The following is a 167815-nucleotide window of genomic DNA, read 5'->3' on the forward strand; positions in this document are numbered from 1 at the left end:
GGAGCGCCGGACCCGGCACCGCCTGGAGAAGCGCCGTGCGCGGCTCCACCTGGTGGAGGGGCTGCTGCTCGCCATCGCGGACATCGACGAGGTCATCGCGGTCATCCGGTCGAGCGACGACGCCGCGACGGCCCGCGAGCGGCTGATGTCGGTGTTCGACCTCACGCAGCTGCAGTCCGACTACATCCTCGAGCTGCAGCTGCGGCGCCTGACGAAGTTCTCCACGCTCGAGCTGAACGGCGAGCGCGCCGCGCTGCTGGAGCAGATCGCCGAGCTGGAGCGGATCCTGCCCGTCGACGGCGACAACGCGGTGCTGCGCGGCGTGGTCTCGGACGAGCTCGCGGAGGTGGCGGCCAAGCACGGCACGCCGCGGCGCACCGTGCTCCTCGCCTCCGGCGGCGGCGCCGTCTCGGCGCAGCCCGCCGCGCGGCGGGCTGCCTCCGCCATCCCCCTCGAGATCGCGGACACGCCCTGCCACGCCATGCTCTCCGTGACCGGGCTGCTCGCGCGCACCACGGGCGAGGCGGTCCTGGTGCGCTCGGGGTCGCGCGCGGCGCACGACGCGCTGCGGTCCGCCGTCGCGACGTCGGCCCGCGCCACGATCGGTGCCGTCACCTCACGCGGGCGGATCGTGGAGCTGTCGGTGCTCGACGTGCCCACGCTGCCGGCGACCGACTCCGCGCCGAGCCTCGCGGGCGGGGTGCCCGTGACCGAGCTGCTCGTGCTCGAGGCGGGTGAGCGCGTGGTCGCGCTGACCGCGCTCGAGGAGACCTCCCCCGTGCTGGCGGTCGCGACCGCGAGCGGCACGGTCAAGCGCGTCGCGCCCGGCGACCGGCCCGTGCGGGGCGAGGCGTGGGAGTGCATCGCGCTGCGCCCGGGCGACGAGGTCGTCGGGGCGGCGCCCGCGGCCGACGACGACGAGCTCGTCCTCGTCACCTCCGCCGCCCAGCTGCTGCGCTTCCCGGCTGCCACGGTCCGGCCGCAGGGCCGCTCGGCCGGCGGCATGGCGGGCATCAAGGTCGACGGCGGCGACGTCGTGATCCACCTCGCGGTGATCGCGCCCGGCCGGGTCGAGGACGCCGTGGTCGTGACGATCGCCGGATCGCGCGACGCGCTGCCGGGGACCGAGACCGGCAGCGCCAAGGTGACGCCGTTCGCGGTCTACCCCCCGAAGGGCCGCGCGACCGCCGGCGTGCGGGCGCAGCGGTTCGTCCGCGGCGAGGACGCGCTCACGCTCGCCTGGGTCGGGTCGCACGCGCCGCGCGCGGTGGCCTCCTCCGGCGCGCCGGTGGACCTGCCGGACCTCGACGACCGTCGCGACGGCTCGGGCCGCGCCCTGGCGATGCCGGTGGCCGGCATCGGCTGACGCGTCGCCGGGCGGCGGTGCGCCGCGGCGCGCTCAGAGCTCGATCGTGTACAGGGCCGATCCGCGCGTCGCGCGGTAGCCGAGGCGCTCGTAGAGGCCGAACGCGGCGGTCGGGTTGTCGGTGTCGACGCCGAGTCCGGCGTACTGCATGCCCGACGCGGCGTAGGCGCGCATGGCGGCGCCGAGCAGCGCCGTCGCGACCCGCCGTCCGCGCCAGTCGCGGCGCACCCCGAGCAGGTCGGTGTACCCCACGGTGTAGCCCAGCGCGTCCCAGTCCTGCTCGTAGCGGCCGGAGATGAGGTAGCCGGCGATCCGGACGCGGTCGGTGGACCGGTCCATCACGATGAAGCTCCACTCCGGGGCGAAGTGCGCGTCCCCCTCGCGCCACGTCTCCGTCGTCTGCGGCTCCGAGCCCCAGTGGTCGGCGAACGCCTCGTTGTGCGCGAGCCGGATCTGCTCGTCGAGCTCCGGCGTCCACGGTTCGACCACGAGCGACCCGTCCAGCGACGTGGGCGCCGGCACGGGCTCGGCCAGGTCGCGCCGCATGTCCGTGTAGTACCGCAGCGGCGAGAACCCGGCACGCGAGAGCAGGTGGGCGTGGTCGGTCATGCCGTCGTCGACGTACGTGGCGATCCGGACCGGCACCTCCTTGCCCGTCTCGGCGAGCATCTGACGGGCGCGGTCGGTCTGCCACTGCAGGATCTGGGTGCCGAGGTGGTCGCGGCGGTGCTCGGGGTGCACTCCCCCGCCCAGGAACGCGCGCACGACGCGTTCGTCACCGGGGAGCACCCGGACGCGGCCGTACGCGACGAGCGAGCCGTCGTCGGCGACGGCGGCGAGCGTGTTGGAGCCGGGGTCGCGGTCCTCGCCGTCGAACAGCGCCTCGTCCAGCTCCGCGGGGGTCGTGCGGTAGGGCGGGTCGTCGACGGACTCGCACGCCGCGACCAGCGCACCGAGCGCGGGGACGTCCTCGCGCTGCAGCGGGCGCCACACGAGTCCGGGGCGGTCCGGCGGCGGCGCGGCGACGATCGGCGGGGACACCCGGTCCAGCAGCGTCCGCGCAGCGGGGTCGGGCGTCGTCATGGTCGCGAGCCTACGCGAGGCTGCCTGACGGGTCTCGGCGCACCCCACCGGGAGAGGCGAACATCACGTCACGCTCAGGCGTCGATCCGGTCGCGGTCGAGCCCCGCTGCGCCGGCGACGATGAAGTCCTTCCGGGGGGCGACCTCGTTGCCCATGAGCAGGTCGAAGACCTCCTCGGCCCGGGCGGCGTCGCGCATCGTGACGCGTCGCAGCGTCCGGTGCCGCGGGTCCATGGTCGTCTCGGCCAGCTGGTCGGCGTCCATCTCCCCCAGGCCCTTGTAGCGCTGGATCGGCTCCTTGTACCGCTTGCCGGCGCGGTTGAGCCGCGTGAGGTGCTTGTGCAGCTCGGCCTCGGTGTAGGTGTAGATCAGGTCGCCGGGCTTGCCGCCCGATCCGTACGTCTCGATGCGGTGCAGCGGCGGAACGGCCGCGTACACGCGGCCCGCGTCGACCAGCGGCCGCATGTACCGGAAGAACAGCGTGAGCAGCAGCGTGCGGATGTGCGCGCCGTCGACGTCGGCGTCGGTCATCAGGACGATGCGGCCGTAGCGGGCGGCCTCGAGGTCGAACGAGCGGCCGGATCCGGCACCGATCACCTGGATGATGGCGGCGCACTCGGCATTGGCCAGCATGTCCGAGAGCGAGGCCTTCTGGACGTTCAGGATCTTGCCCCGGATCGGCAGCAGCGCCTGGAAGTTGGAGTCGCGCGCCGCCTTGGCGGTGCCGAGCGCGCTGTCCCCCTCGACGATGAACAGCTCGGAGCGCTCGACGTCGTCCGACCGGCAGTCCGCGAGCTTCTCCGGCAGCGAGGACGTCTCCAGCGCGTTCTTGCGACGCGAGATCTCCTTCTGCGTGCGGGCCGAGACCCGCGCCCGCATCTCGCCGACCACCTTCTCCAGCAGCAGACCGGCCTGCGCCTTCTCGTTCCGGGCGCTGCTCGTGAGCACCCTTCCGAGCTCGGTCTCCACGACCTTGGCGACGACGGCGCGCACCGGTGCGGTGCCGAGCACCTCCTTGGTCTGGCCCTCGAACTGCGGTTCGGGCAGGCGCACCGTCACGACGGCGGTCAGTCCCGCGACGACGTCGTCCTTCTCGATCCGCTCCTTGCTGCCCTTGCCGGTCAGCTTGAGCCGACGCGCGTTCAGCTCGATCTGCTTGCGCACGACCTTGAGCAGCGACTGCTCGAAACCGGTCAGGTGTGTGCCGCCCTTCGGGGTGGCGATGATGTTGACGAACGAGCGCAGCTCGGTCTCGTAGCCGATCCCCCAGCGCAGGGCGATGTCGACCTCGCACGTGCGCGTGACCTCGACCGGCGACAGGTGCCCCTGGTCGTCGAGCTGCTGGACGGTCTCGAGGAAGTCGCCGGACCCGCGCAGGAGCCAGGTGTCGGTGACCGCGGTGTCCTGCCCGAGGAACTCCACGAAGTCGGCCGTGCCGCCGTCGTGGCGGAACGTCTCCTCCACCGGGCCGTCGGCGCCGGGGGTGCCCGGCAGTCCCCGCTCGTCGCGGATGACCAGGGTGAGTCCGGGCACCAGGAAGGACGTCTGGCGCGCGCGGGTGACGAGCTCGTCGTAGGAGAACGCCGCCGACGTCGGGAAGATCTGGCGGTCGGCCCAGTACCGGATGCGGGTGCCCGTGCGACCGCGCGGCACCTTGCCGACGACGGTCAGCTCGGAGGTCTCGACGAACGGGGTGAACGCGGAGTCGGGGCTCGGGCCGCCCGCGCCGTCGGCGAAGGTGCCGGGTTCGCCCCGGCGGAAGGTCATGCGGTGCGTCTTCCCGCCGCGGTCGACCTCGACGTCGAGCCGGGAGGACAGCGCGTTCACGACGGAGGCGCCGACGCCGTGCAGACCGCCCGAGGAGCCGTAGGACGACCCACCGAACTTGCCACCCGCGTGGAGCTTGGTGAAGACGACCTCGACGCCGGACAGCCCGAGCCTCTCCACGGTGTCCACCGGGATGCCGCGTGCGGTGTCCCTGACCTCGACCGAGGAGTCGGGGTGGAGGACGACGTCGATGCGGTCGCCGTGGCCGCCCAGGGCCTCGTCGACCGCGTTGTCGATGATCTCCCAGACGCAGTGCATGAGGCCGCGCGAGTCGGTCGAGCCGATGTACATGCCGGGTCGCTTGCGGACCGCCTCGAGCCCCTCGAGCACGGAGAGGTGGCGCGCGGTGTAGGAGGACTCGGCGGTCGTGGTCACCCCGTCATCGTAGGTCGGGGCTCCGACACGCGCCGTGAGGCGGGGCCGGGCGTGAGCCACGTCGCACCGCGGCCGACACGGCTACGCGGTGAGCGAACCGTGGGCCGCGGAACGGCCCGGCGGTGGTTGTATGGATGCGTGACTACCACGACAGCCGACCAGCTGACCGCCTCCGACCGGTGCGACCGGTGCGGCGCGCAGGCCTACGTCCGCGTGACGCTCGAGTCCGGCCAGCTCTACTTCTGCGCCCACCACGGCCGGGCGCTCACCCCCGCGATGACCGAGATCGCACTCGAGATCCTCGACGAGTCCGACCGCCTCCACGCGACCAGCTCGCCGGACGCGCGCTGATCGCGGGACAGCCCGAGACGCACTGACGCCGAGAGCCCGGCCGCGCACCGCGCGGCCGGGCTCTCGCACGTCCGGGTCGGGGTGGACCGGATCCGATCGGTCCCGCCCGACCGGTCCCGCCCGATCGGTCCCGCCCGATCAGTCCTGCTGGCCGGCCTCGTGGCCGGCCTCGGCCGCGGCCTGCTCCGCCTTCGCCTGGGCGAGACGGGCCTCCTCGCGCTTGACCTCGGCGAACCCGGCGCGCTCCTCGCGGAGCCACTGCGGGGCGTCCTCCTGCAGCTCGGCGATCTCCGCCGTCGTCAGCGCCTCGGTGATGCCACCTCGCGCGAGACCGGAGATCGACACGCGCAGCCGGGCGGCGACCACGGGGCGGGGGTGCGGACCGTTGGCCCGCAGCTCCTGCAGCCACGCGGGCGGGTCCGCCTGCAGCGCGGCCAGCTCGTCGCGCGTGACGACACCCTCCCGGAAGGACTCCGGCGTCGCCGGGAGGTACACCTCCAGCTTGCGGGCGGCGGTGGTGGGCTTCATGGTCTGCACCTGACGAGTCACCCCGCCACGATAGGCGACGGACCGGGTCCGCGAGCACGCCCCGACTAGGCTGGGCCGGTGAACAGCCCCGACTCCCTGCGGCTCCTCATCGTGCCGGGCGTCAGCCCGGGGCGATGGGTCAGCACGTGGAAGGACCGTTACGCCCAGCCGATCGAGGTCGAGGTGGTCGCGGCGGCGGAGATCGAGGCGCGGTTGGTCGCGGGCGACGGAGACGCCGCATTCGTGCGGCTCCCGCTCGGCGGGCCGGTCGACGGCGGGGGGTCGGGCGCGCTCGCGGTCATCCCGCTGTGGATCGAGCAGTCGGTCGTCGTCGTCGCCCGGGAGAACGAGCTGAGCCTGCTGGCGGAGGTGTCGCCCGCGGACCTCGCGGAGGAGACCATCATCACGGCCGGCGACGACGTCCTGGGATGGGCGGAGTCCCCCGGCGCACCGTTCACGGGACCACGCCCGGCGACCTCGGGTGACGCCGTCGAGCTCGTCGCCGCCGAGGCGGGGGTGCTCGTGCTCCCGGCATCGATCGCCCGGGCCCACACGCGCAAGGACGTCGCGGTGGTCCCGCTGCTCGACGGTCCGACGTCGCAGGTCGGCCTCGCGTGGCGACCGGTCGACGGCGCGCCGACCCCCGCCGTCGACGACCTCATCGGCGTCGTGCGGGGCCGCACAGCCAACTCCTCCCGCGGCCGCACCGACGAGGAGCCCGCAGTCCCGCTGCGACCGACGGAGAAGGCCAAGGCGGCCGCCCGCGCCGCCCGAGCAGCAGCGGCGCGCGGCGCCGGTGCCAAGGGCGCGGCGCGCGGACGCGCCAGCGGCAGGGCAGCGGGGGGCAAGGGCTCCGGGGGCGGCCGGAGCGGCGGCGCCCGACGTCGCGGTGGCCGCTGACCCGCTCCTCCCCCGCTCCCTGCGCACGACGAGACCAGGCACGACGAGACCCCGGCACCGAATCGTCGGTGCCGGGGTCTCTCGTCCGTGCTCGACCCGCTGCGCGGGACGGTCCGACCTCAGTCGAGGTAGTCGCGCAGGACCTGCGAGCGCGAGGGGTGACGCAGCTTCGACATCGTCTTGGACTCGATCTGACGGATCCGCTCGCGCGTCACGCCGTAGACCTTGCCGATCTCGTCCAGGGTCTTCGGCTGGCCGTCGGTGAGGCCGAAACGCATCGAGACGACGCCGGACTCGCGCTCCGACAGCGTGTCCAGGACCGCGTGCAGCTGCTCCTGCAGGAGCGTGAAGCTGACGGCGTCCGCCGGGACGACGGCCTCGGAGTCCTCGATGAGGTCGCCGAACTCGCTGTCGCCGTCCTCGCCGAGCGGAGTGTGCAGCGAGATGGGTTCGCGACCGTACTTCTGGACCTCGACGACCTTCTCGGGCGTCATGTCGAGCTCCTTGGCGAGCTCCTCGGGCGTGGGCTCACGGCCCAGGTCCTGCAGCATCTGGCGCTGGACGCGGGCGAGCTTGTTGATGACCTCGACCATGTGCACCGGGATGCGGATGGTGCGGGCCTGGTCGGCCATCGCGCGCGTGATCGCCTGGCGGATCCACCACGTGGCGTACGTCGAGAACTTGTAGCCCTTGGTGTAGTCGAACTTCTCCACCGCGCGGATCAGACCGAGGTTGCCCTCCTGGATCAGGTCCAGGAACAGCATCCCGCGGCCGGTGTAGCGCTTGGCGAGCGAGACGACGAGACGCAGGTTGGCCTCGAGCAGGTGGTTCTTGGCGCGACGGCCGTCGGCGGCGATCCACTCGAGCTCGCGGCGCGCGCTGAACTCCATCTGGCCACCCTCGCCGAGCTTCTCGTCGGCGAACAGACCGGCCTCGATGCGCTTGGCGAGGTCGACCTCCTGCTCGGCGTTCAGCAGCGCGACCTTGCCGATCTGCTTGAGGTAGTCCTTGACGGGGTCGGCGGTGGCGCCGGCCGTCACGACCTGCTGGGCGGGCGCGTCGTCGTCGTCGGCGTCGGAGTAGACGAAGCCGCGCGTGGACTCCTCGTCCTTCTCTTCGGACTCCTTGGCCTTCTCCGTCTTCTCGCCGTCCGCACCGTCGGCGGTGTCGGTCTCGACGTCCTCGACCTCCACCTCCTCGGACTCGTCCTCGGCGGAGGCAGCCTTGGCGGCCGCGGCCTTGGTGGTCCGGGCGGGCGCGCGCTTCGCCGGGGCGGCCGCCTTCGCGGGCGCCTTGCGCACCGGCGCCTTCCGCGCAGGCTTCGCGGGAGCGGCCGTCTCGTCCGCGCCGTCGACGGGGGCGTCGGCCGCCGGCTTCGCCTTGGCGCGCGAGGTGGCCGAGGTGCGACGGGCGGGCTTCGCCTCGGTGGACTCGTCCTGCTTCGTCGTCGCTGTGGGGGTGCTGACCGACACGTAGAACCTTTCGGCAGAGGGCAGCGCGGGGACGAGGAAGTCCGTCCAGCGCTGGTACATGGTACTCGGCCGAGGAGAGCAGGCAGCGCGCTCAGGGCACGCCGTCGGCAGGCTCTCGTCAACCACTAGTCACAACGCAGCGACCCGGGGAGTTGTTCCCCACCCGGAGGACTTTCTTCGAACGTGCGCCGACCGGCCCACGACACCCACCCGCGACACACCTTCGGGTGCGCGTCGTGCGGCTCGACCCCGGTCGGAACGGCTCAGCTCAGCGCGTCGACCTGCGCCTGGTAGTCCTCGGCGCTGAGCAGGTGGCCGAGGTCGGGCTCATGGACCTGGACCCGGAAGAGCCAGCCGGATCCGAACGGGTCGCTCCCCGCGAGCTCGGGCTCGCCCTCGAGCGACGCGTTGACCTCCGACACGACGCCGCCGAGCGGGGCGAACAGCTCCGAGACCGACTTGTGCGACTCGACCTCGCCGCACACGGCACCGGCGGTCAGCTCGTCCCCGACGGCGGGCAGCGCCACGTAGACGACCTCGCCGAGCTGGTCGGCGGCGTACGTCGTGATGCCGACGGTCGCGAGGTCTCCCTCGATCTGCACCCACTCGTGCTCGCTGGTGTAGGACAGGTCGGCGGGAAGGGTGCTCACGGGGCGAGATCTCCTGGTTCGGGTGGTTCGGGTCGACCTGGGGGACGTGACGCCCGGGACGGATCCGTCCCGGCGCGGTGGTCAGGACTTGACGGCCAGCACGGGGGTGGGGGCGTCGAGCAGGATGCGCTGCGCGTTGGAGCCGAGGATGAGCTTCCCGACCGGGGACCGGCGGCGCAGACCGATGACGATCAGCTCGGCATCGCTGGCCTCGGCGGCGTCGATCAGGTCGTCCGCGACGTCGCGGCCCCGCTCGACCTGCCGGACCTCGTACCCGAGACCCGCGTCGTCGAGGCGGGTGCGCACGCTGTCGAGGTTCGCCTCCAGCACCGCGGTGTCCTCGCCCCGGCGCTGGGACACCAGCACCAGGAGCCGGGAGGAGCGGCGGGTGGCCTCGGTCATCGCCGCGGTCAGGGCGGCCTCGCCCTCCGCGGTCGCCAGGTACCCCACGACGATCGTCACGCGCTGCCTCCTCGGCTGATGTCCGACCCGCTCAGGACCGGTTCCTCTTGGAGGTTAGTGCATCGGTCGTCGCGGGGCAGCGATCTCGTCGCTCAGGCTCCGCCCGAGCGCGCGGCCGCGACCCACGACGGTGCCAACCCCGCGTCCAGCGCCTGCTCCACGAGCAGGGCGAGGCGGTCCTGGTCGTGCAGGTCGAGCGCTTCCTGCGCCATCACCTGGGCCGTGGCCCCGTCGCCGCACCACCAGCTCACCCACGCGAGCACACCCAGCAGGCGGGACCGGGTCCGCCCGCGCGCCAGCCGGACCGCGTCCACCAGCACGGCACGTGCGGATCCGACCCGGTCCCGGTCGGGCGCCGGCGCCCCCGACAGGAACATCGCGTCGAGCGCACCGGCGAGCCCGACCTCGTCGTGCACGGTGCGCGAGGTGAGGACGCCTGCGATCGCGGCATCCCGCACCAGGACGTCACGCAGGCCCTCGGCGAGCCGGCCGAGCGCCGCCGGGTCCGCGACGCCCGCCCCACCCGAGGAGAAGGCCCCCGCTGCCCGCCGCTGCGTGTCGCACAGGATCCCGACGGCGTCGTCCGCCGCGGCCCGCCGCCACCGCTCCTCGCGACCCTCCCGCCGGGCACGAGCCCGCCGGGCACGTTCCGCGCGCGCCCCGGCCTCGAAGGCGGCCAACGGGGCCGGATCGGCCTCCGCACCGGCACGCAGGTCGCGGCGTCGCGCGACGGGCGCCGACCCCGCCACGATCATCGCGGCGTTGATCTGGGTGGTCTCGAGCTCGGACAGGGGGTGGCCGGCCTCGGGGCAGCACCGCGCGTCGTCGCACCGCAGCGCGGCGAACCCGTCGTCGGCCACCACCCAGGCGTCCCGCACGGGCACCGTCGCCGCCCGCTCGACGGCGGCGACCGCCGCCCGCACGACCGTCGACCGCCTCGCCAGCGCGAGCGGACCGCCGACGTAGGCGACGAGGAAGACACCGGACGCGCCGTCAGCCAGGAGGTGGCGCACCAGGCCGTGTGCGACGGCGTCGCCCGCGACGCCCGTGACGTCACCCAGGTCCACCCTGGCGACCAGGCCGATGCGCCCGCGCGGCGGCCGCAGCGAGATCGCGACCAGCGACGACTCCGGTCGGAAGCCCATCGCGTGCGGGACGTAGGAGAGCACCTCGCGCGCCTCGGACACGCGGATCAGGGGCGGCTGCTGCGGAACGGGCTGGGCTGACATCGGTCCTCCTGGGTCGTGCCGGCGGGCCCGGCGCACCCCCATCGCACCGCCGCAGGGCACCCACCGGGCGGGCATCCACGGCCGAACGGGAAACCACGTCGCTCCAGGGCACTGGGGACAGCCCTCACCTAGGCTCGGACCATGACGACCGCACAGTCCCCCGGCACGACCGAGCACCTCACGACCTGGCGGCGGCTCGTGGACGACGCGGTGGTCGCGACGTTCGGACCGACGCGGCACGAGGTGGCCGCCAGCGGGGTCGAGGGCCGAACGGTCGTGGACACCGCCGAGCGGGCCGCCACCGGGGGCAAGCGGCTGCGTGCGTTGCTGTGCCTCGCGGCGGCCGAGGTCTGCGGCTCCGACCGCATCGTCCGTGGCTCCGCCGAGGTGGGCGCCGCCGCGGCGCTGGAGCTCTTCCAGGCCGCGGCGCTGGTGCACGACGACCTCATGGACGCCTCGGACACGCGGCGCGGTGTGCCGTCGACCCACCGCCACCTCGAGGCCACCGCCTATCCCGGCGCGGGCGACCGCACCGCGAGGGAGCGGTTCGGTTCGTCGGGTGCGCTCCTGGTGGGCGACCTCCTGCTCACGATGAGTGCCACGACGCTGCACGCCGCCGTGCTGCCCCTGGACCGCGACGTCGCGGTCCCGGCGCTGCGCACCTACTCGGCGATGGCGAGCGAGGTCGCCGTCGGGCAGTACCTCGACCTGCTCGCCTCGCACGCCCCGTGGACCGACGACGGCACGGACCTCGAGCGGGCGGAACGAGTCATCCACGCGAAGTCGGCGCGCTACTCCGTCGAGCTGCCGCTCCACCTCGGCGGCGTGCTCGGTGGCGCGAGCGAGGAGCAGCTGGCGTGGTTGGGCAGGATAGGTCGCGACGTCGGCACGGCGTTCCAGCTGCGCGACGACCTGCTCGGCGTGTTCGGCGACCCCGCGGTCACGGGCAAGCCGGCGGGCGACGACCTGCGCGAGGGCAAGCGCACGATCCTCGTCGCGCTCGCCTACCGCGCCGCCGACGAGTCCGAGCGCGCGCGGCTGCGCGACGGGCTGGGGCGCCCCGACCTGTCGCCGGAGGAGATCGACGGCATCCGGGCCGTCCTGGAGTCCACCGGGGCGCTGGCGGAGGTCGAGTCGCGGATCGACACCCTCGTCACGGCGACCGACGCGGTCCTCGCATCCCCGCCGCTGGGCACCGGGGACACCACCGTGCTGCGGGCGCTGCTGGAGTCGGCGGTGCGCCGCACCGCCTGAGGCGGTCCCGGCGCATCGGCGAGTGCCGAGGTCGGGCCGGAGTCCCCGAGGCTAGAAGGCGAGCCCCTGCGCCGCGCGACGCACGGTGGCGACGCGCCCGCCACGAAGCGCCTCGATCGGGGTCGACCCGAGGGACTCCTCGTGGGTGTACAGCCACCGGAGGGTCTCCACGTCGTCGTAGCCCGAGTCCGCGAGCTGCGTCAGGCTGCCGCGCAGTGCCGGGAGCACGTGCTCCTGCCCCGGGTGGTCGGGGTCGGCGACGATGAAGTCCTCCGGCACCGCGAGGGCCTTGTTGGCGCCGACGCGGAAGGCGAGCAGCCTGCCGTCACGCACCAGCGACCGCACCTGGCGGTCGGCGATGCCGAGCCTGCTGGCGACGTCCGGCAGAAACACCCATGCGGGGACGAGCCCCTCCCACTCCTGATCCACCCCGCGAGCCTAACGGTCCCGGCGCGCGGATCCGACGCCGATCCGCGCCCCCCACGCGCGCGCCGCTCCCCTGCGACGAGCCACCACCCCGGTAACCTTCGGGAGATGAGCGCCGTGACCTCCGACCCGCTCGTCGGCCGCACGGTCGACGGGCGCTACGACGTCCTCCGGCGCATCGCGCGCGGCGGGATGGCGACCGTGTACCTCGCCAGCGACCGACGCCTCGACCGGCACGTCGCCCTCAAGGTGATGCACCCGCACCTGGCCGACGGCGCCGACGTCGTGGCCCGGTTCCGGCGCGAGGCGCGCGCCGCGGCGAGGCTCGCCCATCCCGGGATCGTGGCCGTCCTGGACCAGGGCGTCGACGGCGAGACCAACTACCTGACGATGGAGTTCGTCGCGGGTCACACGCTGCGCACCGAGATCGCCGGGCACGGCTCGCTGCGGCTCGGCCGCGCGCTGGAGATCACCTCGTCCGTGCTCGATGCGCTCGCCGCGGCGCACCGCGCCGGGCTCGTCCACCGCGACGTCAAGCCCGAGAACGTCCTGCTGGCCGTCGACGGGCGCATCAAGGTGGCCGACTTCGGCCTCGCCCGCGCGGTCAGCGAAGCCACGGTCGCGAGCACCGGGACGCTCCTGGGCACCGTCGCCTACCTCTCCCCCGAGATCGTCAGCTCGGGCGAGGCGAACGCGTCGGCCGACGTCTACGCGGTCGGCGTGGTGCTCTACGAGATGCTCACCGGACGTCCGCCCTTCACGGGCACGACGCCGATCCAGGTCGCCTACCGGCACGTGCACGAGGACGTGCCCGCGCCGTCGGACGCCGTCGCGTGGCTGCCCATGGAGGTCGACGACCTGGTCGCGGCGCTGACGGCGCGCGACACGGCCGACCGCCCGAAGGACGCCGCGGCGGCCCTCGTCCTGGTCCGCCGCACGCTGGCGGGCCTCGACTCGCGGGCGCAGGCGCTGCGCGCCAACGTCCCCGGTCGACCCGAGCTGCTCGTCCCGGTCGAGGCTCTCGAGCACGAGCTGGCCGACCTCGACGCCGGCGATCGCGACGAGGACGGACGCCGCGTCTCCGGCGCGGGCGACCACGACGCCACCACCGCGCTCGATCGCGGACCCGGCACGGGGACGATCGCGCTCCCGATCGGCGCCGTCGGCCGGCCGGGGGCAGCCACGGGACGCATCGACGACGCCGAGCCGTCCGCGGGCGCCAAGCCCACCACGCCCCCACGGCGGCGGCGCGGCCTGGCCTGGTTCCTCGGCATCCTGCTCGTGCTCCTCGCGATCGGAGCCGCCGGAGCCTGGTACCTCCTGCTCGGTCCCGGCAGCCCCGTGACGGTCCCCGCGCTGACCGGCGAGCGGTCTGCCGTCGCCGAGACGGCGCTGACCGACCTCGACCTCGAGGTCACGTCGACCGAGCGGTTCGACGACGTCGCCCCAGCCGGGACCGTCCTCGAGGTCGACCCGCGCGAGGGCACCGTGCTGGACCGCGGCGAGAGCGTCGCGCTCGTGATCTCGCAGGGCATCGAGACCCACGCGGTACCGACTCTCGTCGGGCTCTCGCAGGAGGAGGCGGAGGCAGCGCTGGCCAGGGCTGGTCTGTCGCCGGCCGAGGAGGTCACCACGCAGGAGGACCGCGACGCGCCCGAGGGCCAGGTGCTCGCGAGCGTCCCCGAGGTCGGTGCGGTCGTCCCGCACAACGAGCCGGTGGCCCTGACGGTCTCATCGGGGCCGAGCGTCGTGCGGATCCCCGACAACTACGTCGGCAAGGAGTTCGAGATCGTGCAGGCCGACCTCGCCCGCACCCTCGACATCGATCCGAACGCGATCACCCTGTCCGAGGCGTACTCCGACGACGTCGCGGAGGGGCTCGTGCTGTCCGTGACACCGGCGCCGGGCAGCGACGCGCGCCAGGGGGCGCCGGCCGCGATCGAGGTCTCGCTCGGACCCGAGCTGTTCGAGGTGCCGAACGTCCAGGGCACGCAGATCGGCGAGGCGACCGAGATCCTCGAGGCCCAGGGCTTCGTGGTGGAGGAGAACAACTTCCTCGGCGGCCTCTTCGGGACCGTGCGTCAGCAGGACGTCGCCGCGGGCGAGATGCGCCCCCGCGGAACGGTGATCACGCTCACGATCGTCTGACGACGACCGCCCCTCAGGGGAGCGTCAGGCGTTCGCGCGCTCCCGCAGCATCTCGGCCACGAGGAACGCCATCTCGAGCGACTGCGCGTGGTTGAGCCGCGGGTCGACGAGCGTCTCGTAGCGGGCCTCGAGACCGATGTCGTCGATGTCCTCCGACCCGCCGAGGACCTCGGTGACGTCGTCGCCCGTGAGCTCGACGTGCACACCGCCGGGAATCGTGCCGAGCGCGGCGTGGACCTCGAAGAATCCGCGGACCTCGTCGATCACGTCGGAGAACCGGCGCGTCTTGTAGCCGTTGGACGCCGTGATCGTGTTGCCGTGCATGGGGTCGCAGACCCACAGCACGGGACGGCCGTCGGCGGTGACCTTCTCGACGATCGAGGGCAGCGCGTCGCGGATCTTCCCCGCGCCCATCCGCGTGATGAACGTCAGGCGCCCGGGGACACCCTCGGGGTTGAGCTTGTCCATCAGCGCGATGGCGTCCTCACCGGTCGTCGTCGGACCGAGCTTGACCCCGATCGGGTTCTGCACGCGCGAGAAGAACTCCACGTGCGCGCCGTCGATCTTGCGGGTGCGCTCGCCGATCCACAGGAAGTGCGCCGAGCAGTCGTACGGCAGTCCGGTGCGCGAGTCGATGCGCGTCAGGGGTCGCTCGTAGTCCAGCAGCAGACCCTCGTGACCGGAGTAGAACTCCACGGTCTTCAGCGCGTCGAAGTCGGCGCCCGCGGCCGCCATGAACTTGATCGCACGGTCGATCTCGGCGGCGAGACCCTCGTAGGTGCGGTAGGCGGGCGTGACCGTGAAGCCGCGGTTCCACTCGTGCACGCGCCGCAGGTCCGCGAAGCCACCCATCGTGAAGGCGCGCGTCAGGTTCAGCGTGGACGCCGACGTCGTGTACGCCTTCATGAGGCGCTGCGGATCGGGGATGCGGGACTCCGGCGTGAACGCGTGACCGTTGACGATGTCACCGCGGTAGGCGGGCAGCGTCACCCCCTCGCGCGTCTCGGAGTCGCTGCTGCGCGGCTTGGCGTACTGCCCCGCGATGCGGCCCATCTTCACGATCGGCATGCTCGCGCCGTAGGTCAGCACGATCGACATCTGCAGGATCGTCTTGATCTTGTTGCGGATGCGGTCGGCGTCCGCCTCGGCGAACGACTCGGCGCAGTCACCACCCTGCAGCAAGAAGGCCTCGCCACGCTGCGCGCGCGCGAGCTTCTCGCGCATGTTGTCCGCCTCGCCGGCGAAGACCAGGGGCGGGCTGACGGCGAGCTGGGACTTCACGGCCTCGAGCGCGTCGCGGTCCGGCCAGGTCGGCTGCTGCTCGGCGGCCAGGGCCCGCCACGAATCGAGATCCGTGTCGAGCTCGGGAGGAACGGCGGATTCTGCACTCACACTCACGACGGTCGAGTCTAGGCGTCCGACCGGGGTGCGGTGTCCGGGCACCAGCGGCTGAGACGCGGGAGGCGAGACGCCGACGGCGGGGGTCACGCGGTGCGTGGCCCCCGCCGTCGGCGGGCTGCTCGTGCTGCGGCCGCCGCGGGGCGGTCGGTGGGGTCAGTGACCGGCGCCGGCGGGCGCGGGCACGACGTCCTGGCCGATCTCGGCCATGAGGTCGGTGAACCACGGCAGCGTGACGTCGAACGCCTTGCCGCCCGCGATGCGCGGGAACTCGACGGCGCGCAGCTCGTCGCCCCGCTCCTCGTCGTGCCCGATGACGCCGGAGACGCCCGCGAGCGCGGAGTCCACGGCGAGCTCGACCATCGAGGCGATGAGGGCGAGGTCCTCGTCGCTCGCGGCGGCCGAGCGGGAGAAGTAGCCGCTCTTCTGGACCATGGTCTTCTCGGCGCCGACGAGCCCGGCGAACTGCTTGGCGAACCAGGCGCCCGGGTTGATCGTGTCGAGCTGGACGTGGCCGAACGGGTCGCGCTTGACCTCCTCGCCCTTGGCCTCGAGCTCGGCGATGATCTCGGGCACGCCCGCCCCCTCGCTGAGGAAGATGTTCACGTTGCCCTGCTCGTCCATGATCGCCTTGAGACGCTCGGCCTCGGCCGCCAGGTCGATCGCGAGCTCGGGCAGGAAGACGGCGTGGACGTCCCAGCGCTCCTTGCTCAGCCCGATGCTCGGGTTCCACGACGGCTGACCCTCGACCCAGCCGTGGTAGCGGCGCGCGGCCTCGGCCGTCAGCCAGCCGCAGTGCCGACCCATGACCTCGTGCACGATCAGCATGCGCGGGTTGGAGCGGTGCTCGCCGATGATGTTCTGCGCGAACCGGCTCGCCTCCTCGGCCGCCGTGTTGGCGCCCAGGCTCTGACGGATCGGCACGATGTCGTTGTCGATCGTCTTCGGCAGACCGACGACGGTCAGGCCGTAGTCGTGCTCGAGCAGGTACGCCGCGAGGTCGGCGGCCGTGGTGTTGGTGTCGTCGCCGCCGATGGTGTGGAGCACGTCGACGCCGTCGGCCTGGAGCTGCTCCGCGGCCTTCTGCAGCGGGTTCTCACCCTCGGCGACGAGACCGCGCTGGACCAGGTTCTTGGCGTTGGTGAGCTTGACTCGGCTGTTGCCGATCGGGCTGCCGCCGAAGGAGTGCAGCAGGCCGGCGTTGGCGCGCGCCTCGTCGTCGACGACGACCTTCGTGCCGGTCAGCAGCCCGTGGTAGCCGTAGGAGTAGGCGATGATCTCGATCTCGGGGGCGAGCTCGGTGTAGCGCTGGATCAGTCCGCCGACGGCGGAGGAGAGGCAGGGGGCGAAACCGCCCGCGGTGAGCAGGGCGACGCGCTTCACGGTCATGCTGGACCTTCCTGGGGTGTGCTGTCATCGGAACCGGCCTGGCCGGTGGTCGTGGGGCCGTCCGTCTCGGACGGTGCTGAGTCGGACGGCGCGGGCTCGGGGGCCTGCGGGACGTCGGTGTCCGGGGCGGTCCGCCCGCCGGGGGCGTCGGAGGCGGTGTCCGTCGTCTTGCCCGCGGCGATGCGGGCCTTCGCCGTCGCGGCGTACATGTCGACGTACTCCTGGCCGGACAGCCGCATGATCTCGTACATGATCTCGTCGGTGATCGAGCGCAGGACGAACCTGTCGTTCTCCATGCCGCGGTAGCGCGAGAAGTCCATGGGCTCACCCATGACGACCCCGATGCGCTTGAGCTTGGGGATCCGCTTGCCGATCGGCTGAGCGATGTTCGTCCCGATCATCGCGACGGGGACGACGGGGGCTCCGGACTCGAGCGCCAGGCGAGCGACGCCGGTCTTCCCGCGGTACAGGCGGCCGTCCGGGCTGCGCGTGCCCTCGGGGTAGATGCCGAAGAGCCCGCCCTCGGACAACCGGGACAGCCCGGCGTCGAGCGCCGCCTCGCTCGCCCTGCCGCCGGAGCGGTCCACCGGGATCAGCCCGACGCCGCGCATGAACCACGCGATGAAGCGACCCCGCAGGCCCCGACCCTCGACGTAGTCCGACTTGCCGAGGAACACGATCTCCCGCGGCATCATGAGCGGAAGGAAGAACGAGTCGATGACGGCGAGGTGGTTGCTGGCCAGGATCGCCCCGCCCTGGGCGGGGAGGTTCTCCGAGCCCCGGATCCAGGGCTGGTAGGCCACCCGGAGAAGGGTTCCGAGCGTGGCCTTCATGAACCGGTAGAACACACCTGGGACCCTTCGTCGCGACTGGGGTGGGCGGGGGCGGGGCGTGCCGGACGCCCCTGCCGGGGTCGCTCGTGGTGCCCGCCGTCGTCGACCCACCGGACATCACTCTAGAGGGCGGGAGTGCCTAGAGTCGTCGCATGAGCAACCGCGAGGGGCCCGAGGTCGGCCCCGACCCCGACTCCTCGGACGCCTCCGAGCCCGAGAGCACCGGGGGCACCGAGGGCGTGGTGGGGGGTGGCGACGGCGGGGGCGACGACCGGGGCGACGCCGACGACCGGAGCCGCGCGGAGCGCGACTGGGACGCGGAGTGGCGGTCGATCACGTCCGACCTCACCCCGCCGCGCCGGAGCTACCTGGTCTCCGACACCCCGGTGGTCGGCGCGGCCCAGGGACCGCGCGACTACACGCCGACGGAGGATCCGGACGAGGACGCGTTCGTCCCCGTGCCGGTCGAGCACGCGCCGATGGACCGCCTCACCCGGCTGGCCTGGACGGCGATCGTCGCCGGTCCGGTGCTGATGCTGCTCGCCGTCGTCGCGTTCGATCGCGCCCCCACCTGGTACGTCGCCACGTGCCTCGGGATCTTCCTGACCGGGTGCGTCATCGGCTTCACCCGGCTCCCGGCACGCCGCGACGACGACCGGGGCGACGGCGCGGCCCTCTGACCGCCGCCGCGCCCGGCCGCCGCGGGACGCGCCGGCTCAGTCCAGCAGGACCCGGCTCAGGTCGGCCGCGCCGACGACACCGGCGTCGTTCCCGAGGGTCGCCAGGACGACCTCGGGGAGCGGTCGCTGGGCACGGGCGAACAGCTCGTCCTCGAGCACCTGGCGCGCGGGGGCGAGCAGCATGTCACCCGCCTCGCCCACTCCCCCGCCGACGACGTACATGCGCGGGTCGAGCAGCGCCGAGAGCGCGGCCATGCCGGAGCCGAGCCACCGGCCGAGGTCGGCGAGCATCTCGATGGACAGCGGGTCGCCCGCCTTGGCGGCCTGCGTGACGTGCGGTCCCGTGACCCGCTTGGCCTTGCCGCCCGCGAGCTCGAGCAGGGTCCGGGCGCGCTCCGGGTCGGTGGCCAGCGCGGCGCGGGTCTCGCGCACGAGCGCCGAGCCCGAGGAGTACATCTCCCAGCACCCGTCGTGGCCGCAGCCGCACGCGCGGCCGTTCGGGACCATCCGCATGTGGCCGACCTCGCCGCCCGCGCCCGCCGCGCCGCGGACGAGACGCCCGCCCACGACGACGGCGCCCCCGAGACCGGTCCCGACGGTCAGCATCACCATGTCGTTGACGTCGCGCCCCGCACCGAAGCGGAACTCGGCCCAGCCGGCGGCGTTGGCGTCGTTCTCGACGACGACGTCGAGACCCAGCCGCTCCTGCAGCACGTCCTTGAGCGGGTAGTCCCGCCAGGCGAGGTTCGCGGCGAACAGGACCTTGGAGCGCGTGGGGTCGACGAAGCCCGCGGCGGCGACACCGACGCCCGAGACCTCGAAGGACCCGCGCAGCTCCGCGACGGCGTCGACGACCGCGTCCTCGATCTCGCGCGGCTCCTCGGGGTTGGTGTCGCGGCGGGTCGACGCGAGCAGCGTGCCGTCGTCGTCCACCACCCCTGCCGCGATCTTCGTCCCACCGATGTCGATCCCGACGGCGTGCATGGCCAGCTCCTTCGTTGGTGTGCGTGCTGAGGGTGCTCCCGGTTCGCGACGCCCTGGGGGCGCTCACGCCGGGTCCTGCGCGACCCATCCTGGCCCACGACCGGCCCCGGCACGTGCCGGGGACGCCCCTCGGACGGGGCCGCCTCCCGCCGACCCGTCACCGCGACCCGTAGGCTGAGGCACCGGATCGACGCCGCACCGCGGTCCCGCACGCCGCACATCGGACAAAGGAGCCACGATGGACACGACGCGACTCTCGGCCGCACCGGAGGTGCCGGCGACCTTCAGCATCACCGACCTGCTCGAGGACCACCTCGAACGCACCCCCGACGCCGAGCTGTACCGCGTCCCCGAGAACGGTGGCTGGCGCAGCGTCAGCGTCGCGGAGTTCCGGTCGCAGGCGATCGCCCTCGCGCAAGGGCTGATCGCGCAGGGCGTCGCGCCGGGCGAGCGCGTCGGCATCATGTCCCGCACCCGGTACGAGTGGACGCTCGCGGACATCGCGATCTGGTACGCCGGTGCGGTTCCCGTGCCGATCTACGAGACCTCGTCCGTGTCGCAGGCCGCGTGGATCCTGGGCGACTCGGGTGCCGTCGCGGTCATCGTGGAGACCGAGGCGCACGCCCGCGTCGTCGAGCAGGCGCGAAAGGAGGCCACGGACCTCCGGCTCGTCTGGGGCATCGACGCCGGCGACCTCGACGAGGTCGTCGCCTCCGGCGCCGACGTCGACCCCGAGCGCGTGCGCGCCGCCTCCGCCGCGGTCGGCCTCGCCGACCTCGCCACGATCATCTACACCTCGGGCACGACGGGTCGCCCCAAGGGCGCCGAGCTCACCCACGCCAACTTCGTCCTGCTGACCAGGAGCGCCGTGGAGGACCTGACCGAGATCGTGCACCAGGAGGGCGCCTCGACCCTGCTGTTCATGCCGCTCGCGCACGTGTTCGCGCGCTTCGTGGAGATCCTCGCCCTGGCGGGACGCATCCCGCTCGGCCACACGCCGGACCCGTCGGGCATCGTCGCCGACCTCGGGACGTACCAGCCGACGCTGATCCTGGCCGTTCCCCGCGTGTTCGAGAAGGTCTACAACTCGGCGGAGCAGAAGGCCGTCGCTGGCGGCAAGGAGAAGATCTTCGCCTGGGCCTCCCGCACCGCCATCGCCTGGTCGAGGGCGCACGACGACGGCGCCCGACCCGGCGTCGCGCTGCAGCTGCGCTACAAGCTCGCGCACAAGCTGGTGCTGCACAAGATCGAGAACGCGATGGGAGGTCGCCTGACCTACGCCGTCTCGGGCGGCGGACCGCTCGGCGAGCGGCTCGGCCACTTCTTCCGCGGGGTCGGCCTGACCGTCCTGGAGGGTTACGGCCTGACGGAGACGACGGCACCGCTCACGGTCAACGTGCCCGCGAAGGTCAAGATCGGCTCGGTCGGGACGCCGCTGCGCGGCAACCAGCTGCGGATAGCGCCGGACGGCGAGATCCTCGCGCGCGGTGTGGCCGTCTTCCGCGGTTACCACAACAACCCCGACGCCACGGCCGAGTCCGTCGTCGACGGCTGGTTCCACACCGGTGACCTGGGCGAGATCGACGACGAGGGCTACACGCGCATCACGGGACGCAAGAAGGAGATCATCGTGACGGCCGGCGGCAAGAACGTCGCCCCCGCGCAGCTCGAGGACGCGGTGCGGTCCCACCCCCTCGTGAGCCAGTGCCTCGTGGTCGGCGAGGGGCGCCCGTTCATCGCCGCGCTCGTCACCCTCGACGTCGAGATGCTGCCCGGGTGGCTCTCCTCGCACGGCAAGGACTCCCTGACGCCGTCGCAGGCCGTCGACGACCCCGACGTGATCGCCGCGGTGCAGGGCGCGATCGACCGGGCCAACGAGCACGTCTCGCGGGCCGAGTCGGTGCGGACGTTCAAGCTGCTGGACACCGACTTCACGATCGCGAACGACTACCTCACGCCCTCGATGAAGGTGAAGCGCTCCGCCGTGCTGCGCGACCTCGAGGGCACGGTGGACGCGCTGTACGACGGCGCCGCCGCCGCCCGGGGCTGACCGCTGCGGCGGCGGTGCCGCCCGTCCCGGCCGGGCCGGCTGGCGCGCCTGACGGCGATGTCGGAGGCGGCACGTAGGTTCGGCGCGTGACCACGACCCTCGCGCTCCAGCCCTCCCTGCTGGAGGACGGGCTGCCGCTGCACGAGGTCGAGTTCGTCGTCGTCGACCTGGAGACCACGGGTGGTTCGCCGAACGCCGACCGGATCACCGAGATCGGAGCCGTCCGCGTGCGCGGCGGCCAGGTCCTCGGCGAGCTCGGCACCCTGGTCAACCCCGATCGCGCCATCCCGCCCCAGATCACCGTGCTGACCGGCATCACCGACGCGATGGTGGTCGACGCCCCGCGCGTGGAGGACGTCCTGGCGACGTTCATGGAGTTCGCCCGCGGCGCCGTCCTCGTGGCCCACAACGCACGGTTCGACATGGGCTTCCTGCGCGCCGGGTGCGAGCGGATGGGGCTGCCGTGGCCCTCCCCCGTCGTCGTGGACACCGTGGCGCTCGCGCGCCGCGTGGTCACGCGGGACGAGGCGCCCAACCACAAGCTCGGGAGCCTCGCGCGGCTCTTCCACGCGGCCGTCGTGCCGGACCACCGCGCCCTCACCGACGCCCGCGCCACGGTCGACGTGCTGCACGGTCTGCTGGCCAGGCTCGCCCCGCTCGGCGTGACCCACCTCGAGGACCTGGTCACGGCCGCCGACCCCGTCCCCGAGGCCCGGCGACGCAAGGCGACCCTCGCCGACGGACTGCCGAGCGCCCCCGGCGTCTACCAGTTCCTCGACCACACGGGTCGCATCCTGTACGTCGGCACCGCCACCAACCTGCGCACCCGCGTCCGCAGCTACTTCACCGCCGCCGAGAAGCGCAAGCGGATGGCCGAGATGGTCACGATCGCGGCGCGCGTGCACCCGATCGTCTGCGCCACCCCGCTCGAGGCGTCGATCAGGGAGATCCGGCTGATCGCCGAGCACCGGCCCCCGTACAACCGTCGGTCGCGCTCCCCCGGCTCCGAGCCGTGGATCCGGCTGACGGACGAGGCGTTCCCGCGCGCCTCGATCGTGCGCTCCGTCCCGCTCACGCAGACGACCGGCGTCCTCGGACCGTTCCGCACGCGGTCGCAGGCGACGCTGGCGCTCGAGTCGATCCAGTCGGTGTTCGCGCTGCGCGGGTGCACGGACCGGCTTCCCGCACGTCCCGCCGCCGGCGCGACCGCGTGCTCCCTGGCCGAGCTCGGTCGGTGCGCCGCGCCGTGCACGGGCGGGATCGACAGGGCGGGCTACGGGGCGATGGTGGCAGCGTTCGCGGCCTTCTGCGACGGCGAGACGGCGCCGCTCCTGCTGCACGCCGCGCAGCGCATCGGACTGCTCTCGGCCCAGCACCGCTACGAGGAGGCCGCACGGGAGCGGGACCGCTGCCAGGCGCTGCTCCGGGGAGCCCAGCGCGTCCAGCGGCTGCGGGCGCTGCGCACGGAGCAGCTCGTGGCCGCGCGGCCGGGTTCGGGCGGGTGGGAGGTCGTCGTCGTGCGTCACGGGCGGCTCGCGGCCACCGCCGTCGCACCGCGCGCCGCCGACGTGCTGGGGCTCGTCGACGCGATGGTCGCCACGGCCGAGGACGTCCCGGCCCCCACGACGTGGTCGGGTGCGGCCCTCGTGGAGGAGACCGAGATCCTGTCCCACTGGCTCGAGCAGCCGGGGGTGCGCCTCATCGCGCTCAGCGAGGGGCTCGCCCCGTCGCGGCCCGTGCGCGGCGCCGACCACGCCCTCAGCGACCTCGCGTCCCACCTCGGGCTGCCGGCGGTCGAGGTCACGGAGGGCGACGGCGGGACGGCGGAGGTCGGCGCTGCGTAGGCTGCTCGCATGATCACCGCCATCGCCCTCATCGACGCCGACGTCGCCCGCATCCCCGAGGTCTGCGAGGAGGTGGCGGCCATCGAGGGCGTCACCGAGGTCTACTCGGTGACGGGTGACACCGACCTGATCGCGATGGTCAGGGTGCGCCGACACGAGGACTTCGCCGACGTGATCGCGAACCGGATCGGCAAGGTGGCCGGCGTCGTCGCCACGCGCACCTACATCGCCTTCCAGGCCTACTCCCAGCACGACCTCGACCAGGCCTTCGCCATCGGGGCGGACGAGTAGGGGCGAGTCAGTCGGGCCGGCCGCCGCTCGCCAGGACCCAGCGCTCGAGCGAGCTCGCGGCGGCACCGGAGTCGATCGCCTCGCCCGCCACGGCGATGCCCTCGCGCATCCGCGCGACGAGGTCACCCGTGCCCACGAGCGAACCCTCGGCGACCACGGCCGAGGCCGCGCCCAGCACGACGGCGTCGCGCACGGGGCCGACCTCCCCCGCCAGCACGCGCCGCACGACGGCGGCGTTGAACGCGGCGTCGGCGCCCCGGAGGTCCTCGAGCGTCGCCCGGGGCATCCCGAACGCCTCGACCGCGTCGATCTCGTGCTCCCGCACCGTGCCGCCGGCGACCTCCCAGACGTGGGCGGGCGCCGTCGTCGCCCACTCGTCCAGGCCGTCGCCGGAGCGGTAGAGCAGCACGCTGGAGCCGCGCTCGGCGAACACGCCCGCCATCAGGGGCGCCATCCGGGCGTTCGCGACGCCGATCGCGCCCGCGACCGGCCGCGCGGGATTGGTCAGGGGGCCGAGCACGTTGAACACGGTGGGCACCCCGAGGTCGCGGCGCGTGGTGCCCGCGTGGCGCATGGACGGGTGGAACACCTGGGCGAAGGCGAAGGTGATGCCGACCTCGCGGGCGAGCTCGGCCACCCTGCCCGGCGAGACGTCGAGCCGCACGCCGAGCGCCTCGAGCACGTCGGCGGCCCCTGACGCGGACGACGCCGCGCGGTTGCCGTGCTTGACCACGCGCAGCCCCGTGCCGGCGACCACCAGCGCGGCCATGGTGGAGATGTTGACCGAGCGGTGACGGTCCCCACCTGTGCCGACGATGTCGACCGTCCGGCCCTCGACGGGGAGCGGGACCGCCGCGGCGACCATCGCCTCCGACAGCCCGGCGAGCTCCTCGACGGTCTCGCCCTTCGCGGCCAGGGCGATGAGGAGACCGGCGAGCGCGACAGGGGTGACGTCGCCCGCCATCACCTGCTCCATCGCCTCGCGGGCGTCGGAGGCGGAGAGGTCGACGCCGTCGACCAGGTCGCGGATGAGGTCGGGCCAGGCCCTCATGCGGACGTGCGGGCGCGCAGCAGCCCGGCGACCGTGTCGGCCACCTCCATGGGCTTGAGGGGGTAGGGCACCGTGGCGTCCGCCTGGGACCAGGCGGCGATCCAGGCGTCCTGCGCGCGCGCGACCAGGAGCAGCACCGGCGGGGCGTCGAAGTAGCTGTCCTTGATCTCGCGCGCCAGACCGAAGCCGCCCACCTTGGCGGTCTCGCCGTCGAGCACGAGCAGGTCGACGCCGCCCGCGGCGACCGCCGCGAGCATCGCGTCGGGTGTCGCCACCTCGAGCCAGTCGACCATCGGGGTGTCCTTGGAGGCCCGGCGCCCGACGGCGCGGCGCACGGCCTCGCGGGTGCTCGAGTCGTCGCTGTAGAGCACGACGCGCGCGGTCGGCGCGGCTGCGGCGGCGGCGTCGTCACCGGCCCTCGCGACCCCCCGGGCGACGGACGTGGCGGGCGGCGCGACACGGGGCTCGGTGCTCATCACCCGACTGTAGTGCGCACCGCTCGTGGCGCGCTGGCCGACGGCCCGCAGCACGGGCCGGACGGCTTTTCTTACACGCGACGCGGACGCGTCAGATCGCCCCGCGGCCGCCAGGACGACGGCGGTCGCCGGAGGGCCGATTCCTGCGGGAACACGCCGCTCGCGGCAACCGTTCGCGGGCCCGGACGCGACCGTTCGCCATACTGGTGAGGTGTCAACCCATGCCGCCACCGCACCCAGCGCCCACGTGAGTGTCGACCGACCGAACATGACCCAGGTCGGCACCATCGTGTGGCTGTCGAGCGAGCTCATGTTCTTCGCCGGCATGTTCGCGATCTACTTCACGCACCGCAGCGTGTCCGACCCCGCCGAGTGGGCGGCCGCGACGGACCTGCTGAACATGCCGCTCGTCGTCATCAACACCACGATCCTGATCCTGAGCTCGTTCACGTGCCAGTTCGGCGTGATCGCGGCCCAGCGCCACCAGGCCCGCCGGACCGGCAGCCTGCTGAACGTGCGCGGCTGGGGCCTGCAGGAGTGGTTCACCCTCACGTTCATCATGGGCGCGGTGTTCATCGGCGGGCAGATCACGGAGTACGCCGAGCTCGTCGAGCACGGCCTGATGATCTCGAACTCCTCGTTCGGCACCGTCTTCTACCTGACCACCGGCTTCCACGGCATCCACGTGGTCGGTGGGCTCATCGCCTTCCTGTTCGTCCTCGGGTCCTCCTTCGTCGCCGGCCGGTTCGGCCACCGCGAGGAGGTCCGCGCCCACGTGGTCTCGTACTACTGGCACTTCGTCGACGTCATCTGGGTCGCGCTGTTCTTCGTCATCTACTTCCTGAAGTAGTCCGGCCATGACCGCACCCACCTGCTCAGCACCGCCCATCCACGACAGAAACGAGGACACACCGTGGTGAAGGCCCTCGCCTCCGCGCGACGCCACCGGTTCGCACCCGTCGTCCTGATGCTCTTCGCGCTCCTCGCGGTCGGCGGCATCTACGCCGTCGCCGCCCCCCAGGCCGCGGTCGCCGACTCGGCGAGCCAGGACGACGTCACGGAGGGCGAGAAGCTCTTCCAGGCGAACTGCGCCAGCTGCCACGGCCCCTCGGCCGAGGGCCGCACCGACGTCGCCCCCTCGCTGATCGGCGTCGGCGCCGCCTCGGTCCACTTCCAGGTGAGCACCGGCCGCATGCCGATGGCCGCCAACGCCCCGCAGGCCCCCGAGAAGGGCGTCCAGTTCAGCACCGAGCAGACCGCTCAGCTCGCCGCCTACGTCGCCTCCCTGGCTCCCGGACCGGCCATCCCCGACGGTGAGCAGGTCGACCCCGCGCTCGGTGACGCCGCCAACGGCATGCTCGTGTTCCGCACGAACTGCGCCATGTGCCACAACGCCGTCGGTGCCGGTGGCGCCCTGAGCGAGGGCAAGTACGCGCCGTCGCTCTTCAACTCCACACCGACCGAGATCTACGAGGCCATGCTCACCGGCCCGCAGTCGATGCCGGTGTTCAACGACGAGAACATCACGCCCGAGGCCAAGCGCGACGTCATCGCCTACCTCATGGAGCAGCGCGCCGACGACTCCTCCCCCGGCGGCGCCAACCTCGGCGCCATCGGCCCGGTGTCCGAGGGCATGTGGGTGTGGATCATCGGCATGGGGGCGCTCATCGGCGCCTCGGTCTGGATCGGAGCCAAGTCCTCATGAGCGACCTGACGAAGTCGGAGCACGTCACGCCCCCGGGCGCGTCCGACCCGTTGTCCGTGGGTGAGAGGGAGCTCGACCGCTTCCCCAACCCCGGCCTGCCGGAGCACAAGCACCGGCTCTCCGACGAGTCCGAGGCCGGCTCCAAGCGCGTCGAGCGTCAGATCGTCATCCTGTTCGTCCTGTCCCTGCTCGCCTCGATCGGCGGTGTCGTCGGGTACTTCGCGTTCCCGGTCGGCGTCACGCTCGGCAGCGTGCAGGCCTCCACGCTGAGCATCGGTCTCGGTCTCGGCGTGGGCATGCTCGGCATCGGCATCGCGGCGGTCCACTGGGCCAAGGCGCTCATGTCCGACGTCGAGCAGGTCGACGAGCGGCACGCCCAGCGCAGCGACGACGCCACGCGCGCCGCCGCCGTCCAGGCTCTCAAGGACGGTGCCGACGACTCGCGCATCGCCCGCCGCCCGGTGCTGAAGGGTGCCCTCGTCTCGGCCGTCGCCGTCGCCCCGCTCGCCTTCGTGGTGCCGCTGGTGGGCAACCTCGGCGGCGACTGGAACGTCAGCAAGTTCCGCTACACCATGTGGGGTCCGGGCGTCCGTCTGGCGCGCGACCCCGACGGCGGACTGATCCGCCCCGAGCAGGTCACCATCGGTTCCGTCTGGCACGTCATCCCCGACGGCCTCCTCGGCTCCGAGCACATGCTGGAGGAGAAGGCCAAGGCCGTCGTCCTGATGGTCCGGATGAACCCCACCGAGCTCACGGAGGCGCCCGAGCGCGCCGACTGGTCGTGGGACGGGATCGTCGCCTACTCCAAGGTCTGCACGCACGTCGGTTGCCCCGTGGCGCTGTACGAGCAGCAGACCCACCACCTGCTGTGCCCGTGCCACCAGTCCACGTTCGACGTGTCCGACGGCGCCAAGGTCGTCTTCGGTCCCGCGAAGCGTGCACTTCCTCAGCTGCCCATCACGGTCGACGACGAGGGTTACCTCGTCGCTCGGAGCGACTTCACCGAGATGGTCGGCCCCTCCACCTGGGAGCGCGAGCGCTACACCGATCTCCCGGTCTCCGACGAGGAGAAGGCCCATTGAGCACCACCACCCCGCTCGCCAAGGCTGCCGGCGGAACCGCCGACTTCTTCGACACCCGCGTGGGTGCCGGAAAGATGGTCAAGGAGTTCGCCAGGAAGGTCTTCCCCGACCACTGGTCGTTCCTCCTCGGTGAGATCGCGCTGTACAGCTTCGTCGTCCTGCTCCTGACCGGCACGTTCCTGACGATGTTCTTCGTCCCGAGCATGACCGAGGTGCACTACCCCGAGGACGCCCTCCCCGTCGCGATGCGCGGCGTGGAGATGTCCGAGGCGTTCGCCTCCACCCTGAACATGTCCTTCCACGTCCGTGGCGGCCTGCTCATGCGCCAGATCCACCACTGGGCGGCCCTGCTGTTCATGGCGTCGATCGTCACGCACATGATGCGCGTGTTCTTCACGGGCGCGTTCCGCAAGCCGCGCGAGCTGAACTGGGTCGTGGGCTTCACGATCCTGATCCTCGGCCTCGCCGCCGGCTTCACCGGCTACTCCCTCCCGGACGACGTCCTGTCGGGCAACGGTCTGCGGATCACCGACGGCGTCGTGAAGTCGATCCCCGTGATCGGTTCCTACATGTCCTTCATGATCTTCGGCGGCGAGTTCCCCGGCACCGAGATCATCCCGCGCCTGTTCACGGCGCACATCCTGCTCGTGCCCGCGCTGATCCTGGCGCTGATCGCGGTGCACCTCGTGCTCATCGTGGTCCACAAGCACACGCAGTACCCCGGCCCGGGCCGGTCGAACCGCAACGTCGTCGGGTACCCCCTGTTCCCGGTGTACGTGGCCAAGGCCGGCGGCTTCTTCTTCGTCGTCTTCGGCGTCCTGGCGATCATGGGCGCAACGCTCGCGATCAACAGCGTGTGGGCCTACGGGCCCTACGACCCCTCCCCCGTCGGGGCGGGCGCTCAGCCCGACTGGTACATGCTCTTCCTCGAGGGTTCGCTGCGACTCATGCCGGGCCAGCCGGAGTTCGTGATCGCGGGTTACACCATCTCGCTGAACGTGCTGATCCCGGCCGTCGTCATCCCGGGCCTGCTGTTCACGGCCCTGGCGGCCTACCCGTTCCTCGAGGCCTGGGTCACGGGCGACAAGCGCGAGCACCACGTGCTCGACCGTCCGCGCAACGTCCCGACCCGCACCGGTGTCGGCGTCGCGATCCTGACGGCGTTCATCATCCTGGTGCTCGCCGGCTCGAACGACATCCTGGCCACGCACTTCAACCTGTCGATCAACTCGATCACCTGGGTCTTCCGCTTCCTGTTCTTCGCGGGTCCGGTCATCGCGTTCATCGTCACGAAGCGCCTGTGCCTCGCCCTTCAGCGCCGTGACCGCGAACTCGTGCTCCACGGTCACGAGACGGGCCGCGTCGTGCGGTTCGCCTCGGGCGAGTACATCGAGGTCCACCAGCCGCTCACCGACCACGAGCGCTGGCTGCTCGTGGGTCACGAGCCGGTTCGCCCGCTCGAGATCGGCCCGGGCGAGAACGAGCGCGGGGTCGCCCGTCCCGCGTACAAGAAGGCCGTCCGACGCTCCAAGCTGTCGAACTTCTTCTTCGCCGACCGCGTCGAGCCGGTCACGCCGTCGGAGCTCGCTGCGTCCCACGGCCACGGCGAGCACGAGGAGATCGAGTCCGCCGAGAGCAACGAGGGTCTGCTGACCAACGCGAGCACGCGCGGCTGATCGTCTCACTGCACGAAATTCACCACGAACGGCCCCTCTCGCGGAACGCGAGGGGGGCCGTCGGTGTTGCAATAGAGGTACGAGCGGGCGCGTCAGGTGGATGCGCCCGCCAACGATGGAGAGGAATGTCGATGTCCGGCTACACACTTCCCGAGCTTCCGTACGACTATGCAGCTCTCGAGCCCCACATCTCGGGCAAGATCATGCAGCTGCACCACGACAAGCACCACCAGGCCTACGTGACGGGCGCCAACACCGCCCTGGACAAGCTGGCCGAGGCCCGCGACTCCGGCGACCTCGCCGCCGTCAACCTGCACTCCAAGAACCTGGCGTTCAATCTCGGTGGTCACGTCAACCACTCGGTCTTCTGGACCAACCTGTCCCCCGAGGGCGGCGAGCCCGCCGGTGAGCTCCTGGCCGCGCTCGAGGACTTCTTCGGTGGCGTCGAGGCGTTCAAGAAGCACTTCACGGCTGTCGCGGCCGGCGTCCAGGGTTCCGGCTGGGCCGCGCTCGCGTGGGACACCATCGGTGCTCGTCCCGTGATCGTCCAGCTGTACGACCAGCAGGGCAACCTCGCCCTCGGCCTCGTTCCGCTGCTCATGCTGGACGTCTGGGAGCACGCCTACTACCTGGACTACCTGAACGTGCGTGCCGACTACATCGCCGCGTTCTGGAACATCGTCAACTGGAACGACGTTGCCGCACGCCTCACGCGCGCCACGACCGCTGGCGCCGGAGGCCTGATCGTCCCCGCCTGACCCTCCGCGGGCCGGTGCCTCGCCACCGTGCCGTGATTGCACCACAGGGGCGCCTCCCGGACGGGAGGCGCCCCTGTGGTGCCTCACCCGGTCTTCCACCCTGCGAGGCCCCTGGAGGACGACGAACGGCGGGCGCCTCGGGGCACCCGCCGTTCGTCGTTCCCGGCTCGACCGGGGTGGAGCTGCTCGCCTAGTGGGCGTGCTGGCCCCGGGAGAACTCGAAGATCAGGCCGACGAGGCCGATGGCCCCGATCACGGCGCCGACGCCGCTGATCCACCAGCCGACCGCCACGCCGAAGAACACGACGGCGGCACCCAGGCCGAGGACGAACGGCCACCAGGAGTGGGGCGAGAACTCGCCGTACTCCCCCGCCGCCGACTCGATCGTGCCGAGCGGGTCGTCCTCGGGACGAGCGTCGATCGTGCGCCCCGTGATGAACAGGAAGAACCCGACCAGGCCGGCGAGCCCGGCGAGCAGCAGCAGGCCGATGAAGCCGACCGGCTCGGTGAAGTTCGTCAGGAGGCCGTAGACGATCGCGAGGGCCGCGAACACCGGGACCCCCGCCCCGAACACGACGGTCTCGAGGAACATCGGCGGACGGGTCTTGGAGGAGGCCTTCACCTTGCGGTCCGGCCCTGCGGTCTGCTGGCTCATGACTGGTCCTTCCGCGAGGTGCTCTCCTGGATCGAGCCCTGCATGTCCGCGTTGCCGTAGATCTGGTCGAGGAAGCCCTTGTCGGTCTCGACGTGGTCCATCGCGGCGACCTCCGGGTGGTGGAGGTCGAACGCGGGAGACTCCGAGCGGATGCGCGGGATCGACGTGAAGTTGTGGCGCGGCGGCGGGCACGACGTCGCCCACTCGAGCGAGCGGCCGTAGCCCCACGGGTCGTCGACGTTGACCTGCGGCGCCGAGCGCCACGTCTTGATGACGTTCCAGATGAACGGCAGCGTGGCCGCCGCGAGGATGAAGGCGCCGACGGTGGAGATCTGGTTCCAGAGCGTGACACCGTCCTCGGGCAGGTAGTCCACGTAGCGACGCGGCATGACCTTGGCACCGATCCAGTGCTGGATCAGGAACGTGGTGTGGAAGCCGACGAAGGTCATCCAGAAGTGGACCTTGCCGAGACGCTCGTTGAGCATCTTGCCGGTGAACTTGGGCCACCAGAAGTAGAAGCCGGCGAACATCGCGAACACGACCGTGCCGAAGACGACGTAGTGGAAGTGCGCGACCACGAAGTAGGTGTCGTGCAGCTGGAAGTCCAGCGTCGGCACGCTCAGGATCACGCCCGTGAGGCCGCCGAACAGGAACGTCGCGAGGAATCCGATCGACCACAGCATCGGCGTCTCGAACGTGATCTTGCCCCGCCACATGGTGCCGATCCAGTTGAAGAACTTCACCCCGGTCGGCACGGCGATCAACATCGTCATGAGCGCGAAGAACGACAGCATGACGGCGCCCGTCGTGTACATGTGGTGCGCCCACACCGTGACCGACAGCGCGGCGATCGACAGCGTCGCGAGCACCAGCGTCTTGTAGCCGAAGATCGGCTTGCGGCTGAAGACCGGGAAGATCTCCGAGACGATGCCGAAGAACGGCAGGGCGATGATGTAGACCTCGGGGTGACCGAAGAACCAGAACAGGTGCTGCCACAGGATCGGGCCGCCCAGCGCCGGGTCGAACACCATCGCGTCGAGCCGTCGGTCCGCGAGCAGACCGAAGTAGGCCGCCGTGAGGATCGGGAACGCCATCAGCGCCAGGACCGCGGTGATGAGGATGTTCCAGGTGAAGATCGGCATCCGGAACATCGTCATGCCGGGGGCGCGCATGCAGATGATCGTGGTGATGAAGTTGACCGCACCGAAGATGGTCGAGAAGCCGGTCAGACCGAAGCCGACGAGCCAGAGGTCGGCGCCGAGACCCGGCGAGAACGTCTCCGAGGCGAGCGGCACGTACGAGGTCCAGCCGAACCCGGCCGGGCCCTCGGGCGTGAGGAACCCGCCGAGGACCATCAGGCCGCCGAAGATGTACAGGTAGTACGCGAACATGTTCATCCGCGGGAACGCGACGTCCGGCGCACCGATCTGCAGCGGGACCATCACGTTGGCGAAGCCCGCGAACAGCGGGGTCGCGAACAGCAGCAGCATGATGCCGCCGTGCATCGTGAAGAACTGGTTGTACTGCTCGGCGCTCGTGAACAGCTGCGTTCCCGGCGAGAACAGCTCGGCGCGGATCGCGAGCGCGAGGAGTCCGCCGATGCAGAAGAACAGGAACGACGTGGTCAGGTACATGTACCCGATCGTCTTGTGGTCCGTGGACGTCATCCACTTCACGATCGCGTTGCCGCGACGCTGCCGGCGGGCGGAGAGACCGGGAACGCGGTCCTCCGGCTGGCGGGGGGCTGAGTCGATGTGGACGACCTCGTCGATGGCCATCAGTTGCCGCTGCCTTCCTGGTGCTGCTCACCGTCGTTGTTGCCGGTGAAGTACTGCGGGTCGTACTCGGGTCCGCGAAGGCCCGTGTTGCCCTGGTCGGCGAGCGCGGCCATCTGCTGGTCGTACTCCTCCGGTGTCACGACCTCCACGTTGAAGAGCATCGAGGCGTGGTACTCACCGCAGAGCTCGGCGCACTTGCCCTCGTAGACGCCGGTCTTCTCCGGGACGATCTGGAACGTGTTGGTGCGGCCGCTGATCATGTCGAGCTTCATCAGGAAGCCCGGGACCCAGAACGCGTGGTTGACGTCGCGGGTGCGCAGCGAGATCTCGACGAGCTCGCCCTGCGGCAGGTAGAGGGTCGGGAGCGTCTCCGGAACACCCTCCACGCCCGTCAGCTGGGCCTGGACACCCGAGAAGTGGACGTCGTCGGAGGTGTAGTTGAAGTCCCAGCTCCACCGCTTGCCGACGACCTCGATCTCGACGTCGGGCGTGGCCGAGGTGTCGAGGATCTCGCCCATGGAGCGAGAGGTGTAGGCGAACAGCACGCCGACCATGACGATCGGCACGAAGGTGTACATGAGCTCGAGGGGCACGTGGTAGCGCAGCTGCACGGGGAGCTCGTTGTCACCCTTGCGACGGCGGTAGGCCACGACGCACCACAGCAGCAGACCCCACACGAGGACGCCGACCGCGAGGGCGGCGATCCAGGAGTTGTTCCACAGCGACATGATCGTGTCGGTGTGGTTCGTGGCGCCGGGCGCCGATTCGGGGAGGAAGCCGCGCTGCGCTTCCTCGGAGCAGCCCGCCAGAGCGGTCGCCGCGACGAGGGCCGCCGCCGTGACGGCGAGCTTCCTGGAGCGTGGAGAAGGCGATGTCGACACCCCGTCACCATAGCGTCGAGAGGGGCTGGACGCCGCCTTCGCCCGCCGTGATGCGGCGCGTCCCCCGGCATCGCCTCGGTGAGGCGACGCCGGGGGACGCGGGCGTCAGATCGTGACCGATCTCGACTCGGCCAGGGGCCGCGTCGAGCCGTCCTCACTCGACGACGATGTCCACCACGACGGCGAGCGCGGGGTTCCCGCTGGCGGGGTCGCCTGGCACCTGGAACAGCACGCGGGAACCGCCGGGAACGTCGACGAGCTGGTCGAAGATCGAGCCCTGACCGAGCGTGGCGCTGCTGATCCCGATGCCGTCCGGCGGCCAGGTCGTCTCGGTGTTCGCGTTGTCCCACGTCGAGAGCGTGTACTGCAGGTTGATGGTGTCGCCCGCGGCCAGCGGCGCGCCGGTTCCGGTGGCGATCACGGTCGCGGTGGGCTCGGTCGGCTCGACGGCGCCCTCGGTGACGGTGACCGCGGTGATCGGCGCACCCAGGTCGCCCTCGATGGTGACGGGCACCTCGGCGTTCGTCGGGACGGCGTCGGCCTGGCCCACGCCGTCGGCGGGCACGACGCTCACCAGGTCGACGACGAACACGATCGTGTCGCCCGGCTTGATGTCGTCACGGCCCTCGGGGTAGCCCAGGAAGCTCGGCACGCTGAGCAGCACGCGCGATCCGACCTTCTGACCGGTCAGACCGGTGGTCCAGCCGGGGATGACCTGGTTCAGCGAGAAGCTCGAAGGCTCGCCGCGGTCGTAGGAGTTGTCGAAGACCGTCTCGGTGTCCCAGATCTGGCCGAGGTAGTTCGCCACCACGGTGTCGCCCGCGGCGACCTCGGGTCCGTCACCCTCGGAGACGACCTCGGCCTGCAGGCCCTCGGGGGCCGTATCGGCCGTGAACTCGAGGGTCGGCTTCTCGCCGAACGCCCCGGAGGCCGTGAACCCCGCCTCGTTCCCGGCGACGACGTTCTCGACGCTGGGCACCTCGGACGGCTCGCTCGCGCTCTCGGAACCCGTGGCGGAGCTGGTCTCACCGCCGTCGTCGGGGTCGGAGCTGCACGCACCGAGCACGAGGGCTGCGGCGATGACGGCGGCGGGCAGGGCGATCAGACGACGGCGCAACGAGTTCTCCTAGGGTTCCCGGCCAGGTGGCCGTGGACACGTGTGTACCGGGCGAGCCTGGACGCCACCTGGGTGCGCGCCGGTCGTCGCCGGGTGGGTGGTGCTGGGTCGGGCTCGGAGGCGAGGCTCAGTGGAACGAGTCGCCGCAGGCGCAGGACCCGCCCGCGTTGGGGTTGTCGATCGTGAAGCCCTGCTTCGCGATGGTGTCGGCGAAGTCGATGGTCGCGCCGGCGAGGTAGGGCACGCTCATCCGGTCCACGACGACCTCGACACCGTCGAAGTCGCGGGTGGCGTCGCCGTCGAGCAGGCGCTCGTCGAAGTAGAGCTGGTAGATCAGGCCGGAGCAGCCGCCGGGCTGGACGGCCACGCGCAGGCGCAGGTCGTCGCGACCCTCCTGGTCCAGCAGCGAACGGACCTTCGACGCCGCGACGTCGGTGAGGCCGACCTCGTGCGTGGGGTCCTCGATGGCGGTGGGCGCGCTCGCCGGGGCGGTCTGAGCGGCGACGGTCTCGGTCATCGTGTCTCCTCGGGTGGCAGGGCACGGAACGGACCCGTGCGTCACGATTCGATCGTACGCCTGCCCCGCCGCGCGACGGCCTCGCCGCCGGTGGTCCTCACCACCCGGTCACGAGGCGCTCACCAGCGCCACGCGCGCGCGTGCCGGTGCGCCAGGGCGGCGACGTCGTCGAGCTCGAGATCTGCCGTCTCGCCCGTCGCCCCACCGGGCTCCCCCGCGACCGACGGCGCGAGCGTCGCCGTCGCGCTGATGCCCGCCGCTGCAGCGGTGCGGCGCTCGAGCCGGACGCGCCGGGCCAGGGCCAGGACGGCGACGCCGTGCGTCGCGGCCGCCGCGGCGACGGCGGCCACCACTCCCCGGTCGGCCTCGACCGGGTCGAGCTCGTCGGTGCACACGACGACGAGGTCGACGCCCTCGGCGCGACCCGCCAGCCCGCACTCGACCGCGAGGAACGCCGGCCCGGTCTCGACGCGTCCACCCAGGGCGATCACCGCGAGCCCGAGGCCCCCGCCGCTGCCGGATCCGGCGGGACCGGACGGCGAGGCGGCCGCGGCGGGCGCGGTCGCAGCCTCCGATGAACCGAGGAGGTCGCGACGGCGGGGCGTCAGCTCGGCGTACAGCCGCACCAGCGACGTCAGTCGCGCGTCCAGCGCCTGGCTCTCCCCGGGGCCGAGCGCGGCGGTGAGCCGCGAGGCCGCACCGCGCAGTCCGCGCACCGGCACGGGTTCGGGGGCGAGGAGCACGACCTCGACGCCGGCGCAGCGCGAGCGCGCGGCCGCGAGCACGTCGGCGAGATCCGCCTCGGCGCCGTCGGGGTCGAAGGGGGCGGGGTCGCGCCCGGCCAGCGCCAGCAGCATCCCGGTCCCCGCGTCGAGCGTGGCGGGCGTCCCCGATCCGAGGACGACGCGTCGCGCGCCCCGGTCGATCGCCGCGGTCACCAGCTGCCCGACGCCGAAGGAGGAGCCGGCGCGCGCCGTCGCACGCCCCGTCTCCCCCGGGGCGGATCCCGCCACGCCGAGCACGTCGCGCGTCTCGAGGTAGGCGGTCCCCTCCGCGAGGAGCACCACGACGGGCAGCTGCTCCGGTGTCATGGGATCGGACGCGTCACCCCGCAGGACCGCCACGACCTCCCGCACCCCGCCCCGCGCGGCCTCGACGGCGTCGAGCAGCCCGCGGTCGCCGTCGGAGGCTCCGCAAGCGTCGATCTCCGCCTCGGCGTTGCTCTCGCGCCAGCCCCGTGCCAGCGCCTGCGCGACGGCGCGGCCGGGCACGACCCCGAGCGCGGAGGCGGTCAGCAGGATGCGCACGTCGACCCTTCCCGGCCGGCGCGCGTCAGTGACGCAGCGAGGCGAGCAGCAGCACCTCGGCCAGCACCGCGCGCTCGAGCTCGCCCAGGTGCACCGACTCGTCGGTGCTGTGCGCCCGGGAGTCGGGGTCCTCGACCCCGGTGATGAGGATTTCGGCGTCGGGCGCCAGCGTCAGGAGGTCCGCGATGAACGGGATCGAGCCGCCCATGCCGACGTCGACCGGATCGGTGCCCCACGCCGTCGCGAACGCGCTGCGCGCGAGCGTCATCGCCGGGCTGTCCGACGGCGCGAGGAACGCGCTGCCGCGCTCCCCCGGCGTGATCGTCAGTCGCGCGCCGAACGGCGCGTGCGCCTCGAGATGGGCGATCAGCGCCTCCTGGGCCGCCATCGGGTCCTGCCCGGGCGCCAGACGCATGCTGATCTTCGCGTTCGCGGTGTGGGCGATCGTGTTCGACGCGCGCTCGACGCTCGGGGCGTCGAGACCGATGAGCGAGATGGCGGGCTGGGCCCAGAGCCGGTCCTGCACGCTCCCGCGCCCGGCCAGGCGCACACCGTCGAGCACCCCCGCCTCCTCGCGGTACATCTCCTCGGGGTAGTCCAGGTCGGCCGCGGTGCCGTGCACCAGGCCGGCGACGGCGACCGCTCCGTCGTCGTCGTGCAGCGTCGTCACGAGGCGGGCCATCAGCGTCAGGGCGTCCAGCACGGCGCCGCCGAACATGCCGGAGTGGACGGCGTGGTCGAGCACGTCCAGGCGCACCGTGAGGTCGACCAGACCGCGCAGCGACGTCGTGAGCGCGGGGGTCCCGACCTTCCAGTTGGCGGAGTCCGCGACCACGATGACGTCGCCCGCGACGCGGTGACCGTGCGTCCGGAGGAAGTCGCCGAAGGTCGGCGAGCCGATCTCCTCCTCGCCCTCGACGAAGACCGTCACGCTGACGGGCAGGTCGTCGCCGAACCGCTCGCGCAGCACCCGGAGCGCGCCGACGTGAGCCATCACACCCGCCTTGTCGTCCGCCGCGCCGCGACCCACGAGCCGCTCGCCCACCCGGGTGGGCTCGAACGCCGGCGACGTCCAGCCCTCCCCCGGCGGCTGCACGTCGTGGTGCGCGTACAGCACGACGTGCGGGGCGCCGTCGCCCGCGTCGTGGTGGGCCACGACCGCCGGCGCGCCGCCCGGCACCGAGAGGATCTCGACGTCGAGGCCGACGTCGCGCAGCAGCACCGCCACGGCCTCGGCGCTGGCGACGACGTGGGCCTGGTCGAACGCGGGGGCCGAGACGGACGGGATCCGCACGAGGTCGACGAGGTCGTCCACCACGGCGGGGAACGCCGCCGCGGTGCGCGCGGTCAAGTCCTCGACCAGCTCGGCGGACAGGGGCAGGGGGCGGGGGCTCGTCGTCGTGGGCACGGGAGAGAACCTACCGGCCGCTCGTCTATTCTTCAGGGGTGTTCGGACGCAAGAAGGACTCGACCCTGACCCCCGGCTCCACCATCAAGGCGGAGGACGTCGGCTCGCTCGACGCCGCCATGGACGCCGCGACGGGCAAGGGCCGCGCCACCCCCAAGCGCCGCGAGGCCGAGGCGAAGAACCGCCGCCCGCTCGTGCACAACGACCCCAAGCTGGCACGCTCGGAGCAGCGCAAGAAGAACGCCGAGGCCCGCGCGCAGATGAACGCGGCGATGGTCTCGGGCGACGACCGCTACCTGCCCGCGCAGCACAAGGGCGCACAGCGCCGCTACATCCGCGACTTCGTGGACGCCCGCTGGTCGCTCGGCGAGTTCTTCCTCCCGGTCGCGTTCGTGTTCGTCATCGGCACGTTCGTGGTGGGCAACCGCCCGGAGTTCGCGCTGCCGCTGATCCTGGCGCTCTACGGCCTTGTGGCGATCGCCGTCACGGACTCCGTGCTCATGGCGCGGCGTGTGCGCAAGCGGCTGCGCGAGTCCTTCGGCGAGGACAAGGTCCAGCGCGGCAGCATCATGTACGCCGTCCTGCGCTCGTTCCAGATGCGTCCCACGCGCATGCCGAAGCCGCAGGTCAAGCGCGGCCAGTACCCCGGCTGATCCGGCGGGTCACGCGGCCCGGCCACGCCGGACCGTTGAACACGAAGGCGCTGTAGGCCTGCACCAGGTCGGCGCCGGCCTCCAGCATCGCCCGGGCCTGGCGCTCGTCGCCGATCCCGCCGACGCCGATGACGACGCGGTCGGGACCCAGCTCGGCGCGCACCAGCGCGACGACGGCGCGGGCGCGGTCGTGCAGCGGCGCCCCGGACAGGCCGCCCGCCCCGTGGTCGTGGGCGATGGTCGTGTTCGTCGCGACGACGCCGGCGAGGTCGAGCTCGCGCACGAGGGCGACGACGTCGCGCACGTCCTCGTCGGACAGGTCCGGCGCGATCTTGACCAGGACGGGCAGACGTCGGCGAGCCGCGCCGTCCGCCGCGCTCTGCACCTCGGCCAGGATCGGACGCAGCGACGCGACGGCCTGAAGGTCGCGCAGGCCGGGGGTGTTGGGGCTGGAGACGTTGACGACCAGGTAGTCCGCATACGGCGCGAGGGCACGGGCGCTGAGCGCGTAGTCCTGGGCGGCGTGCTCGGCCGGCGTCACCTTGGTCTTGCCGATGTTGACACCGATGACGGCGGCCGCCCCGGCCCGCGTGCGCCGCAGCCGCGCGAGCCGCGCGGCGACGGCGGCGCTGCCCACGTTGTTGAACCCCATGCGGTTGACGAGCGCCCGCTCGGGCAGGTGCCGGAACAGGCGGGGTCGCTCGTTGCCCGGCTGCGGGTGCGCCGTCACGGTGCCGATCTCGACGTGGCTGAAGCCGAGCGCGACCAGGCCCAGGACCATCCGCGCGTCCTTGTCGAAACCCGCCGCGGCGCCGAGCGGCCCGCTGAGGTGGCGCCCGAACAGCGTCACCTCCTGGCGGCCCCCGCGGGGCGGGCGGCCGAGCGTGGCGGCGAGGAGGTGGCGGGCGGGCGCGATCCGGCCGGCGAGCTCGATCGCGGACGCGGCGCGGTGGTGGGCGTCCTCGGGGTCCAGCCGCACGAGCACGGTGCGCAGCAGCAGGTCGTAGAGCGGGTGGGCGGTGCGCACGGGTGTCCTTCGTTCGGATGGGATCGCGGTCGGGGCGGCGATCAGCGGGTGCGGGGCGACGTCTCGGCCCGCACGAGACGCGCGGGGTCGGAGCGCCACAGCCACAGGATGCCGAGCACCGGCAGGATCGCCGGGACGTAGCCGTAGCCCTGACCGAGGTGCGACCAGACCGTCGCCTCGGGGAACTCCTGCGGTGCGATGAACGACCACGTCCCCACGGCGAGCACGCCCACGAGCTCGACGGTCACGGCGGTCCAGGCCACGCGTCGCATGCGCGTGCCGTTGTGGGCGAGCGCCACGGTCGCGACCACGTAGACGAGGGCCGCCAGCGCCGACAGCGCGTAGGGCAGGGGCGCCTCGGCGGCCTTCGTGGTCAGCTGGTAGAGCGAACGCGCCGTCGCGGCGAGCGCGAGGACGCCGTAGACGGCCACGAGCGCCCGACCGGCGCCGTACGCGCGCGGTCGCGGGTCGGCGCCGTCCTGCGACGCCTCCGGAGTGCTGGACATCTCTCTCCTGGTTGCTCTCGCGTGCTCGGGACTCACTGCCACAGCTGCCAGATCCTCACCTGGAGCACCACCACGACGGCGGCGGCGATCGCCAGCACCACCGAGCTCCAGCGCGTGCGCTCCACGAACGCCCACGCGAACGCGGCGGGCAGCAGGCACAGCGACGTGATGACGTAGCCCCACAGCAGGATCCCGTCGGGCACCGGGTGACCGCCCGCCTGCAGGACCCCGACCACGACGGCCTGGACCACGAGCGCGGCCTCCACCGCGATCATCCCCGGGAGCTGGCCGCCCTGCACGGGCTGGTCGCGCGCGGCGCGGACGACCGCCCAGACCGTCAGCGCCGTCGCGAGGACCCCCACGGAGACGAGGACGGCGAGCACGTGCCCAGAATATCCCCGCCCATCCCCGCGCACGTCCGCCGCCCACGCCGGCCACGCCGCCCGACCCTCGGGGAGCGGGCCGTCCCCGGCTACCATCGAAAGCATGCCCAGCTCACCTGTTCTCGCCGCCCGCTCCCTCGAGACCGTCGAGGCCGCCGCGCTCGTCGTCTTCCTCGGTGGGGGTGATGGTGAACCCGGGACCGCCCGCGTGCTGGCCGACGCCTCCGAGGCCCTGGCGGACGAGCTGCTCGACGCCGTCGCCGCCCTGCGCCTGACCGGCCGCGCCGACGAGGTGACGGTCATCCCGGCCTCCCCGCTGCTGCGCGCCTCCGTCGTCGTGCTCACCGGGGTCGGTGGCGACGACGCCCACGAGCCCACCGCCGAGGCCGTCCGACGCGCCGCGGGCGCCGCCGCGCGCGCCGCCGCGGGGCACCCGACGATCGCCGTCGTCCCGCCGTCGGACGCCGCCGCGCTCGTCGGTGCCGCGTACGAGGGCGCCGTGCTCGGGTCCTACTCCTTCACGCGCTACCGCCCGGCGAAGGCCGAGGCGGCCGCGGTCGACGTGAAGGTCGTCACGGGCAAGGGCCGCAGCAAGGACGTGCGCGCCGCCGTCGAGCGCGCCCAGGTCCTCACGCAGGCCGTCGCCGGGGTCCGCGACCTCGTCAACACCTCCCCCGCCGACCTCACCCCGGCCGTCTTCGCCGACACGGCTCGCACGGCCGCCACCGGCACCAAGGTCAAGGTGGCGGTCGCCGACCTCAAGGCGCTGCGCGCCGGCGGCTACGGCGGCATCGTCGGCGTCGGTCAGGGTTCGGTCAACGAGCCCCGTCTCGTCACGCTCAGCTACACCCCCGCCCGCGCCAAGGCGCACGTGGCGATCGTCGGCAAGGGCATCACGTTCGACTCGGGCGGCCTCTCGCTCAAGCCGCCGGCCGGCATGGCCGCGATGAAGAGCGACATGGCCGGTGCCGCCGCCGTGCTGCACACCGTGCTGGCCGCCGCCGAGCTCGGCCTCCCGGTCCGGGTCACGGGCTACCTCGCCCTCGCCGAGAACATGCCCTCCGGCGCGGCGCAGCGCCCCAGCGACGTCATCACGATGCGCGGCGGCACGACCGTCGAGGTGCTGAACACCGACGCCGAGGGCCGCCTGGTGATGGCCGACGCGCTGGTCGACGCCGTCGCGCTCGCCCCCGACGCCGTGCTCGACATCGCCACGCTCACGGGTGCGCAGCTGGTCGCGCTCGGCACGAGGGTCGCGGGCGTCATGGGCACCGACGGCGTGCGCGACGCCGTCGTGGCCGCGGCCGGCGAGGCGGGCGAGGGCGCGTGGCCGATGCCGCTGCCCGAGGAGCTGCGCGCCGGCCTGGACTCCCCCGTCGCCGACATCGCCAACATCGGGGACAAGTTCGGCGGCATGCTGTCGGCGGGCGTCTTCCTGCGGGAGTTCGTCGGCGAGACGCCGTGGGCGCACCTCGACATCGCCGGCCCGTCCTTCAACGAGGGCAAGCCGTGGGGCTACACCCCCAAGGGCGGCACGGGCGCCGGGCTGCGCACCCTGCTCGCCTACCTGGAGAACGTCTCGGCGACGGGTGTGGCGCAGTAGACACCCCCGCAGACCCCGGACACGCGCCGGGGGCGGCGACCGGTGGACCCCGCCGACCCCGGTCGATGCCAAGATAGAACCCGACCGGTGCTCGCACACGAGCCTCGGACCTCAGACCCAGGGAGCGACGTGCCCGAAGTGGACCTCGTCCGCGACGTCGTCGTGCTCGGTGGCGGGAGCGGCGGGTACGCGACCGCGCTGCGAGCGACGCAGCTCGGGCTGAGCGTCGCCCTGGTCGAGGCCGACAAGGTCGGCGGCACGTGCCTGCACCGCGGCTGCATCCCCACCAAGGCGATGCTCCACTCGGGCGAGGTGGCCGACGCCGTGCGCGCCGCCGCCGGGGTCGGCGTGCTCGCCCGGCTCGACGGCGTCGACCTCACCGGGGTCCGTGCCTACCGCGACGGTGTCGTGAACCGGCTGCACCGCGGTCTCGCGGGCCTGCTGCGGGGCCGCAACGTCGACGTCGTGACGGGACGGGGCCGTGTCGCCGAGGTGACCGCGTCGACCGTCGTGGTCGAGGTCGACGGGCGTCGCGTGATCGGGCGGCACCTCGTGCTCGCCACGGGGTCCCGGCCTCGCTGGCCCTCCTGGGCCGCGCCCGGCCCCCGCGTGCTGGACAGCGACGGCGCGCTCGCCCTCGAGGCGATCCCCGCCCGCCTGGCGGTGCTGGGCGGAGGCGTGATCGGCGTGGAGATGGCGAGCCTGTGGCGCTCGCTCGGCGCGGAGGTCGTGCTCGTCGAGGCGGCCGACCGCCTCGTGGCCGCCGAGGAGCCGGCCGTCTCGGCCGCCCTCGCCAAGGCCCTGCGGGCCCGCGGCATCACGGTCGTGACCGGTGCGCCGGTCGCCGCGGTGACCGAGAGCGAGGACGCCGTCGAGATCGAGGTCGACGGCGAGCGGCACACCGTCGACGTCGCGATCGTCGCCGTCGGCCGCGAACCCGTCACCGCCGATCTCGGCCTCGAGGCGGCGGGGGTGCGCACCGAGGGCGGGTTCATCGCGGTCGACGAGCGCCTGCACACGAACGTCCCGCGCGTGTGGGCGGTGGGCGACCTGGTCACCGGGTACGCGCTGGCCCACCGCGCGTTCGGCCACGGCATCGCCGTCGCCGAGCGCATCTCCGGCGCCGACCCCGTCCCCGTGCCGGAGCACCACATCCCCCGGGTGACCTACAGCGACCCCGAGATCGCCTCCGTCGGCCTCACGACGGCGGCCGCGCAGGCCCTGCACGGCGCGGAGAACGTCACCGCCACCACGTACCCGCTCGGCGGCAACGGCCGCAGCCAGATCCTGGGCACGACCGGGTTCGTGCACATGGTGCGGTTGAACGACGGTCCCGTGATCGGCGTCCACGCCATCGGGGCCCGCATGGGCGAGCAGATCGGCCAGGCGCAGCTCCTCGTGGGCTGGGAGGCCCACCCCGAGGACGCCGCGCCGCACCTGGCCGCGCACCCCACCCAGAACGAGGCACTCGGAGAGGCCGCCCTGGCCCTCGCCGGGAAGCCGTTGCACGCACACAGCTGAGAACCGAACGAAGGAGACACCATGTCCGAGTCAGTGAAGATGCCCGCCCTCGGCGAGAGCGTCACCGAGGGCACCGTCACCCGGTGGCTCAAGGCTGTCGGTGAGAGCGTCGAGGTCGACGAGCCGCTGCTCGAGGTCTCCACCGACAAGGTGGACACCGAGGTGCCCTCGCCGGTCGCCGGCGTCGTGGAGAAGATCCTGGTCGAGGAGGACGAGACCGTCGAGGTCGGCACCGAGCTCGCCGTCATCGGCGACGGCAGCTCCTCCGGCTCCGAGGACTCGGGCTCCGGCTCGAGCGACTCCGCCGCGGCCTCCGAGTCGTCCGACGGCCCCGCGTTCACTGACGCGGCGCAGGAGAAGTCGATCCAGGCCGATGAGACGCAGCCCGCCACGTCCGGCGCCGACTCCGACCCGGAGCAGGCCGAGCCCGAGACCTCCGAGGACACCGAGCCCGCGCTGGCCGAGAAGCCGGCCGCCGGGACCGCGTCCTCCGGCGAGGCGAGCGGCACCGAGATCACCCTCCCCGCGCTGGGTGAGAGCGTGACCGAGGGCACCGTGACCCGCTGGCTCAAGGAGGTCGGCGACGCCGTCGAGGTCGACGAGCCGCTGCTCGAGGTCTCCACGGACAAGGTCGACACCGAGGTCCCCTCCCCCGTCGCCGGCACGCTGCTGGCGATCAAGGTCGCCGAGGACGAGACGGTCGACGTCGGCACGGTCGTCGCTGTCGTGGGCGATGCGTCCGCGCAGTCCGCCTCCGAGCCCGAGAAGGCTCCGGAGCCCGAGAAGGCCGAGGAGCCCGAGGCCGAGGAGCCGAAGCAGGAGGCCCCGAAGCAGGAGTCGGCGCCCCAGCAGGAGGTCGCCCCGCAGAAGGAGCCCGTCAAGCAGGAGGATCCGAAGCAGGAGGCTCCCCAGCAGGACGAGCAGAAGCAGGAGGCCGCCCCGGCCCCGCTGCCCGACACCGCGGGCATCTACGTCACGCCGCTCGTGCGCAAGCTCGCCTCGCAGCACGGCGTGGACCTGTCCTCCGTGACGGGCACCGGCGTCGGCGGCCGCATCCGCAAGCAGGACGTGCTCGACGCCGCCGCTCCGAAGGCGGCCCCCGCCGCCGAGCAGAGCGCCCCGGCGGCGCCGAAGGCCGCTCCGGCCCTCGAGGTCTCCGAGCTCCGCGGGACCACCGAGAAGATGTCGCGCCTGCGCAAGGTCATCTCGGTCCGGATGGTCGAGGCCCTGCAGACGATGGCCCAGCTGACCACGGTCATCGAGGTCGACGTCACGAAGGTCGCCAAGCTCCGTGCGGCCAAGAAGGACGCGTTCCAGGAGGCGACGGGTCAGAAGCTGACCTACCTGCCGTTCTTCGCGAAGGCTGCCGTCGAGGCTCTCCAGGTCTACCCGAAGCTCAACGCGCGCATCGACGGCGACCAGATCGTCTACCCGGCCGGCGAGAACCTCGCCATCGCCGTCGACACCCCGCGCGGGCTGCTGACCCCGGTCATCAAGGACGCGGGCGACCTCGACATCGCGGGCTTCGCCGGTGGCATCAACGACCTCGCGGCGCGCACGCGCGACAACAAGGTCGGCCCGGACGAGCTCAGCGGCGGCACGTTCACGCTGACGAACACCGGCAGCGCCGGCGCGCTGTTCGACACCCCGATCGTCCCGGTGCCGAACGTGGCCATCCTGGGCGTCGGCTCGATCGTCAAGCGCCCCGTCGTGATCTCGGGCCCCGACGGCGACGTCATCGCCATCCGCTCGATGGTCTACCTCGCCATCTCCTACGACCACCGCCTGGTGGACGGGGCCGACGCCGGTCGCTACCTCAGCGCCGTCAAGCGTCGTCTCGAGGAGGGCGCGTTCGAGGCCGACCTCGGCCTCTGAGCACGACGGCACCACCAGCACCACCCGCACCACCGCACGCACCGACCGCACGCGCGAGACCGAGGCAGGCACCCTGTGAGCACCGATCAGCCCGGAACCACCGTCCTTCTGGCCGGGGGTTCCGGGCTGATCGGATCGGCCCTCGTGCACGACCTCGAGTCCCGGGGAACGCGCGTGCGCCGGCTGGTGCGGCGCGAGGCGAGCGGCGAGAACGAGGTCTCGTGGTCGCCGCAGGACGGCGTGCTCCCGGACTCGGCCTTCGACGGCGTGGGCAGCGTCGTCGTGCTCTCGGGCGCGGGCGTGGGCGACAAGCGGTGGAACACGGCGCGCAAGCGCGAGCTGCTCAGGTCCCGCACGTCCACGACGTCGCTCATCGCCCGCCGGATGGCGGAGCTGGGCGGCCCGCAGCGGCTCCTCACCGCCTCCGCGGTCGGGTACTACGGCAGCCGGGGTGACGCCGAGCTCGTCGAGACCGACGCCCCCGGCGAGGGCTTCCTCGCCGACCTGTGCCAGGCGTGGGAGGCCGCCGCGCAGCCCGCGCGCGACGCCGGCATCGCCGTCGCCACCGCTCGGACGGGCCTGGTCCTGACGCCCGAGGGCGGTGCCCTCGGCAAGCTCCTCCCGCTCCTCAAGCTCGGCCTCGCCGGCCCCATGGGTGGCGGGAAGCAGTGGTGGCCCTGGATCTCGCTCACCGACGAGATCCGCGCCCTCGTGCACCTGATCGGCTCCGACGTCACGGGCCCGGTCAACCTCACGGCCCCCGAACCGCTGCGCAACGCCGAGCTCACGCGCGTGCTGGCCAAGGCGCTCAACCGCCCCGCGACGGTGCCGGTCCCCGCGTTCGCGCTGCGCATCGTCCTCGGGGAGTTCTCCTCCGACCTGCTCGCCTCGCAGCGCGTGCTCCCGGCGGCGCTCCTGGCCGACGGCTTCGAGTTCCGCCACCCGCGCCTGGCGCCCGTGGCGGAGGAGATCATCGCCGGCTGACGCCTTCGGCGGCGGCCGTCCGGTCACGCGCACGGGGCCCAGTCCACCAACCGCGTTCCCGAGGGGGTCGGGATCGCGGCCACCACGAGGCACGACGGCGGCTGTGGTCCCGACACCGACGTGACTCCCCCCGCATGGCGCCGGTGGGCGGCCTGGGCCACGAGCACCGCCCCCGGGCCCGCGGACGCCTCGGCGGGGAGCACGACCGTGCGGACGCCGTCGAGCACGACGCCGCCGCGGCGCAGGGCGTCGATCGTCGTCAGGTCGCGCCGCCAGGCGGGGCCGCCCGGCTGCACCGCCCGGGCGAGCATCGCCGCATCGCCCGTCTCCAGAGCTCGGTCCCGCAGCGCGAACGCCGCCGCCGGACCGAGCGGCGCACCTGCCGCGAGGTCGGCCGACCCGGGCGGGATCGACGACCCGTGAGGCAGCACCAGGGTCCAGGCACCCAGGGCGAGGGCCACGGCGGCACCCGCCGCGCCGGCCCACCGACGAGCACGGCCGGCGCCTCGTCGTCGTCCGACGAGCGTCGGTGCCAGGAGCACCACCTCCCGCTCCGCCTCCGCGACGGCGTCCCCGATCTCCCAGGTGTCCGGCGCCACGCGGCCCCAGGCCCGCCCCGGCTCCCGCGCGCCCCGCGCACCGGCCACCGCGGCGATGCGGGCGGCGCTCGGGCGCGCTGCGGGATCGTCGGCGGAGGCGGCCTCCAGCAGCTCACCGACGTCGGGGTCCAGGTCGTGCACCCCGGTCCGCGTGCCGCTCGCCAGGACCTGCGCGACGACGGCGGCCAGCTCCCAGACGTCGCTCGCCCGCGTCGCGGCGACGGCGTGGCCACCACGACGCTCGGGGGCGAGCTGGCGGACCGCGCGCTCCGCCGTCGCCCCACGACCTCGCCCGTGAAGCGCCTCCGCGAGAAGGTCGGTCAGCACGGCACCCTCGGGCCGCAGGACGACAGCCTCGGCGGTAATGGCACCGTGCCCGAGCCCGTGCGCGTGCAGCGCGGCCAGGGCCGCCGCGAGGTCCAGCAGCAGGCGCTGCACGCCGTCGGCCGACAGCCCGCCGTCCGCCGTGGCGACGTCGGACAGCCGGGGTCCGGCGACGAGGTCGGTCACCACCACGAGCGCGCCGTCGACCCCGTCGTGCAGCGAGCGGACGGCGGCGAGACCGTCGGCCTCGAGTTCCACGAGCCGCTGGGCGCGACGGCGGACCAGACTCCGGTCGCTCGGCGTCAGGTCCAGGCGCTGGACCCGGACGAGCTCGCCCGACCGGCTGCGCGCCGTCGCCGTCCCACGCCAGGGCAGCCCGAGCTCGAGGCCGGCACAGCCGGGGATCGAGGGAGCGGAGGTCATCCGAGCATTACACCGCTCCGGACCCGCGGCCCGCTCGTCGTCCACAGGCACCCGGCCACCGGTAGGCTGGGGACATCATGGCCCGTTCATCATCTGGCTCCACTGAGCCCACGAAGAAGCCCAAGGTCAAGAAGCGTCGCTGGTACCACCAGGTGTGGGACGTCTTCCAGATGACCCGGAAGGCCGACCCGACCGTCCCGTGGATCATGCTCGCCATCCTCGTGGTGGCCGCAGGAGCCGGGTTCGCCATCGGTGCGATCTTCAACCAGGGGCCCTACGGCCTGTTCATCGGCATCCCGCTGGGGATCCTGCTCGCGACGATCTTCCTGTCGCGCCGCGCCGAGCGAGCCGCGTACTCCAGCCTCGAGGGTCAGCCGGGTGCCGTCTCGGCCGCCCTCGGCACGATCCGCCGCGGTTGGAACATCGAGGAGCAGCCGGTCGCGATCGACGCCCGCTCGCAGACGATGGTCTTCCGCGCGATCGGACGCCCCGGCGTCGTCTTCATCGGCGACGGTGGCACGCGCGGCATCCAGCAGCGCCTCCTCGAGGGTGAGCGCAAGCGCGCCTCGCGCCTGGTGCCCGACGTCCCCGTGCACCTGATCCAGACGGGTCGCGAGGAGGGTCAGGTCCCGCTGCCCAAGGTCGCGACCGCCGTCAAGAAGCAGAAGGGCAAGCTGACGCCCGCCGAGGTCGCCGAGATCACCAAGCGCCTCAAGGCGCTCGGCGCCGCGCGGATCCCCGTGCCGAAGGGCGTCGACCCGACGCGCATGCGGCCCGACCGCAAGGGCATGCGCGGGCGCTGATCGCGCCGTCGCGATCGCCCGCCCGACGACGACGCACCCGGTGGCAGCTGCCACCGGGTGCGTCGTCGTTCCGGGGTCTGCTGCCCGCAGGATCAGGCGCGTCGCACGCGGTCGATCCGGGTGCCGGCGGCGATGTCGTGCAGGCCGCGACCGTCGGGGCCGGAGACGACGGCCGGGATCACGAGCAGCATGAGGACGGTCCGCACCAGCGTCTGGACCGGACGGGGCGGACTGCCGCCGTCGACGATCCGGTAGACGCGCAGCCCGAGGACGCGGTGTCCGATGGAGAAGCCGACCGTGCCGACCAGGAGCAGCGTCATCGCGGCGAAGACGCCGAGGGTGGCGGCCGAGGAGTACTCGAAGAATCCCGCGCTGATCGCCAGCGCGATGCCCCAGTCGATCAGGAGGGCGAGCAGGCGCCTGCCCCAGTGCGAGTCGGCTCCCTGCGCTGCGGCGCCGGCGGTGTCACGTGCGGAGGTCACCCACCGATCGTAGGTGCACCACCCCCGGGAGCTTCTCGCCCTCCGAGAAGGCCCACCCGGCCGACGCCCGTCCTGCGTAACCTGAACGACACGTGCGGGTCACGGCTGCGACATCGCCACGCCCTAGCGTTCACACGACCCCGGGAACTACCCACGAAGGAGCCCCATGTTCAGCACTGCCGAGGAGGCCATCGCCTTCACGCGGGAGCAGGACGTCAAGTTCATCGACGTCCGCTTCATCGACCTGCCTGGTGTGCAGCAGCACTTCAACATCCCGGCAGACGCCTTCAACGACGACGCCTTCTCCGAGGGCCTGATGTTCGACGGGTCCTCGATCCGCGGTTTCCAGGCCATCCACGAGTCGGACATGAAGCTCATCCCCGACGTGACGAGCGCCTTCATCGACCCGTTCCGCAAGCAGAAGACGCTGGTCGTCTACTTCTCGGTGGTCAACCCCTTCACGGACGAGCCCTACTCCCGTGACCCCCGCCAGATCGCCTCGAAGGCGGAGGCGTACCTGAAGTCGACCGGCATCGCCGACACCGTCTTCTTCGGTGCCGAGGCCGAGTTCTACCTCTTCGACAGCATCCGCTACGAGTCCTCCCCGCAGGCGAGCTACTACCACCTCGACTCCGTCGAGGCGGCGTGGAACACGGGCCGCGAGGAGGAGGGTGGCAACCTCGGGTACAAGACCCGTTTCAAGGGCGGCTACTTCCCCCTCTCCCCGAGCGACAAGTTCGCCGACCTCCGTGACGACATGGTCACCGTGCTCGGTGAGGTCGGCCTCGAGGTCGAGCGCGCGCACCACGAGGTCGGCACCGCCGGCCAGCAGGAGATCAACTACCGGTTCGCGTCGCTGCGCACCGCGGCCGACGACCTGATGAAGTTCAAGTACGTCATCAAGAACGTCGCCTACGAGGCCGGCAAGACGGCCACGTTCATGCCGAAGCCCCTGTTCCAGGACAACGGCTCGGGCATGCACTCCCACCAGAGCCTCTGGAAGGACGGCAAGCCGCTGTTCTTCGACGAGGCCGGCTACGGCGGCCTGTCCGACCTGGCCCGGTGGTACATCGGTGGCCTCCTGCACCACGCGCCGTCGCTGCTGGCGTTCACCAACCCGTCGGTGAACTCCTTCCGCCGCCTGGTCCCGGGCTACGAGGCGCCGGTCAACCTGGTCTACTCGGCCCGCAACCGCTCGGCCTGCATCCGCATCCCGATCACGGGCAACTCCCCCAAGGCGAAGCGCGTGGAGTTCCGCGTGCCCGACCCGTCGGCCAACCCGTACCTCGCGTTCTCCGCGATGCTGATGGCCGGCATCGACGGCATCAAGAACCGCATCGAGCCGCCGGACCCGGTCGACAAGGACCTGTACGAGCTGCCCCCCGAGGAGCACGCCGCGATCCAGCAGGTTCCGGGCTCCCTGCCCGCCGTCCTCGACGCGCTCGAGGCCGACCACGACTACCTCACCGAGGGCGACGTGTTCACGCCGGACCTCATCGAGACGTGGATCGACTACAAGCGCACCCGCGAGGTCGACCCGGTGCAGCTGCGCCCGACGCCGCACGAGTTCGAGCTCTACTACGACGTCTGATCGTCCGACGTCGGTCAGTGGCGCAGCACCGCCTGCGACCTGACCTGCAGTGATGGCAACCCCGTCGCCCTCCGGGCGGCGGGGTTGTCGCTGTTCACGCCCGTGGTTCCGGGTGGTGATCGCGCCATCGGCGCTTCGTCGTGCAGTCCCAGTCGTGAATCCACGGAGCACCCCGCGTCCCCCGGTCGACCTGACCGACTGGATCTAGACCCTCAAGCACCTGGCCCAGGCACCGCGCCTGGGAGCGCGAGCCACCCGCAGCCTGGTGGCCGGCGCCAGCTTCCCCTCCCCGTTCCGCCTCACCTCCTCACGCACCGCCCGGCTGTATTGGCTGAGGCAGGACCTGCTGGACCACGTCGCCTCACGGCGGGGACGGATGCCGGTCCCCGAGGTGCCGCTGGAGCAGCGAGCTCCGGGCTTGCCGACCAGCCAGTTCGGCCCGTCGGATGAGACGGCCGCCCTGGCCGAGCTCGCCACCCTGCCCGTGACCGGATGGGGCGGGCGATGAGCTCACCATCAGCGCGATCCTTCGGATGCGACCGTGGGCCGTGATCAACCTGGGCTACCTCGGCGCCGCCGACCAGGAGAGGCTGGAGGCAGACGGGATCGCTGTCGTTCCGCAGCGCACCGTCCCTTCCCCCCGCGCCAGGCACGACCCGATCGCCGAGCTTGAGATCGAGATCGACGCTCTCACCGCTCGCGGGCCACGATCGATCATCTTCGCGGGCATCGCCGATCAACGCCCCAGCCCTTGGGAGCCGCAGCGATACGAAGCCATCCGAGCGGTCTGCGCCGACCGGGATCTGCCCGAACCCCGACGCGTGAGCCTTCCACTCGAGCTGGCCGGCGCCACATCGGTGCTCGAGGGGTTGCTGGGCCCTTCTGCGCTCGGCCTCGCCTGCTACAACGACCACGTCGCTCTTGCCGCGCTCGCAGCTGCCCGTGACCTCGGAGTCCACGTACCAGACCGGCTCGCCGTCGTCGGACTGGACGCGACGGCACTAGGCAGCTGTGGAGCCCACGGCTCACCACCATCGCGTTCGACATCCGCGGCCTCATGAGTGCCGCAGTGAGCACGCTTGTCGAGATGCAGGACGTGGGAGCCCCTTCGCGCCCCACAAGAAGCGCCTCTCCCCCACCCTCCGACACGTCCCAGCTGCTCACGCTGGTGCCCGGCCACACGACCTGAGCCGGTACGCGCGCCGACACGTCCGTGTGATCTCGCTAGTGAAGCGGCTCGCCCGGTGGACACGATCGACGACTTTCTGGAGCGAGCGCGTGACGGTCGGCGGTGTCGTGGCGTCCTTACCTGTGACCAAGCCTGACAGGAACAGCACGAAGGAGAGCCCGTGACCAACGAGCAGCTGTCCACCCGCACCGATGGTCCGAACGACCCCCCGACGGACATCACCAGCATCCCGTTCAACTACCGGGGTGTGGCGTACACCGTCGACCTCGACCCGGCGAGGGCCGCCGAGTTCGACAGGTCCCTGGCACCGTTCATCGCAGCCGCTCGACGCGTGGGCGGGAGCACCCGGCCCACGCCCACTCCGAGCCCCTGAGAATCCGAGGCCCTCGACATCCCGGTAGGTACAGCCGCGCGGGTCACGCCTACTGTGGAGAGATGGTCAACTATCGATACCTCGGCAACTCCGGTCTGAAGATCTCGGAGATCACCTACGGCAACTGGCTCACCCACGGCTCGCAGGTCGAGAACGACGCCGCGACCGCGTGCGTGCGTGCCGCCCTCGACGCGGGGATCTCCACCTTCGACACCGCGGACGTCTACGCGAACACGAAGGCCGAGCAGGTGCTCGGCGACGCGCTGAAGGGTGAGCGTCGCGAGTCCCTCGAGATCTTCACGAAGGTCTACTGGCCGACCGGCCCCGGCGGGCCCAACGACACGGGCCTGTCTCGCAAGCACATCATGGAGTCGATCGACGGGTCGCTCACCCGCCTCGGTACCGACTACGTCGACCTGTACCAGGCGCACCGCTTCGACACCGAGACGCCGCTCGAGGAGACGATGCAGGCGTTCGCCGACATCGTCCGCCAGGGCAAGGCCCTCTACATCGGCGTGAGCGAGTGGACGGCCGACCAGATCCGCGCCGGCCACGCCCTGTCGAAGGAGCTGGGCTTCCAGCTCATCTCCTCGCAGCCGCAGTACTCGATGCTGTGGCGCGTCATCGAGGACGAGGTCGTCCCCACGTCGGCCGAGCTCGGCATCTCGCAGATCGTCTGGTCCCCGGTCGCCCAGGGTGTGCTCACCGGGAAGTACGTGCCCGGCGCCGAGCTGCCGGCCGGGTCGCGCGCCACGGACGAGAAGGGCGGCGCGAACATGATCAAGCGCTTCATGAACGACGACGTCCTGCAGCGAGTGCAGGACCTCAAGCCCGTCGCCGAGCAGCTTGACCTGTCCCTCGCCCAGCTCGCCGTCGCGTGGGTGCTCCAGAACGACAACGTCGCCGCCGCGCTCATCGGCGCCTCCCGCCCCGAGCAGGTCGCGGAGAACGTCAAGGCGTCCGGCGTCGTCATCCCGCAGGAGCTCCTGGAGAAGATCGACACGATCCTCGGCGGCGTCGTCGAGCGCGACCCCGCCAAGACGGCCGAGACCGCGCCGCAGACCCGCGTGGCCTGACCGGTCGCAGCACCGCCCGGAGCCCGACGAACAGGCCGAGGACAGCGCGATCCCCCAGGACGGCTCAGAGCCGACCTGGGGGATCGTGCTGTCCCCGGTGCCCTCGACGTCCATCGGGTTCGAACCCCGCCGTCGAGGCCGAGACGGACGACGAGCTCGGGGGCCGGCGACGCCGACGCGACCACCGGCCCACGGGGCTCAGCCCTCGGCGCTGCCGATGGTCCACCCTGCGACGTCCGCGATCGCGTACCGCCACACGGCGTTGCCGCCGACGGAGCGAGCACCGGAGAGGTTGACGACGTCCTCGAGGTGGATGAAGTTCGGGAGCAGCGCGCCGGGGCCCGTCACCTGGCCCGTCCCGAGGGCGGCGCGGTGCGCGTCGATCTCGGCCTCGCGCGCGTCCGCCATCGCGTCGTAGATGCCGAAGCGCCGCATCCAGACCGTCGACGGCGTGACCTTGCCCGTGACGATCGAGCCGGCGATGTTCAGGGCGACGTTCACGCTGAAGTCGTCCTGGCTGGTCTCGACGAGGTAGGCCAGCACGCGCAGCGCGGAGTCGGACTCGGGAACGGGGTTCTCTTCTGAGGTCATCCCCGCAGACTGCCACAACCGGTGCCCGCCGCAGCGACGTGAGGTCCTGCGGCGATGTCGTCGTCCACGGCGGGCGCACCGCCGCCCCGCCGGGTCGAGGACCTGGCGGGGCGGCGGACGATCCGGTGGCGCTTCGGCCGCCGAGCGACTACCGGCGAGCGCGGCGTCGGGCGATCACCGCGTCGACCGAGTACGCCCCGGGGCCGGTCAGCACGAGGGCGATCGAGACGGCCGCGAGGACGAGCACGAGCTCGTACCCGCCGTCGGAGGCGAAGAAGCCCGCGGCGAGGTGGACGATCACGAGCGCACCGATCATCGCCGCGGCGTTCAGCGCCGCTACGATCCGGGTGCCCACCCCCACGAGGAGCAGCACTCCCCCGACGAGCTCGAAGATGGCCAGGGCAGGCCCGGCGACATCCGCGGCGGGGACGCCCATCTCGCCGAACGACGCGGCGGTGCCCGTCAGGGTGAACGTGAAGACCTTCTGGGCGCCGTGCACGATCATCACGACGGCGATCGCCACGCGGGCGACGAGCAGTCCGAGCGACGTCGTCGACGGCGTGGCGGTCCTCCGGCCTGAGGAGCCGGCGGCGGCGCTGGTGGTGGCGGTCGGCTGGGACGTGGAGAGGGAAGTCATGTCGGACCTTCGTCGGGGAGTGTCGGCAGAAGTTGTCGCGGCAACTACTCGACCCTAGGGAGCGTTCCTGGGAACACCCTGGAAGGCCCGTCCGCGCGACCCCCGTGGCAGGATCGGGGCATGCCGACGCCCACCCGGCCGTGACCTACATCCTCGGTCGACACGACCCCGTCTTCCGCCTGCGCCCGACCCTGGCGAGCGGGATCGTCACCGTCCTCGCGACGGGCGCCCTCGTCGTCGGGCTGCAGTTCGCGAGCGGCACCCCCTACCGGGCGTGGGCCTCCTCCGACCGGATCCTCGTGCTGACGGAGGTCGTCCCGGTCGCCGTCGCCACCGTCTTCCTCGTCACGTTCCTGCGCTGGTCGCAGTGGGACGCGATCTGGCGCGACACCTACCGTCTCCCGACGTCGATCCTCACGCGCGCGATCGTCCTGCTGGCCGTGGCTGGCGTGCTCGCCCGCACCGCCGGCGCCACCTGGGGCGCCGTCCCCGCCCGCACCCTGGTCATCCTGGTGCTGAGCGCCGTGCTCACCGGACTGGTCGAGGAGCTCGCGCTGCGCGGTGTCCTGCTCCGCGCGCTGCGCGTCGGTCGGCGCCCCGAGGTGGCGTGCGCGCTGTGGGTCGTGCTGGCGTCCGCGCTCGTCCAGCTCCCGATCCTCTGGCTCGGTTCGCGCGCCGTGTCGGGGGCCGACGTCGTCGTCGCCCTCGTCCTGGGCGCGCTGCTCTACCTGGTCCGCCGCACGACCCGCACCCTGGTGGTCGCGATCGGCGTGCACGTCGCGTGGGACCTGGGGTCGCTGCTCGAGCGGGCCGACGGCGTGGCCTGGCTGACGGGAGGCACCGCCCTGATCGCCGTGGTCGCATCGGCCGCCGTCGCCCTGGCCCTGCTCGCGACCGTCCGACGCGACCGGCTGCGCCGGGCGCTGATCGACCCCGCGCTCTCCTGACGCGCGCCCGGCAGATACGACAGCGCCGCCCCCGGAAGGCCCGAGGGCCCACCGGGGGCGGCGCTGTGGTGCGGTGCTGCGGTACTGCGTCGTGCCGACTGCTCAGGACTGCTGGCCCACGTTGGAGAAGCCGGCGGTGTCGTAGCGGTGCAGGAACGCGGCCATCGCGTCGCGGTTGATCGGCGTCGTCGGGCGGTAGATCGCCGTTCCGTCGTTGCCGAGCCAGCCGATGGAGATGCCCTCGGAGACCAGCCAGGTGATCTCCGTGTAGAACTGCGTGGCCGGGGTGGTGTCCGTGAACGGCGAGATCGCGGGAGCGGTGTAGCTCGGGCTCTTCGCCATCCGGTACAGGAACGCGGCCATCGCGTCACGGTTGATCGGCTCGAGCGGGCGGAAGGAGAAGGTCCCGTCGCCGTTGGCCCACCCGGTGGAGATGTCCTGGTCGGCCAGCCAGGCGATCTCCTTGTAGAACTGGTTGCTCGTGCTCACGTCGCTGAACGGGGAGACTGTCGGCGCGGTGAACGCGGGCGAATTCGCCTGGCGGTAGAGGAACGCCGCCATGGCGTCACGGGCGATCGGCGTCAGCGGGCGGTACTCGCGGCCCTGCTCGGTCTCCCAGCCGGTGGAGATGCCGTTGTTGAACAGCCAGGACATGTCCTTGAAGAACAGCGTGCCCAGCGGGACGTCGGAGAACGGCACGGTCTGGAGACCGGTGATGTACTCGAAACCCTTCTGCGTCGGGGTGAAGGGGTCGAAGGTCGGGTCGGTGAAGGGCGGGTCGCGCTCGATCACGTAGTACTGGATGTCCTCGCCGGCGGCTACGAAGATCGGCGCGAAGTCGATGGTGCCCTCGCCGACGGTGGTGATGGATCCGTCCGCGGCGAGGTCCTTGACGTGCAGCAGCTCGATGCGGTCGCCGTAGCTCTCGATCACCTCGAGGGGGTCGGCACCCGCCTTGGTGGCCCAGTACAGGTCGAGCTCGAAGACCACGTTCTCGGGGCTGGTGTTGGCCTGGAGGATGTCGTAGCCGGTCTCGCCGTCGAAGACCTGGGTGAACTCCCAGTCGTGGGAGTGGACCATGTACTGCACACCCTGGGCCCGGGAGAGCTCGCCGAGGTGGTCGATCTTCTCGGCGTAGGCGACCCACTGCTCCTTCGTGGTGAAGTCGTTGGGAGTGGATCCGGCGCCGATGAACGGCGCACCGATGGTGAGGGCCGTCTGGACCGACGTCGCCCACTGCTCGTCGGTCGTCGCCATCGAGACCGAGGTGTGCAGGCCGCTCGCCTCGAGACCGTACAGGTCCAGCAGGGCGCGGTACTGCGTGGCACCGATGCCCTGGAAGGCGGTGTAGTCCACCGCCTCGACGTTGAGGTAGCCCATGTCGGAGACGGTGGAGAGCACCGCCACCTGACGCGCCTGCGCCTCCGGCGACTGGTCGAAGCCGATGTAGGCGAAGAAGTTGAACAGCTGGACGCTGACCTCCTCCACCGCCACCGGCGGCTCCAGAGAATCCGCGAGAGCCACGGCACCGGGGGCCGGATCCGCCACCGCCGTGCCTGCGGCGCCGAGGACGACGGCCACCGCCGTGACTCCTGTGACCAGTGCTCGTCTCGCTGTTGTCATCGTCAATGCTCGCAACGCAACCACCCTTTCATCGGACCGTCGTTGGCCTCGGAAGTGAGCTCCGACGTGATCATGGCGTCCGCCTCTGACGGAAGTCAAGAAGGTTCTGACGGTGGTTACGTTCGCTTTCGTCGAAAGGGCGGGGAATCGTTTCAGCAGCAGCGGCGACGACGGCGCTTCCACCAGGACGACCGTGCCGAACCGGGAGAGGATGGGGCCGTGTCCCGCCCACCCAGCGACCGCCCGGTCCGCATCGCCGACGCCGCGCTCGAGATCATCGCGGAGTCCGGCCTCCACGCCCTCACGCACCGCACCATCGACGCGCGCCTCGGATTTCCCGCCGGGACCACGTCCTACTACGCCCGCACGCGCGCGGAGCTGATCTCCCGGGCGCTGACGCTGCTGATCGAGCGCTTCACCGAGGCGATGGCCGACTTCCCGACGGACGGCATCGACACCGACGAGGCGGCGATCGATGTCGTGACGGCGTCGACGCTGCTCATGGACTCCTACGAGACCGACCAGATCGCGCACGTCGTGCTGCTCATCGATCTCCGGCACGACCCCGAGCTGCACCCGCTCCTCAACGACACCTCGCCCGGCCGGCGCGCCGTCCTCGGCATGGCCACGAGCCTCATCGAGCGGTGCGGGATCCCCGACGCCGAGCGGCACGCCCACGGCCTCGTCGCGCTCCTGCAGGGGATGACGCTCGCGCGGCTCGCCGGTGGCAGCGACGTCTCGGTGCGCCACGCCGTCGAGACCTACTGGGCGGGGATGCGCCGGTCCTGACCGTCCCACGAGCCGTGCTCCGACAGGGGTCGGAATCGCAGGGTCGTGAACTCGTGGTGGAAGTCGCGCCGCTCGCGCTCGGCCATCGCCGCCACGTGCCGGTGCGGCTGCGCGACGGCGCTGCGCCCGTGCACCATGTCGGTCATCTCGCGCGCCGTGCGCCACACCGAGAACGTCGAGACCGTGCGCGGGGGGCGGATCGCCGCGAGCGCCAGCGTCGTGGCGGGGTGGTCGCGCACCAGGCGCTCCACCGGACGTCCCCAGTGGATGAAGCGGAGCAGCTCGGGCAGCCGCATCCGGGCGATCGTGACGGCGACCACCGGCTCGTCCGGGTGCGAGCGTCCGGGCTCCTGGGGCAGGTCCGCGAGCGCCGCCAGGCTCCCCCAGCGTCGAAGAAAGGCGAGGCGGACGTGCCAGCCCTGGGCCAGGCGGCGGCCGAGGGGGTCGCCGTCGAGGAACGCCTCGAGCGCGGCCTCGTCCTCCCAGCGCGCGAACACCGCGACCCGGCGCAGCTGCAGCCGCCGCGGTGAGACCACGGGAGCTCCGAGCTCCATCCCCGCCATCACCTCCACGTGCCGCAGCCCGGGCACCCGCGCCGTCGTCGGCGGCCGGACGAGGGCGCGGACCGCCGTCGTCACGGGGAGGTGCGCGAGGTGGAAGGAGAACACCGGCCCACCCTAGGGCGCGCGCCGCCGTCGCTACCCTCGGGACGTGGCCACTCCCCGCTCCCCCTACGCCCATGCGCTCGGCGCGACGATCGACGAGCTGCACCCGAGCCTGCAGCGCTACTTCGCCACCATCCCGGCGGGCCGCCGTGGTGTCGGCGAGGGCGTGTTCACCCGCGCGGGCACACCGCGCCGGTGGCTGTGGCCACTGATCTGGCTCGTCCAGGATCGCGGCGTGGTGTTCGCGGGCGACGGGTGCGACGTGCCGTTCCGGATCGTCAACCGCACCGTCGGCGGCACCGCCGTCGCGACGCGCACGTTCCACCTGCCGGGTGGTCGCTGGACGATGACCGACGCCGTCGTGACCCATCCCGCGGGCGGTGTCGCCGATCGGCTCGGATCACCCGCCACGGTGGCGGCCGCGTTCGACGTCGCGGTCGACGGCGAAGCCCTCACCCTCACCAGTCGCAGCCTGGGCGTCGCGCTCGGGCGGTGGCGGGTGCGGGTGCCGCGCCCCCTCTCCCCGGTGGTGCGGCTCCGCGAGAGCCACGACGCCGCGAGCGGCCGGCAGCGCGTGGAGCTGACGGTCGACGCGCCGCTGCTCGGTCGCGTGTACGGCTACGACGGCACGTTCGACTACCGCCTCGAGGACGACCCCGACGCCCCCGGGCGCGTAGCCGCCGTCGCGGACGTCCGCGGGTAGAGTTCCCCGCGCTCGCCACGACGAGCCCGCACCATCCCGGCGCCAGCGCGCACCTCCCCCAGAACGGTCGGCACGTCCATGTCTGCTCGCCCCCGCACCGCCCCGACCGACGACCGTCACACGGTCCGTGCGGCGCTGCGCTCCCCCCGCCTGCTGCGCGCCGAGGTGCTGGGTGGGCTCGTGGTCGCGCTCGCCCTCATCCCCGAGGCGATCGCGTTCTCGATCATCGCCGGCGTGGACCCGCGCGTCGGCCTGTTCGCCTCGTTCACGATGGCCGTCTCGATCGCGTTCCTCGGCGGGCGCCCCGCGATGATCTCGGCGGCCACGGGCGCCGTCGCCCTCGTGGTCGCCCCCGTCGTGCGCGAGCACGGCCTGGACCACCTCATCGCCACGGTGATCCTCGCCGGCGCGCTCCAGGTGGTCCTCGGCGTGCTCGGTGTGGCGCGCCTGATGCGGTTCATCCCGCGCTCGGTGATGATCGGCTTCGTCAACGCGCTCGCCATCCTCATCTTCACCGCTCAGCTCGTCCACCTGCGCGACGTCCCCTGGATCGTGTACCCGCTCGTCGCCGTCGGGATCGCGATCATGGTGGCGCTGCCGCGCGTGACGACGCTCGTGCCCGCGCCGCTGGTCGCGATCGTGCTGCTGACGGGGGCCGTCGTCGTCGCCGGCATCACCGTCCCCACGGTCGGCGACCAGGGCGAGCTCCCCAGCACGCTGCCGCACCTGCTGCTGCCCGACGTCCCCCTCACGCTCGAGACCCTGCAGATCATCGCGCCGTACGCGCTCGCGATGGCCGTGGTCGGGATCCTCGAGTCGCTGCTGACGGCGAAGCTGGTCGACGACGTCACGGACACCGGCTCGAACAAGACGCGCGAGACCTGGGGGCAGGGCGCCGCGAACGTCATCACAGGACTGTTCGGCGGCATGGGCGGCTGCGCCATGATCGGTCAGACGATGATCAACGTGAAGGCCTCGGGGGCGCGCACCCGCCTCTCGACCTTCCTCGCCGGCGTGTTCCTGCTGATCCTCGTCGTCGGTCTGGGGGACGTCGTCGCGATCATCCCGATGGCCGCGCTCGTGGCCGTGATGATCATCGTGTCGATCGGCACGTTCGACTGGCACTCGGTCCGCCCCTCGACGCTGCGGCGGATGCCGCTCTCGGAGACCGCCGTCATGCTGGTGACGGTCGCCGTGACGGTGCTGACGCACAATCTCGCCTACGGCGTCCTGGCGGGCGTGCTGGCGGCCGCGGTGCTGTTCGCTCGCCGCGTCGCGCACGTGACGACCGTGACCCCGGTCGACGGCGGACCCGAGGGTGAGCGCACCTACCTGGTGCAGGGCGAGCTGTTCTTCGCCACGTCCGACGAGCTGGTCCACTCCTTCGACTACGCGGGCGACCCGGATCGCGTGGTGCTCGACCTCTCGGGCGCGCACGTCTGGGACGCCTCCACGGTCGCGGCGCTCGACGACGTCCGCGCCCGGTACGCCCGCCGCGGCAAGGGCGTGCGGATCGTCGGCATGAACGCCGGCTCGACGGACCGCCACGACCGGCTCACCGGTCGGCTCGGCGCCTAGCCCCACCCGCCGAGGTAGGCGGCGAGCTCCGGCTCGTCGGGGAGGGACACGATCCCGTCCGGGGGGCGCGCGACGTCGCGCCATCCCGCGGCCTCGCCCCAGCGACCACGGCGCAGCGTGCCTCGCCCCGACCGCACCGTGACGTGCTCCCCCAGGGCGACCGTGGCGACGTCGTCGCGCAGCTCCGCGATCGCTCGCCCCAGGACCTCGGGGTCGGTGAACCGGACGGGCTCACCCAGGTGGACCGTGACGAGCGGGGGCGACGGCGTCGCGCCCGCCGGCGCGTCGATCGCCGCAGCCGGGGACACGCGCGGATCCGCCGCGAACACCCCGGCGACCTCGGGCGGCACGACGACGCGGGCGTGCGGCAGCGCCGCCAGGACCGAGTCGACGCACACCAGCGCCTGGGCCGCGCCGTGCGCCCGCTCGAGCACGACCCGGGTGTCCGTCCCGCCCGTGAGCACCGCGAAGGGACGCGAGCCGGCGACCGGGATCGCCGTCGTCAGCCGCAGGGTCTCGGCGTTCTTGGCCGCGCGAGCCGCCCGGGCGCCGGCCTCGTCGCGCTCGGCCCACTCCGGCCCGTCGTGCCACGCGACGGCGTCGGGCACGTGCGCGAGCACCGCGCCGCCCGCCCACGCGCGATGGGCCCACTCCCAGTCCTCGCCGCCGTAGGCCAGGAACGTCTCGTCGAATCCGCCGATCTGCTCCAGGAACCAGCGCGAGCAGCCGATCACCGCGCCGATGACGTGGCGGTAGGAGCGGTCGTCGGCGTCGAGCAGATCGCGTGAGCCCCGGTACGCCTGCGCGAGCCACGACGGTTCCGGGAGCGGGTGGCGCGCGACGGCGTCGGCGAGCGCCTCCTGGGGCGCGGCCTCGCGCAGGTCGGCGTGCCGCCGTCGTCCCACCGTGACCGCCTCGGGCAGCGCGGACGGGAGCCGGAGCAGCCGGGCGAGGTAGTCGGGTTCGGGCGCCGTGTCGGCGTCCAGGAAGCACAGCAGCTCCCCCGTGCTGTGGCGCACGCCCAGGTTGCGCGCGGCGGCGAGCCGGAAGCCGGCGTCCTCCTGCCGGACCAGGCGGACGCCGTCGGGCACGCGGGGCGGGACGGGCGAACCATCGTCCGCGACGACGATCTCCACCAGGTGCGCGGGGTAGGTCTGGCGGGCCAGCGCCGTCAGCGTGCGGTCGAGCTGCCGCTGCTGGTCGTAGTGCGCGACGACGACGGACACGGTGCGCGTGGGGGTCGGGGCGGGATCCGCCGTCACGAGGTCCCAGCGGTTGCCGGGGACCGTGCGGCCGAACGGGGGCGGGAGGGTCACGCCTCCGGCCCCGCGGCTCGATCGGTGGCCGCCCACAGTGCGAGGTGGGCGCGGGCCGTGTCGGACAGGTCGGGCCGGGTCACGGCGTCGGCGTCCTGCCACGTCGAGTCCGGGTGCGCGAGCGCGTGCGCGATCGCCGCGGGCAGGTCACGGGCCGCGACCGGTGTCGTCGTCCCCGGCCGCAGGCGCGCCATCTCGAGGAAGTAGGCGGAGTCCAGCACGATCGGGCGGCGGCCCGCCGCGATCCAGTCCGTGAGCGATCCCGACGCCGAGACGTGCTGGTGGGCGATCACCGGGACGGCCGCCGACCGGCTGCGGGCGAGCAGATCGGCGTCGCTGAGGAAACCCGTGCTGCGCAGCGTCACCCCGCGCTCGTGCGCCAGGGCCACGAGCTCGGCCAGCTCGCCCTCGTGACCGGCGGAGGCGCGGCCCAGGGCGACGACCGGCGGCACCGTGGCGACCAGGTTCTCCTGCGCGAGGTGCGCGACGGCGTCGACCACCTCGCGGTGCCCCTTGCCCGGGTAGAAGAAACCCAGGACCGCGACGCAGCCGTCCGAGCGCCACGAGCCGGGCTCGGGTGCGTTCCCCGCGGTCGGCACCGGGAGCGGAATGACGACGACCGTCGTCGCGGGCCGCACCCCCGGCTCCGGCCCCGCGTTCGTCAGCGCCGCCAGCAGCGTCCGCTCGTGCTCGCTGTTGCAGACGACCGCGGACGCGGCGGCCACGACCCGTCGGTAGCACGCGAGACGCCGCGGGAGCCGCGTGGGCCCGTCGGAGGTCTGCGGCAGGTCGTGCAGCGTGACCGACACCCGGGTGCGCCGCGCGAGGGCCTCGAGCCGGGCGGCGGCGCGCTCGGCGTCGTCGCCCCAGAGACGGTCGGTGAAGTGGACGTGGACGCGCGGGGGCAGCGGATCCGGCGGAGCCGCGCCGTCCCCGTCCAGGGTCGCGGGGTCGAACAGTCGCAGCTCCACCGCGGGATCGATGGCCGCCACGGCCCGCGCGACGGTCCGCGCGTACCGGTCGACGCCGTGGGCCTCGTCGCCCAGGTGCAGCAGCACGGGCAGCGGCGCGGCGGTCGCCCCGGTCATCGCACGCCGAGCGCGGCCAGCGCGGCCGCGTGCCGCTCGAGCCCGGCGGTCACGGCGTCGGGATGGCGGGCGTACCAGGCCAGGTGCTCCTGCCGCACGTGGGCGGCCGGGACGGCGTCGCCCTCCACGATCCAGTCCGTGGTGGGTGCGTCCTCCAGGCCCCAGGTCTCCACCACGACGGCCTCGCGCGGCGCGTGCACCGAGGTGAGGAGCTCGCGCGTCAGGGGCGGCACGGGGTCAGACAGTGCGAGGGCGTCGCCCACCCGCTCCGCGAGCGCGGACCAGATCGCGTTGCCGGGATGGTTGAGGGTCCGCATCTGGTCGAACCGGGGCCGCGCGAAGAGGTCGGAGACCACGACCGTCGCGTGCGCCTGCTCCCGCCGCCGCAGCTGGTCGATCGACTCGTTCGCGATCGCGCGGACGGCGTCGGGCGTCACCGCGGCGGGGGCCGCGAGGCCGGCCGCCTCGGCCAGGACCCGCAGGTCGTGATAGGCCACCAGCGGCGGCGTGAGAGAGGGGTCCGACGGCGGCCGCACGATCGCGTGCACCGGATACAGCCCCGCGAACCGGATCACCGGGATGCGGACCACCCGCGCGCCCGCCGGCAGCGCGGCGGCGAGCTGCCGCGACCCGATCGGTAGGCCGTGATAGTCGTCACGCACCGGCTGCGTGATCAGGACGTGCGAGCGCTCGAGCCAGCGCTGCAGGTGCGGGAGGTCGGACGCCACGATCTCGTGCACCGGGGGCATCCGGACGAGGTCGAGCTCGTCGCCGAGCGCCAGCCGCAGCGACTCCGCCTGGCAGTTGCCCACCACCAGCCCCGTGCGGCGGCCCGTCGCACGGGTCTCGTCGTCGAGCCCGTAGAACTGCCCGTAGTGTCGGCGGCGACCCTCGTCATCGTCCACGGTGTGCTCCGTTCCTGCCGTCACCGGCACCGACGGCGAAACGCGAACCTGGAGGTTGGGGGCCGTACGACCTACCGTAAACGCAGACCCGCCGGAACGATCACCCGGCTTCCGTGTCCCGGCGCACGCCCACCGGTGGTGCGCCCCGCGCGCATCGACGACCGAGGAGGCACGTGACCGAGCAGCTCCTTCCCGAGAACGTCCAGACCTGGGCGCAGGCACCGCTGCCGACCGCGCCGCCCGAGCCGACTCCCGCGGGACGGCTCACGATCGCCTCGGTCCCGGCCGGGCACCCGTACGTGCGAGGCATCTCCGGGGCCGACGACGGCGTCGTGCGGCTGCGCGATCCGCTGCCGGATCCGGCCGATCCCGACCGCTGGTGGCCACCGGTCGTGCTGGACGCCGCGTGGATCACGCAGAACGCGGACGTCGTCGACGTGGTGCACGTGCACTTCGGTGCCGAGTCGCTGCCCCCCGGCCGCCTGGCGGGGGCGCTCGACGCGCTCGACGCGGCCGGGCTCCCGCTCGTCTACACCGCGCACGACCTGACCAACCCGCAGCTGGCCGACCAGGCGCCCCACGAGGCCGATCTCGACCTGCTGATCAGCCGGGCGAGCGCGGTCATCACGCTGACCGACGGCGCGGCCGACGAGATCGCCCGCCGCTGGGACCGCACCGCCGTCGTGATCCCGCACCCCGCGATCGTCGCGGAGGGTGCCACGCCTCCGCCGGGACGTGCCACAGGCGCCTTCACCGTCGGGGTGCACCTGCGCGACATCCGTCCGGGCATCGACGCCGTCGGCTCGGTCAGGACGCTCCTCGCGGGGCTGACGGACCTGCGCGCCGCGGGCGTCGCGGCCGCGGGTCGCGTCGTCGTCAACGACCGGGTGCGGGACTCCGATGCGCTCGACGCCGTCGCCGCGCTCCTGACCGATCGTCCGGACTGCGTCCTGGTGCGCCGCCCGCGCGTCGCCGACCCCGAGCTGGAGCAGGAGGTGGCCGACCTCGACGTCGCGCTGCTCCCCTACCGGCACGGCACGCACTCCGGGTGGGTCGAGCTGTGCCACGACCTCGGTGTCCCGGTCGTCGGACCCCGCGTCGGCTACGCGCACGAGCAGCATCCCGACGAGTTCACCGCGTTCGAGCCGGACGACGGCGTCTCGCTCGCCCGGGCGGTCCTCGCGGCGCTCGCGCGCGGCACGCGCCCCGGCAGCGGCGAGCGCGCAGCCCTGGTGCAGCGCCGAGCGCTAGCCCGCGTGGTGCAGCACCGCGCGATCGTGCGCGCCCACACCGACGTCTACCGCACCGTCGTGCGCCGGACGGGAGCATCCGCGTGAGGCGGCTCGGGTCCCGCCCCCTGCGCATCGCCGTCATCGCGCCGTCGCGCCACCCGCTGCGCCAGCCGCACGCCGGCGGTCTCGAGGCGGCGGTGTGGGACCGCGTCGACAGCCTGCGCCGGCGCGGGCACCGCGTCCGCCTGGTGGCGTCCTCCGGATCGGACTTCCTCGCGGAGTCCCCCGCGCAGCTGCACCTGCCGCCCGCGCTCTGGGCCGGCACGTCCTCCTCGGACACCGACTACCCCGACGGCTACCTGGACGAGGCCCTGACGTCGCTGGACCGGGCCCTGCGTCACCTCAGCGACCACCGTGACGACTTCGACGTCGTGGAGAACCACAGCCTGCACGCTCTCCCCCTGGCGTGGGCGCCACGCCTGGGCATCCCCGTCGTCACCACGCTGCACACGCCGCCGCTCGAGGTCATGGTCGAAGCGATCCACCGTGCGGGTGACGCACTGGGACCGATCCTGGCGGTCAGCACGCACACCGCGCGGGCCTGGCGCGAGCACGGCGTGCACGCCCGGGTGATGCCGAACGCCGTCGACACCGACCGCTGGCGCCTCGGGCCCGGCGGACCGGACCTCGTGTGGTTCGGCCGACTCGTCCCCGAGAAGGGCGCGCACGTCGCCGTCGCGGCCGCGCGCCTGCTGGGGCGTCGGCTCGTCCTGGCGGGCAGGATCGGCGACGCCGACTACGTGCGCTCCGAGATCGACCCCCACCTGGGCGACGACGTCGTCCACGTCGGCCCGCTGCGTCACCACGACCTGGCGCGCCTGGTCGGCTCGAGCGCGTGCGCCCTGGTGACCCCGATGTGGGAGGAGCCCTTCGGGCTGGTGCTCGCCGAGGCTCTCAGCACCGGGACCCCGGTCGCGGCGTTCGACCGCGGCGGCGTGCCGGAGGTGGTCGCCGGCTCCCCCGGCGCTCGCCTCGTTCCTCCGGGTGACGTCGCCGCCCTCGCGCGCGCGGTCGCGGCGATCGCCGACCCCGGGGCGGGGGCGCGACGCCGCATCCGCGCCCACGCGCTGCGCCGGTTCTCGCTGGAGCGCCAGCTCGACGACATCGAGGCGATCCACCGCTCCGCCCGCCGGCTCGCCGCCGGGGCCGCATCCGCCCCCCTCACCCCGATCGCGGAGACGGCCGTGCCCGCGTGAGCACGATCGGCTGGTACGTGCACCACCACGGGTCGGGCCACCTCGTGCGGTTCCTGGCGATCCGGCCGCACCTGGACGCCGACGTCGTCGTGTTCAGCTCGCGGCCAGCGCCGCCGGAGCTGCCCGCCCGGACCCGCTGGGTCGCTCTCGATCGCGACGACGACGTCCGCACCGATCGCGACGGCGTCGCGCTCGACCCGCACGACCTGCGTCGGTCGCGGCCGACCGCCGGCGGCGCGCTGCACTGGGCCCCGCTGCACCACGCCGGTCACGCGGCGCGGCTCGCCACGATCGCGGCCGTGCTCGCGGAGGAGACGCCGTCCGCCTTCGTGGTCGACGTCTCGGTGGAGGTCGCGGTGCTCGTGCGCCTGCTCGGCGTCCCGCTCGTGCTGATGACGCAGCCCGGCGTGCGCGACGACGCCCCGCACGCGCTCGCCCACCGCCTCGCCGACGCCGTCGTCGCGACCTGGCCGAGCGGCCGGTCCGACCCGAGCGGTCTCGATCCGATCGAGGTCGGCGGGATCTCCCGGTTCGACGGTCGACCCCGGGCGGGTGACCCCGTCCCGGGCCGCGTGCTGCTGCTGGGTGGGGGCTCCGTCGGCGAGCGCGCGGGTGTCGCCGGCGTCGCGTCGCGCGACTGGCACCGCCTCGGGGGCGACGGACCCTGGGTCGAGGACCCGTGGCCGGAGATCTGCGCGGCCGAGGTCGTGGTTTCGGCGGCCGGTCAGAACGCCGTCGCCGACCTCGCCGCGGCGGGGGCGCGCGCCGTCGTCGTGCCCGAGGACCGACCGTTCGACGAGCAGCGCGCGACCGCGCACGAGCTGCGGGCGGCGGGGCTCGCCGTCGTCGTGGACGCCTGGCCCGACGACGACGCCTGGCCCGCGCTGCTGGAGCGCGCGCGGCAGCTGCGACCCGACTGGTCGGCGTGGCAGGTGGCCGGGGCGGCGGCGCGGGCGGCGGCGGTCGTCTCGGCCGTGGCCGACGGCAGGTCTCCCACCGGTGAGCGCGCGGGTGTCTCGGCGTGACCGCCGTCATCACGCTCGCGTCCGCCGCGCGTCTGGACCACGTCGAGCGCCAGCAGGCCCGGCTGCAGGCGCTGCCCGAGCCGCCGGAGGCGATCGTCGTCTGGCTCGACGACGCCGCGCCGCCCGCCTCGCTCGCGCGCCACGCGCGCATCGTGCACGTCCCCCCGGGACCGCACGGCCTGCGCCTGGCGGCGGGCCGCAACCTCGGGGTGGGGGCGGCGCTGGCGGCCGGGCACGAGCTGCTGGTGCTGCTCGACGCCGACTGCGTGCCCGCGCCCGACCTGCTCGACCGGTACGCCGCCGCGGCGCACGAGCACCCGGGCGCGCTGCTGTGCGGTCCGGTGACCTACCTGCCCGAGGGCGTGACGGTCGAGGTCGACACTGACCTGGGCCCGCTGACGGCGCCGCACGCCGCCCGGCCCGATCCCCCGGACGGCCGCTGCGTCGTCGCCGGTCCCGAGCAGTACCCGCTCTTCTGGTCGCTGTCGTTCGCGACGACGCCGGCGGGCTGGGCCGCGTTCGGCGGCTTCGACGAGAGCTACGAGGGCTACGGGGGCGAGGACACCGACGTCGCGTTCCGGGCACGGGAGGCCGGCGTCCCGCTGGTGTGGGTGGGAGGCGCGCACGCCTACCACCAGCACCACCCGACGTCGTCACCGCCGTGGCAGCACCTCGACGACATCCTGCGCAACGGCGCGATCTTCGCCCGCCGCTGGGGACGGTGGCCGATGGAGGGCTGGCTGGAGAGCTTTGCCGGGGCGGGTGCGGTCGAGCGGACCGCCGACGGGTGGCGCCGGACCGACGGGTCGGCGGCCGGGGGGTCGTAGGCCCCCGGCCGGCTCAGCCCAGGATGCCCGCGAGGTAGGCGATGAAGTAGGCGGCCGCGAGGACGCCGACGCCGATGACGATCCCCGCCGCGATCTTGTTGAACGCCGCGCCGCGGGCCTCGGGCTCCTTCTGCGGGGACGCGGCCGTGCTCGCCTCGCCGGGGGGCGTCTCGCCGGGAGGGACGCCGCCGCCGGGCTCGAGGCCGGTCGTGCTCTCGGGATCGGGATCGGGACTGGTCATGGCGGTGATCTCCCACGTGTTGCCGGAGATTCCACCGTACCTGCGCACCCCGCCACCTCCCCCAACGGGCTTGGCTCACCCCGCCAGCAGCAGCGCCCCGACCGAGGCCAGCAGCGCCAGGGGCGCCAGCACCAGCCCCTGGCGCACGATGGTCCACACCGGCACGTCGAGCAGCGCCTGTCGGCACCGCTGCCACCACAGCACCGTGGCGAGCGAGCCCCACGGCGTCAGCAGCGGCGCGACGCCGGACCCGATCAGCAGCGCGGCGATCCGGAGCGGGTCCCCCGTCGTCGCCGGGTCCAGCGCGAGGAAGGCCGGCAGGTTGTTGACCGCGTTGGAGGCGAGGGCGGCGACCGCGGCGAGCCGCAGCAGGTCGAGCGGACCGTGGCCGGTCCCGGCCGCCACCTGCAGCGCGTCGCCGATCTGGTGCGCCGCCGCGATGACGACGAACAGGGCGGCGACCACCACGAGCGTGCGCCACGGCACGAGGTCGCCGACGGGTACGGGCAGCGGTCGCCGTCGGGCCAGCGTCGCGACCAGGAGGACGACGGCGGCCGCGAGCGCCGCGAGCGCGGGCTCCACCCCGACCACGAACGCCACCGCCATCACCGCGACGACGGCGGCCGTGATCCGCAGCAGGGTCTCGTCGGGCGCGCCCGGCGCGGGTGCGGTGACGTACCGGCCGCCGATGGCGCGGCGGTCGCGGAGGCCCAGGACCACGACGGTCACGAGGATGGCGGCGAGCGCCGGCGCCCACATCAGGGCGAGGTAGCTCGCCCCCGCGACCATGAGCGCGTGATCGGCGAGGAGGTTGGTGAGGTTGGAGACGGGCAGCACGAGCGAGGCGGTGTTGGCCAGGGCGACGACGGCGAGCGCGAACGGCAGCGGCGACGTCCCGGTGCGACGCGCGAGGGCGATGACGACGGGCGTGAGGAGCACCGCCGTCGTGTCGAGCGACAGGACCGCGGTGCTGACGGTCGCCAGGACGATCACCAGCGCCCACAGCGCCCACCGTCGGCCGCGCGCGAGCCGGGCCGCGAGGGCGGCGGCCGCGGCGAACAGACCCGCGCCGGCGCACAGCTCGGCGACCACCGTGAGGGCGGCGACGAACAGCAGGATCGGCCCGGTGCGCTCGGCGAGCGCGACGGTGTCCGCGCGCGGGAGCCACCCCGTGGCGATCGTGACGACGGCGGCGACGAGGGCCAGCGCCCACCACGGGCGGGCCCGCCGTGGGGGGCTCGACGCGACGTCGACCTCGCCACCCGGTCCTGCGCCAGGTCCGGCACCCGGTTCGGCACCCCTTGAGGGCTCGCTCTGCGGCACCGGAACACCGTAGTGCTCCCGCCCGGCACCCGCTCCTCCTGGTCCGCCCGGCGGCGACGTAGCGTGGTCGCATGACCCACGAGCCCGCGGCCGCATCCGAGTCCGCACCCACGTCCGCCCGCACGATCGTCCTCACCGGGGCCTCCGACGGGATCGGTGCGGCCGCGGCGCGCACCCTGACGGCAGCCGGTCACCGCGTACTGCTGGTCGGCCGCTCTCCCGAGAAGACGGCGGCGGTCGCGAAGGAGACCGGCGCCGAGTCGTTCGTGGCGGACTTCGCGCGCTTCGCGGACGTGCGGCGGCTGGCCGGGGAGATCCGCGAGCGCGTCGATCGGATCGACGTGCTGGCCAACAACGCCGGTGGCGTGTTCGGCGAGCGCCGCCCGACCGCGGACGGCCACGAGCGGACGTTCCAGGTCAACCACCTCTCGCCGTTCCTGCTGACGGAGCTGCTGCACGAGCCGCTCGCGGCCGGCCGCGCGAGCATCGTGAACACCTCGAGCGTGGCGGCGGCGCGGTTCGGGGTCATCGACATCGACGACCTGGACAACCGCCAGCGGTTCAACGCCAACCGCGCGTACGGCAGCGCGAAGCTCGCGAACATCCTGCACGTGCGCGGCCTGCACGAGCGCTACGCGGCGGAGGGGATCTCCGCCGTCGCCTTCCACCCCGGGATGGTGGGGACCAACTTCGCCGCCGACACGACGAGCTGGTTCCGCTTCATCTACCGCACACCGCTGCGGCACCTCATCCTCATCAGCGCCGCGAAGGGCGGCAGCACGCTGGAGCACTTCGTCGACGGCACGCCCGGCCGCGACTGGGAGCCGGGCCAGTACTACGACGAGCGCTCGCTCGTGCGCGAACCCCACCCGCAGGCGCAGGAGGCCGATCTCGTCGACGAGCTGTGGCGGCGCAGCGCCGCGATGGTGGGGCTCGCCGACTAGCGGCTCGCCGCGCCTAGCTCGTCAGCCGGCGCAGCGCCGAACCCTGGTGGGCCGCCGTCGCACCGCTCTTCTCGGACCTCACGACGTAGGCCGGCTCGTCGGTCGAGGCGGTGAAGTGCTGGCCGTCGTGCTCGAAGTCGCTGGTGCGCTTCTCCTCGACCGTGCCGCGCGTGCGGCCCTGCGGGGTGTTCCAGCTGACGCGATCGCCCTTGCTGAGGTCGTCCTTGGCCACGGTGGTCTCCTTCTCGTCCCCACCAGGTTCTCCCAGACCTTCGCGCGGGTCCAGGACGGCGTGCGCCCCGTCGTCGTCAGATCTGCTTGACGACCCGGGCCGGGTTGCCGACGGCGACCACGTTCGCCGGGATGTCGCGCGTGACGACGGCGCCCGCACCGATCACGCTGTTCTCGCCGATCGTGACGCCGGGGCAGACGATGACGCCGCCGCCGAGCCACACGTTGTCGCCGATGACGATCGGCTGCGCCGCCTCGAGCTTGTCGCGGCGCGGCTGCGGGTCGACGGGGTGGGTGGGGGTCAGGAGCTGGACGTTCGGCCCGATCTGGCAGTCCTCTCCGATCGTGATGGTCGCGACGTCGAGCGCGGTGAGGTTGTAGTTGACGAACGTGCGGGCGCCGATGTGGATGCCCTCGCCGTAGTCGACGAACAGCGGCGGCTTGACGTAGGCGTCCTCGCCCAGCGTGCCGAGGAGGTCGGCCAGGATGGCGCGGGCACCGGGGTCGGCCGCGACGTCGGCACGGTGGTAGCCATCGGCCAGGGCGACACCGCGACGGGCGAGGCGCTCGTTGTCGGGGTCGTCGGCGATGTAGAGGTCGCCCGCCAGCATGCGCTCGCGGTTGGTGCGGGGGTCTCCGGCGAAGTAGTCCGTCATGGGGGTAGCGTACATTCGTACACACAAGGTCGCGACGACGAGGAGGGGCCGTGCCGAGCTCGACGAGGTCCTCCGGGGCACCCCGCACGTCCGCCGCCCCCCGCGCGTCCGCCGCACCTCGCACCCGTCGCACCGACCCCGACCGCCGCGACCGGATCATCGACGCGTGCCTCGACGTCGTGGCGGAGCACGGCGTGGCCGGCACGACCCACCGGAAGGTGGCCGTGGCCGCCGACGTGCCGCTGGGCTCGATGACCTACCACTTCGAGGGCATGGACGAGCTGCTGCGGCTGGCGTTCGAGCGGTTCTCGCAGGCGATGAGCCAGCGGTTCGAGGACCGGATGGCGGCGGTGACCACGCGCGAGGAGGCGCTGGACGCCGTCACCGCCATCATCAGCGACGACGTCTTCACCGACGACCGCGAGCTGGTGCTGACCCACGAGCTGTACACGTTCGCGGCGCGACGGCCGGAGTACCGGACGCTGACGCGAAACTGGATGGCGGCGTCGCGGCGCGCGCTGGAGCGGCACTTCGACCCGGCCACGGCGCGGCTGATCGACGCCGCGATCGAGGGGCTGACGATCCACCAGGCGTTCGACCCGGCACCGCGCACGCAGCTGGACGTGCCCGCCGTCGTGCGGCAGATCGCTGCGATCCACGCCTCCGACGCACCCTGACGGGGCGGCTCGGGCAGGCTCGCCCGCCTGCTCGCCGCCGCGCGACCGGCCCACCGACCGCGAGAGCGACCCCAGCGCCGCGAGAGCGACCCGTCCGCGGAGGCTCCTTCGCGAGAGCGACCTAGCCGCCGCGAGAGCGATCTCCGACGCGTCGCTCTCGCGGCACGCAGGTCGCTCTCGCGCCACGGCCATCCACCGATCCACCGCTCCAGCGACCGACCGAGCTGCCGCGAGGTCCGGTCGGCGTGGGTGTCGGTTGCCGCGATCCTGACCCGCTGTTAACGTCACCACGCATGGTGTGAACGCTCACACTGCTACTTCGACGGAGAAGAGCCCATGGTCAGACACTCCCGCCGAGCGATCGGCTCCCTCGCTGCGTTGGCGGTCGCCGCCACCCTCGCGACCACGGCGGTCCCCGCCCAGGCCCAGGACGTCGCCGCCGACGACCTGCTCCTGAGCTACGACTTCACCACCGCGACGGGCACCGACACGGCCGCGGTCGTCCCCGACGGATCGGGTCACGGCCGGACCGCCACCGTGATCGGCGGCGCGGCTCGGACACCCGACGGACTGACGCTGGACGGCGTCGACGACTACGTGCAGCTGCCCGGCGACGTGCTCGCCGGCGTCACCGACATCACGATCTCCGCGGAGGTGCGTCTCGCTGCGAACCAGGCCACCCCCTACTTCCTCTGGGGCTTCGGCAACACCACCGACGGCGCCGGGAACGGCTACCTGTTCGCGACGGGCAACGCCTACCGCGCCGGGATCGCCTCGGGCAACTGGAGCACCGAGCAGGTTGCGGGCAGCGGCGCCAACCTCACGCGCGACGCGTGGCACACGCTCACCTACACGCAGTCGGGCACCACCTCGCGGCTGTACCTCGACGGCGCCCAGGTCGCCACGAACACGAACGTCTCCCTGACCCCTGGCTCCATCGGCGCCGGCAGCACCACCCGCAACGCCATCGGCCGCTCGGTCTACGACTCAGACCGCCTGCTCCAGGGTACGGTCCGCAGCTTCGACGTCTGGGACGCCGCCCTCAGCGCGGACCAGGTCGCCTCCCTCGCTCCCGCCGACGCCGACAGGGTCGAGCGCGACGCCGCGCAGCTGACCCTCGGCGACACGTCCGCCGTCACCGCCGACCTCGCACTCCCTCCCACGGGCGGGTACGGATCGACGATCGCCTGGGCCACCTCCGATCCGGGGGTGGTCACGGCCGAAGGCGTCGTCACTCGTCCCGCGGACGGCGGCCCCGACGCCTCCGCCACCCTGACCGCCACCGTTGCTCGAGGTGGAGCCACGCGGACGCGCACCTTCGACGTCACCGTCCTGGCGCAGCTCGATCCCGGCGCCCGCGCGCAGGCCGACCTCGACGCCCTCGTGCTGGCGAACGCCGACGACGTGCGCGGCAACCTGACGCTCCCGAGCACCGGCGCCGTCCACGGCAGCACGCTCGCGTGGACCGCCTCCCCCGCCGGCATCGTCGCCACCGAGGCCGCCGACGGCCGCTCAGCGGGCGTGGTCACGCGCCCGGCCGCCGACACCGTCGTCACGCTGACCGCCACGGTCCCCGGCACGACGGCGACCCGCGCCATCCCCGTCACGGTCACCGCGGCCCCCGCCGACCTCGACGACGACTACAGCGCCGGCTACCTCTGGACCCACTTCGCGGTCGAGGGCGGCTACGAGAAGATCTTCATGGGCCACTCCGACGACGGCCTGCAGTGGTCCAAGCTGAACGACAACACCTCGATCCTCGCCAACCTGGGCGGCGACCTCGGCGTCCGCGACCCCCACCTCGTCCGCTCGCCCGAGGGCGACCGGTACTGGATCATCGGGACCGACCTGCATGCCGAGGGCGGCGGCCCAGGTGGCTCGGGCTGGGACCAGCTGAACGCCAGTCAGAACATCGTCGTGTGGGAGTCCACCGACCTCGTGACCTGGAGCGACCAGCGCATCGTGTTCGCGGGGTTCGACGCCGCGGGCTGCGTCTGGGCGCCTGAGGCGGTGTGGAACGAGGCCACCGGCGAGTACTACGTCTACTGGTCCGCCCGCGACCGCGGCGACGTCGACACCCCCGACTGGGCGCTGCGCGTCTACCTGACCAAGACCCGCGACTTCGTCACGTTCTCCGAGCCCGAGATCTGGGCATCGCTCAACGAGCAGGGCGACGGCGCGGGCGGCGCCAACATCATCGACTCCAGCATCGCGGTCGAGGACGGCGTCTACTACCGCTTCTCCACCTCCGACTGGGACACGGTCATCGACACCGCCCCGAGCCTCGACGGCCCGTGGACCACCGTCGTGGCCAAGGGCGAGGCGGCCGCGCACGGCCTACGACCCCGCATGGAGGGGCTGACCGTCTTCCCGCTCCCCGACGGCCGCTGGGCGCTGTACGGCGACGAGAACGCCTACTACGGCCACGTGACCGACTCGCTCGCCAGCCTGCAGTTCACCCAGCTGACGACCGGCACCGGACCCGAGGAGTTCTCGTTCGAGGAGAAGTTCCGCCACGGCTCCGTCCTGCAGCTCACCCGTGCCGAGGAGGAGCGCCTCCTGGCCGCGTACGGCGACCCCGAGCCCGAGCCGCAGGGCCTCGTCGCGGAGTACACCTTCGACGACGGCACGCTGGCGGACTCGGTCGGCGACAACGACCTCACCTCCCACGGCTCGGCCGCGGTGGTGACCGACGCCGAGCGCGGGTCCGTCCTGCGCCTGGACGGCACGGCGGGCGGCTACGCCTCCTTCCCGACCGGGTTCTTCGACGGTCGGGACGAGATGACCGTCTCCTTCGACATGCGTTCGGACCTCACCGGGGGGAACTTCTTCTCCTTCGCGTTCGGGAAGGACCAGCAGAGCTACTACTTCCTGCGCACGCGCGGCGGTGAGGTGCGCAGCGCCCTCACGGCGAGCTCCTGGCAGGGCGAGTCCGCCGTCACGGGGTCCGTCGCCCCCGGCGCCTGGCACCGCTACGACGTCGTCCTCGACGGCCGGACGACGGTCGTCTACGTCGACGGCGTGAAGCTGGGCGAGAACACCGCTCTCAGCGCGAGCGTCGCGGACCTCGGGTCTGATCTCGCCGGCTATCTCGGTCGGTCGTTCTACGCGGGTGACGGCTACTTCGCCGGCGCCTTCGACGACGTCCGCATCCACGACCGCGCCCTGACGGCGGACGAGCTCGTCGGCAAGGACCAGCTGCTCGACGTCTCCCTGACCACGACCGGCGTGCTCAAGATCGACCCGATCGTGTCGGGCGCGGACCGCACGGTCACGTTCCCGGTCGTCCCGGGCACCCCGCTCACCGCCCTGGCCCCGACCTTCTCGGCGGCCACCGGCGTCACGGTCTCCCCGGCGTCGGGCACACCGGTGGACCTCAGCACCCCCGTCACCTACACGCTCACGGCCGACGACGGCGCCCGGGCCACGTGGACCATGTCCGCCGTCGAGATGCGCAGCCCGGTGCTGCCGGGCCTCTACGCCGACCCGAACATCGCGATCTTCGGCGACACGTACTACATCTACGCCACCAGTGACGGATTCCCGGGCTGGGGCGGCAAGGAGTTCTACGTCTGGAGCTCACCCGACCTCGTGGACTGGACGCGGTCGGAGGAGCCGTTCCTCACGCTCGACGGCGCGAACGGCAACGTCCCGTGGGCGTCGGGCAACGCCTGGGCCCCGACGATCATCGAGCGGGCGGGGAAGTACTACTTCTACTTCTCCGGCCACAACGACTCCGTGGACCGCAAGACGATCGGTGTCGCCGTCGCCGACAGCCCGGAGGGGCCGTTCACGGCCCAGCCGCAGGCGATGATCCTCAACGACGGCCCGGTCACCTCCGGCCAGGCCATCGACCCGGCTGCGTTCCACGACCCGGTCAGCGGGAAGTACTTCCTCTACTGGGGCAACGGCCGACCCGTCTACGCCGAGCTGGCCGAGGACATGGTCTCGCTCGTCCCCGGCACCATCGCCGCTCAGGAGGGCCTCGTGGACTACCGCGAGGGCTCGTTCATGAACTACCGCGACGGGATCTACCACCTGACCTACTCGATCGACGACACCGGATCACCCGACTACCGGGTCGGGTACGCCACCTCGGCGAGCCCGCACGGTCCCTGGACCTACCGCGGCGTCATCCTGAGCAAGGACACCTCCCTCGGCATCCTCGGCACCGGGCACCACTCGATCGTCCAGGTCCCCGGGACCGACGACTGGTACGTCGCCTACCACCGGTTCGCCATGCCCGGCGGCAACGGCAACAACCGCGAGACCACCATCGACCGGGTCACGTTCGGCGCCGACGGCCTCATCCAGCCGATCGTCCCGACGCTCGAGAGCGTCGGACCGCAGACCATCGAGGTCGAAACCGCGCCCCCGAGCGCGGTGACGGTGACGCCGTCGACGGCGACGCTGGAGGTGGGCGAGCAGGTCGCGCTGACGGCCGCCGTCGCACCCGTCGGTGCTGACCAGGACGTCGCCTGGTCGTCCTCGGCACCGCTCACGGCGACCGTGGACGGGACCGGCACCGTGACCGCGCACGCACCGGGCCGGGTCGAGATCACCGCGACCTCGCTCGCGGCGGGCTCGATCTCCGGGACGGCGAGCGTCACCGTGACGGACACGGACGTGCCCCCGCCGCTCGTGTTCACGGACGTCAGGGAGGGCGACCAGTTCTTCGACGAGATCTCGTGGCTGTCCCAGCGCGGCATCACGACCGGCTGGCTGCTGCCGGACGGGACGCGGGAGTACCGGCCCGTGACCCCCGTCGCGCGCGACGCGATGGCGGCCTTCCTCTACCGTCTCGCCGGATCCCCCGCCTTCACGGCACCGGAGGTCTCCCCCTTCACCGACCTCGACCTCAGCAACCAGTTCTACAAGGAGATCACCTGGCTGCACGCCACCGGGATCTCCACCGGCTGGCCCCAGACCGACGGAACCGCCGAGTTCCGCCCCCTGGACCCCATCGCCCGCGACGCCATGGCCGCCTTCCTGTACCGCTACGCCGACCAGCGCGACGGCATCGAACCCGGCTGGACCCCACCCACGGTCTCCCCGTTCTCCGACGTGGGCACCGGCAGCCAGTTTTACGAGGAGATCGCCTGGCTCGCTGACACCGGCATCGCCACCGGCTGGACCGGAGCAGGCAACGACGGCACCGACATCTACCAACCCCTGTCCCCCGTCAACCGCGACGCCATGGCCGCCTTCATGAACCGCCTCCACCACCACCTCACCCAGAACTGACACCAGCACCACCACAAGCACCACCCACGAACGGCGGGCCACCCCAGGTGGCCCGCCGTTCCCACACCCCTGGGTAGACCCAGACCCACCATCAACCTCCCCCACCACCGCGAGAGCGACCCCAGCGCCGCGAGGACGACCCCGGACACGTCGCTCCCACGGCGGACGGGTCGCTCCCACGTCACCCTCGACCCCGAGCGCACGGACGACCGGGTGCGTGAACGTTCACACCACGTTATGATTCCAGCAGATGGTGACGTCATCATCTGCGCCCCAACGTCGGGGCACCTTTCTTTCTCACGATGGAGTGTGGAATGGCGACACGCACGTACGCCCTCACCGCAGCCCTCGCCATGGGGCTCGGGCTCCTGGTTCCGGTCGGCGCCAGCGCCGCACCGGACGAGGGCCTGGTGGCTTGGTACAAGCTCGACGAGACGGCCGGCTCCGTGGCCGCCGACTCCTCGGGCAACGGTCGCGACGCGGCCGTCGAAGGCGCCGCCGGCTGGAACGCCGGCGCCGGCTTCACCTTCTCCGGCGGCGCCGCGAGCGGCGGCAACGCCGTCAAGCTGCCGAACGACATCATCGCCGGGCTCGACGAGATCACCGTCAGCGCCGACGTCTGGGTGGACCCCGCCCTGACGGGCAACCACTTCATCTACAACCTGGGCAACACGGCCACCGGCGGCGGCACGGGGTCGGGCTACCTGTTCGCCACGGCGGGCTACGGCAGCAACCCCAACTTCCGCGGCGTCATCTCCGACCGCTGGTGGAACAACGAGTCGGGCGCGCAGCGCACCGGCGCCCTGCCCAAGGGCGTGTGGAAGCACGTCACGCTGACGCTCGCCGACCGCACGATGACGCTGTTCGAGGACGGCGTCCAGGTCGCGCGGACGGCTGACATCGACCCGGCGCGCATCCCGTCGGCCATCGGCGGCGGCACCACCACGCGCAACTACATCGGCCGGTCCGCCTACGCCGCCGACACCTCCTTCAAGGGTGTCGTGCGCGACTTCCGCATCTACGACGGCGCACTGAGCGCCACCGAGGTGGCCGAGATCTCCGGCGAGGCCCACCGGGCCACGGTCGACGCGGACGCCGCCTGGGTCGCCACGGCGCTCGGGGACACCTCCGCCGTCATCGCGAACCTGACGCTCCCCGCCACGGGTCCCGCCCGGTCCGCGATCACCTGGACCTCGAACAGGCCCGCCGTCGTCTCGAACGCCGGGGTCGTCACGCGCACGACGCAGTCGGAGAGCGTCGAGCTGACCGCCACGCTCACCGCGGGGACGACCTCGACCACGCGCGTCGTGACCGTCGTCGTGCCCGGCACCGCGAACCCCGACCAGGACGCGGTCGACGCCGTCGTGGACGACGTCGTGGTGCACGACGTCGACGACGTGCGCGGCAACCTCACGCTGCCGACCGAGATCGGCGACGGCGTCGCGATCGCCTGGGCCTCCTCCGCCCCCGCGACGATCGCCGTCGACGGCGTGGTCACCCGCCCCGCGACCGGCTCCCCGGCCGCGACCGTCGAGCTCACCGCCACGCTGACGCGCGGCACCGGCACCGCGACCCGGACCTTCACGGCCACCGTGCCGGCGCTCCCGGTCTCCGAGCCGTACGAGGCGTACGCGTTCTCCTACTTCACCGGCGACTCCGTCCCGGGCGAGAAGATCTACTTCGGCGCCTCCAACGGCAACGACGCCCGCAACTGGGTCACGCTGAACGGCGGCCAGCCCGTCATCACCTCGACCGAGGGCACGACCGGCCTGCGCGACCCGTTCCTCATCCGCTCCCCCGAGGGCGACAAGGTCTACATGATCGCGACCGACCTCTCCATCGGGAACAACCCGAACTGGGACGCCTCGCAGCGCCAGGGCAGCCAGTACCTGGAGATCTGGGAGAGCACGGACATGGTGACGTGGTCGCAGCAGCGCCACGTCAAGGTCTCCCCCGACAACGCCGGCAACACCTGGGCGCCCGAGGCGTACTGGGACGACACCATCGGCGCCTACGTCGTCTTCTGGGCCTCCAAGCTCTACGCCGACGACGACCCCGGCCACACCGGCGGTCAGCCCAACCGGATGATGTACGCCACGACGCGCGACTTCCACACCTTCACTCCCGCCCAGGTCTGGCAGGACACGGGCGTCTCGCGCATCGACTCCACGGTGATCAAGGAGGGTGACACCTACTACCGGTTCACCAAGGACGAGGGTCGCAACCTCACCGGGCCGAACGCGTGCCTCGACATCTTCGAGGAGCGCTCCACGAGCCTGCGGGCCGTAACCACGACGACCACGACGACGGCGCCCGCCGACGAGTGGTCGCTCGAGGCGACGTGCATCGGCCAGCAGGCCGGCACCGGTGCCGTCGAGGGCCCGACGGTCTTCAAGGCGAACGAGGGCGACGTCAACGGCGAGGGCTACTACCTCTTCGTCGACGAGTTCGGGGGCCGCAAGTACATCCCGCTGTTCTCCACCGAGCTGGGCGACGACGCCGACTGGACCGTCCCGACGCAGTTCTCCCTCCCGACGCCGGCCCCGCGCCACGGCACGGTGCTGCCGATCACGAAGGCGGAGCAGGAGCGCATGTTCGCCGCGCTGCTGGCCGAGCCGACCGCCGCGCTGCCCTCGGCCGTGCGGACGGCCGTCGGCACCCCGGCCGAGCTGCCCGCACGCGTCCCGGTGACGTTCGCCGACGGCACGACGCAGCAGCTCGCCGTCACGTGGGACGTCACGGACGCGGACTACTACGAGACGGCCGGCACGGTCACCTTCTCGGGCGCGGTCACCGGTTTCGACCTGACCGCCCAGGTCACGGTCACCGTCTCCGACGTCGTCGAGGTCAACATCGCCCCCGAGCCGACCACCACCGCCGTCGCCTCCTACAGCGAGGGCGGCTTCGGGATCGACCGGACCCGCAACCGCGACCGGACCGACAAGGGCTGGTCGAACTGGCAGGGCGGCACGCGCCCCTCGCCCGCGACGCTGACGTACACGTTCCCCGAGGCCCCGATCAGCGGCGTCGGGACGTGGTTCTACAAGGACGGCAGCAACACGAGCTGGCCCGAGACCATGAGCGTGGAGTACCGCACGCCCGCGGGCACGTGGACCCGGGCACCCGGTTTCGAGGCGGATCGCACCCTGGCGAACCCGGCCGTCGGTGCCCCCGTCGTCGAGGACCACTGGGACGCCGTGCAGGCCACGGGCGTCCGCCTCACGCTCGCGAACACCGCCAACCGCTTCCTCACCGTGTCCGAGGTCGAGATCTACCGGGCCGAGGGTGAGGCTCCGGCCACGGCTCCGGTGCTCTCGGAGCTCGCCGCCGGTGGGACGAGCGTCCCGCTCCTCGCGGGTCAGGTGGACTACACGGTCCCCGTGACCGGATCGGCGTTCCCGGCCGTCACGGCGGCCACGGCCACCGGCGGCGCCACCGTGACGATCGTCCAGGCCACGGCCGGTACCGACGGCGTCGCCACGGTGACCGTCACCGGGCCGACCGGGCTGAGCACGGTCTACACCGTGACGTTCCCGCGCACGGTCGGTGTCACGGCGTCGCTCCCGGCGGCGGCGGTCACGGGCGACCCGGTCTCCGCGACGGTCACGACCGACCCCTCGGACGCCGTCGTGAGCTACGCCTGGACGCGCAACGGCACGCCGGTCGACGGCGCGACCGGGGCCACCCTCACCCCGACGACCGCGGGGACGTACCGGGTCAGGGTGACCGCGACCGTAGACGGCTTCACGTCGGGTTCGACGACGGCGCAGGTCACCGTCACGGCAGCCGTCCCGCTGGTCTTCACGGACGTCACGCCCGACACGGCGTTCCACGACGAGATCTGGTGGCTCGCCGAGCGCGGGGTCACGCGCGGCTGGCTGCTTCCGGACGGCACGCGGGAGTTCCGCCCCGTGACGCCGGTGGCGCGCGACGCCATGGCGGCGTTCCTCTACCGCCTCGCCGACGAGCCCCCGTTCACCGCGCCGGAGGTCTCGCCGTTCACGGACGTGGCCACCGACAACGAGTTCTACACGGAGATCGCCTGGCTCCACTCGGAGAAGATCTCGACCGGCTGGGACAACGGCGACGGGACGTTCTCGTTCCGCCCCCTGGCTCCGATCGCACGCGACGCGATGGCGGCGTTCCTCTACCGCTACGCCGACGTCTCCGGCGACGTCTCCGGTGACGAGGCGCCCGCCGTCTCGGCCTTCGCCGACGTGAGCACGGACAACCAGTTCTACCGCGAGATCTCCTGGCTCGCCTCGGAGCGGATCGCGACCGGCTGGGTCGACGGGAACGACGGCACCGCCGTCTTCCGCCCGCTGAACCCGGTCAACCGGGACGCCATGGCGGCGTTCATGTACCGCCTGGACGACGAGCGCGACTGACCCGACGCGTGCGATGTGGGCGGTGGTGGTGGCGGGCGACCGTCACCACCACCGCCCACCTGATCGCCCACCCCTGAGCCAGACCCCGCCCCACCCCCGCTGGATCCCCGAGAGCAAGGACGACGACGTGCACCTCTCCCCCTGGCGTCGACGGACGGCGGCCGCAGCAGCGGCCGCGGTCGCGTCGGTCGGGCTGCTGATCCCGACAGCAGCGGCCGACCCCGTCACCGACGACCCCGACCTCCTCCTGCACTACGACTTCGCGAGCCCGGGCGTCGTGGCCGACGTGTCCGGCAACGGCAACGACGGCACGCTGCTCGGCGCCGGCGCCACGATCGCCGACGGCGAGCTCCGCCTGCCCGGCGGCGGTGCCGGCTCCGGCGCGGGCCACGTGCGCCTGCCCGACGGCCTGTTCGACGGCCGCGACACCCTCACCATCTCCACCTGGCTGAAGAACGAGACCGGCGACGGCAACTACGCCGCGGCGTTCTTCGGTTCGCCGGGCAACCCGCCCGCGCAGTACTGGCTGCTCAACCCCTCCACCCCGTCGGGCACCGTCAAGACCGTCCTGACGGGCTCCAGCGCACCGAGCGCGCCGTGGGGCACGGAGGTCGGCATCTCCCCGACCAACGGCGCGCAGGGCGTGGCCGGACCGCGCTCCACCACCGAGTGGGCGATGTACACCACGGTCATCACGCCGACGTCGATCACGGGCTACCTCAACGGCACCTCGATGGGCACCGTGCCCGTCGCCCGCACCGTCTCCCAGTTCGGTACCGGGCTGGTCGGCTACCTCGGCCGCTCCTCCTACCCCGACAACTACTTCAGGGGCGGGATCGACGACGTCGTCGTGTCCGCCGGCGCCTACGACGCCGCCGACGTCGCGAACCTCTACCACTCGGGCGACCGCGTCCCCGAGGCCACGACCCAGGCCGCCCTCGCGGCCGACGCCGACGCCGTCGTGCTCCCGGTGAGCACCTCGGGCGACGTCACGCTGCCGAGCGCCGGCGCGAGCGGCGCAGCCATCGCCTGGGCGAGCGACGACGTCGCACACCTAGCCGCCGACGGCACGGTCACGCGGCCCGGCCAGGGTCAGCCCGACGTCGAGGTCACGCTGACCGCGACCCTCACCCTGGGCGGATCCACGCTGACGCGCACCTACGACGTGACGGTGCTGGCGCTGGACCCCGCGGGCGATCTGGACCGGACGGCCGACGCGTTCGACCTCGGCGTCACGGTCACCGCCGACGACATCACGCTCCTGCCGCAGTCGCGCGACGGCGCCGCGGACATCGCGTGGGGGACCTCCGACGCCGGCGTGATCGGTCTCGACGGCACCGTCACGCGCGGCGGGAGCGACCGCGAGGTCACGCTCACCGCGACGTTCACGGCCGCCTCCGCCCCCGGCGCGAGCGCGGTGCGCACCTACCGCGTGACCGTCCCGGCCCAGGACGCCGGCCGGATCGCCGCGTACATCAGGACCGGCGACACGGACCGCACGGACGTGCTGCACCTCGCGGCCGCGACCGGCTCCGACGGTGCGTACGTCGCCCTGAACAACGACAAGGGTGTGCGCTACCCGACCTTCGGCCGCGGCAGCTCGCGGTACGGCTCCCCCGTGATCTTCCGTCAGCCCGACGGCACCTTCGGCTTCCTCGCGACGGACAACGGCACCAGCGCACAGGTGTTCGTCTACGACTCGGCCGACCTCGTCACGTACGGCAACGAGCGCCTCGCCACCACCAACACGGCCGGGCACGTCGTGTCGCGCGCGAGCGTCCGCTGGGACAACGCGATCCTCGCCTACCGCGTCGTCTACACGACGCCGGCCGGTGCCTCGTACGAGGTCACCACGGCCGACTTCGCGTCGTTCTCCGCCCCGGTCTCGACGACGACCCCGGCCGCCTCCGCGGTCGCCGGCCTGCCGGGCGACGCCGTCGAGGCGAGCGAGCTCGCCGTCACCCGGGACGTCTACGACGCGGTGGTGGCGAAGCTCGGACGCATCACGAACACGGGCGTGGGTGGTTTCGCCGACGTGACGCTGCCGGTCGACGGCGACCTCGCCCTGCCCGAGAAGGTCGACCTGACCTACTCCGACGGCTCGACCAAGCAGCTCGGGGTCGAGTGGGACACCAGCGACGTCGACCTGACCGCACCCGGCACCTACGAGGTCACCGGCGAGGTCCAGCAGCCGGTCTACGGCGACACGGACGGCATCCTCGTGCGCGAGCGCGCCGATCCGTGGGTCCTGCGCGACGATGAGCGCACGGGCGAGACCGAGTACTACCTCACGGGCTCCTACCCCACCACGCAGGAGAACGCCGGAGTGGGGTACGACCGGATCGTGCTGCGCCGCGCCGGGGACATCAACGGCCTGACGAGCGCGCAGGAGAAGGTCGTCCTGTACGCGGGCAACGTCAGTCCGTCGGTCACGAAGGAGCCGGGCGTTCAGACGGCGACGTCGCACTTCCGCTACTTCTGGGCGCCCGAGTTCCACAAGATCGACGGCGACTGGGTCATCCTGTTCACCGCGTCGACCGGGACCGGCTCCCCCTGGGACATCCGCCCCGCGATCATGCGGGCCGACGGCGAGGACGACCCGCTGGACCCGGCGAGCTGGAGCGAGCCGCAGTTCATGCAGGCCTTCCCCGGTGACACCGCGGCGTTCACGCACTTCTCCCTCGACATGACCTACTTCGAGGCGAACGGGAAGCACTACATGGTGTGGGCCGAGAAGCCTGGCTCGTCCGACCTGCGCATGGCCGAGATCGACCCGGCCGACCCGCAGCGCCTGACGTCGCCGTCGATCCTGCTCTCCACCCCGAACTACGCGTGGGAGCGCAGCAGCGGCAACGTGATCAACGAGGGCGCCTCGGTGATCTCCGACGACAGATCCGTCTTCGTCTTCTTCTCGGCCGCCTCGGTCGACGAGACCTACGCCGTCGGCGTGCTGTCCGCGCCGAAGGACGGCGACCTCATGGACCCGGCCACGTGGACCAAGTCGGGCTACCCGCTGCTGACCACCGACGACTTCGACGGTGCGCAGATGGGGCCGGGTCACAACTCATTCACGCTGGACGCCGACGGCAACCCCGTCATCGTCTACCACGCGCGGCCCCCGCGGGCGGAGTGGGCACCGGGCGCCGACGGCGGTCTGAACGACCCGAGCCGCCACGCCAGGGTCAAGACGGTCCACTTCGCCGCCGACGGTCAGGCCGTGCTCAACCAGACGCGCGAGGAGGAGCTGGCGTCGGAGAACCGGGAGGTCTCGCTGACGGTGACGGTCGAGGCCGAGCCGGTGGAGCCGGTCGTCCCGGTCTTCGCCGACGTGCCCGCCGGCACGCAGTTCTTCGAGCAGATCCAGTGGCTCGCCCAGCGCCAGATCTCCACCGGCTGGCAGCTGCCCGACGGAACCAAGGAGTACCGACCCGTCACCCCCGTCGCACGCGATGCCATGGCGGCCTTCCTCTACCGCCTCGCCGGATCCCCCGCCTTCACAGCACCGGAGGTCTCACCGTTCACCGACGTCGACGTCAGCAACAAGTTCTACAAGGAGATCACCTGGCTCCACACCACCGGCATCTCCACCGGCTGGCCCCAGACCGACGGAACCGCCCAGTTCCGACCCCTGGACCCCATCGCCCGCGACGCCATGGCCGCCTTCCTGCACCGCTACGCCGACCAGCGCGACGGCATCCAGACCGACTGGACACCCCCCGCCGTCTCCCCGTTCTCCGACGTCGACGTCAGCAACCAGTACTACGAGGAGATCACCTGGCTCCACACCAGTGAGATCGCCACCGGCTGGACCGGAGCAGGCAACGACGGCACCGACATCTACCAACCCCTCTCACCCGTCAACCGCGACGCCATGGCCGCCTTCATGAACCGCCTGGAGAACCACCTCACCCAGAGCTGACACCAGCACCACCACAAGCACCACCCACGAACGGCGGGCCACCCCAGGTGGCCCGCCGTTCCCACACCCGCGAGGTAGACCCACCCGGCCACCCCCACCTCCGCGAGAGCGACCCCAGCGCCGCGACAGCGACCCCGGACACGTCGCTCCCACAGCGCTGGGGTCGCTCCCACGGGACTGGTCGCACCCCAGGGTCAGTCGCTCCCGGACGCCGGCTCGTCACCGCACCCGACCTCCCCCTGCCCGCGAGGTAGACCCGCCGGGCCACCCACAACCACACTCGGCCTCGGCATCGGCCTCACCTCCGCGAGAGCGACCCCAGCGCCGCGAGGACGACCCCGCACACGTCGCTCCCACGACGGACAGATCGCTCCCACGGGACGGTCGGCGGGTCGGGGTCGGGGTCGGGCTCGGGTCGGGGGCGGGGGCGCGCGCACGGGCCGCACGAGAACGACGAGAGGCGGCACCCTGACCGGAGTGCCGCCTCTCGCCTTCGTCGCCGGTCGTCGCCGACCGGGACAGCTACTCCCGCCGTCGCACCACCGCGCGCTGCAGCAGGACGAAGGCCAGCAGCACCCCGCCGGTGATGACGGTCGTCATCTCGGGCGGGATGGAGCCGTCGCGGGAGATGATCACGTTCATGAGGCCGAGCACCAGCGCGCCGATGACCGAGCCGAGCACGAAGCCCGCTCCCCCGGTCAGGAGCGTGCCGCCGATGACGGCGGCCGCGATCGCGTCGAGCTCCCAGCCCACACCCGTGATGTTCTGGGCGATCCCGAGCCTGGCGGTGTAGACCACGGCCGCGAGACCCGAGAGCGAGCCCGAGATGACGTAGACGAGCATCTTCGAGCGGTGCACCGGGAGTCCCATGAGCTGCGCGGACTGCTCCTTGCCGCCGATCGCGTAGATCGTTCGGCCCGTGCGCGTGCGGTGCAGCACGAAGAACCCGCCGAGCACCACGAGCAGCGCGATGACGACGCCCGGGGTGATGACGAAGTCGTTCACCTTCGGGCCGTCGTAGATCTTGATCTGGGTGCCGAGCGCGCGGATCGGCGAGTCGTCCCCGAGGCGCTCGGGCACCGTCGACAGCGTCGAGGCGAGCCCCCGGGCGAGGAACATCATGGCGAGCGTGGCGATGAACGGCTGCACGTTCAGGTACTGGATCAACCAGCCGGAGATCAGTCCGAACGTCGCGCCGAACGCGATCATCAGCACCATCACGAGGTAGGCGTTCCAACCGGCGTTCGCGAGCATCACGCCCGCCACGGAGCTGAACGCGATCACGGCGCCGACCGAGAGGTCGATGCCGCCCGTGATGATCACGAACGTCAGCGCCACGGCGATGATGATGAGGTGGCTGTTGTTGATCAGCAGGTTCGAGGTGGTCGACGGCTGCAGGATCCGGCCGTAGACGATCTCGGCGTAGATCACCATGCCGACGAAGATCACCAGGGCCGCCCACGTGGGCAGCGAGGTGGTGTGCGTGCGCATCCATCCCGTCACGCGGGCCAGGGGTCCCGCGGGCGGGGTCGGGGTCTCCGGGGGGGCGGTCGCTGTCTGGACGGACATCAGGCCGTCACCTCCGCGGTGGTCGGGGTGGTCGTGCGGCGCGAGCGCAGCTTCGCGAGCTGGGTGTGCAACCACGGCGACTGGATGAGGAACAGGATGACGATGACGGCGGCCTTGAAGGCCGGCGTCGCCGAGGACGGCACCCCGAGGAACACGACCGTCTTGTCAAGGGTCGCGATGAGGACCGCGCCGACGGCGGCGCCCCTGATCGAGAACTTGCCGCCCGCCAGCGACGTGCCGCCGATCACGACGGCGAGGATCGCGTCCAGCTCCATCTGGTTGCCGGTGTTGGAGACGTCGACGGTCATGACCGACGCCGTCGCGAACACGCCCGCCATGCCGCCGAGCACGGCCGCGGCGACGTAGACGGTGAAGATGATCGCGCGCTTGTTCACGCCCGCGAGGCGCGCGGCCTCGGCGTCGATCCCGATGGCCTCGATCATCAGGCCGAGCGCGCTGCGACGCACGATGAGCCCCACGACCGCGACGATGGCGACGGCGAGCAGCACCACGACCGGCAGGCCGACCACGTAGCCGTTGGCGATCCAGCGGAACGGCTCCGACGTCGCCGTCGTGTTCTGGCCCCCGGTGATGACCTTGGCGATGCCCCGGCCCGCGAGCATCATGATGAGCGTCGAGATGAAGGGCTGCAGTCCGACGACGGAGACGAGCACGCCGTTCACGACGCCGAGGACGCCCGCCACGAGCAGCGCGAGCAGCAGCGCCAGCCCCGCGGTCCCGAGGCTGGAGGAGCCGCTCGCGGAGAGGAACTCCATCGCGACGGCGCCCGCGATCACCATGGCCGAGCCGATCGACAGGTCGATCCCGCCCGTCGCGATGACCAGGGCCATGCCCGTCGCGATCATCAGGATCGGAGCCGAGGCCCGCAGGATGTCGACGAGGTTGCCGCGCAGGCCGCCGAGGTTGTCGCTGTAGCTGATCGACAGGTACGTCGGGTCCTTGATCACGTTGATGACCAGGAGCAGGACGATCGCGACGATCGCCCACACGAACTGCTGGCGCCCGACGTTGCGCAGGCGCTCCCCGAACGTGGAGGACGTGGCGGTGCTCATGACTCGCTCCTCTCGGTGCTGGTGGAGGTGCCGGTCGGGGTGCTGGTCGAGGTGGTGCCGGGGAACGTCTCGTCGCTGACGTCCAGCGCGGCGACCGTCTGGGCAGTCCCCTCCTCGTCGGCGATGACGGCGACGATGGTGGCCGCGGAGACGGTGCCGTCGTTGACGATCTCGGCGACCTTCTCGCGGTCGCGCATGACGACGATCCGGTCGCTCACGCGTGCGACCTCCTCGATCTCGGAGGAGATGAACACGACGCTCATGCCGTCCTCCGCGAGCTTCTGGACCGCGGTGATGATGTCGGCCTTGGCACCGACGTCGATGCCGCGGGTCGGCTCGTCCAGGATCATCAGGTCCGGCCTGGTGGCCAGCCACCGGCCGAGCAGCACCTTCTGCTGGTTGCCGCCGGAGAGGTTCTTGATCGGTCGGTCCGGATCCGCCGGGCGGACGCCGAACTCCTTGATGTACTTGTCGACGATCTCGTCGGTGTCCTTCTTCGACAGTGGCCGCATCCAGCCGCGGCGGGCCTGGACGGCGAGAATCATGTTCTCGCGGACGCTGAGGTCGGCGATGATGCCCTCGTCGCGACGGTTCTCCGAGGACAGCGCGATGCCGTTGGCGAGACCCGCCGCGGGCGAACCGATCGCGGTCTTGCGGCCCTTGAGCGTGATGCTGCCGGAGTCGGGCCTGTCCGCGCCGTACAGGAGGCGGGCGAGCTCGGTCCGGCCCGATCCGAGCAGACCGGCGAAGCCGACGATCTCGCCCTTGCCGATGGCGAGGTCGGTCGCGCCGACCGACCCCTTGCGCCCGAGGTTCTCCGCGACGAGGAGGGGCTCGCGCTGTCCGGGGGCGACGCCGTCGCGCACCTCGTGCTCGCCCGCGAGCGTGGAGAGCTCGCGGCCGATCATCGTGGCGATCAGCGACGAGCGGTCGAGGTCCTTGGTCAGGAACTCCCCCTCGAAGCGTCCGTTGCGCAGCACCGTCATCCGGTCGGAGATCTCGTAGACCTGCTCGAGGAAGTGGGAGACGAAGAGGATCGCCACGCCCTCGGAGCGCAGCTGGCGGATGACGCCGAAGAGCGTGGAGACCTCCTGCTTGTCCAGGCTCGAGGTGGGCTCGTCGAGGATCAGCACGTGCGACTTCGTCACCATCGCGCGAGCGATGGCGACGAGCTGCTGCACGGCGATCGAGAGGGTGGACAGCGGGAGGCGCGTGTCGAGGTGGCCGAGGCCGAACCGCTCGAGGTTCTCCTTCGCGCGGCGGTGCGTCGCCCGCCAGCTGATGCCGAAGCGGCCGCGCACCTCGTGGCCGAGCATGACGTTCTCGCCGATGCTCAGGTTCCGGACGAGGTTGACCTCCTGGTAGACGGTCGCGATGCCCGCCTCCTGCGCGTCGGCCGTTCCGGCGAGCTGCCGCGGCGACCCGTCGATGACGATCTCGCCCGCGTCGATGCTGTAGACGCCGGTCAGACACTTGATCAGCGTGGACTTCCCTGCGCCGTTCTCGCCCATCAGGGCGTGGACCTCACCGGGAAGGAGACGGAAGTCGACTCCGTCGAGCGCCTTCACACCGGGGAACCCGATGTGGATGCCGCGCATCTCGACTATGGGCTCGTGGCTCATCGTTGATGCCTCACTCGTGCGTGCGCGGAACGGTCCGCGCGGGATCTGCTGGTGACCTTCTCGCCCGACGGTGGGGAGAGGCCCTTCTCGCCCGGGAGGGCGTGCCCCCGTGGGGAGCACGCCCTCGTCGAGAGATCAGAACTTGCGGTCGGGCAGGGCCTCGGTGGCCGCTTCCGGGGAGTCGAACGTCGTCGACGGCACGATGATGTAGGAGTCGACGTCGGCGCCCTCGAGCGCGCTGGTGACGGCCTCGACGGCGGTGTCACCGAACAGCGGGTTGTACTCGGCCACGAAGCTCAGGCGGCCCTCGGACAGCGCCTCGAGCGCGCCCTTGGTGCCGTCGATCGTGGCGATCTTGACGTCCTCGCCCGGGGTCAGGCCGGCCTCCTCGATGGCGAGCGCGGCGCCCAGACCCATCTCGTCGTTCTGCGCGAAGATCAGGTCGATGTCGTTGTTGTTGGCCTTGAGGACGGTCTCGACGACCGACTTGGCCTCGTCCGTGGACCAGTTGGCGGTCTGTGCGCCGACCTTGGTGAAGGACGACTCGGCGCCGACGACCTCGTCCCAGCCCTCGTTGCGCTCGTTGACGACCGAGACACCGGCCGGACCCTCGAGCGTGAAGTACTTCGCGCCGTCGGGGAACGTCTCCAGGGCCCAGTTCGCGACGGACTTGGACACCTCGATGTTGTCGGGCGCGATGCGCGTGACGTACAGCGAGTCGTCGTCGGGCTCGATGCCGCGGTCGATCAGGATGACCGGGATCTCGGCCTCCTGCGCACGCGTCAGGGAGTCCTCCCAGCCGGAGCCCTCGGTGGCCGAGAGCAGGATGACGTCGACACCCTCGTCGACGAACGACGTGAACGCGTCGATCTGCGACTTCTGGTCGAGGTTGGTGGCGGGGGCGTACTTCAGGTCGTAGCCCGCGTCCGTGGTGAACGTGTCGCGGATGTTCTGCTCGTTGGCCGAGCGCCAGGCGCCCTCGGGCCCGACGGCCACGAAACCGACCGTCGTGGTGCCGCCGTCGCCGCCCGCGTCACCGCCACCGTCGCCCTCACCGCTGTCGCCGGGGCCGCACGCGGCCAGGGTCAGCATGGTCGCTGCTGCAGCTGCGGCGACGAAAGTCCGACGTGTCCGCACGGAAACCTTCATGGAAACTCTCCTTCGAGTCGTGGGCGTCACACCTGTGACGATCTCCAGGACGCTGTCGCGTCCCCCGTGGAAGAGTGTTAACGCTCACACCTCTGGACGCAACCCGAACACGGTCACAGTTCGATCACGCTCGGCATGCGGATGGTGACGTCGCCATAGTGGGCGCCCACGCTAGCGGTGAGATCTCGCTGATCACCGACCTGTCACGGGCAGCACCATGATCGACTCCCCCACCTCGGGATCGTCGACGGCGCCCGCCAGCCAGTCCGGTCGCGTGCGCAGCACCTCCACCCAGCCGGTTGCGCGGTAGAGCCGTCCCGCCACCGGGTTGAGGTCGACCACCTCGAGGCACGGGTGCAACCCCGCGTCCCGGATGCCGCCGACCGCCGTGGCCAGCAGCCGTCGCCCGAGCCCGCGCCCGCCGGCCGCCGGGTCGACGAACAGCGTCGAGACCCAGGCCAGGCCGGAGACCGGGCAGCCGTGAGCCGTCGCGCAGGCCTCGACGGCCGCCGTGCCCGGATCGGCCGGCCGCGTCCAGCACACGTGCCCGACGACCCGCCCGTCGATCTCGGCGACCCACGCCGCGACGGCGTCGTCGGCGTGCAGGAACTCCTCGACCGGGAACGGCAGCGGGTTGCGGACCGGATAGCTCGTGAGCGGCTGCTGTGCCAGGAGCACGTCGGCCAGCACGGGGACGTCGTCGCGCCGCCGTCGCCGGATGACCGGAGCGCCCGGCCCCTCCCCGGTCGGCCCCTCGCTCGGTCCCCCCGCGCGCGACGGCGGGGCCACCAGCACCGCGCACGCGATCCCGATCGCGGCTCCGACCAGCGTGTCCACGACCCGCTCGAGCGCCACGTCCGTCGAGGCGAGCGCGCCACCCGTCGCCGCCGTCGCGATCAGCAGCACGAGCGGTGTGATGAAGGTCAGCGCGAGCGCGTAGTGGCGCACGACGACCAGCTCGACCGCGAGCTGGAGCGCGCCGAGGACGAGTCCGAGCACGACGCCGCTCGGGCCCAGCTGGGCGAGAAGCAGGAAGAGCGCGGCCCCCGCGACCGTCCCGACGGCGCGGTGCACACCGCGCGTGACCGTCACGCGCCGCGCGGCGGAGACCCCCACCACGGCGACGCCGGCCGTGACGACCCAGTACGCCCGCTGGGGATCGACGACGGCGGCCGCCGCCACGCCCACGACGGCCACCGCCGTCGCTCGCAGCAGCACGGTGCGGGCGCCGTCGTCCAACCGAGGACCGGGCAGCAGCTCGCGCAGGGACCGCGCCGGGGCGCGGCGGTGGCGCCGTCGCAGCAACGGGGCGACGGCGAGCAGGTAGGCGAACGCGGAGGACCCCGCCACGGCCGCGAGGAGCGTCGCCGGCTCGACCACGCGCGCGCCGTCGTGCACCGCCGTGACCCCCGCCGAGAGGCCGAAGACGAGCACGAAGAAGATCGGGCCGGGTGGGCCGAGGGAGAACGCCAGGGTTCCGGCGGATGCCAGCACCGACCACACGAGCAGTCCGACCAGCACGACGGCGGTCCCACCGGCCGCGGCCACGGCGCCGGCCGCGGCGCTGAGCAGCAGCGCCACCGCGACGACGGGGACGAGGACCGCCCGCTCCCGGGGGGTCGCGCGCCCGCCGTACAGGCCGGTGAACGCCCCGGTCGCGGCGAGCAGCCCGAGGTCGGCGCGACCCAGGGCCGCAAGCAGGACCACGGGGACCGCCATCGCGAGCGCCGCCTGGATCGCGAGCGGCCAGCGCCCTCGCGTGGGTGGACCGAACGTGAGGAGGCTGCTGCGCACGTGCGCGACCTCGCGGCGGACCCGCGTCGGCCGGGTCGGCCGGGTCGGCGCGCCGTCGTGCCCGGCGCGCTCCTTCTCGATCATCGCCCCCATGGTAGATCTGCGCCTTGGTTCGATCGTGCGCACGGCGTCCGTGCCCACCGCGCTCATGCCCCGTTCACCCGCTCGACCTGCGCGTGTCACAGGGGCGACCTACGGTGGACGGACCCCTGAGAACGAGAGGACACCCATGCCTGCTCACCGCAGACTCAGCGTCAGCATCGCCACGATCGGCGCCGCTGCCCTGGTCATCCCCACGGCCGCCCTGCCGGCCGCCGCCGTCCCCGCCGTCCCGGACGACGCCGTCGAGCTGACCCTCATGGCGACCACGGACCTTCACGGTCACGTGCGCGACTGGGACTACTTCCGCAACGCACCCTTCCCCGCCACCGACAGCCTGGGTCTGGCCCGCGCCAGCACCGCGATCAACGAGGTGCGCGAGGAGAAGGGGGCCGAGTCCGTCGTCGTCGTCGACAACGGCGACACCATCCAGGGCACTCCCCTGACCTACCTCTACGGCTACGGCCGCGAGCGCCAGGCCGTCCTGGACGGCACTGTCGAGCACCCGATGGCCAAGGCGTTCAACGTCGTGGACTACGACGCCCAGACCGTCGGCAACCACGAGTACAACTACGACCTGGACCTGCTGAGCGCGTACGAGCGCGACCTGGAGGACACCCCGATCCTGGGGGCGAACGTCGTCGACGAGGTCACCGGCGAGCCCTACCACGAGCCGTACACGCTGCTGGAGCGGACGATCGACGGCGAGGAGGTGACGGTCGGCGTCATCGGCCTGGTCACCCCCGGCGTGCGTGTCTGGGACCAGCAGTACGTCGAGGGCAAGCTCGAGTTCCGCGACATGGTGGAGACCGCCAAGGAGTGGGTGCCGATCGTCGAGGAGCAGGCCGACGTCGTCGTCGTGCTCGCCCACACGGGCCAGGGCACCGTGCCCGACGAGGGCTACGACCCCGCCGAGCTGCACGAGAACGTCGCGAACAACATCGCCGTGCAGGTGCCCGGGATCGACGTGCTGGTGGCCGGTCACAGCCACCGCGACCTGCCCGAGACGGTCGTGACGAACGTCGAGGGTGAGCGCACGCTCATCACCCAGCCGAACTACTGGGGCCGGGGCGTCACCGAGACCACGCTCACGCTGCTGCCCGACGGCGAGGGCGGCTTCGGAGTCGACTGGGACGTCGCCGCCCCCACCGTCACGCCGCACTACGGCCGCGACGGCTACGCCGAGGACCCGGCCGTCGTCGAGGCGATCGCCGACCAGCACGAGGCGACGGTCACCTACGTCAACACCCCGGTCGCGACGTCGACGCAGGAGCTCCCCGCCGCGTCGTCCCGCTACGAGGACACGGCGATCATCGACTTCATCAACGACGTGCAGCAGACGACCGTGGCCGATGCGCTGGCCGGCACCGAGCACGCGGGCAAGCCCGTGATCTCGCAGGCCTCGCCGTTCTCCCGCACCGCGCTGTTCCCGCAGGGCGAGGTCACGATCCGCGACATCGCGGGGCTGTACATCTACGAGAACACCCTGCGCGCCGTCGAGCTGACGGGGGCGCAGGTGCGCGACTACCTCGAGTACTCCGCGCGCTACTTCGTGCAGACCGAGCGGGGTGCGGCGTTCGACCCCGAGACCGGCACGAACGCGATGTACCCCGGCGACACGCGCGGCATCCCGGACTACAACTACGACGTGCTGAGCGGCCTGGACTACACGATCGACGTGTCCGAGCCGGTCGGGCAGCGCATCAAGGGCCTGTCCTTCCCCGACGGCTCGCCGCTCGCGGACGACGCCGTCGTGGTCATGGCCGTGAACAACTACCGTGCCTCCGGTGGCGGCGGCTTCCCGCACGTGGCCGACGCACCCGTCGTCTACGACGAGCTGCTCGAGATCCGGCAGCTCCTCATCGATCGCGCGCAGGACCTCGGGGTCATCGATCCCGCGACGTTCTACGACGAGAACTGGGCGCTCACGACGGCGTCCTTCACCGACGTCGCTCCCCGCAACCAGTTCTTCCGCGAGATCCGCTGGCTGGCCGAGAACGAGATCGCCACCGGCTGGGAGAACGGCGACGGCACGTGGGACTACCGCCCGCTGGCGCCGATCGCCCGTGACGCCATGGCGGCGTTCCTCTACCGCCTGGCCGGATCGCCCGACGTCGAGCTGCCCGAGGTCTCGCCGTTCACCGACGTCAGCACGAGCAACCAGTTCTACGCCGAGATCTCCTGGCTCGCCGAGCAGGACATCGCCACCGGGTGGAACAACGGCGACGGGACCTTCTCGTTCCGCCCGCTCGAACCGATCGGCCGTGACGCCATGGCGGCGTTCCTCTACCGCCTGGCCGACTCGCCGGAGCACGACGCGCCCGCGGTCTCGCCGTTCACGGACATCACGCCGTCGACGCAGTTCTACGACGAGATCACCTGGCTCGCCGAGACCGGCATCTCGACCGGCTGGCAGGGCAACGACGGCACCGCGATCTACCGGCCGACGACGTCCGTCGCCCGCGACGCGATGGCGGCGTTCCTGACCCGCTACGACGACGCCGGATTCACCCCGGCGTCGTGAGGTCCTGACGCGCTGATCACGGACGGTCGGCTCCCCTCGGGGGCCGGCCGTTCGTGCGCCGTGGACCTCGTCCGCTCTCAGCTCGCACGCATGCGGGCGCGCAGCTCAGCGGTGTCGGCAGCCGGCGAGCGGCCGTAGGCGGCGCGGTAGTCGCGGGAGAAGTGCGACGGACTGAGGTACCCCACCCCGGCGCTCGCCCGGCTCGCCGTCTCCCCCGCCACGAGCATCCGCCTGCGCGCCTCGCCGAGCCGAAGGCGCTTGAGGTAGGACATCGGGGAGAGCCCGGTGAGCTCGCGGAACCGCCGGCGCAGCGTCGCCTCGCTCGCGCCGACGGATGCCGCGAGGCCCTCGGCGGTCCACGGGTGCGCGAGTGCGGCGTCGAGGCGCCGGACCGCGGCGCCGACGACGTCGGCGTCGGCGTGGTGGGCCGCGTGCAGCAGGCGTGCCGCCTGGTCGGTCTGCAGCAGCCGCAGCACGATCTCGCGGCTCAGCAGCGGTGCGAGGACGGCGGCCTCCTCCGGGGCGTCGAGCAGGCCCAGGAGCCGGTCGACGGCGTCGGCCAGCGCTGGGGTCATGGCGCCCAGCCGCCCCGGGTCGGCCTCGTGGCGCGGGCGCGGCATCTGCGAGGCCACCTCCGCCACCACCGCCGGGTCGAGGCGCCAGTTGACCGACAGGAAGTCTCCCTGGTCCCCCAGCTCGACGACCCGCGCCATGAGCGGCAGATCGACCGGCGTGATGAGGAAGCGGTCCCGGCCCCACTCCTGCTCGGCCGAGTCGTCGTCCACCGAACGCTTCCGACCGCTCAGCACGATGGACAGGCACGGCGGGTAGCGCACGTAGACGGTCGGCGTCGGCGCCTCCGCCCGCGCCAGGCGCAGTCCGAGAGGCTCGGCGCGGTGCGGCGATGCGACGTGCCGGCGCACCCGTTCGGCCGACCGGTCCAGACGCGCCGCGAGGAGGGGATCCACGGCCCCATTCAAGTCGACGATCGGATCAGGCAAGCATCTGACCGCCTCGGACAACCCGACGTCGCCGCGGCGGGGCACCGTGGTGGCATGACGACGAACGAGATCCTCTCCACCCTCCCCCGCGACGAGCGGCTCGCGGGCCGCACCGCGATCATCACCGGCTCCACGAGCGGACTGGGCGAGGCGACCGCCCACGTCCTGGCCGCCTCGGGCGCACACGTGGTCGTCCACGGTCGCAGCACGGAGCGGGCCGCACGGGTCGCCGACGCGATCGCGGCGGGCGGGGGTCGCGCCTCGGTCGTCACCGGCGACCTGGCCTCGAGCCCGACGGCGGCGCGCAACTTCGCCGCGCGGGCCACCGATGCGCTCGGCGGGCGGGTCGACGTCCTGGTGAACAACGCCGGCATCTTCCCCGTCGGGCCGACGGCGACCCTGCCCGACGACGACGTCGCCGCGCTGCTGGCCACCAACGTCCGCGTCCCGCACGACCTCGTCGGCGCGCTGGCTCCGGCCATGGCCGCCCGAGGCAGCGGCGTCATCGTCAACATCACCTCCTGGATGGCTCACGTCGGCACGCCCGGGGTCGGTCTCTACCCGGCGACCAAGGCCGCCCTCGAGCACCTCACCCGTGCCTGGGCCGCGGAGTTCGGGCCGAGCGGCGTGCGCGTGAACGCCGTCGCTCCGGGAGCCACCCTGACCCCGGGCAACGAGGCCTCCCTCGCCATCCTCGAGGCGATGACCGCCGCGGCGCCTGCGGGCCGGATCGGCCGCCCGATCGACATCGCGCACGCCGTCCGCTTCCTCGCCTCGGACGAGGCCGCCTACGTGCACGGCACCGTCCTCGACGTGGACGGCGGCATCGTCGCGGCGCGGGTGGGCTGACTGCCGTCCGCCCCCGCCCGGCGGCCCGCGGCGCTGTCTCGCCGAGCGGTTTCCGGCCCCGCCGACGGTCAGCTCCGGGTCGCGGCGCTCATGTCGGCGCAGAGGATCCCGGTCGCCCCGTGCTGGTCGGCGATCACGGTCGTGCCAGGGGCGCCCGAGTCGTCGACGACGATCCCGCCCGCGGCGAGGACGGCGGCCACCCGCTCCTCGACCACCTCGGGTGCGACGTAGACCTCGAGATGGAAGCGCTGGCGGGCCGGATCGGATCCGTCGTCGTCCCCGAACCACAGGTTCGGCACCCGCCCCGTGACGTCCCGCACCTCGTCGCTGGGGCTGCCGTGCCCCTGCGACGCCGGGTCCCCCGTGAGCAGCGCGGCCCAGACCGGGGCGACGGTCGCCGACCCGGCCGTGTCGAGCCCGAGCTCGAGCTGGCTGACGCCGGTGGGGTCGGCCGCGAGGTCGTGGCCGCGGGCGACCTCGGTGATCCGGCGGGCGAGGTCGAGGTCGAGCTGGGTCACCCACTGCACCACGTGCTCCGTGCCGTCACCCTCGCGATAGATCGCGTCGTCGCTGACGAGCGTCAGGTCGACGTGCGCCGCTCCGATCGAGACGCGCGGGTGGTGGCCGAGCCCGTCACCGACCTCGCCGATCGCGACGACGAACCGCGCCGCGGTGGCGAAGTCCGCCACGAGGTATCGCGCGTGCAGCCCCTGCGCGAGCTTGCGCCAGTCGGCGAGGTCGGCCGCGGCGATCTGGGCGCCGGAGAGCATGTCCATGGCACTGGTTCCCTTCGAGCGGGCTCCGACGGGTCCATCGGCGCCTGACGGTACCGCCGCGCGCCGAGCCACCGCCAGACCCGCGTACGCCATGCTTGCGCGAGCCGACCCGGCCCGACCCGACACCCGCAGGAGACACGACGATGCTGTTCGAGCACCGCGGCCACGAGCCGCGCATCCACCCCGACGCCTACGTCGCCCCGTCGGCCGTGGTCGTGGGCGACGTGGAGATCGGCTCGGGCGCCAGGATCCTGCACGGTGCGGTCCTCACCGCCGAGGACGGGGAGGTGCGGATCGGGCAGAACACCGTCGTGATGGAGCACGCCCTCGTCCGCGGACGGGCGGGCCACCCTGCCGTCGTCGGGTCCGCCGTCATGATCGGACCGCACGCGCACCTCAACGGCTGCACCGTGGAGGACGAGGCGTTCATCGCCACGGGAGCCTCGCTGTTCCCCGGGAGCCGCATCGGTCACGGGGCCGAGGTGCGGATCAACGGCGTCGTGCAGGTCAGCACGACCCTGGAGCCCGGCGCGACGGTCCCCATCGGGTGGATCGCCGTCGGCACGCCCGCCACGATCCTCTCCCCCGACCGCCACGAGGAGATCTGGGCGATCCAGCGGGAGCTGGACTTCCCCGGCACGGTCTACGGCGTCGCTCGCGGCACCTCGATGCGGGACCTGATGCGGCAGCAGTCGGAGTTCTACGGCGCGCACGCCGCCGACCGCGAGATCCAGCCGTAGCGCGATGGACCAGTCCCTGGAGCGAGCGCTGGCACCGGTGCTGCGCGGGTGAGGTGAACGGCGGACGAGGCCGCGGTCACGCGACGGCGACCATCCGGATCCGTGTCGCACCCACCTGCGAGGATCACGGCATGCCGCCCGACGCCGACCCCTACGCGCTGGTCATCGCGCCACCGCCGCTGACGGACTACCTCGAGCTCCGCCGTCGGTCCGGCCTGACACCGGTGACGCCCCCGCAGGGCGAGGGTGCCCTGAGCGGCAGCTGGTACTTCTGCCACGTGCGGCACGCGGACGACGGCGTCGTCGCCATGGGCCGCATCATCGGCGACGGCGGCTGGTACTTCCACCTCGCCGACATGGCCACGCTGCCGCAGCACCAGCGACACGGGCTCGGCGCCCGCGTGCTGGGCGCGCTCCTCGCCCGCATCGACGAGGTCGCCCCGCCCGGGGCCTACGTCACGCTGATGGCAGACGAGCCCGGCCGACCGCTCTACGCGAGGCACGGCTTCGTGCCGACGGCGCCGCGCAGCATCGGGATGCGCCTGGCACGCTGACGTGCCACGATCCAGCACAGGTCAGCACATTCGGCACATCCGGCGGGACCGAGTCGAGGAGAACGAGATGGCCAGGGACTCGAACGAGGACGACGGGACGTTCTCGGACCACGAGCGGCAGGCGATGAAGGACCGCGCCGCCGAGCTGAAGGCGCAGAAGGGCGGCAAGGGCACCAGGAAGGACAAGGACCGGCAGGCGGTCCTCGACCGGATCGCGGAGATGCCTGACGCCGAGCGCGCGATCGCCGAGGCGTTCCACCGCATCGTCACCGAGACCGCACCCGACCTCGACCCGAAGACCTGGTACTCGATGCCCGCCTACGCCAGGGACGGGAAGGTCATCTGCTTCTTCCAGGCGGCGACCAAGTTCGACACCCGCTACTGCACGATCGGTTTCAGCGACGCAGCGGCGCTCGACGACGGCGACGTGTGGGCGGCCAGCTACGCCGTCACGAGGCTCGACGAGTCGGGTGAGAAGCGGATCGTCGACCTGGTGCGCCGCGCCGTCGGCTGATCCTGCCTCACGTCCCGCCCTCGCGGGCGAGCCGCTCGGCGGCCGCGAGCGCCGCGGCGGCATCGAGGTAGACGCCGCCGCGCACGAGCGGGACGAGCAGTCCGTCACGTTCCGGTCCGGCGGGGTCGAGCTCGTACAGCAGCGGGTGCCCGGTGGGCAGCCCGAGCTGCTGCACCTCGACGTCGTCGAGCGCGTCGACGACGGCGCAGAGCGCGCGCAACGAGTTGCCGTGCGCCACGAGGAGGACCGAGCCGCCGCGGCGCAGCACCGGGTCGACCCGGTCGCGCCACAGCCGGCCGACGCGGATCATGACGTCCGCGAGCGACTCGGTGCGCACGAGCGCCTCGGCCGGGAGCCGCCGGAACAGGTCGGAGTCGGCGAGCTCGCGGAAGGCGTCGTCGGCCATCTCCGGCGGCGGCACGCGCACCGATCGGCGCCAGGCGAGGAACTGCGTCTCCCCCACCTCGGCGCAGACGTCGGCCTTGGTCCGACCGGTGAGCGCGCCGTACGTGCGCTCGTTCAGGAGCCAGGTGCGCTCGACCGCCGGGAGCGCGGGGAGGTCGTCGGCGAGGATGGCCGCCGTCGCCCACGCCCGCTCCAGCTCCGACGTCAGGGCGAGGTCGAACCGGATGCCCGTGGCCGCGACGAGCTCGGCGGCCCGGTGCGCCTCGAGCACCCCGCGCTCCGACAGCGGGACGTCGAGGATTCCGGTGAACATCCCGGCGGCGTTGGCCACGCTCTCGCCGTGGCGGACCAGGACGACGCGGCCGAGATGGGCGTGAGCGGTGACCGGGGGCATCCCACCACCGTAGGCGGGAGCTCAGCGCCAGCCGAGTCCCGGCGCCACGTGGGTGAGGATCGACTCCAGCACGTGCGCGTTGTAGTCGACGCCGAGCTGGTTCGGCACCGTCAGCAGCACGGTGTCGGCGGCGGCGATCGCCTCGTCCTGCGCGAGCTCCTCGATCAGCACGTCCGGCTCGGCGGCGTAGCTGCGACCGAAGATCGCGCGCGTGGTGGCGTCGATGTTGCCGATCTGGTCGGTGCTCGAGCGGTCGCCGCCGAAGTAGGCGCGATCCGTGTCGGAGGTCAGGGCGAAGATGCTCCGGCTGACCGACACCCGGGGCTCACCGGGGTGCCCGGCCTCGCGCCACGCCGCCCGGTAGGCCTCGATCTGCTCGGCCTGCTGGACGTGGAACGGCTTGCCGTTCTCGTCGTTCTTCAGCGTCGAACTCATCAGCTGCATGCGCTGCTGCGCTGCCCAGACGGCCGTCGCGTTGGACCCGGCGCCCCACCAGATCCGGTCACGGAGCCCGGGCGACTGCGGCTCGATGCCGAGCGGCCCCGGGTGGGGGTTGGGGAACATCGGGCGCGGGTTGGGCTGCGCGAACCGGGCGCCGTCGATCGCCTGGAGGAAGACCTCGGTGGTGCGGCGAGCCATGTCGGCGTCGGTCTCGCCCTCCGGCGGTGCGTAGCCGAAGTACCGCGACCCGTCGATGACCTGCTCGGGTGAGCCGCGGCTGATGCCGAGCTGCAGCCGACCGCTCGCGATGAGGTCCGCGGCCCCGGCGTCCTCCGCCATGTACAGCGGGTTCTCGTAGCGCATGTCGATGACGCCGGTGCCGATCTCGATGCGGCTGGTCCGGGCACCGACCGCGGCCAGGAGCGGGAACGGCGAGGCGAGCTGACGCGCGAAGTGGTGCACGCGGTAGTACGCGCCGTCGACGCCGAGCTCCTCCGCCGCGACGGCGAGGTCGATCGACTGGTGCAGCACGTCACCCGCCGAGCGGGTCTGGCTGTGCGGGGACTCCGACCAGTGGCCGAACGAGAGGAAACCGATGCTCTTCATGTTGGGTACAACATTCAGGTGCATGGACTATTCCCGCTGTTCCCGGCGGGGCTCAGTCCGTCTCCGGTGTCGCCTCGTGACCGGCGCGGCCGTCCGTGCGCCGGTCGGCCTTCATCTCCGCCTCGAACACGTGCCGCCGGCCCGCCAGCAGCGCCTCGCGCGCCCGCTGCTCGTGGGCCCGGAAGCGCGCGTAGTACCCGTCGTCGTACTCCTCGACGATCTGGAAGGACCACCGGCCCGCGAGCACGTTGCGGCCCACGAGGTCGCGCTCGATCTCGTCGGCGAGCTCACCGTGCCCGGCCTCGCGCAGACCCTCGACCGCCTCGCCGAGCGTCAGGTCGGCCGTGCCGCACCGTCGGTGGAACGCGTAGAGGTGTCCGCGCGCCTCCTCGACCACCTCCAGCGCCTCGGACAGCTTGCCGAGGGCGGCCACGGTGGCGTCGGAGGTGCCGGCGGGGCGGGCGTGCTCGTCGTCGAGGTCCATGACGGCCACGCTAGACCCGGGGCGCGACGGGGGCCACGGCAGGACCAGGGACCCGCGGGACTAGGGACCCGCGAGCGCCACCGGACCGACGGGAACGACGGCGCGGGCCGCCGCCCCCAGCTCGTTCAGCGCGCGGACCAGCCGCGCGTTGAAGGCGAGCGGCTGGTGGAGGTTCGCGTCGTGGCCGGCGCGACGGATCACGCTGTGCCGGGCCCGGGGGTTGGCGAGCCGGTAGCGCAGGGAGCCGAACCGCATCGGGTCGCGGCTCCCGCTGACCAGCCAGACCGGCAGGGTGGTGCGCCGCAGCACGGCGATCGGGTCGATGGTCACGACCTCGCGCAGCACGTCGGTGACCACGTGCCAGGTCCCGCCGCCGAGCCCGGTCAGACGCGTGACGTGGTGCGCGGCCGCACGGAAGGCGGGCACGAGCTGGCGGTGCGGCTGCGTGGAGCACGCCACGGCCATCACGCCGGCGATCCGCTCGGGATGCTCACCCGCGTAGTGCAGCGCGGTGTACCCGCCGAGCGAGAGCCCGACCAGGAGCGGCGGCTGCCCGAGGTGGGCGACGGCGTCGTCCACCGTGGCCATCGCGCCGGCCAGCGTGAAGCGCTCGTCCTTGCGCGCCCCGTGACCCGGCAGGTCGACGGCGATGCTCGCGACGCCGCGCCGCCGCAGCACCTCGACCTGGGCCGCCCACACGAGCGAGGACGACCGCGTGCCGTGCAGGAACACCACCGGAGCGCTCACCTGCGCCTCCCACCGTGCCGTGCGGGACCCGACCGTCCCGATCGTGGCGAGACGATACGCCGCCATCCTGTGAACCGTCTGCGAGCAGCGATGCGAACGGGTCCGCGAACGATCTGGCGGGCGCCGCCGTCGTTCACATCGCGGTGACACGCGCCGGGTAGTCTGACCCGACCCGGAGGCGCGACCCGCGCCGACGGGGAAGATCGGCAGCACCGCCGCTGCCCCCCGCCACGCAGGAACGGAGGTTTTCTCATGTCGCAGACCACCCACCAGCAGGTCACGAAGTCGATCGTCGGAGAGCCCGAGGTCCTGGAGGACACGACGCTCGCCGCCGGCGTCGAGCACTCCCCCGCGTGGCTCGACCTCAAGGCCGCCGCCACCGAGATCCAGGCGCTCCAGATCAAGGACGGTTCGATCCCCGACGCCGGAGCTCACGAGGCGGCCTCGGCCCTCGTCGAGCGGATGGTCGCCGGCGTCGAGATGCTGGCGCCCGCCTTCCCGCACGAGGACGCCTACCTGCGCGCCGTCGTCGTCGACCTGCGCCGCTGGCGCGAGGAGGCCTTCGGCGTGCCGGACTTCCTCGACGCGCTGACCGCGTTCCAGCCGCAGCAGCACCGCGTGGACGGGCTGCGGCACCTGGTGCTGTTCCCGATGGTGACCCAGAACGGTTCGCCCGACCGGCACGTCGAGGCCCTGATCGTGGAGAACATCTGGCCGGAGTCCGTCGCGGCGCTGGAGAAGGAGCAGTACACCAACGCGCTGTTCTGCTCGCTCCGGCTCGTGGACTTCACGCCGGGCTACGAGACGAACTCGGCCGTGCTGTTCCCCGAGACCGTCGCGATGCGCGAGGTCCCGCGGTTCACGTGGGGCGCGATCTTCCAGGACCGAGAGGCCGCCAGGTTCCGCCGCGTGACCCTGGCCGCCGCCGAGATCACGCAGCTCGAGCTCCCCGACGACCTCGCCGAGATGCTCGCCGACCAGCACCAGGCCGAGCACACGTTCGTGATGTGGGACCTCATCCACGACCGCACGCACATGCGCGGCGACCTGCCGTTCGACCCGTTCATGATCAAGCAGCGCATGCCGTTCTTCCTCTACTCCCTCGAGGAGATGCGGTGCGACCTCACGGCGTTCCGCGAGGCCGTCGCGATCGAGGAGCGGACGGCCACGCGCCTGGCCGCGGGCGAGGACCTCACCGAGGTCGAGCTGGCCGAGGGACGGCACGCGCGGGGCGTCCAGTACGCCGTCGTGCTCGACCGGATCTTCCGGTTCGCGCTCACCGGCACGCGCGTGCGCAACTACGACGGGCTCGGCGGTCAGCTGCTGTTCGCGTGGCTGCACCAGCGCCACGTCATCGAGTGGACCGACGTCAAGCTGCACATCGACTGGGAGGCGGCCAAGGACGCGGTGGTCGCGCTCTCGGACGCGATCAACGAGCTCTACTGGGCCTCGATCGACCGCCCCAAGCTGGTCCACTGGCTCGCGGCCTACGACCTGGTGCGCGACGTGCTGCCGCCGAACCCGGCGTCGCTGTGGGGCCCGGGCCTGGGCCGCGAGATCCTCGCCGGGCCGCCCAGGGGCTACACCGACGCCGTGATGGACGACGAGTTCCCGCTCTCGATGTTCCACGAGGCGCTCGGCAAGAAGCTCAAGCCGGTCATCGACTCGACGGTCGGCATCACCGCCGCCGATGCCTGAGCAGGCCGCTCCTCCCGGTTCTGGGTCGGGTGGCGGGTCGGTCGCCGGTCGCACCGTCCTGCTCGCCGGTGCGTCCTCCGCGCTCGGCGCCCGCCTCGCCCAGGTCCTGGGCGGGGCGGGTGCCCGCGTCCTCGCCGTCGCCCGGCGGGAGATGCCGGACCTGGCCGACCTGCCGGGCGTCACCACCCTCCGCGCCGATCTGACGGATCCCGACGCCGTCGCGCGCCTGGTCGACCGGGTGCACGACGCCGTCGGTCCGGTGGACGGTGTGCTCCCGCTGGTCGGTGGCTGGCGGGGCGGCGGGGGGATCCCCGGGCAGACCGAGGACGACTTCCGCGTGCTCGAGGCCTCCTTCACCACGCTGCGACTCGTCACGACGGCGTTCTGGGGCGATCTCGTCGCCTCGCCCGCCGCCCGCGTGGCGATCGTCTCGTCGACCACCGTCGCCGCGCCGCGCGCCGGCAACGCGTCCTACGGCTCGCTCAAGGCGGCGTCGGAGCACTGGACCGGGGCGCTCGCGCACGGTTTCACCGTGGCCGCGCGCGGGAGCGGGGGCGACGGCGCCGGCGCATCCGAGCTCACGGGCGCCGCCGTCGTGCTGCGCGTCAAGGCCGTCGCCGGGCTCGAGGACGTCCTCGCGGCGAGGGTCGCGGCGCTCTGGGACGAGCCCGCGGCCGCACTCAACGGCAGCACCCACACGATCACTCCAGGAGAATGACAGCGTGACCACGCCCTCCCCCACCTCCCTGCACGACGCGACGCTCCGGGCGTTCGCCTCCGACAACTACTCCGGCATCCACCCCGAGGTGCTCGCCGCCATCGCGGCCGCCAACGACGGTCATCAGGTGGCCTACGGCGAGGACGTCTACTCCGCCCGCCTCACCGAGGTCGCCGTCGACGTCTTCGGCGAGGGCACCCGGATCTTCCCGACCTTCAACGGCACGGGGGCCAACGTCGTCGCCCTGCAGGCCCTGCTCCCCCGCTGGGGCGCCGTGGTGTGCGCGACGACGGCGCACATCAACGTCGACGAGGGTGGCGCTCCCGAGCGCATGGGCGGGCTCAAGCTGCTCGGCGTCGAGACGCCGGACGGCAAGCTCACGCCCGAGCTGGTGGACAAGGAGGCCTGGGGCTGGGGCGATGAGCACCGCGCGCAGCCGCTGGTCGTCTCGATCACCCAGACCACCGAGCTCGGCACGTGCTACACGCCGCAGGAGATCCGGGCGCTGGCGGACCACGCGCACGAGCGCGGGATGTCGCTGCACCTCGACGGCGCTCGGCTGTCCAACGCCGCCGCGACGCTCGGCGTGCCGCTCCGGGCGTTCACGCGCGACGCCGGCGTCGACGTCCTCAGCCTCGGCGGCACCAAGAACGGCATGATGCTCGGCGAGGCCGTGGTGGTGCTGAACGAGGACGCGATCCTCGGCGGCGCGGCCGCGCTCCCCTACGTGCGGAAGCTGTCGATGCAGCTCGCCTCGAAGATGCGGTTCATCGCGGCGCAGCTGATCGCGCTGTACTCCGGCGACCTGTACCTGCGCAACGCGACGCAGGCGAACGCCATGGCGCGGCGGCTGCGCGCGGCGCTCGAGGACGGCGTCGCGGCGGGCGAGCTGCCCGGTCTGGCGTTCACGCAGGACACGCAGGCCAACGCGGTGTTCGCGACGCTCCCCGTGGGTGTCGCCGACCGGCTCCGCGAGCAGTTCCGGTTCTACGACTGGGACGCGGCGCGCAGCGAGGTGCGGTGGATGGCGTCCTACGACACGACCGAGGCGGACATCGACGCGTTCGTCGTGGCGATCCGGTCGGAGCTCGCGCGGGCCCAGGAGGCCTGAGGCCGGCAGGCGGGCGGTCCGCCGGCTCCGTGTGCACCGCGCGGAGCCGGCCACCGATCAGCAAGGCGACCAGGCCGCCCGGCCGCCTACTCCCCGAAGAACACCCGCTCCACCACGGCCCTGGCCCGCCGCGCCGTGCGGAGGTAGTCCTCCTCGAACTCGCCGCCCGCGGCCGGTCCGTACCCGAGCAGGTGCGCCACACCGGCGAGCTCGCGCCGCTCCGACGGGAGCACGTCGATCCGCGCACCCGACGTGCGGCCCGTCGCCAGCACGATCGCGTCGCGCGCCCGGACGGCGAGCCGCCACGCCGACCGCAGCACCTCGGCGTCGCCGGCGTCGATCAGGCCGGCCTCGGCGGCCGCCGCCAGCGCCTCGAGCGTCCGCGTCGTGCGCAGCGCCGGGACCTCGTGGGCGTGCAGCAGCTGGAGCAGCTGGACCGTCCACTCGACGTCGGTGATTCCGCCGCGGCCGAGCTTCAGGTGCCGGTTCGCCGGGACGCCGCGCGGCATCCGCTCGTTCTCCACCCGCGCCTTGATGCGACGGATCTCGCGGAGCTGTCCGTCGTCGAGCCCACCGGCGTAGCGGAGCGGGTCGATCAGCGCGACGAAGCGCTCGCCCAGCTCGATGTCGCCCGCGACCGGCCGCGCCCGCAGGAGCGCCTGGCGCTCCCAGATCGCCGACCAGCGGCCGTAGTACTCCTCGTAGGCGGCGAACGTGCGCGTCAGCGGCCCGTTGCGCCCCTCGGGTCGCAGCGCGGCATCGACCTCCAGCGACGGCTCAGGGCCGGTCTGACCGAGCAGGCTGCGCACCTGCTGCGCGACGGCGAGTGCGAACGTCTGTGCCGCCGCGTGGTCCACGCCGGGCCGCGGGTCGTGCACGAACATCACGTCGGCGTCCGAGGAGTAGCCGAGCTCGTGCCCGCCGAGACGCCCCATCGCGACGATGAGCAGCGTCGTCGGGGAACCCTCGAACCCCTGGGCCTCGCACACCCGGTCGGTCGCGATCCGCAGCGCGCCGCGCAGCGCGGCGTCGGCGGCCGAGGAGATCCCCGGCGTCGTGTCGGCCGCGAGGTTGGTCAGCACGTCGGCGACGGCGGTGCGGTTCAGCTCCCGGCGGCGCAGGTAGCGCACCCGGGTCGCGCTGGACTCGGAGTCCCCGGCCCGACGGCGGAGCGCGGCGTCCATCTCGGCCTCCAGCGCCTCCGGCGCGCGGGGCGCGAGGTCGCCGTCCTCGGCCAGCCACGGCACCGACTCCGGTGCCCGTCGCAGACCCGCCGCCACGTACTGCGAGGACGAGAGCACGCGTGCCAGGTTCTGGGCGGCGACGCCGGAGTCGCGCAGCAGCTTGAGGTACCAGTGCGAGGAGCCGATCTCCTCCGACAGCGACCGGAAGGCGAGCAGGCCGGCGTCGGGATCGGGGCCCTCGGTGAACCAGCCGAGCATGACGGGGAGCAGCTGACGCTGGATCGCGGCGCGGCGCGAGACGCCCTCGGTCAGCGCGGCGATGTGGCGCAGGGCGGCGTCGGGGGCGCGGTAGCCGAGGGCCGCGAGCCGGGCTCCGGCCGCCTCGGGGGCGAGCGCCGCGTCCTCGGCCGAGAGCTGCGCCGTCGCCGGGAGCAGGGGTCGGTAGAACAGCTCCTCGTGCAGCCGCCGGACGTCGCGGCGCGTGTGGCGCCACCGCACGAGCAGCTCGGTCGTGACGTCGGCCTCGTCCTCGGCCGTGATGAGCATCGAGCGACCCAGGCGGTCGAGGTCGCGCTCGTCGGTCGGCACCAGGTGCGTGCGGCGCATCCGCGACAGCTGGATGCGGTGCTCCATGAGGCGCAGGAACCGGTAGCAGACGGCCAGGCGCGCGGCGTCGGCCCGCCCGACGAACCCCTCCTGCGCCAGCGCTGCCAGCGCCGCGAGCGTGTTGCGCTGCCGGATCTCGGGCGCGAGCCGGCCGTGCACGAGCTGCAGCAGCTGCACGGTGAACTCGACGTCGCGCAGACCGCCGGCACCGAGCTTGAGCTGGCGGTCGGCCTCGCGCGGCGGCACGTGCGCCTCGACGCGGCGGCGCATGGCCTGCGCGTCCTCGACGAAGTTCTCGCGCTGCGCGGCGGTCCAGACCAGCGGGCTGAGAGCCTCGACGTAGGCGTTGCCGAGCGCGCGGTCGCCCGCGACGGGGCGCGCCTTCAGCAGCGCCTGGAACTCCCACGTCTTGGCCCAGCGCTGGTAGTAGGCGAGGTGGCTGGCGAGCGTGCGCACGAGCGGGCCCTGCTTGCCCTCGGGGCGCAGCGCGGCGTCGACCTCCCACAGCGCGGGCTCGAGGCTCGTGCCCGAGCAGGCGCGCGCCATCCCGGTGGCCAGGCGGGCACCCACGCGCATGGCGTGCTGCTCGAGGTCGGCGCGGTCGGGTCCGCCGGACGCGTCCTCGTCCCCGGCACCGTCGCCCTCCACCGGGGGTGCCACCTCGGCGACGTACACCACGTCGACGTCGGAGATGTAGTTCAGCTCCCGGCCGCCGGTCTTGCCCATGCCCAGCACCGCGAGGCGCACCACGTGGTGGTCCGGGGTCTCCGAGCGCGCGATCGCCAGCGCCGCCTCGAGCGCGGCGGAGGCGAGGTCGGCGAGCGTCGCGGCGACGCCGGGCAGCGTGGACAGCGGGTCGGGTCGGGTGAGGTCGGTGGCCGCGATGCGCAGCAGCTGCTGGCGGTACGCGCGCCGCATGGCGTCGGTCGGGCCCTGCGCGGTCGCGACGGGCGCTGCGTCGTCGGGGTCGGCCCCGACGGCACGCAGCAGCGTCGCGCGCACCTCGTCCGCACCCTCGGCCAGGATCCCCTGGCCGGTCTCGCCCGTGACGAGCGCGACGTCGTCGGGATGCATCGCCAGCGTGTCACCGAGCGCGGCGGAGGCGCCGACGACGGCGAGCAGCCGCGAGCGCCGCTCCCCCGGCGTGCGGAGCACCTCGTTGAGCTGGGCGCGCGCGTCGGGCGTCGCGTTCTCGTGCACGCGCGCGAGCGTCAGCAGGCCCTGGTCGGGGTCGGCGGAGCGGGCGAGGTCCGCGAGGAGGTCGTCACCGCCGTCGTCGCCCGCGACCTCCGTGAACCACGGTTCGGCGAGGATCGAGCTCGCGCGTGCGAGCTCCCGGAAGCCGAACCGAATGAGTCGGGTCGAGGGAGACGCCGCTCTCATCGCGTCACAGCGCTCGCAGGAACTTGGAGACCTCGTACGGGGTCACCTGGGCGCGGTACTCGTTCCACTCCTGCCGCTTGTTGCGCAGGAAGAAGTCGAAGACGGACTCGCCCAGCGTCTCGGCGAGCAGCTCAGAGGACTCCATGATCTCCAGGGCGTCCTGGAGGTTGTTCGGGAGCGGAGCGATGCCGAGCGCGCGGCGCTCGGACTCGCTGAGGTCCCACACCACGTCCTCGGCCTCGTCGGGCAGCTCGTAGTCCTCCTCGATCCCCTTGAGACCGGCGGCGAGCAGGACGGCGTAGGCCAGGTAGGGGTTCGCGGCCGAGTCGAGCCCCCGGTACTCCACGCGCGCGGACTGGCCCTTGTTCGGCTTGTACATCGGCACGCGCACGAGCGCGGAGCGGTTGTTGTGGCCCCAGCACACGTAGCTCGGGGCCTCGCCGCCGCCCCACAGGCGCTTGTAGGAGTTCACGAACTGGTTCGTGACGGCGGTGATCTCGGCCGAGTGGCGCAGCAGGCCGGCGATGAACTTGCGGCCCGTGGAGCTCAGCGCGTAGCGGCCGGAGGGATCGTAGAACGCGTTGGTGTCGCCCTCGAACAGCGACAGGTGCGTGTGCATGCCCGACCCCGGCTGACCCGAGAGCGGCTTCGGCATGAAGGACGCCATGATGCCCTGGTCGAGCGCGACCTCCTTGACCACCGTGCGGAACGTCATGATGTTGTCCGCCGTGGACAGCGCGTCGGCGTAGCGCAGGTCGATCTCGTTCTGGCCCGGGCCGCCCTCGTGGTGGGAGTACTCCACCGAGATCCCCATGGACTCGAGCAGGCCGATCGCGGCGCGGCGGAAGTCGTGGCCGGTGCCGCGGGCGACGTGGTCGAAGTAGCCGGCCTCGTCGACCGGGACCAGCGGACCGCTGGGGCTCTCCGGGGTGTGGAAGAGGTAGAACTCCACCTCGGGGTGCGTGTAGTAGGCGAACCCGAGGTCGGAGGCCTTGGCCAGCGCGCGCTTGAGCACGTTGCGGGAGTCGGCCGCGGCGGGCTCGCCGTCGGGCGTCAGGATGTCGCAGAACATGCGCGCGGTGCCGCGCTGGTCGCCGCGCCACGGCAGGACCTGGAACGTGGAGGGGTCCGGGCGGGCGAGCATGTCCGCCTCGGACACGCGGGCCAGGCCCTGGATGGCGGAGCCGTCGAAGCCGATCCCCTCGGCGAACGCGCTCTCCAGCTCGGCGGGGGCGATCGCCACGGACTTCAGCATGCCCAGGACATCCGTGAACCACAGCCGGATGAACCGGATGTCGCGCTCCTCGATCGCCCGGAGCACGTACTCCTGCTGCTTGTCCATCGTTCTCCTTCGCGAGGCTGGTGGCCGACGTTCCTATCATGCTGCCTGGGCCACGGTCCCACAGCACGGGCGCGCCCGCACGGGCGTCCCAGACCGGGCGTCCAGCCCGTGCGCGACACGTGGTGCGGCACCCGGCCGTGGCTAGGGTGGACGGATGAGCACCGCACCTGGCGTCCCCGGCTCCCCCACCCCCGCGACCGGCCCCGCGACCGGCCCCGCGGCAGGATCCTCCCCGACCACCGGTGGCGCCGTCGCCGCAGCCGCCCCGGCACCGGCCCCCCGCCGCGTGCGGGTGCAGCACCTGCGCGACGCCAAGGAGGCGGGTCGGCGCCTGACGATGCTCACGGCCTACGACGCCGCCACGGCCCGCATCTTCGACGCGTCCGGCGTCGACATGCTCCTGGTGGGCGACTCGATGGGCGACAACATGCTCGGCCACGCGACCACGATCCCGGTCACGATGGACGAGCTGATCCCCGCCGTCCGCGCCGTCTCGCGCGTCGCCCGTCGCGCGCTCGTGGTGGCGGACCTGCCGTTCGGGTCCTACGAGGCCTCGCCGCAGCAGGCGCACGCCGCGGCGGTCCGGATGCTGAAGGAGGGCGGCGCCAACGCCGTCAAGCTCGAGGGCGGGCGACGCATCGCCGCCCACGTGGAGCTGCTGACCGGGGCGGGGATCCCCGTCGTCGGGCACCTCGGCCTGACGCCGCAGGCCGAGAACATCCTGGGTGGGAAGCGGGTGCAGGGTCGGGGCAGCGACGCGGCGGACGCCCTGCTGGCCGACGCCGTCGCCCTGGCCGAGGCGGGCGCCGTCGCCATCGTTCTGGAGATGATCCCGGAGCAGCTCGCGCAGCGCGTGACCGACCGTCTGGCGATCCCGACGATCGGCATCGGCGCCGGTGGGGCGTGCGACGGTCAGGTCCTCGTGTGGCTCGACATGGCCGGGATGACCGACTGGTCACCGCGGTTCGCGCGTCAGTTCGGCGACGTCGGCGCCGCCCTCGCGCAGGCGACCGGCGCCTACATCTCCGCCGTGCACGACGGCACGTTCCCCGGGCCGGAGCACACCTACCAGTCGTGACGCTCGCGCGACGGCGTCAGGACCTCTCCCACTCCCGGTCCTGCTCGTCCCAGTCCTCGGAGCGCTGACGCGCCTTGGCCAGCGCCGCCCCGGCGTCCTCGCGCGTGGCGTACGGCCCCATCCGCTGGGTCCAGGAGGACTGCAGCCCCTGCTCGACCGCGCCCGTGGCGAGGTTGAAGTAGTAGCCGTTCTCGGTCAGGTTCGCGTCGTCGGACATCGCAGGCTCCCGTCGTCGTGCAGCGTCAAACCCCGTGGGGCTCCTAGACTCCCATGGTGGCACCGCCCGTGCCGGGACAGGTGATCGACGGACCGCGCACGCGCGGAGGATGAGGCAGCGCCATGACGAAGAAGCACCACCTCGCGTTCGGCATCGATATCGGCGGCTCCGGCATCAAGGGCGCCCCGGTCGACCTGGAGACGGGCGAGTTCGCGGCCGAGCGCGTGCGCATCCCCACGCCCGTGCCCTCGACCCCGGCCGCCGTGGGCAGCGTGCTCGGCGACCTGGTCTCCTCGTTCTCGCTGCCGAAGGACACGCCGGTCGGGCTGACGTTCCCCGCGATCGTGAAGAAGGGTGTCGCGCAGTCGGCCGCGAACGTCGACAAGTCCTGGATCGGCACCGACATCGCCGAGGTGGCGCGCCGGGCGACCGGCCTGCGCGCCGTCGTGGCGAACGACGCCGACGCGGCGGGCTTCGGCGAGGTCGTCTACGGTGCGGCCAAGGACCAGGAGGGCCTCGTCCTGGTCATCACGCTCGGCACCGGCATCGGGTCGGCGATGATCCACGACGGCGTCCTCATCCCGAACGCCGAGCTCGGCCACCTGGAGATCGACGGGTTCGACGCCGAGTCGCGCGCCTCCTCGGGCGTGCGCGAGCGCGAGGGGTGGACGTACGAGGAGTGGGCGCCGAAGCTGCAGCGCTACTTCGCGCACGTCGAGTTCCTCTTCTCCCCCGACCTGTTCGTGGTCGGCGGCGGCGTGAGCAAGAAGCACAAGGAGTTCCTCCCGCTGCTCGATCTGAAGACCCCGATCGTCCCCGCCACGCTGCGCAACGCCGCCGGCATCGTGGGCGCCGCCGCGCTCGCGGCCCGCGCCGCGTCCTGAGCACCGACGACGTGACGCACGAGCCCGAGGTCGACACCGCTCCCGGTGGCGCCGCACCGGCCGACGCCGCACCTGACGACAGCGCCCCTGACGACAGCGCCCAGGAGGCGCACCTCGCCGCGTGGCGCGCGGCCTTCGCGCAGGAGCGGTGGTTCGTCATCGCGCGCGGGTACGGCGACCAGATGACGCCGTTCGCCGTCGAGTCCGACGGGCAGGGCGTGATCACGGTCTTCACGACGCCGGAGCGCGCCCGGGTGTTCGGCGTCGCCTCCGGCCTGCCCGAGGAGGAGGCCGGGACGCTCATCGCCCTGCCGCGCGAGAGCGCCGTGGCCTACCTGGTGCAGTTCGCCGAGGACGGGGTCGACGCCGTCGTGCTCGATCCCGGGGTGAGCGACAGCGCCGTGCTGCTGGCCGCGCTGCCGCACGTGGAGCAGCTCTCCCTGCGCGAGGCCGAGGGGCCCTCCAGCGACTGAGCTCGCCGGCCGGTGCGCCTCGTGTCGAGGCGATGTCTGACCCCGGTGCGAGCATCGGGTCATGGCTCGTCAGGCGTGGGAGATCCCCCGGCACGGCCCCGGTACGCAGCGGATCGAGAACGCGATCTCCGAGCCGGGTCGCTTCCCGCTGACCTGGACCGAGGCACCCGAGCCGGTCGGTCCGCTCGAGGTGGCGGCCCGCCTGGCGTGGGCGGTCGACGGCGAGGAGTGGGTCGCCGCGCGCGCCCGCGCCTGGACACGCTCGCTCGTGCTCGTCGAGCTGCGCGACGAGCGGTGGCCCCTGGGCCTGGTGTGGCTCCCTGCGGCTGACGTCCGACGTCGGGCGGCTCACGAGGAACGGCGCGGGCACGCGGCCTGACCACCTCGCGCCTCTCGACCAGCGATCTGGATCCGTTCCGCCCCTGGACCTCTACAGTGGGACCAGCCCGGGCCAGATAGCCCCCTGCCTGGTCCGGGCGCTCCCGTTCCGCCCGTCCGAGCGTCGCCCTGCAGGCAGCACCGCCGCTGCCGCAGGCCGATGTCCCACCCGGGTGCGAGGGTCCCAGGGTGCCTGGAATCCACATCGACGTCGCCCCGTGGGGCGGTCATCGGCAGCGACTCGTGAACGCGCGACCCGTGCCGTCCCGCTTCACCTCGTGCCGCTACCCCGAGGGGCCCATCCCGGTGACGGTTCGCCTGGTGTGGGAGCGGGACGGCGTCGAGCTGGCCCGTGGCAGGGCGACCGGGTGGACGAGGCGACTGGTGCTCGTCGAGGTGGTCGACCAGCGGCTGGTGGTCAACGGGGTGTGGCTGCCCGTCGTGGACGTGAGGCGGCGCTGACTGCTGTGGTCCGTCTAGCCCGCGGCGTCGTCGGAGACCAGATCGTCCTCGACGTGTCCGACGGAGCGAGCCTCGAGGTACGAGCACAGCTCGGCAGCCACGAGCAGCTCCATCGCGAAGGCGTTGACCTCGTGGCTCGTGAGCACCGTCAGGTCGGCCTGCGGCTCGATGGTGATGCGCCACTTCTGCTCACCCAGGCCGAGCGGCTCCATGAAGATGGACGCGGTCGAGTCACGGAGAGGAACGATGACGAGGCCCGTGTCCGAGCCTTCCGGCCCGTCCTGCACCACGACCTTGATGAGGTCGCCGGCACCGCGCTGGGAGGTGAACTCCTCGAGCCATCGCTCGAGGGTCTCCTTGCTACGGAAGGGCATGCGGAGATCTCCAGGGGACGGTGTGGTTGGCCGAGGGTGTTCGAAAGCGTGTCCGACGATATCAAGGGTGTCGGGTGTCGTCGCGCCAGGGTGCCCGGGCCGGGCCGTCGATCGTCAGGCCCCGGCGATCACCGCGACGGTCGCGGTCGCGGGATCCCAGCGCCGCAGCACGGTGCCGCTGGCCTCGAACGGGTCACCCGGCAGGTCCAGCGCCGTCGCGACATCGGTGACCCGGAGCCGCCTCGCGAGCGTGACGTGCGGGAGCCACGGCGCGCCGGAGTCGTCGCCGCTCGGGGCGGGGCCGGCCGCCGCCACGACGGCGGAGCGCAGGTCGAGCAGGGCCGACGTCGGCAGCACGGCCCGCGCGAGCACCCGTCGGTCGCCCGATCCCAGAAGCATGATCGGCCCCAGGACGAGTGGGATCGGCAGGAAGTCCGCGTCGAGCGTGAGGTCGTCAGGCAGCGGTGACCGACGCTCGAGCAGCGTGAGGTGCGGGGCGTTGCTCGGTGAGGTGTGCGGGGCGAGGCTGGAGAGCCCGGCGGAGGCGAGGGCGTCCCACTCGGCGCGGACCCGGGCGTCGGTGGCCTGGTCGAAGGTCAGCTCGACGCTGCGGGCGCGGGTGTCGGTCTCGGCGTGGCTGCCCGTCTCGGTCACGGGGCCCCCCCGCCACCGCGACCGCGCCGGAGATCCCGGACGTACACGAACGTCAGGGCGAGCCCGCACGCGATCTGCAGCGCTCCGACGACGGTCGGCACGGCCTCGCTCGCGGCGGCCCCGCGGCTCACCTGGACCACCCCGATCACGGTGAAGACGACGGCGAGGATCGCCAGCAGGATCGGCGGACGACGGCGGGGGCTCGGGTCGGTGGTCACCGCACCAGCCTCGCCGATCGGGGGCGGTGGGGCGAGCGCGAGCGCTTCGCCGTGGCTGCGGGACGGTGCCCTCGCCTGGCCGGAGGCCATCCTGTCGGTCGGGCACGACACGAGTTCCCGGGTCGTCGGCGCGGGGGGAGAAGGGCAGGAGGTAGACGTTCGTGGTACGCCCGAACGGTCGGTCGGGTGCTGCCGCATCACCGCAGGTCAGCGCACGTTCAGGGGATGAGCCGGCCGATACGCCGGGTTCTGTGCCCGCCGCCGGTCTCCCGACGACGGATGGCGACCATCCATCTACGACGCACGTTGCCGTACGCCTCCAGCGGCCTACCCGGGAGCATCGAGCGGGCAGCTCGCTCCCTGTCTGGCCTTGCTCCGGGTGGGGTTTACCTAGCCGCACCGGTCACCCGGCACGCTGGTGCGCTCTTACCGCACCCTTTCACCCTCACCTCGCGACTCCCGAAGGAGCTGCGCGGCGGTCTTCTCTCTGTGGCACTGTCCCGTGGGTCACCCCAGGTGGCCGTTAGCCACCACCCTGCCCTGTGGAGCCCGGACGTTCCTCGGTCCCCGAGCGAACCCGGGGAACGCGGCCGCCTGGCCGACTCATCCGCCACGGAGTCTACAAGCCGCGCCGGGTCTAGATTCGTCGTCATGGCCTCCCACTCCTACGCGACGGCGCTCACCTGGCACGGTTCGACCGGCGAGGGCTACCGCACCTACTCGCGCGACCACGACGTCACCGCCGCCCCCGCCGAGCAGACGATCGCCCTGTCCGCAGACCCCTCCTTCCGCGGTGACGCCGCTCGCCTCAACCCCGAGCAGCTCGTCGTCGCGGCCGCGAGCTCCTGCCAGCTGCTGTCGTTCCTCGCCGTCGCCGCCCGTAGCGGGCTGGACGTCGTGGGCTACGACGACGCCGCGACCGCCGTCATGGACCTCGCCGCCGACCCGCCGCGCCTGACCTCGATCGACCTCCACCCCGTTGTCACCATCGCGACGGCCGAGGTCGAGCGCGCCACGGCTCTCCTGGCCGAGGCGCACGAGCAGTGCTACATCGCCAACTCGCTGCTCACCCCCGTGCACCTCCACCCGACGGTCACGGTCGACACGGCGGCCGCACCAGCGGGCGCGACGCCGTCGTGATGATCCCCGCGGCCACGGCCGCCGCGATCGAGCAGGGCACCGTGACCGCCGCCTACCGCCGCTGGGAGACGCCCCGCGTGAAGGTGGGCGGCACGCAGATGACGGCCGCCGGCGTCGTCCGCTTCGACGCAGTGGAGGAGGTGGCCGACCTCGCGACCCTCACGGACGACGACGCCCGCGCGGCCGGTGTCCGCGACGCCGCCGAGCTCCGCCGTCGACTCGCTCCGAGGACCGCATCTCCCGACGGCGACTCCCCCTCCCGGCGCGGCCCTCGCGCCAGCCGCGGCGGCGACCACGTCTACCACGTCACGCTGTCGTGGGTCGGCGTCGACCCGCGCCTGGAGCTGCGCGAGAAGATCGCGCGCGGCGCCGCGCTGACGCGGCTGAAGGTCGACGTCGCCCGCCTCGACGACGGTCGACACACGGGTCCGTGGACCAGGCAGATCCTCGCCTGGATCCGTGACAACCCGGGCGTCATCAGCACCGAGCTCGCCGATCTCCTCGGCCGCGAGCTGCTGGGCATGAAGGCCGACATCCGCCGCCTCAAGGCGCTCGGCCTCACGATCAGCCTGCGGGTCGGTTACGAGCTGTCGCCCCGCGGACGCGCCTACCTGCGCGCCGTCGAGAAGGAGGGTCGAGGAACAGCCACCTAGGATCGACGGGTGCTCCTGGTCCTCCCCCCGTCCCGCGGTCAGACCTCAGGTCCCGACGGCGCCGCCCCCCTCGACCTCGAGCGGCTCAGCATGCCGGAGCTCACCGAGCGGCGACGCACGCTGCTGACGGCCCTCGCCGGAACCGAGCACGATCCCGCCGGCGCACCGACGGCCCGCGCCGCCGACGTCCTGACCGGGGTGCTCTACGCCGCGGCCGGGCTGCCCTCGCTCCTCGCGCGCCCCGGCGTCACCTCGGCGAAGACGCGCTCGAGCGTGCTGATCGCGTCACCGCTGCTGGGGATGGTCGGAGCGGACGACCCGGTCCCGGCGAGCCGGCTCGCGATGGGGACCGTGCCCGGCGTCGGCGGCCTCGGTCCGTTCTGGCGTCCCGGTCTCGAGACCGCGCTCGACGCACGGGCGGCGGGCGACCTCGTCGTCGACGTCCGCTCGAGCGAGTTCGCACCCCTGTGGCGCCCCCCGGCGTCGGCCGCGTGGGTCACCGTGCGCATCGAGCAGGGGGTCGACGGCGAGCGGCGCGTGGTCAGCCACTTCGCCAAGCACCTGCGCGGGGTGCTGGTGCGACACCTGCTGCACCGGCGGGGCACCGAGCCGACGGACGCCAGCTCGCTGGCTCGCGCCGCGAAGGGGCTCATCACCTCGGGGTCGATCATCGGCGTCGAGCTGACACCGTCACGGACGGCCTCGAAGCCGGACGTGCTGACGCTCGTCTCGGCCTGACGGCCCGGAAAGTACCTCGCGAACGCCCGAAAGTACCTCGCGAACGTCAGTCGTCGAGGCGGACCAGGATGTAGCCGTTCTCCTCGTCGCGCAGCACCTGGTCCTTTGCGGCCCCCTTGATGGCGGACACCTCGGACAGGCTGAGGTCGAGCTGCAGCGGCTCGGTGCGCGTCCCGCGCAGCCCGAGGACCGCGAGCCCGCCGTTGCCGGCCCGGACCTTCTCGTACAGCGCGAGCAGTCCCGCGTCGATCCCGGTGGCCGCCACCTCGCGGCGCGCGGCGAGATCCGTCAGCTGCGCGTCGAGGTCGGTGAACGCGGCGTCGCGCTCGGCCGTCGCCGCGGTGACCTGGGACTCGATCGCGGCGATCTGGTCACGAATGGCAGCGAGCTCGCCCTCGGCGGTCTCGAGCTGCTCCATGACCTCGATCTCGACGTCCTCCAGCACCCCCTGGCGACGCGCGAGCTGCTCGAGCTCGGCGATCACGGCCACGGAGTCCTTGGCGTTGAACGCGCCGGAGTCGAGACGGCCCTGGTCGCGCCTGGCGCGCTCGCGCACCTGCTCGACGTCGGCCTCGGCCTTGGCGACGGCGCGTCGGTGGTCGTTGACGACCGACTCGGCCAGCACCGACGAGCGACGCAGGTCCTCGGCGCGGCCCGCCAGCTCGGTCAGCGTCGCCAGGCTGGGGTGGCTGCGACGCTGGTGGGCGACCTTGGTCAGCTGGGTGTCCAGGGCCTGCACGTCCAGCAGTCGGCGCTGGTCCAGGGCGGGGGCGGTACTCACGGGGTCTCCTCGGGCAGGTGCTGCGGTCGGGCGACGTCGGTCCAGGCGTCGGTGCGCGCGGTGGAGACGTGGACCTCCACCGTAGTGCCGCGTGCGTCGGCGTCCTGCCGCAGCTGGTCGGCCAGGTTCGGCAGCCAGACCCACTCGCTCGCCCAGTGCGCGGCGTCGAGGAGGAACGGCCGCTCCCCCGCGGCGCGGAAGTCGGTCGCGGGGTGGTGGCGCAGGTCGGCGGTCAGGTAGACGTCGGCGCCCGAGGCCCGCGCGGCGTCGAGATAGCTGTCGCCGCTCCCGCCGCACACGGCCACGCGGGTCACGACGGCGTCACCCTCCCCCGCGATCCGGATGCCCTGCACCGTGGCGGGCAGGACCGCGGCGACGCGTCGGGCGAAGGCGGTCAGCGTCGTCGGCTCCGCGAGCCGACCGATCCGACCGGTGCCCGCACCGGGCGCCGACTCGGGGTGCGTGGCGGGGACGAGCGGCTCCGTGTCCACGAGGCCGACGGCGTCGGCCAGCGACTGCGAGACACCACCGGGGGCGTCGTCGGCGTTGGTGTGGGCCGCGTACAGCGCGACGCCGCCGCGCACGAGGCCGGTGAGGATGCGGCCCCTGGCCGTCGTCTCGGCGATCGTGGTGACGCCGCGCAGCAGCAGCGGGTGGTGCACGACCAGGAGGTCGGCGCCCAGCTCGACCGCCTCGGCAGCCGTGGCCTCGGTGGCCTCGACGGCGCACAGGACTCGGCGCACCGGCCGGGTCGGGTCACCGACGACGAGCCCGACGGCGTCCCAGTCCTGCGCGGTCGCGGGCGGGTAGCGCCGCTCGAGGTCGGTCAGCAAGGCGCCGAGCGTTCCCGCCTCGGACGTGCCGTCGACGGGTGTGCTCACGCTGTCCTGCCTCAGACGTTGAACCCGATGGCGCGCAGCTGCTCGCGCCCGGAGTCCGTGATCTTGTCGGGCCCCCACGGCGGCATCCAGACCCAGTTGATGTTCAGCGCCGTGAGGATGCCCTCGACGGCCTGGTTGGCCTGGTCCTCGATGACGTCCGTCAGCGGGCAGGCGGCCGACGTGAGGGTCATGTCGACGGTGGCGGAGCCGTCGGGCTCGACGACCACGCCGTAGATGAGGCCGAGGTCCACGACGTTGATGCCGAGCTCGGGATCGATGACGTCGCGCAGCGCCTCCTCGACGTCGGCGACGTTCGGGACGGCGGTCGGTGTGTCGGTCATGTCCCCAGGGTAGTCGTGCCGGTGGCGGGGGGAACCCCACCACCGGCACGACTCACGCGTTCTCGCTCAGAGCGTCACGCGCGCCTAGCTCGACGCGCCACCCCGACGACGCCGCCACACCAGCACGCCACCCAGCAGGAGCAGCCCGGCCGCCGCCAGCAGCGCCGCGTCCAGACCCGGAGCCCCCGTGCTCGGCAGGTGCCGGCCGGGGCGCGAGGCCGGAACGGCCCCGTGCGTCAGCGTGACGGTGTCTGACCCGGTCGCCGTGCCGTGCTCGCTCGGGACGTCGGCGTTCGTCCAGGTCGCCGTCGCCGTGTTGACGATCGACGTCCCGGTCGCCCGCGGGTCCACCGTCACGGCCACCGTGACCGTCGGGGCGCTCGCCCCACCGACCAGCGGACCGAACAGCGAGCACGTGAGCGTTCCGCCGTAGCCGGCCGCGTTCTTCCCCGTCACCGTGCAGTCGTGCCAGGCCGGGAAGCCCTCGGTCGACGTCGTGATGCCGGTGACCTTGAGGGATGCCGGGATCGGGTCGCTCAGCACGAGCGGCGTGGCCGCTCCGAGCCCGCTGTTGCTGACGTCGATCGCGTAGTTGAAGCTGCCGCCGGGGGCGACCTGCTCGACGCTGGCGGTCTTGGTCAGCGCGATCGCGGGGTGCTGATCCATCGGGCACGCGGGCACCTGCGGGTACGTCGCCGTGAGGACGACCTGCGGGTTGACCGAGAACGTCACGGTCGTGGCCCCGAACCAGGCCGAGTCGGCCTCCGCCGTGTCCCTGACCAGACCCGCGCGGGTCTGCAGACCCGCACGGAGGGTGCCGTCCGGGTTCAGGTCGGCGGCCGTCATGGCCCGCCAGCCGGGAAGGTCCACCGCCTGACCCGTGGGCGAGTACACCGTCCCGGGCCACGCGATCTCGCCGGAGTCGCCGCTCGCGAGCGTCCGCACCACCTGGGCCGGCACGGCCGCGGACGACGGCGCCCACGTCAGGGTGATCGGCTGGTCCGCGACGGTCGAGGACGAGGTCACGCTGTAGCCGAGGTACGGAGCTCCCCCGACGCAGCGGACCCAGGCCTGGGAGGAGATCTCCTCGAGCGGCACCGTGACGTCGTCGCAGTCGTTGCTCGGGTCGACGTCGCCCGGGGCCGCCACGCAGGCCTCGTTGTCGAGCCTGTCGAGCGGGATGCCGGCCGTGGGGGCCGCCTCACCCGCGAGGATCACGGGCACGCTCCCGGCCGGGGGCGCGAGGACCTCGACCGTGACGACGACGTCGGCGCTGGCGCCGACCGCGAGCGTCGGGGCGAGCACGCGCACGGCGTTCCCGACGGACTCGTCGGACCAGCCGTCCGGCACGCCGACCCCGGTCACCCGCAGCCGGTCGGTGGGGACGTCGTCGGTCACGACGCCGCCCGTCACCGCGCCCGTGCCGTGGTTGGTCACGGTGAGCACGTAGTCGAAGACGTCTCCGGCCTCGACGATCTCGACGCCGACAGGCAGGCCTGCCGTCTTGACGATGCCCAGGTCGGGCACCTCCACGACGCCGCAGCCGTCGTCGGTGCGCGTCCAGCTGCCCGCCGCGACGGTCGCGCTGTTCACGACCGCGACGCCCTCGGTTCCGCCCTCGGTGCACCGCTGCTCCGAGGTGAGCGCCTCCGTCGTCGGACGGATCGTGACCGAGACCGCGTAGGTCCAGGTCGTGCCCGCGGCGATCGGGCCGTCGGCCAGCACCCAGTCCCCGGACCCGGGAGGCTGCGTCGCGGTCGGCGCGGGGGTGTCCCCGACCGCCACGACGCTCCACCCGGTGACGACGTCGGCGCCGGTGATGACCGCCGGGTCCTCCGTCAGGCGCACCCACGGCAGCGGCGTGTCGTCGTGCTGCGGGTCGCCGCTCGAGGGGTTGCTGACGGTCACGGTGTACGTGAGCGTCGAGGCCCCGTCCGCGGCGGGCGTCACGACGGCGTCGCTCTTGTCGAGCTCCGGCAGCACCGGGGTGGTGCAGGCGTCGTCCTCGCCCGCACCGCCGTCGTACGTGAGGTCGACGTGGTTGAGGAAGCCACCGGGGCCCTCGCCCTCGCAGCGCCAGGAGTCCTCGTCGATCGCCGAGGGGTCGACCGTCGCGGTCACCGTGACCATGTAGGTGTGGACGTCCCCGGCCTCGATGACGACGTCGTCGGCGAGAACGGCCGACCACTCGCCCTCGTCCTCGGCGAACGACCCTGACGGCTCGCCGTCGCGGTCGGAGCGCCACGTCGCGTCGGTCGGGACGAGCCCGTCGCCGTAGTCGAGGTCGTCGGTCAGGTCGTAGAACGCGCTCACGGCCTCGGGGTTCGCCTCGCCCTCGGGCTGCGTGACGACGACGTCGTAGACGATCGTCCAGTCGCCCCTCGCGTCCTGCGTCGCGGAGGCGACGTTCTTCTCGACGCTCGGCGGGACGAGCTCGGTGACGGGCGCGCACGCGTCGTCCTCGTCCGCCGGACCCGCTCCCGTGCTGAGCAGGACCGCGTTGGAGAGGCCGTGCCCCGGCGTCCCGTCGCACTCGCGCTCCGCGGCGGGGATCGCCGTCACCCGCAGCACGTGCGCCACGGTGTAGACGTCCACCTCACCGGCACCCAGGGGCACCGTCGTGGCCAGCGGGGTCGTACCGTCCCAGGCGGCCGGGTCGCCGTCGGGGCCGGTCACGGTCGCGCTGACGACCGTGACGCCCGTGGGCAGCGCGGGCGTGTCCGTCAGGCTGTAGACGGTCGGGTTGGCGCCGCCCGTCACGGTGATCCGGGTGGTAAGGGTCCACAGCCCGGTGACCTTGTCCTGGACGACCGAGACGACGTCCTTCTCGACGCTCGGCTCCGACGGCTCGGCGCACGCGGAGGCGTGGTCGCGGCTGCCGCCGGCCCAGACCTGCGCGGTGTTGAGGAACCCGCCGCCGCTCTCGCACGTGAGGTCCGTGCGGGTGCGGGCGCCGTCGACCGATGCGGGGAACGCCGCGGGGTCGACGTCCGCGCTCACCACGACCCGGAAGGTCGCCCTGCTCGCCGGGGCCAGCAGGCCGGAGGCGACGATCTCGGCACGCCAGGTGCCGGGCGGGTCCTCGACGAACGCGGTGGGGGTGCCACCGGCCGACGGGGCCCACGTGGCACCGAGGACGGTGATGCCGTCGCCGTAGTCGAGCGTGTCGACCAGGCGGTAGACGGCCGCCTCGTCGGCGTCGGCGTTGGTGACGACGACGTCGTAGCTGATCGTCCAGTGACCGTCGGCGTCCTGGGTGGGCGTGCCCACCACGCTCTTGTCGACCGTGACGGTCGGGGGCGTGATCGGCGTGCACGCGGAGGCGTGGTCGGTTCCCACGCCGTTGCCGACGACGGCGGTGTTGCGCACGCCGCCGTACCCGCCCTCGGTGCAGCGCAGGGCGGTCGTCGTCACGTCCGGGGACAGGGCGACGTCGGCCTCGACGCGGTAGGTGTGCGTGTCACCGACCGCGAGCACGCCGTCCGCGACGTGCTGGTGCGCACCGCCGTCGAACGTGGCGTCCAGGGTGCCCGAACCGGTCGGGACCGGCCCGCTCGCCCGCCACGCGCCGACCAGGGTCGCGCCCGTGGGCAGGGTCGGGGCGTCGCTGAGGGTGTACCCGACGGTGTCGGGCTGGTCCTCGCCGTCGACGGCGGGGTAGGTGACCGCGACGTCGTAGGCCACGCGCCAGGTGCCCGTGGCCGGGTCCTGCACCGCGGTCAGCGCGGTCTTGGTCACCGACGGCGACGCGGGCTCGGCGCACGCGGACGCCTCGAGCGAGCGGCCGCCGTAGGTGAGGTCGGCCTCGTTGACGAAGCCGCCCTCGCCCTCGCCGTCGCACGTCAGGGGCGAGGCGGGCGGCGCGGTGGTCGGTGCCGTGGTGACCACGACGCGGTAGGTGTGCGTCGCGCCGACGGCGATCGACATGTCCGTGGCGAGCTGCGTGGTGGGCAGCGCGCCGTCCTGGACGATGCCCGAGCCGAGCCGCTCCCACGCCAGCGAGACCGCGGTGAGCTCCGGTCCGAGGGCCGGGGTGTCGGTCAGGGAGTAGGTCGTGGGGACCGTGCCGGTGTTGCGCGCCTGCACCAGGTAGGTGACGGTCCACGCCAGGTCGGCGCCCTGCCGCACGCTCTCGACGGTCTTGTCGAGCGCGAGCTGCGGCGGGATCGCGACGTTCGTGTAGGTGCACGCGACGACGTCGCCGCGGGACAGCGCGAGCGACGGGTTCGAGCCCGACACGGACTGCGCCGCTGTGGTGCCCGTGCAGGTGAGGTCCTGCCAGGTGTACCCGGAGGGACCGCTCTCGCCGAGCACGTAGGTGCCGGCGCTGATCGCCTTCGTCTCACCCGTCGCGAACGTCGTGGCGCTCGCGCCGCTCGTGGCGCTGAGGGTCCAGTCGGTGGCGACGGCCGTGCCGCCCCGCACGACCTTGGTCAGCGTCAGGCTCGGGGCGACGTCGTCGTTCACGAACCGGTAGGTGGCGCGCTCGCCGGCGGCCAGCGTGACCGTCGTGGAGTCGACGGCGACCCAGGAGCTCCCCACCAGCTTCTGCAGCTGCTGGGTGTACCCGCCGGGGCCGGTCTCACCCAGGACGTAGGCGCGTCCCGGGCGGACGGTGCGGGTGGAGGAGGCGCCGACGGCGGTCTCCGCGCCGACCACGGACTGCGTGGCGAGGGCGGGGGTGCCGGCGACCGGGGTGGCCTGCAGCGTCCAGTCGCTCGCCGGGCGGGCATCGGAGCTGTCGGAGACGACGTGCTTGAGCAGCGTCAGCTCGGCGGTCGCGTTGGTCACGGTGCAGCGGGTCCAGCCGCCGAGCGGAACCGTGACGGTGTCGACGGACGCCGCCTGCCCCGTCGGCGTGCCGTTCGGGTCGACCGCGGTGCAGGACCACTGGCCCTGCTGCACGTAGCTCGGCTGGGCGACGCCGCCGGTGGGCTGCTCGCCCAGCACGTGGGCGACACCGGCCGTGACCGTGCCCGTGACCGTGCCCGCGCCGGACAGGGCCGGGCCGCCGGGCGGGGTGGCGCTCAGCGTCCAGGCCGCCGGGGCGGCGCTGCCGAGCGTGACGGCCTTGGTGAGCGTCAGCCGGGTGTCGCACGTGAGGCGGTTGACGATCGTGTAGGTGGTGGTGCCGGCGGGACGGACGTACTCGGTGCTGTCGCTGCCCATCGAGACACCGGCGGCGGTGCCGGTCACGACCTCCGGGTCGCCGTCGAAGCGGCACCGCGGCATCGCGGCGGCGTCGAACGAGCGCGTCTCCGCGAGCGTCACCTCGCTGCCGCTGGCGACGCGGGTCGTGGCGCCCCAGGCCGCGCCCGTGCCGTTGACCGTGACGGCCGAGCTCGTGCCGGCGGGCATCACGTTGACCGGCTGGTCGACCCCGTTGACGACCCACCGCTTGTTCACGGTGATGTCGACGCCGGGATCGGATGCGCGGTTGTAGACCGTGCAGCTGATCGCGCCGTTGACCGGCACCTGGACCGAGAACGCGGAACCGGTCGAGGGGACGTCGGCCGGAGCGCCGTCGGGCAGGGTGCGGCACTGCGTGCGGACGTAGCTCGCCCCGGCGAGCGGGCCGGGCAGCGTCTCGGCGACCTGCACGGTGGCGGGCGAGGTGCGGCCGCGGAAGTTGAGGTCGAACAGCGCGGCCGACGTCGCGTCGGTCGTCCCGGTGGTCGGGTTGACCGTGACGGGCGACGCCGTGGTCGGGGTGAAGGTCCACCCGGCGCCACCGGGCGCGGCGGTCGTGAGGTCGTCGCTGCCGTGCGGCAGGACCTTCTTGACCACGGTGAGCGTGCCCTTGCAGCCCTCGAGCGCGAGCGACTTCAGCGCCTCGGCGGCGCTGGCGTAGCTGGACTCCTGGAAGTAGTCGGCGGCCATGATGTTGCTGCCGCTGTACCGCGTCGGACCGCTGACCGCACGGAGGTTGAGGCCGGCGGCCGCACGCTCGACGCCGGAGCCCACGCCCAGCGCGAGCACCCGCGTCCCGCTGCTCTTGACGGCGTTGGCCGAGAAGACGGCCTCCTCGACCTCGCGGAAGCGGTTGAGGACGTCCGAGCCCTGGTTCTGGCCGGTGCCGTAGCGCGTGGGGTTGCCGTCGGTCAGGAGGATCACGACGTCGTGGCCCTTGCTCGCCGTCTGGTAGAGGCCGCGGTCCCAGTTGGTCGCGGCACCCGCGGTCGGCGCGGGGAGGCGGGAGGCCCAGGAGGTGACGGCGCCCGCGCCGCCGGCTGTCGACGTCGACGGGAGGCTGTAGCCACCCCCCGTGAGGATCGTGGTCGCGAAGGCGTAGCCGGTGACGGTGGAGGTCGTGCCCGCCAGACCGTTGCCGAACGCGGTGACGGCGTTCTTCAGCTGGTTGAACTCGCTGTTCGCCCCGCCGCTGGTGCTGATGGAGCCGGACAGGTCCACGACGATGCCGACGTCGAGCCCGCACTGGGCAGGGACCGCCGGGTTGTCGAGCGCGTGCGGCCAGATGCCGCCGGAGGCCCGCGTGTTGGTGAACGTGTCGTTGGCCATGAACGTCGGGTTCGCGGTCGTGCTGCGGTAGGTCTGACCCGCGACGATCGTCGGCGTCTGGAAGCGGTAGTTCGCCCCGTCGGTGCCGACGCCGGTGAGTCCCTCGTTGTGGCCGGTGCGCAGGCGCGGGTTGCTGAAGTAGCTCGCGTTCGCGCCGGCGTCACCGGGGAGGTCGCCGACCCAGGAGCGCGAACCGACGGGCACGTTGGTGAACGTGCACGCTCCCGCGACGACGGAGCAGGTCTGGCTCGCAACGCCCGAGGTCTCGGACGGGAAGAGGCCGAGGCGCGTGCCGTCGGGCAGCGGGTTCACGGTGGTGAAGGAGGTGCGGATGCCGCCGGTCTGCACGACGACCGTGCCACCGCTGACGGTGGTCGTGGTGAGCGTCCGGGGCTGGACGGCGTCGGTGGTGACCTCGGGGGCCGCCGCACGGGCGGCCGGGGCCGGGGCCACGTCGGTCTCTGCCGGTTCGGTCTTTGCCGATTCGGTCTCTGCCGGTTCGGTCGGTGCGACCGGCTCGGTGGGGGCAGCCGGCGCCGCGGGCTCCTCGGCGGTCGGCGTGGCCGTGGGGAGCGAGGAGGCGGTGTCGCTGGGCGTCGGGTCAGACGTCGGCGTCGGCTCGCTGGTCCAGGTCGGGTCGGCCGACGGCGAGCCGGAGGCCGCCGCCGTCGCACTCGTCGTCGCCGCCTGCTCTGCCGTCCCCGTCACCGTCGCGGCCTGCGCCGCCGCCGGCGTCGCGACGCCCATGGTCAGGCAGACGGCGGGGACGGCGATCCACGCGAGGAGGCGACGTCGTCGTTCCCGTCTGATCGATGTTCGTGCCTGCCGCCTGGTCCCGCCGACTCCGGTCATGCTCGTCTCCACCCGCTACGTGCGCCTCGCTGCGCACAGAAATACCCCCTGGCGACTGGAACACTAGATCCGGGAAATGCCGCGCCGACTCCGGTTCCGCACAAGATTTGCGCAGAATGCGCCGACCCGTCAGGGCGAGCGGGAGCCGCGGGAGGCCGGGGGAAAACGGGACGAGGACGCCGCGGTCCTCAGTGAACGATCACGCTGATCCAGCGCGCGACGAAAGGGTGAGCGGAACACCAGTTCTTCGTCAGGTGCTGACGCCGCAAACAATTCCCGAGCGACATTCTCGCAACGGGAACGAGACCTCAGGAGGGCCCGATCACCAGCGCCTTCGCCGTGGCGTCGCGCAGCGCCATCCAACCGAGCAGCGCGCACTTGATGCGCGCCGGGAACTTGGCGACGCCGACGAGGGCGGCGCCGTCCTCGAGCCGGTCCTCGCGCTCGTCGCCCAGGGACACCCCGCGGTTGCCCATGAGGGCGCGGAAGTCCTCGGCGAGGCCGTCGACCTCGCGCACGTCCTTGCCGACGACGAGGTCGGTGAGGATCGAGAGCGACGCCCGGGAGATGGAGCACCCGACGCCCTCCCAACCGAGGTCCTCGAGCACCGGGGCACCGCCGTCGGGCGACGGTGCCAGGCGCAGCCGCAGCGTGACCTCGTCACCGCACGTCGGGTTGACCTGGAAGGACTCCCCCGCCATGGCGGCACCGTCGACCTCGATGAGGCCCTCGCCGTGGCGCTCGCGGGCGTGGTCGAGGATGACCTGCTGGTAGAGCTGCTCCAGATGGCTCACGGGCTCAGTCCTCCACGCCGAAGTAGGCACGCACGCCGGCGAGCGCGTGCAGGAAGGTCTCGATGTCCTGGGGCGTCGTGGCGATGCCGACCGACGCGCGCGTGGAGGAGGCGACGCCGAGGCGGCGGTGGATCGGCTGCGCGCAGTGGTGCCCCACGCGCACGGCGATGCCGTCGGCGTCGAGCACCTGCCCGACGTCGTGCGGGTGCACACCGGCGACCTCGAAGGCGACGACACCGAGGCGATCGGTCGCGGTGAGCGGACCGAGCACGCGCACGTGCGGGATCGCGGCGAGCCCGTCGAGCAGCTGCTGCGTCAGCACGCGCTCCTGCTCGGCGACCCCCGCCATGCCGAGGTCGTCGAGGAACTGGGCCGCGGCGCGGAGACCGACGGTCTGCGCGACCATCTGCGTGCCCGCCTCGAACTTCTGGGGCGGCGCCGCGTACGTGGTCGTCTCCATCGTGACGATCTCGACCATCGAACCGCCGGTCGTGACGGGCGGCAGCGCGGCGAGCAGCTCGCGGCGCCCGTACAGCACGCCGATCCCGGTCGGACCGAGCATCTTGTGGCCGGAGAACGCGGCGAAGTCGACGTCCAGCGCGTGCAGGTCGACCGGCATGTTGGGCACCGACTGGCACGCGTCGAGCACGACGATCGCCCCGACGGCGTGTGCGCGCGCCACGATCGGCGCCAGGTCGGTCACGGCACCGGTGACGTTCGAGGCGTGCGTGACGGCGACGACGCGCGCGCGGTCGGTCACGACCTCGTCGAGCACCGACAGGTCCAGCCGGCCCTCGTCGGTGGCCGGGATGAACCGCAGCACGGCTCCGGTCCTGGCGGCGAGCTCCTGCCACGGCACGAGGTTGGCGTGGTGCTCGAGCTCGGTGACCACGAGCTCGTCCCCGGGGGCGAGCGCGAACCGGGCCGCCTCGGCTCCCCCGCGGCCGGCCGTCGCGTTGGAGATGCCGTAGGCGACCAGGTTGATCGCGGCCGTCGCGTTCGACGTCCAGACGATCTCGTCGTCGTCCACCCCCACGAGCCGAGCGACGACGGCGCGCGCGTCCTCGAACGCGGCCGTCGCCTCCTCGGCCAGCGCGTGGGCGCCGCGGTGCACGGCAGCGTTCGTCGTCAGGTAGAAGTCCTGCTCGGCGTCGATGACGCACTCGGGCTTCTGCGACGTCGCCCCCCAGTCCAGGTAGACGAGGTCCTTCCCGTTGACCTGACGCGTCAGGATCGGGAAGTCTGCCCGGACGCGCGCGAGCTCCTGCGCGCCGAGACCCGTGGCCTGCTCGGCTGTGGTCGACATGGGGAGGCTCCTACCTGGATCGGGGGTGCGTGCGGGGGTGGCTCAGACCGCCGAGGCGAGGAAGCGGTCGTAGCCCTCGGCCTCGAGACGGTCGGCGAGCTCGGGGCCGCCCTGCTCGGCGATGCGACCGGCCACGAAGACGTGGACGAAGTCGGGCTTGATGTACTGCAGGATCCGCGTGTAGTGCGTGATCAGCAGCACGCCGACCTCGGAGTTGCCCTTCAGGCGGTTGACACCCTCCGACACGATGCGCAGCGCGTCGACGTCGAGGCCGGAGTCGGTCTCGTCGAGCACGGCGATCTGCGGGCGCAGGAGCTCCATCTGGAGGATCTCGTGGCGCTTCTTCTCGCCGCCGGAGAAGCCCTCGTTGACGTTGCGGGTCGCGAACTCGGGGTCCATCCGCAGGGCGTCCATGGCGGTCCGGACCTCTCCGGTCCAGGTGCGCAGCGCGGGGGCCTTGCCGTCGATCGCGGTCTTGGCGGTGCGCAGGAAGTTCGAGACGGTCACGCCGGGGACCTCGACCGGGTACTGCATGGCGAGGAACATGCCGGCGCGGGCGCGCTCGTCGACGCTCATCTCCAGGACGTTCTCGCCGTCGAGGAGGATCTCGCCCTCGGTGACCTCGTAGCGCGGGTGGCCCGCGATCGTGTAGGCGAGGGTCGACTTGCCGGAGCCGTTAGGGCCCATGATCGCGTGGGTCTCGCCGCTGCGGACGGTGAGGTCGACGCCGCGGAGGATGGGCTTGAGGCCGTCGGCGATCGCGATGCTGACGTGGAGGTTCTTGATCTCAAGGGTGGCCATGAGGAGTCCTTCTGGTAGGTCGGGAGGTCAGGAGGTGGGGGTGGCCGGCGAGTCGACGTCCACGAGGATGACCTCGCCGTCCAGCGTCACCGGGTAGGTCAGAACGGGTCGCGTGGCCGGGAGGCCGAGCGGCTTCCCGGTCCGGACGTCGAAGCGCGCGCCGTGCTTCCAGCACTCGACGCTGCGCTCGTCGACGTCGCCCTCGCCGAGCGAGGCCCGACCGTGCGAGCACTCGTCGTCCAGGGCGTAGACCTCGCCGTCGGTGGTGCGCACGAGCGCGACCGTCATGTCGGAGCCGTCCGGCGCCGTGACGGCCACGCTCATCGCGCTCCCCGGGGCCAGGTCGTCCAGGAACGCGGCGCTCTGCGCGGTCACAGGCCCGTCAGCTCGAGCTCGGCCTCGATCGCCGTCTGCAGACGGTCCTCGACCGCCGGGACGCCGATCTGCTGGATGAGCTCGGCGAAGAAGCCGCGCACGACGAGGCGGCGCGCGACGTCCTCGGGGATGCCGCGAGCCTTGAGGTAGAACAGCTGCTCGTCGTCGAACCGGCCGGTGGCGCTGGCGTGGCCCGCACCCTCGATCTCGCCGGTCTCGATCTCGAGGTTCGGCACCGAGTCGGCGCGGGCGCCGGGCGTCAGCACGAGGTTCCGGTTCAGCTCGTAGGTGTCGGTGCCCTCGGCCGCCTTGCGGATGAGGACGTCGCCGATCCACACGCTGCGCGCGGACTCGCCCTGCAGCGCACCCTTGTAGGTGACGCGGCTCGTGCAGCGGGGCACGGCGTGGTCCACGAAGAGGCGGTGCTCGAGGTGCTGTCCGGCGTCGGCGTAGTACAGGCCGAGGGACTCCAGGCTCGAACCGGGCTGCGTGAACTCGCCGTCGACGGTCACGCGCACGACGTCGCCGCCGAGGCTGACCACGATGTGCTTGAGCGTGGCGTCCCGGCCGAGGCGCGCGCGGTGGCTCGAGCCGTGCACGGCCCCGCGGTCCCAGTCCTGGATGCTCACGACGGTGAGGTGCGCGCCGTCGTGCACGTCGATCTCGACCGTCTGGGCGAGCTCGCCGCCACCGACGTGGTCGATCACGACGAGCGCCTTGGAGTGGTGCTCCGCGGTCAGCAGGAGGTGCGCGGACGCGGCGGGGGCGCCCGCCTCGCCGCGCACGACGACGGTGGTCTCGGCATCGGTCTCGACCTCGGCCCCGACGGTGACCTGCGTGCGCTGCGCGGCAGCGATCCACGCCGTCGCGGCGAGCTGGTCGTTCGGGACGCCGGCGACGCCGGGGGTCGAGGCGCCGTCGCGGTCGGTGACCGTGACGGTGACGCCCTGCGCGGGCGTCACGTCCACGGACACCGCGCCGGTCGCGGCGCCCGAGATCAGGTGCTGCAGCCGGTCGACCGGGGAGAAGCGCCACTCCTCCTCGGCGCCGGTGACGGCCGGGAACTCGGCGAGGTCGAACGAGGCGAACCTGCTCGCGCGCGACGCCTCGGGAACGACCCCGACGCCGGGAGCGCCGTGCGTGTGCGCCCCGTCGGCCGTGGCGCGGGTGTGATCGGTGGTCAGATCGGTCGTCATCAGCCGACGGCCCCTTCCATCTGCAGCTCGATGAGTCGGTTGAGCTCGAGGGCGTACTCCATCGGCAGCTCGCGCGCGATGGGCTCGACGAACCCGCGCACGATCATGGCCATGGCCTCGGTCTCGGTCATGCCTCGCGACATGAGGTAGAACAGCTGGTCCTCGCTCACCTTGGAGACGGTGGCCTCGTGACCCATCTCCACGTCGTCGACGCGGACGTCGACGTAGGGGTAGGTGTCCGAGCGCGAGATCGTGTCGACCAGGAGCGCGTCGCACAGCACGTTGGACTTGCTCGCCTCGGCGCCCTCGAGGACCTGGACCAGGCCGCGGTAGGACGCGCGACCGCCGCCGCGGGCGACGGACTTGCTCACGATCGAGCTGGACGTGTGCGGCGCCATGTGCACCATCTTGGAGCCGGTGTCCTGGTGCTGGTCGGCCCCGGCGAACGCGATCGACAGCGTCTCGCCGCGGGCGTGCTCGCCCATGAGGTAGACGGCCGGGTACTTCATGGTCACCTTGGACCCGATGTTCCCGTCGATCCACTCCATCGTGCCGCCCTGCTCCACCGTGGCGCGCTTGGTCACGAGGTTGTACACGTTGTTGGACCAGTTCTGGATGGTCGTGTAGCGGACGCGGGCGTCCTTCTTCACGATGATCTCCACGACGGCGGAGTGCAGCGAGTCGCTGGAGTAGATCGGGGCGGTGCAGCCCTCGACGTAGTGCACGTACGAGCCCTCGTCCGCGATGATCAGCGTCCGCTCGAACTGACCCATGTTCTCCGTGTTGATGCGGAAGTAGGCCTGCAGCGGGATGGTGACGTGGACGCCCTTGGGCACGTAGACGAACGAGCCGCCCGACCACACCGAGGTGTTGAGCGCGGCGAACTTGTTGTCACCCGTGGGGATGACCGTGCCGAAGTACTCCTCGAAGATCTCGGGGTGCTCGCGCAGCGCGGTGTCGGTGTCGAGGAACAGGACGCCCTGCTTCTCGAGCTCCTCGTTGATCTGGTGGTAGACCACCTCGGACTCGTACTGCGCGGCGACGCCCGCGACGAGGCGCTGCTTCTCCGCCTCCGGGATGCCGAGGCGGTCGTAGGTGTTCTTGATGTCGTCGGGCAGGTCCTCCCAGGAGGTGGCCTGCTTCTCGGTGGAGCGCACGAAGTACTTGATGTTGTCGAAGTCGATGCCGCTGAGGTCCGAGCCCCACGTGGGCATCGGCTTGCGGTCGAACAGCTTCAGGCCGCGCAGGCGGCGCTGCAGCATCCACTCCGGCTCGTTCTTGAGCGAGGAGATGTTGCGCACGACCTCCTCGGAGAGGCCGCGGCGGGCCGTGGCACCGGCGTCGTTGGCGTCGTGCCAGCCGTAGTTGTAGTTGCCGATGGACGCGATGGTCTCGTCCTGCGTCATCGGCGTGGGCTGAGTCGGGCTCTCTGTGCTCATTCCGCTGCTTCCTTCTGGGAGTGCTGGGACTCGCGCGCCGCGATGGGGCGAACGGAGATCGTGGGGATGTGGGTGGTGCACGCGTGGCCGCCGGCGGCGATGGTCGCCAGGCGCTGCACGTGAACGCCGAGCAGGCGCGAGATCATCCGGGTCTCGGCCTCGCACAGCTGCGGGAACTGGGCCGCGACCTGCTGCACCGGGCAGTGGCCCTGGCACAGCTGGAGCGCGGTGCCGAGCTCACGGGTCGACGCGGCGTAGCCGGCGTCGCTGAAGAGTCCGGCCAACGCACGGGTGCGGTCGGTCAGGTCCTCGCCCGCGGCCTCGACGACGGGTCGGTACGAGGCCTCCAGGGCGGCGACCCTGGCCTCGGCGAACTGCTCCACGCCCGCGTCGCCGAGCACGGCGGCGAGGTGGTGCAGCGCGTCCGTCGCGAGCGCCGACGAACCGTCGGGCAGGTGCTGCTGCGCCGCGCGCGTGGCGACGTACTCGCGTGCGGGTCGACCGCGACCGCGGGGGCCGGTGAGGGCGACGGCGCGCTCCGCGATCTCGCCGGCGGACACCAGGGCGCCGAGGTGACGGCGGACGGCCGCGGGGGTGAGGTCGAGGATCTCCGCGAGCGTCGAGGCGCCGACGGGGCCGCGCTCGACCACGAGCTGACGGACGCGGTCGCGCGTGCCGGCGTCGAGGCGGTCGTCACGGGTCTCCACAGCATCGAGGTCCTGCACGCGTCACCTCCACCGGTCGTCGCGACGAGCGTCGCACTTTAGGTAACAGTGTCCTGCCCTAAATCGATTCCCTCAAGCAAGGCCAGCCTCACCGAAGGCCTCGGGCACCGGCGCGCCCGTAGACTCACCCCTCGTGCCCTCCCCCGCGCTCGCCATCGACGACCTCACCGTCGCCTACGGCGGTCGCGTCGTGGTGGACCGCCTGAGCCTGAGCGCCGACGCCGGCCGGGTGACGGCCGTGCTCGGTCCGAACGGTGCGGGCAAGACCACCACGATCGAGTGCGCCGAGGGCCTGCGCCGAGCCGACTCCGGCACGATCACGGTGCTCGGGCACCCCGCGGGTTCGTCGCCCGCGCGCGCCCGCGTGGGCGTGATGCTGCAGGACGGCGGGCTCCCGATGGCGCGCACCGCCACGGAGGTGCTCTCGCTCGTCGCGGCGATGCACGGCCGGTCGCGCGACGTCGACCCGCTCCTCGCCCGCCTGGACCTCACGGACGTGGCACGCACGCCGGTCCGACGGTTGTCCGGGGGCCAGCGTCAGCGCGTCTCGCTCGGTGCGGCGATCCTCGCCGAGCCGGACCTGCTGTTCCTGGACGAGCCGAGCGCGGGACTCGACCCGCAGTCGCGGCGTCTCGTGTGGGACCTGGTGCGGTCGCTCCGCGACGGCGGGGCCGCCGTCGTCCTGACCACGCACCTCCTGGAGGAGGCCGAGGCGCTGGCCGACGTCGTGCACGTCCTGGCCGCCGGACGCCTCGTCGCCTCAGGCTCGCCGCACGAGCTGATCGAGCGCTTCGCCGGCCCCGACACCGTCCGGCTGCGACCGGTCTCCCCGCTGTCCGACGACGCCGTCGCCCGCCTCGCGCACGCGGTCGGCGCCGCGACGGTCGGGGCGGGTCGCGAGGGCGGCCGCGGCGCCGTCGTGACGCTGCGGCACGAGCCGACGCCCGCCTTCGTCGCCGCGATCACCGCGTGGTGCGTCGAGGAGGACGTGCGGCTGCGCGCGCTCGACGTCGGGGGCGGCACCCTCGAGGACGCCTACCTGGAGCTGACCTCGCCCGCCGCGCAGTCCGCCGACCACCCCGTCGACCGCGAGCGGGCGGCGCGATGAACCGCGTGCTGACCTACGCCCGGTTCGAGGCGGTCTCGGCGCTGCGCAACGGGGAGCAGCTCCTCATCTCGATCATCCTGCCCGCGCTCGTCCTGATCGGTCTCGGCCGCAGCGGTGTCGTCGAGCTCGACCTCCTGCCGGGTCAGGACCGGCTGGACGTGGTGGTGCCGGGGGTGCTGGGCCTGGCGGTCCTCTCCTCGGCGTTCACGTCGCAGGCGATCGCGACGGCGTTCGACCGCCGCTGGGGCGTGCTGCGCCAGCTCGCGACCACGCCACTGGGCGCCCGCGGCATCGTGGCGGGCAAGGTGCTGTCGGTCTTCGCCGTCCAGGTGGTCCAGGTGGTGGCGCTCGGCGCCCTCGGCCTGGCTCTCGGCTGGCGACCCGAGGTGGCAGGCGTCCCCGGCGCCCTGCTCGTCGGCGTGCTCGGCTCGGTCGCCTTCACGTCGCTCGGGCTGCTGATCGCCGGGACGCTCCGGGCCGAGGCCGTGCTCGCCGTCGCCAACCTGCTGTGGGTGCTCCTCCTGGTGGGAGGCGGCCTCGTGCTGCCCGCCGCGACCTTCTCGTCCGGCCTCGCCGTCGTCACCGCCTGGCTGCCGTCCGGAGCGATGGGGGACGCGCTGCGCCTCTCGCTGACCGGGGGCGGGTTCGACGTCGTCGCCGCAGTGGTGCTGGCCGCGTGGTCCGGGGTCCTGACCGCGCTCGCCGCGAAACTTTTTCGCCCGACCTCCTGACCCGCCGGCGGGAGTGATGTGATCCGCGTCATTCCGCGGATGTGACACCGGTCACGAAACGTCTCGCCCCTTGACCGGGCCGTGACCGTCAACGCTGACGAAACACTGAGGCTTTACTCTCGGGTTGACGGGACCTTAACGTCACTTCCACTGCGTACCCGCAGGTCTGTCCAACCCCTGGAGATTCGCGTGTCACCACACCCTCACACCCCACGGTGGCGGTACCCCGCCGCAGCCGTGGCAGCAGCGGCGCTGCTCGTCACCACCGCGGCCGGCGCCACCGCCGACCCCGCCGACCTCCCGGAGGCCACGGGCCTCTCGGCACAGCTCGAGGACTCCGTCCGGGCCGAGCTCAAGGTTCAGTCCCTAGCCGGGCTGAGCGGACCCACCGAGGCGTTCGTCGAGTTCACCGACCGCACCACCCGCGAGGCGGTCGCCCAGTCGCGCTCCAGCAGCTCGCAGGCCGTGGCCGACTCGGCCGAGCAGCAGATCGAGGGCACGGCGGACTCGGTCGTCGACGACCTCGGTGACGTCACGGTGCTCTACACCGCGACCAACGGGCTCGCGGGCGTCGCGGTCAGCGCCGACGCCGACGCGCTGCGCGCCCTGGCCGACCGGGACGACGTCGTCTCGGTCCGCCCGATCGTCCCCAAGGAGCGCCAGTCCAACGCCGGCATCGACGTCTTCACCGGTTCGGCCGCCTCCTGGCAGAACGCGGGCATCACCGGTGAGGGTCAGACGATCGCCGTCATCGACTCCGGCATCGACTTCACGCACGCGTCGTTCAACGCCGACCCCGCGTACGCCTACCCCGCCGAGCTGAACGCCGAGACGAAGACCCTCCTCGCCACGGCACCGACGTGGCCCCAGGGCAAGGTGCTCGGCGGTTACGACTTCGCCGGCCTGAACTACACCGCGGCCGCCGGTCAGAACCCCGAGCCCGACGCCAACCCGCTGGACGAGGCCCCCGGCCTGTGCGGCGAGGTTCCCCCCGCGTCGCCGCGCAGCGACGGCCACGGCTCCCACGTCGCCGGCACTGCCGCCGGCTTCGGCGTCGGCCCCGACGGCACCACGTTCGAGGGCGACTACACCACGCTCGCGCAGGAGGACCTGCTCGACCTCCAGGTCGGTCCGGGCTCGGCTCCCGAGGCCGATCTCGTCGCGCTGAAGATCTTCGGCTGCGCCGGCAGCAGCTCCGTCACCGGTGCCGCGCTCGACTGGCTGCTCGACCCCACCAACGAGCTCGCGCAGCAGGTCACGGTCGTGAACATGTCGATCGGCTCCACGTTCTCCACGGTCGACGACCCCGAGAACGACCTCATCGAGCAGCTCGTCGCGGAGGGCGTCGTCGTCGTGACCTCGGCGGGCAACTCCGGCGACACGCACGACATCGGCGGCTCCCCGGGCAACGCGAACGCGACGCTCGCCGTCGCCAACTCGGTGGCCGACTCGTTCAACTTCGAGGGCGCCTCCGTCAGCGTCTCGGGCGGCGAGGCGGAGACCGTCCCCGGCCAGTACTCGATCGCCTACCTCTTCCCGAACGGTCCGGTCGGACCGTCCGAGGTCGTCACGCTGACTCCTGGGACGCTGCCGTACAACTCCGGCTGCCTCCCGTACACCACCGAGGACGCCGCCAAGGTGGCCGGGAAGACCGTCGTCGTCTCCTGGGACGACACCGTGGCCCTGCCCTGCGGCTCCGCCGGACGCGCGAACAACGCAGCCGACGCCGGCGCGGCCGGCATCGTCTTCACCAGCGGTTCCGAGGTGTTCGCCGCCGGCCTGACCGGCAACGACCGCATCCCGACGTTCCAGTTCACGGGTCCCGTCACCGAGGAGCTCCTCGACTGGAACCCGGCCACGGGTGTCATCACGATCCCCGCGCCCCTGACGATCACCTACGACAACACCCTCTCGGTGCTGGCGGTCTCGGCACCCAGCGTCGCCGACACGCTGAACGACTCCTCCTCGCGAGGCGTCCACGGCTCGCTCGGCTCGACCAAGCCCGACGTCGCCGCCCCCGGCACGACGATCGCCTCGGTCGCCGTCGGCACCGGCAACGGCTGGTCCAACAAGTCCGGCACGTCGATGGCCTCGCCGCACGCCGCCGGCGTCGCTGCGCTCACCCGCGCGGCGCACCCCGACTGGAGCGCGGCCCAGGTCAAGGCCGGTGTCATGAACACCGCCACGCACGACGTGACGATCAGCGACGTGCCGTTCGGCCCGCAGCGCGTGGGTTCCGGCCGCGTCGACGCGCTCGACTCGGTCAACAACTCCGTCATCGCCTACGACAAGGCCAACCCGACCGGCGTCTCGGTCGGCTTCGGCGTCGTCGAGCTGGAGAAGGCCGTCTCGATCACCCGCACGGTCGAGGTGCTCAACACGGGCGCCGCCGCCGTCACCCTCGGCGTGGGCTACAACGCCCAGACCGCGGTCCCCGGTGTCGAGTACGTCCTGTCCGCCGACCAGGTCTCGGTGCCTGCGGGCGGCACGGCGTCGTTCGACGTCACGCTGTCGGTCACCGACCCGGCGGCCGTCGCGCGCACGCTCGACCCGTCGATGACCCCCACCCAGGTGGGTGCCCCCCGCGAGTTCCTCACCATCCCGCAGGGCTGGGTCGAGCTCACCGGTGCCCCCGAGGTCGACCTGCTGCGCGTCCCCGTCAGCGCGGCCGTCAAGCCGACGAGCGCCATGGCCGCCGGCCCGGTCGTCTTCGGCGCCGCCGACTCCGAGTACACCCGGGTCGGCCTCGCCGGCCGTGCCGTCGACCAGGAGGGCTTCCTCTCGGTCGTCGCACCGTTCAACCTGGCGGCCGAGTCCGGTGTGGTGAACGCCGAGGCGGACCCGAGCCTGCTCGCCGCCGACCTCAAGGCCGTCGGCACGTCGCAGTGGCTCTACAACGGCACCGCCCCCTACGTCGGTTTCGGCATCGAGATGCAGGGCCCGTGGGCCACGCTCGGTGCGTCGAACTCGATCTCGCTCGAGGTCGAGACGCCGCAGGGCACGTACGACGTCGTCGTGCAGAAGTACGACGACGGTGTCGACAGCTACGACCTGACCCTCGTCCTCGTCTTCGACGAGGACGGGGAGAACACGGGCCTGGAGTTCATCAACGACGTCCCCGCCACGGTGGACACGAACTCCTACGACTCCGCCGTGGCGGTGCTGCCCGTCTCGCTGGACTCGCTCGGCTACTCCGACGAGCAGATCGCGGCCGGTGACGTGTCGTTCGACTACAGCGTCAGCGGCACGTCGTGGCTCGCCGACGGCGGGACGTACGACACGATCGCGGACCTCTCGTTCGAGTGGAACACGGGTCTCGGCTTCGGCGACCTCGACACCGCGGTCTTCGCCTCGCTCCCCGAGACGTCGATCCCCGTCACCCGCCTCGAGAGCCTCGTCCCGGCCGCCGGTCTCGGACAGACCCAGAAGGACCCGGCCGGCCCCGCCGGTGTCGGCACGCAGGAGCGCGTCGAGACCGTCCCGAGCGGCGAGAGGATCCTCTTCCTCCACATGCACAACGCGGTGGGCAAGCAGGGTCAGATCGTCGACGTGCAGAACGTCTCGGCACAGGTCCCCGGCGACCGCGTCTTCACGGACGTCAATCAGGGCGACATGTTCTTCGACGACATCACGTGGCTCGCCAACCAGGGCATCTCCACGGGTTGGGACAACGGGGACGGCACGTACCGTTTCGAGCCGCTGAGCAACATCAATCGTGACGCGATGGCCGCCTTCCTCCACCGGATGGCCGGCAGCCCCGACGTCGTCCTGCCGGAGTCGTCGCCCTTCAGCGACGTCGCCGAGGACAACGAGTTCTACGCGGAGATCGTGTGGGCCTCCCAGAACGAGATCACGACCGGCTGGCCCGACGGCACCTTCCGTCCGACCACGCCGATCGCCCGTGACGCGATCGCGGCGTTCCTGTACCGGTACGCCGAGGTCGACGGGCTCGACCTGTCCGGCTTCCAGCCGCCGGCCGAGACACCGTTCATCGACATCACCCCGAGCTCGCAGTTCTACCGCGAGATCACGTGGCTCGAGTCGGTCGACGTCATCCGCGGCTGGGACGACGGCTCGTTCCGTCCGCTCGACCCGGCCAAGCGTGACGCCATGGCGGCGTTCCTCTACCGCCTGTCCACCGAGGTGCTGTCCTAGCACCTCGACGTGACGGCCCGTCCGTCACCTGCACCACCAGCACCACCTGCTCCATCGCTGCGGGCGTCCGGTCACCGGGCGCCCGCAGCGCTGTCCGGGGTCGTCCGGGTGTGTCAGCGGCCACGCCCGCAGCGGTAGGGCCTGCCGGACGCCGCGGATACGCTGGGACGGTGTCCGCCGCCACCCGCCCCGCCGTCCGCCGGACCGACCGCGTCGTGGGCCGGCTGACGCCCCGCCTCGTGCTCGGCGTCGCGATCGCGAACCTCGTCGCGCAGGCCGTCATCATCCTCACGGGTGGCGTCGTGCGCCTGACCGCGTCCGGCCTGGGCTGCTCGACGTGGCCGGAGTGCGAACCGGGTGAGTTCACCCCGGTGTTCCACGAGGCCGCGACCATCCACCCGTTCATCGAGTTCGGCAACCGGACCCTGACGGGGGTGCTCGTCGTGGTCGCCCTGGCCCTCGCGGTCCTCGTCCTGTTCTCCCCCGCCACGCGGGCCCGGACCGTCCGGTTCCGGGTGCTCGGGCTCGTGCCGCTCGTGGGCGTCCTGATCCAGGCCCTCATCGGTGGCATCACGGTGCTGGTCGACCTGCACCCCGCCGTCGTCGGCGGCCACTTCGTCATCTCGGCCGCCCTCGTGTGGGGCTCTGCGGCCCTCGTGGCACGGTTGCGCGAGGGCGACGGCCCCCGCACGCCCACCCTCGTGGCGGAGGGTCGCCGGGCGACGGTCATCCGTCGGGCACCCGTGGTGATGGGGATGCTGACCACGGTCGTGGTCGTCCTCGGCGTGATCACCACCGGCGCCGGACCGCACTCGGGCGACTCCGAGGTCGGGTACCGCTTCCCCGTCGACCCGGCGCTGATCGCCCGGTTCCACGCGCTCTCGGTGTGGGTGTTCGTCGCGGCGCTCGTGGTGGTGCTCGTGACGATCCACGGTCGGAGCGTCCGGAACGTCACGCAGACCGCCCCCGGGGCGCGGACGCCCCGCGTGCGACGCACCTGGTGGATCCTGCTCGCCGTCACCCTGTCCCAGGGCCTCGTGGGCTACGTCCAGTACTTCACCGGCCTGCCCATCGGGCTGGTCGCGATCCACCTGTTCGGTTCCGCGGGTCTCGTGGCGGCGACGACGTTCGCGGTTCTGTCGCTGCGCACGCGGCCGTCGCTGCACCGCTGACCCGCACCCCCGCCGCCCCCGCTCACCGCAGGACGGGCGCCTCCCCGGGGCGCAGGTCCACCGACCACGGTCCGTGCGGTCCGGGCAGTCCTCGCACCGAGACCACGCCCACCAGGTCGCGCCCCCGGGCCCGCACCCGCGGGTGCCCCGCTCCGGCCCGTCCGGTCCGCTCACCGGGGGCCAGGCCGAGCACGGCCTGCAGCACGGTGACCGAGGACGCCGCCGACCAGGCCTGCGGGTGGCACGAGGCGGGGTAGGGCACGACGCCGGAGACGTCGTCGGGCGACGTACCCGCGAACAGCTCGGGCAGCTGGTGGTCGAACCGCTCGGCGGCGGCGAGCAGCCCGGCGACCAGCACCTCCGCCTGGTCGTCCAGTCCCGCCTGGGTCATGCCGCGGATCGCGATGGCGGTGTCGTGGGCCCACACCGCGCCCCCGTGGTAGCGCAGCGGCCAGTAGCCACCCATCCGGGCCGACAGCGTTCGCAGTCCCAGGCCGGAGGACATGTCCCAGGCCACGAGCCGGTCGGCGATCGTCCGCTCCTCGGTGGGGGTCAGGATGCCGGTCCCGATGACATGGCCCATGTTCGAGGCCACGGAGTCCACGAGGGCGCCGTGGCGATCGACGGCGATGCCCAGGTACGGCCCACGCTCGTCCGAGGTCCAGAACGCCTCGCGGAACCGGTCGGCCAGACGCCCGGCCCACGCACGCCACTCCCCCGCGCCGTCGCGACCGAACGCCTCCAGCAGCTCCGCGCCGCCGGTGGCGGCCTCGTAGGCGTACGCCTGCACCTCGCACAGCGCGATCGGCCCCTCGGCGAGGCTGCCGTCGCGCCACTGCACGGAGTCCCCCGAGTCCTTCCAGCCCTGGTTCGCGAGACCCGACCCCGTCTCGTCGACGTAGTCCACGAACCCGTCGCCGTCACCGTCGCCGTGGTCGCGCAGCCACGCCAGAGCGCGCTCCATCGCGGGCAGCAGCGCCTCGACGTCGGCGGGCGCCATGCCCCACCGCCACGCGTCGTGGAGCAGGCAGATCCACAGCGCCGTCGCATCCACCGTGCCGAAGTACACGGGCGGCAGCACCGTGCCGTCGCCGAGCGCCAGGGCGGCCGGCCGGACCTCGTGCAGGATCTTGCCGGGCTGCTCCGCCGTCGCCGGGACGACGGCCGTGCCCTGGGCCGCCGCCAGCGTGCGCAGCGTCCCGCGCGCGAGATCGGTCCCCAGCGGCAGCATGAGGCGGGCCGCCCAGAGCGAGTCCCGCCCGAACAGCGTGAAGAACCAGGGCGCACCCGCGGCGAGGAAGACCTCCTGGGGAGCCCGCGTCCACGTCATCCGCAGCGTGCTCAGGTCGTCGAGCGACCGGGCCAGGAGCCGCGAGAGCCGGGGGTCGGACGCCGTCACGTCGGGGATCGACCACTCGGCGGTGGGCCGGGCGGGCGCCGTCACGACCGCGCCGGAGTCGGTGACGGTCACGACGCACTCGGCGGTGAACGGCGTCCCCGGCGCGGCGCGCGCGTCCCAGCGCAGCACGACGCCGGATCCCCCCGCCGTGGCCCGCGCGCCGCGCGCGGCGACCTCGACCCTGGCGGTCCCGCCGACGAACGCGAGGATCGCGGTACCGGGGCCGGAGTCGGAGTGGGAGCCGCCGCCGTCGTCGACGACGTCGGCGGTCACGGGATCCAGGCGTCCCCCCTGCTTGACCACCTCGAGCGAGGCGAGGTCGGATCCGACGGTCAGCTCGAGCACGCCGTCGACCGCCTCGGCCGTGGCGCACTCGAGCTGCAGCCGGATCTCCACCCGCCCCGGGCGCACGACGGTCCGGCGTCGCAGCCACGTCGTCGGATCGGCGCCGTCGCCGTCGATCTGACGGACGGCCATCACGGCCTCGGTGCGCCCCGGTCCCGCGGGTGCGGCCGAGAGCGGTTCGGGTTCGACGCCGTCGACCGTGACGACCGCGTGCGTGAGCGCGCGGAGGTCGCCGTGGAAGACGCCCTGCGCCCCGGCGTCGCGCACCTGACCGTCGCGGTCGCACCACACCTGGGTGGGCGCCATCAGGGTCGGGATCAGCTGGTGCAGGAAGGGCTGCAGACCCATGGAGGCTCCTCGGTCGGGCGGGGCGGGGCGGGGCGGGTCGTGGCGTGGCGTGGCGGATCGGAGTCGGGCGGTGGCACGGGCGGTGCGCCTCAGCCCTTGACGGCGCCGCCGCCCTGACCGCGCACGAGCTTGCGCTGGAACACGAAGTACACGAGAGCCACCGGGATCGTCATGATGAGCGCGGCCGCGAGCTTCAGCGGATACCTGTTCCCTGACCCGAACTGGCCGGTCGTGAGGGCCGCGACCCCCGTGGTCAGCGTGTTCGTCTCGGCGCTGGACCGGGCCACGATGAAGTGGGTGAACTCGTTCCAGCTCCCCTGGAACGCGAACACGGTGAGGGTCACCAGGGCGGGTCCGGCCATCGGCAGCATGATCGACCAGAATCGGCGAACGACGCCGGCGCCGTCGATCCGCGCGGCCTCCTCCACCGCGGGCGGGATCGTGTCGAAGTACTGCTTCATGATGAAGATGCCGGTCGCGTCCCACAGCAGCGGGATGATCATCGCCGAGAACGTGTTGTACATCCCCAGCTGGTTGAGGATGAGGAACTTCGGGATGAGCAGCACGACGCCGGGCACCGCCATCACGGCGAGGATCGCGGCCAGCAGGAACTTGCGTCCGACGAAGTGCAGGCGCGAGAGCGCGTACCCCGCCGCCGAGCACAGCAGCACCCGGCCGACCGTGACGAACGCGGTCACGATGACGGAGTTGCGGAACCACAGCGGGAAGTCGACGTCGGCGAGCGTGGCGTAGGCGTCCAGCGTGAACAGCGAGGGGAACGGGTTCAGCGGGTTGTACGTGGAGTCGCCGTCGGTCTTGAACGACGTGCCCGCCTGGATGACGAACGGGTAGATGTAGATGATCGCGACCACGATGAGCACCGTGTAGAACGCGGCGATGCTCGCGCGGCGACGGCGCCCCTCGGCAGCCAGGTCGCCCGTCGGGGGACGCTTCGTGGTCGGACGCGTGCGCAGGTCGCTCACGACGCCACCTCCTTCCTCGCGCGACGACGGCGGCCGGAGGGGTTCTCCCGGTCGCGGGTCGCGGCGCGCTGGATGATCGTCAGGACGACGATGAGGGCGAACAGCATGAAGGAGATCGCCGTGCCCTGACCCCACTGGGCCGAGCCGAACGACGTCGTGTAGCTGAGGTAGGCCGGGGTCAGGGTGGTCTTGCCGGGGTTGCCCTGGCTCATGATGTAGACCTGGTCGAACACCTGCCACGTGCCGATCAGGCCGAGCGTCACCACGAGCGTGGTGGTGGGCCGCAGGATCGGGACCGTGATGTGCCGGATGCGCTGCCACGTGGACGCGCCGTCGACCACCGCGGCCTCGTTGACCTCCTCGTCGATGCCCTGCAGCGAGGACAGGAAGATCAGCATGTAGCCGCCGGCGGAGACCCACACGACGAGCGCGATGATCGAGACCATCGCCACGCTCGGTCCGGCGAGCCACTGCCACAGCGAAATCCCGGCGATCGAGCCGGACGCCCACGCGGGCTGCTGCTCGACGCCGAAGGCTCCGGCGACGACGTGGATGAGGCCGCGGGGGTCGGCGAACCAGTTGGGCCCCTCGATGCCGACCAGACCCAGGATCGAGTTGACCGGACCGCTGGCCGAGAACATGAAGAGGAAGACGACCGCGATCGCGACCGAGCTCGTCACGGACGGGAAGTAGTAGGCCGTGCGGAAGAAGCTCTTGGCCTTCAGCCGCCGGGAGTTGAGCACGAGTGCCAGCCCGAGCGCGAGCAACGTCTGCAGCGGCACCACGAGCAGGACGAAGTAGAACGTGTTGCGGATCGACGTCGTCAGGTCCCGCTGGGCGAGTCCGGGCGAGAAGAACGCCGCGTAGTTCTCGAACCCGACGAACTGGACCGAGGAGGCCAGCGGGCTCCCCCGGCCGCTCCAGTCCGAGACGCTGACCCACAGCGCCATCAGGATCGGGACGATGAGGAACAGCAGGGCTACGGCCACCATGGGGGCCACGAAGACCCAGGCGAGCACGGGCTCGCGCCCGTGCAGACGGTTGCTGCGGCGGCGCGGCCCGCCCGGGCGGGGAGCCTGGTCGGCTCCCCGCCCGTGCGTGGCGACGACGATGTCGTCGGCGCTGGTGAGTGCCATCGGAGGAGCCGGTCAGTTCCCGAGAACGGCCTGGCCGTTCTCCTGCGTCTGGGACGCGATGTCGGCGGGCGCGAGCCCCGGGAGCTGCTGGATGAGCGTGTCGAGCTCCTTCATCACCGGGTCCATCCCGACGGCGGAGACGGGGCCCTGGGCGTAGTCGGCACCGGCGAGCCAGGCCTGCTCGGACTCGGGCACCCCCGCGACGTACTGCTCGCGGGCCGACTCGATGGACGGCATGACACCGAAGCGGTTGGCCAGGTCGACCTGGATCTCCGGGGTGTACAGGCTCGTGATGAAGTCGAGCGCCGCCTCCTTGTTCTGCGACGCGTCGGCGATCGCCCAGCACTGCGTGAAGGTCAGCGTGCCCTTACCCGCCGGGCCCTCGGGCAGCTCGGCGACGCGCCAGTTCAGGTCGGGGTAGTCGGCGCCCGCGGCGCTCTTGAACCAGTTGCCCTCGATCGTCATGGCGGCCTTGCCGGTGCCGATGGCCTCGCCGCCCCAGCCGGAGTCCACCGCCTTGGGGAAGGCTGCGGCGCCGGACTCGAGCAGCTCCTGCACCTCGGTGATGCCGGCGATGGCCTCGGGGGTGTCGATCGTCATCTCGGTCTGGTCGTCGTTCACGATCCACCCGCCGGCCTGCACCATGAAGGCGCCGACGCGGTCGCGGGTGTCGCCGATGACGAGGCCCGTGACACCGTCGGTGGTCAGCGTCGTGGCGACGCTCTGGAGCTCGTCCCAGGTGGTGGGGATGTCGTCGTCCGTCAGGCCGGCCGCGTCCCACAGGTCGGTGTTGATGACGAGGCCGAGGTTGGAGAAGTCCTTCGGTGCGCAGTAGAGCTCGCCGTCGTAGGTGAAGCTGTCCACCAGCGCGGGGTAGAAGTCGACGTCGGACATCTGATCGCCGTAGGGCCACAGGTTGCCCGCGGCCGCGTAGGTCGGCAGCAGCGACGCGTCGACCCAGAACACGTCGGGCGGGTTGCCGGCCGCGAAGCCCTGCGAGAGCTGCTGGTTCATGTCGCTCGCGGGCTGGACGTCGACGGTCGCGCCGGCGCCCTCGGCCCACGTGTCGGCGAGGTCCTGGATCGCGCCCAGGCTCTCGGTGTCACCGGTGGCGACCAGGACGCTCAGCTCGGCGCCCTCCGTGCCACCGGAGCCGCCGTCGCCGGAGTCGTCGGAGCTGGACGACGTGGTGCCGTCGTCGGAGAAGCCCTGCCCGCCGCCGCAGGCGGTCAGGACGAGGGCGAGCGCCGCGAGCGCGCCCAGGGTGAGGATGCGGGGTCGGTGGGTGCTCGTCGTCATGTCGTGGCCATCTCTTCCTTGTGTGGGACCGGCGAACCGGTCGTGAGGCGTCGTTGCTTCGGATGCAGAGATCGGGGTGGTGCGGGGTCGAGCGGGTGGGACGTGGTGGGTCAGGGAGACGGATCGGCCAGCGTCGGCCGGATCACGAGTCGGGGTTCCAGCAGCACGCCGCGCTCGGGCGCCGAGCTGCCCTCGAGCTGCCCGACGAGACCGCCGATGCAGGCGTCGGCGACCCCGCCCAACGGCTGCAGCACGCTCGCGATGCCGAGCGCCCGCGCCGCCGGCGTGTCGTCGAAACCGACCACCGAGACGTCGGCGCCGGGGCGGAGGCCGCGCTGGTTGAGCGCAGCGGAGACGGCGATCGCGAGCGTGTCGCTCGCGCAGACGATCGCCGTCGGGCGGGAGCTGAGGAGATCGGCGACGACGGCGAGCGCCTGCTCGATGTCGTCCTCCGACGTGGCCTCGACCGCGACGCCCGCGAGCCCGGCGGCCGCCATGGTCCGCAGCCATCCCGCCCGACGGTCCTGCCCGACGTCGGAGGCGTGCGGCCAGCCGAGGTAGGCGATGCGACGGTGGCCCCGGGCGAGGAGCTCCGCCGTCGCCGCAGCCGTACCGGCCGCGCCGTCGACGTCCACCCAGGAGGCGTCGTCCTCGCCGAGGGAGCCGTCGCTCGCCCACGGCCGGCCGAAGCTCATGAAGGCCAGCTTCTTGTCGCGCAGCCACGCCCGGCGACCGTCGCCCGTGTGGGTCGTGGCGAGCACGACGCCGTCGAGCGCCATCGTGGCGCGCAGCTGCTCGTACTCGGCGAGCTCGGCCGCGTCGCCCGAGGCCGTGCACAGCAGCATCCGGTACCCGGCGCGCTGGGCGGCCTCGGACAGCGCGTGCAGGAACCGGTCACCGACGACGCCGTTGACGCCGTCGCGCACCGGTTCGATGCGCATCGCGAGGAGCTGCGAGCGACCGGTGCGCATCTGGCGGGCGGCCACGCTCGGGCGGTAGCCGAGGTCGTCGATGCGGGCGAGCACGCGGGCGAGCGTGTCCGGACGGACCCGCTCGGGAGCGTTCAGCGCGTTCGAGACCGTCTGGCGCGAGACTCCCGCGGCGGCGGCCACGGCGGCGATGGTGGGGCGGGTCGACACGGTTGGCCTCCTTCGTTGGAGCTGCAGCGGGCGTGATCGCGATCGTCGGACGGCGTCGTCGCGGCGATTGGATCGTTCATAAGATCGATCAAGTAGGATCCTGGATCACATCGGCACCGCTGTCAACCACCTCGACGACGAGAGACGAGCGCCATGATCGGCACCCCGACCTACCGGCCCTGGCTCGATCCGGAGCTCGCGGCGCAGGATCGCGTCGCGGCGCTCCTGGCCGAGATGACGCTCGCCGAGCTGGTCGGCCAGCTGCACCAGAGCGCGAACGTCGACCCCGCCGTCGCCGACGATGCGGACCTGCTCGCCGCCGGCGGCATCGGCTCGACCCTCCTCGCCTCGGGTGCGCTCGCCGGCACCGAGCGGGACGACGGCGTGGACCGCGCCCGCGTCGACGCCCTGCAGCGCGCCGCCATCGGCTCCTCGCGCCTCGGCCTGCCCCTGCTGATCGCCCGCGACGTCATCCACGGCCACCGCACGATCGCGCCGATCCCCCTCGGCCTCGCGGCGAGCATGGACGAGGCGCTGGTGACGGACGTCGCGCGCCGCGCCGCGCTCGAGGCGTCCGCCGACGGCATCACGTGGACGTTCGCCCCGATGGTCGACCTCGTCGAGGACGCGCGGTGGGGCCGCGTGGCCGAGTCGTTCGGGGAGTCGCCGCTGCTGACCGCGCGGCTCGGGACGGCCGCGGTGCGCGGGTTCCAGGAGAGCGGCCGCCTGGCCGCGTGCGCGAAGCACCTCGTCGGCTACGGCCTCTCGCGCGGCGGTCGTGACTACGCAGGCGTCGACGTCGGCGAGATCACGCTGCGCAACCAGCACCTGCGGCCGTTCCGCGCCGCCGTCGACGCCGGCGTGCACACCGTGATGGCGGCCTTCAGCGACGTCGACGGCATCCCGATGCACAGCCACCGCCGCCTTCTGCGCGAGGTCCTCAAGCAGGAGTGGGGCTTCGGCGGCGTCGTGGTGGCCGACTGGAACGGCATCGGTGAGCTCGTCGAGCACGGGGTGGCCGCCGACCTGCGGGAGGCGGCCAGGCTCGCGATCGAGGCGGGGGTCGACGTCGACATGGTCTCCGGCGCCTACCGCGCGCACCTCGCCGAGCTCGTCGAGTCCGGCGAGGTGGCCCGGGATTTGGTCGTCGACGCAGCGCGCCGGGTGCTGCTCCTCAAGGTGCGCCTGGGCCTGCTGGACCCGGGCTGTCCGGCCCTCCCCGGGGGCGCGCCCGCGGTGGGGAGCCGCGCCCTCGGCGTCGACGGGGAACTCGCGGCCAGGGCCGCGGCCGCGGCGCTCGTGGTGCTCGAGGACGACGGCGTGCTTCCGATCGCGCCCCCGGCCGCGGGGACGACGCTGCTGCTGACCGGCGCGTTCGCCCGGGAGACGACCGGACTCCTGGGCACCTGGGTGCTGGACGGCGACGGCGCGGAGGTCGTCCCGATCGGGCCGGCGCTGCGCTCGGGTCTGGCCGCGCTCGCCGGGCAGGAGGCAGCAGGGCGACTCGTGATCGACACCGGCGGGTTCGCGGACGTCACACTGCGACACGCTCGCGAGGCGAGCACGACGATCGCCCTGGTGGGCGAGCACCCGTGGCGCTCCGGCGAGGACAGCGCGGTCAGCGACGTCGGCCTGCCGCCCGGGCAGCTCGAGGTGCTTCGCGCCCTCGCCGCCGTGGCCGAGCGGCTGGTCGTGGTGGTCCTGACGGGCCGTCCGCTCGCGCTGGGCGAGGTGCTGGTGGTGGCCGACGCCGTCGTGCTCGCGTTCCACCCCGGCACCGAGGGCGGCGCGGTGATCGCCGACGTCCTGCTGGGCCGGACGCGCGCGACGGGCCACCTGCCGATGTCGCTGCCGCGCTCGGCCGGACACCTGCCGATCTCGCACGCCGAACGACCCTCGGGACGGCCGCTGCCCGCGAGCGCGACGGGCCGCGGACGCTACGTGGACTCCCCCGCGACACCGCTGCTCCCGTTCGGCGCGGGCTCCTCGGGGCTGGCCTACGGTCCGCTGCGACTGGTCGACGGGTCGGAGGTCCCCGTCGACGGCGGGACGGCGCACCTCGCTCTGACCGTGACGAACGCGGGCGGGACCGACGTGCGGGAGCCGGTGCTGGTGATGATGCGCGACGAGGTGGCCGAGGTGACCCGGCCGATGCGCGAGCTCGTCGACCTCGCCGTCGTCGACGTGCCCGCCGGCACCTCGCGCGAGGTCACCTTCGCGCTGCCGGCCGCGGCGTTCGGCTACCACGGCCGCGACCTGCGCCACCGGGTCGACCCCGGTCGCATCGTGCTCACGGCCGGCTGGGGCAGGCCGGACGCCTCGTCGGTCGAGATCGACCTGGTCTGAGGGGCCGGGCGGGGCGCCCCCGGACGGTCAGGCCGGCCGGACGTCCGGACGCAGCAGGAACGGCGCGTCGGTCGCTCGGAGCCCGGCGAAGTCCGCGCGGTGCGCCCGCTCGGCGGCGAGCAGCCCGACGACGGCGCTGGGGTTGTGCACGCGACCGGCCAGGACCGCCTCGACAGCGTCGCCCAGCGGCACCCAGGCCAGCTCGATCTCGGCCTCCTCGCCCTCCCGGACGAAGTCGCCGGCCGGGGCCGGGGCGAGGTCGCGCGCCAGGAAGACGCGCAGCGCCTCGTCGCCCATGCCGGGCGACGTCGCGTAGTCGACCAGGACGTCCCAGCGGCCGGCGGCGAGATCGATCTCCTCGGCCAGCTCACGCTGCGCGGCGGCCAGCAGGGTCTCCTCCGGACCGCCGTCGAGCAGGCCCGCCGGCACCTCCCACAGGAACGCCTGCACCGGCACCCGGTACTGCCGGATGAGAGCCACGCGACCGACCTCGTCCAGGGCGACCACGGCGACGGCGCCCGGGTGGGCGACGAGGTCGCGCACCACGGTCCCCGCCTCACCGAGGTCCACCTCGCGGCGCACGACGTCGAAGATCCGTCCGGAGAACACCGTCTCCGACGTCACGACGGGCCGCTCGCGTCGCTCGTCGGCGACACCGTCCCCCGTCGTCGGGCTGGTCGTCGGGGTGCTCATCGGGCCGGGTCGACCTCGAGCAGCCGGGTGCCGCGCTGACGCGTGAGCGCGGCGCTGACCAGGCCCTCGAACAGCGCGTGCGCGCGGGTCGGGCGGGACTTGAACTCCGGGTGCGCCTGCGTGGCGATGTAGTACGGGTGGACGTCGGCGGGGAGCTCGACGAACTCCACGAGCGAGGAGTCGGGCGAGGTGCCGCTGATGCGGAGCCCCGCCTCCTCCAGCCGCGGACGGTAGGCGTTGTTGACCTCGTAGCGGTGGCGGTGACGCTCGGTCACGCGCTCGCTGCCGTAGGTTGCCGCGGCCACCGAACCCGGCGCCAGGACGGCCTCGTAGGACCCCAGACGCATCGTGCCGCCCAGGTCACCCTCGCCGCCGACGATCGCGAGCTGCTCGGCCATGGTGGCCACGACCGGGTCGGGCGTGGCGGGGTCGAACTCCGAGGAGGACGCCTCGGTCAGGCCGAGCTCGGTGCGCGCGTACTCGATGACCATGCACTGCAGGCCGAGGCAGATGCCGAGCGTGGGCACGAGGTTGCGACGGGCCCAGGTCAGGGCGCCGAGCTTGCCCTCGATGCCGCGGACGCCGAAGCCGCCGGGCACGAGGATCGCATCGACTCCCTCGAGAGCGCGGCGCGCGCCCTCCGGCGTCTCGCACTGGTCGGACTCGACCCAGCGGATGTTGACGCGCGCCTCGTTGGCGAAGCCGCCGGCGCGCAGCGCCTCGGTCACGGACAGGTAGGCGTCGGGCAGCCCGATGTACTTGCCCACGAGCGCGACCTCGACCTCGTGGCGCGGCTGGTGGACGGCGTCGAGCACCGTGCCCCAGGTCGTCCAGTCGACGTCGCGGAACGGCAGGCCGAGTCGGCGCACCACGTAGGCGTCCAGGCCCTCGGTGTGGATCACCTTGGGGATGTCGTAGATGCTCGGGGCGTCGGCGCAGTTGACGACGGCCTCGTCGTCGACGTCGCACATCGCGGCGATCTTCGTCTTGATGCTCTCGGGCAGCTGGCGGTCGGAGCGGCACACGATCGCGTCGGGCTGGATGCCGATGCTGCGCAGCGCGGCCACGGAGTGCTGCGTCGGCTTGGTCTTGAGCTCCTTGCTCGGGCCGATGTACGGCACGAGCGAGACGTGGAGGAAGAACACGTTGGCGCGGCCCACGTCCTGGCGGACCTGGCGTGCAGCCTCGAGGAACGGCTGGCTCTCGATGTCACCGACCGTGCCACCGATCTCGGTGATGATCACGTCAGGCGCGTCGTCGTCGTGCGCACGGGCGCGCATCCGGGACTTGATCTCGTCGGTGATGTGCGGGATGACCTGGACGGTGTCGCCGAGGTACTCGCCGCGGCGCTCCTTGGCGATGACCGTGGAGTAGACCTGACCGGTCGTGACGTTGGAGCCCTGGTCGAGCTCGACGTCGAGGAACCGCTCGTAGTGACCGATGTCGAGGTCGGTCTCGGCGCCGTCCTCCGTGACGAAGACCTCACCGTGCTGGAACGGGTTCATCGTCCCCGGGTCCACGTTGAGGTAGGGGTCGAGCTTCTGCATCGTCACGCGCATGCCGCGCGCTCGCAGCAGCTGGCCGAGGCTCGACGCCGTCAGGCCCTTGCCGAGCGAGGACACCACCCCTCCCGTGACGAAGACGTGCTTCGTGACCGTCGAAGGGTTGTTACCGGCATTCCGTCTGGAGTGTTCCACCACGGAACTCCACCCTACCGTCGTCAGCGGGTGAGCGAGGCATAGCGCTCGCGCCACGCCGTCACGACGTCCGACGAGGTGGGCAGTCGGGCGAACCGCTCACGCGCGTGCTCGGCGAGCTCGGCGCGCCGCTCGGGGTGGGCCGCGAGGTGCGTGACGGCAGCGGCGATCGCGGGCGCGTCACCCACGGGGACGAGCGAACCGCAGCCCGTGACGAGCTCGGGCAGGCCGCCGACGTCGGTCGCGACGACCGGCAGACCGGCCGCGAGCGCCTCCTGCACCACGAGCGCCCGCGCCTCCCAGCGACTGGGAACCACGAGCAGGTCGGCCGCGGCCATCCAGGTCGGCACGTCGTCGCGCGCGCCCACGAGGTGGAACGGCAGACCGGCAGCGGCGGCCTCGAGCTCGGCGCGCAGCGGCGCGTCGCCGTCGCCCACGACGAACCAGCGCACCTGCTCGGCGCCCGGCACCGCCGCGGGGAGGGCGCCCGCGACCGCGCGCGCTGCCGAGACCAGCACGGCAAGGTCCTTCTGGGGTGCGATGCGCGAGACCGTCAGCGCCCACACCTCGGGAGGGACGGTCCCAGCCTCGCCGTCGGGAACGACCTCGATCCCGGCTGCTGCGGCGACGACGGCGCGCGCCTCCTCGTGCGTGCCCGGGTACGTCCCGGCGCTCGGCGCGGCGACGGGGGCGAGCACGCTCGCCCGCGCACCCAGCAGCGCGGCACGGTCGACGAGGTCCTGCGAGGCCCCCGTCACGAGCGCGGCCCGGCGGGCCTGCCAGCGCTCGGCGAGGGCACCCGGACCGCGCCGCGCCAGGATCGCGTTGTGCCAGGACACGACGACCGGGACGCCCGTGCCCGCGGCCGCGAGCAGCGCCGTCAGACCGGCCTGGTGCCCGTGGGCGTGCACGACGTCGCTGCCGCGCACCAGTCGCCGGAGCCGCTGCAGGCCCCGCAGGTAGCTCACCGGCGACGTGCGCTGCGGCCACGCCGCGGTGTCGACCTGGCCGAGGCTCGCGTCACCGAGGGCGAACCGCTGCGCCGTCGCGGACGGGGCGACGACGCGGACGTCCTCCCCCACCTCCCGCAGCCCACGCGTGAGATCGGCGACGTGCACCCCGATGCCGCCGGCCGCGTGGCCGACCACCTGGACGATCCTGGTCATGGCTGCTCCTGGGTCGGTGGCACGGTCGGTGGGACAGGTGCGACGGTCGTGACGGGGGCCGGCGTGACGGGGGCGGGTGTCGCGCCCGCACCGCGGCGCGCGCCGCGCAGCCGGGCGAGCGCCTGTCGGTCGCCGAGCGCAGAGATCGCGAGTGCGACGACGACGGCGACCAGCCCGCCCAGCGCACCGAGCGCGAGGGCCTGGCCAGGGCCGCCGTCGGACGCGCCGGTCGTGCCGAGACCCGCCGCCCAGCGGCCGGCCAGGGCGCCCAGCCCTGCCCCGACGAGCGAGACGAGCGCGGTGCGCCCGACACCGGCGATCCCCGCGCCGCCGAGCGCGTGCCGCACGCCGAGCAGGAGCGCGAGGGAACCGACCAGGGTGCCGATGCTCGTCGCCCCGCCGAGCACGGCGAGCGTGGTGGCGGAGGCCGCTGCGTCGGAACCGCCACCCACGAGGAGGAGCGCCCCGAGCACGGCGGCGAGCGCCACGGTGAGCCAGCCCACGCTGATGGCAGCCAGGGCCGTGCGGTTGTTCTCGATCGCGTACAGCACGCGCGAGAGGTGGAAGACGAGCGCGAGGCCGACGACGCCTGCCGCCCCGAAGGCGATGCCGCCCGCCATGCCGGCGACACCGGACTCGCCCCGGGCGTAGTGACCGAACACCTGCTCGACGCGCCCGGCCGCTGCCACGAGCGCCGCGGCGCCGGCGGCCGCCACCACGACGATGACGCGGGTGGACATGGCGCTCTCCCGCGCGAGCGCGTCGCGCCGACCGGACGCGGCGTGCTCGGCCAGCCGGGGGAACATCGCGGTCGCGACCGGGACCGCGAGCACGGCGTAGGGCAGCAGGATGACCGCCTGCGCGTACTGGTGCACGTTCAGCGTGCCGTCCGTGGTGCCGAACGTGTTGGCGACCTTGACCGCGACCACGACGCTCACCTGCTGCGCGAGCAGGCCGCCCGTGCCGGCGAGCGCGAGCGACCGGGCACGGACGGCGACGCCGTCGGGGAAGTGCAGCGTCGGGCGCAGCCGCACCCCCAGGCGCGCGACGGGGACGAGCAGCGGCAGGCTGAGCACGACGACACCGGCCGTGGTCCCCCAGCCCAGCGCGCTGACGGCCGCCGAGGTCAGGTCGGCCGCCGTCGGGTCGTCCGGGGTCAGCACGCCGACGACGTAGTACGACCCCATGACGACCAGGCTCGAGAGCAGCGGCGCGACGGCGGGCCACACGAAGCGGCGGTGGGCCTGCAGCACGCCGGACAGCACGACCCCCACCCCGTACAGCGGGATCTGCACCGCGAAGATCCGCAGCAGCGTTGCCGCCAGGGCGACCTGTTCCGGCGGGGCGTCGGGACCCGACAGGGCGCCGACCGCGGCCGGCGCCACGACGAACGTCAGCGCCGCCACGGGGATCAGGACAAGCGCGGCCCAGGTGAGCAGGGCCGAGGCGGTGCGGTCGACGTCGCGGCGCAGGTGCCGCGCGAGCGGACCGGCCAGCAGGGGCACGACGGCGCCCGCGAGGGCACCCCCGGCGGCCACCTCGAACAGCACGTTCGGCACGGTGTTGGCCGTGGAGTACGCGGTGCCGACCTCGTTCGGTCCGACCCAGGCGTTGAGCGCGAACCACCGCGCGAAGCCGACGATCCGTGCCGCGAGCGTCAGGACGGTCAGGACGGCAGCGGCCCCGGCGACACCGGCGGTCAGGCGCCGCAGGCGCCCCCGTGCCGCGTCGCGGTCGGTGCTGGGGTCAGCGGCCGGCACCGTCGCGCCCGAGCCCGTCGACCCACGCGAGTGCGGGCGTCGCGTCGATCACGCGGGAGAAGCTCACGCGCTCGCTCGCCAGCGTGCCGGCCACCACGACGGCGAGCGCGCCCAGCCGGACGGCGGGGTGCGGGTGGGACGCGAGGCCGACGCCGAGCGCCGCGCCCAGCGCGTTGGCACCCGTGTCGCCCAGCATCGTGGTCTCGGCCAGGTCGGTGGGGGCGGCCGCGACCGCGGAGCCGACGACGGCGGAGCCGATCCCGGCGCCCGGTCCCCCGGCCGCGGCGAGGGGGGCGCCGAGCAGGATCGCCGCCTTGAGCGCGCGGCCCGGTCGCAGGTCGAGCAGGTTCAGGAGGTTGGCGGTACCCGCGACGAGCGCGCCGCTCGTCACGGAGTCCAGGGCCGTGGCCGCGAACGAGGCCGAAGGGCCTGAGGCGCCCGAGGCGCGACGGCGGGCGTCGGCCAGCACGGTCCCGGCGAGCAGGCTCGCGGCCGTGATGCCCAGGAGCTTGACCGCTCCGGTGGTGACGGTGCCCTGCGCCAGCGCACCGAGGTGGCCGCGCAGACCCTTGGTGCCGCGGTCCTGCTCGCGCTCGGTCAGGTCGTCCAGCGCCCCGAGGCCACCGGCCGCGGTGACGGCCACCGCCCCGGCCAGGGCGGGGGCCCCACCGACGGAGGCGGTCCCGGCGAGCGTGCCGACCGCGGTCGCGATCCCGCCGGACAGGCTCACGGTCCGGCCGCGAAAGTTGGTGCGGTGCCACGATTCGCGATCGCTGCGGCGCGCCTGGACCGATGCCGCGGCCGTCCAGGCTGCGGCGTGGAGGGCCGGGAGGAGCCGGCTCACCGACCGTCCCCGCTCGGCGAGGCGTCGTCGGCGGGCTCGTCCGACGTGCCGGTGCCGTCGAAGCCGTCAGTCCCGTCAGAGCCGTCGGCGCCCTGACCGTCACCCGGCGAGGTGGTGGGCGTCTCGAGCGCGGGCGGTCCCGTCAGGTCCTGCTGGGGCGGGAGGGGGTCCTGCGCACCGATGCCGAACCCGTAGGGCAGCGGCTCGGCGTCGGCGGCGACCGCCGCGAGGACGAGCGGCACGGTGACCTGTCCCGCGACGGTGCCGAGTCCGTCGACGGTCGCGACGGTGCGCTCGCCCCTGACCCGGACCAGCGTGTCGATGTCGAGCTCGGCGTAGCCGGCCACGACGGTCGGGGCGGCCTCGCCGGTCGCCGCGAGCGTCAGCGCCCAGGTGACGTTGCTCGGCTCGAGCTCGGGGTCGACGGTCGCGTCGGCCTCGGGCGCGACCTGCGGCGTCGTGAGGACGAGCACGAGGTCGGCCGGGGCCGCCTCCCCCTCGACGCGCACGAGGGGGTCGTCGCCGTCGGCGAGCGCCGTCAGGACGGCGACGGCGTCGGCGGACGCCGCGCGCGGGTCGGCCGCCGTCGCACCGGTCAGGGCGAAGCCGAGAGCCTGGCCGAGCACGACGTCGTCGGTGTCGGCGCCGCCGACACCCGGGACCTCCGAGCGCACCTCGTCGGCGACGGCGGTCCGCTCGGCCTCGGCGGCCGGGTCGGCCCAGTCGGTGCCGAGCTCGACGCGGGCGGTGATCTCACCGCCGGCCTCCTCGATGCGCTGGCTGACGGCGGAGGTGACGTCGTCGGTCACGCCGGGGAACGTCGCGACGGCGACGCGGTACCCGGGCAGCGCGCCGTCGAGCAGCGCGGGGGCGGCGCTCTCGATGAAGGCGACGTTGTCGGCGATCGTCGCGCGGTTCTCGTCGACCTCGAGGCGCAGCGCGTCCTTCTCCTCGCGGAGCACCTCGACCTGGCCCGTGAGCTGGTCGGAGATGGTGTCGCGCAGCGGACCGGCGCCCAGCACGATGCCGACGGCCAGCGCGAGGAAGACCGAGATGAGTGAGACGAGGTGGTAGCGGAAGTCGATCACGCGTCACCCTCCAAAGAATCGACGGATGGTGGTGGCGATGTCGTCCCACCGGGCGAGGAGCAGCTCGAGCGCGGCCTGGCCGGCGGGCGTGACGGCGAGCGCCACCACCAGCGCGGCCAGTCCCGCCAGGACGAGCAGGACGAGCTGCCAGGTGGAGATGCTGGAGCGGTACAGGCGCGAGACGCCCTTGGCGTCCACGAGCTTGCTGCCCACGCGCAGGCGCGTGAGGAACGTGCTGGCCATGCCGGAGCGGCCCTTGTCGAGGAACTCCACGAGGGTCGCGTGCGTGCCGACGGCGACGATCAGGCTCGCGCCCATGTCGTCGGCCAGCAGCATGGCCACGTCCTCGCTCGTCCCCGTGGCCGGGAAGACGACGTGCTTGGCGCCGAGCTCGGCGACGCGCGCGGCGCCGGGCGCGCGGCCGTCGCGGTAGGCGTGCACGACCACCTCGGCGCCGCTGGTCAGGGCGCTGTCGGAGACGGAGTCCATGTCACCCACGATGAGGTCGGGCTTCCAGCCGGCCTCGATGATGGCGTCCGCGCCGCCGTCGACCCCGATGAGGACCGGTCGGCTCTCGCGGATGAAGGACCGCAGCATCGCCAGGTCCTCCTTGTAGTGGTAGCCGCGCACCACGATGAGGACGGCGCGCCCGTCGATCTTCGTGTCCACGCGCGGGACCCCGATGCCGTCCAGGAGCAGGTCGCGCTCCTTGAGCATGTAGTCCATCGTGTTGCTGGCGAACGCCTCGAGCTGGTCGGACAGACCCTCGCGCGCCTTGGCCTGGTCGGCCTCGACGGTCTCGGCCGTCTGCTCCACCCCCTCAGCCAGCACGGTCGTCCCTGACAGCACGGCGTTGCCGCGCACGACGAGGCGGGTCCCGTCCTTGAGCCCCATGAGGGCGTCCCCGAGGCCGTCGACCAGCGGGATCCCGGCATCCAGCAGGATCTGCGGGCCGACGTTCGGGTAGCGGCCCGACGTCGAGGCGGCGGCGTTGAGGACGGCGGCGGGGCCGCACGCGACGAGCGCCTCGGCGGAGACCCGGTCGATGTCGACGTGGTCGATGACGGCGACGTCACCCTGCTTCAGCCGCTTCGTCAGCGCCTTGGTGCGGTGGTCCACGCGCGCGGGTCCGGTCGCCGTCGCGTCGGCGTCGACGGCGGGCGCGGCGGTGCGGCGCAGGGGGCGGAGTCTCATATCGCCGCCTATCGTCCCACGTCGGACCTCTCGAGGAGGTCTGCCGCGTGCTCGAGCGCCGTGGCGGTCGTCTCACCCGACAGCATCCGCGCCAGCTCGGCGGTGCGGTCGTCCCCGCTGACCGCGCGCACGCTCGTCACGGTGCCGTCGGGGGCGCCCGTGTCCTTCTCGAGCACGATGTGGTGGTCGGCGAACGCGGCGACCTGCGCGAGGTGGGTGACCACGACGACCTGGGCGGTCCGCGCGAGCTCGGCGAGCCGCTGCCCGACCTGGCTCGCTGTCCGGCCACCGATGCCGGCGTCGACCTCGTCGAAGACGAACGTGGTCGGCGTCGCCTCGCCGGCGTCGGCGAGCGAGACCTCGAGCGCGAGCATCACGCGCGAGATCTCGCCGCCGGAGGCGCCCTGACCGAGCGGCCGGGCCGGGGCGCCGGGGTGGGGCGCGAGGAGGATGGCGACGTCGTCGGCCCCGGTCGGACCGACGACCACCGGATCGAGCGCGACCTCGACCTGCGCGCTCGCCATCGCGAGGCCGGCGAGCTCGGCCGTGACGGCCGTGGCGAGCCGGTCCCCCGCGGCTCGGCGCGCGGCGGTCACCCGGGTCGCGACGGCGGCCGCCTCGGCGCCGAGCTCGGCGACCTGCTCGCGCAGCGTGTCGGGGTCCTGACCGGGGCCGGTCAGCTCGTCGAGCCGGGCGCGCGCGTGCCGCGCCCACAGGATGACGGCGTCCGTGCTGCCCGCCGGCGGGTCCTGGGGCCCGCGCTCGGCCCACGGCACGCCGTAGGTGCGTCCGAGCGTCGCGAGCACGGCGCGGCGCGCGTGCACGACGTCGAGGCGGCGGGGATCGGACTCGAGCCCCGCGACGTAGGTGCCGATCTCGGCGTTGAGGTCGGCCACCACCCGGGAGGAGTCCATGATCTGCTCGGCGAGGGCACCGAGCGAGGGGTCGTGCTCGGCCGCGCGGTTGAGGGCGCGGGCCGAGGCCTCCAGGAGGTCGACGGCGCCGAGGTCGTCGGCGCCACGACCCGAGAGCGCGACGACGGCCTCGGACGCCCCGGAGCGCAGCACCTCCACGTTGTCGAGGCGGTCCACCTCCTCGCGCAGGGCGAGGTCCTCGCCCGGCTGGGGCTCGGCGTCGTCGATCTCGGCCAGGGCGGCCGTCAGCGTGGTGACCTCGAGCGCGCGGGTGCGGCTGTTCGCCGTGAACTCCGCGAGCGCCTGCTCGGCGCGGCGCAGCGCCGCGTGGGTGGTCCGCATCGTCGCGAGCAGGTCGGCGTGCTCCGGACCGGCGAACGCGTCGACGACGTCGCGCTGGGTCGCGCGGGAGCGCAGGTGGAACTGGTCGGCCTGGCCGTGGACGGTGACGAGCTGCTCGCCGATGTCCCCCAGGACGGCCTGCGGCACGCTCGTCCCGCCGACGTGCGCGCGCGACCGCCCCTGGGCCACGACGGTCCGGGCCAGGATGAGGGTGCCGTCGTCCAGCTCGGCGCCGGCGTCCTCGGCACGCGCGACGGCGGCGGCCGGCACGCTCGTGAAGCGGCCCTCCACGACGGCGCGCTCCGCGCCCACCCGCACGCGCGAGGCGTCGGCCCGCCCGCCGAGCAGCAGGTCGAGCGCGCTCAGCAGCATCGTCTTGCCGGCTCCGGTCTCACCGGTGATCGCGGTGAAGCCGGGCGACGGTTCGAGCGTGGCCTCGGCGATGACACCGAGGTCGCGGATGCGCAGCTCCTCGATCACGGGGCGCGCCTCCCCCGCCAGCCGGCGACCGGGAGGTCGAACTTGCGCACGAGACGCTCGGAGAACGGTCCGGGGCTCAGGCGAGCGATGGCGACGGGGTGCGCGCCGCGCCGCGCCTCGACGCGGCTGCCGGGCGGCAGGTCAAGGGTTCGGCGGCCGTCGCACCACATCGTGGCGGCCGTGGCGGTGCGGGTGAGGAGCTCGACCTCGAGCACGCTCGAGGGGCCGACGACGAGGGGGCGCGCGAACAGCGCGTGGGCGCTCAGCGGCACGAGCAGGAGCGCCTCCACGTCGGGCCAGACGACGGGGCCGCCCGCCGAGAAGGCGTAGGCGGTGGATCCCGTCGGCGTGGCCAGCACGACGCCGTCGCAGCCGAAGGTCTCCAGGGCTCGGCCGTCGACGCCGATCGCGAGCTCGATCATCCGCTCGGGTCGGTTCTTCTCGACCGTGGCCTCGTTCATCGCCCAGGCCTCGTGGACGGTGCCGTCGGGCGTGATGGCGCGGACGTCGATCGTCATGCGGTTCTCGACCGTGTAGTCGCGACGGGCGATCTGGCCGACGAGATCGGTGATCTCCGCGACGTCGGACTCCGCGAGGAAGCCGACGTGGCCGAGGTTGATGCCGACCACGGGGACGTCGGTGCCGCGGACGAGCTCGACGGCGCGCAGGATCGTTCCGTCCCCGCCCAGGACGACGACCACCTCCACGGCGCTGAGCCAGCCCGGCTGCTCGGGCAGGACGGCGTCGAACGGGGCGATCTCCTCGGCGGCACGCACGGTCAGGCCGTGCGCGGCGAGCTGCTGCTCCAGCTCCGCGCGCGCCTCCATGGCGCGCGCGTGCGAGTGCGAGACGACCAGGACCTCTCGATTCACCACGTGCCCCATTCTGCGGCCACGAGGCGTCCGGCGACGGCACCCGTCGCGAGTCGCGTGTGCTCGGCCGCCTGCGCGGGCGTGTCGCCTCGGCCGGGGACAGCGCTCGCGGCGTCACGACGCTGCAACCAGGCGACGAACTCGCGGTTGCCGTGGGTGCCCTCGATCGGGCTCGGCAGCACGGCCCGGGCGCGGAGCCCGACGGCGGCCGCGGCCCCGAGGACGCCGACGATCGCGTCGGCGTGCGCGCGCGGGTTGGTCACGATGCCGCCGCTCCCGAGGCGCTCCCGCCCGACCTCGAACTGCGGTTTGACCAGCACGAGCGCATCGGCCTCGTGCGCGAGGCACGCGGTCAGCGGCCCGAGCACGAGACGCAGCGAGATGAACGACAGGTCGGCCACCAGCAGGTCGGCCGGTGCGCCCACGCGGGCGGGATCGAGCCGGCGGACGTTGGTGTGCTCGATCGCGGTGACGCGCTCGTCCGCGCGGATGCGAGGGTCGAGCTGACCGCTGCCGACGTCCACGGCCACGACGTGCGCGGCGCCGCGCCGGAGCACGACGTCGGTGAACCCACCGGTGGAGGCTCCGGCGTCGAGCACCCGGCGCCCCGCCACGACCGGTCCGGACCACGGCGTGGCAGCCAGTGCGTCGAGCGCTCCGGCGAGCTTCAGGGCGGCGCGGGAGACGTAGCCCTCCCCCGCCTCGACCTCGAGGACGCTCTCGGCGGCCACGGGCGTCGAGGCACGTCCCAGCACTCGCCCGTCGAGCGTGACGTCCCCCTGGGCGATCAGGCGCTGGGCCTGCGTCCGGGAGGTGGCCAGGCCACGGGCGACGAGCTCGACGTCGGCGCGGACCACCTAGGAGCCCGTGTCGTCGAGGCGGTCGGCCAGGGTTCGCTGCAGGTCCTCGAAGAGCGTGACGTGCTCGCGGATCGTCATCGCGGCGAGCTGCTCGTCGTCGGGGAGGTCGGGCAGGGGCGCGGTGGACGGGGACGGGGACGCCGGGTTCCCCGAGACGCCGGCGGTGCCGCTCGGCGGCGCCGGACGCGGACCCGGCCGGTCCTGCGGTGTGCTCGTCATCGTGCGTCCTCCCCGTGCAACCTGCTCGTGCGACTCAGGCGGCGACGACCGCCAGCGGGCGGGGCTGCAGCGTCAGTGTGACTCCACCGTCGGCAGCCTCCCACGCGACGCAGCACGCCGCACGCAGCTCGTCGAGCGAGATCTCCGTCAGGCTCGCGAAGGACTGGGCGATCCCGTCGCGCACGACGTGCAGGTCGGTCCCCGAGACGCGGGCGACGCCCGCGCCCGAGCGCCACGAACCGTCGTCGTCGCGCGTGACCTCGGGGTGCGGCTCGAGCAGGCCGCGCAGGTCGATCGCCAGCAGGTCGGGGCGCTCGTGCGCGGCGGCACCGATGAGGTCGTACGCCTGGCTCACGCCGGTGAGGACGTGCAGCCCCGGCATTCCCGCGGCCCGCGCACCGGCGAGGTCGGTGTCGAGCCGGTCGCCGACGACGATCGGCGTCGTCGAGCCGACCAGCGCGGCGGCCTCGTGGAAGATCCCCGCCTCGGGCTTGCCGGCCGAGACCGGGCGGACCCCCGTCGCGTTGACAACGGCGGCGACGAGCGAACCGTTGCCGACCGCCATCCCGCGCTCGGTCGGCAGGCTGGCGTCGAGGTTGGTGGCGATGTAGCGCGCCCCCTGCCCGACGGCGTAGGCCGCCTCGGTGAGCTCCGCCCAGCCCACGTGGGGGCCGTAACCCTGCGCGACGGCGTCGGGGTGGTCCTCGGCGCTCGTGACCACGCGGTAGCCCTGGGCGGACATCGCCTGGGCGAGGCCGGGGCCACCGACGCACAGCACCGTGGAGCCGGCGGGCAGGTCCTGCGCGAGCATCTTGGCCGCGGCGAGCGACGACGTCATGACGTGCGCCGGATCGGTCGGGATGCCCAGACCGTTCAGCTGGTCGGCGACTACCTGAGGCGGTCGTCCGGCGTTGTTCGTGACGTACACCGGCTGCGCCCCGGCCGTCGCCGCGGCGGCGATCGAGTCGGCCGCGTGCTCGACGGCGAGGGCGCCGCGGTACACGACACCGTCCAGGTCGAGCAGGACGGCGTCGTGCGCCTGGACCAGCGGAACGGCCGAGGCCGCCAGGTAGCTGCTCAAAAGAGTCGCTCCTCCTCGTCGCCCTCGTTCGGGTCGTCGTTCTCGTCCGCCTTCTGCCCGGCGTCGTCCTGCGGCTCGGCGACCGGGTCCGCGATCTCCTCGGGGACCTCGTTCGTCGCGAGCTCGATCTCCGGCTCGTCGTCGACGGTGGGCTGCTCCTCGACCACGATGGCGGGCTCGGGCTCGGGCTCGGGCTCGGGCTCGGGCTCGGGCTCGGGCTCGGGCTCGGGCTCGGGCTCGGGCTCGGTGAGATCGTCGTCAACCTCGGAACCGGCGGCAGCCTCTGCGGCCTGCTGGGTCTCCCCGGACTCGATCTCCTCCACGAGGTCGATCACGTCGTCGTCGTCGAAAGCGACGGGCTCCGGTGACGGCGTCGACCGCTGCTGACCGTCACCGTCGTCGTCGTGCTCGCTCTCGTCGTCATCGCGGTCGTCGCCGTCGTGATCGGGCGCATCCTGCGGAACCACGTCGCGCTCGTCGTCGTCCGGATACTCGTCGAGATCGAACACGACGATGTCCTCGTCGTCGTCCTCGGTCTCGTCGGAACCGACGGTCGCCTCGAGCTCGTCCGCCTCGGTCTCGCGACCGAGCGCTCGGAGCACGGGGATGCGCGCCTGACTCACCCGCGTCTGCAGCTCGGCGTCGCCGGCCGGGATGACGACCTCCTCGAGCAGGAGGAGGGCGACCTCGGTCTCACCCATGTCGTGCCGGGCGCCGGCCTCGACGAGGGTCAGCTCCACACGCTCGGCTGGATCGACCTCGCCCGCCTCACGGATGACGGCGAGCGCACGCTCGGGACGGCCGAGGCCACGCTCGGAGTCGGCCTCGAGGGCCCGGTGGGCGTCGACGCCGCTGAGACGGCGGGCCGCGCGCACCTCGCGGAGGGCATCGGCGTACCGACCGGTCGCGTACGACGTCAGTGCCAGGGCCTCCCGGACGATGTCGATGCGCGCCGCGCGCCGAAGGGCGGCGAGAGCGTGCTCGTGAGCCAGCTCCGGCTCGGTGTCGATGAGCCGGCCTGCCATCACGAGATGGAGGCCGACGGTCTCGGCGTTCTCCTTGGTCAGACCGCGGAGGCTGCGACGCGTCTCGCGGTCGAGCATCGAGAACTCGATGTCCTCGGGGAGGTAGGGATCCTCGACGCGCTCGGCACGACGCTCCTGACCCGGGCGCAGCGACCGCTCACCCTGAGGGGCGAAAGAACCGCGTCGATCTCCCCGGTCACCTCGGTCGTCGCGGCCGTCGCGGCCGCCGCGGTCGTCGCCGCGTCCGCCGCGGTCCTGGCCGCCACCGCGACGGTCGCCGCCGGAGGACCGGCCGTCGCGACCCTGGTAGCCGCCGGTGCGGGGGCCGCGGTCATCGCGGTTGCCCTGGTAACCACCGGTGCGAGGTGCCCCACCGCGGTCGTCCCGGTTGCCCTGGTACCCGCCGGTACGGGGTGCCCCACCGCGGTCGTCCCGGTTGCCCTGGTAACCACCCGTGCGAGGAGCCCCGCCACGGTCGTCACGGTTGCCCTGGTAGCCACCCGTGCGAGGAGCCCCGCCACGGTCGTCACGGTTGCCCTGGTAGCCACCCGTACGGGGTGCGCCGCCACGGTCGTCACGGTTGCCCTGGTAGCCACCCGTGCGGGGGCCGCGGTCGTCGCGACCCTGGTACCCGCCGGTACGGGGTGCGCCACCGCGGTCATCGCGGTTGCCCTGGTACCCGCCGGTACGCGGTGCGCCGCCACGGTCGTCACGGTTGCCCTGGTACCCGCCGGTACGCGGTGCCCCACCGCGGTCATCGCGGTTGCCCTGATAGCCACCGGTGCGAGGTGCCCCACCGCGGTCATCGCGGTTGCCCTGGTAACCGCCGGTGCGAGGTGCCCCACCGCGGTCATCGCGGTTGCCCTGGTAGCCGCCGGTGCGGGGGGCGCCGCCACGGTCGTCACGGTTGCCCTGGTACCCGCCGGTACGCGGTGCCCCACCGCGGTCATCGCGGTTGCCCTGATAGCCACCCGTACGGGGTGCCCCACCACGGTCATCGCGGTTGCCCTGGTAGCCACCCGTACGGGGTGCCCCACCACGGTCACCGCGGTTGCCCTGGTAGCCACCCGTACGGGGTGCCCCACCACGGTCATCGCGGTTGCCCTGGTAGCCACCCGTACGGGGTGCCCCACCACGGTCATCGCGGTTGCCCTGGTAGCCACCCGTACGGGGTGCCCCACCACGGTCATCGCGGTTGCCCTGGTAGCCACCCGTACGGGGTGCGCCGCCACGGTCATCGCGGTTGCCCTGGTAACCGCCGGTGCGAGGAGCCCCGCCACGGTCATCGCGGTTGCCCTGGTAGCCACCCGTACGGGGGGCGCCGCCACGGTCGTCGCGGTTGCCCTGATACCCGCCCGTGCGGGTGCCGCGGTCGTCACGCCCCTGGTAGCCACCCGTACGGGGTGCCCCACCGCGGTCATCGCGGTTGCCCTGGTACCCGCCAGTGCGGGGTGCGCTGCCACGGTCATCGCGGTTGCCCTGGTAGCCACCGGTACGGGGTGCCCCACCACGGTCATCGCGGTTGCCCTGGTACCCACCGGTACGGGGGCCGCGGTCATCCCCGCCAGAGCGCGGCGCCGCGCTGCGGTCCTCGCGGTTCGGACGCGGGCCGCTCGAGCGCGACGATCCCCCACGATTGCCCTGGTACCCGCCACCGGACTTCGGACGGCTCGAGCGGCCGTCGCGAGCGTCCCAGCTTCCGCTGGAACCTCGGTCGTTGTTGCGGTCGCCTCGGCGCTCGGCGCGGGAATCGTCAGCCATCTGTACTGCTCCTGTCTGCGGGGAACCAGTCGGCTCGACCTCGCGTGGTGGTACTCCCGCTGCACTACCCAACAGGACCACCCAACGATACTCGCCTTCGCCGGGACCCGCCCACGCTGTCCGCCGCCCGACCCGTGACGCTCCCCACCCCTCGCCGGCCGGATCGCGGCCTCCGCGACGACGAGCTACGTGCTGACCGCCTCGAACCATCCCCCGCTCCCGCCGCACCGGACCCGTACGCCGGCCAGTGCGTCGTCACGCGGGGGATCTGTCATGAGGCCCAGCTCCCCACCTCCTGGCGGCGCATCTGACGTCCCCGCCATCGAACCCGCGCCCGCGGACCTCGGCACGAACCGAGACTTGACGAGCAACGACATACAAGGCGTCCGTGAATGCAGAAAAGCCCCGCACCGGTGGGTGTGGGGCTGTGGTGGTGGGGACGCGTGTGGTTGTGGGTGTGCGAAAGGCCCCACACCGGGGGGTGTGGGGCCTTTCGGCTTAATGGGTGTTCGGCGGTGTCCTACTCTCCCACCCCGTCTCCAGGGCAGTACCATCGGCGCTGAGGGGCTTAGCTTCCGGGTTCGGAATGGTGCCGGGCGTTTCCCGCCTCGCTATGGCCGCCGTAACTCTATGGAACTATCAACACAAACCCTCCCAACCAGGGCACATCACCCGTGAGGGGTGTGCCTGGTTGGGGTGTGCTGGTGGTTCGGGAACCGCACAGTGGACGCGTCGCAACAATTTTGAGCTTGTTGGTGTGGTGAAGTGATCGGCTTATTAGTACCGGTCAGCTCCACGGGTCTTTAGTCCCCGCTTCCACTTCCGGCCT

General features: G+C 72.8%; 142 protein-coding genes, 1 rRNA gene and 1 other RNA gene (1 of these 144 cut by a window edge). 59 read left to right on the top strand and 85 right to left on the bottom strand.

Annotation, left to right across the window (positions count from 1 at the left end):
* On the top strand, positions 1–1366 hold the 3' portion of the coding sequence (locus tag SERN_RS12180; RefSeq protein WP_135850358.1) for a DNA gyrase/topoisomerase IV subunit A. The gene continues 1109 nt to the left of window position 1, outside the view; the window shows 1366 of its 2475 coding nt (coding positions 1110–2475); the start codon falls outside the window, past its left edge; its stop codon occupies positions 1364–1366.
* A 33-nt stretch (positions 1367–1399) separates the two neighbouring features.
* On the opposite strand, the gene SERN_RS12185 is transcribed toward SERN_RS12180, so the two are convergent.
* A complete protein-coding gene (locus tag SERN_RS12185; RefSeq protein ID WP_135850359.1) occupies positions 1400–2449 on the bottom strand; it encodes a GNAT family N-acetyltransferase in 1050 nt (349 codons plus the stop codon).
* 74 nt (positions 2450–2523) lie between these two features.
* Positions 2524–4650 carry a DNA gyrase/topoisomerase IV subunit B gene (locus tag SERN_RS12190; RefSeq protein ID WP_135850360.1) on the bottom strand — a complete coding sequence of 709 codons (2127 nt, stop codon included), beginning with the start codon at positions 4648–4650 and terminating at the stop codon, positions 2524–2526.
* 138 nt (positions 4651–4788) lie between these two features.
* Between SERN_RS12190 and SERN_RS12195 the strand changes: the two genes are divergently transcribed.
* A complete protein-coding gene (locus tag SERN_RS12195) occupies positions 4789–5001 on the top strand; it encodes a DUF7455 domain-containing protein (RefSeq protein ID WP_135850361.1) in 213 nt (70 codons plus the stop codon).
* 138 nt (positions 5002–5139) lie between these two features.
* Here SERN_RS12195 and SERN_RS12200 read toward each other — a convergent pair whose 3' ends face one another.
* Entirely contained in the window at positions 5140–5529 is a 390-nt protein-coding gene (locus SERN_RS12200) for a DUF5997 family protein (RefSeq protein ID WP_135850561.1), read from the bottom strand.
* A 78-nt stretch (positions 5530–5607) separates the two neighbouring features.
* On the opposite strand from SERN_RS12200, the gene SERN_RS12205 reads away from it, so the two are divergent.
* Positions 5608–6429: a LysR family transcriptional regulator substrate-binding protein gene (locus SERN_RS12205; RefSeq protein WP_135850362.1), complete on the top strand. Its 822-nt coding sequence runs from the start codon at positions 5608–5610 to the stop codon at positions 6427–6429.
* A gap of 119 nt (positions 6430–6548) precedes the next feature.
* Here the strand turns inward: SERN_RS12205 and SERN_RS12210 are convergent, their stop codons facing one another.
* From SERN_RS12210 to SERN_RS12225, 4 genes are all read right to left on the bottom strand, one after another.
* A complete protein-coding gene (locus SERN_RS12210; protein ID WP_233251657.1) occupies positions 6549–7961 on the bottom strand; it encodes an RNA polymerase sigma factor in 1413 nt (470 codons plus the stop codon).
* 203 nt (positions 7962–8164) lie between these two features.
* Positions 8165–8551, bottom strand: a complete 387-nt coding sequence (gene gcvH / locus SERN_RS12215; RefSeq protein ID WP_135850363.1) for a glycine cleavage system protein GcvH — start codon at positions 8549–8551, stop codon at positions 8165–8167.
* An 81-nt stretch (positions 8552–8632) separates the two neighbouring features.
* On the bottom strand, positions 8633–9013 hold the full coding sequence (locus SERN_RS12220; protein ID WP_135850364.1) for a universal stress protein: 381 nt from the start codon (positions 9011–9013) through the stop codon (positions 8633–8635).
* A gap of 92 nt (positions 9014–9105) precedes the next feature.
* Positions 9106–10242 (bottom strand): DUF4192 domain-containing protein, encoded by a 1137-nt coding sequence (locus SERN_RS12225; RefSeq protein ID WP_158292650.1) that lies wholly within the window; start codon positions 10240–10242, stop codon positions 9106–9108.
* Positions 10243–10383: 141 nt separating this feature from the next.
* Between SERN_RS12225 and SERN_RS12230 the strand changes: the two genes are divergently transcribed.
* A complete protein-coding gene (locus SERN_RS12230; RefSeq protein WP_135850366.1) occupies positions 10384–11496 on the top strand; it encodes a polyprenyl synthetase family protein in 1113 nt (370 codons plus the stop codon).
* Between the two features lie 51 nt (positions 11497–11547).
* Here the strand turns inward: SERN_RS12230 and SERN_RS12235 are convergent, their stop codons facing one another.
* Positions 11548–11925: an Rv2175c family DNA-binding protein gene (locus SERN_RS12235; RefSeq protein ID WP_135850367.1), complete on the bottom strand. Its 378-nt coding sequence runs from the start codon at positions 11923–11925 to the stop codon at positions 11548–11550.
* Between the two features lie 105 nt (positions 11926–12030).
* On the opposite strand from SERN_RS12235, the gene pknB reads away from it, so the two are divergent.
* Complete coding sequence (pknB, locus tag SERN_RS12240) at positions 12031–14070, top strand: Stk1 family PASTA domain-containing Ser/Thr kinase (protein ID WP_135850368.1); 2040 nt, start codon at positions 12031–12033, stop codon at positions 14068–14070.
* Between the two features lie 24 nt (positions 14071–14094).
* Here the strand turns inward: pknB and SERN_RS12245 are convergent, their stop codons facing one another.
* The 3 genes from SERN_RS12245 to SERN_RS12255 form a co-directional block, all read right to left on the bottom strand.
* Positions 14095–15462: a class II 3-deoxy-7-phosphoheptulonate synthase gene (locus SERN_RS12245; protein WP_135850369.1), complete on the bottom strand. Its 1368-nt coding sequence runs from the start codon at positions 15460–15462 to the stop codon at positions 14095–14097.
* A 162-nt stretch (positions 15463–15624) separates the two neighbouring features.
* Complete coding sequence (locus tag SERN_RS12250; protein WP_135850370.1) at positions 15625–16857, bottom strand: pyrophosphate--fructose-6-phosphate 1-phosphotransferase; 1233 nt, start codon at positions 16855–16857, stop codon at positions 15625–15627.
* Positions 16854–17705 (bottom strand): lysophospholipid acyltransferase family protein, encoded by an 852-nt coding sequence (locus SERN_RS12255; protein ID WP_233251658.1) that lies wholly within the window; start codon positions 17703–17705, stop codon positions 16854–16856. The genes SERN_RS12250 and SERN_RS12255 overlap by 4 nt, the downstream gene beginning before the upstream one ends.
* Before the next feature lie 137 nt (positions 17706–17842).
* Here SERN_RS12255 and SERN_RS12260 point away from each other — a divergent pair, with 137 nt between their 5' ends.
* A complete protein-coding gene (locus SERN_RS12260) occupies positions 17843–18370 on the top strand; it encodes a hypothetical protein (protein ID WP_135850371.1) in 528 nt (175 codons plus the stop codon).
* Between the two features lie 36 nt (positions 18371–18406).
* Here SERN_RS12260 and SERN_RS12265 read toward each other — a convergent pair whose 3' ends face one another.
* Positions 18407–19354 (bottom strand): ROK family glucokinase, encoded by a 948-nt coding sequence (locus SERN_RS12265; RefSeq protein ID WP_135850372.1) that lies wholly within the window; start codon positions 19352–19354, stop codon positions 18407–18409.
* A 238-nt stretch (positions 19355–19592) separates the two neighbouring features.
* Between SERN_RS12265 and SERN_RS12270 the strand changes: the two genes are divergently transcribed.
* From SERN_RS12270 to SERN_RS12280, 3 genes are all read left to right on the top strand, one after another.
* Positions 19593–21404 carry an AMP-dependent synthetase/ligase gene (locus SERN_RS12270; protein ID WP_135850373.1) on the top strand — a complete coding sequence of 604 codons (1812 nt, stop codon included), beginning with the start codon at positions 19593–19595 and terminating at the stop codon, positions 21402–21404.
* Between the two features lie 86 nt (positions 21405–21490).
* Positions 21491–23248 carry a DEDD exonuclease domain-containing protein gene (locus tag SERN_RS12275; protein ID WP_135850374.1) on the top strand — a complete coding sequence of 586 codons (1758 nt, stop codon included), beginning with the start codon at positions 21491–21493 and terminating at the stop codon, positions 23246–23248.
* A gap of 9 nt (positions 23249–23257) precedes the next feature.
* The gene (locus SERN_RS12280) at positions 23258–23539 is read left to right on the top strand and encodes an Lrp/AsnC family transcriptional regulator (protein WP_135850375.1); all 282 of its coding nucleotides are present in this window, start codon (positions 23258–23260) and stop codon (positions 23537–23539) included.
* A gap of 7 nt (positions 23540–23546) precedes the next feature.
* On the opposite strand, the gene trpD is transcribed toward SERN_RS12280, so the two are convergent.
* Positions 23547–24590, bottom strand: coding sequence for an anthranilate phosphoribosyltransferase (gene trpD / locus SERN_RS12285; RefSeq protein ID WP_135850376.1), 1044 nt, complete (start codon positions 24588–24590; stop codon positions 23547–23549).
* Entirely contained in the window at positions 24587–25066 is a 480-nt protein-coding gene (locus SERN_RS12290; protein ID WP_233251659.1) for a response regulator transcription factor, read from the bottom strand. Before SERN_RS12290 ends, trpD begins: the two co-directional genes overlap by 4 nt.
* Before the next feature lie 211 nt (positions 25067–25277).
* Here SERN_RS12290 and ctaE point away from each other — a divergent pair, with 211 nt between their 5' ends.
* The 5 genes from ctaE to SERN_RS12315 all read left to right on the top strand — a co-directional run bounded on the left by ctaE (position 25278) and on the right by SERN_RS12315 (position 30287).
* Positions 25278–25916 carry an aa3-type cytochrome oxidase subunit III gene (ctaE, locus tag SERN_RS12295; RefSeq protein ID WP_456300116.1) on the top strand — a complete coding sequence of 213 codons (639 nt, stop codon included), beginning with the start codon at positions 25278–25280 and terminating at the stop codon, positions 25914–25916.
* Positions 25917–25982: 66 nt separating this feature from the next.
* Entirely contained in the window at positions 25983–26771 is a 789-nt protein-coding gene (gene qcrC / locus SERN_RS12300; protein ID WP_135850564.1) for a cytochrome bc1 complex diheme cytochrome c subunit, read from the top strand.
* Positions 26768–27853 (top strand): cytochrome bc1 complex Rieske iron-sulfur subunit, encoded by a 1086-nt coding sequence (gene qcrA / locus SERN_RS12305; RefSeq protein ID WP_135850378.1) that lies wholly within the window; start codon positions 26768–26770, stop codon positions 27851–27853. Before qcrC ends, qcrA begins: the two co-directional genes overlap by 4 nt.
* Positions 27850–29529 carry a cytochrome bc1 complex cytochrome b subunit gene (qcrB, locus tag SERN_RS12310; protein WP_233251660.1) on the top strand — a complete coding sequence of 560 codons (1680 nt, stop codon included), beginning with the start codon at positions 27850–27852 and terminating at the stop codon, positions 29527–29529. The genes qcrA and qcrB overlap by 4 nt, the downstream gene beginning before the upstream one ends.
* Positions 29530–29660: 131 nt before the next feature.
* On the top strand, positions 29661–30287 hold the full coding sequence (locus SERN_RS12315) for a superoxide dismutase (RefSeq protein WP_135850379.1): 627 nt from the start codon (positions 29661–29663) through the stop codon (positions 30285–30287).
* A 190-nt stretch (positions 30288–30477) separates the two neighbouring features.
* Here SERN_RS12315 and SERN_RS12320 read toward each other — a convergent pair whose 3' ends face one another.
* From SERN_RS12320 to SERN_RS12350, 7 genes are all read right to left on the bottom strand, one after another.
* Positions 30478–30942 (bottom strand): cytochrome c oxidase subunit 4, encoded by a 465-nt coding sequence (locus tag SERN_RS12320; RefSeq protein WP_408640870.1) that lies wholly within the window; start codon positions 30940–30942, stop codon positions 30478–30480.
* On the bottom strand, positions 30939–32720 hold the full coding sequence (gene ctaD / locus SERN_RS12325; protein ID WP_135850380.1) for an aa3-type cytochrome oxidase subunit I: 1782 nt from the start codon (positions 32718–32720) through the stop codon (positions 30939–30941). Before ctaD ends, SERN_RS12320 begins: the two co-directional genes overlap by 4 nt.
* A complete protein-coding gene (ctaC, locus tag SERN_RS12330) occupies positions 32720–33601 on the bottom strand; it encodes an aa3-type cytochrome oxidase subunit II (protein ID WP_135850381.1) in 882 nt (293 codons plus the stop codon). The genes ctaD and ctaC overlap by 1 nt, the downstream gene beginning before the upstream one ends.
* Positions 33602–33755: 154 nt before the next feature.
* Entirely contained in the window at positions 33756–34718 is a 963-nt protein-coding gene (locus SERN_RS16045) for an FKBP-type peptidyl-prolyl cis-trans isomerase (protein ID WP_135850382.1), read from the bottom strand.
* A gap of 127 nt (positions 34719–34845) precedes the next feature.
* Entirely contained in the window at positions 34846–35235 is a 390-nt protein-coding gene (locus SERN_RS12340) for a HesB/IscA family protein (RefSeq protein ID WP_135850383.1), read from the bottom strand.
* A gap of 119 nt (positions 35236–35354) precedes the next feature.
* Complete coding sequence (locus tag SERN_RS12345) at positions 35355–36542, bottom strand: glycerate kinase (RefSeq protein WP_135850384.1); 1188 nt, start codon at positions 36540–36542, stop codon at positions 35355–35357.
* A gap of 25 nt (positions 36543–36567) precedes the next feature.
* Positions 36568–37950, bottom strand: a complete 1383-nt coding sequence (locus SERN_RS12350; RefSeq protein ID WP_135850385.1) for a dipeptidase — start codon at positions 37948–37950, stop codon at positions 36568–36570.
* Between the two features lie 38 nt (positions 37951–37988).
* Here SERN_RS12350 and SERN_RS12355 point away from each other — a divergent pair, with 38 nt between their 5' ends.
* Complete coding sequence (locus SERN_RS12355; RefSeq protein WP_135850386.1) at positions 37989–38603, top strand: DUF3043 domain-containing protein; 615 nt, start codon at positions 37989–37991, stop codon at positions 38601–38603.
* On the opposite strand, the gene SERN_RS12360 is transcribed toward SERN_RS12355, so the two are convergent.
* From SERN_RS12360 to SERN_RS12370, 3 genes are read right to left on the bottom strand one after another with little or no spacing between them, the layout of a single operon-like run.
* Positions 38578–39630 carry a quinone-dependent dihydroorotate dehydrogenase gene (locus tag SERN_RS12360; RefSeq protein ID WP_135850387.1) on the bottom strand — a complete coding sequence of 351 codons (1053 nt, stop codon included), beginning with the start codon at positions 39628–39630 and terminating at the stop codon, positions 38578–38580. The two genes, SERN_RS12355 and SERN_RS12360, sit on opposite strands and share 26 nt — an antisense overlap.
* A 41-nt stretch (positions 39631–39671) precedes the next feature.
* A complete protein-coding gene (locus SERN_RS12365) occupies positions 39672–40136 on the bottom strand; it encodes a hypothetical protein (RefSeq protein ID WP_135850388.1) in 465 nt (154 codons plus the stop codon).
* Between the two features lie 32 nt (positions 40137–40168).
* Positions 40169–40519: a hypothetical protein gene (locus SERN_RS12370; protein ID WP_135850389.1), complete on the bottom strand. Its 351-nt coding sequence runs from the start codon at positions 40517–40519 to the stop codon at positions 40169–40171.
* Between the two features lie 103 nt (positions 40520–40622).
* Between SERN_RS12370 and SERN_RS12375 the strand changes: the two genes are divergently transcribed.
* The 4 genes from SERN_RS12375 (at position 40623) to SERN_RS12390 (ending at position 46502) form a co-directional block, all read left to right on the top strand.
* Positions 40623–42122, top strand: a complete 1500-nt coding sequence (locus SERN_RS12375) for a leucyl aminopeptidase (RefSeq protein WP_135850390.1) — start codon at positions 40623–40625, stop codon at positions 42120–42122.
* A 129-nt stretch (positions 42123–42251) separates the two neighbouring features.
* Positions 42252–43643: a dihydrolipoyl dehydrogenase gene (locus SERN_RS12380; protein ID WP_233251661.1), complete on the top strand. Its 1392-nt coding sequence runs from the start codon at positions 42252–42254 to the stop codon at positions 43641–43643.
* A gap of 21 nt (positions 43644–43664) precedes the next feature.
* Positions 43665–45518, top strand: coding sequence for a 2-oxoglutarate dehydrogenase, E2 component, dihydrolipoamide succinyltransferase (gene sucB / locus SERN_RS12385; RefSeq protein WP_135850391.1), 1854 nt, complete (start codon positions 43665–43667; stop codon positions 45516–45518).
* Between the two features lie 75 nt (positions 45519–45593).
* Positions 45594–46502 (top strand): TIGR01777 family oxidoreductase, encoded by a 909-nt coding sequence (locus SERN_RS12390; RefSeq protein WP_135850392.1) that lies wholly within the window; start codon positions 45594–45596, stop codon positions 46500–46502.
* A 23-nt stretch (positions 46503–46525) separates the two neighbouring features.
* On the opposite strand, the gene SERN_RS12395 is transcribed toward SERN_RS12390, so the two are convergent.
* The gene (locus SERN_RS12395) at positions 46526–47848 is read right to left on the bottom strand and encodes a hypothetical protein (RefSeq protein WP_135850393.1); all 1323 of its coding nucleotides are present in this window, start codon (positions 47846–47848) and stop codon (positions 46526–46528) included.
* Positions 47849–47925: 77 nt separating this feature from the next.
* Here SERN_RS12395 and SERN_RS12400 point away from each other — a divergent pair, with 77 nt between their 5' ends.
* Positions 47926–48651 carry a DUF4191 domain-containing protein gene (locus SERN_RS12400; protein ID WP_135850394.1) on the top strand — a complete coding sequence of 242 codons (726 nt, stop codon included), beginning with the start codon at positions 47926–47928 and terminating at the stop codon, positions 48649–48651.
* A 92-nt stretch (positions 48652–48743) separates the two neighbouring features.
* On the opposite strand, the gene SERN_RS12405 is transcribed toward SERN_RS12400, so the two are convergent.
* Positions 48744–49133 (bottom strand): RDD family protein, encoded by a 390-nt coding sequence (locus SERN_RS12405; protein WP_135850395.1) that lies wholly within the window; start codon positions 49131–49133, stop codon positions 48744–48746.
* Between the two features lie 166 nt (positions 49134–49299).
* Between SERN_RS12405 and glnA the strand changes: the two genes are divergently transcribed.
* The 4 genes from glnA (at position 49300) to SERN_RS12430 (ending at position 53362) form a co-directional block, all read left to right on the top strand.
* Complete coding sequence (gene glnA / locus SERN_RS12410; RefSeq protein WP_135850396.1) at positions 49300–50724, top strand: type I glutamate--ammonia ligase; 1425 nt, start codon at positions 49300–49302, stop codon at positions 50722–50724.
* 548 nt (positions 50725–51272) lie between these two features.
* On the top strand, positions 51273–51785 hold the full coding sequence (locus tag SERN_RS12420; protein WP_158292651.1) for a substrate-binding domain-containing protein: 513 nt from the start codon (positions 51273–51275) through the stop codon (positions 51783–51785).
* Between the two features lie 288 nt (positions 51786–52073).
* Positions 52074–52286, top strand: a complete 213-nt coding sequence (locus tag SERN_RS12425; protein ID WP_135850398.1) for an Lsr2 dimerization domain-containing protein — start codon at positions 52074–52076, stop codon at positions 52284–52286.
* 62 nt (positions 52287–52348) lie between these two features.
* Positions 52349–53362 carry an aldo/keto reductase family protein gene (locus SERN_RS12430; protein ID WP_135850399.1) on the top strand — a complete coding sequence of 338 codons (1014 nt, stop codon included), beginning with the start codon at positions 52349–52351 and terminating at the stop codon, positions 53360–53362.
* 198 nt (positions 53363–53560) lie between these two features.
* Here SERN_RS12430 and SERN_RS12435 read toward each other — a convergent pair whose 3' ends face one another.
* Both SERN_RS12435 and SERN_RS12440 read right to left on the bottom strand, forming a co-directional pair.
* A complete protein-coding gene (locus tag SERN_RS12435) occupies positions 53561–53953 on the bottom strand; it encodes a hypothetical protein (RefSeq protein ID WP_135850400.1) in 393 nt (130 codons plus the stop codon).
* A gap of 148 nt (positions 53954–54101) precedes the next feature.
* A complete protein-coding gene (locus tag SERN_RS12440; protein WP_135850401.1) occupies positions 54102–54590 on the bottom strand; it encodes a DoxX family protein in 489 nt (162 codons plus the stop codon).
* 140 nt (positions 54591–54730) lie between these two features.
* Between SERN_RS12440 and SERN_RS12445 the strand changes: the two genes are divergently transcribed.
* The gene (locus SERN_RS12445; RefSeq protein ID WP_158292652.1) at positions 54731–55537 is read left to right on the top strand and encodes a CPBP family intramembrane glutamic endopeptidase; all 807 of its coding nucleotides are present in this window, start codon (positions 54731–54733) and stop codon (positions 55535–55537) included.
* 102 nt (positions 55538–55639) lie between these two features.
* On the opposite strand, the gene SERN_RS16050 is transcribed toward SERN_RS12445, so the two are convergent.
* Positions 55640–57118, bottom strand: coding sequence for a TIM barrel protein (locus SERN_RS16050; RefSeq protein WP_158292653.1), 1479 nt, complete (start codon positions 57116–57118; stop codon positions 55640–55642).
* 261 nt (positions 57119–57379) lie between these two features.
* Here SERN_RS16050 and SERN_RS12455 point away from each other — a divergent pair, with 261 nt between their 5' ends.
* Complete coding sequence (locus tag SERN_RS12455) at positions 57380–57949, top strand: TetR/AcrR family transcriptional regulator (RefSeq protein WP_158292654.1); 570 nt, start codon at positions 57380–57382, stop codon at positions 57947–57949.
* On the opposite strand, the gene SERN_RS12460 is transcribed toward SERN_RS12455, so the two are convergent.
* On the bottom strand, positions 57922–58617 hold the full coding sequence (locus SERN_RS12460) for a hypothetical protein (RefSeq protein WP_135850405.1): 696 nt from the start codon (positions 58615–58617) through the stop codon (positions 57922–57924). The two genes, SERN_RS12455 and SERN_RS12460, sit on opposite strands and share 28 nt — an antisense overlap.
* A gap of 43 nt (positions 58618–58660) precedes the next feature.
* On the opposite strand from SERN_RS12460, the gene SERN_RS12465 reads away from it, so the two are divergent.
* Positions 58661–59317 carry a DUF4166 domain-containing protein gene (locus SERN_RS12465; protein ID WP_135850406.1) on the top strand — a complete coding sequence of 219 codons (657 nt, stop codon included), beginning with the start codon at positions 58661–58663 and terminating at the stop codon, positions 59315–59317.
* Between the two features lie 78 nt (positions 59318–59395).
* Positions 59396–60895, top strand: a complete 1500-nt coding sequence (locus SERN_RS12470; RefSeq protein WP_135850407.1) for a SulP family inorganic anion transporter — start codon at positions 59396–59398, stop codon at positions 60893–60895.
* On the opposite strand, the gene SERN_RS12475 is transcribed toward SERN_RS12470, so the two are convergent.
* The 3 genes from SERN_RS12475 to SERN_RS12485 are packed head-to-tail and all read right to left on the bottom strand — an operon-like array spanning position 60892 to position 64204.
* Positions 60892–62211, bottom strand: coding sequence for a glycosyltransferase (locus tag SERN_RS12475; RefSeq protein ID WP_135850408.1), 1320 nt, complete (start codon positions 62209–62211; stop codon positions 60892–60894). The genes SERN_RS12470 and SERN_RS12475 overlap by 4 nt on opposite strands.
* Entirely contained in the window at positions 62208–63299 is a 1092-nt protein-coding gene (locus tag SERN_RS12480; protein WP_135850409.1) for a glycosyltransferase family protein, read from the bottom strand. Before SERN_RS12480 ends, SERN_RS12475 begins: the two co-directional genes overlap by 4 nt.
* Positions 63296–64204, bottom strand: coding sequence for a WcbI family polysaccharide biosynthesis putative acetyltransferase (locus SERN_RS12485; protein WP_135850410.1), 909 nt, complete (start codon positions 64202–64204; stop codon positions 63296–63298). The genes SERN_RS12480 and SERN_RS12485 overlap by 4 nt, the downstream gene beginning before the upstream one ends.
* A 173-nt stretch (positions 64205–64377) precedes the next feature.
* Here SERN_RS12485 and SERN_RS12490 point away from each other — a divergent pair, with 173 nt between their 5' ends.
* From SERN_RS12490 to SERN_RS12505, 4 genes are read left to right on the top strand one after another with little or no spacing between them, the layout of a single operon-like run.
* A complete protein-coding gene (locus SERN_RS12490) occupies positions 64378–65541 on the top strand; it encodes a glycosyltransferase (RefSeq protein ID WP_158292655.1) in 1164 nt (387 codons plus the stop codon).
* Positions 65538–66692 (top strand): glycosyltransferase, encoded by a 1155-nt coding sequence (locus SERN_RS12495; RefSeq protein WP_135850412.1) that lies wholly within the window; start codon positions 65538–65540, stop codon positions 66690–66692. Before SERN_RS12490 ends, SERN_RS12495 begins: the two co-directional genes overlap by 4 nt.
* Complete coding sequence (locus tag SERN_RS12500; protein WP_135850413.1) at positions 66689–67717, top strand: glycosyltransferase; 1029 nt, start codon at positions 66689–66691, stop codon at positions 67715–67717. The genes SERN_RS12495 and SERN_RS12500 overlap by 4 nt, the downstream gene beginning before the upstream one ends.
* On the top strand, positions 67714–68544 hold the full coding sequence (locus SERN_RS12505; RefSeq protein WP_135850414.1) for a glycosyltransferase family 2 protein: 831 nt from the start codon (positions 67714–67716) through the stop codon (positions 68542–68544). The genes SERN_RS12500 and SERN_RS12505 overlap by 4 nt, the downstream gene beginning before the upstream one ends.
* 13 nt (positions 68545–68557) lie before the next feature.
* On the opposite strand, the gene SERN_RS12510 is transcribed toward SERN_RS12505, so the two are convergent.
* A complete protein-coding gene (locus SERN_RS12510) occupies positions 68558–68785 on the bottom strand; it encodes a DUF6480 family protein (RefSeq protein WP_135850568.1) in 228 nt (75 codons plus the stop codon).
* A gap of 75 nt (positions 68786–68860) precedes the next feature.
* Positions 68861–70108, bottom strand: coding sequence for an SLC13 family permease (locus tag SERN_RS12515; RefSeq protein WP_233251662.1), 1248 nt, complete (start codon positions 70106–70108; stop codon positions 68861–68863).
* Between the two features lie 71 nt (positions 70109–70179).
* On the opposite strand from SERN_RS12515, the gene SERN_RS12520 reads away from it, so the two are divergent.
* Positions 70180–71052 carry an SDR family NAD(P)-dependent oxidoreductase gene (locus SERN_RS12520; protein ID WP_135850416.1) on the top strand — a complete coding sequence of 291 codons (873 nt, stop codon included), beginning with the start codon at positions 70180–70182 and terminating at the stop codon, positions 71050–71052.
* A gap of 13 nt (positions 71053–71065) precedes the next feature.
* On the opposite strand, the gene SERN_RS12525 is transcribed toward SERN_RS12520, so the two are convergent.
* Positions 71066–71284: a hypervirulence associated TUDOR domain-containing protein gene (locus tag SERN_RS12525; RefSeq protein ID WP_135850417.1), complete on the bottom strand. Its 219-nt coding sequence runs from the start codon at positions 71282–71284 to the stop codon at positions 71066–71068.
* 76 nt (positions 71285–71360) lie between these two features.
* The gene (locus SERN_RS12530; RefSeq protein ID WP_135850418.1) at positions 71361–71939 is read right to left on the bottom strand and encodes a sugar O-acetyltransferase; all 579 of its coding nucleotides are present in this window, start codon (positions 71937–71939) and stop codon (positions 71361–71363) included.
* A gap of 50 nt (positions 71940–71989) precedes the next feature.
* On the opposite strand from SERN_RS12530, the gene SERN_RS12535 reads away from it, so the two are divergent.
* The 4 genes from SERN_RS12535 to SERN_RS12550 all read left to right on the top strand — a co-directional run bounded on the left by SERN_RS12535 (position 71990) and on the right by SERN_RS12550 (position 86167).
* The gene (locus SERN_RS12535) at positions 71990–72616 is read left to right on the top strand and encodes a TetR/AcrR family transcriptional regulator (protein WP_135850419.1); all 627 of its coding nucleotides are present in this window, start codon (positions 71990–71992) and stop codon (positions 72614–72616) included.
* A gap of 336 nt (positions 72617–72952) precedes the next feature.
* A complete protein-coding gene (locus SERN_RS12540; RefSeq protein WP_135850420.1) occupies positions 72953–77860 on the top strand; it encodes a family 43 glycosylhydrolase in 4908 nt (1635 codons plus the stop codon).
* A 314-nt stretch (positions 77861–78174) separates the two neighbouring features.
* Complete coding sequence (locus SERN_RS12545) at positions 78175–82248, top strand: immunoglobulin-like domain-containing protein (RefSeq protein WP_233251663.1); 4074 nt, start codon at positions 78175–78177, stop codon at positions 82246–82248.
* 127 nt (positions 82249–82375) lie between these two features.
* A complete protein-coding gene (locus SERN_RS12550) occupies positions 82376–86167 on the top strand; it encodes a family 43 glycosylhydrolase (RefSeq protein WP_158292656.1) in 3792 nt (1263 codons plus the stop codon).
* 522 nt (positions 86168–86689) lie between these two features.
* Here the strand turns inward: SERN_RS12550 and SERN_RS12555 are convergent.
* The 5 genes from SERN_RS12555 to SERN_RS12575 form a co-directional block, all read right to left on the bottom strand.
* The gene (locus tag SERN_RS12555; protein WP_135850423.1) at positions 86690–87736 is read right to left on the bottom strand and encodes an ABC transporter permease; all 1047 of its coding nucleotides are present in this window, start codon (positions 87734–87736) and stop codon (positions 86690–86692) included.
* On the bottom strand, positions 87736–88809 hold the full coding sequence (locus SERN_RS12560; protein ID WP_135850424.1) for an ABC transporter permease: 1074 nt from the start codon (positions 88807–88809) through the stop codon (positions 87736–87738). The genes SERN_RS12555 and SERN_RS12560 overlap by 1 nt, the downstream gene beginning before the upstream one ends.
* Positions 88806–90431, bottom strand: a complete 1626-nt coding sequence (locus SERN_RS12565) for a sugar ABC transporter ATP-binding protein (RefSeq protein ID WP_135850425.1) — start codon at positions 90429–90431, stop codon at positions 88806–88808. Before SERN_RS12565 ends, SERN_RS12560 begins: the two co-directional genes overlap by 4 nt.
* Before the next feature lie 135 nt (positions 90432–90566).
* Complete coding sequence (locus SERN_RS12570; RefSeq protein ID WP_135850426.1) at positions 90567–91580, bottom strand: ABC transporter substrate-binding protein; 1014 nt, start codon at positions 91578–91580, stop codon at positions 90567–90569.
* A gap of 192 nt (positions 91581–91772) precedes the next feature.
* Entirely contained in the window at positions 91773–93458 is a 1686-nt protein-coding gene (locus SERN_RS12575) for a GNAT family N-acetyltransferase (protein WP_135850427.1), read from the bottom strand.
* A 145-nt stretch (positions 93459–93603) separates the two neighbouring features.
* On the opposite strand from SERN_RS12575, the gene SERN_RS12580 reads away from it, so the two are divergent.
* Entirely contained in the window at positions 93604–95997 is a 2394-nt protein-coding gene (locus SERN_RS12580; protein ID WP_135850428.1) for a 5'-nucleotidase C-terminal domain-containing protein, read from the top strand.
* A 77-nt stretch (positions 95998–96074) separates the two neighbouring features.
* Here the strand turns inward: SERN_RS12580 and SERN_RS12585 are convergent, their stop codons facing one another.
* Entirely contained in the window at positions 96075–96965 is an 891-nt protein-coding gene (locus SERN_RS12585) for an AraC family transcriptional regulator (protein ID WP_135850429.1), read from the bottom strand.
* 87 nt (positions 96966–97052) lie between these two features.
* Between SERN_RS12585 and SERN_RS12590 the strand changes: the two genes are divergently transcribed.
* On the top strand, positions 97053–97847 hold the full coding sequence (locus tag SERN_RS12590) for an SDR family NAD(P)-dependent oxidoreductase (RefSeq protein ID WP_135850430.1): 795 nt from the start codon (positions 97053–97055) through the stop codon (positions 97845–97847).
* Positions 97848–97915: 68 nt separating this feature from the next.
* Here SERN_RS12590 and SERN_RS12595 read toward each other — a convergent pair whose 3' ends face one another.
* Positions 97916–98623, bottom strand: coding sequence for a 4a-hydroxytetrahydrobiopterin dehydratase (locus SERN_RS12595; RefSeq protein WP_135850431.1), 708 nt, complete (start codon positions 98621–98623; stop codon positions 97916–97918).
* A 143-nt stretch (positions 98624–98766) separates the two neighbouring features.
* Here SERN_RS12595 and SERN_RS12600 point away from each other — a divergent pair, with 143 nt between their 5' ends.
* The 3 genes from SERN_RS12600 (at position 98767) to SERN_RS12610 (ending at position 100431) form a co-directional block, all read left to right on the top strand.
* Positions 98767–99363 (top strand): gamma carbonic anhydrase family protein, encoded by a 597-nt coding sequence (locus tag SERN_RS12600; RefSeq protein ID WP_135850432.1) that lies wholly within the window; start codon positions 98767–98769, stop codon positions 99361–99363.
* Positions 99364–99494: 131 nt separating this feature from the next.
* On the top strand, positions 99495–99917 hold the full coding sequence (locus SERN_RS12605) for a GNAT family N-acetyltransferase (protein ID WP_135850433.1): 423 nt from the start codon (positions 99495–99497) through the stop codon (positions 99915–99917).
* Between the two features lie 67 nt (positions 99918–99984).
* Positions 99985–100431 carry an iron chaperone gene (locus tag SERN_RS12610; RefSeq protein ID WP_135850434.1) on the top strand — a complete coding sequence of 149 codons (447 nt, stop codon included), beginning with the start codon at positions 99985–99987 and terminating at the stop codon, positions 100429–100431.
* A gap of 7 nt (positions 100432–100438) precedes the next feature.
* On the opposite strand, the gene SERN_RS12615 is transcribed toward SERN_RS12610, so the two are convergent.
* From SERN_RS12615 to SERN_RS12630, 4 genes are read right to left on the bottom strand one after another with little or no spacing between them, the layout of a single operon-like run.
* Entirely contained in the window at positions 100439–101230 is a 792-nt protein-coding gene (locus SERN_RS12615) for a 2,3-bisphosphoglycerate-dependent phosphoglycerate mutase (protein ID WP_135850435.1), read from the bottom strand.
* A 21-nt stretch (positions 101231–101251) separates the two neighbouring features.
* On the bottom strand, positions 101252–102277 hold the full coding sequence (locus tag SERN_RS12620) for an LLM class flavin-dependent oxidoreductase (protein WP_135850436.1): 1026 nt from the start codon (positions 102275–102277) through the stop codon (positions 101252–101254).
* Between the two features lie 52 nt (positions 102278–102329).
* Complete coding sequence (locus tag SERN_RS12625; protein ID WP_135850437.1) at positions 102330–102761, bottom strand: hypothetical protein; 432 nt, start codon at positions 102759–102761, stop codon at positions 102330–102332.
* 60 nt (positions 102762–102821) lie between these two features.
* Positions 102822–103574, bottom strand: a complete 753-nt coding sequence (locus tag SERN_RS12630) for an alpha/beta fold hydrolase (RefSeq protein ID WP_233251665.1) — start codon at positions 103572–103574, stop codon at positions 102822–102824.
* Between the two features lie 186 nt (positions 103575–103760).
* Between SERN_RS12630 and SERN_RS12635 the strand changes: the two genes are divergently transcribed.
* From SERN_RS12635 to SERN_RS12645, 3 genes are read left to right on the top strand one after another with little or no spacing between them, the layout of a single operon-like run.
* Positions 103761–105206 carry a DUF6421 family protein gene (locus tag SERN_RS12635; protein ID WP_135850438.1) on the top strand — a complete coding sequence of 482 codons (1446 nt, stop codon included), beginning with the start codon at positions 103761–103763 and terminating at the stop codon, positions 105204–105206.
* Positions 105199–105924, top strand: coding sequence for an SDR family NAD(P)-dependent oxidoreductase (locus SERN_RS12640; RefSeq protein WP_135850439.1), 726 nt, complete (start codon positions 105199–105201; stop codon positions 105922–105924). Before SERN_RS12635 ends, SERN_RS12640 begins: the two co-directional genes overlap by 8 nt.
* 4 nt (positions 105925–105928) lie before the next feature.
* Positions 105929–107035: a threonine aldolase family protein gene (locus SERN_RS12645; protein ID WP_135850440.1), complete on the top strand. Its 1107-nt coding sequence runs from the start codon at positions 105929–105931 to the stop codon at positions 107033–107035.
* Positions 107036–107121: 86 nt separating this feature from the next.
* Here SERN_RS12645 and SERN_RS12650 read toward each other — a convergent pair whose 3' ends face one another.
* Positions 107122–110208 (bottom strand): bifunctional [glutamine synthetase] adenylyltransferase/[glutamine synthetase]-adenylyl-L-tyrosine phosphorylase, encoded by a 3087-nt coding sequence (locus SERN_RS12650; protein WP_135850441.1) that lies wholly within the window; start codon positions 110206–110208, stop codon positions 107122–107124.
* Positions 110209–110212: 4 nt separating this feature from the next.
* Positions 110213–111550: a glutamine synthetase family protein gene (locus SERN_RS12655; protein WP_135850442.1), complete on the bottom strand. Its 1338-nt coding sequence runs from the start codon at positions 111548–111550 to the stop codon at positions 110213–110215.
* 154 nt (positions 111551–111704) lie between these two features.
* On the opposite strand from SERN_RS12655, the gene panB reads away from it, so the two are divergent.
* Positions 111705–112628: a 3-methyl-2-oxobutanoate hydroxymethyltransferase gene (panB, locus tag SERN_RS12660; RefSeq protein WP_135850443.1), complete on the top strand. Its 924-nt coding sequence runs from the start codon at positions 111705–111707 to the stop codon at positions 112626–112628.
* 16 nt (positions 112629–112644) lie between these two features.
* On the opposite strand, the gene SERN_RS12665 is transcribed toward panB, so the two are convergent.
* Positions 112645–112845: an SPOR domain-containing protein gene (locus SERN_RS12665; RefSeq protein WP_199241599.1), complete on the bottom strand. Its 201-nt coding sequence runs from the start codon at positions 112843–112845 to the stop codon at positions 112645–112647.
* A 122-nt stretch (positions 112846–112967) separates the two neighbouring features.
* On the opposite strand from SERN_RS12665, the gene ppgK reads away from it, so the two are divergent.
* From ppgK to SERN_RS12685, 4 genes are all read left to right on the top strand, one after another.
* Entirely contained in the window at positions 112968–113729 is a 762-nt protein-coding gene (ppgK, locus tag SERN_RS12670) for a polyphosphate--glucose phosphotransferase (RefSeq protein WP_135850444.1), read from the top strand.
* 11 nt (positions 113730–113740) lie between these two features.
* Positions 113741–114202, top strand: coding sequence for an SseB family protein (locus tag SERN_RS12675; RefSeq protein WP_135850445.1), 462 nt, complete (start codon positions 113741–113743; stop codon positions 114200–114202).
* A gap of 61 nt (positions 114203–114263) precedes the next feature.
* Positions 114264–114581, top strand: coding sequence for a hypothetical protein (locus tag SERN_RS12680; protein WP_135850446.1), 318 nt, complete (start codon positions 114264–114266; stop codon positions 114579–114581).
* A gap of 188 nt (positions 114582–114769) precedes the next feature.
* Positions 114770–115042, top strand: coding sequence for a hypothetical protein (locus tag SERN_RS12685; RefSeq protein WP_135850447.1), 273 nt, complete (start codon positions 114770–114772; stop codon positions 115040–115042).
* Positions 115043–115056: 14 nt separating this feature from the next.
* On the opposite strand, the gene SERN_RS12690 is transcribed toward SERN_RS12685, so the two are convergent.
* From SERN_RS12690 to rnpB, 4 genes are all read right to left on the bottom strand, one after another.
* Positions 115057–115416, bottom strand: a complete 360-nt coding sequence (locus SERN_RS12690) for a hypothetical protein (RefSeq protein WP_135850448.1) — start codon at positions 115414–115416, stop codon at positions 115057–115059.
* 114 nt (positions 115417–115530) lie between these two features.
* Positions 115531–116070, bottom strand: coding sequence for a 2'-5' RNA ligase family protein (locus SERN_RS12695; protein WP_135850449.1), 540 nt, complete (start codon positions 116068–116070; stop codon positions 115531–115533).
* Positions 116067–116288: a hypothetical protein gene (locus SERN_RS12700; protein ID WP_135850450.1), complete on the bottom strand. Its 222-nt coding sequence runs from the start codon at positions 116286–116288 to the stop codon at positions 116067–116069. The genes SERN_RS12695 and SERN_RS12700 overlap by 4 nt, the downstream gene beginning before the upstream one ends.
* A 222-nt stretch (positions 116289–116510) precedes the next feature.
* Positions 116511–116894: RNase P RNA component class A (gene rnpB, locus SERN_RS12705), an RNA gene on the bottom strand.
* Positions 116895–116939: 45 nt separating this feature from the next.
* Here rnpB and SERN_RS12710 point away from each other — a divergent pair.
* The 3 genes from SERN_RS12710 to SERN_RS12720 are packed head-to-tail and all read left to right on the top strand — an operon-like array spanning position 116940 to position 118819.
* Positions 116940–117428, top strand: a complete 489-nt coding sequence (locus tag SERN_RS12710) for an OsmC family protein (protein ID WP_135850451.1) — start codon at positions 116940–116942, stop codon at positions 117426–117428.
* Positions 117428–118081, top strand: a complete 654-nt coding sequence (locus tag SERN_RS12715; protein WP_135850452.1) for an ASCH domain-containing protein — start codon at positions 117428–117430, stop codon at positions 118079–118081. The genes SERN_RS12710 and SERN_RS12715 overlap by 1 nt, the downstream gene beginning before the upstream one ends.
* A gap of 9 nt (positions 118082–118090) precedes the next feature.
* Positions 118091–118819 carry a YaaA family protein gene (locus tag SERN_RS12720; RefSeq protein WP_135850453.1) on the top strand — a complete coding sequence of 243 codons (729 nt, stop codon included), beginning with the start codon at positions 118091–118093 and terminating at the stop codon, positions 118817–118819.
* Between the two features lie 46 nt (positions 118820–118865).
* Here the strand turns inward: SERN_RS12720 and SERN_RS12725 are convergent, their stop codons facing one another.
* The 11 genes from SERN_RS12725 to SERN_RS12775 form a co-directional block, all read right to left on the bottom strand.
* The gene (locus SERN_RS12725; RefSeq protein ID WP_135850454.1) at positions 118866–119600 is read right to left on the bottom strand and encodes a zinc ribbon domain-containing protein; all 735 of its coding nucleotides are present in this window, start codon (positions 119598–119600) and stop codon (positions 118866–118868) included.
* Positions 119597–120481, bottom strand: coding sequence for a Nif3-like dinuclear metal center hexameric protein (locus SERN_RS12730; RefSeq protein ID WP_199241600.1), 885 nt, complete (start codon positions 120479–120481; stop codon positions 119597–119599). Before SERN_RS12730 ends, SERN_RS12725 begins: the two co-directional genes overlap by 4 nt.
* Before the next feature lie 11 nt (positions 120482–120492).
* Positions 120493–120822 (bottom strand): metal-sulfur cluster assembly factor, encoded by a 330-nt coding sequence (locus tag SERN_RS12735; RefSeq protein ID WP_135850455.1) that lies wholly within the window; start codon positions 120820–120822, stop codon positions 120493–120495.
* Positions 120823–120906: 84 nt separating this feature from the next.
* Positions 120907–128193 (bottom strand): LPXTG cell wall anchor domain-containing protein, encoded by a 7287-nt coding sequence (locus SERN_RS12740; protein WP_135850456.1) that lies wholly within the window; start codon positions 128191–128193, stop codon positions 120907–120909.
* Positions 128194–128501: 308 nt separating this feature from the next.
* Positions 128502–128987: a Fe-S cluster assembly sulfur transfer protein SufU gene (gene sufU, locus SERN_RS12745; protein WP_135850457.1), complete on the bottom strand. Its 486-nt coding sequence runs from the start codon at positions 128985–128987 to the stop codon at positions 128502–128504.
* A gap of 4 nt (positions 128988–128991) precedes the next feature.
* Complete coding sequence (locus SERN_RS12750) at positions 128992–130293, bottom strand: SufS family cysteine desulfurase (RefSeq protein WP_135850458.1); 1302 nt, start codon at positions 130291–130293, stop codon at positions 128992–128994.
* A gap of 42 nt (positions 130294–130335) precedes the next feature.
* Positions 130336–131094 carry a Fe-S cluster assembly ATPase SufC gene (gene sufC, locus SERN_RS12755; protein WP_135850459.1) on the bottom strand — a complete coding sequence of 253 codons (759 nt, stop codon included), beginning with the start codon at positions 131092–131094 and terminating at the stop codon, positions 130336–130338.
* A 27-nt stretch (positions 131095–131121) separates the two neighbouring features.
* Positions 131122–131469, bottom strand: coding sequence for a non-heme iron oxygenase ferredoxin subunit (locus SERN_RS12760; protein ID WP_135850460.1), 348 nt, complete (start codon positions 131467–131469; stop codon positions 131122–131124).
* Positions 131466–132665 carry a Fe-S cluster assembly protein SufD gene (gene sufD / locus SERN_RS12765; protein ID WP_135850461.1) on the bottom strand — a complete coding sequence of 400 codons (1200 nt, stop codon included), beginning with the start codon at positions 132663–132665 and terminating at the stop codon, positions 131466–131468. The genes SERN_RS12760 and sufD overlap by 4 nt, the downstream gene beginning before the upstream one ends.
* Entirely contained in the window at positions 132665–134104 is a 1440-nt protein-coding gene (sufB, locus tag SERN_RS12770) for a Fe-S cluster assembly protein SufB (RefSeq protein WP_199241601.1), read from the bottom strand. Before sufB ends, sufD begins: the two co-directional genes overlap by 1 nt.
* Positions 134101–134829 (bottom strand): helix-turn-helix transcriptional regulator, encoded by a 729-nt coding sequence (locus tag SERN_RS12775; protein WP_233251666.1) that lies wholly within the window; start codon positions 134827–134829, stop codon positions 134101–134103. The genes sufB and SERN_RS12775 overlap by 4 nt, the downstream gene beginning before the upstream one ends.
* Before the next feature lie 133 nt (positions 134830–134962).
* Here SERN_RS12775 and SERN_RS12780 point away from each other — a divergent pair, with 133 nt between their 5' ends.
* From SERN_RS12780 to SERN_RS12795, 4 genes are all read left to right on the top strand, one after another.
* Positions 134963–135937 (top strand): ABC transporter ATP-binding protein, encoded by a 975-nt coding sequence (locus SERN_RS12780; protein WP_135850462.1) that lies wholly within the window; start codon positions 134963–134965, stop codon positions 135935–135937.
* Positions 135934–136668 carry an ABC transporter permease gene (locus tag SERN_RS12785; protein ID WP_135850463.1) on the top strand — a complete coding sequence of 245 codons (735 nt, stop codon included), beginning with the start codon at positions 135934–135936 and terminating at the stop codon, positions 136666–136668. The genes SERN_RS12780 and SERN_RS12785 overlap by 4 nt, the downstream gene beginning before the upstream one ends.
* Before the next feature lie 237 nt (positions 136669–136905).
* Positions 136906–140823, top strand: a complete 3918-nt coding sequence (locus SERN_RS16010) for a S8 family serine peptidase (protein WP_135850464.1) — start codon at positions 136906–136908, stop codon at positions 140821–140823.
* A 170-nt stretch (positions 140824–140993) separates the two neighbouring features.
* Entirely contained in the window at positions 140994–141995 is a 1002-nt protein-coding gene (locus SERN_RS12795) for a COX15/CtaA family protein (RefSeq protein WP_199241602.1), read from the top strand.
* A 22-nt stretch (positions 141996–142017) separates the two neighbouring features.
* Here SERN_RS12795 and SERN_RS12800 read toward each other — a convergent pair whose 3' ends face one another.
* From SERN_RS12800 to SERN_RS12820, 5 genes are all read right to left on the bottom strand, one after another.
* A complete protein-coding gene (locus tag SERN_RS12800; protein WP_233251667.1) occupies positions 142018–144087 on the bottom strand; it encodes a glycogen debranching N-terminal domain-containing protein in 2070 nt (689 codons plus the stop codon).
* An 89-nt stretch (positions 144088–144176) separates the two neighbouring features.
* Entirely contained in the window at positions 144177–145070 is an 894-nt protein-coding gene (locus tag SERN_RS12805; RefSeq protein WP_135850465.1) for a carbohydrate ABC transporter permease, read from the bottom strand.
* The gene (locus tag SERN_RS12810; RefSeq protein WP_135850466.1) at positions 145067–146206 is read right to left on the bottom strand and encodes a carbohydrate ABC transporter permease; all 1140 of its coding nucleotides are present in this window, start codon (positions 146204–146206) and stop codon (positions 145067–145069) included. The genes SERN_RS12805 and SERN_RS12810 overlap by 4 nt, the downstream gene beginning before the upstream one ends.
* Positions 146207–146218: 12 nt before the next feature.
* Entirely contained in the window at positions 146219–147505 is a 1287-nt protein-coding gene (locus tag SERN_RS12815) for a sugar ABC transporter substrate-binding protein (protein WP_135850467.1), read from the bottom strand.
* A 110-nt stretch (positions 147506–147615) separates the two neighbouring features.
* Positions 147616–148644: a LacI family DNA-binding transcriptional regulator gene (locus SERN_RS12820; RefSeq protein ID WP_135850468.1), complete on the bottom strand. Its 1029-nt coding sequence runs from the start codon at positions 148642–148644 to the stop codon at positions 147616–147618.
* 153 nt (positions 148645–148797) lie between these two features.
* Here SERN_RS12820 and SERN_RS12825 point away from each other — a divergent pair, with 153 nt between their 5' ends.
* Complete coding sequence (locus SERN_RS12825) at positions 148798–150990, top strand: glycoside hydrolase family 3 N-terminal domain-containing protein (protein ID WP_135850469.1); 2193 nt, start codon at positions 148798–148800, stop codon at positions 150988–150990.
* 27 nt (positions 150991–151017) lie between these two features.
* Here SERN_RS12825 and SERN_RS12830 read toward each other — a convergent pair whose 3' ends face one another.
* From SERN_RS12830 to SERN_RS15355, 13 genes are read right to left on the bottom strand one after another with little or no spacing between them, the layout of a single operon-like run.
* Positions 151018–151683, bottom strand: a complete 666-nt coding sequence (locus SERN_RS12830; protein WP_135850470.1) for an NUDIX domain-containing protein — start codon at positions 151681–151683, stop codon at positions 151018–151020.
* Entirely contained in the window at positions 151680–153380 is a 1701-nt protein-coding gene (locus SERN_RS12835) for a CTP synthase (protein WP_135850471.1), read from the bottom strand. Before SERN_RS12835 ends, SERN_RS12830 begins: the two co-directional genes overlap by 4 nt.
* A gap of 23 nt (positions 153381–153403) precedes the next feature.
* The gene (locus SERN_RS12840) at positions 153404–154546 is read right to left on the bottom strand and encodes a glycosyltransferase family 4 protein (protein ID WP_135850472.1); all 1143 of its coding nucleotides are present in this window, start codon (positions 154544–154546) and stop codon (positions 153404–153406) included.
* Positions 154543–156306, bottom strand: coding sequence for a murein biosynthesis integral membrane protein MurJ (murJ, locus tag SERN_RS12845; protein ID WP_233251668.1), 1764 nt, complete (start codon positions 156304–156306; stop codon positions 154543–154545). Before murJ ends, SERN_RS12840 begins: the two co-directional genes overlap by 4 nt.
* Positions 156293–157150 (bottom strand): hypothetical protein, encoded by an 858-nt coding sequence (locus tag SERN_RS12850; RefSeq protein ID WP_135850473.1) that lies wholly within the window; start codon positions 157148–157150, stop codon positions 156293–156295. The genes murJ and SERN_RS12850 overlap by 14 nt, the downstream gene beginning before the upstream one ends.
* On the bottom strand, positions 157147–158238 hold the full coding sequence (locus SERN_RS12855) for a copper transporter (protein ID WP_135850474.1): 1092 nt from the start codon (positions 158236–158238) through the stop codon (positions 157147–157149). Before SERN_RS12855 ends, SERN_RS12850 begins: the two co-directional genes overlap by 4 nt.
* A gap of 3 nt (positions 158239–158241) precedes the next feature.
* Positions 158242–159432, bottom strand: coding sequence for a putative cytokinetic ring protein SteA (gene steA / locus SERN_RS12860; protein ID WP_135850475.1), 1191 nt, complete (start codon positions 159430–159432; stop codon positions 158242–158244).
* A gap of 8 nt (positions 159433–159440) precedes the next feature.
* Entirely contained in the window at positions 159441–161168 is a 1728-nt protein-coding gene (recN, locus tag SERN_RS12865; RefSeq protein WP_135850476.1) for a DNA repair protein RecN, read from the bottom strand.
* A complete protein-coding gene (locus tag SERN_RS12870) occupies positions 161165–162052 on the bottom strand; it encodes an NAD kinase (RefSeq protein WP_135850477.1) in 888 nt (295 codons plus the stop codon). The genes recN and SERN_RS12870 overlap by 4 nt, the downstream gene beginning before the upstream one ends.
* Positions 162037–162897, bottom strand: a complete 861-nt coding sequence (locus SERN_RS12875; protein ID WP_135850478.1) for a TlyA family RNA methyltransferase — start codon at positions 162895–162897, stop codon at positions 162037–162039. The genes SERN_RS12870 and SERN_RS12875 overlap by 16 nt, the downstream gene beginning before the upstream one ends.
* Positions 162898–163119, bottom strand: coding sequence for a hypothetical protein (locus SERN_RS12880; protein WP_135850479.1), 222 nt, complete (start codon positions 163117–163119; stop codon positions 162898–162900).
* A gap of 34 nt (positions 163120–163153) precedes the next feature.
* Positions 163154–164200, bottom strand: a complete 1047-nt coding sequence (locus SERN_RS12885; protein ID WP_135850480.1) for an HAD-IIA family hydrolase — start codon at positions 164198–164200, stop codon at positions 163154–163156.
* Positions 164197–165303: a hypothetical protein gene (locus SERN_RS15355; protein WP_158292657.1), complete on the bottom strand. Its 1107-nt coding sequence runs from the start codon at positions 165301–165303 to the stop codon at positions 164197–164199. Before SERN_RS15355 ends, SERN_RS12885 begins: the two co-directional genes overlap by 4 nt.
* On the opposite strand from SERN_RS15355, the gene SERN_RS15360 reads away from it, so the two are divergent.
* A complete protein-coding gene (locus tag SERN_RS15360) occupies positions 165232–167124 on the top strand; it encodes a hypothetical protein (protein ID WP_158292658.1) in 1893 nt (630 codons plus the stop codon). The two genes, SERN_RS15355 and SERN_RS15360, sit on opposite strands and share 72 nt — an antisense overlap.
* A gap of 369 nt (positions 167125–167493) precedes the next feature.
* Here SERN_RS15360 and rrf read toward each other — a convergent pair.
* Positions 167494–167611 (bottom strand): 5S ribosomal RNA (rrf, locus tag SERN_RS12900).
* Positions 167612–167815: the final 204 nt, after the last annotated feature.

This window comes from Serinibacter arcticus (genome assembly GCF_004786095.1).
Classification (GTDB): domain Bacteria; phylum Actinomycetota; class Actinomycetes; order Actinomycetales; family Beutenbergiaceae; genus Litorihabitans; species Litorihabitans arcticus.

Coding starts and splice junctions, on each gene's coding strand:
- SERN_RS12185 (WP_135850359.1), bottom strand. CDS start 2,449: ATGACGACGCCCGACCCCGCTGCGCGGACGCTGCTGGACCGGGTGTCC.
- SERN_RS12200 (WP_135850561.1), bottom strand. CDS start 5,529: ATGAAGCCCACCACCGCCGCCCGCAAGCTGGAGGTGTACCTCCCGGCG.
- SERN_RS12210 (WP_233251657.1), bottom strand. CDS start 7,961: ATGTACCAGCGCTGGACGGACTTCCTCGTCCCCGCGCTGCCCTCTGCC.
- SERN_RS12225 (WP_158292650.1), bottom strand. CDS start 10,242: ATGTCAGCCCAGCCCGTTCCGCAGCAGCCGCCCCTGATCCGCGTGTCC.
- SERN_RS12230 (WP_135850366.1), top strand. CDS start 10,384: ATGACGACCGCACAGTCCCCCGGCACGACCGAGCACCTCACGACCTGG.
- pknB (WP_135850368.1), top strand. CDS start 12,031: ATGAGCGCCGTGACCTCCGACCCGCTCGTCGGCCGCACGGTCGACGGG.
- SERN_RS12250 (WP_135850370.1), bottom strand. CDS start 16,857: ATGACCGTGAAGCGCGTCGCCCTGCTCACCGCGGGCGGTTTCGCCCCC.
- SERN_RS12260 (WP_135850371.1), top strand. CDS start 17,843: ATGAGCAACCGCGAGGGGCCCGAGGTCGGCCCCGACCCCGACTCCTCG.
- SERN_RS12265 (WP_135850372.1), bottom strand. CDS start 19,354: ATGCACGCCGTCGGGATCGACATCGGTGGGACGAAGATCGCGGCAGGG.
- SERN_RS12270 (WP_135850373.1), top strand. CDS start 19,593: ATGGACACGACGCGACTCTCGGCCGCACCGGAGGTGCCGGCGACCTTC.
- SERN_RS12280 (WP_135850375.1), top strand. CDS start 23,258: ATGATCACCGCCATCGCCCTCATCGACGCCGACGTCGCCCGCATCCCC.
- trpD (WP_135850376.1), bottom strand. CDS start 24,590: ATGAGGGCCTGGCCCGACCTCATCCGCGACCTGGTCGACGGCGTCGAC.
- SERN_RS12290 (WP_233251659.1), bottom strand. CDS start 25,066: ATGAGCACCGAGCCCCGTGTCGCGCCGCCCGCCACGTCCGTCGCCCGG.
- qcrA (WP_135850378.1), top strand. CDS start 26,768: ATGAGCGACCTGACGAAGTCGGAGCACGTCACGCCCCCGGGCGCGTCC.
- SERN_RS12315 (WP_135850379.1), top strand. CDS start 29,661: ATGTCCGGCTACACACTTCCCGAGCTTCCGTACGACTATGCAGCTCTC.
- SERN_RS12320 (WP_408640870.1), bottom strand. CDS start 30,942: ATGAGCCAGCAGACCGCAGGGCCGGACCGCAAGGTGAAGGCCTCCTCC.
- ctaD (WP_135850380.1), bottom strand. CDS start 32,720: ATGGCCATCGACGAGGTCGTCCACATCGACTCAGCCCCCCGCCAGCCG.
- SERN_RS12340 (WP_135850383.1), bottom strand. CDS start 35,235: ATGACCGAGACCGTCGCCGCTCAGACCGCCCCGGCGAGCGCGCCCACC.
- SERN_RS12365 (WP_135850388.1), bottom strand. CDS start 40,136: ATGTCCAGCACTCCGGAGGCGTCGCAGGACGGCGCCGACCCGCGACCG.
- SERN_RS12375 (WP_135850390.1), top strand. CDS start 40,623: ATGCCCAGCTCACCTGTTCTCGCCGCCCGCTCCCTCGAGACCGTCGAG.
- sucB (WP_135850391.1), top strand. CDS start 43,665: ATGTCCGAGTCAGTGAAGATGCCCGCCCTCGGCGAGAGCGTCACCGAG.
- SERN_RS12395 (WP_135850393.1), bottom strand. CDS start 47,848: ATGACCTCCGCTCCCTCGATCCCCGGCTGTGCCGGCCTCGAGCTCGGG.
- SERN_RS12400 (WP_135850394.1), top strand. CDS start 47,926: ATGGCCCGTTCATCATCTGGCTCCACTGAGCCCACGAAGAAGCCCAAG.
- glnA (WP_135850396.1), top strand. CDS start 49,300: ATGTTCAGCACTGCCGAGGAGGCCATCGCCTTCACGCGGGAGCAGGAC.
- SERN_RS12430 (WP_135850399.1), top strand. CDS start 52,349: ATGGTCAACTATCGATACCTCGGCAACTCCGGTCTGAAGATCTCGGAG.
- SERN_RS12435 (WP_135850400.1), bottom strand. CDS start 53,953: ATGACCTCAGAAGAGAACCCCGTTCCCGAGTCCGACTCCGCGCTGCGC.
- SERN_RS12440 (WP_135850401.1), bottom strand. CDS start 54,590: ATGACTTCCCTCTCCACGTCCCAGCCGACCGCCACCACCAGCGCCGCC.
- SERN_RS12470 (WP_135850407.1), top strand. CDS start 59,396: ATGTCTGCTCGCCCCCGCACCGCCCCGACCGACGACCGTCACACGGTC.
- SERN_RS12480 (WP_135850409.1), bottom strand. CDS start 63,299: ATGACCGGGGCGACCGCCGCGCCGCTGCCCGTGCTGCTGCACCTGGGC.
- SERN_RS12510 (WP_135850568.1), bottom strand. CDS start 68,785: ATGACCAGTCCCGATCCCGATCCCGAGAGCACGACCGGCCTCGAGCCC.
- SERN_RS12520 (WP_135850416.1), top strand. CDS start 70,180: ATGACCCACGAGCCCGCGGCCGCATCCGAGTCCGCACCCACGTCCGCC.
- SERN_RS12530 (WP_135850418.1), bottom strand. CDS start 71,939: ATGACGGACTACTTCGCCGGAGACCCCCGCACCAACCGCGAGCGCATG.
- SERN_RS12540 (WP_135850420.1), top strand. CDS start 72,953: ATGGTCAGACACTCCCGCCGAGCGATCGGCTCCCTCGCTGCGTTGGCG.
- SERN_RS12545 (WP_233251663.1), top strand. CDS start 78,175: ATGGCGACACGCACGTACGCCCTCACCGCAGCCCTCGCCATGGGGCTC.
- SERN_RS12555 (WP_135850423.1), bottom strand. CDS start 87,736: ATGTCCGTCCAGACAGCGACCGCCCCCCCGGAGACCCCGACCCCGCCC.
- SERN_RS12560 (WP_135850424.1), bottom strand. CDS start 88,809: ATGAGCACCGCCACGTCCTCCACGTTCGGGGAGCGCCTGCGCAACGTC.
- SERN_RS12565 (WP_135850425.1), bottom strand. CDS start 90,431: ATGAGCCACGAGCCCATAGTCGAGATGCGCGGCATCCACATCGGGTTC.
- SERN_RS12570 (WP_135850426.1), bottom strand. CDS start 91,580: ATGAAGGTTTCCGTGCGGACACGTCGGACTTTCGTCGCCGCAGCTGCA.
- SERN_RS12575 (WP_135850427.1), bottom strand. CDS start 93,458: ATGATCGAGAAGGAGCGCGCCGGGCACGACGGCGCGCCGACCCGGCCG.
- SERN_RS12580 (WP_135850428.1), top strand. CDS start 93,604: ATGCCTGCTCACCGCAGACTCAGCGTCAGCATCGCCACGATCGGCGCC.
- SERN_RS12590 (WP_135850430.1), top strand. CDS start 97,053: ATGACGACGAACGAGATCCTCTCCACCCTCCCCCGCGACGAGCGGCTC.
- SERN_RS12595 (WP_135850431.1), bottom strand. CDS start 98,623: ATGGACATGCTCTCCGGCGCCCAGATCGCCGCGGCCGACCTCGCCGAC.
- SERN_RS12600 (WP_135850432.1), top strand. CDS start 98,767: ATGCTGTTCGAGCACCGCGGCCACGAGCCGCGCATCCACCCCGACGCC.
- SERN_RS12605 (WP_135850433.1), top strand. CDS start 99,495: ATGCCGCCCGACGCCGACCCCTACGCGCTGGTCATCGCGCCACCGCCG.
- SERN_RS12610 (WP_135850434.1), top strand. CDS start 99,985: ATGGCCAGGGACTCGAACGAGGACGACGGGACGTTCTCGGACCACGAG.
- SERN_RS12615 (WP_135850435.1), bottom strand. CDS start 101,230: ATGCCCCCGGTCACCGCTCACGCCCATCTCGGCCGCGTCGTCCTGGTC.
- SERN_RS12620 (WP_135850436.1), bottom strand. CDS start 102,277: ATGAAGAGCATCGGTTTCCTCTCGTTCGGCCACTGGTCGGAGTCCCCG.
- SERN_RS12625 (WP_135850437.1), bottom strand. CDS start 102,761: ATGGACCTCGACGACGAGCACGCCCGCCCCGCCGGCACCTCCGACGCC.
- SERN_RS12630 (WP_233251665.1), bottom strand. CDS start 103,574: ATGGCGGCGTATCGTCTCGCCACGATCGGGACGGTCGGGTCCCGCACG.
- SERN_RS12635 (WP_135850438.1), top strand. CDS start 103,761: ATGTCGCAGACCACCCACCAGCAGGTCACGAAGTCGATCGTCGGAGAG.
- SERN_RS12640 (WP_135850439.1), top strand. CDS start 105,199: ATGCCTGAGCAGGCCGCTCCTCCCGGTTCTGGGTCGGGTGGCGGGTCG.
- SERN_RS12650 (WP_135850441.1), bottom strand. CDS start 110,208: ATGAGAGCGGCGTCTCCCTCGACCCGACTCATTCGGTTCGGCTTCCGG.
- SERN_RS12655 (WP_135850442.1), bottom strand. CDS start 111,550: ATGGACAAGCAGCAGGAGTACGTGCTCCGGGCGATCGAGGAGCGCGAC.
- panB (WP_135850443.1), top strand. CDS start 111,705: ATGAGCACCGCACCTGGCGTCCCCGGCTCCCCCACCCCCGCGACCGGC.
- SERN_RS12665 (WP_199241599.1), bottom strand. CDS start 112,845: ATGTCCGACGACGCGAACCTGACCGAGAACGGCTACTACTTCAACCTC.
- ppgK (WP_135850444.1), top strand. CDS start 112,968: ATGACGAAGAAGCACCACCTCGCGTTCGGCATCGATATCGGCGGCTCC.
- SERN_RS12680 (WP_135850446.1), top strand. CDS start 114,264: ATGGCTCGTCAGGCGTGGGAGATCCCCCGGCACGGCCCCGGTACGCAG.
- SERN_RS12690 (WP_135850448.1), bottom strand. CDS start 115,416: ATGCCCTTCCGTAGCAAGGAGACCCTCGAGCGATGGCTCGAGGAGTTC.
- SERN_RS12710 (WP_135850451.1), top strand. CDS start 116,940: ATGGCCTCCCACTCCTACGCGACGGCGCTCACCTGGCACGGTTCGACC.
- SERN_RS12715 (WP_135850452.1), top strand. CDS start 117,428: ATGATCCCCGCGGCCACGGCCGCCGCGATCGAGCAGGGCACCGTGACC.
- SERN_RS12735 (WP_135850455.1), bottom strand. CDS start 120,822: ATGACCGACACACCGACCGCCGTCCCGAACGTCGCCGACGTCGAGGAG.
- SERN_RS12740 (WP_135850456.1), bottom strand. CDS start 128,193: ATGACCGGAGTCGGCGGGACCAGGCGGCAGGCACGAACATCGATCAGA.
- SERN_RS12750 (WP_135850458.1), bottom strand. CDS start 130,293: ATGTCGACCACAGCCGAGCAGGCCACGGGTCTCGGCGCGCAGGAGCTC.
- sufC (WP_135850459.1), bottom strand. CDS start 131,094: ATGGCCACCCTTGAGATCAAGAACCTCCACGTCAGCATCGCGATCGCC.
- sufD (WP_135850461.1), bottom strand. CDS start 132,665: ATGACGACCGATCTGACCACCGATCACACCCGCGCCACGGCCGACGGG.
- sufB (WP_199241601.1), bottom strand. CDS start 134,104: ATGAGCACAGAGAGCCCGACTCAGCCCACGCCGATGACGCAGGACGAG.
- SERN_RS12785 (WP_135850463.1), top strand. CDS start 135,934: ATGAACCGCGTGCTGACCTACGCCCGGTTCGAGGCGGTCTCGGCGCTG.
- SERN_RS12800 (WP_233251667.1), bottom strand. CDS start 144,087: ATGGGTCTGCAGCCCTTCCTGCACCAGCTGATCCCGACCCTGATGGCG.
- SERN_RS12810 (WP_135850466.1), bottom strand. CDS start 146,206: ATGGCACTCACCAGCGCCGACGACATCGTCGTCGCCACGCACGGGCGG.
- SERN_RS12815 (WP_135850467.1), bottom strand. CDS start 147,505: ATGACGACGAGCACCCACCGACCCCGCATCCTCACCCTGGGCGCGCTC.
- SERN_RS12825 (WP_135850469.1), top strand. CDS start 148,798: ATGATCGGCACCCCGACCTACCGGCCCTGGCTCGATCCGGAGCTCGCG.
- SERN_RS12830 (WP_135850470.1), bottom strand. CDS start 151,683: ATGAGCACCCCGACGACCAGCCCGACGACGGGGGACGGTGTCGCCGAC.
- SERN_RS12840 (WP_135850472.1), bottom strand. CDS start 154,546: ATGACCAGGATCGTCCAGGTGGTCGGCCACGCGGCCGGCGGCATCGGG.
- steA (WP_135850475.1), bottom strand. CDS start 159,432: ATGAGACTCCGCCCCCTGCGCCGCACCGCCGCGCCCGCCGTCGACGCC.
- SERN_RS12870 (WP_135850477.1), bottom strand. CDS start 162,052: ATGGGGCACGTGGTGAATCGAGAGGTCCTGGTCGTCTCGCACTCGCAC.
- SERN_RS12880 (WP_135850479.1), bottom strand. CDS start 163,119: ATGACGAGCACACCGCAGGACCGGCCGGGTCCGCGTCCGGCGCCGCCG.
- SERN_RS15360 (WP_158292658.1), top strand. CDS start 165,232: ATGGAGGCCGACGGTCTCGGCGTTCTCCTTGGTCAGACCGCGGAGGCT.
- SERN_RS15355 (WP_158292657.1), bottom strand. CDS start 165,303: ATGCTCGACCGCGAGACGCGTCGCAGCCTCCGCGGTCTGACCAAGGAG.